This window comes from Paractinoplanes brasiliensis (assembly GCF_004362215.1).
Classification (GTDB): Bacteria; Actinomycetota; Actinomycetes; order Mycobacteriales; family Micromonosporaceae; genus Actinoplanes; species Actinoplanes brasiliensis.
In genome coordinates, this window is the sequence record NZ_SNWR01000001.1 from 402,099 (window position 1) to 632,784 (window position 230,686).

Below are 230,686 nucleotides of genomic sequence, written 5' to 3' on the forward strand. Positions count from 1 at the left end.
GGACGGCGCCGACCGGCTCCGGGCCGTTCACGAACGAGTCGCGGCGCTGCGGGCCCGGCACGAGGTGGAGGCCGGCGTGGCCTTGGTCGCCGTGGCGGAGAAGGAGCCTTTCGCGGCGGTATCGCTGGTCGTCCGCACCGCGCTGAGGCTCTCGCAGCGGGGGCTGGCCACGGTGACCACGAACGTGCCCGGGCCGCCCGCGCCGCTCTACATTCTGGGCCGGCCGATCCGCGAGATCCTGCCGTACGTTCCGATCGCCGAGCGGCTGCGCATCGGCGTCGCGGTCATGTCCTTCGCGGGTCAGGCCGCTCTGGGAGTGACCACCGACTTCGCCACGGTGCCCGAGACCGGCGACATCGCGGACGCGATCGTCGACGAAGTACGGCTGCTGGCGCCGGCGCCGGTGGCACGGCCCCGCAAACGCGCCACGGCCGGCGCCCGCAACGCCGAACTCACTTGACTCACTCATCTGGAGAAGAGGTGGACGGCCATGCTCAACCTGGCCGTGATCCTGCGCGAATCAGCGACGTCGCGTCCCAAGGCCCCGGCTCTGCTGCATGACGGAGGAACGATCACCTACGGCGAACTGGACGCCCGCTCCGACGCCGTCGCCGCGGCGCTCCAGGCGCGCGGGATCGGTCCCGGAGATCCGGTGGCCCTGCAGGCGCCCAACATCCCCGAGTTCCCCGTCGCCTACTTCGGCATCCTCAAGACCGGTGCGGTGGTGGTGCCGCTCAACGTGCTCCTGCGCGCTCCGGAGGTGGCGCATCAGCTTCGCGACTCCGGCGCCCGCATCCTCATCACCTGGGCCGCGGTGGCTGACGAGGCCGCGAGAGCCGCCGCCGAGGCCGCAGTGCCGGACGTGTACGTGATCAACGCCGCGGCGGACAGTCCCGGACGGCCCTTCACCGACCTCACCGTGCCCGTCGCCGGTCCCTTCCCGCTGGCCGAGCGCTCCCCCGGCGACGTCGCCGCGATCGTCTACACCTCGGGGACGACCGGGCTGCCGAAGGGGGCCGAACTCACGCACTTCCAGATGTACATGAACGCCGACATTCCGGGCCGCCTGTTCGAGATCAAGGCCGAGGACGTGGTTCTCACCGTCCTCCCGCTGTTCCACGTGTACGGGATGTCGAGCGCGATGAACCTCGGTATCCGCTTCGGCTGCGCACTGTCCCTGGTACCCCGCTTCACGCCCGAGAAGGTGCTCGCGGCGATCGAACGGGACCGGGCGACCATCTTCGACGGCGTGCCCACCATGTTCGGCGCCCTGGTGGCCTACGCCGAGGACCATGAGTGTGACACCTCGTCGCTGCGGGTCTGCGTCTCCGGCGGCGACGCCATCCCGGCGCATGTCTTCGACGCCTTCGAGCAGCGGTTCCACGTGCCGATCCTGGAGGGCTACGGGATGACGGAGACCGCCTCCACCATCACCTTCAACCCCAGCCCCGACGACCGCCGGCCGTACAGCGTGGGCAAGCCCGTCTGGGGTGTGGAGGTGCAGGTGTGGGACAGCGAGGGCAGGCGCATGCCACCCGGCCGCAACCACGTCGGCGAGTTCGTCACCCGGGGATATCAGACGATGCGGGCCTATCACGGGCACCCGAGCGCCACCGCCGAGGCGTTCGAGGGCGGCTGGTTCCACACCGGGGACCTCGGGTACGCCGACGCCGACGGTTTCCTGTTCATCGTCGACCGCAAGAAGGAACTGATCATCCGGGGCGGCTACAACGTCTATCCGAGGGAGGTGGAGGAAATCCTCTACCACCATCCGGGCGTGCGCGAGGCAGCCGTGGTCGGGGTGCCCGACGAGCGGCTGGGCCAGGAGGTCAAGGCCATCATCGTCACCAGGCCGGGCCACACGCTCACCGCCGGCGAGATCGTCGAGTACTGCCGGGAACGGGTGGCCGCCTACAAGTATCCGCGGCTGGTCGAATTCCGCGACGCGCTTCCGCTCACGGGCACCGGCAAGGTGCTGAAAAAGGATCTGGTGTAAGCGGGACGCGGACCCGCGCATCACATGGCACAACCATTCGGGACTTTTGATACGTGCGCCTTCACCCGGCCGCCGAATAGCGTCGAATTATGAAGCGACGACCGCACCCTGACAGCGATTCCGTCCCCCGCGCGGTCGGCCGGGTGGCGGGACGCGTGCATCTCGGGCCGGCGGTCGGGCGTGTGCCGCCGATCGAGCGGGCCCACACCGAGATAACGCATCTCGACGAGCCACCGAAACCGGTTTTCGCCGACACCTCCGGCATCCGCCACAGACGTTTGAGGCGGGTCTCGTACGCGGTCGCCGCCCTCCTCCTGACCGTGCTCCTCGCCTTCTGGATCAGCCAGCTGAGCGGCGCATGGCGATGAGCATCTATCAGGGCCGTCGCTCGTTCCCGCCTGGCGCCGCGCCGGACGCGGTTCCCGCGCCACGCCGCCGGGGCCCGCGCCTGCTCGCGCTGATCTTGCTGGTCGTGCTGGGGTTGCTCGCGAACATGCTGCTCGTCGAGGCCTACCTGCGCAACGACTTCGCCCCGGACAGCGAGCCCGGGCAGCAACAGACGGCGGAGAATGTGCCGGACGCGATCTCGTACGGCGGGCCGGTCATCGACGCTTCCGGCGCACAGCCGCACTCGTACCGGATGCCGGCGCGGACCATCGCGCTCACGTTCGACGACGGGCCGGATCCGCGCTGGACGCCAAGCATCCTGGATGTGCTGCACCGGCATCGCGCGCAGGGCACCTTCTTCGTCCTCGGCTCGCTCGTCGTCAACAACCCGGAGATCACCAGGCGGATGGTCCGCGAAGGGCACGAGATCGGTGTGCACACCTTCACCCATCCCCGGGTCTCGGCCCTGCCCGCCTGGCTGAGGGGTCTTGAGCACTCGGCGACGCAGGGTGCGATCGCCTACACGACCGGGCGATCCACGTCGCTCTACCGTCCGCCGTACTCCTCGACGGCCGGGGCGCTGGACGACAGCGACATGCCCACTCTGCGGGAAACCGCACGTCAGGGATACCTGACCGTGCTGAATGACCTCGACAGCGAGGACTGGCAGCGGCCCGGTGTCCCGGCCGTCCTCCGCAACGCGACGCCCGGTGACGGCGCGGGAGCCATCATCCTCTTCCACGACGCCGGTGGCGACCGGTCACAGACCGTCGCGGCCCTGGACCAGCTCATCCCTCGGCTGCAAGCGCAGGGTTACCGCTTCACCACGGTCTCCGCCGCTCTCGCGGGGCGGGTCCCGGACGCCAACTCACCGGCCGGGTTCACCCAGAAGTCCCGCGGCTGGGCGCTGGTGTGGATGGTTCGCATCGCGGGCTGGACGCTGGCGTTCCTGTGGCTCCTGCTGTTCGCCGCGGGTCTGCTGTTTCTGGGCCGGACACTGCTGGTTGTGGTCACGGCCCTGCGTCACGCGCGGCAGCGGCGATCACCCGCCTGGAGCTGGGGTCCGCCGGTGAACGACCCGGTGACCATCGTCGTGCCCGCGTTCAACGAGGCCACGACGATCGCACCCGCCGTACGGTCCTTGGCCCGCTCGGTGCATCCCGGTGTCGAGGTCGTCGTGGTCGACGACGCGTCCACCGACGGGACCGGGGACGTCGTGAACGGACTGCGTCTCGGCAACGTCCGGGTGGTGCGCACCCCCTCGGGCGGCAAGGCAGCGGCGCTCAACACCGGGGTGGCTTTCGCGCGCAACGACCTGATCGTCATGGTGGACGCCGACACGGTGGTGGAGCCGGAAGCCATCCACCGGCTCGTGCAACCTTTCGCCGACCCCACGGTCGGCGCCGTCTCGGGCAACGTGAAGGTGGGCAACCGGCAGGGGTTGCTGGGCATCTGGCAGCACATCGAGTACGTCGTCGGGTTCAATCTGGACCGGCGCCTGTACGACGTGCTCGGCTGCATACCGACCGTTCCGGGAGCCCTGGGCGCGTTCCGGCGCCGGGCCGTGTACGACGCCGGCGGTCTGCAGGTCGACACGCTGGCCGAGGACACCGATCTGACCATCGCCGTGCACCGGGCGGGCTGGCGTGTGGTGTTCGAGGAGTCGGCGCGCGCCTGGACGGAGGCTCCGACCGGGCTACGGCAGCTCTGGCGCCAGCGGTACCGATGGAGCTTCGGCACGATGCAGGCGTTGTGGAAACACCGTCACGCGGTGGTGGAGAGGGGTCCCTCGGGCCGCTTCGGGCGACGCGGGCTTCTGCTGGTCACCGTGTTCAGCGTGCTGCTTCCGATGCTGGCGCCCCTGCTCGACATCATGGCGGTCTACGGGCTCGTCTTCCTCGACCGCTGGGCGGCGATGATCGGGTGGCTGTCGATGATGGCGATCCAGTTCGCGACCTCCGCGGTCGCCTTCCGCCTGGACCGTGAGCCGCTGCGGCCCCTGTGGACGCTGCCGCTGCAGCAGGTGTTCTACCGCCAGCTGATGTATCTGGTTCTGCTGCACTCGGGTCTGACGGCGCTGTCAGGTCGTCGGCTGCAATGGCAGAAGCTCCGTCGCACCGGCGAGGTGACCCGCCCTGCCCCGGCCGGGTGACGCGCCCTTCACACCAGGTTTGATCGGCGCAGCCGTGCCACGACCAGACCGAGGCCCGCCCAGGCGGCCACCACCGCGAGGTGGGACCAGGCGAAACCGGCGCCGGTCACGTCGGGACGGGTGGCGGTCAGCAACGCCTGCAGCAGATGGCGCAGCGGGAACACGTCGGCGACAGCGGTGAGGGCGCCCGGCAGCGGGCGGTCGCCGACGACGAAGATCTCCGAGACGAAGCAGAGCGGCAAGAGGATGCCGAGCGTGACGGCGACGAGGGAACGCGCGGCCGGCAGCAGGGCGGCCACGGCGAGACCCAGCGCCGAGAAGCACAGCGAGCCCAGGACCACCGCGACCACCACGGCCGGCAACCGCACGGGATCGACCCGCACGTCGAGGAAGCCGATGCCGACGACGGCGAGCACGGCGACACCCAGCACGCCGACGATCAGCGCGGCACACACCCGCCCGGCGACGTACCAGCGGAAGGGCAAAGGTGTGCCGAGCAGCCGCTTGAGCACCCCGGCGGAACGCGCGCCCACGACACCCTCCGGCATGTCCACGAAAGCGGTGACCGCGACCGTGTACGCGGCCAGACCGGCGAACAGGTACTGCGCCATCGTCAGGCCGTGCACCCGAACGTCACCGAACACCGTTGGGAACAGGGCGAGCAGCAGCGCCGGGAAGACGATCGCGAAGAACACCGACAGCACGTCACGGCGCAACCCGAGCAGGGCGTACGAGATCTGCCCGCGCAGCGACGACCGGCGCGCGCCTTCCTTCGGCGGGGACAGGTTCCGGCGTACGGGATCGGTTGTCGCCGCCGTGGCAGAGCCGGCCGCTGCTCGCTCTCGCGGCTCCCACCCGAAACGCATCCGCGCGAGCAGCACCCCGGCCACCGTCCACCCGAGCAGCACCGCAAGATGCCCCGGCGACAACCCGAGGCCGCCACCGGGTTCGAAGGTCTCGGCCAGCGCCCCGGCGAAGTGCTTGAGCGGCAACACCGAACCGGCCCACGCCAGGGGTCGCGGAAGGTCCGCGCCCACGATGAACACGTCGGAGATGAACGCCAACGAGATCAGCAGGCCCTGAGCCAGCGCCTGCGTGGCTGTCACCGTCCTGCTCCAGGCGGCCAGGGCCAAACCCAGAGCGGTGCAGCACGCGATACCCACCAGCAGGGTGACCAGCGCCGCCGGCACCTTGTTCCAGACCACCTGCACCCCGTACGCGAGAACGCCCACGACGGTCAGCACCAGCACCGTGAGCCCGGCGACGACGGCGGAAGCACCCACCCGGGCGGCCAGCACGATGTGCCGCGGAACGGGCGTGGCCCGCAACCGCAGCAACACCCCGCGTTCGCGAAGCACGGCGGTGTCCGTGGCCACGAGGACGAACGACGCCTGAGCCACACCGAACACGGCGAACGGCGCCACCAGGAACTGGACGATCGGCACACCGTCCTCCGTGGTCTGGCCGCCGATGATGGTCGAGACGATGACCAGGAAGGCGAGCGGGAACGCCAGCGTGAAGAACGCCGCCAGCGGATTGCGCAGGAACCCGCGTACGGCGTGCCCGGTCAACGCGGCCAGCCGGCTGCGCTCCTCACCGCGTACGGGATCAAGGGTCTCAACCGACATCGGCGGGCTCCTCGGTCAGCGCCAGGTAGGCGTCCTCGAGGGTCGGCGGCGCGACCGTGAAATCGGCCGGCGCCGTCCCGATGGCCGCCGCCCACTCGGTGAGCCGGCGAGCGTCCGGGAGCGGATCGTGGGTGACGACCCGTACGCGGTCCTCGCGGAACTGCGGTGGCACGCTCAGCGCCGGCAGACCGTCCGCGGAACACCCGGCCGGCAGCCCGAAGCTGATGACCGTGGGCAACCGGCTGCCGGCCCGCAGCTCGTCAGGGGTGCCCACGGTGAGCAGACGGCCGGCCTTGAGCACACCGACGCGGTCGGCGAGGCGCTGCGCCTCCTCCAAATAGTGGGTGGTCAGCAGGATCGTCGTGCCCAGTTCCCGCAGGCGGGCCACCAGATCCCAGGCATGGTGACGGGCGGCCGGGTCGAAACCGGTGGTCGGCTCGTCGAGGAACAGCAACTCCGGCGCGCCGGCCAGACCCAGCGCGAGGTCGAGGCGGCGACGCTGCCCGCCGGACAAGCCCTTCACCCTCGTGGCGCGCTTGTCGGCGAGACCGACCAGGTCGATCAACTCGTCCGGGTCGTGCCGGCGCGGGAACAGACCGCACTGCAAACGGACCAGCTCGCGGACAGTGAACTCCTCCTCGAAACCGGCGGACTGCAGAACCACCCCGATCCGCGCGCGATAGGCCGAGCCACCCGACGCCGGATCACAACCCAGCACCTGCACCTCGCCCGAGTCCCGCGACCGATAACCCTCGAGGATCTCCACAATGGTGGTCTTGCCGGCGCCGTTCGGCCCGAGAAGCGCAAAGATCTCGCCCTCACCGACCGTGAAACTCACCCGATCGACCGCCAGGACAGACCCGTACGCGCGGGTCAGCTCGGAAACCGCGATGGTGGCCATGACCTCAGCCTCGGGCCCGGGACCAGCATGGGCCAGAGCCGATGGTCCCGACCGGCCGGGCACCGAAGAACCCGCACGGACGCTGACCGTCGGGGCGCACGCCCCGCCCCGTACGGGCCCTTCGGCCCTGATCATGTGACGACGCCTGCGGTCATCCTGAGGAGGACATCAACGGGAGGGGACATCGTGGGCACGACCGCGGCCACCACGCCCATCGGCCTCACCGCCGTCGAAGCGGCGACCCGGCTCGAGCAGGACGGCCCGAACACGGTCGCCGCGCCCAAGCCGCGCCGGCTTCCGAGCCGGATCGGACGGCAGCTCGCCGATCCCCTGGTCGCCCTGTTGCTGGCTGCCGCGGTGGTGACGACGCTGCTCGGTGACCTGCCCGACACCGCGGTGATCATTCTGGTCGTCACCGTGAACACGGTGATCGGAGTCTTCCAGGAGGTTCGTGCGGACGCCGCCATCGCGGCACTGGACCGCATGGCCGCCCCGACCGCCCGAGTCGTGCGCGACGGCCAGGACCGCATCGTGCCGGCGGCCGAGCTGGTCCGCGGCGATCTCGTACGCCTCGAGGCCGGCGATGTCGTCCCTGCCGACCTGCTGCTCGACGAGGCGCAACGCGCTAGCTTCGACGAGTCGGCGCTGACCGGCGAGTCGGTGCCGGTGCATCACGAGGTCGGCGAGGAGGCGGCGTCCGGGACCGTGCTGACCACCGGGCGTGCGGCCGGATCAGTGCTACGGACCGGCCCGGACAGCTCGCTCGGCCGCATCACCGCCCTGGTCGCGCGCACCAAGCCGGCGCCAACCCCGCTGCAGCGACGCATCGCTGCTCTGGGCCGGACCCTCGGCCTCGCAGCCGTCGCCATCTCGGCAGTCGTGTTCGCGCTGGGCGTCCTGGCCGGCCAGCCGCTCGCCCGCATGGCCATCACCGCGGTCAGCCTGGTGGTGGCGGCCGTGCCGGAGAGCTTGCCCGCCGTGGTGACCCTGGCGCTGGCGCTCGGCGCCCGCCGCATGGCGAGAACCCAGGCGATTCCGCGGCGACTGCACGCTGTCGAGACCCTCGGGTCGGTCACCGTCGTCGCCTCCGACAAGACCGGCACCCTCACCGAAAACCGGATGTCGGTGCAACGAGCCGTCACTCCGGACGGCGCCGGCTACACGATCACCGGGACCGGATACGCACCCAGCGGCGCCGTCCGGCCCGAGGTGTCCGATGCGCTGCGGCTGCTCGCCCTCGCCGGCCTGCTCTGCAACGACGCCAACCTCGTCCCACCCAGCGAGGAACACACCGGCTGGAAGGCCGCCGGCGACCCCATGGAAGCCGCCCTGCTCGCCTTCGCCGCCCGCTGCGGCCTCGACGTCGCCGCCGAACGCGCCGCCGCTCCGCGCGTCGACGAGCACCCCTTCGACCAGGCCAGTCGTCGCATGACCACCGTGCACGAGCGCGCCGACGGGCAGTTCCTCGTCGTCGCCAAGGGCGCCCCGGAGAGCATCCTGGACCGGGACGCCGACGCGGCTCTGCTCGATGCGGCTGCCGGGCTGGCCGCCGACGGCCTCCGTGTGCTGGCCGTTTCCGCCGCCGTCACCGCGACGCGGCCCGATCCGGCGCAGTCGCCGACGCTGCCGGTGATCGGCCTGGTCGGCATCGGGGATCCGCTGCGACCCACGGCCCGTGACACCACCGCGGCGTTCGGGTCCTCCGGCGTACGGCTCCTGCTGATCACCGGCGACCACCCGGCCACCGCCGCCGCCATCGGCGGCAAGCTGGGCCTGCCGGAAGAGCACATCTACGCCCGCACACGGCCCGAGCAGAAGCTCGACATCATCGCGGACCTGCAGCAACGCGGAGAGGTGGTCGCGATGACCGGGGACGGGGTCAACGACGCCCCCGCTCTGCGCCGCGCCGACATCGGCGTGGCGATGGGCAGCGGCACCGAGGTGGCCCGGCAGGCGTCCGAGCTGGTGCTGGTCGACGACAACCTCGGCACCATGGCGGAAGCGATCGGCGAGGGCCGCCGCATCTACGACAACATCCGGCGGTTCCTGCGCTATGCCCTGTCCGGCGGCATCGCCGAGCTGCTGGTGATGCTGGCCGGTCCGTTGCTGGGCATGCCCGTGGCCCTGCTGCCCGGTCAGCTGCTCTGGATCAACCTGCTGACCCACGGGATCCCGGGCGTCGCTCTGGGCGCCGAGCCGGCCGAAGCCGGTGTGCTGCAGCGCAAACCGCGGTCGCCGCAGGAATCCGTGCTCGGCGACGGCTTGCTGGCCAGCGTGTTCGCCGGAGGGCTCTGCCTGGCCGCGGTGACGCTGGCCGCCGGAGTGCTCGCGGACCGGTGGGACCGCCCCTGGCAGTCGATCATGTTCGTCACGCTCGGCCTGGCACAGCTCGGCGTCGCCCTCGCCGTACGGGCGAAGGCCGCACCCGGCGTCCCCCGCAACCGCTCGCTGCTCGCCGCCGTCGCCACATCGGGGATCCTGCAGGTCGCAGGGGTGCTGCTACCACCGCTGCAGACGCTGCTCGGAACCGAGCCGCTCACCGCGGCGGAGTTGGCGGCCTGCGCGATCGTCGCCGTGATTCCCGGGGCGGCGCTGCGGATCATCCAGCGTTGACACCCGAGCCCCCTGTTCGTCAGGACCTATGGCCCTGACGACGCCATGGGCGCAGGACGATGCTTGGCAGTGAGCCCACCGGAAGCACCGGACGGGACGGCCGAGCGAACCAGGGCGGCCGACGAGCCGCGAGACCCACCGTCGCCAAGACGGAAGCCCCGGCCGCACCCGCCGAGCGCCTCCGATGGGCCTCCCGACCGAACTGGAGGAACGTCATGCGTGCTCAGATCGGCGACCGGCTCGTGCTCGAGGGAACTCACCTGGGCGACGCCCGCCGCGTCGGCATTGTCATCGCGGTGGCCCACGACGACGGCTCGCCACCGTACGAGGTCCGCTGGCTCGACACCGGCCGCGCCACCCTCATTTTCCCGGGTCCCGAGGCCCGCATCGAATCTCAGCCACCGGTAGCGGACGTGTCCGGGCCGGCGTGACGCACGTTCCCGATATCGGCAGGTGAGAGCGCATGAACGGATCGATCGCCGTCGGCATCGGTGGCGCCGGCAGCTGGCAGGCCTTCGCGTGGGCTGTCGACGAGGCTGAACGCTCCGGTGACCGGCTCGTGCTCCTGCACGTCTGCGTCCCGGGCTCGCCGCTGGCCGCCAGGTCCGGTGAGCCGGCTCCGGCCGAGGTGGAGATCTTCGATCCCGGGCTGGCTCGCGCCCTCACCAGCGCCCGGGCCCGGCTCGGCGCCCGCAGGGCGATCCTGCACATTCGCGTCGGTACGGCGTCGGCCGCGCTGATCAGCGCTTCGGCCGGTGTCCGGCTGCTCGTGATCGGCGAGGGCGAGGGCGGCCACACCGTACGGCGGGTGCTGCGTCACTCCTGTTGCCCGGTGGTTGTCGCCCGCGCCGGCGACCCTTCCGCTGACGAAGTGCTGGCCGGCATCGACGGCAGCGACGCCGGCGAGATGGCTCTCGAGTTCGCCTACGCGTACGCCGACCAGCATCATCTGCCGCTGGGTACCGTCCATGTCGGCCGGCCGGGTGGCGCATCCGGCCACAGCCGCTACGTGGAATCGGTCTCCGACGGTCTCATCGGCGCCGGACGCAAGGCCCGGTTGCTGGTCCTCGGCGACAAGCGCCGCGGCGTGGTGGGACGTCTCCGGACCGGCGACGTGCCTCTGACCGTCGCCCTGGACGCCTCCTGCCCGGTAGCACTGGTGCCGGTCGACCAGACGGAGACAACTCAACTGTGACCTGATGCTGAGGAGAGGCCGGGTGGTCACTGATGCCGACCGAACTGGTTCCGCTCGCCGGCAACACCCGCGCCCGCTCGCTGAGTCGCATGCTCGCACCCCGATCAGTGGCGGTGACGGGCACCCTGCAGCAGCACGGTCACACGGGTCATGAGGTGCTTCGAGCTCTGCGTGACTACCGGTTTCGTGGACGTCTCTATCCGGTGCACGAATCGGGCCGGCCGGTCTGCGGCATCCCCGGCTACCGCACGATTGCGGACCTGCCCGCGGCTCCCGATCTGATCGTCGTGGCCGCGGACGGTTACCAGGCAGTCGAGGCAGTGCGTGCGGCCGGTCGCCGTGGCATCGCCGGCGCCGTGGTGCTGGGCGTGGCGAGCGCACGTGAAGGTTACGAGCTGCAGCAGGTCGCCCGGCATCACTCTGTCAGGTTGTTCGGACCGGGCAGCTTCGGGGTGCTCAACACCGATCCGCGTGTGCGGCTCAACGCAACCCTGTCCCGCACACGCCCGCCCCGCGGGGGCTTGGCGCTCGCTTCCCAATCAGGTGCCGTCGGAGCAGCCCTGCTCGATCATGTCACCCGCAACGGTTGCGGTGTCTCCGGGTTCGTGTCCACCGGCGACCGCCAGGAACTCGACATCGACGGTTTGATCACCTTCTGGCGGGACGACGCACGCACCCGCGCTCTCGCCCTCGTTCCCGACACCCTCGACGACCCGCGCCGGCTGGCGGATCAGGCGCGGTCGTTCTCCAGGCGCAAGCCGATACTGCAGGTCGTCGGTGGCGGCCCGGAGGCGATCGTCGCGGGCTCGCTGCTCGCCGACGCGGGCGTCATCTGCACGAGCAGTCCGGACGAAATGACCGACGCGGCCCGGGTGCTGGTGAGCCAGCCATTGCCGACCGGCAACCGCCTGGCCATCGTCGGCAACGCAGGCGGCCTCACCGCGATGGCCGCGCGCACGGCGAACGCGTACGGCTTCAGCACGCCGGGCGGTGCGGGCGAGCGCCCGACGGACACCACCGCCGGGAGCATCGCGGCCGATCTGGCGGCAGCCGTCGAAAGTGTCGCAGAAACCCGGCAGGCCGACCTCATCCTCGCGCTGGTGGTCGGCACTCGAGCGAACTGCCCCACCGCGATCATGACCGCGCTCGCCGGGGCTCTGGACCGTGTTCCCGGCCTGACCGCCGCCGTGGTGCTGGCCGGAACCTCCGATGACATCCACCGTGTCGGCATCAGCGACACGCCGGTCTACCGGCAACCGGACCGGGCGATCCGAGCCTTGGCTCACGCCCGCCGTTACGCCATGTGGCGCCGAAGACAGGCACATGACGAGGGAAGACGAGTCCGGGCCGAACGGCCCTGACGCGGTTCACCGGCCGGGTGGACGCTGAGCCGGAGAACTGATTCGACGAGGTGATCGACCTGCGTCGCTCACGAGACAGGCGACGGACACCAAGGAACGGAGGAGGCCGCCGTGAGAACAGATCCTCTGGCCCAAGCCGCGGTCTTCTCGGGCCAGGCGCCGTCTCTGCACAACAGCCAGCCCTGGCACTGGATTCACGCTGGGGAGACCCTCGACCTGCGCCTGGAGCCACGACGGGTCCTGCCGATCACCGACCCGGACGCCCGGCTCGCCATCCTCAGTTGTGGCGCCGCGCTGCATCACGCGGGGCTGTCGCTGGGAGCGTCCGGCTACCGCTTCGAGGTCACCCGGATGCCGGACGACAAGGACCCGGACCTGCTGGCGCGCATCGTCCTGGGTGCGAAGGCGCCGGCCGACCACGACGCCACCCGGCTGGAGCGGCAGGTGTCGCACCGGCGCACGGACCGGCGCAACCCGCCGAGCTCGCCCCTCGACCTTCATCGGGTGCGCACCATCCAGCAGGCAGTGGTCGGGGAGGGCGCGGACCTGGCCTTACTGCTCCCGCCGCAGGTCTTTGCCCTGGCTGAGGCAGCGGAAGCGGCCCATGCCGTGCAGGCGGACGATCCCGGCTGGCAGGTGGAGGTCGCCGACTGGGTGGGCACCCCGCGCCGCGACGGAACCGGCATCCCCGCCTCCGCCCTGCCCGACGACCGGTGCCTGCTGACCGCACCGGCACGAGCGCTACGACGGGCCGGCGCCGACCTCATCGCAGCGACACATCACCATGCCGCTGTCTTCACCGTGCTCGCCAGCGCCACCGACGACCCGGCCGGATGGCTGCTCGCCGGCGAGGGGCTGTCGGCCGGCTGGCTCACCGCCACCGCCTTGAACGTGGCCGTGCTCCCGCTCAGCATCGTCACCGAGGTGGCCCGCAGCCGGGACGCGATCCGGCAACTGCTCGGCTGGGACGGCTTTCCGCAGCTGGTGCTCCGGCTGGCCACCGCGTCCAGCCAACCTCCACCGCCGACACCTCGCCTGCGGACCAGCGACTTCATCACGTACGCCGCCCCGAACGTCCCGCCGCCCGGCGACTTCCGCCCCTGTCCCTGACGGCGCGGCAGGGCTCTGCTGGGGAGAAACGGCCCTTTCTGGGAGGGGACAATGAACCGCTATCCGCTGCGGGTCGAGGCCCGCCGTGACCCGGCGCTGAGCCGCTGGTTGTGGCTCGTCAAATGGCTGCTTCTCATCCCGCACTACATCGTCCTGGCGGTGCTGTGGACCGGCGCGGTGGTGCTCACTCTGGTGGCCTACCTGGCCGTACTGTTCACCGGCCGCTACCCGGCGCCGATACGCGCCTACAACCTCGGCGTGCTGCGCTGGAGCTGGCGCGTCGGCTACTACGGCTACCAAGCCCTCGGCACCGACACGTACCCGCCCTTCACGTTCGCCGACGACCCGGACCACCCGGCGCGGCTGCACCTCGAACCGGAGGAATCACCGCCGCGTTGGCTCCCCCTGGTCGCCTGGCTGTTCGCGATCCCGCACCTGCTCATCCTGGGAGCCCTGACGGTCGCCGGCACTCGCGACAACGACACCCGGATCAGCGTCCTCGGCGCAGTGGTGCTCGTCGGTGGCCTGGCCCTGCTGTTCACCGGTCGTTTCCCCCTCGGGCTGCACGACCTGCTCGTCGGCATCGCCCGGTGGAACCTGCGGGTCGTCGCCTACCTGATGCTGCTCACCCACCGCTACCCACCGTTCCGCCTGGACCAGGGCTCGGTGGAGGAGCCCGACCCCACGACGCCACCCAGCGCCCCGCACCAGCGGGCCAGTTCGACCGCCGGGTCCGTCGTCGCGCTGGTCGCCGGCGTGCTCCTGCTCGCCCCTGCCGCCGGGCTCGGCATCGGGGGTGGGGCGCTGCTGGGCCTCGACTCGGCACGCGACCGCAACGGCTACGTGACCTCGCCGACCCTGCAACTGAGCACGGCCACTGCCGCCGTCACCGCGGAGAATCTCCGGATCACCGACACCGCGTTCTGGACGCGCACCGCTGCCGATGTCGGCGGGCTGCGCGTGACCGCGGCCTCCCCGACTGGTGACGCGTTGTTCATCGGTATCGCACGCGAGGAGTCGGTCGACGCGTGGCTCGCCGGCACCGCACACGACCAGCTGATCGGGTTCGATTCCGGAGCGGGACGCTACGACCGCGCCCCGGGCGCCATCAGCGTGGTCGCCGATCCGGCCGCGCAGCCGTTCTGGCTGGCCACCGGCACGGGTTCGGGCGCCACCTTGAACTGGAACGTGGTTGACGGCGACTACGCCGTCGTCGTGGCCAACCTCGACGGCACGCCCGGCGTGGCCGCCGACGTGGAAGGCGCCGTCCAGATCCCCGACCTGACCGGCCTGGGCGCGGGGCTGCTGACCACGGGCATCGTGCTCGGCCTGGTCGCGATCGGCCTGATCGTGCTCGGCGGCGTCGGCATCGGACGCCGGCACAGCCCACCACCACCGGCCGCCGGCCCGACCGGCCCGGCGCCGCAGCAAACTCCTCCGGTTCCCGTGAGGACGTGAAGGAACGGTACGAAGCGGGGTGCCGTCGCCGGACCGGCGATGGCACCCCGCGCACCGGTCTGCCGGCGGAAGATCCCGTGACGTCCGGCCCTGTTGCCGGCCCGGCGGTCGCATCACCGTGATGGTGAGGCTGACAACAGGAGGCAACAATGACTCGCACCTGGCACAACCTGAACAACCGGACGCGTACGACCCTGACGGTGCTGGCCATGGCCGAGCTGACGTGTACCGCCATAGCCGCCATCGACCTGGCGCGGCGCTCGCCGTCGCAGGTGCGTGGCGCCAAGGCTGCCTGGTGGCCGGTTCTCTTCGTCCAGCCGATCGGGGCGCCCGCCTATCTCCTCTGGGGTCGTCGGCCCTGACGAGTCTGTTCTTCCGGGCGCCGGCTCTCCGATCGCGCATCAGCAGCCTTCGGCCCGGGTTGTGCCCCGCGTGTCCTCGGTGGCGCCTCGGACGGCCCTGGGCATACGGGCCGTACCCCTCGCCTGGTAGGGAACCCTGCCGACCGCAGGCGCCGGTGACGGTTCTCCGGCCCGCGAGCCGGTGGGAATGCTGGTGCTCGGCCAAAGCCGAGGGGGCCTCCGCGCCGCCAGATCCTCGGCCCAGCCGAATGCCGGCACCGCCACCGACGTCAACGCGAGGGTCAGGACCAGCGCGACGACAGCGCCGAGCCGGTCGTCCAGATCGTCGAGAGCCAGCACGGCCAGCAGGGGCCACACCGCGGCAATGGCGATGTTGTGCCACAGATAGATGGTGACCGCCCGGCCGTTGATCAAGGTAACGGCCTTGTCCAGCGGCCCGGTCCTGGCAAGCCAGCCCATCGGCGGCTGCCACCGCAGCACGATCAGCACGAACCCCAGCGACCACAGCGCCTGTGCCTCCGAGATGTCGTTGAGGTCCCAGCTGCCGGCCTGGCCCGCCCACCACAGCGCCGCCGCGGCCAGAAGGAACGCGACCGGATAGGCCAGCCACGGCCGCACCCGGGCAAGCCGCCCCTCGTGATGGGCGAAGCCGGCGATCCAGCACCCCCCGTACGTGGCGAAGTCCCACAGGGCGGCGTCGGCCGTGCTGGGCAGCGTGAAACCGGTGACCTCCAGCACGGCCATGACCATCAAGGGCAAAGCCAGCAACACCAGCCCGACCCTGCGCCACAGCGCGAAGAGCAACGGGGAGAGCAGGACGAACCAGAGGTACGCGCGCAGGTACCAGAGCGGTTCCCAGACGGCGACGCCGCGGTCGCTGCCCGGCGGGTCGCCGATCGGAACGAGCCAGTAGACAAGTGTGAAGGCGTTGAACGGGTGCTCGCCATCGCTTTCCGTGGCCCAGCCGGCGACCAGCATGACCGGCACCGCGAGCAGACCGAGCAGCCACAGCGGCGGCAGCAAACGCCGCAACCTCGAGGTGACCACCTTGCGAGCCGGCCGTTTGGACAGCGAAGCGGCGGTCAGCGAACCGGCCAGGGCGAACATGATGCCCATCGCGGGAAGCAGGATGGACAGCCAGGGCCAGCCGTACAGGTGATAAACGATCACACGCACGATCGCGGCAGCGCGCAGCAGGTCGAGATAGCGGTTGCGCACCGTCCGCACCTCTTTTCGTCAGCCGGCCAACACCCGGGCCCGTACTCCTTCCTTTGCTCCACAGGTACTCCCCAGCCCGGGGGCCTGGCAGGGCCGAAGGGCACTGCAGGAGCGCGGGCGTTCGGCACCACATGCCCGGCGGCCGATGTCCGGCCGAGCGACAGATCCCGGCAAGGCACGAGCTCCGGGACGTTCGACTCTGTGGTGGGGGCCGTCCCGGGTGCACGCTTCGGAGAAGGGGCGTCGAGAGCCGGATGCCCGGCATCCGCCCGGCTCCACAACGTCCGGAGGGCGGCGATGACGCTTACCTGGCACAAGTCCGGACCTCTGCGAAGGCCTGGCCGCCGCGGCTTGGGGCAGCCGCGGGCGAGGAGGCTTCCGTGAGCCGGGCCCGGGTGTACGCGGTCGAACCGTGGCAACTGCGCGAGACCCGTCTCGATCAGCGGCTGCTGGCCCGGTCGGAGTCTCTCTTCGCGCTCTCCAACGGGCACCTCGGGCTGCGTGGCAACCTCGACGAGGCCGACCCGCACGCTCTGCCCGGGACCTATCTGAACTCCTTCTACGAGCTGCGGCCGCTGCCGTACGCCGAAGGCGGCTACGGATATCCGGAGTCCGGCCAGACCATCGTCAACGTCACCGACGGCAAGGTGATACGGCTGCTGGTCGACGACGAGCCGTTCGACGTCCGGGACGGCCGGCTGCTCCACCACGAGCGCGTGCTCGATCTGCGCGACGGGGTGCTGCGCCGCGAGGTCGTCTGGCGTTGTGCTGCCGGTCCCACCGTACGGATCCGCTCGACCCGCCTGGTGTCACTGACCCACCGGTCGACCGCCGCGATCGAGTACGAGGTCGAGCCGGTCGACGTACCCGTGCGGGTGATCGTCCAATCCGAACTGGTCGCCAACGAAAGCCTGCCGGGCCCGATGCGGGACCCGCGGGTCTCGGCCGTGCTGCGGGCGCCGCTCGTGGCCGAGGGCCACCACGCCGACGGGCCCCAGGCGCTGCTGATGCACGGGACCAGGGAGAGCGGTCTGCACCTGGCGGCCGGCATGGACCACGTCGTGGAAGGCCCCTCCGGCCTGCGGTGCGACAGCGTGGCGTACGACGACCTGGCCCGCACCACGGTGGTCTGCCGTCTGTCGCCCGGGCAGCGACTGCGGTTGGTGAAACTGCTGGCGTACAGCCGGTCGGAGCACCGGTCGCGCTCCACGCTGCGCGACCAGGTCGTCGCCGCTCTCGATGGCGCCCGTTTCGAGGAGTGGGAGGGTCTGCTCACCGCTCAGCGAGCCCGGCTCGACACGTTCTGGGACCGCGCCGACGTGCAGGTGGACGGGGACGCCGAAGTGCAGCAGGCGGTCCGTCTCGCCCTGTTCCACGTCCTGCAGGCCGGCGCCCAGGTGCGGGGCCGGCCCATCGCGGCCAAGGGTCTGACCGGGCCGGGCTATGACGGTCAGGTCTTCTGGGACACCGAGCGCTTCGTCCTTCCCGTACTGTCCTACCTCCAGCCGGAGGCCGCGGCCGAAGCGCTGCGCTGGCGCCGTTCGACCCTGGACCTGGCCCGCGAACGAGCGGCTACCCTCGGCTGGGCCGGCGCGGCCTTCCCGTGGCGGACCATTCGTGGTCAGGAGTGTTCCGGTTACTGGCCGGCGGGCACGGCGGCGGTCCACGTCGGGGCCGACATCGCCGACGCTGTCGTCCGTCACGTCAACGCGACCGGTGACGCTGCCTTCGAACGGGACGCCGGCGTGGATCTGCTGGTCGAGACGGCCCGGATGTGGGCTTCCTTCGGCCACCACGACCGCCGGGGCGACTTCCATCTCGACGGCGTGACCGGTCCGGACGAGTACACGGCGGTCGCCGACGACAACATTTACACCAACCTGATGGCCCAGCGGAATCTCACCGCGGCGGCCGACGTGGTGGAGCGCCACCCGGATCGCGCCGCCGCGCTCGACGTACGGTCCGAGGAGATCGCCGCCTGGCGAGCCGCGGCGGCGGCGATGTCCGTCCCGTACGACGAGGAGCTCGGCGTGCATCCCCAGGTTCGCGGCTTCACCCTGCGCAAGGAGTGGGACTTCGCCGCCACCCGGCCCGACGAGTACCCGTTGATGTTGCACTTTCCGTACCTGGACCTCTACCGCAGCCAGGTTGTCAAACAGGCCGACCTCGTGCTCGCCATGCACTGGTGCGGCGACGCGTTCACCCCGGAGGACAAGGCTCGTAATTTCGCCTATTACGAACAGCGCACCGTACGGGATTCCTCCTTGTCGGCATGCGCTCAGGCGGTGCTGGCCGCCGAGACCGGCCATCTCGGCCTCGCCCACGACTACATCGGGGAGGTGGCGCTCATGGACCTCCACGACCTGCATCGCAACACCCGCGACGGTCTGCACATCGCGTCGCTGGCCGGGGTCTGGCTCTCGCTGGTCGCGGGACTGGGTGGCCTGCGGGACCACGACGGCGTGCTGTCGTTCGCCCCGCGTCTGCCCGAGGGCCTTGATCGGCTGGCTTTCGCCCTGTTGTGGCACGGTCTCCGGGTGGGCGTGGAGATCCGCCCGCACGAGGCTGTGTACTCCCTGCGTGCCGGCGACGACGGCGACGCTGAGCTGGAACTCCGGCATCACAACGAACCACTGCTGCTGACCACGAACGCCCCGGTGACCCGGCCCATACCCGCCGCGGGCCCGCTCACGCCCGAGCCGGTCCAACCGGCCGGTCGCGAGCCCATCCGTCGTCGCGCCGAGCCGCACAGCCCGCCCGAACCTCGAAGGAGGTGAGTGTCGATGTCCCATCGGACAGGAGAAACGCTGGACAACCGATACCAGTTGGGCCATCGGATCGCCTCCGGCGGCATGGGCGAGGTGTGGCAGGGAGCCGACCTGCGGCTGAACCGGACCGTCGCGGTCAAGACCCTGCGCGACGATCGGGCCGGCCGCGGACGTGTACGCGCTCGGTGCGGTGGCCTATCACTGTCTGGCCGGGCAGCCCCCGTTCCTGGCGGAGGACCCGTTGACGATCGCCTTCCAGCACCTTCGGGAACAACCGCCACCGCTGCCCGCCGACGTGCCGGCGGCGGCCCGCGCCGTTGTGATGACCGCCTTGGCCAAGGCGCCCGCGGACCGCTTCCCCACCGCCGCCGCGATGGCCGACGCGGCGGAGCGGGTCGCTGCCGTGAAGCCGGCGACCTCCGCGTCCCTCACCAGGCCATGACCGTGGTTCAGAAGGTCCGGCTGGCGTAGTAGCAGTTGTCGTAGCGTGCACCGCTCGCCAGCTTCCACGATCCGGAGTACGGTCGCGGACCACCGCTTGCGGACGTCTGGACGACGACCTGATAGCTGCCGGGCTTGAGCCGCACGGTCCTGGCGGGCACACCGGTACCGCCGCACGTCGTACCGAAGTATCGATTCAGCAGGGATGTCGCAGTGCGGACCTGGCAGGTCTTGCAGGCCGGGACGGTGAGCCGGTCGGCGACCGGTCCGCTGTAGAGGATCTCCAGGGCGTACGGCGAGTCGTTGACCACCTGGACGATGGCGGTGCCGGTGGGGCCGTTGCCGGTGCGTTCCAGCGGGGCGATGTCCCCGGTTGCGCCGGACCGGACCTTGGCCACCTCGGCGGCGATCCGCTTCTGGCGGGCCTGCGCCACCCGGGGATCCCGCGGATAGTCGGAGATGAACGCGTTCAGACTCGTGATGGCCGAGTCGTAGTCGCCGCCGGCGATCTCTTTCAGCGCGCAGTTGTACAGCGCGTCGGGGCGAGCGGCGCGGGCCCGGGCGGCACCTGCCTTCGCCTCCGGCAGTGACACCGTGCTGAGGTAGTACAGCTCCGCGAGTGCGGGGCACGGCTGGTTTTTTGCTTTGGCGATCACCAAGGCGTAGACGCTGTCCAGTTCGGGCGGGACCGCGGCAGCCTGGGCGGTGCCGGGGTGGTCGGTCATGACCTCCTGGAAGTCGGCGACGGCTTTGCGTCGCAGTTCCGCCGCTTGGACTCCGTCCGCCTGATCGGTCGCCCGCTTGTTGTAGGCCTTCCCACGTTGCAGGTACGCCTCCGCGCGACCGGTTCGAGCCCGTGCGACCAGCAACCCGTTCGGATATCTGTCCAGCTGCGCATCGAACCCCTCGGGATCTGATGAGGACTCGGCAGCCAGCAGGTCCTGGCATTCACGCTGGTCCGCACGAGCGTCCGCGGTGACGGAGGTGAGGGTGAGTTCGTAGCGGGACTGGACGCTCGCGTACCGGTCCAGCGCCGCCGGACAATCGCCCGCCGCGTGGGCGGCGCGCGCGTCGGCCAGGGCCGATCGGCCGGCCGCCTGGTAGCCGATGGCCCCGGCGAGGATCAGCAGCACCAGCGTCGCTGCGGCCACCAAGGGCCGGCGTGGCAGCGGGCCGTGGACGGCCACGGCGTGCGGCGGCCGTGCCAGCCGCCACGCGTCGAAGGTCGTGGTCCCGACGCCCAGCACAGCGACCGTGATCCAGAAGCCGGGACTCTGCGAGGCGCTGTGCGTGGCCGCGAACCAGAGCACAAGGGCGGTCGCCACCAGCGCCACCAAGGCCCTCTTCCACCGGCCCAGGTAGAAGTAGCCCGCGGCAACCCCGCTCGCGTTCAGTAGCGCCGCGATGCGGGGATCGCGGCCGCGAACGGAGAGGTCGACCATCGGGCGTCGCGGAGCGGAGACCGCCGCCGCCAGCGGGTGGCCGTTCTCGTGCGCCAGCCGCTGCCACGCGAGCGTCTGTTCGCCGTCTCCCCGGCGCTGCGCGGCGGCCGCCTGCCGGATCGCGGCCTCACCGAGCGCCTCCCGGCGTGCTGCGTCTGCCTCGGCTCCCGGGTCGGGTGCGGCCAGCAGCTCAGCGAGCCGCGGCGGAACGGGATGTCCGGCGAGCAGCACCGGGTAGATCAGGTCGATCCAGTCCAGGGTGGATCGAGTACGGTCGGCCGGACCACGGCCGGGCCGGCTCAGGCGGTCCCGGGTCGCGATCAAGATCTCGTCGAGTACGCCGAGGTCCGCTCTGCGCCGGGCGAACGCGATGACCTGCACGACAAGCGCGCCGTCGGTGCTGGTGCCGGCCTCGCCCCGCTCGATCGCCATGATCGTCTGATGGGCGATCGTGGCAGCCAGCGAGAGCAGCCGTGGTCCTTCACTCGGCGATGACACAGAGGTACTCCTACTCCCCCGCAGATGGTCCCTGCCGACAGCCTGATTGATCCACGCGCATGCGTCCATGCCACACCGGTGCGGCGTGGACGGCATTCGGGCTACCTGGCATCCTGCGGGCGGGTCAAGCTACCGGATGACCGCGATTGTGGCGTGGACGTGATGCAGCACGTACCGCGTGACCGAGCCGAGTCCCGGCAGGGAGAAGCCGCCCTTGCCGCGCGTGCCGAGAACCACCATGCGTGACCGTGCGGCGGCTTCGGCGATCACCCGGTACGGATGGCCGACGATCGCTTCGACCGTGAGCTCGACGGTGGGGTACTTCCGGTGCCAGGCGGACACCTGCTCGCGCACGGCGGCCAGCTCGGCCGTCGAGATCTCCTCCCGGTCGATGTCCGGCGCGCCGATCCACGGATCCGGCGGTGGCATCCACGCCCGCACCACCCGCAACGGCGCCCCCGACGCGGCGGCCTGCTCGAAGGCGAACTCCGCGACGCGATCGGCCTGCACGGAGCTGTCCAGGGCCACCACGATCGGCGCGTCGGCCGATTCGCCGACCGCTTCACGGACCACCACCACACTGCACAGCGCGTGCGCAGCCAGGGCCCCGGGCACCGACCCGAGCCAGAAGTCACCAAGCAGGCCGTGGCTGCGCCCACCGACGACCAGCAGGCTCGCGGAGTCCGAAAGGTCACGCAGGACGGACGTGGGCGATCCGTGCCCGATGACCGTGTGCGCCGTGACTGCCGGAAACTCGGCGCGTACCCGCGCGAGCGCCTCGGCGAGCATGGCCTCCAGCTCCTTCTCCGCGGTCAGGTCGGGCCACACCGGAGTGCCGGGGATCATCGTGGCCGCCGGCAGGTAGTCCGGCCACCGCCACACGAAGACCATGTCCACTTCCGCCCCGGTCCGCGCGGCCTCACGAAATCCCCACCGCAATGCACGCTGCGCGTCCTGTGACCCGTCGTACCCGATGACAATCCTCGCCCCGCTCATGGCTCACACCTCCAGATCTGCTCCCTCGGATCTGAGCCTGCGTCTGCGGGGACGGCCGGACCAGCGCCGGGCGGCCCGCACGCAGGGGCCGTTGTTCCCTGGCGCGGCCGGGCCGGGGGGAAGTATCCAGAGGACGTACGATCCGTCGGCCATAAGGGGTCTGCCATGGACACGACCGAGCCGCTGCTGAGCCTGCGCGGCGTCTGCAAGAGCTTCGGGCCGGTCCAGGCGCTGACCGGCGTCGACCTCGATGTTCCGGCCGGGCACGTGACAGCGTTGTGCGGTGACAACGGCGCCGGCAAGTCGGTTCTCATCAAGTGCATTGCGGGCATCCACGAGCCGGACAGCGGCCGAATCCTCTGGGAGGGCCACGAGACACACATCCGCAGCCCTCGTGACGCCTCCGCTCTCGGCATCGAGACCGTTTACCAGGATCTGGCTCTGGCCGACAACCTCGACGTCGTGCAGAACATGTTCCTCGGCCGGGAACGGCTGCGTCACTGGCTGCTCGACGAGGACGCGATGGAACAGGCCGCTGTGAACACGCTGCGGGAACTGGGCGTGACGACCATCAACTCGGTCCGGCAACATGTCGCGTCGTTGTCCGGTGGCCAGCGGCAGTCGGTGGCCGTGGCCAAGGCCGTCATGTGGCACAACCGGCTGGTCGTCATGGACGAGCCGACCGCCGCCCTCGGTGTGACCCAGACCGGCATGGTCCTCGACCTCATCCGGTCCCTGCGAGCGCACGGGATCGCCGTACTGATGATCTCGCACAACCTGAACGAGGTCTTCGCGGTCGCCGACCGCATCGCGATCCTGCACCTCGGGCGGATGGTGGCCGAGGCGCCGCTCACCGGCCTCGACCGGCGCGGCGTCGTCGAATACATGACCAGCGGACGTGCCGGCGCGGGGGCGCCCCTCTGACGGCACCGTGCCCGATCGGGACCGGCCTCCCCTGTCGCCGGCTCCAGAACCGTCTTCCGGCGGGGACCTTCGTCCATCGCCTCGGAGGCCGCCTGGCCGTATCGCCCGGCCGTCCTCCCGGCCAAGGCTGGACGGTGAGCGAACCCTGTGGGAGGAGTCGGCCATGACGAGCCAAGCGGCGGCACCGGCGTCCGGAGGTCCGGCGGTGCGTGCGGTACGCGTGAGCAAGGTCTTCGGAACCGGCGATGCTCGGGTCGTCGCCCTGCGGGACGTGAGTCTCGCGGTCGAGACGGGAGAACTCACCGCCATCATGGGTCCCTCCGGGTCCGGCAAGTCGACGCTGCTGCACTGCCTGGCCGGGCTGGACGAGGTGACCAGCGGCGAGGTCTGGATCGGCGGCACATTGGTGACCGGCCTGTCCGACGCACGGCTGACCCGGTTACGCCGGCGGCAGGTCGGCTTCGTCTTCCAGCAGTTCAATCTCCTGCCGACGCTGACCGCGCAGGAGAACATCCTGCTGCCGCTGGCCATCGCCGGGCGCAAACCCGATCCCGGCTGGTTCGACGAGGTCATCACCACGATGGAACTCGGTGACCGGCTGCGGCACCGCCCCGCTCAGCTGTCCGGGGGCCAGCAGCAACGGGTCGCCTGCGCCCGCGCGATCCTGAGCCGGCCGGACGTCATCTTCGCCGACGAACCGACCGGGAACCTCGACTCACGAGCCGGCGCCGAGATCCTGCGGCTGCTGCGCGACGCGGTACATCGCCAGGGCCAGACAGTCGTGCTGGTCACCCACGATCCCAACGCCGCGGCGTACGCCGATCGGGTCGAGTTCCTGCACGACGGCAGGATCGTCAGCGAGCTGCTGGATCCCACCGCCGAACGCGTCCTCGATCGCCTCGGCCACCTGGACAGCGCCGCCCCGGCCAGGAGCCCATCATGATCCGCGCGACGCTGAAGGGCCTGCTGGCGCACAAGCTGCGGCTGCTGATGTCAGGAATCGCCGTCGTGCTCGGGGTTCTCGCGGTGAGCGGATCACTGATCCTCACCGACACGCTCAGCCGCTCCTACAACGCCATGTTCGAGGACGTGTACGACTACGTGGACGTCTCGGTGACCGTACCGCCCAAGGTGGACACCGGCTATCTGGCGGCTCCGGCGACCATGCCCGCTGCCGTGGCGGACCGGCTGCGGAAGCTTCCGCAGGTGGCCCGGGCGACCGGCTCCGCCTCGACTCAGGACGGCGCCCGGGTGGTCGATCGCGACGGCAAGGTGATCACCACCTTCGGCGCCCCGCGCATCGGCCTGAACTGGACCGGTGAGGACGGCTTCGTGACGCTGCGCGCCGGGCGAGGTCCCGTCGCCGACGACGAGGTCGCCATCAACGCCGGACTGGCCAAGGCCACGGGCTACACCGTCGGTGACCGCATCGGCGTGCTGACTCGCGCGCCGCGACGAACGTTCACCGTGGTGGGCGTCTTCGGCTACAGCGGCGACCGTGACTCGCTGGCCGGGGAGACGCTCGTGGCCTTCACCCTGCCGGCCGCCCAGCAACTGCTGCTGGGCGAGAAGGACGTGCTGACCTCGGTCGAGCTGGTCGCGGCGCCCGGAGTGAGCGAGGAACAACTGCGGTCGGCGGTCACCGATGCGCTCGGCCCCGCCTATCGGGTCCAGACCGCCACGGAACTGTCGCGGCAGGCGAGCGACGCGGTCGACGAAGGCCTGCGGTTCTTCAACTACATCCTGCTCGGCTTCGCCTTCGTCGCTCTGTTCGTCGGCGTCTTCCTGATCCTCAACACGTTCTCGATCATCGTCGCGCAGCGACTCCGTGAACTGGCCCTGTTGCGGGCGCTGGGAGCCGGCCGGGCCCAGGTGGTCGGCTCGGTCGAGGCCGAGGCGTTCGTGGTCGGGCTGATCTCGTCCATCGCCGGGGTGCTGCTGGGCATCGCCGCCGGGCGGATGCTCGCCTGGCTGTACGCCACCTCGTTCGGCGGAGGCGTGGAACTCGCCCCGCCGGCCGTTTCTCCGGTCGCCGTCCTGGCGGGCCTCGGCGTGGGCATCGGTGTCACCATGCTGGCCGCACTGGTGCCGGCCTTGCGCGCCGCCCGGATCCCGCCGGTCGCCGCTCTGCGCGAGTCGAGCACAGGTGAGACACGGCTGGTCCGCGTCACCGTGGCCGGCATCGTCACCGCGGCGGTGGGCGCCGTGCTGCTGGCCGCCGGCCTGACCGACCGGACCGGTCCCGTCAACGCGCTGGTCGTGCTGCTGATCGGGGTGCTGCTGACGCTGGCCGGCGCGGCCCTGCTGACGCCGGTCCTGGTCCGTCCGGTCGTCGCCGCGCTCGGCGGCGTGTTCGCCTGGCGCACACCCGGACGCCTGGGTGTCCGCAACGCGGCCCGCCAGCCACGGCGTACAGCGATCACGGCCGCCGCGCTCATGGTCGGGATCAGCCTCGTGGTCGGCATCGGCGTCGTGCTCACCTCGGTGACCAAGAGTTTCGACGAGGCGCTCGGCAACCGGATCAAGGTCGATCTCATCATCGCCGGGGAACATACCGGCCCGCTGGCGCCGACCTTCGACGACGCCGTGCTCGTCCAGGCCCGTCAGCTGGCCGGCGTCGAGACAGTGCTCGGCTTCACCACCGACATCGGCCTGGTCGACGGAGAACAGACGACGCTCGGCGCGGTCAGCGACAGCACGGCCATGCGGTCCATGTTCGGCTTACGGAGCGCGGCCGGCACCCTCGACGGACTCGGCGCCGGGCAACTCCTCGTCGATGAGCGCACCGCCACGGCCGCGGGCCGGCACGTCGGTGACCGGGTTCGGGTGCAGCTGTCCAAGGGCGACGCCCGGATGTTCACCATCGTCGGGATCTATGCCCGCGCTTCGGGTCTGTCCGGCTGGCTGACCGGCGGGCCGGAGACCCGCAACTTCCGGAGCACCGATCCCAGCACAGGTCTGATCAAGCTCGCGCCAGGGGCCTCCGTCCCGGCGGTCCGAGCACAGATCGCCGCGCTGCTGGCCGACAGCCCGGAAACTTCGGTGTCGGACCGCAGTGGTTACGTGCGGCAGCAGACCCGCGCGCTGGACTCGCTGCGCGGCATGGTGCAGATTCTCATGGCGATGGCCATCGTCATCGCGGTGCTCGGCATCGTCAACACGCTCGCGCTGTCGGTGATCGAGCGCACCCGGGAACTGGGACTCCTGCGGGCCATCGGTCTGCGCCGGGTTCAGATGGTCCACATGATCGCGGTGGAAGGTGTCATCATCTCGGTCTTCGGCGCCCTGCTCGGGGTGGTCGTCGGCGTGGTGCTCGGCGCGGCCACCGTACGGGGCCTGCACGACGAGGGCATCACGGCAATCGGACTGCCGTGGGGGCAGATGCTCACCTACCTTGTCCTGGGCGTCGCCATCGGTGTCGTCGCCGGCGTCGCCCCGTCGATCCGGGCAGCGCGCCTGAGCGTCCTCACCGCAATAGCACACGAGTGAGCGAGAGCGCTTCGCTCATCGCCCGCGGCCGGCATGCTCGGCGAACGCCGCGTCGAGGAACGCGGTGACCCGCTGCCGCCATTCGCCGGGGCGCGTGTGCAGGGCTCGGGTGTGGCCGGTGTCCGGCGCCGGCCAGATTTGCACGTGGGCTCCGGCCCGCTGCAGGTGGCGCGCGGCGTGAACCTCGTCGGGACGGTCGCCGGCGGCGATGAGCAGGATTGGTCGCGGGGCGGCCGCCGCGGCCGCGGCCCGCAATGCGATCGGCGGTTCGGCCGCGGTGAGCAGGTCGGTGAGCGCGGTGGTGAGGCCGTTGACGTGTTGCTGGATCCGCCCCCGGAATCCGTAGGCGTCGGAGAGGAAGGCCCAGTCGGCCGAGACCCGGCTCGTGACGCCCTCGGCGACAACCGCTCGGAGGCCCGGCGAAGCGGCCGCCGCCCCCACTGCTTCCTCTCCCCCCATGGACAGACCGACCGCGGCGATGCGGTCGCGGTCGACGTCTCGACGGCCTTGCAGATAGGCCACCGCACCGGCCACGTCCTCGTCGCCGTACCACCCGAAATCCATCGCCCGGCCGCCGCTCGCCCCGTGTCCGCGGGCGTCGAACAACAACACGCCGTACCCGCCGGCGGCCAGCACGGCCGCATGGTCCAGAACGTCGGTCCGGGTGGACCCGGCGCCGTGCAGCAGGATCACGGTACCGCGATCAGCCCCGGGGACGTACCAGCCGCGCAGGTCCACGCCGTCCGGCGTCCGGAAGGTCACCTCCTCGTAAGGAAATCCCCGATCGGCGGGGGTGGCCGCCCCGATCCCCGTCCGGGGCACATTGGTGGACGCAACGGCCTGGATTCCGCAGAAGAGACCCACCGCCGTGACGGCGAGCAGCACCCCGGCGGTGCCGACCCGCCATCGGCGCCGCGTGCTCGTGACGAGCCCCACCGCGCCGTAGCCGAGCAGGGCGACGCCCGCTGCCAGCGCGATGCAACCAGCTGTCGCGGCCGCTGTGAGACCGGACTTGCCGAGATGGGGCAGCGCGATCCCGGCCCCGCCCGCGACGGCAGGCAGTCCGACAGCGACCGCCACCGCGGCGCGGACCCAGGGGCGTCGCCGAAGGACCCCGTACGCTGCTGCGGCGGTCAGGAGCAGCACCAGCGCCACCCGGGTGACCTGCCACCCCGGCGATCCGTCCCGCCCGGTCAGGAAGCCCGCCGCGGCGCCGGCCGCCAGCACCAGACCGGCCGGAGCCGCGCGAAACGCCTCGACGCGCTTGACGGTGATCATGGCGTGCTCCCCTCCGGAACCGCGCGAGCGCTGCCAGGAAGTGCGCTACCGCGAACGAACTCGTTGAGCGGACCGCCTCCGACGGCGGGATCGTCGTCGGAGGCGCCGGCCGGCGGAAGGAGCGGGTACCGGGACCGAACTCCGGCAGTGATCACTCATATCCGGAGCGGGCGGCTGGTTCCCCGGAGCCCGCTCACCCGCGCCGCCGGCCGTGGCGGTCAGCACCGGGCATCTCGCCCGGCGTGTCACCGCTCTCACCACAGCGGCCTCTTGAGCGTCCGCGGCAGCGGGCAGGACGGCGAGGCCCGCCCGTCCGGTCGCGGCGGTCAGGGCGATCGCCGGGTCCACTCCGTGCGGCACCGACACCGAGGTCACGACCCGCGGATGTTGCCCGGCCCAGTAGGCCACGGATCCGGGCGGCTCGCCACCGCCGGCGAGCAGCACGATCAGCGGCACGTCACCCAGTTCGGCCCGGTCGAAGGCCGTCCGCAGGACGTCGTCGGCGGAGGCCGCCGAGAGAATCCCGGCCAGCACGGGTCCCCGACCGGTCGTTGCGCTCGCGTCGTGCGGATGACTGTTCATCGTGCTCCTCCGGATGCCCGGCTCCTCTCTCCAGGGTCCCGCCGGCAGGCCCGGCACGACAGAGGCGGAGGTCCCCGACGTGGGACGCCGGCCGAGCCCATCGAGGCCGGCGAACAGCCGGGGTCCCGATGACCAGGCCGTCCAGCTCCTCGACGGCGATCACCACGCCGGGGATGCCCAGGCACATGTCATCCTCCTCCGGCCGTGCGGGCAGCGGCGACCACCGCCTGGCCATAGCTGATTCCCCCCCGTCGTTGACCGGCACGTCACTGGGCGGAAGCCGACCCCCTGCACGACGCGATCATGGCGCTGTCACCAGCTCGCAGACCCGGTCGGTCACCGGCGTGACCACGGCTGCGACCGCTGCGCTCAGACCCACGCCGAAGCCGAACTCCTCGCCGTGCGCGACCAGTACGACCAACCGACCCGGCAGCCTGTCCAACGCGCGGGCCAGCGCCACCGAGTCGCCCAGCCCCACGTCGTGCCCGGAGGTCACATGCCGCCCGCCGGTCTCCGGCAGGGCCAGTTCGCTCCAGCCGCCCGGCTCGCCGGCACCGGCTGCGACGTCGACCAGCACGGCGAGGTCGGCCCCGGCCCAGGCGTCCAGCAGGCGGGCCGGCTCGCCGTCGCTGACGCGCAGCTCCACCCGGGCGAGCCGGTGGTCGCGATCGCGACGGGTGGCCAGTTCGGCCAGTACGCACGGACCGAAGCCGTCGTCACGGCGGTACTCGTTGCCGACGCCGATCACCACTCGCCGGGCCGTCATGTCAGCCCCGATCCACGTGCAGGTCGAGAAAATGGGTGGCGCAGGAGATGCACGGGTCGTAGTTCCGGATGGCCTGCTCGCACTCGGCGGTCAGGTGCTCGTCGGTCAGGTCGAGGCGGCCGGCGACGAAACGGGCCAGGTCGTCCTCGACTGCGGCCTGGTTCTGGGAGGTCGGCGGCACGATGCGGGCCGAGGTGACCAGACCGTCGGCGTCGAGCTCGTAGCGGTGGAACAGGGTGCCGCGGGGTGCCTCGGTGGCGCCTCGGCCCACCCCGGCCCGCGCCGGAACCGTGACGGCGGGGATCGGCGGTGGCTCGTAGGAGTCGATGAGTCGGATGGCCTCCTCAACCGCGTAGACGGTCTCGACCGCCCGGACCACGATGCTGCGGTACGGGTTTCGGCACTGGTCCTCGAGCCCGGCCGCGGCCGCCGCCTCCCGGGCCAGCGGGGACAGCCACCGGCTGCTCAGTGTGTAGCGGGCGGCCGGCCCGGTCAGGTAATGCCCGCGGCCGGCCAGCCGGGCGTGCAGGGCGGTCGAATGCGGCACCTGCTCCTCGACGACGTGGTCCTCGAACCGGCTGACGTCGAAACTGAGCCCGCCGGTGGTGGCGACCACACCCCGTTCGATGGCGTACCGGCCCGGCTCGACCAGCGCCAGCATCTCGTGGTCGTGGTGGAAGTCCGGGAAGTCGAAGCCGGCCACCCACCGTACGGTGTCCAGCGCCTGGTCGAGGGCGACGCGCAGGCGTTCCCGCAGCGGAGCCAGATCGCCGGGCCGGGGCACCCGATAGAATCCGCCGACCCGCACGTTGACCGGGTGAACGGCCCTGCCGCCGACAACCTCGACGAGGTCGTTGCCGGCCTTCTTGAGCGCCAGCCCGCGCTCGACCAGGTCCCGGCGGTCACGGGCCAGGTGCAGCGCGCTCGGGTAGCCGAGGAAGTCGGGGGCGTGCAGCAGATAGATGTGCAACACATGGCTCTCGATCCACTCACCGCAGTAGAGCAGCCGGCGCAGGTCGGCCAGGCCGGCCGGCAGGGTCACCCCGCAGGCGTCCTCGATCGCCGCACAGGCGCTCATCTGGTACGCCACCGGGCAGATCCCGCAGATGCGAGCGGTGATGTCGGGTGGCTCGGTGTGGCGCCGCCCGCGCAGGAACGCCTCGAAGAATCGTGGCGGCTCATAGATTTCCAGCCGGACGTCGGTGACGGCGCCGTCGCGCACCCGAACATGCATGGCGCCCTCGCCCTCGACCCGGGCCAGGCCGCGCACGTCGATCAGCCGATCGTTGCGGTGAGTCATGACGCCTCCTCGGCCGCTGCTCCGTATGCCGAGACGTTGAACGTGCGGTAGAAGCGCTGAATGTCCTCACCGGACATCCCGGTCGCGCGCAGCAGGGCTGCCTCGGCGGCGCCGTTCGGGCTGTCGGCGGGGCCGAAGCAGCCGAAGCAGCCGCGGCCCAGGGCCGGGCAGATCGCCCCGCAGCCGGCTCGGGTCACCGGCCCGAGGCAGGGTTCTCCCCGGGCCACCACGACGCAGACGTGGTGCCGCTGTTTGCAGTCGAAGCAGACGCTGTGCGCGGGCAGGTCGGGCTTGCGGCCGGCCAGCAGCGCGGCAAGCGTCTCAAGCAACTGCCCCTTGTCGATCGGGCAGCCGTGCAACTCGTAGTCGACGTCGACGTGCGCGGCGATCGGTGTCGAGGTGGCCAGGACGTCGAGGTAGTCGGGCCGGGCGTAGACCACGGAGGCGAATTCGGCCACGTCGGCGTTGTTTCGTAGCGCCTGGATCCCGCCGGCGGTGGCACAGGCGCCCAGCGTGACCAGAATCCCGGAGGCCGCGCGGATCTCTTCGATCCGGGCGGCGTCGGCCGGGGTGGTGATCGAGCCCTCGACCAGAGAGACGTCGTAGGGGCCCGGCAGCACCTCACGGGACGCTTCGAGGAAGTGGGCGATACGGACCCTGTCGGCGAGGATGAGCAGTTCGTCCTCGCAGTCGAGCAGGCTGAGCTGGCATCCGTCGCAGGACGCGAACTTCCAGACGGCGAGGGTGGTCATCACAACTCCCGGACACTCATGAGGGGCTCGGCCACCGGAAAGCCGACGACCGGCCCGTCCCGGCAGATCAGCAGCGGACCGAGCTGGCAGTGGCCGCACCAGCCGAGCCCGCAGCGCATCGTGCGTTCCAGCGACACTCGGATCCGGGCCGCCGGCAAGCCCTGGGCGATCAGAGCCCGGGCGGTGAAGCGCATCATCGGTTCGGGGCCGCAGACGAAGGCGGCGGCCCTCGCCGGGTCGACGTCGACGCCCGGGACGAGCTTGGTGATCAGGCCGACGGGCCCGTCCCAGCCGGAGTCGGCGCGGTCGACGGTCACTTCCACCTGGGCCTGTCCGGCCCAGGCGGCGTACTGGTCGCGGTAGAGCAGTTCGGCGGGTTCCCGGGCACCTGTCAAGATGGTGATCCGGCCGTACTCGGCGCGGTCCGCCAGCAGCTCATCGATCACCGGCCGCAGCGGGGCGAGCCCGAGCCCGCCGGCCGCCACGACGACGTCCAGTCCGGCCGCGGAGGCGACATCCCACGCGGTGCCGAACGGGCCCCGCACCCCGACAACGTCCCCTTCGGTGGTGTCGTGCAGCGCTTGGGTGACCGCTCCGACCGCCCGGACGGTATGCAGAAGCCGGGTGCCACTGTGCCCGCTCAGCGAGATCGGCACGTCGCCGACGCCGTACTTGGTGATCATGGCGAATTGGCCGGGCTGGAACCGTCGCAGCGGCTCCCCGATCGCGGCGAGCTCGAGAGTGACAGTGTCTGCCGTGTCCACCCGCCGATCGGTGACGCGGTGCGGGCGAGGCACGACCGGATCCATGACAGTCATCAGGGCTCACCGCCCACCTCGGCCGCAGCCAGCGCCGCGGCCTCACGAGTGATGTCGATGCCGGCCGGGCACCAGGCGATGCAGCGCCCGCAGCCGACGCACCCCGGCACGCCGAACTGCTCCGGCCAGGTGCCGAGCTTGTGGCTGATCCACTGCCGGTACCGCGACTTCGCGCTGGCTCGCACCGGGCCGCCGTGCACGTACGAGAAGTCGATGTCGAAGCAGGAGTCCCACCGGCGCCACCGCTCGGCGTGCTCACCGGAGAGGTCGGTGACGTCCTCGGTGGTGGTGCAGAAGCAGGTGGGGCAGACCATGGTGCAGTTGCCGCAGGTGAGGCAGCGCGAGGCCACGTCGTCCCAGACCGGGGACTCCCGGCCGGCCGCGAACAGGGCGGGCAACGGCTGGCCGGGCAGGCGCCGGTTGATCGCGGCGGCCGCCCGGTCGACGGCTTCGGCGGCGGACGCGACGAGGTCGGCGCCGGCGGGCCGGGACGGCACCTCGGCGAGCACGTCAGCGCCGGCCGGGGAGCCGCTGCGCACGACGAACCGGTGCCCGCCGGTGAGCAGCTCGGTCAGCGACAGGTCGAACCCGCCGGCGGCGCCGGGTCCGGTCGCCGTCGAGGTGCAGAAGCAGGTCGCGGCCGGCTCGGTGCACTCGGCGACCACGATGAAGGTGCCGTCGCGGCGGGAGGTGTAGACCGGGTCGGGATACCGGCCCCGCGCGAGCACCCGGTCCAGCACGTTGATCGCGGCGACGTCGCAGGGGTGCAGGCCGACAAAGGCGTAACGCTTGTCCGCGGGCGCCGGTCCGGTGGTCGTCACATCGTCGTCCGGGGCGCTGTCGGCCGACCAGAGCCGGGCCCTGGGCGGGTGCAGGAAATCCTTCGCCGACTGCGGTCCGGCGCAGTGCGCGAAGATCGCGTCGTCGGTGCGGCGGCGCAGCCGATATCGACCGGCCTCGGTGTCGGCGGCCCAGCCGCGTGGGAGTTGATCGGGCGAGGTGAGTTCGCTCAGCATGACGGCCCCGTCGCGCACGGCCGGGCCGACAATCGTATAGCCGCGCCCCCGCAAGACGGCGAAGAGCACCTCCAGGCCATCGACATCGACGAGTTGCGCTTCGTCATCGGCTCGCATGGTGGGCCTCCCAACTTGTGCACACCGTTCTCCCACCGTGCGCGCCCTGCCGCGGCGGCGGCAGGGCCGTAAGTCCTGACTGGCCGGTCGCCGCCCGCCGACGGGGCTTTCGACCCTGCCCGGGTGTTCCGGGCCGCCCGACAATGACGGCGACGGGCCCGCTGGGGGCAACGCCGAGCGGACGGGAGGGACGAGGTGCCGACGCTGCGCGAGTTGCTCGACCGGTTCCGCTCCGCCGGGCCGCCCGGTCCGCCCGCGCCGGCCGCGGTGCCGGCGGACCGGCGAAGCCGCCTGGAAGACGAGGTGGCTCCGGTCTTCGCGGCCCTGGCGAGCACCGCCGAGCAGGCCGCCGGAATGGTCGCGGCCGCACGAGCCGAGGCAGAACACATCCGCGAGCAGGGCAGGCGGGAGGCCGACGCCCTGATCGGCCGGGCTGAGCAGGAACGACAGGCCGGCTATGCCGAGGCCTTCGCCGAGACCCGCGGGGCGGCGGCGCGGCGCTCCGAGGCGAGTGCCGCCAAGGCGCTCCGCTCGGCCGACGAGATCGCGCGTCTGGCCGCTCAGCGCCGCCCCGCACTCGTCGACCTGGCCATGCGCAGGATCAGCGACAGCATCGAGGCCGCGCCCGGAAACACGGTGGCGTGATGGCAGCGGCGGACGTGGCCGGCACGATCCGGGCGCGGACCCTCGCGCGGCGGCGGATCGGCACGCCCGCGTGCCGCCGGCTCGCCGGCCACACCGAGCTGCACAGCGCCGTCGCCGAGCTGGCCGCCACGCCGTACGGACGACATGTGCGGCCCGAACAGGATCTCGCCGAGGCCGAGCACGCGGTGAGCCGCACCCTGCTGTGGCACCTGCGGGTGCTCGCCGGCTGGCAGTCCCGGGCCGCCACCGACCAGCTGCGGGTGCTCGCCGCCGGCTTCGAGCTCGCCAACCTCGACGAGTCGAACGCGCGGGCCGCGGGGTGGTCCGCCGATCCGGCGTTCGACCTGGGCGCTCTCGCCGGCACGGCTTCGGCCGGGCCGTCCCTCAGCCGCTACGCGTGGTTGCATCGGGTCGCGATGCGGGTGCCGGCCGCGACAGCCTGGGCAGCCGGAGCGGCCCTGCTTCTGCTGGTACGGGATCGGATGCTCGGCAGGCCGGCTCCGGAGGACGCCGTCGTCCACCTGCGAGCCCTCACCGGTGCGGACTGCCTCGCCGCGGCCTCGCTCCCTGCCCTGCGCTCCGCAGCGACCGCCCAGGCCCGCTGGGTGCTCGCAGGCATCGACCACGAGGACGACGTCTGGCGGGCCGAGATCGCATGGTGGCGGCGGGTCGACCGGGACGGCGTTGCCCTGCTGCACAAACCTCGTTTCGGCGGGGACGCCGCGGTCGGCTGCTCCGCGGTGCTGGCCGTTGACGCCTGGCGGGTGCGCGGGGCGCTGGAGTCGGCCGCCCGCGGCGGCGGCCGGACGGAGGTGTTCGATGCGACGACGTGAGCGATCCCGACGCGGAACGGCCGGAGCTGAGCGGACCCGAAGCAGGACCACCCGTCCGGCGGGCGCCCGGCCCGTGCCGATGGTCCGGGTGGCTGTCGCTGTGCCGGCCGGCCGCACGCGTGACGCCCTTCTGGCGCTGGCCCGCTCCGGTGCCGTCGAACTGGACGAACCGGTCCTCAACGGCTCACCCGAGGGACCGGCCACGAAGGCCCTGCGAAGTGTCCCCGGTCCGGTGGCCGAGCCCTGCGTGGCGTCCACGCCCCCGGACGTCGGCGCCCTGCTCGCCGCCCACCGCGGTGACCTGGTGGCGGGTGAGGCGCGCCTCGAACGGGTCGCGTCGGGATCGGTCGAGCAGCACGGGGTGCGGGTCTGGGCCGGCTGGTGTCCCGCCGACCGGCAGGCGGACGTCGCATCGGCCCTGTCCGCGGCGGACGGCTCCCTCGTGCCGTTACGACGCCCGCCCGGTTCGGACCCCCCGACCCTGCTGCGCGCCGGGACGCCGCTGCGCGAGTCGTTCGCACCTCTGGTTCGTACGTACGGCACTGTGCCGTACGCCGATCTGGACCCCACCCTGTTCTCCGGGCTCGCCTACGTGTTGATGTTCGGCATGATGTTCGCCGACGCCGGGCACGGCCTGATCCTGCTTCTCGCTGCTCCTCTGCTGCGCTTCGGGCCACGGCGCTTCCGCGAACGGCTCGGCCGGATGTGGCCGTTCGTGGCCGGCGCCGGGCTCGCCAGCGCGGCATCGGGCGTGGCGTTCGGCGAGTTCTTCGGTCCCACCGGTGTGCTACCGGTCCGCTGGCTGTCGCCGCTGGACGAGCCGGTCCGGCTGCTCGCCGCCGGAATCGGCTTGGGAGCCGCTCTGCTCGCCGTCGCCTACCTGGTCGGCACGGTCAACCGATGGCGCGAGGGCGGTGTGAGGCTGGCCCTCTACGCGCCGACCGGGATCGCCGGCGCGGCACTTTACCTCGGCCTTCTGGCGTTGGCCGCGGGCCTTTACCTGGGACGATGGAGCGTCGCCGGGACCGGCGCCGGCGTGGCCGCCGTCGCGCTGGGCCTGTGCGCCGTCGGGCTCTACGCCGCGTCCGGTGGGGGTGGCGCCGGGGTCGCTCAAGCGGCTGTTCAGCTTTTCGACCTGGTGCTGCGGATGGGGGCCAACGTCGTCTCCTTCGCCCGGCTGGCCGCTTTCGGCCTGACCCACGCCGCGCTGGGCGCCCTGGTGTGGTCGGCCACGACCGCCCTGTGGCACCGCGCCGGTGCCGCACTGCTCGCCGCGGTTCTGGTGTTCGTGCTGGGCAACGCACTGACGTTCGGGCTCGAGGCGCTGGTCGCCGGGATCCAGGCGCTGCGCCTGGAGTACTACGAATTGTTCTCGCGGGTGTTCGAGGGCGAGGGCCGCCCGTTCCGCCCGTGGACCTTGCCCGTCGAGGAGGCGCCGCAATGACTGTCTGGCTGCTCACCGTCCCCGTCCTGGTGGCGGGAATCATCGCCGGCTCGTGGCAGGCCCGCCGGCACGGTCGCGCGGCGATCCGCGTCGCCCTTTCGATCAACGGCCTGTTGCTGGCCGCGGCCACCGTTGTCCTGGTGCTGGCGATCACCGGTGGCCCGGCACAGGCCGCTCCGGCCGACGCCGCCACGGGCGGTGCCGCCTGGGCCGCGCTGCTGGGTGCGGCGATCGCCGTGGCCGGATCGTCGATCGGCGCCGCGATCGCGGTGGCCTACACCGGCGCCGCCGCGCTGGCGGCCATGAGCGAACGTCCCGAGCTGTTCGGACGGGCGATGGTCATCGTCGGGCTGGCTGAAGGCATCGCCATCTACGGGCTGATCGTGGCCATCATCCTGATCGGGCGAGCATGAACGGGCGGGTGGCAGTGCTGGGAGCTCCGGCGGAGATCCGGGGATGGGGCCTCGCGGGCCTGCTCGTCATCCCGGCGGCCGACGACACCGAGGCGCGCAAGGCCTGGGCCACGCTTCCAGCCGGCGTACGCCTCGTCGTCCTCACCCACGCAGCCGCCGAGGCGATCGGCGCCGCGGGCGAGAACGACGGACCTCTGATCGCGGTGCTGCCATGACTCCGAGCCGGCCGGTCCCGTCCGGCGTCGCCGATCCCCTGGCGCCGGTCCGCGAAGCGCTGCTGCGCGCTGCCCGCGCCGAGGCGGACCGGGTGACCGCCGAAGCTCGGGCCGAGCGTGACCGCCGGCTGACCGCTGCCCGGGATCGGGCGGCGGTGATCCAGGCCGAAGCGCGCAAGCGTGGGCACGACGACGCCGCAGCGGCCGGCGCGGCTGACGAAGCCGCGGCCGGGCGGTCATCGCGGCAGACCGTTCTGCGAGCGCGACGCGACGCGTACCGCGCCCTGGAGCAGCAGATACGTGAGCGGGCGAGCGCCTGGCTGGCCGAGCCGGCCGTCGAGGCAGCGGTCCGCGCACGCGTCGCGGCCGCCCTCCGGCCGGGCGCATCCGTGATCGTGACGTCGGGCGCCGTGACCGGCACCCTCGATGACCGCCAGGTCGAGGTGACCGCTCGAGGCCTGACCGGTGAGGCGCTGCGGGATCTCGGCACGAGGATCGAGGAGATGTGGCGGACATGAGCGCCGCGAGGGTGACCCGCGTGGACGGGCCCATGGTGGAGGTGAGCCACACCGGCCGGCTGGCCATGCACGAGCTGGTCGAGATCGGCCCGGACGCGCTGCCCGGGGAGGTGGTGGCCATCCGCGACGGCCGGGCCACCGTGCAGGCCTACGAGTACACCGGCGGGCTGCGACCGGACGACCGGGTGTGCCCCACGGGCACCCCGCTGACCGCCCGGCTCGGGCCCGGTCTGCTGGGCCGGGTGTTCGACGGATTGCTGCGGCCGCTCACCGACGGTCCGGTGTGGTTGCTCCCGCAGGCCCCGGGCACCGACCTCGACGGCGAACGCTGGGACTTCGAGCCGGGCGTGCGCGTGGGGCAGCAAGTGACCGGGGGTTCCGAGCTCGGCACCGTGCCGGGACCGGGCGCTGTCGTCTATCGCATCATGGTCCCGCCGGACGGTGGCGGCACCGTCGAGAGCATCGTGCCGGCCGGACGCTACCGGGCGGACGATGAGATCGCCGTCGTCGGCGGCGCCCCGGTGCGGCTGACCACGCGATGGCCCGTGCGCCTTCCCCGGCCGGTGCGGGAACGCCGGCCGGCCGACACTCCGCTGCACACCGGCCAACGCGTTATCGACCTGCTCTTTCCCGTGCTCAAGGGCGGCAGCGTGGCCGTGCCGGGCGGCTTCGGAACCGGCAAGACCATGTTGCTGCAGCAGATCTCCAAATGGTGCGACGCCGACGTCATCGTGTACGCCGGCTGCGGCGAGCGCGGCAACGAGATGGCCGACGTCGTGACCGAGCTGTTCGCCCTGACCGATCCGCGTGGCGGCGGACGCCTGGCCGATCGGACGGTGGCGATCGCCAACACCTCGAACATGCCGATGATGGCGCGCGAAACCGGGGTCCACTCAGCGGTGACAGTGGCCGAGTACTTCCGTGACATGGGTTACGACGTCCTCGTCATCGCCGACTCCACGTCGAGGTGGGCCGAGGCTCTGCGCGAGTTCGCCTCCCGTACGGGCGTGCTGCCGGCCGAGGAGGGCTACCCGGCCACCCTCGGCTCGGCGCTGGCCGCGTTCTACGAGCGGGCCGGCGCCGTCACCACACTGGGGGGTGCGCACGGATCGGTGACCATCGTCGGCGCCGTGTCGCCGCCCGGCGGGGATCTCACCGAACCGGTGACCACCCAGAGCGAACGCTTCGTCCGGGGCTTGTGGACGCTCGACCGCGAACTCGCCTACGCACGACACTATCCGGCGGTCTCGTGGTCCGGGTCGTTCGCGCGGGACGCCCTGACGGTCGGAGCCTGGCAGGTGAGTCACGGCGCTCCGAACTGGGCCGCCGACCGGGCGCGCCTGCTCAGCCTCCTGACCGAGGCGGACCGGCTGGCCGCGCTGGCTGAGCTGATCGGGATCACCGGGCTGGCGGCACCCGAACGGGCGGTGTTGCTGACCGCCCGGCTGGTGCGCGACGCGGTGCTCAGGCAGAGCGGGTTGTCGCCCCGTGACGGCTACTGCGGACGAGCGAAGGGCCTGGCCCTGGTGGAGGCGGTGCTCGCGGTCGGCGACCGGCTGCGGTGGCTGGCCGAGCAGGGCCGCCCGGCGGAGAGCTTCGAGTCGGCCGATCTCGGCGCGCTCGTACGGGTTCGCGACACCGCCGGACCGGACGACGCCGCCGCCGTCCTGACCGCTCGCGACACCGTGCTCACGGAGCTGGAGGGCGTGTCATGAACCCGCTCGCCGTCTCGTTCAGCGCCGTTCGCGAGCTGAGCGGCCCCTTGCTCGTCGTGTCGGGCGTCACGGGCGTCGGCTGGGACGAGTTCGCCGAGATCCGGACCGGCGGCCGGGTGCGGCACGGCCTCGTTCTTGCCGTCGCCGACGACCTGGCCGTGGTCCAGGTGCTCGAGGGCACGTTCGGCATGGACCCGGCGGCGACAACTGTGCACTTCGCCGGCCGCCCGCTCCGCATCGACGTCGGCCCCGGCTGGCTGGGCCGCACCTGCAACGGGCGCGGTGTGCCGATCGACGACGGGCCACCGGTGCTCGGCCCGCGCCGGTCCGCCGTCGCCGGCACCCCGATGAACCCGACCCGGCGGCAGCCGCCGGCCGAGCCGGTGCTCACCGGTGTCTCGGCGATCGACGGGCTGACCACCCTCGTCCGCGGTCAGAAGCTGCCCATCTTCTCGCAGGCCGGCCTCCCGCACCTACAGCTGGCGACGCAGATCGCCGCCCAGTCGACAGCGGGCGGCGAGCCGTTCGCTGTCGTCTTCGGTGGGCTCGGGCTGACCCACGCCGACGCCGACGCGGTTCGTGACGCTCTCGCCGCCCGGGCCGCCGCGGGCGAGCTCACCATCCTGCTCAACACCGCGGACGACCCGGTGATCGAACGCATCCTGACCCCGCGGCTGGCCCTGACCATCGCCGAGGACCTGGCATTCGTCGAGGGCCGGCACGTCCTGGTCGTGCTCACCGACATGACCAGCTACGCCGAGGCGGTCCGCGAGGTGTCCGCCGCGAGAGGTGAGATCCCTGGACGCCGCGCCTATCCCGGCTATCTCTACAGCGACCTCGCCTCGCTCTACGAGCGCTGCGGCCGGATCGCCGGGCGGCCCGGTTCGGTGACGGTCCTGCCGGTGCTGACCATGCCGGCCGGGGACATCACCCACCCCGTGCCCGACCTCACCGGATACATCACCGAGGGACAGGTGGTGCTCTCCACGGAGATCGCCGCCGCGGGCGTCTACCCACCGGTGGACGCGCTTTCGTCGCTGTCCCGCCTGATGCGTCACGGCGCCCGGCCGGACCATCTCGACGTCGCCGCCCAGGTCATGGCGGCGCTCGCCCGCGCACGTCAGGCCGCCGAACTGGCCGACCTGGTCGGGCCGGGAGGCCTCAGCGAAGCGGACCGGAACTATCGCCGGTTCGAGGACCGCTACCTCACCGGCCTGCTCTCCCAGTCACCCGACGAGTGCCGGCCCCTGGAGGAGACGATGAGGCTGGCATGGCAGGCGCTGTCGGTGCTGCCACGTCGCGAGCTGGTCCTGCTGCCGGAGCACGAGCTGGCCGCTCACGGGATCGCGCCGTGAGACGGCCCGGCTCGGTGCGGACGCCACCCGGCCGGGCGGGCGTGCAGCTGCTGCGCCGGCGGCTGGCGGTCGCCGAGGCCGGCGCGCGACTGCTGGCGCGGGAGCTGACCGTCCTGGGTGTCGAAGCCGAACGCCTGGATTCTGCCGCTGCCGTGGCCAGGACGCGGTGGCACGAGGCCGCGCGACGCGCGCAACGCCTGCTCGACCGTGCCGGTCAGCTGACCGGCGATCGGGGGATACGACTCGCGCTCCTGCCCGGCGGGGCCGAGGTCACCGTGCACACGACGACGCTCATGGCGCTGCGATACCCCGGCCGGGTGGATTGCGACCTGCCGGAGCGCTCCCCCGGCGCGGCGCCACCCGGCGACGCCACCCTGGTGAACGCCGAGCGGGCGGTGCGGGAGGCGGTCGCCGAGGCCGCCCGGCACGCCGCGGCGACCAGGGCCGCGCGGATCGTCGCCGACGAGGCCGAGCTCACCCGTCGGCGCCTGCGGGCCCTCGAACACCGCCGCATTCCGGCCCTGCGCGAGGCCCTCGACGGCGCGCTCGCCCGTATCGAGGAGGCCGAGTCGGCCGACGCCGTCCTGCGCCGCTGGGCCACAACTGGTGGCCGGAAGCTTTCGTCTCCGGCCTGAGGGCTCTATCTCGAGTTCTCGCCGGCGCCGACGGTTGACGCGGGAGGCGGATTCCCCGGATGTCGAGGGACCAATGGCCCTGCTCGCGACGGGGTCCCTCGGCAAGACTGAGATCAACGAACAGGAGGCGTGTCATGGCTGGTGGTTGGCGTGGATTCCGGGGATCCATCTGGCGGGACACCGTCGATGTGGCCGCTTTCGTACGGGACAACGTGACCCCGTACGAGGGAAGCTCGGAGTTTCTCAGCGGCCCCACACCGCGGACCGAGCGGATTTGGGAGCAGCTGCAGCGTATGTTCCCGGAGGAGCGGCGGCGTGGCATCTACGACGTCGACGCGCACACCCCGTCGAGCATCACCTCTCACGCGCCCGGGTGGATCGACCGTGATCACGAGCTGATCGTGGGGCTGCAGACCAGCTCGCCGCTGCGCCGGGCGATCATGCCCAACGGCGGGCTGCGGATGGTGGAGAACGGCCTCGCCGCGTACGGGTTCGAAATCGACCCGTACCTGAAAAAGATCTTCACCGAATATCGGAAGACCCACAACGACGGGGTGTTCGACGCCTACCCCGCCGACGTGAAAGCCGCCCGGCGTTCCCACATCATCACCGGGCTGCCCGACGCCTACGGCCGCGGCCGGATCATCGGCGACTACCGGCGGGTCGCGCTCTACGGCGTGGACCGGCTGATCGCCGACCGGCGCGCGCTCAAGGCGTCGCTGGACGACCGGCTGTCATCGCAGGATGTGATCCGCGACCGGGAGGAACTGGCCGAACAGATCCGCGCCCTCGAGGAGCTGCGGTTCATGGCCGAGCAGTACGGCTACGACATCTCCGAACCCGCGACCACCGGGCGCGAGGCGATCCAGTGGCTGTACTTCGCCTACCTGGCCGCCACCAAGGAACAGAACGGCGCCGCGATGTCGCTCGGCCGCACCGCCTCGTTCGTTGACATCTACCTGCAACGCGACATCGCCGAGGGCACGCTGACCGAGCAGCAGGCGCAGGAACTGGTCGACGACTTCGTCATCAAACTGCGCATCATCCGGTTTTTGCGCACCCCCGACTACGACCAGCTGTTCTCCGGCGACCCGACCTGGGTGACTGAGGCCTTGGGCGGTATCAGCGCAGACGGCCGGCCGCTGGTCACCCGCACCAGCTTCCGCTACCTGCAAACCCTCTACAACCTCGGCCCCGCCCCCGAACCGAACCTGACCGTCCTGTGGTCCCCGGCCCTGCCCGAGGGATTCAAACAGTTCTGCGCCCAGGTCTCCATCGACACCAGCGCCATCCAATACGAAAACGACGACCTCATCCGCCCCGCCTACAGCGACGACACCGCGATCGCCTGCTGCGTCTCAGCCATGCGCGTCGGCAAGGACATGCAATTCTTCGGCGCCCGCGCCAACCTCGCCAAAGCCCTCCTGTACGCCATCAACGGCGGCCGCGACGAAATGACCGGCGAGCAGGTCTTCGAGGGCGCCCCGATCACCGACGACGTCCTCGACTACGAGACGGTGATGGCCGCGTACGACAAAACCTTGGACTGGCTGGCCGAGACCTACGTCGACGCGCTCAACGTCATCCACTACATGCACGACAAATACGCCTACGAACGCCTCGAAATGGCCCTGCACGACTACCCCGTCCACCGATTCCTGGCCACCGGCATCGCCGGGCTCTCCGTCGCCGCCGACAGCCTCTCCGCCATCAAACACGCCCAGGTCAAAGCCCTGCGCGACGACCGGGGGCTGGCCGTCGACTACACAGTCGACGGGGACTTCCCCGCCTTCGGCAACAACGACGACCGCGCCGACACCATCGCCGCCGACCTGGTCGAACGATTCATGACCAAAATCCGCCGGCAACCCGCCTACCGCGACGCCGAACCCAGCCTGTCCGTGCTCACCATCACCTCGAACGTCGTCTACGGCAAACACACCGGCAACACCCCCGACGGACGCCGCGCCGGCGAACCGTTCGCACCCGGCGCCAACCCCATGAACGGCCGCGACAAACACGGCATGGTCGCCGCCGCCCTGTCGGTCACAAAACTGCCCTACCGGTCCGCCCGCGACGGTATCTCACTGACCATCACCGTCACCCCCGACGGGCTCGGCCACACCCGCGACGAACGGATCACCGACCTGACCGGCGTGCTCGACGCCTACACCGACGCCGGTGGGTTCCACATGAACGTCAACGTCCTCGACCGGGCCACCCTCCAGGACGCCATGGCCCACCCCGAGAACTACCCGCAACTGACCATCCGCGTCTCCGGCTACGCGGTCAACTTCGTCAAACTCACCCCGGAACAACAGCGCGACGTCATCTCCCGAACCTTCCACGGGTCGCTGTGATGGCCACCATCGCCCGGACCGTGACCGGCTCGCTCCACTCCTTCGACATCTCCACCGGAGTGGACGGGCCGGGCACCCGGTTCGTCGCCTTCCTCGCCGGCTGCCCCCTGCGCTGCCAGTACTGCCACAGCCCCGACACCCAGTACCGCCGCTACGGTGGCCTGACGACAGCCGAAAACCTGCTGACCGAGATCCGCCGCTACGAGCGCTTCCTCAAGGTCGCCCACGGCGGCGTCACCATCAGCGGCGGCGAACCGCTGCAGCAGGTCGCCTTCACCCGCGAAATGCTGCGCGGCTGCCACGACATGGGACTGCACACCGCCCTGGACACCAGCGGCTTCCTCGGCAGCCGCGCCGACGACGACCTGCTCGACGCCACCGACCTCGTCCTGCTCGACATCAAGAGCGGAAACCCCCGTACGTACGCCGAAGTGACCCGCACCGGCCGGCTCGAGCCCACGATCCGGTTCGCGCATCACCTCGCCGAGCGCGGCAAGCCGATCTGGGTGCGCTTCGTGCTCGTCCCCGGCCTCACGGACGAGGTGGCCAACGTCGACGCCGTCGCGGCGATCGCCGCCTCGGTGCCCACCGTCGAACGGGTCGAGGTGCTGCCGTTCCACCGGCTCGGCGCCCAGAAGTACGCCGCCCTCGGGCTGCCCTTCCCGCTCGCGGACACGCCGGCGCCCGACGAGGCACTCTTGCGCCGGGTCCACGACCAGTTCCGCGACCACGGGCTGGCGGTGTACTGACCGGCCAGCCCGTCGGCGCAATCGGGTCAGGCGAGGCGGGCTCTGATGATGCGGGCGCGCAGCCGGTGCAAGCGCGGCATGAGCCCGTAGATCACGACGGGGACGGCGGGCCCGCCGAGGTTCTCAGCATCTTCGGCCGGCCCGGTGAACGCATGCTCGTGCGCGCCCGGGCCGACGCCGACCGGGACGAGCACCACGGCTGACCTGGTCGGATCCCGATCCGCGATCTCGGCGTCCCGCTCATCTCAGTGGCGCCTGACGGCTGCCCGGCTCACACGTCAGAATCGTGAAGGTCCGCTGCACGGCGGTGGCGAGAGCGTCGTGCTCGGGCACGATGACGGGATCGGCGATGACGGTGACGGTCAGGGCGCCCGCGTACGACAGCGCCGCGAACGTGACGCCTGTGTTGCCGGGCGTCACCACCATCGGCACGAGCTCGCTGACCCGGCGGCCCGCCAGATGCATGACGGTGCCGGGGCCGCGCAGGTTGGTCTCGAAGGTGTGCACCAGGCGCTGGTGGTCGATGAAAACCCGCAACAACCCCGTACGGCCGAGCGCGCGGAACGCGACACCGAGCGGCCCGGCCGACGCCGCACGCTGCGCCGACCTCCGTTGTTCGCGTGTGGTGGCAACGATGGCGGCGAGCCGGATCTCTTCGTCGAGGACCGTGGGAACGGCGATCGGCCGTACGCCGGTGTTGTTGCCCAGGCGGTCCGGCCCGGCCGACGAACGACCCGAGACCGGCACCGAGACGACCAACTGCCCGGGATGTTCGCCTCGGGCCCGCAGCACGGCCGTCATCGCCCCGGTGACCGCGCACAGCACGACGTCGTTCACCGTTCCGCCGGCGCGGTGAGCCGCGGCCACGACCCGGTCGAGCGGAACCGTCACGCTCGCCAGCGCCCGGCGATCCGAGGTCGGCCGCACCAAGGAGATCCGCTCGGCCCGCCTCGGGCGGCCCCCGAGCTCACGGAGCCCAGCCACTGCACGCCGCAGATCACCGGGCACGGAGCCCAGGGCCCGCAACCGGGCCCGCGTCGCATCGGAAGCCAGCGCCCGTGCCGACGGAACCGGCAACGGGAAGGGACGGTGCGGGCCGGCGCTGGGCCACTCGTCGGCGAGCGCGGCGAGAACCGCGAGGCCGCCGATGCCGTCCACGACAACATGGTGCGCGACGACGATCAGCGCGTTTCGGCCGGCGCCGGTGGTCACAACCGCGCGCCACAACGGGCGCCGCGGGTCGAAAGGCCGGCACAGCAGCGACGCCGCCACACCCAGCACCTCACCGTCGGGGACTTCGATCACCGCGACGTGGCGGTCCACCGTGAACGACGGGTCGTCGGCCCAAACCGGACGGCCGCAACCCACCGGTGTCCGGCGCAGGACCTGACGAAGCCGGGGTATGCGCGCGATCCGCGTACGCATCAGCTCGAGCAGCTCGGCCGGGGCGGGCGCCGATTCGTCGAACAGGAGAACCACGCCGAGGTTCGTCGGCACGGCGCCACGGTCAGCGACGAGCACCGTCAGGTCCATCGGCCCGATCCGTTCGATCAGCATCGCAGCGCCTCCCAACGCCGTACGGCCCGATCGTCGCAGTCCCACGGGGGCCAGAAGCAGGGCCGATGGACCTGTGTCCGGCAGGTCGGGTCCTCCGGCTCTGCCCGCCGGTCCGAGCCGCTCGTAGCGTCAGCGGAAGGAGGCACCCATGGACACCTCAGAGCTCGTCAGCTGCGTCGAGACGGCCACCCTGGCCCCGTCGCTGCACAACAGCCAGCCGTGGCGGTTCCGGCTGACCGGCGACGTGGTCGAGGTGTACGCCGACCGCGACCGTCAGCTCGACGTGCTCGACCCCGACGGCCGGGAGCTCCTGGTCAGCGTCGGCGCGGCCGTCTTCACGCTCCGCCTGGCACTTCGCCGGGCGGGCCGGATCCCCGAGGTCACCGTCCTGCCCGACGCGGGCCGTCCCGACCTGGTGGCCGCAATCAGGCCCGGCCCCGTGGCCCAGCCCTCACCCGCGGTGGTGGAGCTCGCCGACGCCATCGAACACCGCCACACCAACCGGCAACCGTTCCTGCCCAAGGTCGTGCCCGCCGACGTCATCGACGAGCTGCGCGTGGCCGCCGACCGTGAGGGCACGGCACTGACAATCGCCGGGGCCGCAAGCCGCACCGTCATCACCGGACTGGGCCGGGAAGCCGAACGCCGTCTACGGGCCCGCAACGGCTACCGCGCCGAGATGGGCCGCTGGACCCGGCCGGCGCCCCGCCGCGACGGTGTGCCGGCCGCCGCGTACGGCCCCTGGGACGCTTTGGAGAGGCTGCCGATGCGCGACTTCGGCCTGGTCCACGCACCCCGGCAGCGCAAGTCCGAGGTGTTCGAGAAATGGCCGACGATCGCCGTGCTGAGCACCGGCGGCGACAGCCCGGCCGACTGGGTCGGCGCCGGCCAGTCCCTGCAACGAGTGCTGCTCGTGGCCACCCGGCGGCACCTGGCCACCACACCGATCAGCCAGCCGGTCGAGATCCCCGGCATCCGCGAAGTCCTGACCGACCAGCGAGCCGGCCGCTTCGCGCAAATGGTGATCCGGCTCGGATACGGACCACCGGCGCCGGCCAGCCCGCGACGCCCGATCACCGAGGTCCTGTCCGCGCCGCACACAGGAAACGGAGGCACGCCATGAAAGCACTGGTCGTGTACGAATCAATGTTCGGCAACACCGAAGCCGTCGCCCGCGCCGTCGCCGACGGACTCGGTGAGGCCTTCGAGGTACGTCTCGCCGAAGCTCGCGACATCCCGTCCACCGATGATGTCGACCTGCTGGTCGTCGGAGCACCGACACACGCCTTCGGGCTGAGCCGGCCCAGCACCCGGCAGGACGCGGCCAAGAAGGGTGAAGTCCGCCCCGCCACAGCCGACGTCGGTATCCGTGAATACCTGGACCTGTTGCCGGCACGCGCGGACCTGGCGGCCGCCGCCTTCGACACCAAGGTCGCCAAGCCTGCGCTGCCCGGGTCCGCGGCACACAAGGCCCATCGGCGGCTGCGCCGGCTCGGCTGCCGGATGGCCCGGCCACCGGAAACCTTCAAGGTCACCGGAACCACGGGACCCTTGCTCGCCGGCGAGCTCGAGCGGGCGCAGAGGTGGGCCGCGGAGCTGGCCACCGCCGAAGGTTCCCTTCGGCACACCGCGTGAAGGCCGGGCGGGCCGGGCCCCGATGATGAGCGCCCGCATCAGGCGGAGGGTACGCGTGATCGAGCGCCGTCGGGCGTCATGTCGGCGCGAGGAGGTCGGCGGTGACGTCCGCGATACGGGTGCAGCCGCTCAGGGCCATGGCCAGGTCGAGGTCGGCGAGCAGGCAGCGCAGCACGTGCGCGACGCCGGCCCGGCCGTCGAGGGCGAGGCCGTACAGATAGGGGCGGCCCAGCAGGACGGCGTCCGCGCCCAGCGCCAGCGCCTTCAGCACGTCGCTGCCGGTGCGGATGCCGGAGTCGGTGAGGATCGGCACGGCGTCGCCCACCGCGGCCCGTACGGCGGGCAGCGCGTCCAGGGCGGCCACCGACCCGTCGAGCTGGCGGCCGCCGTGGTTGGAGACGATCAGGCCGTCCACCGCGCCCTGGTCGAGGGCCAAGCGGGCGTCCGCCGGGTGCAGGATGCCCTTGAGCAGGATCGGCAGCGACGTGACGGATCGCAGCCACGGCAGATCTTCCCAGTTCAGGCCGGGGTTGGCGAACACCCTGGCCCAATGCTGGAGGACGGCGCGGTCGTCGGGGTCGTCCGGCAGACCGGCCCGGAACACCGGGTCGGCAGTGAAGTTCGCGATGCCGGCGCCGTGCAGGAACGGCAGGTAGCCGCGGTCCAGGTCGGTGGGGCGGTAGCCGAAGGTCGGCGCGTCCACGGTCAGCACGATGGCCGAGTACCCGGCCCGCTCGGCCCGGCGGACCAGGGACTCGGCCAGGGCACGTTCGTTGGGCAGGTAGAGCTGGAACCAGCGCGGTTGGGGGCCGGCCGCGGCGGCGGCTTCCTCGAGGGTGTACGACGCGTTGGTGGACAGGACGAACGGGACGCCCGCATCGGCCGCGCCCCGGATCGACGCCAGTTCGCCCTCGGGGTGCACCAGGGTCTGGGCGGCCACCGGGGCCAGCAGCACCGGGGCCGGCAGCCGGCGGCCGAGGACGGTGACGCTCAGGTCGCGCCGGTCGGCGCCGCGCAGCATCCGCGGCAGCAGGGGCCGGCGGTTGTAGGCGGCCCGGTTGGCCCGGCCGGTCTCCCCGGCGCCGGCGTCGCCCACCAGATAGCCGAGGGTGTCCGGGGTCAGGACCGGGCGGGCCAGGTCCTCCAGGGCCGTCAGGTCGGTGGTCAGCCGGGGCGTGCCGCCGCCGAGGCCGGCCAGGTAGATGGCCCGCACCAGGCCGGCGGGCGCGGGACGCAGCCGGTCGGCCAGGACCACACCCGCCTCGGAACCGGGGGCCAGCACCGCGAAGTGGCCGCCGGACAGCAGCACCGTGTCGCAGCCGCCAGTGGTGTGCCGGGCCCAGCCGCGGACCTGCTCGGCCGAGTTCTTGGAGTCGGCGCCGGCCAGCAGGACGGTCACCGGCGCGCGGAGGGTGGCGCCGGGCGGGCAGGTGTAGCCGCGCAGCGCCCGGTGGTCGGCACGCAGCAGGCGCAGGATCTCCTCGACCACGTCGGCCTCGGCCAGCAGCGCCTCGGGGACGCCGCCGAGCCGGCGCAGTTCGGCGACCACCGCCGCGTCGTCCATGGCGTCGAGATCGGGTTCCGCCCAGTCGTCGCCGGGTGGCCGGGCGGCAGAAACGAAGACCCCGGCGACCGCACCCGCGCGTTCCAGCAGCCGCGCGGTTTCGAACGCGACCAGGGCGCCCATGCTGTGGCCGAGCAGATACAGCGGGCGGTCGAGGCGGGACGCCAGGTGGCCGGCCGCCTCGGCGGCGAGCGCGGCGATGTCAGTGGCACACGGGTGCGCCGCACGTTCGCGGCGGCCCGGGTACTGGACGGTGAGCGTCTCCACGTCGGCGGACAGGGCCCCGGCCAGGGCGGTGAAGGCGTCGGCGCTGCCGCCCGCGTGCGGGAAGCAGGCCAGTTGCACGGCGGCGGACGGCCGGGGGTGGACGGTCCGGATCGGCGTGGTCCCCACGTTCAGCACGTCGCCTCCTGTGCCAGCCGGCCGAGGTGGTCGGCCAGGTGCTCCGGGGTCGGCCAGTCGTAGATGAAGGTGGCCGGCAGCCGGGTCCCGGTCGCGGCGGCGATGCGGTTGCGCAGTTCCACCACGGCGAGCGAGTCGAGGCCGATGCGGTCGAAGGGCACGTTGGGCTCGACCGCCAGGGCGGACGGGTGGCCCAGCACGACGGCGGTTTCCCGGCGTACGACCTCGATGAGCGTGTCGGCCGGGCCGTCGGGAGGCGGCTCGGGTTCGGCGGTCCGGGGGCGTACCAGGTCGCGCAGCATCGGCGAGGGTGCCTCGGCGCCGAGCTCCCAGGCGGCCGCGACGACTGTCGGGGTGTCCCGGCGGATCGCGGCATCGAGCAGGTCGAGCCCCTGCTCGTCGGAGAGCGCCGCCACGCCGGTCCGGGCCATCCGGGCGAAGTCGGCCCCGGTCAGGCCGCCGCCCATGCCGCCGTCATCACCGTCGCCGCGCCACAGGCCCCAGACGATCGAGGTGCCCGGCTGCCCCTGGGCGTGGCGCAGCTCCATCAGGGCGTCGAGGAAGGCGTTCCCGGCGGCGTAACCGGCCTGCCCGGCGGTGCCCAGCGTGCCGGCCAGGGAGGAGAAAGCGACGAACCGGCGCAGGTCCATGTCCCGGGCGGCGGCGAGCAGGTTGAGGGTCGCGTCCACCTTGGGGCGCAGCACGCGTTCGAGCCGCTCGGGGGTCAGGGTGGCCAGCAGGCCGTCGTCGAGGACACCCGCCGCCTGCACGATGCCACCGATCCGTACGCCGAGGCCGGCCAGTGCCGCCGCCAGGGCATCCGGGTCGGCGGCGTCGCAGGCCACACTGCGGACCTCAGTGCCGCCGGCGGTCAGGTCGGCGATGTCGCGCCCGGCCGTACTTCCGGGTGCCGGGAGGTGCCGGCCCATCAGCACGAGCTGCCGTACGCCGTGCGCGGTCGCCAGGTGGCGGGCGACCACCCGGCCGAGCCGGCCGTGGCCGCCGACGATCAGGACCGCACGGGTGGTGTCCCACAGCTCGTCGCCGGGAAGGGTGAGCACGACCTTGCCGACGTGCTTCGCCTCGCCGAGGTGGCGGAAGGCGCGCGGGGCCCGCCGGATGTCCCAGGTGGCGATCGGCGGCGGCGCCAGGGTCCCCCGCTCGAAGAGGCCGAGCAGGACGGCGAGCATCTCCCGGATGCGGTCCGGCCCGGGGTCCCGTACGTCATAGGCCCGGTAGGCGACACCCGGATGCGCCGCGGCCACCGCCGCCGGGTCACGCCGCGCGGTCTTGCCCAACTCCAGGAACCGCCCTCCGTCGCGCAGCAGGCCCAGCGAGGCGTCGATGAACTCTCCGGCCAGCGAGTTGAGCACCACGTCGACGCGCTCGAAACGGGCGAAGTCCAGAGTGCGGGACGAAGCGATGCGGTCGTCCGGCAGCCCGGCCGCGCGCAGGAACTCCCACTTGGCCGGGCTCGCCGTCGCGTACACCTCGGCGCCCAGATGCCGGGCGAGCGCGAGCGCGGCGGTGCCGACGCCACCGGTCGCGGCGTGCACCAGGACGGATTCACCGGCGCCGAGGCCGGCGATGTCCACCAGGCCGTGGTACGCGGTCAGGTAGGCCACCGGCACGGCCGCGGCCTGCTCGAAGGACCAGCCGTCGGGGATCCGGCACACCAGCCGGTGGTCGGTGACCGACACCGGCCCGACCCCGGCGAACAGGCCCATCACCCGGTCACCGGCGCGCACCCCGGTCACGCCGGGCCCGGCCTCGATGACCACACCGGCCCCCTCGCCGCCCTGGCCCGGCCCGGACGCGTCGGCGTCCACCGACGGCGGGATCACGCCGAGGGTCAGCAGGACGTCCCGGAAGTTCACGCCGGCGGCCCGCATCCGCACCCGGATCTGGCCCGGCCCGAGCGGAGCGCCCGCCTCGGGCCACGGCGCCAGGGCGAGGCCGTCGAAGGTCTTGCGGCCCACGAAGTCGAGCCGCCAGTGCGGCTCTCCGGCCGGCGGGGTGAGCCCGACAGCCGGGTCGTCGTGGACGAGAACCGGGCGGTACGCCACGCCGGCGCGCAGGGCGATCTGCGGCTCGCCGGTCGCGAGGGCCGCCGCCAGCATCCGCTGGGAGGTGGGCTCGCCGTCGGTGTCGGCGAGGACGAACCGGCCGGGGTGTTCCGCCTGCAGGGCCCGAACGAAGCCCCAGACGGCCCGCTGGGCGAGACCGGCCGGGCGCTGCTCGCCGTCCACCGCCACGGCCTCGCGGGTGAGGACGGCCAGGCGGGTGCCGGCGTACCGCTCGTCCGAGGTCAGGGTCCGGACCACCGACAGCAGGGGATGAAGAGCCTCCCGTACGCCGGTGGTGTCGTCGCAGCGGAACAGCATCCGGTCCCCGGCGCCGGCCATCTCCGTCCACCGAGCGGCCGGCCCGGGCGGGATCGCGATCCGTGTCCACGATGGAACGAGCAGGCCGTCGCGGGCGCCGGGCATCGGGCGCAGCGCGAGCGAGCGGATCGACGCCACCGGGTTGCCGTCCGCGTCGGCCACGTCCACGGAGACCGCCTGCGCGCCGGATGGGGCCAGGCGTACCCGAAGCGCGGAGACCACGGTGTCCGGAAGGCGGGCACCGGACCACACATGCGGTACCGGCGTGCCTTCACCGCCGTCCAGCACGAGGGGGTGCAGCGCCGCGTCGAGCAGCGCCGGGTGCAGAAGATAGCCGTCGCCCGGCAGCGCCACCTCGGCGAAGGTCTCCGATCCGCGGCGCCACACCGCCCGGACTCCGCGGAAGGAAGGTCCGTAGTCCAGGCCCCTGGCGGCAAGCTGGTCGTAGAGGTGCTGCCGCACCCGGGGTACGGGCTCCGCACCCGGCGGCGGCCACGCGGTCAGGCCGGCGGCCGGGCCGGCCGGGCCGTCGCCGAGGATGCCGTGGGCGTGCCGGACCCACTCCAGCGTCTCCCGGCGCGCATGCACGGTGACCGCCCGGCGTCCGGCGTCGTCGGCCGCCTCGACGTACACCCGCAGCTGGACCTCGTCGTCCTCGGGCACCGTCAGGGGGTGCTCCAGGATCAGCTCCTCGACCGTGGCGCAGCCGGCCGCACGGGCCGCATGATCGGCGATCGACAGCCACGCGGTGCCCGGAAGCAGCACTTCGCCGGCAACCCGGTGCCCGGCCAGCCAAGGGTGGTCGGCCAGTGTCAGACGGCCGGTCAGCAGCAGGGCGCCCGTCCCGGGGATCTCGGCCACCGCACCCAGCAGAGGGTGGCCGGCCGGGGTGCAACCGGCCGCGCGGACCGCGTCGGGGCCGCCGGCCGGTGCGGGCGGGTCCAGCCAGAAGCGGCTGCGCCGGAAGGCGTACGTCGGCAGCGGGATCCGCCGGCTGCCGCGCCCGCCGAGAACCGCCGCCCAGTCGACCGGCTGACCCGTGACGTGCAGCCGGGCCAGTGCGCCGAGCAGCGTGGCGGGCTCCGGCCGGTCGGCTCGCAGGGCCGCCACGACGGTGCTGCCGGTCGCGCAGGCGGCGGTCGGCGCCGCCGGGTCACTGCCGCGGCCCACCCCGTCGCCGGGGCCCAGCTCGACGCCGCGGCCCACCCCGCAGCCGCAGCCCGCCCCCTCGCCGGGGCCCAGCTCGTCGCCGCCGGGGCCCAGTTCCACGAACCGGGTGCAGCCCAGCTCGGCGAGGTGTTGCATGCCGTCCAGGAAACGGGTGGTGCCGCGGGCGTGCCGGGCCCAGTAGTCCGGGTCGGCCAGGCCGCCGGGCTCCACCGCCTTCCCGGTCAGGTCGGAGACCAGCGTGATGCGGGGCTCCGCCGGATCGAGCCGGGTGGCCGCCGGCCGCAGCCCGGCCAGCGCCGGTTCGATCAGCGGGGAGTGGAAGGCCTGGCCGACCCGCAGCCAGGACGCCTTGCCGCCGGTCGCCTGGAAGGCCGCCACCACGATGGCCAGGGCTGTCCGCTCCCCGGACAGGACGGTCGAGTGCGGCCCGTTCACCGCCGCCACCGACAGGTGGTCCTCGTAGCCGGCGATCAGGGCCGCGGCCTCTCGTTCGGCGACATTCAGCACGACCATCGCTCCGCCGGCCGGCAACCGGCCCATGGCCCGGCCCCGGGCAGCCACCAGCTCGGCGGCGCCGGCCAGCGGCAGGGCGCCGGACACGTGGGCGGCCGCCAGGGCGCCGGCGGAGTGGCCGAGCACCGCGTCCGGGCGTACGCCCCATGTCTCCAGCAGCCGGAACAGGGCGACCTCGCTCGCGAAGACGGCCGGCTGAGCCCACTCGGTGCGCCTGAGCAGCGCCGCCTCGGCCGATCCCTCGGCGGCGAACACCACCTCGCGCAACGGCCGGGTCAGATGCGGGTCGAGGGCGGCGCACACCGCGTCGAAGGCGGCAGCGTAGGCCGGGTATGCCCGGTACAGCCCCTCCCCCATGCCGGGACGCTGGGATCCCTGGCCGGCGAAGAGGAACGCGGTGCGGCCCTCGTCGGCCACCCCGCGGATCAGTTGGGGCGCGGACCCGTCGGTGGAGAGCGCGCGCAGGGCCGCCCCCGCCTCCCCCGGATCGGCGGCCAGGACCACTGCCCGGTGCCGCAAAGAGCCGCGGGCGGTCGCCAGGGAGAACGCGAGCGAGGCGAGGCCGGGAGCGGACGCCAGCGGGGTGAGGAGCCGTTGCGCCTGGTCGGCGAGCGCGTCGGCACCGGCGGCCGACAGCAGCAGCGGAACGATCGTGGTGTCTGGTGAGGGGCCCCCTTCCTTCTTTCCGCCCCCCGCCCCCCGCCCTGTGCCTGGGCGGGGCCCGGTTGCGGCCTCCAGGATCAGGTGCGCGTTCGTGCCGCTGATGCCGAACGACGAGACCCCGGCCCGCCGCGGGCGCTCCCCGGCGGCCCACGGCACCGGCTCGGTCAGCAGTTTCACCGTGCCGGCCGACCAGTCCACATGCGACGTCGGCCGGTCCGCGTGCAGCGTCGCCGGCAGCACACCCCGCCGCATCGCCTCGACCATCTTGATCACGCCGCCGACGCCGGCCGCCGCCTGGGTGTGCCCGATGTTGGACTTCAGCGTGCCCAGCCACAGCGGGTGGCCGGCCGTGTGGGCCCGCCCGTACGTGGCGATCAGCGCCCGCGCCTCGACCGGGTCGCCGAGGCGCGTGCCGGTGCCGTGCGCCTCGACCACGTCGACCTCCGAGGCCGGTACCCCGGCGTCGGCGAGGGCCTGGTCGATCAGCTGTGCCTGGGCGGTGCCGCTGGGGGCGGTCAGGCCGTTGCTGGCGCCGTCGTGGTTGACCGCCGAGCCGCGGATCACGGCGAGCACCTCGTGGCCCTCGCGCTCGGCGTCCGACAGCCGCTCGACGAGCAGCACCCCGGCGCCCTCGGCCCAGCCGGTGCCGTCGGCAGACTCGGCGAAGGCACGGCAGCGGCCGTCGGCGGACAGTCCGCGCTGCCGGCTGAACTCGATGAACGACGTCGGGGTGGCCATCACGGTCACGCCGCCGGCCAGCGCCTGGCGGCACTCCCCGCGCCGCAGGGACTGCACGGCCAGGTGCAGCGCCACCAGGGACGAGGAGCACGCCGTGTCGACGGTGACGGCAGGGCCCTTGAGGTCGAAGGTGTACGCCAGCCGGCCGGAGGCCACGCTGCCCGCGCTGCCGGAGCTGAGGTAGCCCTCGTACGCGGCGGGGGCGGGGGTCAGACGGGAGGCGTAATCGTCGTACATCACACCGACGAACACGCCGGTACGGCTGCCGCGCATGCTCTGCGGGGGGATGCCGGCCCGTTCGAAAGTCTCCCAGGCGACCTCCAGCAGCAGGCGTTGCTGGGGGTCGATGGCGTGGGCCTCGCGGGGCGAGATGCCGAACGGCTCGGGGTCGAAGTCGGCGGCGTCGTGCAGGAAACCGCCGGCACGGGTGTACGAGGTGCCGGCGGCGTCCGGATCCGGGTCGTAGAGGGCGGCCAGGTCCCAGCCGCGGTCGCCGGGGAACGGGCCGATCGCGTCCACCCCGTCCGCGACCAGGCGCCACAGGTCCTCCGGCGAGGTGACTCCGCCGGGATAGCGGCATGCCATGCCGACGATCGCGATCGGCTCCCGGTCTCGTTCCTCGGCCTCGCGCAGCCGCCGACGGTATTCCTGCGCGTCGCCGACGGCTCTCTTCAGATACGTCCGAAGTTCCTCTTCAGTAGCCATCCCCGCGCACATTAGGAATCGCCCGCGACCAGGGTCAAGGGTCCGGGAATGCGGTGAAGGACAAACGATGGGGAAACGACAGACGGCAATCGGAATAGTACGGCGATAGCGTTTTCCGACCCCCGTCCGAGGTATAGGTGGCACCCATTCTTCCGGCGGTGTCGGCCTCGGGTCGCGGGTCCTACGGTCGCACCATGGTGGATCTCATGACGATCACCCGGTCGGGCCGGTGATCCCGTGCTGGTACGCGAAGACCGCCGCCTGGAGCCGGTCCCGCACGTCGAGTTTCTGGAGCAGATGCGACACGTGATACTTGACCGTGGGCCGGCTCACCAGCAGTTGCGCGCTGATCTCCTCGTTCGACAGACCGCCGGCCAGCAACGCCAGCACCTCCAGCTCCCGGGGCGTGAGCCGGGCCAGGGCGAGCGGTACGCCGGGCGCGGCCCGGCCGCCCGGCCGGGTGGAGACGAACCGCCGCCCGGCGATCACTGCCAGCACCGCGGCGCCCAGCTCGGACGGCTCGCAGTCCTTGTTCAGCATCCCGAGGACGCCGGCCCGCAGGCCCTCGGCCACCCGCTGATCGCCGTGGTCGAGCAGCAGCAGCACCGCGGGTGCGACCGGATCGTCGCGGGTACGCCAGGACAGCTCCACCCCGTCCACCTCCGGTGGCGCCTCGTCGACGATCAGCACGTCCGGGCGCAACGACCGGACCAGCCCGAGCGCTCGCTGCCCGTCGGCCGCCTCGCCGGCGAGCGCGGCGCCGGGACAGCCGTCGACGACGACGCGCAGGCCCAGCCGGGTCAGCGTGTGAACGGCGCAGATCAGCACCCGGGTCATCGGTGTCGTCCCCTCCGGACAGACGGAACCCTACGAGCGGGAGAAGGGCAATGTCCCAGTCGAACCTGAGAGCACGCGAAGCCGGCGACCTCTTCCTGGACAGTCAGGCCGGGCTCCGGATCGACGGCGCGCGACTGATCGACACGCTGGAGCGGCTCGGCGAGATCGGCGCCGATCCGGCCGGCGGTGTGACCCGGCTGGGGCTCAGCCCGGAGGAGGACGCCGCCCGGACCTTCCTCGGCGACCGGTACGCCGCGGCCGGGCTGGAGGCCGAGACCGACCCGGCCGGCAACCTGTTCGTCCGGCGGCCGGGAACATCCCGCGGCAAGCCGGTCCTGCTGGTCGGCTCCCATGTGGACACCGTCGTGCAGGGCGGCCGGCTGGACGGCGCGTACGGGGTGGTCGCCGCCCTGGAGACGCTGCGGGTCCTGCACGAGCACCGGGTCGAGCTGCCGGTCGAGATGGTCGTCGTCGCGTTCGCCAACGAGGAGGGCGCGCTGGTACAGACGCCGTTCTGGGGCTCGCGGATGCTGTGCGGCTCGCTGGACGACCCGCTCGGCGCCACCGACCGCAGCGGACGGCCGGTCGGCGCCCACCTGGCCGCGACCGGTTGTGCGCCGGACCGGCTGGCCGACGTGGCCTGGCCGCCCGGCAGTGTGGCCGCCTTCATCGAGCTGCACATCGAGCAGGGCCCGTCGCTGGAGCGCCAGGGAGTGCCGATCGGCGTGGTGGAGGGCATCGTCGGGCGTACGATCCTGGACGTCGACGTGACCGGAGAGGCCCAGCACGCCGGGACGACGCCGATGGCCGACCGCCGCGACGCGCTGACCGCCGCGGCCGAGATCGTCCTCGCTGTTCGCCGCATCGCCGCCGAGGACCGGGTGTGCGCGACGGCCACCACCGGTTTCGTCGCGGCCGCACCCAACGTCACCAACACCATCCCGGGTGCCGTGCGGCTGTCCGTCGAGGTACGCGACACCGACCGCGCCCGGCAGGCCCGGGGTGAGGGCGTCGTCCGCGAGCAGTGCGCGCGCGTGGCGGCGTCCTCCGGCTGCCGGATCGAGGTCACCGCCACCATGCGGTCTCGTCCGGTGTCGACCGCACCCTTCCTGCGCGGCGTGATCCGGCAGGCGGCCGACCGGCTGGGGCTGCCGCATCTCACCATGCCCAGCGGCGCCGGGCACGACGCGCAGATCGTGGCCCGGATCGCCCCGGTCGGGATGATCTTCGTGCCGAGCCGCCGCGGGATCAGCCACGCGCCCGGCGAGGACACCGCGCCCGGCGACCTCGTCAACGGCGCGAATGTCCTGTTGCACACGGTGCTGGCGGCGCAAGCCGAGCTGGACCGTCACGACTCGTCGCCCGGATAGCGGCCGGCGGGGCCCGGCAGCCCGGCGAAGGTCACCGTGCACATGGCCAAACCCCAGGCGTGCTCGGCGAAACCGGCCGCCGTCGCCTGTCGTACCGCCCGCAGCACCCAGGGACGTTCCCGGCCGTACCAGGCGGCCGGGTCGGCGGTGATCAGGTCGGCCGGGGAGCCCGGTAGCTCCCAGCGGCTCGCACCGTTCCCGGCCAGCCGCAGGTCGTGACCGCCGCGGCGGCGGTGCGCCAGCTCGGACAGATAGAGCAGCGCACCCAGCAGCCGTTCCAGCGACTTGCGCCGGGCCGGGTCGTGCTCGGGCTCCTGCAGCCGCCGGGCGTAGCCGAGAATCCAGCCGGGAACCCAGTACCGCGTACCGCCGGGAGCGGGCCTCGCGACCAGCAGGTCCGCATCGGCGAGCTCGTCGAAGAGCGCCTCCGCCCGGCAGACGTCCACGTCCAGCAGCGGCGCGCCGACCCAGGCCGGGAAGTCGGCCGCCTCGACCAGCGGCAGCAGCCGGAACAGGCGGCCCGCGTCGTCGGACAGACTGGCGTACGCGTGGCCGACCCCGGTTTGCTCCTCCATCTCCGCAAGCCAGCCCGATCCGGCGCCGAGCCGGGCCACCAGGTCGGCGACCGTCCAGTGCGGATGCGCGGCCAGCCGGGCAGCCGCCAGCCGCAGCGCGAGCGGGAGGTAGCCGCAGGTCTCGTTCAGTGCCACGGCGGCCGCACGGTCGGCGTCGATCCGGGCGTGCCCGGCGATCCGGCCGCCCAGTTCCAGCGCGCTGCGCTCGGTGAAGGGCGCCAGCCGCAGGCGTACGCCGGCGGCAAGGCCGGGCAGCGGCCGCCGCGAGGTGACGATCACCCGGCACCGCGACGTGCCGGGCAGCAGCGGGAACACCTGGCTCTCGGTGAGCGCGTCGTCCAGGATCACCAGCGCCCGGCGGTCGGCCATCAGATCGCGGTAGGTCTCCGCCCGCTCCTCGACGCCGTCCGGGATGTCCGGTTCCTGCTGCCCGTACGCGCGCAGGAACCGCCCCAGCACATCGTGCGGGTTCTCCGCCCCCTCCGGCCCGGAGAGCCGGGCGAACAGCTGCCCGTCCGGAAACCTGGGCGCGAGAAGGTGGGCGGCATGCACGGCCAGCGTGGTCTTGCCGACGCCGCCGCGTCCGCTGACCACCGCCGTGGGCGCCGCGGTCCCGCCGGCCCGTTCGAGAGCAGTCAGCAGGACGGTGAGGCTGTCCCGGCGGCCGGTGAAGTCCGCGACGCCGGCCGGGAGCCGGCGCGGGACCCGGTCGGGGGTCCGGGCCGCCCGCACCGGCTCCGGCGGCGGCGCGGCGGGGCCCGCCAGCGCCGGATCGTGGGCGAGAATCTGCTGGTAGAGGGTGTCCAGTCCGGAGCCTGGCTCGATGCCCAGCTCCCCGACGAGCCGCAGCCGGGCCTGGTGGTACGCATCCAGCGCCTCGGCCTGCCGCCCGGCCCGGTACAGCGCGGTCATCAGCAGGGCCAGCAGGCGTTCCCGGCGCGGATGGGCAGCGACCAGGGCGAGCAACTCGCCGGCGAGGTCGTGGGCGGTCGACGGGCCGTGCGCCAGTTCCAGCTCCAGGCATTCCTCGTGAACGGCGAGTCGCTGCTCGTCGTACCGGGAGGCCAGGGCGCGTACCGCGCCGCCGCCGATGCCGGCCAGCGCGCGGCCGTGCCACAGCCCGAGCGCCGCCCGCAGCTCGGCCACCGCCCGCCGCGGGTCCGCGTCCCGGACCGCCGTCCGGGCGGCGGCCACGCGGGACTGGAAGACGTGCAGGTCGAGCTCCTGTTCGGCCACCCGCAGCCGGTAGCCGGGGGCGCGGGTGTCGATCACGTCTTCGCCGGCGAACAGCTGCCGGCGCAGCGACGAGACGCAGATGTGGATCTGGCTGCGGCTGGTGGTCGGAGGCTTGCTGCCCCATACCGCCTCGACCAGATGATCGGTGGGTACGACCTGGTTCGCGTCCACGAGCAGCATCGCCAGTACGGTCAGCTGGCGTCTGCCCTTTATGTCTATTGCAGTACCCTCGCGCCGGGCTTCGAGGGGGCCGAGAATCCGGTACTCCATCGCTCGCTCCGCAGCTCGTAGTGATCGTTACGCGCGGTGGCCTCAGAGTTGCCGCGGGTCACGGCAGGCCGCATCCGGCGCCGGCCCGCACATTTCTCCCCGGCCGTCACGGCCCACCGACGGTCCCGGTGCCGGTGAACGGCCCTGCGCGGCGGCTCCGGAAGGCCCGGGCGATGCGCCGGGGAGCCCCCGACCTGACCGGCGGCGAAAATGTGGGTGCGAAACACCCATGACTACGTACGAGCGGACGGGCATCGTTCTCGCCATGACGCTCCTCGGTGCCGGGTGGTGGGCCTCCGCGCTGGCCCTGCACGAGCGGATCCACCCCGGCGCCACCCCCGATCCGTCGAGCGCAGACCGCCGTCCGGGCCCGGACGCGCTGGCGGCGCTGCGGGCCGAGCCTGCCGCCGGCCTCGCCGCCCGGGTCGCCCGGCCGGACTGGGTGGCGACCGCCGAGCGTGCGGTGACGGCCGCCGTCCCGGCCACGACGGCCGAGGTGGACGGCGACTGGCGGGACGCGTTCGGCCGGGTGCTGCGGCCGTTCGCCGACGACGCGGTCGAGCGGATCACCGCCGGCGCCGGCCCGTACGACCGCCTCGATCTGCCGAAGGTCACCCGCCACCTCGGCGCGGCACTGCGCCGGAGCCTGGTCGACCTGGCCGCCCGCGCGCTGGTCGCTGAGCTGCACCGTTGGGGCGCACGCGGCCGGCTCGCCGGGGACGACGAGCGGGCCCGGTTCCTCGACTTCGCCCGCCGGATGGCATCCCCGGACGGCCTGGCCGCGCTGTTCACGCGCTATCCCGTCCTGGCCCGGCTGCTGGCCCAGGCCGCCGACGCGTCCGTGACGGCGACCCGGGAACTGCTGGTCCGGCTGGCCGCGGACCGCGACGAGGTGGCCGGCACGCTGCTCGGCACCGCCGACCCGGGACCGGTCGTGGCCATCGTTGCCGGCCTCGGCGACCGGCACCAGAACGGCCGCACGGTCTCCTTCGTGGACTTCGCCGACGGCAGCCGGGTGGTCTACAAGCCGCGCGACGTCACCACCCAGGTCGTCATGGGCCGGTTCATCGACCGGCTGGCGGCCGGGCATCCCGAGCTGGCTCCGGGCACCGCCCGCACCCTGGCCCGGCCCGGTTACGGCTGGACCGCGTACGTGACGGCCCGCGACCTGCCGGACCGCGCCGAGGCCGACCGGTTCTACCGCCGGCAAGGCGCGCTGCTCGCCCTGCTGCATGTCCTGCGTACCACCGACGTGCACTACGAGAACGTCATCGCCGACGCCGGGACCCCCGTCCTGATCGACACCGAGACGCTGTTCAACGCCGAACTGGCCCCCACCGGTGACACCGACCCGGCGGCCGGCGCGCTCGCCTCCTCGGTCTACCGCACCGCCCTGCTGCCGCGGCCGGTGATCGGCGACCAGGGGGCGGCGGACCTGTCCGGACTCGGCGGCGACCGCGACGGCCACTGCCCGACGAGCGTGGTGGACTGGCTCGACCCCGGCACCGACCGGATGCGGCTGACCCGCCGGCCGTTCGCGATGACCGGCTCGGCCAACCGGCCCCGCCTGGCCGGCGTCGACCTCGACCCCGGCGACCACGAGCAGTCCATCGTGGCCGGCTTCCGGCTGGCGTACGACTTCGTCGCCGGCCGCCGGGCCGAGTTCGCCGAGGCGGTCGCCGCCTGCGCCGACATGGAGATCCGGGTGATCACCCGGCCCAGCTGGATGTACGCGACGATCCTGGACGAGACGACGCACCCTGACGTGCTGCGCGACGCGCTGGACCGGGACGAGGCGTTCTCGGTGCTCCACGCCAACCGTGCCGCCAACCCGTTGCTGGCCCAGCTCGTCGGGCACGAGATCACGGCGATGTGGAACGGCGACGTGCCGATGTTCCTCGCCTCGGCCGGTTCCGGCGAGCTGCGGGCCCCGGACGGCACGCGCTTCGGTGTGCCGCTGCCCCGCGCCGGGGTCGCCGCCGCGCTGGACACCCTCGCCGGGCTCGGCCATGTGGACCGCCGGCAGCAGGAGTGGATCATCTCGGCGACGCTGGCCACCCGGCGCGGAGCGGCCGCCCACCCGGAGCCCCGGCCCGGCGTCCCGGTCCCGGCCAATCCGACCAACCCCGTGGTGCATCCGGACGCCCTGCTCACCGCCGCTTGCACCATGGCCGACGCCATCATCGCCCGGATGTCCGGCGACGAACGGATCAACTGGCTCGGCCTCGAACACGTCGACGGCCAGTGGCTGGTGCTGCCGATGGGCGCCGGCCTCGGCACCGGGCACCTCGGGGTGGCCCTGTTCCTCGCCCAGCTTGCCGCCGTGACCGGGGTGCGCCGCTACGCCGGTCGGGCCCGCGGCGCGGTGGCCGGCACGCCTGCGCTGGTCGACCTGTTCACGGCCCGCCCCGACCTGGTCGAGACGGTGGGCTGGGGTGGCCTGAACGGCCTCGGCGGGATCGCGTACGGACTGGCCCGGCTCGGCCTGCTGCTCGACGAACCGGCATTGCGGGACGCCGCCGCGCGGCTGGCCGCACTCGCCGGCCGATCGGCGCCGGCGCCGTCCGGACCCGGCTGGGCGGACGGGCTCGCCGGCCGCCTGGCCGCCCTGTCCGCGGTACGCCGCGACCTGGGTCTCGGGCCGGCCTCCGGCGCCGAGGTCGACTGTGCCGACCGGCTCGCCCGGATCGCCGACCACGGCGACGGCACCCTGCCGCTGTCGTTCGCCGACGGGCTGAGCGGCATCGCCTGGGCGCTCGTGCGGTGCGGCCCCCGGCCGGACCATCGCGCGGCCGGGCGCCGGCTGGCCTCCCAGGTGGTGGCCCGCGCGACCACCGGCAGCGCGCCCGCAGGTGGCGGCTGGTGCAACGGTGATCCCGGCGTGGCTCTGGCCGGCGTCTGCGTGCCGCACGAGATGTCGGCCGCCGACGTGACCGCCCTGGCCGACGGCCCGGCCCAACGGGACCTGTCGCTCTGCCACGGCGAGCTGGGCGTGCTGGAGGTGCTCGGGACGATCGCGGCCGCCGACCAGGCCTCCCCGGCCGCCGCCGCGCTGCGCCGGCAGACCGGCTGGGTGCTGGAGGTCCTGCGCCGCGGCGGCCCGGTGTGCGGGGTGCCCGGCAACGTCCTCACGCCCGGCCTGCTGACCGGGCTCGCCGGCATCGGGTACGGCCTGCTGCGGCTCGCCGGCCCGCGCGAGGTGCCCTCGGTCCTGCTCCTGCAGCCCGTCCACGACCTGGCATCGACAGTCAACCATCCGACAGAGGGGATCTGATCCATGTCTGAGATCAAAAACGACCAGAACGACGAGTGCGGCGAGAGCGAACAAATCACCGAGCACGCCGTCGGCCGCCTGCGCCTGCTGCCGTCGGTCTCCTTCGGCACGCGGGCGGCTGCCCTGGCCCAGATCGCCCTGCCAGTCGCCGTGGTGACGGCCGGGATCACCGCCGCGGTGCACGGCATGGGGGCGGAGAACCTGGTCGCCATCGAGACCAGTTGCTGCCCGCCGTCCCCTCGGTAGCGGCGGCCGGCGAAGCGCTGTCGGCAATCCTTGTCAAGCTGTTACCCGGCGGACACCCCGAGTAGGTTCACCCGCATGCGTCCACACTCGACGATGTTGATCGGCCGGGACCGCGAGGTGAGCGTAGTAGAAAGGGCCTTGGCGGAGGCCCGGGGAGGCCGCGGCGGCGCGGTCTTCGTCACCGGCGAGGCCGGCATCGGGAAATCCCGGCTGCTGTCCACGATGACCGAGATCGCGTACGCCGCCGGCATGCGCCTGATGCGAGGGCGGGCCAGCTCGGTCGGCCCGGCGACCCCGCTGCGGCCGCTCACCGAGGCGGCCCTCTATCTGCTCAGAATGGAACGGGTCGAGCCGGCTGAGCTCGGGCCGTACGGGCCGATCCTCGGCCGGATGATTCCCGGCTGGGGTGAGCCGCCCACCGGAGGCGGCGAGTCCCTGGTGGTGCTGGCCGAGGCCACCCTGCGGCTCACCGGGCTCGCCGGCCACAACCGCGGGTGCCTGCTGAGCCTGGACGACCTGCACGACGCCGACTCCGAGACGCTGGCGGTGCTGGAGTATCTGGTGGACAACGTCGACATGCAGCCGACCCTGCTGATGGGCGGCATCCGCGAGGGCGACAGTGTGGCGTACGCGCTGGCCAGGACAGCCGCCCAGCGGGGCCGCTGCGCCTTGATCGAGCTGGGCCCGCTGCGCCGCCCGGCGCTGCGCCGGATGGCCGGCGCCTGCCTCGGCGTCGACGGGAGGCAGTTGCCCGAGACGGCGATGGAGCTGCTGTGGGCCGGCAGCGCCGGGAACCCGTTCATGGCCGAGGAGATGCTCAAGGTCATGGTTGACGACGAGCTGATCGTCCCGGACGGCGGCTCGTGGCGGCTCGGCGAGCACGCCGCGGCGGTCACCCCGGAGCTCACCCGGCCGCTGGCCCGGCGGATGGCGATCCTCGGACCGCAGACTCTCGATGTGCTGTCGGCGGCGGCCACGTTCGGCCCGCGCTTCCCGCTCGCGGTCGTGCAGCTGGCCACCGGCCTGTCCGACCGGGTCATGCTGAGCCTGCTGCAGGACGACCTGGCCGGCCACCTGGTGGCTCCCGACGAATTCACCGCGGACTGGTACACGTTCCGCCACGCGCTCAACCGGGATGCGGTCCTGGCCCGGCTGGACCGCGCGGACCAGGTACGGCTGGCCGCCGCCGTGGCCGACGCTGTCGACACCCTCTTTCCCGACCACCCCGGCGAGTGGTGCGAGGTGGCCGCCCGGCTGCGGCTGGACGCGGGCGACCGTCCCGCCGCGGGCCGGCTGTTCACCGAGGCCGGGCGGCGGGCGCTGGCGAGCGGCGCCGCCGCCTCGGCGGTGTCGCTGCTGGACCGCGCCGCGGAGCTGCTGACCGACGCGTCGGACCGTGCCGACGCCCTGGAACAGCTGCTGCTGTCCCTCGCCGAGGCCGGCGAGGTGGAGCGGGCGCTGGCCTCGATCAACACCCTCGATCAGGTACGCGGGCTCACCCCCCGGCGACGCGCCCGTCTGCACACCCAGGTCGCCTGGGCGGCCGCCGTGGCGGGCCGGCTGGACGAGGCGGTGCACCAGGCGGCGGTGGCGCGCGGCCTGCTCGGCCCGGTCCCGGCCCCGGAGGACATCGCGCCGATCGACGTGGTGGAGGCACATCTCGCGCTCGACATCACCGGCGCCGACCAGTTCGCCCGCGCCGAACGGCTGGCCCGCCACGCCGCCACGGTCGCCGAGGCCGTACCGCTGCCGGTCGTCGCCTGCCAGGCGTGGCAGCTGCTCGGCGCCATCGTGCGGCACCGCGACCCGGACGAGGCGACTCGCTGCCTGGAACGTGCCAAGGTCCTCGCCGCCCGGCACGGCCTGCCGATCTGGGAGATCCACGCGCTGGTGCGGCTCGGCAACGACGATGCGCTGCGGCACGCCGACACGACCCGGCTGGAGCAGGCCCGCGACAAGGCCGGCCGGGTCGGCGCGGTGACCGCCCACTACCAGTCCGAATCCAGCATCGCGTTGCACACCATCCTGCGCGGCGACTACCCGGCGGCGCGTGCCCTCATCGATCAGGTGCTGGATGCGACGGTACGGCTGAAGCTGCTGGAGACGACGCGCTACCTCCTGCTGCTGCGGGCGGTCTGCGCCGGCCATGAGGGCGACCGCGCCGCGATGGACACCGCGCTCGCCGAGTTCGAACGGCAGGGCGGCAACCTTGCCCTGCACGCGCCCCGGGCGCACGGGCTCGCCGGGGCGTTCTGCGCGCTGCTCGACGAGGACCGGCGGCTCGCCCACGACGAGCTGGCCCGCGCGATGTCCGGCGTGCAGGGCGGCCCGAGCGTCTACTACCTCTCCGGCCGGCACGGCCTGCACCTGCTGATGCGGGTCCTGGCCGGCGAGGCCGGCTGGGCCGAATACGACGCGATGGCCGTCGACCCGGCGAGCGCGCTGCGCTGGGATCGGCAGTTCACCCACTTCGCGTACGCGGTACTGCTCGGCCGGTCCGGGCGCGGCGCCGAGGCGGCCGACGCGGTGAGCGCGGCGCTGGCGGCAGCCGAGCCCTTCGCGATGAGCCGCCACCTCGGCCTGCGCCTGGTGGCCGAGGCGGCGATCGACGACGACTGGGGCGATCCGCCGAGCTGGCTGCGCACCGCCGAGCGGTACTTCCACGACCGCGACGTACGTCCGGTGGCCGGCGCCTGCCGGTCCCTGCTGCGCCGGTCGGGCGCCCGGGTCCCGCAGCGCCGGGCCGGCGTCGACCGTATCCCGGCGCAGCTGCGGTCGGCGGGCGTCACCGGACGCGAGTTCGAGGTGTTGGAACTGTTGGTCGGGCGGATGGGCAACCAGGAGATCGCCGACCGCCTGCACCTGTCACCGCGTACCGTCGAGCGGCACGTCGGCAACCTGCTGGCCAAGACCGGGCTGCCCAACCGGGTCGCGCTGCGCGAGTTCGCGGCCGGCGTACGGGAATGACCCGGACGCCCGCAGGAAGGCAGCGTTCGCGGCCTCGCCACCGACGGTGACCCGGACCCCGTCGCCGGCGAAGCCGCGCACGTCCACCCCGTGGGTCACCGCATGCGCGACGAAGTCGCCGGTGTGCTCGCCGAGCGGGAGCCAGACGAAGTTGGCCTGGGTCGGCGGCACCGGGTAGCCCTGCGCCAGCAGCACGGCGCGGACCCGGTCCCGCTCGGCGGCGATCCGCCGGCACCGGTCGGCGACCTCGTCCTCGACGCTCAGGGCAGCGAGCGCGGCGGCCTGGGCGATGCCGTTGACGCCGAACGGGACGGCGACCTTGCGGACGGCCGAGGCGACCGCCGCCGGACCGGCCAGGTAGCCGACCCGCAGCGCCGCGAGGCCGTATGCCTTCGAGAAGGTACGCAGCACCGCGACATTCTCGGCACCGCGTACCAGATCCAACCCGTCGAGCACCCCGGGATCGGTCACGAACTCCCGGTACGCCTCGTCGATCAGCACCAGGACGTCGGACGGCACGCGGGCGGCGAAGCTCCGCAGCGCCGCGCCGGAGACGACAGTGCCGGTCGGGTTGTTCGGGTTGCAGACGAAGACGACCCGGGTGCGGGGCGTGATCGCGGCCAGCATGGCATCGAGGTCGTGCGCATGGCCGTCGTCGAGGGCGACCGGCACGCCGGTGGCGTTCATCATCCGGGCGAAGACCGGGTAGGCCTCGAACGACCGCCAGGCGAACACCACCTCGTCGCCGGGCCGGCACAGCGCCTGGAGCACCTGCAGGCACAGCGCCACCGAGCCGCAGCCGACCGCGAGCCGCTCGGCCGGCAGTTCGTACTTGAGGGCGAGCCTGTCGAGCAGGTCCGTCGCGCCCATGTCGGGGTACCGGTGCGATTCGGCGACGGCGGCGGCGATCGCGGCGGAGACCGGCGGCGGCAGCGTCGCCTCCGGCAGCTCGTTGTTGGCCAGCTTGGCCGGCAGCGACTCGGATCGGCGTGCCGCATATCCCGGCAGTGCGACAATTTCGGCCCGCGGTGTGATCGGCATTCCGGCACCCTCCATTGTGGTTTATAAAATGGTAAGGTCGCCTTTCGCGCGCTCGGGTCAAGGAGGACGAATTCATGTCTGATCCCGTGTCCACCAAGCCGGACGACCGCCCCGCTCTCGACCTTTTTCACGGGTATGCTCTCGCCAGTGCGATCGCCGCGCTCGAAATGGCCGGCGAATTGTCCGCGCTGGAAAATGGCGGAATAACTCGCGCCTGGCTTCAGGGCCGCGACGAGCTCCTCGCCGCCACCCTGCGCTACCTGTGCCACCGTGGCGTCCTGCGGGAGTCCGACGAGCGTTTCACCCTCACCGAGTACGGCTCCCGGGTGTACGCCGACCGTGGATTCCTCGTCTGGCTGGTCGGCGGATACGGCGAGCCGATGCGCCGGATCGACGCGTTCCTCGCGCAGACCATGCGGTACGGGACCGACGTCACCCGGGACGGCCGGTGGGTGGCCGGCGGCACCGCGATGATGGCCCGCACCGATGTCGTCCCGCAGGTGATGGAGACCCTGGCGACGGTCTCCTTCAGCACCGTGCTGGACCTCGGCAGTGGCAACGCCCGCTTCCTGATGGCCGTCTGCGATCGGTTCGGCGCCTGCGGCATCGGCGTCGACGTCGACGCCGCGGCCCACGCGGCCGCCGGAGAGGCCGTCGCGGCCAACGGTATGCAGGACCGGATCGAGCTGGTCCGGGCCGACGTCCGCGCGCTCGACGAAATTCCCGGGATCGACAAGGTCGACCTCGTCGTCACCTTCTACCTCCTGCACGAGATCCTGGCCGGCGGCCGCGACGCCCTGCTGACCTACCTCACCGACCTGGCCGGCCGCCTTCCGGCCGGCGCCAAGCTGCTCGTCGGCGAGATCGAGCCGCCGATCGACGGGGAGCCCGGCCAGCCCTTCACCCCCGAGTTCACCTACGTGCACGCGCTGGTCCGGCAGACCCTGCTGCCCGCCGACGGCTGGCGCAGCGTGCTGACCGAGGGCGGCTTCGACGTCCGCGAGGTCGTCCGATGCCGCGTCCCCGGCGGCATTCTGCTGCTGTGCGAGAAGCACCAGTAGCTCAGTCGAAGTCGTTGATCAGGGCGAACAGCTCCTCGTCGCTCGCGGACTCGACAGCGGCGCCGGCGGTGGCCGGCCTCCCGGCCGCCTCGGCTGCCACGTCGAGCAGCGCGTGCAGCTCGGCGGCGATCTGACCGAAAGCCTCCGGATCCGCCGCTGCCCGGCGGATCTCGGCGGCGAGGGCGGTGAGCCGCGCGGCGATCGGTTCACCCGCGGGCGTACGCCCGGCGTCCACCAGGTCGGCCAGATGCCGGACGACGGCGGCCGGTGTCGGGTGGTCGAAGACGAGGCCGGCGGGAAGGTCGAGCCCGGTCGCGCGGGCAAGCGCATTGCGCAGCTCCAGCGCGGTGAGCGAGTCGAAGCCCAGATCCCGGAAGCTGCGATCGGTGTGTACCGCCACCCGGTCGCCGTGGCCCAGCACAGTGGCAACCGTTCCGCGTACGAGATCGGCCAGGACCCGGCCGCGGTCCGCCTCGGGCAGTCCGGCGATTCCCGTCAGTCCACCGATTGCCGGGGCGGCGGGCCGCGCCACCGGGCCGCGCAGCAGCGGGTGGTCGCCGCGGCCATCCAGGTGGGTGAGGGCCACGACCGCCTCGCCGGTGCTCGGCGCGGCGTCGAACAGGCCGAGAGCGTCCGCAGTGGACAGCGGCCGCAGGCCGGCCCGGGCCAGCCGCCGCCGGTCGGTCTCGGTCAGGGTGCGGGTCAGGTCGCTGCTCTGCTCCCACAGGCCCCAGGCCAGCGACTGGGCGGGCAGCCCCCGGGCCACGCGATACTGGGCGAGGGCGTCCAGGAAGGAGTTTGCAGCCGCGTATCCGGCCTGTCCCGCGGTGCCGAGCAGCCCGGCGACCGAGGAGTAGAGGATGAACGCCGACAGGTCGAGGTTCTTGGTCAGCTCGTGCAGGTGCCAGGCGGCGCCGGCCTTGGCGGCCAGCACCGCGTCGAGGCGGGCCTCGCTCAGGTCCGTGACGGGTGCGTCGTCGAGCACGCCGGCCGCGTGGACGACAGCGGTGAGCGGGTGTTCGGCGGGTATGGCCGCGAGCACCGCCGACAGCGCGTTCCGATCGGTCACGTCGGCGGCGGCGTAGACCACCTCGGCGCCGGCGATCCCGGTGGCTCCCGGTGCGGCTGCTCCGCTGCGGGAGACCAGGACCAGCCGGCGTACGCCGTGTTCGCCGACCAGGTGGCGGGCGAGCAGCAGGCCGAGGGTCCCGGTCCCGCCGGTGATCAGTACCGTGCCGCGGTCCCATCGCACCGGCTCCCGGCCACGGTCCGGGCGGGCCGGGGTCAGCCGGGGTGCCAGCAGACGGCCGCCGCGCACAGCGAGTTGCGGTTCGCCGGCGGCGGCCAGCCCGGGCGGCACTTCGCCGGTGTCGAGGTCGGCGAGCACGATGCGGCCCGGGTGTTCGGTCTGCGCGGCACGCACCAGCCCCCAGACCCCGGCGGCGGCCAGGTCGGTGACCTCCTCGTCGCCGGTCAGCACCGCCCCGCGGGTGGCCACCACCAACGTCGCGCCGGTGGTCCGCGCGTCGGAGACCCACCGCTGCACCACGCCCAGCGTCCGGCCGGCCACCGCACGGGCGGCAGCCGCAACGTCCCGCTCACCGGGTTCGGAAACGGCGTCCAGGACCACCGTCGCGGGAACCGGCGCGCCGGCGTCAAGGGCGGCGAAGAACGCCGCCGGGTCACCCACGGCACTCGGCGCCGAGCCATCAGTGGCGGGTAGTGGTGTCCAGGTCAGGCGGTGGAGGCCCTCGGTGGCCGTGGTCAGTGTCCGGCGGTCGGCCGGGCGCAGGAGTACGGAATCCACGGTGCCGACCGGTGCGCCGGTGGCGTCGGCCAGGGTCAGGGAGGCCTCTGCGGTTCCGGCTGGGCGGAGCCGGACCCGGAGGGCGGTGAGCCCGGTGGCGTACCGGATCAGGCCGGTCCAGGCGAAGGGCAGCCGCAGCGGCTCGGTCCCGGCCAGCAGCAGTGGGTGCAGTGCCGCGTCGAGCAGGGCGGGGTGCAGGCCGTAGCGGCCGGCGCCCGGCCGGTGGGCATCGGGCAGCTCGACCTCGGCGAACAGTTCGCCGTCGCCGCGCCACACCCGGCGTACGCACCGGAAGGCCGGCCCGTACGCGTACCCGGCGGCGGCGAGCGTGTCGTAGAAGCCGTCCAGGGGCACCTCGGTGGCGGCCGGTGGCCACACCGTCAGTCCCTCACCGGTGGCCGCCGACGCGGGACCAACCACGCCCTGGGCGTGCTGCGTCCAGGGGTGGTCCCCGCCGTCGGGCCGGGCGTGCAGGGTGGCCGGGCGGTACCCCGACTCGTCCACCTCGGCCACCGTGAGCTGGACCTGGACGGCCCTCTCGGCGGGCAGGACGAGCGGCCTGGTCAGGGTCAGCTCGGCAACCCGCGGCGCCCCGGCCTGCTCGCCGGCGCTCGTGATCATCTCCACCACCGCGGTCGCCGGGACGAGGACCGCGCCCGCGACGGTGTGGTCGGCCAGCCACGGGTGGGTACGCACCGACAGCCGCCCGCTGAACACGAGGGCGTCCCGGCCGGCGAGGCTCACCGGTGGCCCGAGCAGAGGGTGGTCCGCGCCGGGGGCGTCGATCCAGTGCCGCTCACGCTGGAACGCGTACGTGGGCAGGGAGACCTGGCGTGCGCCGGGGAAGACGGCCGGCCAGTCCGGGGTGGCACCGCGCAGCCGCAGCAGCCCGACCGCCCGCGCGACCCCCTCGGCCTCCGACCGGTTGCGCCGCAGCGTCGGGATGAACTCCCCGTCCGGCTCCGTCAGGCAGGCCCGGGCCAGCGAGGTCAGGACCGGGTCGGGGCCGATCTCGATCAGGTCGGTGACACCCTCGCGCTCCAGGCGGCGCACCCCGTCGGCGAAGCGCACCGCTTGCCGGATGTGGCGTACCCAGTAGTCGGGCGACGCCAGCTCCTCGGGGCGGGCGAGATCGCCGGTCACGTTCGAGACGATCGGGATGCGCGGCGGATGGAACGTCAGGCTCTCGGCCACGGTGCGGAACTCGTCGAGCACCTCGTCCATGTGCGGCGAGTGGAAGGCGTGCGACACGGGCAGGCGCGCCGTCCGCACGCCGCGGGTCCGCCAGGCGGCTGCGATCTCGTCGGCCGCGTCGGCGTCGCCGGAGATGACCACCGCCCGGGGGCCGTTCACCGCGGCGATGCTGAGCCGATTGCCGTACGGGACGAGGGTCTCGCGTACCTCGGCTTCGGCCGCCTCGACCGCCACCATCGCACCGCCGCCGCGGGCCGCCTGCATCAGCCGCCCGCGCTCGGCGATCAGCCGGCACGCGTCCGGCAGGTCGAGAACGCCGGCGACGCAGGCGGCCACGATCTCGCCGACCGAGTGGCCGAGGAGGTAGTCGGGGCGCAGTCCATAGTGGTCGAACAGGCGGCAGAGGGCCACCTCGACGGCGAAGAGGGCGGGCTGGGTGAACTCGGTACGGCCGAGCAGGTCCTCCCCGGCCGGCGCGAACAGGACGTCCTTGAGCGGCCGGGGCAGGTGCGGGTCGAGGTGGCGGCAGATCTCGTCGAGCGCCGCGGCGAAAGTGGGGTCGGTCGCGTACAGCTCCCGGCCCATGCCGGGGCGCTGGCTGCCCTGTCCGGTGAGGAGAAAGGCGGTCCGGCCCGGCCGGCCACGGTGGCGGGCGGGCTCCACCCCCTCGGCGATGGCGATGAGGCCGCGCAGCAGCGAGTCGCGGTCGGCGCCGGTCGCCACGGCGCCCTGGCCGAGAAGGGCCCGCCCGGTGGCGAGCGTGAACCCGATGTCGGTGACGGACTGCTCGGGGTGCTCTTCGACGTTCCGGGCGAGGCGGGCGGCCTGGGCGCGTACCGCCTCGGTGGTCGCGCCGGTCACGATCCAGGGGATGGCGGCCGGGGTGGTGGTCTCCGTACGTGCCGGAGGCTCTTCCGCCTGTTCCAGGATCACATGCGCGTTCGTCCCGGAAATACCGAACGACGACACCCCCGCCCGCCGAACCCGACCCCTCACCGGCCAAACCCGCTCCCCCGACAACAACTCCAACCCACCAGCAACCCAATCCACCCGCGACGACGGCACCTCACCATGCAACGACCTCGGCAACACCCCCGACCTCAACGCCCCCACCATCTTGATGACACCACCCACACCCGCCGCCGCCTGCGCATGCCCAATATTCGACTTCAACGAACCCACAAAAAACCCACCCGGCCGGCCATAAACCGCCGCCAACGCCCCCGCCTCAATCGGATCCCCCAACACCGTCCCCGTCCCATGCGCCTCCACCGCATCAACATCCCCCGGACCCAAACCCCCATCCACCAACGCCGCCCGCAACACCGCCTCCTGCGACGGACCATGCGGCGCCGTCAAACCATTCGACGCACCATCCTGATTGACCGCCGAACCCCGAACCACCGCCCACACCCGATGACCACGCGCCCGCGCCACCGACAACCGCTCCACCAACAACAAACCCACACCCTCCGACCACCCCGTCCCATCCGCACCCTCCGCAAACGACTTACACCGCCCATCCACCGACAACCCCCGCTGCCGCGAGAACTCCACGAACGTGCGCGGGCTGCTCATGACCGTGACGCCGCCGGCCAGCGCCAGATCGCACTCACCGGAACGCAGCGAACGAACCGCCAGGTGCAAAGCGACCAGCGACGACGAACACGCCGTGTCGACGGTGATCGAGGGGCCGTGGAGGCCGTAGCGGTAGGACAGCCGGCCGGACAGGACGCTGGACAGGTTGCCGGTCAACAGGAACCCTTCGAGCTCGTCCGGAGTCCGGGCGAGGCGGGAGGCGTAGTCGTCGTACATCGCGCCGGTGAAGACACCGGTGTTGCTGCCGCGCAGGGAATCGGGGTCGATACCGGCGTTCTCGAAGGTCTCCCACGCGGTTTCGAGCAGGAGGCGCTGCTGGGGGTCGGTGGCGGTCGCCTCGCGCGGCGACAGCCCGAAGAAGTCGTGGTCGAACATGTCCGCGTCGTGGAGGAAGCCGCCGTGCCGGGTGTAGGACGTGCCGAACCGGTCCGGGTCCGGGTCGTACAGGGCGTCCAGGTCCCAGCCCCGGTTGGCCGGGAACTCGCCCACCGCGTCCACCCCGTCGGCGACCAGCCGCCACAGGTCCTCCGGCGACGACACCCCGCCCGGGAAACGGCACGCCATCCCCACGATCGCGATCGGCTCGTCGTGGCCGGCCGGGCTGACGGCGGCGGCCCGTGGCGCCGGTTTCTCCTCGGCGACCCGGGCCAGCAGGTGCGCGCCGAGCCGTTCCGGGGTGGGGTGGTCGAAGACGGCCGTGGCGGTCAGCCGGATGCCGGTGGCCGCCGCGAGCCGGTTGCGCAGGTCCACGGCGGCCATCGAGTCGAACCCGAGGTCGTTGAAGCTTCGCCGCGGGTCGACCGCGTCGGTGCGGGTGTGGCCGAGAACCGCGGCTGCCTCGGCCCGGACCAGGCCGGCGACGGCGTCCGCCCGTTGGGGGCCGGGCAGTGCGGCGATCCGGGCGGCCCACCCGGCGGCCTTCGGCGCGGCGACGACCCGTGCGGTGGGACGCACCAGCGCCCGGAAGAGATGCGGGACGGGAACGTCGTCGCGCACCAGCCGGGACGGCTCCAGCACGGCCGGCACCACCAGGGGATCACCGGTGGCGAGGGCCGCGTCGAACAGGGCGAGGCCCTGCGCGGGGTTCAACGGCCGTACTCCCGCTCGTTCCCATCGGGCAAGGTCGGCCTCGCTGAGGCGGGCGCCCATACCGTGAGTGGCGTCCCACAACCCCCAGGCCAGGGAGGTGGCGGTCAGCCCACGGGCGGCGCGGTGGTGGGCCAGGGCGTCGAGGACGGCGTTGGCGGCCGCGTAGTTGGCCTGCCCCGGGGTGCCGACGATGCCGGTCACCGAGGAGAACAGGACGAACGCCGCGAGGTCCCGGCCCTGGGTCAGTTCGTGCAGGACACGGGCGGCGTCGGCCTTGGGGCGCATCACCTCGGCCAGGCGTGCCTCGGTGAGCGACGGGAGGGTCGCGTCGGCCAGCACACCGGCGGCGTGCACCACAGCGGTCAGGGGATGCCGATCGGGTACGGCGGCCAGCAGCCGGGCCAGCGCGTCCCGGTCGGCGACGTCGGCGGCCGCCACGGTGACCCGCGCGCCCGCCTCGGCCAGCGCGGCGGTCAGCTCGGCCGCGCCCGGTGCCGCCGAGCCGCTGCGGCTCACGAGCAGGAGATGCCGCACGCCGTACGCGGCAACCAGATGCCGAGCGATCAGGGCGCCGAGGCCGCCGGTACCGCCCGTGACGAGCACGGTCCCGTCCGGGTCGAGGCGCCGGACGTTCCCGGGGGTGGGACGGCGGCGGACAAGTCGCGGCACGTGGAACTCGCCCGCCCGTACGGCGATCTGCGGCTCCTCCGTGGCGACAGCATCCGTCCCGTCGGTGTCGAGGTCGGCGACCAGCACCCGGCCGGGGTACTCCGACTGGACCGAGCGGATGAGGCCCCAGACACCGGCGGCGTCGAGGTCGACATCGTCGGACGGGCGCACCGCCACGGCGTTCCGGGTGAGCAGGAGCAGGCGGCCGGGACGGTCCTCGGCCAGCCAGTCCCGCACGAGGCGCAGCACCTGCGCGGGGGTGGCCCCCGCGACGTCGGCGGTGACGACGTCGCTCATGTCCGCGGGCTCGGCGGGCACGACCTTCCAGTCCACTGTGTACAGGTTGTCGGCCGGCAGCGGGCGCAGGGCCAGGGACCCCACCGATGCCACGGGGGCGCCGTCGGTTCCGGTCAGCACGAGTGTCGCGGTGCCGTCGGCGTCCGGCGTGATGCGGACCCGGAGCCGGGTCGCTGTGCTCGCGTGCAGGGTCACATCGCGCCAGCTGAACGGCAGGAGGACGGCCCCCGCGTCGAGGACGAGGGCGTGCAGAGCCGCGTCCAGCAGGGCCGGGTGGACGAGATACGGCTCGGTGCTCGCGCTCAGCTGGATCTCGGCATACGTCGACGCGCCGCGCCGCCACAGCGATGCGAGGCCCTGGAGGGCCGGTCCGTAGCCGTAGCCGAGTTCGGCCAGCCGTGCGTACACCTCCCCGACGGGTTCCGGCGTCGAGCCCTCGGGTGGCCAGGTGGCCGAGGCTTCCTCGGTGGGCGCTTCGGCGGGAGCCAGGACTCCGGCGGCATGCCGGATCCATTCCCGGTCCGTGCGGGCGTGGATCGTGAAGGTACGGCGTGCGGCGGCGTCCGGGGCGGCAACTTCCACCTGCAGCAGTACGGTCTTCCCGGCGAGCTCGATCGGCTGTTCCAGCGTCAGCTCGCCCACCCGCGGGGTGCCGATCCGGTCGCCCGCCGCGGCGGCCAGTTCGAGCAGGACGGTGGCCGGCACGAGGGTGGTCCCGGCGATCGTGTGGTCGGACATCCAGGCATGCGCGGTGGGCGTGATGCGCCCGGTGAAGACGACGGCGGCGTCCCCGGCGTGTTCCAGCACCGCGGTCAGCACCGGGTGGCCGGTGGGTTCGAGGCCCGGGGTACGGGCGGCGGGCGCCGACCAGAAATGTGTCCTCTCGAAGGCGTACGTGGGAAGTGGGGCCGGGGTGGCGCCGGGGAAGAACGAGCCGGCGCGCAGCGGTGCGCCGTTCACGTGGGCGCGGGCGATACCAGCGGTGAAAGTGTCGGCCTCGTCGCGCCCCGCGCGCATCAGGGAGACCGTCGTGACCGTACTCCCCAGGCCGTTCGCGGCCAGCGGGGCCAGGACGGCGTCCGGGCCGACCTCGATGAGGACTGTCGCACCCAGGCCGGCCAGGCGGGCGGCGGCGTCGGCGAATCGGACGGTCTCGCGGATCTGCCGGGTCCAGTAGCCGGGCGAGGTCAGCTGCTCGGCGGTTGCCGTCTCGCCGGTGACGGTGGAGACGATCGGGATACGCGGCGGGCGGAACTCGATGCCGGCGGCGACGGCCTGGAAGTCGTCGAGGACGGCGTCCATGTGCGGGGAGTGGAAGGCGTGTTTCACGGCCAGGCGGCGTACGCGGCGGCCGGCCTCACGCCAGCGGGCGGCGACGCGCTCGACCTCGTCCTCGTCGCCCGACACCACGACCGAGCGAGGTGCGTTGATGGCGGCGAGACAGACCCGGTCCTCGTCCAGCGTCCGCCGGACCTCGTCGGGGTCGGCCTCGATCGCGGCCATGGCGCCGCCGCGGGTGGAGCCCATCAGCCGGCCGCGAGCCGCGACCAGCCGGGCGGCGGCGGCCAGCGGGAGCACACCGGCCACGTGGGCGGCGCTGATCTCGCCGATCGAGTGCCCGGCGAGCAGCCCGGGGACCGTGCCGTGGTGTTCCAGGAGCCGGAACAACGCCGTCTCCAGGGCGAACAGGGCGGGCTGGGTGTACGCGGTGAGGTGCAGCAGCCGTGCCCGAGGACTGCCCTCGGCGGCCCACATGACATCGCGCAGCGGCTCGTCGAGGAGTCCGTCGAAGGCGGCGCAGGCCTCGTCGAGGAAGGCGGCGAACACCGGGTACGCGGCAGCCAGGCGGCGTCCCATGCCGGCGTGCTGGGCGCCCTGGCCGGTGAGGAGGAAGGCAGTACGCCCGGAGCCGGCTGCCGAGCCGACGTGCAGGTTGGGTGCCGGGGCACCGGCCGCGAGGGCGCTGAGGCCGGCCCGAAGGTCGGGACCGAGAATCACGGCGCGGTGCTCGAAGGACGTACGGGTGGTGGCGAGGGCGAGGCCGATGTCCGCCGGGGACGCGTCGAGGTGGTCGCCCAGCCGGGTCGCCTGGGCGCGAAGGGCGGCTTCGGTCCGGGCGCTGAGAACCCAGGGGATGATGGCCGGGGTGGTGGTCCCCGCACCTGCCGGAGGCTCTTCCGCCTGCTCCAAAATCACATGCGCGTTCGTCCCGGAGATACCGAACGACGACACCCCCGCCCGCCGAACCCGACCCCTCACCGGCCAAACCCGCTCCCCCGACAACAACTCCAACCCACCAGCCACCCAATCCACCCGCGACGACGGCACCTCACCATGCAACGACCTCGGCAACACCCCCGACCTCAACGCCCCCACCATCTTGATGACACCACCCACACCCGCCGCCGCCTGCGCATGCCCAATATTCGACTTCAACGAACCCACAAAAAACCCACCCGGCCGGCCATAAACCGCCGCCAACGCCCCCGCCTCAATCGGATCCCCCAACACCGTCCCCGTCCCATGCGCCTCCACCGCATCAACATCCCCCGGACCCAAACCCCCATCCACCAACGCCGCCCGCAACACCGCCTCCTGCGACGGACCATGCGGCGCCGTCAAACCATTCGACGCACCATCCTGATTGACCGCCGAACCCCGAACCACCGCCCACACCCGATGACCACGCGCCCGCGCCACCGACAACCGCTCCACCAACAACAAACCCACACCCTCCGACCACCCCGTCCCATCCGCACCCTCCGCAAACGACTTACACCGCCCATCCACCGACAACCCCCGCTGCCGCGAGAACTCCAGGAACATGCCGGGCGTGGCCATGACTGTGGCTCCCCCGGCCAGCGCCAGATCGCACTCACCGGAACGCAGCGAACGAACCGCCAGGTGCAAAGCGACCAGCGACGACGAACACGCCGTGTCGACGGTGATGGCCGGGCCGGTCAGGCCCAGCTGGTAGGCGATCCGGCCGGAGGCGACGCTCGGAGTGGTGCCGGTCAGCACGTGCCCGCGGGCAGTTTCGGGAGCATCGGCCATCCTCGGGCCGTAGTCCAGGGCGGTGGCGCCGACGAAGACACCGGTTCCGCTGCCCCGCAACGACGTGGGGTCGAGGCCGGCCCGCTCGACGGCTTCCCACGCGGTCTCCAGGAGCAGCCGCTGCTGCGGATCCATCGCCTCGGCCTCGCGGGGCGAGATGCCGAAGAACGCCGCGTCGAACTCGCCGGCGTCGTACAGGAACCCGCCGTGCCGGGTTTGCGAGGCGGCGTAGACGTCGCCGAGGTCCCAGCCCCGGTTGGTGGGGAACGCGCCGACCGCATCCACCCCGTCGGCCACCAGCCGCCACAGATCCTCCGGCGACGACACCCCACCCGGGAAACGGCACGCCATCCCGACGATCGCGATCGGCTCGCCCGGATCGGCCGCGGCGGCCGGCTTCGGCTGGGCGGCAGTGGCGCCGCTCAGCCGGGCAGCGATGAACTCGGTTAGCGCGGCCGGCGTGGGGTGGTCGAAAAGGAGGCCGCTCGGCAGCGACAGGCCGGTGGCGTCGGCGAGGGCGGTACGCAGTTCGGTGGCCATCAGCGAGTTGACGCCGAGGTCGAGGAAGGGGGTGTGCGCCGGCACGCGTTCGCCGGGCCCGCTACCGAGCACGGCGGCAAGATGAGCGGCCACCAGCTCCTCCACGCCCAGCGCCGAATCGACGGACGCGACAGCGGCGGCAGGTGCGCCGGTGGGATTGTCGAACCAGTGAGGGCGGCGTTGGAAGGCGTAGGTGGGCAGTTCCACGCGGGGGGAATCGGGTTTGTCGAGGACGGTGGTCCAGTCGAGTGTGTGGCCTCGGACGTGGGCTCGGGCCACCGCTTCGAGGGCCGTGTTCGCGTCGGGGCGGCCGGACCGGAGCAGCGCGGCGGTGGCGGCTTCGCGGGCGCCGGCCGCCGCGTGGGCCGCCAGGACGCCGTCGGGGCCCAGCTCCAGGAAGGTGGTCACGCCCTCGGCCCGCAGGGTGCGGACCGCGTCGAGGAAGCGCACCGGTTGTCGTACCTGCCGGACCCAGTAGTCCGGCGAGGTCAGCTCGCCGGCCTGCACCAGCTCTCCGGTGACCGTGGAGACGATGGGGATGGTGGGCGACGCCAGGTCGAGCGCCGCCACGACCACCCGGAAGTCGTCGAGCATCGGGTCCATGTGCGGCGAGTGGAAGGCGTGGCTCACGTCGAGGCGCTTCGTCCGGTGGCCTCGGGCGGTCAGCTCGGCGGCGACGCGCTGGGCGGCCGCCTCGTCGCCGGAGATGACCACGGCATCGGGACCGTTGACGGCGGCGACCGCGAGCCGGCCCCGCTCGGCGGCGACCAGGTCACGTACCTCGTCCTCGGTCGCCCGTACCGAAATCATCACCCCACCCGCGGGAAGGGCCGACATCAGCCGCGCGCGGTCCGCGACCAGACGCGCCGCGGCGGGCAGTGACAGCACCCCGGCCACGTGCGCGGCGCTGATCTCCCCGATCGAGTGGCCGGCCAGATAGTCCGGGCGCAGACCCCACGATGCGAGCAACCGGAACAGCGCCACCTCGACCGCGAAGAGGGCGGGCTGGGTGTACGCGGTACGGTCGAGATCCGGTCCGCCCTCGGCGATGACCGCGGCGATCGGCCGGTCCAGCAACGGATCCAGCGCGGCGGCGACCTCGTCGAAGGCCCTCGCGAAGCGGGGGAAGGCAGCGTGCAGGCCCATCCCCATGCCCACCCGCTGCGAGCCCTGCCCGGTGAAGAGGAAACCCAGCCGGCCCGGCGCCACCACCCCGGACACGACGCCGGCCGCGGGCTTGCCGGCCGCCACCGCTTCGAGTCCGGTCAGCAGCCCGTCGCGGTCGCCGGCGGTGACGACAGCGCGGTGATCGAACACGGCCCGGTGGGTGACCAACGCGTGGGCCACGGCATCGGCCGGATGGTCGGTGGCGACCTCCCGCAGCCGCGCCGCCTGGGCTCGCAACGCCGCCGCGCTGTGCCCGGAGATCACCCACGACACCGGCCATTTCGGGGCGGTGGCGTCGCGGGATGCCGGGGCCGCGGGCGGCTCGGCCACCACCACGTGGCAGTTGGCGCCGCCCATGCCGAACGAGCTGACGCCGGACACCAGCCGGCGATCCGGCCGCGGCCAGCCGGTCAGCCCGGTCTGGACCTGCAGTCCCAGCTCGTCGAGGGGGACGCCCGGCCCGGGGGCGGTGAAGTTCAGGCTGGCCGGGAGTTGCCGGTTGCGGATGCTCAGCAGCACCTTGATCAGTCCGGCGATGCCGGCGGCGCTCTCCAGGTGCCCGACGTTGGTCTTGACCGAGCCGACCCGCAGGCGTGGCCCGTCGCCGCGCCCGGATCCGAGCACGGCTCCCAGCGCCGCGGCCTCGACCGGGTCGCCGGCGGGGGTGCCGGTGCCGTGCAGTTCGACGTACTGGACGTCGTCGGGGACGATGCCGGATCGTCCGTACGCCTCCCGGATCGCCTCCTCCTGCCCGGCCCGGCTGGGCGTGGTGAGCCCGTCGGTGGCGCCGTCGTTGTTGACCGCGCTGCCGAGGATCACGCCGTGGATCCGGTCGCCGGCGGCCAGCGCGTCACTCAGCGGCTTGAGGATGACGACGGCGCCGCCCTCGCCGGGCACGAAGCCGTTGGCCCGGGCGTCGAGCGCGTACGTCGTGCCGTCCGGCGACAGGGCGCCGAAACGCTGCTCGGCCAGCACGTTGCCGGACAGCAGGTTGAGGTTCACACCGGCGGCGATGCCGAGGGTGGACTCGCCGCTGTGCAGGCCGGTGCAGGCCAGGTGGACCGCGGTCAGCGAGGACGACTGGGCGGTGTCGACGACCAGGCTCGGCCCGCGCAACCCCAGGTGGTACGAGACCCGGTTGGCGATGATCCCGCGGTTGACGCCGGTCATGGTGTGCTGGGTGACGGCCGCCTCGCCCTGCTGATGCACCAGGGCGGCGTAGTCGTCCCGCAACGCGCCGACCACGACGGACGTACGGCTGCCGTGCAGTGCCGCCGGCACGATCCCGGCATCCTCCAGGGCCTCCCAGACCAGCTCCAGCACGAGCCGCTGCTGCGGATCCATGGCCGCGGCCTCACGGGGCGAGATGTGGAAGAACGCCGCGTCGAAATCCCCGACGGCGTCGAGGAAGCCGCCGCGCCGCGGCCCGGCCACCCCGTTCCAGCGCCCGGCGGGAGCCTCGCCGATCGCGCTGCGCCCATCGGCGAGCAGCCGCCAGTACGCCGCCGGGTCCGGCGCCTGCGGAAACCGGCAGGCGATGCCGACGACGGCGATGGGCCCTGGGACGCGGTGGATGTTCTCAGCGGACACGGTGATCCTCCTCGACGCGGCTCGGCTACCAGTCGACGCGCAGCCGGACGAGGCCGCGGATGGACAGCCCCGACTTCCAGACCACGGCGTCGGGCGCGGTGGCCAGGCGTAGCCGGGGGAAACGGCGCAGCAGGTGGTCCAGGACGATCCGCAACTGGAGGCGGGCCAGTGGCGCACCGAGGCAGCGGTGCACCCCGTGCCCGAAAGTCAGGTGGACGGCGTCGCGGCCGTGCGGGTTGAGGTGTTCCGGCCGCGCCCAGATCTCGTCGTCCCGGTTGCCGTGCATCAGCGACACCACCACCGCCTCGCCGGCCTCGACGGTGACCGTGCCGAGCCGGACCGGCGCCACGGCCACCCGGGGAAAGCTCAGCGGCGTGGCCGGCGTCAGACGCAGCAGTTCCTCCGCGGCCGGTTCCACGAGCGCGGGGTCGGCGCGCAGCTCGGCGAGGGCGGCCGGGTCCGACAGCAGCGCGAGCACCGAGAGCCCGATCTGGCCGACAGTGGTCTCGTACCCGGCCATCAGCAGGGTGAGGCCGAGCGTCAGCAGCTCGCCCATCGACAGCCGGCCCCGGTCGTGCGCCGCGATCAGCGCGGTCAGCAGGTCATCGTCGGTACGGCGGCGCTTCTGCTCGATCAGGTCGCCCATGTAGTCGACCAGTTCGAGGCGGCGGCGCGACTTCTCCTGCGGCGTGCTGGCCGAGATGTCGAAGAGCACCTCCACCCGGTCGCGGAACACGTCGCCGTCCTCCGGCGGGATGCCGACCACCGAGCACAGGACGGCCAGCGGCAGGGGCGTGGCGAGGCTCGCGATGAGGTCGGCGCCCGGCCCGGCGGCGGCGAGTGCGTCGAGGTGTTCGTCGGTGAGGCGTTCGACGTGAGGCGCCATCGCGGCGACCCGGTGGGTGCTGAAGGCGCCGCTCACCACCCGCCGCAGCCGGGCGTGTTCGGCGCCGTCCATGCTCATCATCGCGTCGGCGGCCGGCTGGGCGTCGTTGAATCGGGGCGCCCGCGGCCGGGTCGCCTCGGCCCGGCTGAACCGTTTGTCGGTGAGCACCAGGCGGCCGAGGGCGTAGTCGCGCACGAGCCACATCTTGTCGCCCATCGGCGTGACGATCGGGAGGACGCCGGCGCCGGCGGTCGTCAGGAACGCGGGGAGCGGTCCCAGGCCGTTGTCAGGCATCGGCGAATCGCCTCCACGAGCGGGTGTACGGGGCGAGCGCGCCCCGCATCAGCGTCAGCAGCTCCCCTTCCGAACCGCGCAGGAAGAAGTGGCCGCCGGGCAGCACGAACTGGTCGAAGCGGCCGGTGGTCTCCTCGCCCCACGGCGTCAGACCGGCCGGCGGCAGGTCCTCGTCCTCGCTGCCGGTGAAGGCCACCACCGGGCAGACGAGCGGCGGCCGGGACGGGTACTCGTACGTCTCGATCACCTCGAAGTCGGCCCTGATGGCCGGCAGGAAGTACCGCAGGAGCTCCGGTTCGTCGAGGATCTCCTGGGGCAGGCCGCCCAGCTCGGCGAGCCGGGCGACCACCCGCTCCTCGGGTGCGGCGTGCAGCGGCGGCCGCAGGCGCGGAAGCCGCGGTGCCGGGCCCGCCGAGACGAACAGGACGCACGGCTCTCCGGCACCGCGCCGGCGTAACTCGTGGGCCAGCTCGAAGGCGACCAGCGAGCCCATGCTGTGGCCGAAGAGCGCGTACGGCACGTCGAGCTCGTCCACGACGGCGGCCGCGAGCGCACCGACGAGGGCGTCCAGGCGGGTGTACGGGCGGTCGCGCATCCGGGTCTGCCGGCCGGGCAGCTCGACGGGGCACACCTCGACGTCCTCGCCGAAGGCCCCCCGCCACGGCTCGTAGACCTGCGCGCCGCCACCCACGTACGGCAGGCAGAACAGGCGGAGGGCCGGCGTCCGCCGGGGTTGCGGGCCGGCGATCCAGCCGCCGGCCCGCCCGGCCCTCGGTCGCGGTGCGATGGGGTCCACGTACGGTCCTCCCGGTCTATCGGCTGGTCTCCGGATCCAGGGCGTCGTCATCCATCGCCACGTCATCCGCGGCGCCGCCCCTGGCGACGTCATCCGCGGCGCTGTCGTCCTGGGCGTCGTCGACCACCGATCTCGCGATCTCGGGCTGCGGCACCCGTCCCACCAGCAGCGACGCCGAGCAGAGGACGGCCGTGGCGGCCATCGCGAGGTACATCGCCTGGTAGCCGAGCACACCGATCAGGGCGGCACCGGCCGCGATGGACAACGCCTGGGCGCCGCCACTGACCGAGCTGACCGCCGCGTTCACCCGGCCCTGCATGCGTCCGGGGGTGTAGAGGTGCAGGGCGGTGCCCAGGGAGACCATCACGAACGGGATGCCGAGCCCGAGCAGGACGACGCCGACCAGGAACAGCGGGATGTTCCCGGCCAGGCAGAGCAGCAGACCCACGGTGATCAGCGCGTAGCCCGCGCAGGTTGCCCGGACCTCGCCCCACCGCTTCACGAACGAGCCGGAGATGAGCCCGCCGACAACGGAACCGCCGCCCTGGAACGAGGCGATCACGCCGAGGAACGCGGCCGGCCGGCCCAGCCCCTGGATCGCCGCGAACACGGCGGTCTCCAGCAGCCCGACCACGAGCATGAACGCCACCGTCGTGAGCGAGAGGCGCAGCAGCAGCGGCACGCCCCGGACGAACCGGAACCCGGCGACCACCGACGAGCGGAGCGGCTCCCCGGCCGGCTCGGGCTCGGACTCCACGACGTGGACGGAGATCAGCAGGAGCGCGGCGATCAGGAAGGTGGCGCTGCCGAACACCGCCAGCGCGCTGCCGCCGAACGCCACGTACACCCCGGCGCCGACCACCGGGGAGACGATCCGGACGCCCTCGCCGACGGCCATGATCAGGGAGCGGGCCGACGCCGCGTCCTCCGAGGGCAGGACGTCCTTCAGCAGCGCGGGCGGGGCCGGGCTGGCGGAGAGCACGCCGTACGCGAAGGTGACCAGATAGATGATCCACACCTGGCCGTCACTGCGCACCGCCAGCAGCGTGAGGAACAGCGCCGCCATCGCGAGATCCATGCCGATCATCAGCCGCCGCCGGCTGACCCGGTCGACGATGTGGCCGAGCACCGGCGCGAACAGCCCGGGCAGCGTGATGGCCAGGAACACGATGCCGGCCGCGGCGTTCGAGCCGGTCAGATCCTTGACCCAGATCGCGAGCGAGAGGTAGACGGCGGTCTCGCCGAAGCTCGTCACCGCGCTGGAGGCGAACAGCGTCCGGAAGCTCCGGTTGGTGCGCAGCAGCGTCCACATGGCGACCTCCTCAGTGCTCGCCCATGGCGAGGCGCAGGCTCTTGGGCCGCATGTCGGTCCAGACCTCCTCGATGTGCTCCAAGCACTTCTCACGGCTGCCGCGTACGCCGACGGCCTGCCAGCCGGCCGGGATCGCGCGGCCCGCGGCCCAGATGGAGTACTGCTCCTCGTCGTTGACGACGACGTCGTATTCGTCCTCGGTCATGGCTGCTTCCTTTCGGTGGTCGGTTGGAGCTGGTGCACGGCGGCGACCAGCGCGCGCATGGTGGGGTCGGCCAGGAAGTCAGCCAGGTCGACGGTGACGCCGAGCTCTTCGTCGAGGCGGGCGAGCAGCCTCAGTGCCTTGATGGAGTGGCCGCCCAGCGCGACGAAGCTGTCGTCCGGGCGGGCCCGGGCCAGGCCGAGGGATTCCCGCCACAGCGCGGCGACCGCCTCGGTCAGCGCGTCGGCGGCGGGCTCCTCGGGAGGCTCCTCGACGGTGGTGTCCGGCGCGTCCAGGGAGGCCAGCAGCGCGGCGCGGTCCACCTTGCCGTTGGCGTTGAGGGGGAGCCGGTCGGCGACGGCCAGGGCGGGGATCATGTACGCCGGGAGCCGCGTGCGCAGTTCCTCGGCGAGCCCGGCGGCGTCGCGGGGGCCGGTGACCCAGCCCAGCAGCTCGGCACTGTCGGCGGTGGCGCGGGCGGCGACCACCGCGTCGTCGACGCCCGGCAGCGAGCGCAGCGCGTGCTCGATCTCGCCGAGCTCCACCCGGAAGCCGCGGACCTTGACCTGGTCGTCGTTGCGGCCCCGGAAGGTGAAGGTTCCGTCCGGCAGCATGCGCACCCGGTCCCCGGTGCGGTAGAGGCGGCCGGGGCCGAACGGGTTGGGGACGAAGGACGCGGCGGTGAGAGCGGGGTTGCCGTGGTAGCCGCGGGCCAGGCCGTCGCCGCCGACGTACAGCTCACCCTCGACGCCGGGCGGGACCGGTTGGCCGTCGGGTCCCAGCGCGTACGCCGTCGAACCGGAGACCGGCCGGCCGATCGGTAGCGGGCCCGGGTCGAGCCCGGCCGCCGTCACCTGCTGCAGGGTGCTGACCGTGGTGTTCTCGGTCGGGCCGTAGACGTTGACGACCGAGCCGGGCGGCCGGTGCGCCAGCAGCCGGGCCAGCCGCTGTTCGTCGGCCCTCTCCCCGCCGAAGATCAGCAGGCGCAGTTCGCCGAGGGCGTCCGGCGCGAAGTCGATCACGGTGTTGAGCAGCGCGGTTGGCAGCCCCAGCACGCTGATCCGGTGCTCGTCGAGGAACGCGCGCAGCCGGGCCGGCGACGAGACGTCCTCCCGGTCGCCGATCGCCAGCACGGCACCGGCGCCGAGCGCACCCCAGATCTCCAGGATGGCGGCGTCGAAGGCCGGGTTGCACAGGTGCGCGACGCGATCGTCACGCCGGTATTCCAGGCCGGCCGCTTCGGGCACGAGGCGGCTGATCGCGCGATGCGGAACGACGACGGTCTTGGGGCGTCCGGTGGTGCCCGAGGTGGACATCAGATACGCGGCGTCCTCCCCTGTGACGCGGACCGGGACGGCCGGGTCGGCTGCCGGGTGCGGGCCGCCGAGCAGCCGGTCCAGCCGCAGCACCCGCAGACCCGGGGGCAGCACGGGGGACGCCGCGGTAACCAGCGCCGCGTCGGCCACCCCGTCCAGGGCGACCCGCAGCCGTTCGGCGGGCTGGCCCTGGTCGACCGGCAGGTAGGCGCAGCCGGCGTAGAAGATGCCGAGGTACGAGCAGATCGCGTCGGCTCCCCGCGCCATCGGTACGGCGACGACATCCCCGCGGCGCAGCCCCGCCGCCCGCAGCCCGGTGGCGATGGCGACGGCCCGCTCGTCGAGCTGCGCGTAGGTGAGCTCGACGCCGTGGTCGCGCACGGCCGGTGCGTCCGGCTGCTGCCCGGCCCGCCGGCGGATCAGCTCCGGGAGCGGAACCCGGTCGGCGTGGATCGGGCGTTCGGGCAGACGCAGCGGGGCGTCCGGATTCGCGAACGCCGCACCGGCCGCCGCCAGCATTGCGGCGTGCACCTGTTCGGCGTGTTCCGGGGTGAACAGCCCGCTGAGGTACTCGAGCTCGGCGATCGTCCGGTTGGCCTGCCGAGTGACCGCCCAGAGCAGCTCGTACTTCGCCGTCCCGGTGGGCAGCAGATCGCGTACGGCCTGATGCCCGTCGAACCGGAGGGCGCTTGCTCCCACGTCGAGGTAGCTGAGGCCGGCCTGGACGAGCGGCGCCCGAGTGGGATCGCCGCCGGGTCCCAGGTCGTCGACGATCGTCTGGAAGCTCACCCCGCGGTGGGCCAGTGCCGAGGCGGTCGCCGAGCGCACCTGGCGGGCCAGATCCCGGGCGGTGGTCCCCTCCGCAACGGCCAGACGCAGCGGCACCGGGTCGACGAACATCCCGATCTCGCCGCGCTGCTCGGCCGTCCGCGAGGAGGCGGCGATCCCGATCACCACGTCGCGTTCGCCGGTCTGCGCGACGAGGCCCGCCACGTAGGCGACGATCCACGTCATGAACGGGCTCACCCGTTCCCGGGCGGCGAACCCCGCCATGTCGGCCACCAGGTCGTCCGGGCAGACGAGCCGGTGGACGTCGCCGGTGTTCTCCAGCGCGGCGGGCCGGGACAGGTCGTGCGGCAGGGCGATGGTACGGGGACAGTCCGCCAGGACGCGCCGCCAGTACGCGCGCGACTCCTCGTTCACCGCCCGCGCACCCTCCGGGATCGCCTCGGCCCGCGGCGCGGGCCCGGATCTGCCGGTGGTGTAGAGCTCGCTGAGGGCGTCCTCCAGGATCGCCAGCGACCCGCCGTCGCACACCAGGTGGTGCACGGTGAGCAGCAGCAGGTCGCCCTCGTCGCCACGCTCGACGGCCACCGCCCGCAGCAGCGGCGGGCGGGCCAGGTCGAAGGGCAGCCGGGCGTGCTCGTCGATCAGCTCCCGCAGCTTCTCGGCCGGCAGGCCGCGGCCGTCCAGCCACCGGCACGAGACGGACGCGCGGGCCGCGGTGACCGCCCGGCCGGGTGCCTCGAAGCCGCGCCGCAGGGCGGCGTGGCCGGCGACGAGGGCGTCGAGGGCGGTCCGCAGACGCGGGATGTCGATGCGGCCGGGGAACCGGTAGAGCGCGGCGATGTGGTAGACCGGCGTGCCGGGGCGCAGCCGTTCCACGGACCACAGCAGTTCCTCGGCCGGCGTGAGCGGGCGTTCCTCGCGCTCGGGGCGGGGGTCGGCCAGGAAGGCCAGCAGGCGCCCGAATTCCGGGTACTGGTAGAGCACGTCGATCTCGAGGTCGGTCCCGGTGACGGCGCGCAGGCTGAGGGCGGCCTCGACGGCCAGTGCGGAGTCGCCGCCCTCGGCGAAGAAGTCGTCCTCGGGGCCGGCGTGGTCGGCGCCCAGCACAGCACACCAGATCCCGGTGACCGCCTCGCGCAGATGGTCGGCCGCGACGTCGTGCTGCTCACTCATCGGAGCCTCCGGCGGGCTCACGCCCGACCAGCCAGTCGCCGATGGCGAGGGCGTCCAGGGCCGAGCGGGCGTAGGTGGCGACCGCTTCCTGCGGTGTCCGCACGATCGGCTGGCCGCGCAGGTTGAACGAGGTGTTCAGGACCACCGGGGTACGGTGGTCGTCGCCGAACCGGCGGATCAGCGCGTGGAACCGGGGCGCCAGCTCCCGGTCGACGACCTGGACCCGGGCGGAGCCGTCGACGTGGGTGATCGACGGCAGCTCGTCGCGGTACTTGTCGCGTACCCGGGCGACCACGAGCATGTGCCGGTAGAGGCCCTCCTCGCCGGGCTCGATCTCGAAATACTCGCCTGCCTCCTCGGCGACCACCGCCGGCGCGAACGGCCGGAACTCCTCGCGCTGCTTCACCACCGCGTTCAGGTGCGCGCGCATGTCCGGCGCGGTGGGGTCGGCCAGGATGCTGCGGTTGCCCAGGGCGCGCGGCCCGAACTCCATCCGTCCCTGGAACCAGGCGACCACCTTGCCCGCGGCGATGAGATCGGACGTCTCCGCCAGCAGCGCCTCGCCCGGAAGATGACGCACCCGGTGCCCGGGGCCGAGCGTGGCCAGGGCCGCCTCGATCTCGGTCGCACCGAACTCCTCGCCCCAGTACGGCATTCCCATCGCTGCCGGTACCGCGGGAACGTGGCTGCGCAGGACGTGCAGGGCCGCGCCGAGCGCGGTTCCGTCGTCACCGGAGGCGGGCTGGACGAACATCCGGTCGAACCGTCCGCTGCGGGCGATCAGGCCGTTGGCGGTGCAGTTGAGGGCGACGCCGCCGGCCATGCACAGATCCCGGTACGCCTTCCCCGGCGCCCCGTCCAGGACGTACAGCAGGCTCTGCTCCAGCGACCGCTGGAGGACGGCGGCGATGTCCATGTGCCGCTGCGTGATCGGGGCGTCGGGATGGCGGGCCGGGCCGAACAGCTCCTCGAGGCGGCGGATCGCCCCGCGGTGGGTCTCCCGCTCCTCCGGGGTCTTGTCGCAGGCCAGCAGCGGCACGCTGAGGCCGCCGTCCGGGCGCAGCGTGACCAGCCCGGCGTCCGGGAAGGAGCCGATGTCGCCGTACGGCGCGAGCCCCATCACCTTGTACTCGTCCATGCCGGGCAGGAAGCCCAGATACTGGGTGACGACGCTGTAGAGGATGCCGAGCGAGCTCCCGATCGGGTAGGTGCGCAGCGTCTCCAACCGGCCGTCGTGCCCGCTGAACAGCGACGTCGACTCCGTCTCGCCCATTCCGTCGGCGACCAGCACCAGCGCGTCCGCGAAACCGCTCAGGTGGTACGTGCTCGCGGCGTGCGCCAGGTGGTGCGGGACCCGGACGAGCTTGCGTTCCCAGTCCTGGTCCGGGTAGTGCGACCGCAGCACGTCGAGCTGGACCCCTTCGCTGTACGCCTCCCGGTACCACCGCCGCAGGTAGTCGTCGAGCTCGAAGGCCGCCGAGGGTTGATAGCGGAAGCCGTGGGCGACGAGGTCGACGTCGCTCAGGGTGGCGCCGGCCATCCGCAGGCAGGCGGCGACGGCGTCGGCCGGGAAGGCGCCGGTTCCCTTGACGCCGTCATGCCGTTCCTGCGCCGAGGCGGCGATCACGCCGTTCTCGTCGACCAGGGCGGCGGCCGAGTCGAGGCCCTGCACCAGGCGCTGTTCGCGGGGGTCGAGCCCGGGCATCATCCGCTTCTTGAGCGCGGCGGCCCGGTCGAGCCCGCTGATTCCGAGGACCAGCACGTCACTCTCCTGTCTGTGCGGTGGAGCCGCGGACGGCGTCGGCGATCGCCGTCACCCATGGACGGCGCAGCAGTTGGAAGTGGTCGCCATCGGCGTGGCTGACCGTGAGCGTCCCGGTCAGCCCGCGCCACGCGGCGGCCATCCGGTCACGGCCCTCGCCGCGGCCGAGGACGAGCTCGGCGGGGCCGGCGAACACGCCCGGCCGGTGGGCCGCCAGCCCGGTGAGCATGTCCCGCCAGAAGGCGATCAGCGCGGCCGTGGTGGGGCCGTCCAGTTCGGCGACGGCGGCCGGATCGATGCCGAGCGCGGCGAACAGGCGGTCCGTGTCGGCCGACCGCAGCAGGGGCGCGGGCCCGTGCTCGGCGACCTCGCGGCGGAGCTGGTCGAGGGTGGCGATGTCGGCCCGCTGCGCCGCGGCGTCGGCGTCGGCGTCCGGCCGTGGATCGGTGTCGATCAGAACCAGGCGGTACGTACGGACCCCGCGCCCGGCGAGCGCACGGGCCACCTCGTGGGCGAGGATGCCGCCGGCCGACCAGCCCGCCACCACCGGCTCCCGGTCGCCGAGAACGGGTGCCAGCTCGTCGGCGTAGCGACGGGCAAGTTGCGCGATGTCGGTCGCGCCGGAGTCCGCCCCGAGGTGCCCCTGCAGGCCGTACGCCTCGACATCCCCCCGAACCTCGGCCAGCAGATCCCGGTAGCTGAAGAGCGTGCCGCCGATGGGGTGGACGAGGACCAGGGGACGCGCACCCCGGACGCCGCCGAGTGGCACCACGGCCGAGCGGCCGGACGGCAGCGTCGCGATCCGCTCGGCCTGATCGGCGACCGTGGGGGCGGTGTAGAGGTGAGCGAGCGGGATCTCGGTCCCGAACTCCGAGCTCAGCTGCATGGTGAGTCGGATGGCGAGCAGGGAATGCCCACCGAGAGCGAAAAAGTCGTCGTGCACACCAACCCGCTCGACGCCCAGCAAGCTCTGCCAGACGGCCGCGATCCGCTGCTCGGTCTCAGTCCGGGGAGCCACCACCTCCCGACGAGACAACTCCTGCGGCTCCACCAACGCCCGCCGATCCAGCTTCCCACCGGCCGTCATCGGCAACGCCGCCACCGCCACCACCACCACCGGCACCGCAACCGCCGGCAACCGAGCAGCCAGATACTCCCGATCCGGCACCACCCCACCGGCCACCACCACATGCCCCACCAACTGCCGCCGATGCACACTCACCGCCGCCGCCACCACCGCCGGATGGCCACGCAGAACCGCCTCCACCTCCTCCAACTCCACCCGCTGACCCAAAACCTTCACCTGCAGATCCCGACGACCCAAAAACTCGATCTGACCATCCACCGTGTACCGGCCCAGATCACCGGTCCGATACAAACGACAACCCGCCCCACCAAACGGATCCGGCACAAACACCCCCGCCGTCAAACCCGGACGCCGCACATAACCCCGACCCACACCCGGACCACCCACCACGATCTCCCCCACCGAACCCGGCGGAACCAGATCGAGCCCCTCATCCACCAGATACACCCGGGCATTGCCATACGGACGCCCCAGCACCGGAGACGCGTGCGCGGCGATGTCCGCCACGGCCACCTCGACCGTCGTCTCGGCAGGCCCATAGGTGTTGTAGGCCGTCAACCCCGGACGGGATCGCAGTGCCTGCCACAGATCCGGCGGGCACGCCTCCCCGCCGATCGCGATCAGCCGCGGCGGGTACGGAGCGTCCAGCAGCCCCGCCTCCACCATCACCTGCACCTGTGACGTGGTGGCATCGATGACCTGAACCGCGAGCTCCGGATCCTGCGCCCACGCCACCAACTGCCGCGGATCACGGCCCTCCGCACCCGATACCACGACCAGTCGGTGGCCGCCGAGCAGGGGCAGGATCTGAGCCAGGAAGAAGTCCGAGATGAACGCCGACGACCCGGTCAGCACCCGGGCAGGGCTGCCGATGCGGGGCAGCAGCATGCGTTCGGCGAAGTTGGCGAGGCCGCCGTGCTCGACCATCACACCCTTGGGCCGCCCGGTCGAACCGGACGTGAACATGACGTACGCCAGATCCCGCGCACCCACCCGGGGCAGGACCGCGTCCGCGTCACCATCGGGCGGCAGCGACGGCCACGCACAGGGCTCCCGCGACACCACCACGACCGGCTCGGCATCCTCCACCATCGCAGCCAGCCGCGCCGCCGGCAGGTCCGGATCCAACGGCAGGAACGCACCACCCGCCTTCCACACCGCCCACACCGCCACCACCGCATCAACACCCGGCCGCAGGTGCAGACCCACCACGTCACCGCGATGCACACCGGCCACCACGAGGCAGCGCGCCAGCGCCTCGCTGCGCGCATCGAGCCCGGCGAACGTCACCATCTCCCCACCCGACTCCACCGCCACCGCTTGCGCCCATCTGCCCGCCCGCTCCCGCAGCAGCTCGTGCACCGGAACGTCGAACGCCGGCGCCGCAGCATCGCCGGTCCACGCGGCGATCCGCTCGCGCTCCGGGCCGCTCGCGGCCAACAGCTCCGACACCGGCCCGCGACCGCGAGCCCCCCGATCCGGATGGGCGAGGCGACCGGCCTCGCCGTGGGACCCTTCCCCGCCGACCGCCGCCAGCAGATCCGCGAACGACCCCAGCAGCCCCTCGGCCTCCCCGGCCGCGAAGATCCCGGCGCCGAACTCCACCGTCAGGTACAGCCCTTCGGTCGTGCGGGTCGCACTCAGGGACAGGTCGAAGTGGCTGTCGCGGCTCTCGATCGGCAGGTCGCGCACGGCGAGCCCGGTGGCCGGCCGGGATACGGCGGGGGTGAACGCGAACATGGTCCGGAACAGCGGGTTGACACCGTCGGCACGGTCGGGCGCAACCGCGCGGACCACGTGCTCGAACGGCGTCTCCTGGTGGGCGAGCGCCGCCAGGACCACCGATCGGACCCGCCGCAGATGGGCCAGGAAGTCGTCGGCCGGGTGGACCGTCAGCCGTACCGCGAGGGTGTTGACGAAGAAGCCCACCACCGGAGCCAGGTCGGGATGCGAACGCCCGGACACCGGGACCCCGACGGTGATGTCCCGTTCGCCGGAGCTACGGGCGATCAGGAGGCTGTACGCCGCCAGGTACGCCATGAACTCGGTCGCGCCCGCCTCCCGGCGAGCCTGGTCCAGCGCGGTCAGCCGGTCGGCCGGGACGAGCCGGGAACGCTCGCCGGGGGCGGCCCCGCGGTCGCTGGTCCGGTGCGGCCACGCCGAGGTGGGTACGTCTTCGAGCGTACGGCGCCAGAACGCGAGGTCCCGGTCGGCGCGGCCCGCCACCTGGTCGCGGTGCCAGGCGGCGTAGTCGGCGTAGGTGACCTCCAGCGGCGGCAGCTCGGCGGCGCCGCCCATGCCGTACAGCTCCCACATCTCACGTTCGAAGATGCCCATCGACCACTCATCGACGGCGACGTGGTGCGCGACGAACAGCACGACGTGCCGGTCCGCCGCCGTACGCCAGACATTGACCCGCAGCATCGGCCCGGTGGTGAGGTCGAACGGCTGCCGGGCCGCCCGCTCGACCAGCCCCGGCAGCTCGGTCTCAGCGGCGTCGCGCACCGTCAGGTCGGTCCGGCCCGCGAGACCGATCCGCTGCACGACCCGGCCGTCCGCGTCGAGGTGCAGCGTGGTGCGCAGGGCCTCGTGGCGGGCGATGAGCGCGTCCACCGCCGTGCCCAGTGCCGCCACGTCGAGCTCCCCGTGGATCTCGTAGCCCCAGGGAACGTTGTAGGCCGGGTTGTCCGGGGCGAGCTGCCACAAAAACCACTGCCGCTCCTGCGCGTGCGACGCGATCCCGGCCCGCCCCACCCGCGGAATCCGCTCGACCCCGCCACCATGCCGATCGACCAGCTCCGCCTGCGCCGCCACCGTCGGCCGCGCGAACACCTCGTGCAACGCAACCTCGGCACCCAGCTCCGCACTCACCCGCATAGTGAGCCGGATAGCAAGCAGAGAATGCCCACCCAGAGCGAAAAAGTCATCGTGCACACCAACCCGCTCGACACCCAGCAAGCTCTGCCAGACCTCAGCGACCCGCCGCTCCGTCTCAGTCCGAGGAGCCACCACCTCCCGACGAGACAACTCCTGCGGCTCCACCAACGCCCGCCGATCCAGCTTCCCACCGGCCGTCATCGGCAACGCCGCCACCGCCACCACCACCACCGGCACCGCAACCGCCGGCAACCGAGCAGCCAGATACTCCCGATCCGGCACCACCCCACCGGCCACCACCACATGCCCCACCAACTGCCGCCGATGCACACTCACCGCCGCCGCCACCACCGCCGGATGGCCACGCAGAACCGCCTCCACCTCCTCCAACTCCACCCGCTGACCCAAAACCTTCACCTGCAGATCCCGACGACCCAAAAACTCGATCTGACCATCCACCGTGTACCGGCCCAAATCACCGGTCCGATACAAACGACAACCCGCCCCACCAAACGGATCCGGCACAAACACCCCCGCCGTCAAACCCGGCCGCCGCACATAACCCCGACCCACACCCGGACCACCCACCACGATCTCCCCCACCGAACCCGGCGGAACCAGATCGAGCCCCTCATCCACCAGATACACCCGGGCATTGCCATACGGACGCCCCAGCACCGGAGACGCGTGCGCGGCGATGTCCGCGCACGTTGTGTCGACAGTCGTCTCGGCCGGGCCGTAGATGTTGTGGGCGGCCACCCCGGGCCGCGATTGCAGGGCCCGCCACAGGTCCGGCGGGACGGCCTCCCCGGCCGGCTCGAGCAGCCGCGGCGGGTACGGAGCGTCCAGCAGCCCCGCCTCCACCATCACCTGCACCTGCGACGTGGTGGCGCAGATGACGTCCACCGCCCGCTCCCGATCATGCGCCCGCTCCACCAGGTGGCGAGGGTCGCGGCCCTCCAGGCCGGAGAGGACGAGCAGCCGGTGGCCGCCGAGCAGCGGCAGAGTCTGTTCCAGGAAGAAATCGGAGATGAACGCCGACGTGCCGGTGACGACACGGGCGTGCTCGCCGACCCCGGCCCGGCGCAGCCGGGGCAGCAGCAGGCGCTCGGCGAAGTTGGCGAGGCCGCCGTGGTCCAGCATCACGCCCTTGGGCCGGCCGGTCGAGCCGGAGGTGAACATGACCGACGCCAGGTCCCTCGCACCCACCGCTGGGAGGACGGCGTCACCATCCCCATCGGGCGGCAGGGCCGGCCACGGGCACGGCTCCCGCGACACCACCACGACCGGCGCCGCGTCCTCCACCATCGCAGCCAGCCGCATCGGCGGCAGGTCCGGGTCCAACGGCAGGAACGCACCGCCCGCCTTCCACACCGCCCACACCGCCACCAGCGCATCCACCCCCGGCCGCAGGTGCAGACCGACGACGTCGCCACGACGTACGCCACCAGCCGCCAGGCGACGCGCGAACGCCTCACTACGCGCATCGAGCCCGGCGAACGTCAAGCTCTCCGCGTCCGACTCCACGGCGACCAGGTCCGGCCACCACCGCGCACGCTCCCGCAGCAGCTCGTGCACCGGAACGTCGAACGCGGGAACCGCCGCATCGCCGGTCCACCCGGCGATCCGTTCACGCTCGGGGCCGTTCGCGGCCAGCAGCTCCGACACCGGCCCACCGGCTGCGGCCAGAAGGTCCGCGAACGTGCCCAGCAGATCCTCGGCCTCCTCCGGCCCGAGGATCGCGGTGCTGAACTCCAGGTTCAGGTGCAACCCCTCGGTCGTACGGGCGGTGCCCAGCAACAGGTCGAAGTGGTTGCCGCCACTCGCGATCGGCAGGTCCCCGAGGGTCAGCCCGTCGGCGCCCGGTTCGGCCGGGCCGTCGCCGGATCCGGCGTCCGGGGTGAACGAGAACAGGGTGCGGAACAGCGGGTTGACGCCGTCGGCACGGTCGGGCGCGACCGCGCGGACCACGTGCTCGAACGGCGTCTCCTGGTGGGCGAACGCCGCCAGGACCACCGATCGGACCCGCCTCAGGTACGTCAGGAAATCCTCGGCCGGGTCGACGGTCACCCGTACCGCGAGGGTGTTGACGAAGAAGCCCACCACCGGCGCCAGGTCGGGGTGCGAACGCCCGGACACCGGCACGCCGACGGTGACGTCCCGATCGCCCGAGCGGCGTGCGATCAGGAGGCAGTACACCGCCAGGTACAGCATGAACTCGGTGGCGCCCGCCTGGCCACGGATCCGGTCGAGCCCGCTCAGACGGTCGGCCGGGATGAGCCGGGCGCACTCGTCGGCGGAGCCGGATCCCGCAGAGGGCTGGGGCCAGGACGACGTGGCGCCGTCGAGTGCCTCCCGCCAGTACGCGAGATCATCGTCCGCCCGGCCCGCCACCAGATCCCGGTGCCAGGCCGCGTAGTCGCCGTAGCGGACAGCCGGCGACGGCAGCACCGCACCGCGGTACAGCGCCCACAATTCCCGTTCGAGTATGCCGATCGACCACTCGTCGACGGCGACGTGGTGCGCGACGAACAGCACGACGTGCCGGTCCGCCGCCGTACGCCAGACATTGACCCGCAGCATCGGCCCCGTGGTGAGGTCGAACGGCTGCCGGGCCGCCCGCTCGACCAGCCCCGGCAGCTCGACGTCACCTGCTCGCGAGAAGGACATCGCGCCCGGTTCGGCGGCGCCGACCATCGGCACGACCCGGCCGTCCGCGTCGAGGTGCAGGGTCGTCCGCAGCGACTCGTGCCGTTCGAACAGGGTGTCCACCGCGCTGCCGAGCACGCCGAGGTCCAGCTCGCCCCGCACCTCGTAGCCCCAGGGAACGTTGTAGGCCGGGTTGTCCGGGGCGAGCTGCCACAAAAACCACTGCCGCTCCTGCGCGTGCGACGCGATCCCGGCCCGCTCCACCCGCGGAATCCGCTCGACCCCGCCACCATGCCGATCGACCAGCTCCGCCTGCGCCGCCACCGTCGGCCGCGCGAACACCTCGTGCAACGCAACCTCGGCACCCAGCTCCGCACTCACCCGCATAGTGAGCCGGATAGCCAGCAAAGAATGCCCGCCGAGAGCGAAAAAGTCGTCGTGCACACCAACCCGCTCGACACCGAGCAAGCTCTGCCAGACAGCCGCGATCCGCTGCTCGGTCTCCGTTCTCGGAGCCACCACCTCCCGGCGGGACAACTCCTGCGGCTCCACCAACGCCCGCCGATCCAGCTTCCCACCGGCCGTCATCGGCAACGCCGCCACCGCCACCACCACCACCGGCACCGCAACCGCCGGCAACCGAGCAGCCAGATACTCCCGATCCGGCACCACCCCACCGGCCACCACCACATGCCCCACCAACTGCCGCCGATGCACACTCACCGCCGCCGCCACCACCGCCGGATGGCCACGCAGAACCGCCTCCACCTCCTCCAACTCCACCCGCTGACCCAAAACCTTCACCTGCAGATCCCGACGACCCAAAAACTCGATCTGACCATCCACCGTGTACCGGCCCAAATCACCGGTCCGATACAAACGACAACCCGCCCCACCAAACGGATCCGGCACAAACACCCCCGCCGTCAAACCCGGCCGCCGCACATAACCCCGACCCACACCCGGACCACCCACCACGATCTCCCCCACCGAACCCGGCGGAACCAGATCGAGCCCCTCATCCACCAGATACACGCGGACGTTCCCGTAGGGCCGGCCGATCAGGGGGGACTCGTGTGCCCCGATGTCCGCCATGGTCGCGTCGACCGCCGTCTCGGCCGGGCCGTACGTGTTGTGGGCCCGCACGCCCGTACGGGATCGGAGTGCCTGCCACAGATCCGGCGGGCACACTTCCCCGCCGATCGCGATCACCCGCGGCGGGTACGGAGCATCCAGCAGCCCCGCCTCCACCATCACCTGCACCTGCGACGTGGTGGCACCGATGACCTCAACCGCGAGCTCCGGATCCTGCGCCCACGCCACCAACTGCCGCGGATCACGGCCCTCCGCACCGGAAACCACCACCAACCGGTGCCCGTCCAGCAGCGGCAGGATCTGCTCCAGGAAGAAGTCCGAGATGAACGCCGACGACCCGGTCAGGACGCGCACGTTCGCACCGGTCCCGACGCCGCCGCTGCGCAGGCGTGGCAGCAGCAGGCACTCCGCGAAGTTGGCGAGGCCGCCGTGCTCGACCATCACACCCTTGGGCCGCCCCGTCGAACCGGACGTGAACATGACGTACGCCAGATCCCGCGCACCCACCCGGGGCAGGACCGCGTCCCCGTCACCATCGGGCGGCAACGACGGCCACACACAGGGCTCCCGCGACACCACCACGACCGGCGCCGCGTCCTCCACCATCGCAGCCAGCCGCGCCGCCGGCAGGTCCGGGTCCAACGGCAGGAACGCACCACCCGCCTTCCACACCGCCCACACCGCCACCACCGCATCAACACCCGGCCGCAGGTGCAGACCGACGACGTCGCCACGACGTACGCCACCAGCCGCCAGGCGACGCGCCAGCGCCTCACTACGCGCATCGAGCCCGCCGAACGTCAGACGCTCCCCACCCGACTCCACCGCCACCGCGTCCGGCCACCATTGCGCGCGCTCCCGCAGCAGCTCGTGCACGGGGGCGGCGGCCGCGGGCGCGTCCGTGCCCCGCCAGGCGGTGAGCAGCCGGGTCTGCTCCGGGTCGAGCAGGACGGACGCACGGTGATGGGTCTCCCCGGCCCGTACCATTGCGTCCAGCACCCGCAGGTGGAGGTCGCGCACCTGGCCGACCTGGCCGTCGGTGAGGTCCCGGAGGGAGTAGCCGATCTCCAGGAGCAGCCCGCCGGCGTCGAGGTCGTGGCTGACGGTCACGTCCAGCGGGAAGTTGGTGCGCGCCACGCCGGGCTGCACCTCGGCCGGGTCCCGGTCGAGCGTGCCGTCCACGGTGAGCCGCGCGATCCGGTGGAAGTTGTTGTAGGTGAAGTTGGTCTCGACCAGCGGTGTGTCGCGGCCGAACTCCCGCTGGAGCAGGGCCATCGGGTAGCGGCGGCGCGGCAGCAGGTCCCGCTCGGCGCGCAGGACGCCGCGGACCAGGTCCAGCCAGCTGCCCTCGGACAGCCGCACCCGCAACGGCACCGTGTTGAGGAAGAGCCCGCGCGCCTCGGCACCGTCCGGCTCCTCCAGGCGCCCGTTCACCGTCGTGCCGATGAGAACGTCGGTGGACCCGGTGACCAGGCCGATCACCTTGAGATGGGCGGCGAGCACGACCGTCTTGAGGGGCACTGCGGCGCGCCGGGCGAACTCCTCCAGCGCCGCCAGCAGCTCGGCGGAGATCGGGGTGGTCAGGGCGCCATGGCCGGCGGCCTCGTCGCGGTCGTGTCGCTCCTGCGGCCGTACGACGAGGGCGGGACCGCCGGACCAGCGGGGCATCCGCCCAGCGGGAGCATCGGCGAGCCGGTCCCGCCAGAACTCCGCGATCTCCGGCGAGCCGGCCGCCGCCCGTTCCGCGGCGACGAAGTCCCGGTAGAGCGACCGGAGCGGCTCGGCCGGCGGCTGGTCACCGGCGAGCAGCCGCCGGTACAGGTCGGTGATCTCCGAGATGGTGGAGACCATGCTCCAGCCGTCCAGGATCGCGTGATGCTCGGTGATGGTCCACTGGAACGCCTGGTCGGACAGCACGTGCACGGCCATCCGGAACAGGGGCGCCACGGACAGGTCGAACCGGGCGTGCTGCTGCTCGCGGACGTACTCGCCCAGCGGACCGGCCGATCCTCCGCGGAGGTCGACGACGGTGAACGGCACCTCGACGGCGCTGTGCACCAGCTGCATCGGCTCGCCGAACCCGGCCAGGTCGAACGAGGTGCGCAGCACCGGATGCCGGGCCACCACCCGGTCGACCGCCTCCCGGAAGCACGCCTCGTCGAACCGGCCGGCCAGGCGCAGCGTCTCGACGTTGTGGTACGGATTGCGGGCCCGGTCGCGCTCCATCTCGAAGACCATGCCGACCTGCAGCTGGGCCATCGGATAGGCGTCGGCCAGCCCGGCCGGCAGCAGCGCCCGGTCCTCCGGAGCGACCAGGGAGAACGGCTGGGTCGCCGGCACCTCGGGGCGGATGGTCAGGTCCAGGACCGAGGCCTGTTCGGCGAGCGTCGGTGCGTCGAGGACCTGCTGGAGCTCGAGGGTGAGCCCGGCATCCCGGGCCCGGCCGACGATCTGGATGCTGCGGATGGAGTCGCCGCCGAGGGCGAAGAAGTTGTCGTGCCGGCCCACCCGGTCGACGCCCAGCACCTGGCGCCAGATGCCGGCCAGGGTCTCCTCGACGTCGCCGCTCGGCGGTACGTACCGCTGCTCCAGCGACGGCCGGTCGGTCCCCGGTTCCGGCAGCGCCCGCCGGTCGACCTTGCCCTGCGGGGTCAGCGGAAGGGCGGCCAGGGCGACGAAGTGGCGCGGGATCATGTAGTCCGGCAGGCCCCGGCCGAGCCAGGCCCGCAGCTCGTCGGCGGTCGGCGCACCCGTCCCGGCCGGGTCCGGCACCAGGTAGGCGACCAGCTCGGTGCGGCCCTCCGGGTCGGCGTGCGGAACGACGGCGGCTTCGAGGAGCCGCGGGTGGGTGGCAAGCGCGTTCTCGATCTCCCCGGTCTCGATCCGGTACCCGCGGATCTTGACCTGGGTGTCGGCCCGCCCGAGGTACTCCAGGCTCCCCTGCGCGTTCCATCGGGCCAGGTCGCCGCTGCGGTACAGGCGCGCGCCGGGGGTGCCGGACAGGTGGTCGGGCACGAACCGCCCGGCGGTCAGCGCCGGCCGGCCGACGTAGCCGCGGGCCAGCCCGGCGCCCGAGATGTACAGCTCGCCGGTGACGCCGACCGGGCTGGGCACGCCGTCGCGGTCCAGGACGTGCGCGCCGAGGTCCGGCAGCGGCCGGCCGATCCGGCTGACCGTTCCCTCCACGTGGCCGGCATCCAGCTCCAGGTACGTGACGTGGACGGTGGTCTCCGTGATGCCGTACATGTTCACCAGCAGCGGGGACGTGTAGCCGTGCCGGGACGCCCAGCGGCGTACCGACGGGCGGTGCAGGGCCTCGCCGCCGAAGACCACCACCCGCAGCGCGAGGTCGCCGCCGGCCCGCTCGTCCACCGTCTCGAACTGGCGGAACGCGGACGGTGTCTGGCTGAGGACGGTCACCCGTTCGTCGCGGACGAGCTGGTGGAACGCGTCGGCGTCGCGGCTCACCGCGTACGGCACCACCACGACCCGGCCGCCGCTGGTGAGCGCGCCCCACAGCTCCCACACCGAGAAGTCGAACGCGAAGCTGTGGAACAGCGACCACACGTCGCCGGGGCCGAACGGCAGGTGCTCGCGGACGCCGCGGATCAGCCGCACCACGTTGCGATGGCTCACGGTCGTCCCCTTCGGGCGGCCGGTCGACCCGGATGTGAAGATCACGTAGCAGCCACTGTCCGGATCGACCGCGGGAAGGACCGCGTCACCGGGATCCGTGTCGCCGGCGAGGTCGACCAGGGCCCAGGGGCCGCCCGGCACCCGGGACGCGGTGGCCGCGTGCACCACCACCAGCGGCGCCGCGACGTCGCGCAGCATGAACTCCATCCGCTCGGCGGGGAACGCCGTGTCCAGGGGCACGTACACCCCACCGGCCCGCACCACGGCCAGGCAGGCCACCACGGTCTCCCACGACCGGTCCAAGCAGACGCCGACGCACACCTCGGGGCCGACGCCGAGGCGGCGCAGCCGGCGGGCCAGCCGGTCGCTGCGCTCATCCAGCTCCCGGTAGGTCAGGGAGGTTTCGCCGCCGGTCAGCGCCACCGCGTCCGGCCGCGCGCGGGTCGCGGCTGCCACCAGCTCGTGCACTGTCGTCGCACTCGGGACGGGCGAGGCCGGCAGCGACCACGCCGCAACCTGTCCGGCCTCCCGGCCGGAGGCGAGTGCGAAGGTGGTGTGCCGCGACGACGGGCCGGCGGTCATCGCCCGCAGGCAGCGCACGTGATAGTCGCGCAGGAGTGTCACCTGGTCGGCGGTGAGCTTGCGGGTGTCGTACTCGAGCTCCAGGCGCAGCCCGGAAGCTCCGGCTTCCCTGCTCACCGAGACGAGCAGCGGAAGGCTCGTGCGTGACGAGCCCGACGGGCCCTGTCCGGCCGCGTCGATGCGCCACCCGCCCGTACCGTCGGCCAGGTCGCCGAAGCGGTGGAAGTCGTTGTACACGAAACCCGCCTCGAACAGCGACGCGCGGCCGAGCTCGCGTTGCAGGGCCGCCATCGGGTAGCGGCGGTGCGGCATGACCTCGTGCTCGGCGTCGAGGACGGCCCCGGCGAGGTCGCGCCAGCTTCCGTCCGGGAGCGTGACCCGGAACGGCAGGGTGTTGAGGAAGAGGCCGCACACCTCGGCGCCGTCCGCCTCTTCCAGGCGCCCGTGCGAGGAGAGGCCGATTGTGACGTCCCGGCCGCCGGTGACCGCGGCGACCACGCGCAGGTGAGCGGCGAGCACCGCGGTCTTGAACGGGACGCCGGCCCGGCGGGCGAACTCCTCGATGTCCGCGCGCAGGTCGTCGCCGAGCGGGGTGACCAGCGAGCCGTGGCCCAGTGCCTCGTCCCGGTCGTGGCGCTCGCCCGGCAGCGTTTCGCCGAGCGTGCCGTGGCCGGTGACCGACCAGCGGGGCAGCGGGCTCCCGTCGCTGCCGGCCAGGTGGTCGCGCCAGTAGTCGCGCGTCGCCGGGCTGCGCAGCGCCTCACGTTCCGCCGCGATGAAGTCCCGGTAGAGCGAGCGCAGCGGGGCGGCGCCGGGGTCGCGCCCGGCGAGAAGCTCCTCGTGCAAGGAGGTGATCTCGGAAAGCATGGAGGTCAGGCTCCAGCCGTCGAGGACGGCGTGGTGTTCGGTGACCGTCCACTGGAACGTCGTGTCGGACAGCAGGTGGACGGCCATCCGGCAGAGCGGCGCCTCGGTCAGGTCCAGCGGCGTGCCGCGCTGTTCGCGGAGGTGCTCGTCGATGACGGCCCGTTGCCTTTCCGCCGGTTCGCCGCGCAGGTCGCGGACGGTGAACGGGATCTCGGCGGCGGGGTGGACCAGTTGCAGGGGCTCGCTGAAGCGGCTCATCGCAAAAGAGGTGCGCAGGACCGGGTGCCGGGCGGTCACCCGGGCGAGTGCCTCGCGGAAGCACGCCTCGTCGAACGATCCGGTCAGCCGCATGGTGTGGACGTTGTGGTAGGGGCTGCGGCCGGGGTCGCGCTCCATCTCGTACACCATGCCTGCCTGCAGCTCCGACATCGGGTACGCGTCCGCCAGGCCGTCCGGCAGCAGCTTCCGGTCGTCCTCGGTGACGAGCGAGAACGCCTCGGACCGGGGTCCCGCCGTGCTCTGAGCGAGGGCGGCAGCGAAACCGGCCGGGGTCGGATCGGCCAGCAGGGCCGCCATCCCGGCGGTCAGTCCCGCCTCCCGGACCAGCCCGAGGACCTGGATGCTGCGGATGGAGTCGCCACCGAGGTCGAAGAAGTTGTCGTGCCGGCCGACCCGATCCACGCCCAGCACCCGGCACCAGATCTCGGCCAGCAACTCCTCGACCGGCCCCTCCGGCGCCACGTACTCCTGCGCCGCTTCCGGCCGGACCGACTCCGGATCCGGCAACGCGCGGCGGTCCACCTTCGCCCGCGGCGTCAACGGCAGAGCGTCCAGAAAGACGAACAAGCGCGGAACCATGTACGCCGGAAGCCGGGCGCCCAGCCACGACCGCGCCTCACCGGACGACAGACCCCCGCCGTCCGCCACCAGGTAGGCCACCAGGTCCCCGCGCGCGGCGACCACCACGCATTCCCGGACGTCCGGGTGCCCGCGCAGGGCGGCCTCGACCTCGCCCAGCTCCACCCGGTAGCCGCGGACCTTGACCATGTGGTCGGTACGGCCCAGGAATTCCACCAGGCCGTCCACCGACCACCGGCCGCGGTCCCCGGTGCGATAGAGGCGTTCCCCGGCCCGGTACGGATGCGGCACGAACCGCTCGGCGGTCATCGCCGGGCCGAGGTACCCGCGCGCCAGGCAGGGACCCGACACGTACAACTCGCCCGCAGAGCCCACCGGCACCGGCAACCCGGCCTCGTCGAGAACCCACACCTGGGTGTTGACCAGGGGCAGCCCCAACGGCAACGCACCCGCCGGCACCGAGCCCCGCCGGTACACACCGCACACCGAGAACGTGGTCGTCTCCGTCGGCCCCCAGCAGTTGACCACCTCCAGATCCGGGCAGCGGTCCAGGATCCGCGTCACGTGCCCCGGCGAGACGGTCTCGCTGCCGGTCAGCAGGCGGCGCAGGCCGTCGAACATGCCCGGCTCGTGGTCGACCAGCAACGCGAACAGGGACGCCGTCGCGTGCAGCACGGTCACGTCGAACCGGGCGACCCATGCCGCGATCTCCTGCGGCCCGAACCGAACCGCCGGCGGCAGTGCCAACCGGCCACCACCGGCCAGCGGCGCCCACACCTCGAACGTGGACACGTCGAACGAGGCGGGCGCGATCTGCAGCAGGGTGTCGCCGGCCGGCACCGTCATGGCGTCGCCGGCGTGCATCAGCTCGCTGACGTTGCGGTGCCGGGTCACCACTCCCTTGGGCTGCCCGGTCGACCCGGACGTGAAGATCACGTAACAGCCGTGGTCCGGCCCGGCACCGCCCGGGAGGTCGTCGGCGTCGCCGTCGGCCCACAGCTGTTCGCCGGCCACGAGCTGCTGCCAAGGGCCCTCGGGAACGGCGTCGCCGGCGGTGAGCACGAGCGGCACCCGGGCCCGGGTGAGCATGAACCGTAGCCGGTCGGCCGGGAGGTCGGGGTCGAGCGGCACGTACATGCCGCCCGCCTTGAGCACGGCCAGCCAGCTGGTCACCATCGCGACCGAACGGCGGACGGCGACGCCGACCGCGGTGTCGGGGCCGACGCCGAGGTCCCGCAGCCGCCGCGCCATCCGGTTGGCCCGCGCGTTCAGTTCGCCGTACGTCAGCGACCCGGTCTCGGTCACGAGCGCCACCGCGTCCGGCGCCTCGGCGGCACGCCGTTCCACGAGCCGGTGCACGGGGTCCGCAGGCACGTCGGCGGTCCGCGAGTTCCAGGACTCCAGCAGCGCGCGCTCGCCGCCGCCCAGCAGGGGTACCCATCGATGTCCGGCGGTCGGATCCGCCGCCATCGCGGTCATCACACGGACGTAGTGGTCGCGCAGGACGGCGATCTGCACGGCCGGGAACGCCCGTGCGTCGTACTCCATCTCCAGGCTCAGACCGCCGGTTGCGGGATCGCGGCCCACCGCGACGACCAGCGCGAAGTGCGTACGGGAGACGTCGGTGAGATCGTCCCCGCCGTCGGCCGCCGCGACCGGGATCTGCTGGAAATCGGTGTAGACGAAGTTGGTCTCGAACAGCTGCGAGCCGCCAAGCTCCCGCTGGAGCGCGGCCATCGGGTAGCGCTGGTGCGGCAGCAGCGCGCTCTCCGCGTCGAAGACCGCCCCGATCAGGTCGCGCCAGCTGCCGACCGGCAGCTCCAGCCGGAACGGCACGGTGTTGACGAAGAGGCCGCACACATCGGCGCCGCCCTCCTCCTCCAGCCGCCCGTTCGCGGTGAGGCCGGCGACGACATCGGCGGAGCCGGTGACCAGGCTCATCACCTTCATGTGGGCGGCCAGCAGCACCGATTTGAGCGGCACCCGGCAGGTGCGGGCCAGGTCCCGCAGCCGGGGAACCAGATCGGCCGGCAGCGGGCTGATCAGCGAGCCCGGGCGGTGACGCTCGCCCGCGACCGGGTCGGCGGCCGGCATGACCGGGCGGTCGGCCGGCCAGCGCGGCAGGCGGCTGTCCGGCCGCTCGTCCAGCAGGTCCTGCCAGAACTCGCGGCTCTCCGGCGCGTCGCGGGCCTCCCGTTCGGCGGCTATGAAGTCCCGGTACGTCGACCGCAGCGGTGCAACCAGCGGCTGCCGTCCGGCGAGGAGCCGACGGTAGCCGTCGGTGATCTCGGCGACCAACGAGGCCAGGCTCCAGCCGTCGAGAATGGCGTGGTGCTCGGTGACCGTCCACTGGAAGGCGTCGCCGGCCAGCACGTGCACGCCCATCCGGCACAGGGGCGCCGCCGTCACGTCCAGCGGCGTCCGCCGCTCGGTGTCCAGATAGGACGTCAGGGTCGCCCGGACGGTGTTCTCGTCGGCCGCCCGCAGGTCCACCACGGTGACCGGGACCTCGGCCACGTCGTACACGAGTTGCATCGGCTCGCTGAACCCCACGAGCGCGAACGAGGTGCGCAGGATCGGGTGGCGGGCCACGACCCCGGCCACCGCCCGCCGGAACCGGCGCTCGTCGAACCGTTCCGGGATCCGGAGGGTGTGCACGTTGTGGTAGGGCAGCCGTTCGGGGTCGCGCTCCATCTCGTACACCATGCCGACCTGCAGCGCCGACATCGGGTAGGCGTCCTCGATCGCGCCGGCCGCCTCCCGGCGTGGCATCACCTCCGTCACCGCGCGTCCCCGCCCGGCCCGCGCGCGGACAACCGCTCCCGGTCGCAGTCGGAGAGCAGGTCGAACGCCGACGTCCTCGCCCGCTTCGGGACCGATCCGCGCGGCTGGACGGCCTCCGCCAGGCTCGCCACGGTGGGATGCCGGTGCAGGTCCTGCAGGCCGACGGTGAGCCCGTTCGCGCGGGCGTGCCCGACCAGCTGGATGTTGCGGATGGAGTCGCCGCCGAGGTCGAAGAAGTTGTCGTGCCGGCCGACCCGGTCCACACGCAGCACCCGGCACCAGATCTCGGCCAGCAGCTCCTCGACCGGGCCCTGCGGCGCCTCGTACTCCTGGCCCACATCCGGGCGTACCGGCTCCGGTTCCGGCAACGCGCGGCGGTCCACCTTCGCCCGCGGCGTCAACGGCAGGGCGTCCAGAAAGACGAACAAGCGCGGAACCATGTACGCCGGAAGCCGGGCGCCCAGCCACGACCGCACCTCGCCGGACGAAAGACCCCCGCCGTCGGCCACCAGGTAGCCGACCAGGTCCACCCCGGCCGCCCCGTCCGGCCGGGTCACCACCACGCACTCGCGAATCCCCGGGTGCTCACGCAGGGCGGCCTCGACCTCGCCCAGCTCCACCCGGTAGCCACGGACCTTGACCATGTGGTCGGTCCGGCCCAGGAACTCCACCAGGCCGTCCACCGACCACCGCCCGCGGTCCCCGGTCCGGTAGAGCCGCTCCCCCGCCCGGAACGGGTGCGGCACGAACCGTTCCGCCGTCAGCCCCGGCCGGCCCAGGTACCCCCGCGCCAGGCAGGGACCCGACACGTACAGCTCGCCCGCAGAGCCCACCGGCACCGGCAACCCGGCCTCGTCGAGAACCCACACCTGGGTGTTGACCAGCGGCGACCCCAACGGCAACGCACCCGCCGGCACCGAGCCCCGCCGGTACACACCGCACACCGAGAACGTGGTCGTCTCCGTCGGCCCCCAGCAGTTCACCAGCTCCAGATCCGGACAGCGCTGCAGGATCCGCGTCACGTGCCCCGGCGAGACAGTCTCGCTGCCGGTCAGGAAGCGGCGCAGCCCGTCGAACGTCGCCGGCTCGTGGTCGACCAGCAACGCGAACAGGGACGCCGTCGCGTGCAGCACGGTGACGCCGGCCGCGGCCACCCACTCCGCGATCTCCGCCGGGCCGTACCGTTCGGCCGGGGCCAGGACCAGACGTGCCCCGCCGACCAGCGGCGCCCACACCTCGAAGGTCGAGTTGTCGAAGGACAGCGGTGCCAGCTGGAGCAGCGTGTCGGTGGGGCCGAGGGTGAGGAAATCACCGCCGTGCAGCAGCTCGGTGACGTTGCGGTGCCGGGTCACCACTCCCTTGGGCTGCCCGGTCGACCCCGACGTGAAGATCACGTAGCAGCCGTGGTCCGGCCCGGCGCCGCCCGGGAGGTTGCCGCCGTCGCCGTCGGTCCAGAGTCCATCGTCGGCCACGAGCTGCTGCCAGGGTCCCTCGGGAACGGCGCCGCCCGTGGTGAGGACCAGCGGCGCCCCGGTCTGGGTGAGCATGTACTCCACGCGCTCGGCCGGGTAGTCGGGTTCGATCGGCACGTAGACGCCGCCCGCCTTGAGCACGGCCAGCAGGCAGGTGACCGTGGCGATCGACCGGTCCATGCAGAGCGCCACCGGCACGTCCGGGCCGACGCCGAGGTCACGCAGCCGGCGGGCGGCCCGGTTCGCGCGCGCGTTGAGCTCGCGGTAGGTCAGCGCGGTGCCGCCGGACTCCACCGCGACCGCGTGCGGCGCCGCCGCGGCCCGCGCCTCCACCATCCGGTGCACCGGTGTCGGCGGCACGTCGGCGGTCAGCGAGTTCCACGAGTCCAGCAGCGCCCGCTCGTCCTCGCCCAGCAGCGGCACCGACCGGTGGGCCGCCTCGGGATCGGCGACCATCTCGGTCATCGCCCGCACGTAGTAGTCCCGGTACAGCAACACCTGGTCGGGGGTGAGGACGTCGGTGTGGTAGTCCATGCCGAACAGCAGCCGGTTCGAGTACGGGTTGCGGACCATGCCGACGTTGAGCGGGAAGTTGGTGGGCTCCACCCGGTCCGTCGCGAAGCTGTCGATCTTGCCGTCCTCGATCCGCATGAGGCCGGGACCGAACGCGCGATCCAGCACGTGGAAGTGGTTGTGGACGAAGTTCACCTCGAACAGCGGGTCGCCGCCGACCTCCCGTTGCAGTGCGCCGAGCGGATACCGGCGGTGCGGCAGCAGCTCCCGCTCGGTCTCGAAGACCGCCCGGATCAGGTCGCGCCAGCTGCCGTCCGGCAGGGCGATGCGGAACGGCACGGTGTTGAGGAACATGCCCCGGACCTCGGCCCCGCCCTCCTCCTCCAGCCGGCCGTTGGCGGTGAGCCCCACCAGCAGGTCGGAGGTGCCGGTGACCAGGCTCATCACCTTGAGGTGGGCGGCCAGCAGCACCGCCTTGAGGGGGACCGCGCACCGGCGGGCGAGGTCGCGCAGCCCGTCGCAGAGGTCCTCCGGCAGGAGCGTCTCGACGGCGCCGTAACCCTGGTCGGGGTAGTGCGCGCGCCATTCATGCGGCTGCGCGCGCCCGGACACCAGCTCGGGCCGGTCGGCCGGGCGGCGGGGCAGCCGGCAGTCCGGGCGGTCGCCGACCCGGTCCAGCCAGAACCGGCGGCTCTCCTCGGACGCCAGGACCTCCCGCTCGGCGGCGATGAAGTCGCGGTACGCGGAGTCCGGCGGGGTGAGCACCGGGTCCTCGCCGGCCAGCAGCCGCTGGTAGACCTCGGCGATCTCGGAGATGGTGGAGTGCAGGCTCCACCCGTCGAAGATCGCGTGGTGCTCGGTGAGCGTCCACTGGAACGACTCGTCGGTCAGCCGGTGCAGGGCGAAGCGCAGTAGCAGCGGGCGGGAGTGGTCGAACGGGCGCCGCCGCTCGGCCAGCACGTACGCGTCGAGCGCCTCGTCGCGGGCCGCCTCGTCGAGGTGGCGAAGGTCGACCACGGTGAACGGCATCTCGGCGGCGCTGTACACCAGCTGCATCGGCTCGCTGAAGCCGCTGAGGTCGAACGCCGTCCGCAGGATGGGATGGCGGGCGACCACCCGGGCCGTCGCCTCCCGGAAGCGCTCCTCGTCGAACGGGCCGACGATGCGCAGGCCGTCCAGGTTGTGGTACGCCCGGCGCTCGGGGTTGAGCTCCATCTCGTAGACCATGCCGACCTGGAGCTCCGCCATCGGGTAAGCGTCCTCGACCCCGTCCGGCAGCAGGGCCCGGTCGCGGTCGGCGAGCATCGCGAACGGCTCGCGGTCGGCCGCCGCCACCGGCGCGGCGGTGCGCACCAACTCGGCCAGCCCGGCCGGCGTCGGGCTGCGGAACAGGTCCTGCAGGTCGAACGCGAGCCCGTTGCTGCGGGCCCGGCCCAGCACCCCGATGCTGCGGATGGAGTCGCCGCCGAGGTCGAAGAAGTTGTCGTGGCGGCCGACCCGGTCCACCGCCAGCACCTCGCCCCAGATCTCGGCCAGCAGCTCCTCCACCGGGCCCTGGGGCGGCACGTACTCCTGGGCGAGCTCCGGGCGTACCGCCTCCGGCGCGGGCAGCGCCCGGCGGTCGACCTTGCCCTGCGGGGTGAGCGGCAGCACGTCGAGGACCACGAAGTGGCGGGGCACCATGTAGTCCGGCAGCCGCCGGCGCAGCCACTCGCGCAGCTCGTCGGGAGTCGGTGCGGCGCCGTCGGCGACCAGGTAGCCGGCCAGGTCGACCTGGCCGTCGGCGCCGGCGCGGGCGATGACGGCCGTCTCCAGCAGGCGCGGGTGCTGTCCGAGGACGGCTTCGATCTCGCCGGTCTCGATCCGGTAGCCGCGGACCTTCACCTGCGAGTCGGCCCGCCCGGCGTACTCCAGGCCGCCGCGCGTGTTCCAGCGGCCGAGGTCGCCGGTGCGGTAGAGGCGGCGACCGGGGCGTCCGGTGCGGTCATCGGGCCCGAACCGTTCGGCGGTCAGGCCGGGCCGCCCGGTGTAGCCGCGGGCGAGTCCGGCCCCGCCGACGTGGATCTCCCCGGTCACCCCGATCGGGCAGGGCCGCCCGTACCGGTCGAGCACCTGGGCGACCACACCGGGAAGGGGCTGCCCGATCTGAGTGAGATCGCGGTCGAGGTCGTCCTCGACCAGAGCCAGGTACGTGACGTGCACAGTGGTCTCGGTGATGCCGTACATGTTCACCAGCAGCGGTACGTCGTAGCCGTGCCTGGCAGCCCAGCGCCGGACCGACGGCCGGTGCAGCGCCTCGCCGCCGAACACCACCGCCCGCAGCGACAGCTCGCCGCCGGCCTGGTCGTCCGCGGTCTCGAACTGGCGGAACGCCGACGGCGTCTGGCTGAGGATCGTCACCCGTTCGTCGCGGACGAGCCGGTGGAACGCATCGGCGTCGCGGCTGACGTCGTAGGGCACCACGACCAGGCGCCCGCCGGTGGTCAGCGCGCCCCAGACCTCCCAAACCGAGAAGTCGAACGCGAAGCTGTGGAAGAACGTCCACACGTCGTCCGGGCCGAACGGCAGCCGTTCCCGGACGCCGTCCAGGAGCCCCAGGACGTTGCCGTGGGTCACCGTGGTGCCCTTCGGCCGGCCGGTCGACCCCGAGGTGAAGATGACGTAGCAGCCGTTGCCGGGACCCACCTCGGGCAGGGCATCCGCGTCCGTACCCTCGTCGTCGAGCTCGCCGACGCCGGCGACGCGCCACGGGCCGTCCGGGACCACCCCGGCCGTAGGCGGATGGACCAGCACGATCCCGGCGCCGACCTCGCGCAGCATGAACGCCATCCGGTCGGCCGGAAACGCGGTGTCCAGCGGTACGTACACGCCGCCCGCCCGCAGAATCGCGAGGCAGGCCACCACCATCTCCGGTGACCGCGTCATGCAGACGCCGACACAGTCCTCCGGGCGTACGCCCATCGCCCGCAGCCGCCGGGCCAGCGCCGTGCTGCGGCGGTCCAGTTCCGCGTACGTGAGCGTCTCCCCGGCGCAGGTGATCGCCACCGCGTCCGGCCGGGCGGCGGCGGCGCGCGCGACGAGGTCGTGGACCGTGCCGGTGGGCGACGGCCGCTCCTGACCCGCCCAGCGCCGCAGCCGTTCGGCCTCGTCCCCGGACGCCAGCTCGATCCGGCTCAGCGGGACGTCCGGATCGGCGACCACCCCCTGCAGCAGGGTCTCCCAGTGGCTGACGAAGGTCCGCACGGTCGCGGCGTCGAAGAGGTCGGTCGCGTACTCCACGTCCAGCCGCAGCCCGTTCGCCCCGCGGTAGACCGACCAGGTGAGGTCGTACTTCGCCGTGCCGGTGTCGACGGCGGTGCGCTCGATGCCGACGCCGTCCGCCAGCGTCTCGGCGGCGTCCTCCTCGTGCAGGCCGAACACCACCTGGACGACCGGGTTGAAACTGAGGTCGCGCGCCGGGCGCAGGTGGTTCACCGCGAGGTCGAACGGCACCCGGCTGCGCGACAGCGCGTCCAGCACCCCGGCCCGGGTGCGGGTGACCAGCTGGCGGAACGTCGGGTCGCCGTCCAGGGTGGTGCGGATGACCAGCGAGTCCGCGAAGAAACCGACCATCTCGTCGAGCGCCGCCGGTCCCCGGCCCGCCGTCGGCGAGCCGAGCACGATGTCGTCACGGCCCGCGTGCCGGGCCACGAGGGCCTGAAAGGAGGCGAGGAGCGCGACGTACGGCGTCACCCCCTCGCCGGCGGCGAATTTCTCCAGCGCCGTGACCGGGATGCCGGGCAGGGCGAACCGGTCGGTGCGGCCGCGGTAGCTCAGCTCGGCCGGGCGCGGGCGGTCGGCGCCGAGGTCGAGGACGTCCGGGGCGCCGGCCAGGGCCCGGGTCCACGCCTGCAGGGCCCGGTCGGTGGCCTCGCCGGTCAGCGTCTCGCGCTGCCAGAGGGCATAGTCGGCGTACTGGACTTCCAGCGGCTCGCCGGGGTCCGCGCCGGCCCGGTAGGCCTCGGCGAGCTGACGCTGGAAGACGCCGAACGACCAGCCGTCGAAGGCGATGTGGTGGAACGTCAGCTGAAGCCAGTGGGTCTCCGCGCCCAGCCGGAACAGGTGCGCCCGGACCATCGGACCGGCGGCGAGGTCGAAGGGGCGTCGCGCGTCCTGGTCGATCAGCGCCCGGGCAGCGCCCTCCCCGGCCGTGGAGAGGTCGGTCACCGGGCACGGCAGGTCCCGGCTCGCCAGCACCCGCTGGCGGGGGCCGTCGGGGCCCTCCTCGAAGACGGTGAACAGCACGTCGTGCCGGTCGGCCACCGCGCGCAGGGCACCGATCAGGCGGCCGGCGTCCAGCGGGCCGGTGAGGCGCAGGACGACCGGCATGGTGAACACCGGCCGGCCCGCCAGCCAGCGGTCGAGGAACCACAGCCGTTGCTGGCCGTGCGACAGCGGACCCCGTTGTGCCGTACGGGGGCGTAATGCCGCGGCGGCGGATGCGTGGAGGCTTCCCATGATTCCCTTCCCGCTGATTTCAAAAAGGAGCTCGGCAGACTTTTGCCAAAGGGATCGGGAGCCAGGCTATGAAGCGCCGATCAAAGGGGTCAAGAGAGCGATGCAGCGACGATAGGAAAGTGATAGTCGCCGGAAGCCAATAGCAATTCCTTGGCCTGGACGTCCGGCCGCCCGGCATGGTTAAAATCGTCACCGCTCGGGAAAGGAGCCGGCATGCTCGACACCTCGGCATTGGTGACCCGGCGGGGCCTCGTCCTGCCGGACCGGATGCCGTTCGACAAGTGGCTCGGACTCGGCGGCCATCTCTCCGATTTGTACACGTCATCGGCGTGGTGCCTCGGGGACTGGCTCATCTACGGGGAGACCGCGTTCAGCGGCCGGTATCAGGACGCGGTGAAACTCACCTCGCTGGACTACCAGACCCTGCGCAACCACGCGTGGGTGGCGCGGCGCTTTCCGATGGCTCGCCGCCGCGAGGGGCTGAGCTTCACCCACCACGCCGAGGTGGCCGCCCTCGTCCCGCCCGAGCAGGAGTTCTGGCTGCGCAAGGCGGAGGAGCACGGGTGGTCGGCGAAACGTCTGCGCCGCGAGGTGAAGGACAGCATCCTGCAGCGGGCCGCCGACGCCGGCCGCGCGGCTCGGGGCGCCACCGTCGTGCTCAACATGTCGATCCCGGTCGAGCGGCTGGAGTCCTTTCAGGAGGCGGCCGGCAGGCTCGGCCTTTCCTTGGCGACCTGGGCGGAACGGGCGCTGGCCAGCGCCGCGGCCCAGGCGTTCGACGAGCACCAGCGGGCGGTCGCGCTCACCCCCACGAGGTCACCGCACGCAACAGGCCGGCGGAGGCGTCCGTGAAGTCGTGGTGCCCGCCGTCGACGACCTGGAACTCGACCGACTCCGCATAGTCGCGCCACCCCCGCAGGTCGTCGAGGCTCACCTCGTCGTCGTCCCGCCAGTGCAGGACGACGATGGGGAACCCGACGGCGATCGGCTCCTTCCGGCGGTACTCGCGCGCCGCGTCGAGATCGCGCAGCAGCACCGACATCCCCATCCGGACCATGTCCGGCCATGGCTCGAGTCCACGGCGCCGCATGACCGATTCCAGCTCGGCGCGCAACTCGGGCTCGGTCATGGTGAGCATTCGATCGCGTGCGGCGTCGTGCGGGGCGACCTGCCCCGACACGTACAGGCACATCGGTTGGGGCAGGCCACGGTCGCGGAGAAGGACGGCCGCCTCGAAGGCCGGCAGCACTCCGGCGCAGTGCCCGAAGAAGGCGTACGGGCGATCGAGTGCCGACGCCAGCCCGTCGACCAGGCCGGCGGCCAGCCGCCGGTAGGTGCCGTAGTGGGGTTCGGCCAGCCGGTTCTCGCGGCCGGGGAACTGCACCGGGCAGATCTCGACGTCGCCCACCGTGTGCGGCCAGGCCCGGAAGGCCGAGGCCCCGGCCCCGGAGTACGGAAAGCAGAAGAGCCGGGCCCGGGAGCCGCCGGCCGGGGGCCGGACGAGCCAGGAACCGGCCGTCACGGCAGCGACTCCATATAGGCGGATATCGACGCCACCGTCGGATTGAGGTACATCTCGTCCATCGGTATTTCGAAGCCCATTTCGTCGATGTAGGCCCGCTGAATCCGGGCCATGATCACGGAATGGCCGCCGAGGGCGAAGAAGTCCTGTTCCGGCGTTATATCGGAACGCTCCAGCTCGCGGCACCAGATGGCGCGCACCTCATCCACGAACACCTTGTTCCTTTCGCCTGTCCCGGAGGACATCCAGCAATGCGAACCGGTCCGACTTCCCGTGCGGGCTCAGCGGGATCCGCTGGACGCTGACGAACTCGGCCGGCACCATGGTGCGCGGCAGCGTCTCCAGCAGCCGCGCGCCGAGCTCGTCGGACGCCAGATCGCCGCCCTCCGGCACCACGAAGGCGATCAGCTCGGTGTCGCCGGAGTCGGTGGGGCTGCTCACCACGGCGGCCTGCCGGACCCCGGCCAGCCGGCTCAGCGCGCGCTCGACGTCGGCCGGGTCGATGCGCATCCCCCGCACCTTCACCTGCGCGTCGATCCGCCCGGCGACGACCAGATCGCCGTCCGCATTGACGTAGCCACGGTCGCCGGTGCGGTACAGCCGCCGCGGCACCCCGTCGACCTCGACCGTCGTGAAGCGCGCCGACTCCGGCCCGGCGCCGTTGAGGTAGCCCGCGCCGACTCCCGCACCGGAGATGCCGATCTCGCCGTGCTCCCCCGCCTCGACCCCGCGCATCCCCTCGTCGAGAACGTGGATGTCGATGTTGTGCACGGGCCGGCCGACCGGTGCGATCTCGTGGTCGCCGGGCCGGTAGCCGGCCATGTCGAAGGAGGTGGCGACGTCCGTGCACTCGGCCACGCCGTACTGGTGAAGCAGGACGCAACCGGTCACGTTCCGAAGCCTCTCGGCGTGCAGCGGCTCCCCGCCGAACAGGATGTGATCCAGTCCGCTGAGGGCAGTCCCGCCGGACGCCTGCTCCCAGTCCGCGAGCACGTAGAGGGTGCTCGACGCGCAGTGCACCGTGCGGATGTCGTGGCGCTCCAGCATGCGGTAGGTCAAGGCGGGGTCGAAATTGCGGCTGGCGATCAGGTACTGCGTGGCGCCGCAGAACAGCGGCGTCATCAGGCTGCGCTGGGACAGATCGAACCCGAACGCGCTGACCACCAGGTTGTTCGACCCACGGCGCAGCCCGAAGTCGTCCTGGAGCCAGTTGAGCAGGTTGAACCAGCCCTCGTGGCGTACGGCGGTCAGCTTCGGGATGCCGGTCGACCCGGACGTGAAGATCGCGTAGCACAGGTCATCACCGGTGACCGTGACATCCGGCGCTGTCGCGGGGCGGCCTTCGAGGTCCTTCCGCAACGCTTCCAGGTCGACGATCTCCACCCCCGCGGACGCCACCAGCTCCGCCGTCACCGGGGAGGCCACGATCAGGGCGAGATCGGGAACCTGCCCCAGCAGCAGCCGCAGCCGCTCCGACGGGTAGTTGGGGTCGAGCGGCACGTAGGCCGCACCGGCCTTGAGCGCACCGAGGATGGCGACGAGAAGATCGACCGAGTACCTGAGGCAGACCCCGACCAGGGCGCCCCGGCCGTACCCCCGCGAGACGAGGAGGTTGGCGAATCGGTTGGCCCTGGCATCCAGTTCCCCGTACGTCACCTGTTCCCCGCCGCAGACGACAGCGACCGCCTCCGGCCTGGCCCCGGCGTACGCCTCGAACCGCCTGTGCACCACGGGTGCCGCCGGCAGGGACACCCGCTTCCCGTGCAGAATCACGATCCCACCCGCCTGTCTTGTTGGCGAGACATCCGAGATGAACGCTAGGCCCGGCCAGGCGCCGCGACCAGAACCACGGCGCCGCCGCGTCCGCCCACCGTCACAGATCTGTTCACCGGCGCCCGCCTGTGCGACCATGCCTGGCCGCCCGCCCCGGACATGGTCGGCCGGTTCCCGTCACCTCCCTGCCGGTCAAGGGCACGGCCGGCCGCGACCGAGGACATTGTGCGAGCCGTTCCGGCGCGAGTCGGCCCGGCGGCGGCATCGCCGGTGCTCGGTTCGATAGATTCACCTTCATGAGCGAGGGCATCGGCGGTACGGGCTCGGGGCGGCTCGTCGCAGGGCGTTACCGGTTGGGCCGGATGCTCGGCCGCGGTGGCATGGGCGCGGTATGGCAGGCCGAGGACACCCTGCTCGCCCGGCAGGTGGCGCTCAAGGAGGTGTGGCTGCCGTCGGCGGGTGACGATCCGATGGATCCGTCCGATCCGGTGGTGCGCCGGGTCATCCGGGAGGCGCAGGCGGCGGCCCGGCTGCGGCACCCGGGAATCATCACGGTCCACGATGTGATCGAGGAGTCCGGCCGTCCGTGGATCGTCATGGAGCTGATCGATGGACGGTCCCTCGCCGACGTCATCGCCGCGCAGGGGCTGCTCAGTGAACGGCAGGCCGCGGAGGTGGGTCTCCAGGTCCTCGATGCGCTGCGTGCGGCGCACCGTGAGGGAGTGGCACACCGCGACGTCAAACCGGCGAACATCCTGCTTGCCGAGGGCCGGGTGGTGCTGACCGATTTCGGTATCGCCACCATTTACGACGAGACCGCGCTGACCGCCACCGGCCAACTGGTCGGATCGCCCGCCTATCTGGCGCCGGAGCGGATCAACGGGATGCCCGCCACCGCCGCGTCCGATCTGTGGTCCCTCGGGGTGACGTTGTACACCGCCGTCACCGGAGCACCGCCGTTCCAGCGCGACAGCACCCCGGCCACGATGATGGCGGTCCTCGAACATCGCCCTGCCACACCGGCCCACGCCGGACGGTTGTGGCCGCTGATCAAGGGCCTGCTGGACAAGGACCCCGCCCGCCGGCTGAACCTCGAGCAGGCCCGCACGCTGCTGCACACCGCCATCCACATGCTCGACGAATCCGACCGCGCCGGCACCAGCCCACGTCCACGCGTACGCCTGCCTTTCCTGCGGCGCAACGTCGACGATCCGAACACCTCCGGCCTACCGCCCACAGCAGTCGCGCCGGCGCCGACACTCGCCGCCGCGACCCGACCGAACCTCGGCGAAGCGACCGCGACCACCGGTGCCGGCGGTGACGGCATCGAGCCGGGCGCATCCTCGCCCACGGTCACCGGCCCAGGGGCGGCCGAGACCCCGCCGACCACCGCCACGCCTCTGCCGGCCCACCCCGGACCGGCCACCGGCACACGCCGCCGGTGGAAGCCCGCCGCGGGTGTCGCCGCCGCCGTCATTGTCGTCCTCGCACTCACCGGCACCCTCCTGAAGATCTACTACCCCGACCTGATCAACGCGAGCGCCGACACGACCACCGGCCCTCCCGGCGACTCCGAGGCGGCGAACAAGACGACATCATCGGCTGCCTCCCCGTCCGCCACCGGCACCGGGCAGCCGACGCCGTCGGCAGACACCGGCAATGCCGCAGGGCCTGCGGCACCCGACGACGCCGCCATCGACGTCTGCCTGATCGGCACCTGGCAGTCAGTGGCCTTCAGCAAGAAACTCAAGATCCGGACCGAGGTCTTCTCGGTCACCGGAGCCAAGGATGTCATCAGACGGATCCGGCCGGACGGCACATCCACCGACGACTACGCCCGTGCCACGCCGCTGACCGCCACTGTGAACGGCAACAAGTACGCCGAAACCATCCGCGGCACCCGCGACCAGCGGGCGAGCACCGACAACGGGGTCCTCACCCTCGACGGGATCGTCAGCCGGCAGACCCTGGAGATCACCGAGAACAGCGAACAACTCCCGGTCACCGTCTACCCGAAGCAATCCGAGGCATACCCGTACACCTGCTCCGCCGACGATCTCGCCCTCAACGACGGCACCACCTACGAAACCTACCGACGCCTCGGCACCGATCCCGACCTGAAAGTCCCGACCACCTGAGTCACCGACGGCAACGTGCCCTTGTGGGTGGTGAGATCCCGTGCCGGGTCGCCACCACGGCGAATTCCCTTGCGGTTGTTGCACATGCCGTAGCGGCATGTGGTGAGGTCGGGGTACCACAGCACGAAAGGCTCTGTCTGCGATGTACCCCTCCCTCACGCCTCCCCGGCAGGTCAAGATCGGTGATGCCGCTGCGTTCGCCGGGGTCACCCCACGCGCCATCCGCCACTACCACGCGATCGGTCTGCTGCCGGAGCCCGAACGCGGCGGGGACGGCCGCCGCCGCTACGGCTATGACGACATGACCCGCCTGCTGTGGATCCGCAAGATGGCTGATGCCGGTATCAGCCTGGACGACATGCGGGCCGCCTTCGGCGAAGCCCGGGACGAAGCTGGAGACGAAGCCCTGGACCGAGCCCCGGATATCGAGTCGGTCCTGAGCAGGCTGGAAGAAACCTTGGCGACGCAGGAGGCCGCCATCAAACGTCGGCGCGCGGCTGTCCAGCGCCTGCGGGCGGTGGGCAGCCCGCTGGGGCTGCTCTCCGAACTGGTCACGGACCGGCTCAGCCACCTGCCCCCGGGCGCGTTGCGCCCCTCAGATCTGGACGCCCTGCTGGTCACGGAACGGATCTTCGGGCCGCTGGGCGCCGCCATCCAGGCCGGCAGGTTCATAGTGCTGGCCACCCACCCCGGCCTGCAGGCCGAGGAGGACCGTCTTGAGGCGGCCGAGGCCGCCCTCGACGACGGCGTCGAACCCGACGACCCGCGCGTCGAAGAGCTCGCCGTACAGCGCTGCGCTCACGAGATGGCCGTGGATCAGGCAATTGAGGCAGCCGGTCTCGACGCGGCCGAGGAGAAGATCTTCGAGATCTACGACGCCGGCCTGAAAGGGGAGGAGGGCACAGAGATGAGTGCCGCCACAGCGATCACCAAGATGCCTTACGACTTCTCTCCTGCCCGGATGCGATGCGTGGAACTCGCCGGACGGCTCTTCGGCGAGGCCCTTGCCGACGCCCGCTCCGCGGACAGCTGATCGCCCGAGCCTGGCACTGACGTGACCCGACAACCGGTCGCGTTCATCCGCACGTGACCGACCACCGGACCGTAGTGGACGCGCGCACAGTCGGGATGCTCAGTCTCCCCGCTTGGGGAACCACCATCGTCGCTTGATCCCGCCCTCGTGCGGCACCGACAGGTCGACGTCGTCCTCGCCGGACACCAGCGGCGTCCCGGCGCGCCGCCGGCGATCCAGTTCGTCCATGGCGCGCAGATTCTGTTCGGCGAGTTGTACCTGCTGCAGGTCGCCGGAGGCGACCGCCGTGCGGAAAGCCTGCCGGGCTCCGGCTGGATCGTCGAGGTGGTTGGCGAGCACGAATCCGAGATTGTTGGCTGCTTTCGGGGCGAAGACCAGATCGCCGCTCGCCATCGCCTGCCGGTAGGCCTGCACCGCCTCGGCAAACAACTGTTCCTGCTGGTGGATGGTGCCCAGGTTGTACCAGGCGGACCCGGTGAACCGGTCCTGCCCGGCCTCGATCACCTGCCGGAACAACGTGGCCGCGTCGTGCGGGCGATGCTCGCGTGCGGCCAGGTGCGCCTGGCCGATCAGCCCGCCCACCGACCACTCGGGGTGGCCCGACCGCTGCGCGACGGTGAAGGACGAGCGGGCGCCGGCCAGGTCGTCCCGGCCGAACAGCGCCATGCCCAGCATGTAGGCGGCTCGCGGCGACCACTCGGCGTCACCTGCGGCAATCGCCGACCGCAGGGCGCCGCATCCGGCCTCGAAGGGATCGTCAGGGCCGGCCGTCACGCGGCCTTCGAGCAGAGCGAGACCCAGATGGTACGCGGCGCGAGCCGATTCGTTCCCGTCAATTTCGTTGCTCATCGACCCATGGTCGCATCGGAGGCCACCAGTTCAACGCGGGTGACGACTCGGCCGGTCGGATGGTGCAGATTGGCCAGGACACGAACATCGGCCGCCGGACGGGTGGGCACAGCATGGTGACGGTGCATCGCACAGGGATGTCGTCGCGGTTGTTGCAGTCGTGGTACCTGACGCGGCGCCGCTCAGGCCGAGCCTCATCGAGGCCCGGCCATCCCCGCCGCGAGCGGCTATCCGTGAGTCGCCTCGGTCACGGAAGAACCCATCGCTGGTTGGCGCCGCCGTGGCAGCTCCAGATGATCAGTTGGGTGCCGTCCGCCGTGCTGGCGCCGTTGGCGTCCAGGCATCGGCCGGAAGCGGTGTTGACCAGGGATCCGTTGGCGCCCGCGGTCCAGTTCTGGGTGGCCGCGCCGGTACAGGCCTGCAGCTGGACCAACCCGCCGTTCGCGGTGCTGCTGCCGGCCACACCCATGCACTTGCCGAGCGACCGCAGGGTTGTCCCGCTGACCGTCCACTGCTGGTTGCTGCCGCCGGTGCAGCTCCACAGCTGGATCTTGGTGCCGTCGGCCGAGCTGGCCCCGCTGACGTCGACGCATTTGCCCGAGGCGCTGGTGATCCGGCCGACCCGTGGCGTCGTACCACCCAGCTCCTTGATCCGGACGTTGCGGAACGAGACGTCGTCCCCGGCGCCGTGGTTCTGCAGACCGATGTACCCCGAGGTCAGGGAGCGTGCCGGGTCGGTGTTGGTGAAATCGTTGACCCGTACGCCGTTGAGGAAAACCTGCAACCGCTCGCCCTCGACCAGCAGCTCGTACGTGTTCCACTCACCCGGTGGGTTCAGCGCGGCGTCGCGGGCGGCGAGGTCGGCCGGCTGAACCCCGTACACCGAGCCGGTGGTCCGGTCCGAGGTGTCGCTGGCGTCGATCTGCACCTCGTAGCCGGTGGCCAGCGCCGCGTCCGGGTCGCTGCCGGCCGGGAACCCGATGACCACGCCGGAGTTGTCGTCGCCCGGCATCATCCAGTCGAGCTTCAGCGAGTACGACCGGAACTCCCTCGCGCTGTACCAGAGCATGCCGAGCCCACCGGACGAGGTCAGCGTGGCGTTGCTGTTGCCGAACGAGCCCGGCCCGGCCTGCGACCAGCCGGTGGTGGAGCCGTTGTAGAGGGTGGTGTAGCCGGTCTCGGGCCGGCAGTCGGCCTTGGTGCGGTTGGCCGCGTACCGGATGCCGCCGAGGATCAGCGCGCGGAAGCCCGCCTCGGCGTAGCCGGCCTGGGTGTGACCGGCGCCGGTGTAGAACGAGCGGCCGCCCTGGTAGGTCTTGCACCAGGTGTGCGGGTGGTCACCGCCCATGCTGCCGCCGGAGTAGCTCGATTCGTCCAGCGTGGACAGCACCCGGGCCGACGAGCGGGGGTTGCTGCGGAAGTTGTACCACTCGTCGGTGCGGGTCGCCGTCGGGGCGAGCCCGGCGGTGGCGGCGTGCGCCCGGTTCTCCGTCCGTACGGTCGCCGCCTGGATCGCCGGGTGCGAGGCGAAGTACGCCCCGACCAGTTCGCCGTAGAACGGCCAGTCGTACTCGGTGTCCGAGGCCGCGTGCACGCCCACGAAGCCGCCCCCGGCCCGGATGTAGTTCTCGAACGCGGTCTGCTGGGTCGGGTTGAGCACGTCGCCGGTGGTGTTGAGGAAGACGACGGCCTCGAACTGTGCCAGGTTGGTCGCCGTGAACTGGCCGGAGTCCTCGGTGGCGGTCACCGTGAAGCTGTTGGCCGCACCGAGGTCACGGATCAGCTGGATACCGGCCGGGATGGCGTCGTGCCGGAAGCCGGCCGTCTTGGAGAAGACCAGTACGTCGTACGGGGCGTCGGCCGCACTGGCCGGCGTGCCGCCGATGCCGGCCAGGGCGAGCAGCGCTGCTGCGGCCGTGGCGAGGACGCGGGTGAGTGGGCGCATGGCCGGGGTTCCTCTCATGGCAGGGTCCAGCGCTGGTTGGCGCCGCCGTGGCAGGTCCAGATGATCAGTTGGGTGCCGTTGGCCGTGCTGCCGCCGTTGGCGTCCAGGCATTTGCTCGACTGGCCGTTGACCAGGGATCCGTTCGTCCCCACGGTCCAGTTCTGAGCGGCCGACCCGGTGCAGGCCGACAGCTGTACCGGGCTGCCGTCGGCGCCACCGGCCACGCCCATGCACTTGCCGAGCGACCGCCAGGTGCTGCCGGTACGGGTCCACTGCTGGTTGGCCCCGCTGTTGCAGGTCCACAGCTGGATCTTGGCGCCATCGGCGGAGCTGGATCCGTTGACATCGACGCACGCCCCGCTCGCGCCGACGATCCGGCCCGTGCCGCCGCCGCTCGGGGCGGCACCGATGGTGAAGGCGTCGACGTCGAACAGCGTCCCCGAGCCGCCGTGGAACGTCAGGTACAGGGTGGTGGCGCCGGCTGGGACGTTGGACAGGGTCGTCGAAACCTCGGTGAAGGTCTCATAGCTGCCGGTGACCGGCACGGTGACCGAGCCGAGCACGGTGCCGGTGGACGAGCCGGCGCGCACCGAGAGCGTGCCGCCGGCGCCGCCGGACGAGACCCGGGCCGTGAACCGGTTCTCCCCGGCCAGGGAGTACCGCTGGAAGGCGACCCAGTCGCCGTTCTGGATGTCGCCGACTGTCTGCCCGCCCTCGGCCGTTGTCTTGCTGTACAACGAGGTGCCGGACTGGGTGCTGCGGTGCTCGGCCTGGCGGTGCCGGGGCTGGAGGATCTTCTGCGCGCGGGTGGTCAGTGCGGGCTGGCCGTTGGCGCCCCGGTCGGTGTATTCCGCGTCGAGCACCGCGAACAGGTTGGCCGCCGTGTCGTGCTCGCCGTCCACCGGGATCTGCAGCGTTCCCGAGCATCCGGTGCTGGAGCTGATCGGGTGCGCGTGGTCGTCGTGGCCGAGCAGATAGCTCAGTTCGACCCGGCTGCAGTCGATCGTGCCGTCCTCGGGGTCCGAGACCGTGATCGTGTACGGCACGCTGTCACCGAAGCTGAACAGCGCCCCGTCGGCCGGCGTGTTCAGCACGACCGTGGGTGCGGTGTTGCCGACCGTGACCGTCATCGAGGCGCTGGCGGTGAGGCCGGCGGGATCGGTCACGGTGAGGGTCACTGCGCGCTCGCCGGCAGTGGTGTAGGTGTGGCTGGGATTGGCCGCCGACGAGGTGCTGCCGTCCCCGAAGTTCCAGGCGTAGGTCAGCGCACCGCCCTCGGGGTCCGACGAGCCGCTCGAGGAGAAGTTGACGGTCAGCGGCGCCGCCCCGGACGAGGGATTGGCCGCGACGCGAGCGATCGGCGCCTGGTTGTTGCCGGCCCCGTTGTACTCGATGCGGTAGAGGGCGGAACTGGCGTCGCCGTTGCCCCAGCCGGTGCCGTAGTCCAGCACGTACAGGGCGCCGTCGGGCCCGAACGCGCTGTCCATGACCTGGGTGCCGCGCCACGGGAAGTCATTGATCTGCCCGGCCGACCCGTCGGCGTTGACGTCGATGGTCTTGATCCAGCGGCGGCCGAACTCCATCGCGAAGAAGTGCCCGTCCAGCGCCGCCGGGAACTTGACCGTGGACGGGTTGGCCGCGTCGTACCGATAGACCGCGCCGCCCATCGGTGACTCGGACCCGCAGCCGAACGCGGCCAGCGAGCAGTTGTCGTACTTGATCCACGCGGGCCGCGCGGCCGGCAGGTTGGTCAGGCCCGTGTTGCGCGGCGAGTTGTTCACCGGTGCGGCGCAGTTGAACCGGCTTCCCGAGGGCCCCGACGGGAACGTGTAGTCCACGTAGGTCTCGTTCGTCGTGTTCGAGCCGGTGCAGTAGGGCCAGCCGTAGTTGCCGGCCGAGGTGATGCGGTTGAACTCCACCTGGCCCGCCGGCCCGCGCGTCGAACTGGTCGTGCCGGCGTCGGGTCCGTAGTCGCCGACGTACAACACGCCGGTCGCCTTGTCGACGCCGATCCGGAACGGGTTGCGCAGACCCATGGCGTAGATCTCCGGCCGGGTGCCGGCGGTGCCGGGCGCGAACAGGTTGCCCGACGGGATCGAGTACGACCCGTCCTGGTTCACCTTGATGCGGAGCACCTTGCCCCGGAGGTCGTTGGTGTTGCCCGCGCTGCGCTGCGCGTCGTAGACCGGGTTGCGGTTGCTGCGCTCGTCGATGGGCGTGTAACCGCTCGAGTCGAACGGATTCGAGTCGTCCCCCGTTGACAGGTAGAGGTTGCCGGCCGCGTCGAAGTCGATGTCGCCGCCGACGTGGCAGCACATGCCCCGGTTGGTCGCGACCTCCAGGACGGTCACCTGGCTGCCCGTGTTGAGCGTGTAGTCGGCGTTGAGGGTGAACCGGGACAGCCGGTTGACCCCGTTCCAGGCCGAGAAGTCCGTGCCGGTGGCCGGCGCGTCGCCGCTGGGCGTGTTCAGCGGGGGTGCGTAGAACAGGTAGATGAACCGGTTGGTCGAGAAGCCGGGATCCACCCCCACGCCCTGCAGGCCCTCCTCATCGTGCGTGTAGACCGGCACGGTGCCGATGACAGAGGTGACCCCGGCCGCGGTGGTCCGGCGCAGCACGCCGCTGCGGGCCGTGTGCAACACCGAGCGGTCGGGCAGCACAGCCATCGACATCGGCTCGCCCATCTCGCCCACGCCGCGCGCCAGCTCGACCTGCTGGAAGTCGGACGCGTTGACCGGATGGGCGGATGCGGGGGATGCCGGCCCGGTCAGAGCCGCCATTACTCCCGTGGCCGCGAGAACGGCGGTTGCGAACGCCGCCAGAACACGTCTTCTCATGAATTGATCACCTCGTCGGCTTCGCATTCGAAAAATGGCGTCTGCGCTCGGGGCCGGCGGCACAACAATGGGCCGTATGGTTACTGACTCTGCCGCTCTCTCATCGCACGCCGGCATCGGGGCAGCAGGGAGCCACACCCCGGAGTGAACGTTAACAACGCGCGGACACGGGCTCAGAAGCTTGCCGATCGAGCGGATGTGGGGATTCGTATGAGGTCACACGCTAAGCGGAAGATAGAAAGCAGTCAATAGTTGATCCGCTGTTCACAAAGCCGAAAAAAGATCAAGCCCATTCACCGGAGACCGCCATTCGCCCGAATGCCCGGCGTAACACTTTCCGGCCGGCCGGAAATCGCGCCCAGTGAAACAGATCGTGCGCCTTGCGGCAGGCTCCACCAGGGGCAGGGCCAGGACGGCGGGATGCCGCAACAGGCTCACAGTGCCGACGTTGTCCACCCGGCCACCGAACCGGGCGCCACACAGCAGGATCTGGCGCTCGCCTCGAGGGCCGGCGCCGCCGAGTGCGGTGGCGATCAACTTCTTCGGCCCTGGCCGAGAAAGCACGACAGAAGGCGCCGGAACTCGTCCGGGTGCTCGATCGCCGGCACGTGCCCGCACCGGCCGAGCACGTGCAGACGGACGTCGGCCAGGTGGTCGAGCAGGGGCAGGGCGGCAGCCCCGAGGGGGGTCACGCTGTCCTGCGCGCCGTGCACGAGCAGCACCGGCGCCCGGATCGCCGCCAGCGTCCGCCCCGGGAGGGTGAGGTCTTCGGCCCACCGCGCCCTCGGCGGCGGGAACAACGACGCGTAGGCGGCTGCCCCCGCTTGCATCGCGGCGGCCCGGGCGTCAACGGCGGCATCGGTCACGAGCGCCTGATCGAGGACGAGGCGGCTCAGCATGTCGCGGGCCCCTGCCGGGCCCGCGGGGGCGGCCCAGAGCGCGTCGAGATCGGCCGACAGCGGCGCCCCGGGGGCACCCATCGTCGAGACCGCCACGACGCGGGTGACCTGCTCCGGCCGCGCGGCCGCCAGCGCCAGCGCCACGGCCCCGCCCATGGAGTGACCGACCACGGCGTAGTGCCCGGCGCCGAGCGCATCCATCAGGCCCGCGGCCTGCTCCGTCCACAGCCGGAGCCCACCCCGCGCGCCCGGCGGTACGGGCGTACGGCCGAACCCCGCCTGGTCGGGAGCCACCAGATGCCAGGAAGGGCCCAGCGCCAGTGCCGTAGCCGCCCAGGCTCCGGCCCCCGTCGTGCCGGGCCCGGAGCCGTGCAGCATCAGCACCGCGGGTCCGGCGCCGTCCTCCAGGACGTGCACAGTGGAGCCGCCGACGACGACGGTCCGAGCCGTCACGCCGAAGGGACGGACTTCGAGAAGACCTCCATCATCGCCCGGCCGAACTGCGGCATGTCGGGCCAGCCCCGGCACGAGACGAGGTTGCCGTCCACCACGTCGGGAGCGTCGATGACCGTCGCGCCCGCGTTCTCCATGTCACCGGTGATGGGCGGGAAGCATGCCGTCTTCCGGCCCTTCAGCAGTCCGTACACCGCCGGCACCTGCGCGCCGTGGCACACCAGCGCGATGGGGAGGTTGCGCGCGAAGAAGTGTTCGGTGATGCGCCGGACGTCGGCGTCGACCCGGATCCACTCGGGGGCCCGCCCGCCGGGGATGATGAGGGCGTCGTAGCGCTCGACGTCGACCTCGGCCCAGGGCACGTCGACCGGCAGCTTGCGACCGTTCTTCTCCACGTAGGCGTCCGAGCCGGGGTCGAACTCGTGGATGACCAGCTGCACGTCGCGCATCGTCCGCGAGGAGACGTCGACGTCCCAGCCACCCTCCTGCACGCGGTAGTAGGGGTACATGGTGTCGAGCTCCTCGGCGGCGTCGCCGGTCAGGAGCAGCGCTCTGGGCACCTGCTTCTCCTCGCATCTCGGGGGCGGGTGAGGCGGATCCAATCCGATCCGATCCGGTGGGGCCAGCATTCCCCGGCCCGGCCGGACCGTCAAGCCTTCACCGCGGCGGCGTGCGCGGCCTCGATCTCGTCGAACACCCGCCGGAAGCGGTCGCCGGACCGCAGGATGTGCCGGCGCATCGCGTAGGCGGCGGCGTCGGGGTCACGCGCGGCGATCGCGGCCACGACCTGCTCGTGCTCGGCCATGGCCAGATGGGTGACCTGGGCGTCGCGGTGCAGCCGGAAAAGGTGCACGTGGCTGTGCAGGCGGGCAAGCGTCTCGCGGATGACCTGGTTGTCCGCGCTCAGCGCCACGAGATCATGGAAGGCGGCGTCGCGGAGCCCGAAAGCGCCGTAGGCCATGACCCCCTTGCTTCCCTCCAGTTCGGCCATTTCCCTCAGCATCCGCCTCAGGCCGGCCACCTGCTCCGGCGACGCGCGTTCGGCGGATCGGCGCGCCGCCGCCGGCTCCAGCAGCAGGCGCACCTCGAGCATGTCCTCGAACCGGCGCCGGGTGATCTGGGGCGGAATGCGATAGCCGGCGTGGGGCACCCGCACGACCAGGCCCTCGGCCTCCATCCGGTTCAGAGCGTCCCGGATCGGCGTCTGCGATACCCCCAGCTCGCGGGCGAGCACGTCGATCGTGACGCGGGACTCCGGCTCGATCCGCAGCGACATCAGCTGTCCGAGCAGCGTGTCGTACACCTCGTCGGCCAGCCGGCCGGCGGATCGTCCGGGCGACATCGCTGCCGCCGCCCGGCTGCCCCGCGCGCTCATCGCTTCGTCGTCCATCGTGACGTGAGGTCCCTTCGTGCGTCCCCGCGAACCTGTTGACATCAATCACAACGCTGCGACATGCTGACGCCCACCAGATCGTATAGGAAATCTGCTCCTAGATCACTTGCCGCACCTGTGAGCATGCTCGTCGTCCCGCTCGGTTCGCCACCGGGCCCGCACAGGGATCGCGGCAGTTCCTCGACGGCCGAACGACTCCGTACGCCGCGGCGGCAACGCGGCAACGCACCCGAGACACCGAGCAACCGCTCGGCCACGAACCTGGCGAGGCTGAAGAACTCCTCCAGAAAGCAGGCGAGATATGCGGCATTCGAAAGGAAGAGGAAGACTGTCCGTTCCTGGCCGGAAGGTGCAGCTGGCGACGGCGGCCATGCTGCTCCTGGCCACCACCGTGGCGGCGTGCGGCGGCGACGGCCAGGACGGCGACCCGACGGCGAACGCCCCCAAAGCGCCGGCGGCCGTTCCGGAACTCACCACGGACCCGCTGACCCTCAGCTTCGTCTGGTTCGAGTGGCCGCCCGCCAAGGCGCTGGAGACCTTCGCGAACGAGGAATACAAGAAGGTGCGGCCGAACGCGACCATCAAGGTCAACACCGTGCCGAACGCGAACTGGCACGACGCGATGTTCACCCAGTTCGCCGCCCGCAAGACCGACTTCGACATCGCGATCCTGGACTCGCAGCACATCGGTGAGGCCGTGACGAACGGCAACATTCTCGACCTCACCGACTTCGTCAAGAACAACATCGACGTCGCCGCGTACGACCCGTACCTTCTGGCGGCCTACGGCCAGTTCCCCCAGGCCGAGACCGGCCAGCGCGACGAGAACGCCAGCCTGTACGGGCTGCCGCTGCTCGGCGACACCTGGACGATGATCTACCGCAAGGATCTGATCGGCGACAAGGCGCCGCAGACCTGGGACGAGATGATCTCAGCCGCCGAGAAGTGCCAGACGGAGAACCCCGGCGTCAGCGGGCTGGCCTTCCACCAGGCCAACGGGTCCGACGCCGCGGCCGTCACGTACAACACGGTCAACGGCGTCTACGGCGGCAACCTGTGGGACGCCAAGACCCGCAAGATCGACGGTGTTCTCAACGACGCGGCCGGCCAGGAGGCGATGAACGTCCTGGTCAACAAGATGAAACCACTGACCGCCAAGGGCTCCGGCAACTGGTTCATCGACGAGGTCAACGCGGCGGTCGCCCAGGGCAAGGCCTGCATCGCGTTCAACTGGATCGCCGCCAGCGGCGGTCTGCTCGACCCGAAGCAGTCGACGCTCGGCAAGACGCGCGAGCAGATCCTCGGCAAGCTGGGCTTCGCCACCCTGCCCAAGCAGAAGACGGACCTGGTTCCGCTCGGCGGCATGGGAATGCACGTGTCGGCCTACTCCTCCGCGGCGAACCAGGCCGAGGCACTGAACTTCATGAAGTGGTTCGAGCAGGCCGACATCCAGAAGAAGTGGGCCGCGGCCGGTGGCGTTCCCTCCCGTACGGACGCCATTCAGTCGCCCGAGTTCCTCGAGGCCGGGCCGTTCAACAAGGTGTACGCCGAATCGGTGCCGCGGATGCGGGACATGTGGAACGTGCCCGAGTACGCACGCCTCGTCGACATCGAGAACACCAACGTGAACGCGGCCCTCAACGGCGCCAAGGAGCCGAAGCAGGCGCTCGACGACATCGCCAAGGAACAGCAGGGTGTGCTCGACTCGAGCGGCCGCAAGGGCGGCGGCGGACTGTGAGTGACCCCGCCTCCCTGACGACCGGCCCTCCCGGGCAAGTGGCGACGCCGGAGCCGCCTGCCCGGGGCCGGTCCCCCCGATTGACGGACCGCCGGCTCGCCGTGGTCTTCATCGCCCCGGCCTTGCTGCTCCTGCTTGCCATGTCGGTGTTCCCGTTGCTGTGGGCGTTGTACCTGTCCTTCACCGACTACTCGGCCACGCGCGGCGGGTCGGCCAACTGGGTCTGGTTCGGCAACTACACCGCCATCCTGACGTCGGCCCAGGTCCACACGAGGGCCCTGACGACGCTGATCTACGTGGTCGGCGCGGTCGGCCTGCAGACCACGCTCGGTTTCACCATCGCCTACCTGATCTCGCGGCGTACCCACGGGCGAGGCCTGCTGACCACGCTCTTCCTGGTGCCGATGATGCTGTCGCCGGTCGTGGTCGGGCTGTTCTGGCGGTTCATGCTCGACGCGCAGTTCGGCGTGGTGAACAGCATGCTCGGCTCGTTGGGTTTGGAGCCGGTGGAGTGGCTGACCCGGCAGCGGACGGCGCTGATCTCGCTGATCGTGGTCGACACCTGGCAGTGGACGCCGTTCATCATGCTCATCGCCCTGGCCGGGCTGACCGCGGTGCCCAAGTACCTGTACGAGGCCGCCTCGATCGACCGGGCGTCCGAGTGGTTCCGGTTCCGCACCATCACGCTTCCGCTCGTGTGGCCGCTGCTGCTGATCGCTGTGTTGTTCCGGGCCATCGAGGCGTTCCGGCTGTTCGACCTCGTCTACATCCTCACCAACGGCGGTCCGGGGGTCTCGACCGAGACGTTGTCGTTCCACGTCTACAAGGTCGCGTTCCTCGGCTTCAACACCGGGACAGCCTCGGCGTACGGAATCCTCATGGTCCTCGTCGTCATCGTCCTCACGCAGCTCTACCTGCGCTACCTGAACAAGCTCAAGGAGGACTGATGGCCGTCTCCGTCAACGAGGCCGTGTCCCCCGGTCCGGTTCAGCAGACCGCACCGCCGGCGCGCCGCCGCGGTGGCGGCCGGGGCCGCTCCGTGCTCGAGATAGTGCTGCTGACCCTGCTGGCTGTCGTGATGCTCTTCCCGGTGCTGTGGATGATCGAGACGTCGCTCAAGGAGAACCGGGACGTCTACGCCGTGCCCGCCAAGTTCTTCGACTTCAAGGTCACGCTGGACCACTACAAGGACGTGTTCGTCGCCTCCGGCGGCGGTCGCTCCACGCTGTCCACGTCGTTCCTCAACTCCGTGATCGTCGCCGGAGTCTCCACGGTGCTGGCCACCGTGCTCGGGGTCCCGGCGGCCTGGGCCTACTCCCGCTTCACCCTCAAGGCCAAGAAGGACCAGCTGTTCTTCATCCTCTCCACCCGGTTCATGCCGCCCGTGGTGGTCGTGATCCCGATCTTCCTCATGTACCGCCAGGTCGGGCTCATCGACAACGCGCTCGGCCTGATCCTCATTTACACCGCCTTCAACGTCCCGTTCACGATCTGGATGATGAAGGGGTTCGTCGACGAAGTGCCCGCGGAGTACGAGGACGCCGCCATGCTCGACGGCTACACCCGGTTGCAGGCGTTCCGGAAGTTCACCCTGCCCCTGCTGGTGCCCGGCATCGCGGCGACCGCGGTCTTCGCCCTCATCTTCTCGTGGAACGAGTTCGTGTTCGCCATCTTCCTCACCTCCAGCGACGACGTGCGGACGGCCCCACCGGCCATCGCCGGCCTGATCGGCGGCACCACCGTGGACTGGGGACTCGTGGCCGCCTCCTCCGTGGTGTTCGCCCTGCCGGTGCTCGTCTTCGCGTACCTGGTGCGCAAGCACCTCGTCGCCGGCGTGACGCTCGGGGCGGTGCGACGCTGATGGCCGGCATCGAGGTGACCGCCCTGCACAAGCGCTACCCCGACGGGACGGTCGCGGTGGAGCACGTGGACCTGTCCATCGCCGACGGCGAGCTGTTCGTGATGCTCGGGCCCTCGGGGTGCGGCAAGACGACCACGTTGCGGGCCGTCGCCGGCCTGGAGCGGCAGACGACCGGCGACATCCGCATCGGCGCCACACTGGTCAACGACCTGCCGCCCGCCGAGCGCGACATCGCCATGGTGTTCCAGTTCTACGCCCTCTACCCGCATCTGCGGACCCGCGACAATTTGGCGTTCCCCCTGCGGGCCGAGGGACTTCCCAAGGCGGAGGTACGCGAGCGTGTCGACGAGGCCGCTCGGCTCATGCGTCTCGCTCCCCTGCTCAACCGGCGACCGCGCCAGCTGTCCGGCGGGGAGCAGCAGCGCGTGGCGCTCGCCCGCGCCCTGGTGCGACGACCGCGCGCGTTCCTCATGGACGAACCCCTCACCAACCTGGACGCCGAGCTGAGGGCGGACATGCGTACGGAGATCAAGCACCTGCAGGGCGAGCTCGGGACGACGATGGTCTACGTCACCCACGACCAGGTCGAGGCGATGTCGCTCGGTCACCGGATCGCCGTGCTGAACAAGGGCCGCGTCGAGCAGATCGGCACCCCGCTGGAGGTCTACGACCGTCCGGCCAGCCTGTTCTGCGCCGCCTTCATCGGCTCCCCGCCGATGAACCTGATCGAGGTGGAGGTGGCCGACGGCGAGCTGCGCGGCCGGGGTGGACTGGCCCTCACGCCACCGCCGGGCCTGCGGCGCGACCGTGCCCTGATCGCCGGCGTCCGGCCGGAGGCGCTGGAGGTCACCGAACCGGGGGCGGACCGTTCGATCCCGGCCCGCGTGGTCTCGGTGGAGTGGCTGGGCGACGAGATCATCTACGTGGTCGACCACGGTGGCGAGCGCGACGTCCGGGTGCGGATGCCCCCGATCGTCCGTTTCACCGCCGACGCGAAGGTCGGGCTGCGGCACACCGGCGGAACCCCGGTGGTCTACGACGTGCGTACGGAAGAGCTGGTGGCCTGATGGGAACCGTGGCAGCGCACGGGCTGAGCAAGTCCTTCGGCAAGGTCCAGGCCCTGGACGGCGTGACGCTGGACGTGCCGGACGGATCGTTCTTCGTCGTGCTCGGGCCGTCGGGGGCGGGCAAGACGACGACCCTGCGGGCGATCGCCGGCCTCGAGCAGCTCGACGCCGGGTCGGTGCACCTGGACGGGCGGGACGCGACCGGTGACACCCCGGCCGCCCGCGACCTTGCCATGGTCTTCCAGAGCTACGCCCTCTATCCACGGAAGACGGCGTACGAGAACATCGCTTCGCCGCTGCGGGCCCGCCGCCGCGCGGCGAGCGAGATCGCCGCGGCCGTCGAGCGGGTCTCGGCCCTGCTGCACATCGAACGTCTGCTGCAGCGGCGCCCCGCGCAGCTGTCCGGTGGCGAGATGCAGCGTGTCGCCCTGGCCCGGGCGCTGGTTCGCAGTCCGCGCGCGTTTCTCATGGACGAGCCGCTGACGAACCTCGACCTCAAACTCCGCGTCGAGATGCGCACCGAGCTCACCCGCATCCACCGCGGTCTCGGCGCCACCTTCGTCTACGTGACCAACGACCAGGTCGAGGCCCTGTCCATGGCGGACCAGGTGGCGATCCTCAAGGAGGGCAAGGTGCAACAGGTCGGAACCCCGATCGAGGTGTACGAGCGTCCGGCCAACCAGTGGGTCGCGGGATTCGTCGGGAGCCCGCCGATCAGCCTGCTCCCCTGCCACGCCGAGGGCGATCGTCTCGTCGGTGCGGAAGGCTGGAGTCTGCCGCGGCCCCGCTGGACCACCGCCGAGGACGGTCGCCCGCTGCTGCTGGGCCTGCGCGCGGAAGACCTTTCCGTCGAGCAGCGCGGGGCCGCGTCGCTGCCGGGAGAGGTTTACGGGCTCGAGCCGCTCGGGGACCGTACGGTGGTCGATGTCCGGGTGGGAACGGAGATCCTCAAGGTCAAAGCGAGACCCACCGTCACCGGTACGCCGGGCGAGCGCCTGAACGTCACGGTCGACCTGGACCGGGCACACCTTTTCGATGCGGGCACCGGGCTCTCGCTCTCGCCGGCCGGGCGGTGATCGGGTGAACGTCCTGGCCCCCGGGCACCGACGGCTCCGGATCGGCGACGCCTGGCGCGATGCCACCAGCGGCGCCACCTTCGAAGTCGAGGATCCGGCCACCGGCAAGACCATCGCCGAGGTGGCGGACGCCGGGGCCGCCGACGGACTCGCCGCTCTGGACGCGGCGAGCGAAGCCCTGCCGGGGTGGTCGGCGACCCCGCCGCGGAGACGGTCGGAGTTGCTGACCGCGACCTATCGGTCCCTGACCGAACGATCCGAAGAGGTCGCCCGGCTGATCACGCTCGAGATGGGCAAGCCGCTCGCCGAGGCTCGGGCCGAGGTGGCGTACGGCGCCGAGTTCTTCCGCTGGTTCGCCGAGGAGGCGGTGCGCGTCGAGGGGCGCTACAACACCGCGCCCAACGGCGGATACCGCATCCTCACCGTGCCCAAGCCGGTCGGACCCTGCGTCTTCGTGACGCCCTGGAACTTCCCGCTGGCCATGGGCGCGCGCAAGATCGCCCCGGCGCTGGCCGCGGGCTGCACGACGATCACCAAGCCGGCCGCCCAGACACCACTGACCATGCTGTTGCTGGCCCGCATCATGGAGGAGGCCGGCGTTCCCCCGGGCGTCGTCAACGTGGTGACCACCAAGCGGGCCGGCGAGGTGGTTTCCGCTCTGCTGGCCGACACCCGGACCCGCAAGCTCTCGTTCACCGGGTCGACCGAGGTCGGGCGGGTGCTGCTGCGGCAGGCCGCGGGCAACGTGCTGCGCACCTCCATGGAACTGGGCGGCAACGCGGCCTTGATCGTGTGTGCCGACGCCGACCTGGACGTGGCGGTCGACGGGGCCATGGTGGCCAAGATGCGCAACATCGGGGAGTCCTGCATCGCGGCCAACCGGATCTACGTCGAGGAGCCGGTGCGCGAGGAGTTCACGGCCCGCTTCGCCGAGCGGATGGGCGCGCTCTCGATGGGCCACGGTCTCGACGACGGCGTGAACGTCGGGCCACTGATCGACGGGGACTCGGTCACCAAGATCGACGATCTCGTCGCGGACGCGGTCGGGCGCGGCGCCCGGGTCCTGGTGGGCAGCGGGCGTCCGGACGGGCCGGGCCACTTCTACCCGCCGACGGTCCTCGTCGACGTGCCCGAGGACGCGCGGATGCTGCGAACGGAGATCTTCGGCCCGGTGGCGCCCATCCTCTCGTTCACCACCGACGACGAGGTGATGGCGAAGGCCAACGACACCGAGTACGGCCTGGTCGCGTACGTCTTCACCCGCGGCCTCCAGCGGGCGCTGCGGTTCGCCGAGGGGCTGGACACGGGAATGCTCGGCATCAACCGCGGCCTGATCTCGGACCCCTCAGCTCCGTTCGGCGGGGTGAAGCAGTCGGGGATCGGCAAGGAGGGGTCGCACGAGGGCATCGGTGAATACCTCGACCTCACGTATGCGGCGATCGACCTACCGTGAGAGGCACCCACATGCTTGAGACAGTCCGCGGACCACGCCAGCTGATGATCGGCGAAGGGGTCGCCCAGAACATCCCCCGGGTGGTGGCCGAGCTCGGCACGCGCGTCCTCGTCGTAACCGACAAGATCCTCCTGCGGCAGCCGGGCGTGGCCGGGATCGTGGCCGCCGTACGGGAAAAGGTCGAGAGCGTCGAGGTGTTCTCCGACGCCACCCCGGATGTGCCGCTGACCGATGTCGCCCTGGCCGTCTCGGCCGCCGCCCACGTGAACGCCGACGTCATCCTGGCCGTCGGTGGTGGCACGGTGATCGACCTCGGCAAGATCGTCGGCGTCATCCGGCGCCACGGTGGGACGCCGCGCGACTTCTACGGGGAGTCGAAGGTGCCGGGACCGACGATCCCCCTCGTCGCCGTCCCGACGACGTCAGGCACCGGCTCCGAGCTCACCCCCGTCTCGGTGCTGACCGATCCGGACCGCGTGTTGAAGGTGGGCGTCTCCAGCGTCCACATCGTGCCCGACTTCGCCATCGTCGACCCCGAGCTCACCTACAGCTGCCCCCCGACCGTCACCGCCCACTCCGGCATCGACGCGTTCTGCCACGCGGTGGAGAGCTACACCGCGCGCCCTCGCCCGCACGGACCGCGCGACCCGGTCGAGCAGGTCTTCCTCGGTCGCAACCCGGTCACCGACCACTACGCCCTGCGGGCCGCGGAGCGGATCGCCCGGAGCTTGCGCCGAGCGGTCAAGGACGGTGGCGACACGGACGCGCGCGCGGACATGTCGTACGGGTCCATGCTCGCCGGGCTGGCCTTCTCCCACGCGGGCAACGCGGCCCCGCACGCGCTGCAGTACCCCATCGGCGCCGCCACGCACACGCCGCACGGCCTGGGCGTCGGCCTGCTGCTGCCGTACGCGCTGGACGCGGCCCGCGATGCCATCGCCGACCGGCTGGCCACCCTGGCCGAGGCGTGCGGCCTCGACGTGACCGGCGCCTCGGACGACGAGGCCGCGGACACGTTCCTCACCTGGCTCGACGGGCTCCTGGCCGACATCGGCATCCCGCCCACCCTGGCCGACATCGGCGTGGCCCGCGCCGACCTCCCGCGCTTCGCGCAGATGGCCGGCAGCGTCACCCGCCTGATCCAGAACCACCCGGGCCCGGCCGACACCGCCGGCCTGACCAGGATCCTCGAAGCGGCCTGGACCGGCGAGCGGACCTCGGAGAGACCGGCCTGGCGCTGACTTCCGCGCCATCCGCTGGGGTTCGGCAGACAGGCCGGCCGCCGGTGTTGATGATGGTCTGCGTCAGCTCGCGTTGGTTCGCGACGAGCCGTTCGGGTCAGTCGTGCGGGTCGGCCATGACCAGGGCCAGCCGGCCGGTGCGGCCCTTCTTCGCCGCGTACATCGCGGCGTCCGCCCGGGCGACCAAGGCTTCGGCGTCCGGAAGGACGCGCGACCAGGCCACGCCGATGCTCGCTGCGGGGCGCAGCCGCTCGCCGGCCACCTCCACGGCTCCGGAGTCCAAGGCGTCGATCAGCGACTCGCCGATCCTGCGGGCGTGCGCGGCGTCCGCGACGTCCCGGCAGATCACGACGAATTCGTCACCGCCGAGCCGGCCCACCACGTCGCCATGACGCACCGCCATGCGCAGCCGGTCGGCTACGTAGACCAGCAGCCGGTCACCCGCCAGATGCCCGAAGCGGTCGTTGACCTGTTTGAACTCGTTGAGGTCGAGATAGATGACGGCCACCCCGCGGCCCGGCGGCCGGCTCTCCGTCAGCGCCTCGAGGGTGGCGGCGCGGTTGTGGCAGCCGGTCAGCGGGTCGTACGTGGCCTGCTGCCGCAACTGCTCGCGCAGCCGCACCTCATCGGTCACGTCGGTGAAGCAGAGGATGGCGCCGGTCACGCCGCCCGCCTCGTCGGTCAGCGCCCGCAGGTTGGCGCTGATCCTGCGCAACCCGCGCGCCTCATCGCGGTAGCCGTATTCGACGTCGGCGTCCTCGCCGGTGCTCAGGACCGTCGCCAGCGACGTCTCGATCAGCGGGCGGTCGCCGGGCACCACGCTGCTGAGCATGCCGGTGAGATGCTCACCGCCGGCCGACCCGGCTGACAAGGCGTAGCCCGTGTTCCGATAGACGATCCGTCCCTCGGGATCGATCTGTGCCACGCCCATCGGCAGCGTCTCGGCGAGCCTTCGCAGCAGTTGCTCGCTCGCATGCAGCGCTTCCTGAGCGGCCATTTCGTCGGAGATGTCGAGCATCTCGGCCAGCACGTGCGGCCGCTCACCCTCGAGCCGGTTGTGATTGGTGATCTCGAACCAGATGACCTCGCCGTCGCGGTGCAGGTGGCGGAGCCGTACCCGCCGGGCCGAGCCCACCGGGGAGCCGATCACATCCATGTAGCTGGTCACCGCCCGCCCGCGGTCATCCGGATGCACCAGCTCCAGTGTGCTGCGCCCGATCAGTTCCTCGGCGTCCCACCCCAGCAGCAGCCCGACCGCCGGGTCGACCTCCAGCACCTTCGCGACGTCGTCCTTGACCATCGTGATGTGCCGCGGCCGCGGCTGCTCCTGCTCCGGGCCGGAACCGCTCATTTCAGCGATTCCGCTGAACAGCACCGTGGTCACGTCCCAGCGGTGGGTGGTGTCGATGAACTGCATTCCGACGTAGTGCTCCGGCGCGGCGACCGGGCGCACCCGGCAGCTCGACCAGCCGACGGTCCGGCACGCGACCCAGGCGTCCGCCACCACCGCGTGGTCCTCGGGAACGACCAGGACGAGCGCCGAACTCGCGCGGTGAACCGGGCGCAGCCCGGTTGCGATCAGCTCTTCGGGCAGCGGCACGAACAGGCCGTTCGACGACGCAGCTGCCACGAAACCGCTGCTGTGCGCGGCCAACGCGGCGGCCAACGCCGCATCCCGCTCCGCAGGCGGCGCCTTTTCATGCTCAGCCATACCCGACCTATCGGCAGGGCCCCGCTGAACCGGAGGATTCCCGGGCGAGCGGCGCGGCGAAGGCGGAGCGCCCGCTCGGCCGGAAGCCGGCCCCATCGACTTTCTCGGATCCAAGGAATAGACAGCGGATCAATTCCTCCGGATGCCGAGCGGGCCAATAACGAGCGAACCGTCAATCCGTTACGGCGGTTTATCGGAACAGTCGAGAACGCCGGCCGATCGGACCATCCTCACCCGACCGACCTCGTCACCGGAACGCGGCCCGCGAGGGCCCGAGGGCGACCGCCGAGCTATCGGGGCAGATGGCCGCCGCCGGGATCCTAACCTTCCGGGGCCCTGGTATCACGGTCAATTCACTCATCCAGATGATGTGAATCTGCATCGAGGTCAGCCGATTCACCAGATCGATGACGTGCGGCATTCCCGCCTTGGTAACGCATCCTTTCCGCTTTACAGTGATGCCTTCTCCACCGACCGGACACTGCCGCATCATCAAAAACAAGGATGCTCATGGTCGCCCTCCCTGATCTGATCGCCGCGGTCGCAGTGCTCGGCGCTGTCCTCGTCGCCGTCTGGGCAGCCCGGCGCTCCCGCTCCCATTCCCGCGAGCTGCGGGCCTCGGCCGCCGAGTCCCGAGCCGCGCTGACCGCGGCCCGCGCCGAGGTCGACCAGCTCACCGAGCAGCTCCGGCAGGCGCAGACGGCGGGGGCCACCCGGGCGCCGGTGGCGCACGCCGACGGCCGGCACGTCGAGGTCTTCGTCAACCTGTCCCGGCGACTGCAGTCGCTGGTGCACCGGGAGATCAAACTGCTGGACGCGCTGGAGAACGAGGTCGAGGATCCCGACCTGCTCAAGGGCCTCTTCCAGGTCGACCACCTGGCCACCCGGATCAGGCGGCACGCCGAGAACCTGGCGGTGCTGGGCGGATCGGTGTCGCGCCGGCAGTGGAGCCGGCCGGTCGCGCTGACCGAGGTGCTGCGATCGTCGATCGCCGAGGTCGAGCACTATTCGCGGGTCAAGCTGGTGCCACCGATCGACGGCACGCTGCCCGGGCACGCCGTCGCCAGCGTCATCCACCTGATCGCCGAACTGATCGAGAACGCGACGATGTTCGCGCCGCCACACACCCAGGTGCTGCTCCGCGCGCAGCAGGTTGCCTCCGGCCTGGCGATCGAGGTCGAGGACCGCGGCCTCGGCATGCAGCGCGCCGATCTGGACCGGGTCAACCAACTGCTGGTCAACCCGGACGACACCGACCTCGACGACCTGCTGCGGGACGGGCGGATCGGGCTCTACGTCGTCTCGATGATCGCCCGGCAGCACGGGATCGTCGTCCAGCTGCAGCCCAACATCTACGGCGGCATCCAAGCAGTGATCATCTTGCCGCCGCTGCTGATGAGCTCGGCGCTGGAACCCGCGGCCTCGGCCCCGCACCCGCCCGGCGTGGCTCAGCCACAGGAACGGCTCGAGGTGGCGGGCCGGCCCCCGCTCGAGCGACGGGTTCCACTTCAGCAGCGGATCCCGGTGCGGGAAACGCCTCCGGCCCACGAGCGGCCGCTGCCCAGTGTGGACGGGCCCGCCGCCACGACGGCTCAGATTATTCCTGGCGCCGTGTCGCTGCCGCATGCGGGACCCGGCCGGGCCGAGCCCTGGCAGATCGCCGTGGCGACCGTTGTCCCGCAGCCGGCTCGGGCCACGCCGTCGCGGCCCCCGCTCCCGCGCCGTCGCCGGCAGACCCACATGGCCCCGCAGCTGCAGCTCGGCCCGTCCGCCCCGGGCGCGGAGCCGGACGGCGAACACCACCCGGGTCTGATGGCGTCGTTCATGAGCGGTGTCTCGCAGGGCGAAGCAGATCCACTCCGCCCGGACAGTCATGGCTGACCAGCGGCCCCGATCGCAGAAAGGCCCGGCTCTCATGTCGCGCACCGATCCCGCACGTACGTCTCCGGACCTGGTCTGGTTGTTGTCCGGCCTGATCGACCGCGTTCCGGACACCAGGAGCGCGCTGCTGCTGTCGTCCGACGGGCTGCGGAAGGCCGCCCACGGGCTCGACGACGACGGCGCGGATCACTTGGCCGCGGTCGCCTCGGGGCTCTTTTCGCTGGCCCGCAGCGCCGGCGCCCGGTTCGGGGGCAGCGACGGCGTCCGGCAGGTGGTGGCCGAACTGGAGGAGACACTGCTGTTCGTCTCAGCGGCCGGCTCCGGAGCGGTGCTCGCGGTGGTCGCGGGAAAGGCGGCCGACCCGGGTGTGCTCGGCTACGAGATGGCCCAGATGGTCAAGAGCGTACGGCCGTACCTGGCGACACCTGCTCGGCACGAGCCCGAGTTCCCGGGCGTGCGCGGACGGTGAGCGTGCTGGACACCGATGAGCACTGGTTCGACGACGCCGCGGGACGTCTCATCCGGCCCTACACGGTGAGCAACGGCAGGACCGAGCCGACCACCCGGATGGAGTTGCTGTCGATGGTGATCGCCACCGGGCGGCCGCCACAGGGTCAGCTCGGACCGGAACACGCCCAGGCGCTCGGACTCTGCGGCAGCGTCATCACGGTCGCCGAGATCGCGGCACGGCTCAGGTTGCCCGCGGTCGTCACCAAGATCCTGCTCTCCGATCTGGTGGACCTGGGAGCGGTGGACACCCGCTCCCCCGCCCCGATGGCTGATTCCACCAACTTGACGGTATTGGAGGCCATCCTCGATGCCCTTGAACGACGAATATGACGGGTTCCCGGCCGCGCTCAAACTGCTGATCGCGGGCGGCTTCGGCGTGGGCAAGACGACCTTCGTCGGCACGATCAGCGAGATCGAGCCGCTGCACACCGAGGAACTGCTCACCACCGCGAGCGTCGGCACGGACAGGCTGACCGGTGTCGAAGGCAAGTCGACGACCACGGTGGCGATGGACTTCGGCCGGATCACGATCAGCAAGGACCACGTGCTGTATCTGTTCGGCACGCCGGGGCAGGAGCGCTTCTGGTTCATGTGGGACGAGTTGTCCAGCGGCGCCATGGGCGCGGTGGTGCTGGCCGACACCCGCCGATTGGAGGACTGTTTCCCGGCCGTCGACTTCTTCGAGTCGCGGGGCATCGGTTTTCTGGTCGCGGTCAACGAGTTCGACAAGACATGCCGGTACGAGTCGGACGACCTGCGCAGTGCTCTCGACCTGAAGCCGGACACGCCCATCGTGTTGTGCGACGCGCGCGACCAGCGGTCGGTCACCGGCGTGCTGATCAGCTTGATGCAGCACCTCCTCGCCCTGCAAGCCTGTCGATGACCGAACGGAGCCCCGGCATGATCTACGACCTGTCCGGACGCCACCTGCTCACCCCGGCCGATCCGGAAGTGCCCGTCCGCATGCGCCGGTTGGCCCAGCTCGGCCTGGGCGACGACGCGGACCCGCACCTCGACGAGTTCGCGCGTCGCGCCGGCGACATCACCCGGGCGCCCCTCGCGATGGTCAACTTCATTCAGGAGGACCGCCAATACCTGGGCGGCCTGTACACCGGCACATCCATTCCGGCTGCTCTGCGCGCCGGTCTGGCCGGTCGCACGTTCTCGCGCGAGCACGGCTACTGCCCGCACGTCGTGGTCCGGCGCAAGGCCCTGGTGCTCGACGACGTCTGCGACTATCCGCGATTCGCCGGCAACCCGGTGGTGGACGAGATCGGCATCCGGTCCTACCTCGGCGCGCCGCTGATCGACCGGACCGGTGTCGCGCTCGGCACGGTCTGCGTGGTCGACGTCGAGCCGCGGCCCTGGGGACGGCCGGGGCTCGAGACGATCAAGGCGCTCGCGTCGGAACTGGTCGCCCAGATCCAGGCCCGTGAGGGCAGCTGAGCCCGCGTCATCAACCATGCGCAGTGGGCGGTCACGGTGGGCAGGCAGCGCCCGGACCCGCTCGGCGCAGTGCCCCCGCCCACGCCGGAGTTGACGCGGTCGTGCGAGCGACCATCGACGGCACGAACGAGAGCCGGAGCGTCGTCGACGGGGCAACCCGGGGCCGGCGGCACGTCTCGGCACGAAGTTGTTCTTCTCGGGCCCGCCGGTCAGCATGCACCGCGAAAAGGGGCGAACCCGCCTCATCCGCCCGTGGGCCCTGCAGGAGCGGCATGCGCCCAGGCTCCGCCGCGGTGTTCCGCCCCGGTCGTGGATATCAACTAGCGACAATTACCATGTGTGACGAGGCGACCCCGTTGAGGAACCAGGGACCCCACTGTAGAGTTCGGTCCGGATAGGGACGAACGTAAGTCCAAGACCCCGAACAGGCCCGTTGCCCGCACCGGATTACCGCGTGCCGCCGCCCCCTCGGCGAACCCTCATTCCCGAGGCGGAATCGGCGCCGCCACACGATATTCAGCCATGCCCCGAACCGCGGTGGTGGATATCGAAATCCCCGGAGGAGCGAATGATGGACACCGAGTCCCGGAATCAGGATGCCCTCAAAGCACCGACGGACGACCGGCCGGAACCATCATCGACAACGGAAATGCTGCGATTCCTGCGCACGTACGCCCAGAATTTTCTCAACTCCCGGTTGATGGACGAGCGTCGTTCCTTACCACCGGCACTCATCGCAGAATTCGCCGAGGTGGGCCTGCTCGGCCTGCAAATACCTCCCGATCTCGGCGGCCAGAATTTATCCCACGCCGACATCAACCGGGTATTCACCCAACTGGGCGCCATCGATGCCAACCTGGCCGTTTTCTGCGCGGTGCACAACACCCTGGGAGTAGCGCCGATCCTGCTGTCCGCGACCGACGAGGTCAAGGGCTGCGTGTTGCCGCGCCTGGCCGCGGGCCAAGCCCTGACCACCAGTGCGATCAGCGAACCCGGCATCGGCTCCCACGTTCGGGGCATGACCACCAGCGCGACCCGGAACCCGGACGGCTCGTACACGATCAAAGGCGCCAAGAAGTGGATTTCACTGGGCGGCGACGCGCGCTACGTGAACATCTTCGCCGGGCTCCGCGACGAACGCGGTCGCCCCGTGGGCATCACCGGATTCCTGGCCGACAGCCGTACCCCCGGGTTCGACATCGGCCCGGAAATGCTCACCCTGGGCCTGCGGGCAGTGCCCCAGTACGACCTCACCTTCAACAACCTCAAAGTGCCGCCGTCGGCGCTGCTGGGCGCCGAAGGAGACGGCCTGGCCACCGCCAAGTCGGCATTCATGGGCGGTCGCGCGGTGCTCGCGGCAATGGCGATGGGAGCGTCCATGCGCTCTCTCGAGCTGGCTCAAAGATTCACCAAAGGCCGAGAGGTCGCCACCGGTTCGCTGGCCGAGAACGGCCGCATACGCGAGGTGCTGGCCGAGGCCGCCTACGCGATTCAAGCGGTGGAAACGTTGACCGCCCGCATTGCGACATGGCGGGACGCGGGCCAGAACGTGCCCGACGCGTGGTACTTCTGCGCGAAGATCCTGGGCTGCGAGCTCGCGTGGAAGGCCATCGACACGGCGCTGCAGATATTGGGGGCCCGGGGCTTCCTGGACACCAACACCGTCGGTCAGCATTTTCGCGACTACCGGTTGTTCAGGATTTTCGAGGGCTCCACCGAGGCGATCACGGTGTACCTGGGCACCACGATGGTCAGGCATCCCGACGAGTTCACGAGACTCGTGCACCGGACGCGTCCGGCCACGGCGGTGCTCAGGCTGATCGACCAGGTCGCCGAAATCGGCACCGACCGTCCCGACGACGCCCCCGGCCGGCACATCCACGCGGCTGTCGTCGGTGAGCTGGTGTGCTGGAGCCTGTTGGCGTCGGTGACAAGCGAAGCCGCGGCCCGATCCGCGATGGACGGATACACCGCATCGTGGACCGAGCATCAGCTGCGGTCCCGGCTGCGCAGCGCGCGGCTCGGATCCCAGCGCGACCTGCCCACCCAGGCGGAGTTCGACCAGCATGTGGCGGGTTACGCCCACGCCATCGGCGACGTCGACCAACGGCGCTGGCCCGCCGAGGAGTGGCGCGCCGATCCGCTGCTCAGGTGACGCATCCGGGACCCGGGCGGAGCGGCCGAGCGGGCACGACCGTGGGCCAAATCATATTACGTCTGATGTCAGAGGATCTAGACTTTCCTGACGGCAACCGGGAGGCCGGAGGGAACGTGACCGCATCGGACGAGGCACCCGCTTCCGGTCTGCCCCGGCCGGCCCGCAAACGCCGGCCGGCAAGCCTCGCCCGGGCCGTCACCGCGGAACTCGTCGATCGGGTGGTTCACGGAACGTACCCGCCCGGCACCCCCCTGCCTCCGGAACCCGTGCTCGGCCAGGTCTTCGGAGTGAGCCGGACCGTTGTCCGCGAAGCCGTGAAAGTCCTTCAGGAAAAAGGCCTGGTGCAGGTTCGCCAGGGCGCCGGCACCATCGTCTCGGCGCCGGTGCGGTGGGACATGCTCGACGAGCTCGTGCTGCGCGCGAGCATCGAGACGGAGGAGGGCATGACGATCCTCGACGATCTGGTGGTGACCCGCCGGGTGCTCGAGTCGGACATGGCGAACGTCGCCGCCCGCGCGGCCGACCACGGGACCGTCGAGCGGTTACGGGTCCTGGTGGACGAGATGGACGATCTCGTGGACGACCATCTCGCCTACGCCCGCCACGACCGGGCCTTCCACGACACGGTCATGCAGGCGTCCGGGAACCGTCTCGCCCGGGGCGTGGTCCGGGCGCTGGAAAGCCAGGTGGTCAGCACCGCGCGCTACATGGGCCGGCCGGAGCGGGCGCTGTGCGTCGCCTCCAACCGGGGCCACCGGCGCGTCTACGAGTGCATTGCCGCCCGCGACGCCGAGGGCGCCGCCGAGGCGATGTTCACCCACATCACCGAGGCCTGGCTCGTGCGCCGCGGCGGCCCGGACAACCCGCTGCGCCTGCGACGGTGACCGGCCGGGCCCCTGGCCGTGGGTAAGGTACAGCCATGATGGCTGCGCCGGACAAGTTCTCTTTTCCCCCACGCCGGCGGGCCGAGCGGTTGAGCGTGGCGGTCGTCAGCGAACTGGTCGAGCTGATCGTCACCGGCCAGCTGGCCGAGAACGAGCTGCTGCCCCCGGAGGGCCCGCTCAGCGAGCACTTCGGCGTCAGCCGCACGGTGATCCGCGAGTCGGTCAAGCGGCTCGAGGAGAAGGGTCTGCTGATCGTCACCCAGGGCCGCGGCACGCAGGTCGCCCGGTCCGGCTCGTGGAACATGCTCGACCCGCTCGTCCTCTCCGCGCTCATCGACAACGACGAGTCCCTGGGCATCCTCGACGAGCTGACCATCGTACGGGGAAACCTCGAGTCGGCGATGGCGGGCGCCATGGCCGCCCGGCGCACCGAGGAGGAGCTGACCCGCATCGAGCACGCCCTGCAGGTCATGCGGGAGACCCGTCATGAAAGTGATTCCTTCCGGCAGGCCGACGTGGTCTTCCACCTGACCGTGATGGAGCTTTCCCGCAACCACCTCGCCGAGAACATCGCCAAGCGGCTGTACCTGCATGCGCTGGAGAGCACCAGGTTCCACGGGATGGGCTACGAGAACGCCTTCCAGTCGACTCTCGACGAGCACTCCGCCGTGGTCGACGCGATCGCCCGCCAGGACGTCGCCGCGGCGGAGCAGTCGATGCGTCACCACATCGTCACGTCGTGGCAGCGGCGCCGTTTCGAACCCGCTCGCCGGCAGCAGCCGGAGAGCTGAGGCCGGGCCGGGCGGCCCTATCGTTCCGGAACCGTTCCGGACTCGATCAGTCCCTCCGTGACCAGGTCGCGCCAGACGCCGTCCGGGATGCCGGTCTCGAACCGGCGCAGGTTGTCGTCCACCTCCCCCGGTGAGCGCATGCCGACGGCGACCGCGACGACCGCGGGATGCAGCAGTGGGAACGCGAGCGCGACCGCGGGCAGCTCCACACCGTGCCGTTCGCAGACGGACGCGATCCGGTTGGCCCGCTCGACCACGCCGGCGCCGGCCGGACCGTACTCGTAGGTCGCGCCGGGGGTGGGCCGTGCGGTGGCAAGCAGGCCGGTGGCGAAGACGCCCGCCGCGACGACGGCGACGCCGGCCTCCCGGGCAGGGGTGAGCACCGGTTCGAGGCCGGTGTGGTCGAGCAGCGAGTAGCGGTTGGCCAGCATGACCACGTCGACGAGACCGTCCCGGATGACGCCGGCGAGTCCGTCGGTGGCGTTGGTGCCGATGCCCACGGCCCTGACGACGCCTGCCTGTTTCAGCCGGGCCAGCGAGGCCAGGCCCTCGCGGGCCGCGCCCGGCCACGCCTGGTCGGGGTCGTGCACGTAGGCGATGTCGACCGCGTCGAGGCCCAGGCGCGACAGGCTCTCCTCCAGTGAGCGCTCGACTCCCGACGGCGTGAAGTCCCACCGCCGCCTCAAGTCGCCGGGCACGGCGAACCCGTCGGTGTCCCATCGGGCGGGGGCCGGGTTCGGCACGAGGAGGCGGCCGACCTTGGTCGAGACGACGAACTCGCCGGGCGGATGGCGGCGCAGCTCGGCTCCGAGGCGGCGCTCGGACAACCCGAGACCGTAGTGCGGGGCGGTGTCGAACCAGCGGAGACCGCGTTCCCAGGCCCGTGCGGTGGTCCGCGCGGCCTCGTCGTCATCGACCGCCCGGGCGAAGTTGCCCAGTGCTGATCCGCCGAGCACGAGGACGCCCCGGCTGGACCGGCCCCGGGCCAGCAGGCGCCGGATGGCCTCCGTCACGCCGCGATCCGGTAGAAGGCCGATCCGGTGCCGGCCAGGATCGCTTCCCGCTCCGGCTCGCTCAGGTCGCCGAGGAACTCGGCCACGGCGGCCCGCCAAGTCATCGCCCCGGCGCCGAGCTCGGCCACGGGCCAATCGGACCCGTACATGAGCCGGTCGGGGCCGAAAGCCTCGAGCGCCACCCGGACGGCGTGCCGCATGCCGTCCATCCTGGTCCGTCGCGGGCCGGCCAGGCCGGCAAGTCCGGACATCTTCGCCCACACGTTGGGCAGCCGGGCCAGGTCGCGCAGGTTCGTCTCCCACGCGGCGAGGTCGCCGGCCTCGGTCACGCCGCCGAGATGGTCCAGGACGAACCGGACGTCCGGGTGCGCCCGAACGACGGTCGCGGTCAGCGGCAGCTGCCGCGCTCGCACCACCAGGTCGAAACCGAGGCCGTGCGCGGCCAGCCGGTCCAGGCCGGCGCCCACGGCGGGCCGGGCCAGCCACTGCGGGTCGGGGTCGAGGTGGACGAGGTGACGTACACCCACCAGCCCTCGCCGGGCCGCCGGGCCGAGCTCGTCGAGCTGGGGGCCCGGATCGGCCGAGAGGTCGAGCCAGCCCACCACCCCGGCGATGCGGGGGCTCCGGTGCGCCAGCAGGCGCCGTGTCTCGGCGGCGCTGTTGCTGGACTGGACGACCACGGCCGTCGCCATGCCCGTCGCGTCCAGCATCGGCGCGAGGTCGGCGGGCTCGAAGTCGCGGTCGATCGCCGCCATCGTCGACGGGTCGATCCACGGCTGCGGGTCGGTGGACCGGTTCCAGAGGTGCACGTGGGTGTCGAGGTGCCGGTTCATGACCGGGGCCGGGTGGCGTCGGGGACCAGGCGCAGGCCCGCTCGTACGGGCCGCACGTGCGGCCCGGTGACCGCCGCACCGGTATCGGTCGCCCGTAGGTGGTTGATGTGGTCCTCGTCGACCCGGATGCCGAGGCCCGGCTCGTCACCCAGCACGATCCCGCCGTCCTCGTACTGCTGATCGACGTGGAGCCCGATCGGCGCGGTGAGTCCCTGGACCTCGAAGGCCAGGTGGTTGGGCACCGCCGCGGCCGCGTGCGCCACCGGGTTCGTGTGGTAGGCCACCGGGCTCACCGGCAGGTCGCGGGCGTGCGCCACCGCCGCCACCCGGAGGAAATGGGTGATTCCCCAGACGTTGCCCACCTGCACGATGTCGACCGCGTCGGCGTCGAGCAGCGGCCGGTACTGCTCCAGGCCGGTGAGGTTCTCACCGGTCGCGACGGCGGCGCGGATGCCCCGGCGCACCGAGGCGAGCCCGGCCGCGTCCCAGCGGCGTACCGGCTCCTCGACCCAGGCCAGGTCGACCCGGCGTTCCAGGGCCGTGACGAACCGGACGGCCTGCGAGCGGTTCCACGCCTCGTTCGCGTCGAGCATGAGGGCGGGACGGACCGAGTTGCGGCCGAGGACATCGCGTACCGCTTCCAGCCGGCGCAGGTCGTGCTCGACGTCGTGGCCGCCCTTGAGCTTGGCCGAGCTGAAGCCGTGGTCCGCGAACTCCTCGTACAGCCGCACCAGGGCGTCGTCGTCGAGGGCGATGTCGAGCCCGGAGGCGTAGCCGGGAACGAACCGGTCGAGCGCCCCCAGCAGACGCCAGAGCGGCTCGCCGGCTGCCTTCGCCTTGAGGTCCCACAGGGCCATGTCGATCGCGCCGACGGCGCCGAACGTCGCACCCGAGTGGCCGGTCTTGAAAACGTGGTCGAGCATGCGGTCGTAGAGTGCGGTCACGCCGCGCGGGTCCTCCCCTTCGACGGCGCCGAACACCCGGTCGATCTCGCTGTGCGCGCCGACGCCGACTCCTTCGAGGCCGTTGTCGGTCTCCAGGATCAGCACGTGGACGTCGGTGCGCGGGGACGGCATCACCCCGTTGGCGTCTCCGATCAGCCGCCCCCAGTCGTGCTTGGTGGTCAGGCTGCGGTATCCGATGACCTGCACCCGTTCTCCTTCCCTGCGTGTTCTCGGCTCACTCCTTGGTCCCGCCCGCCGTCATGCCGGCGACCAGGAACCGTTGGGAGAAGAGAAAGACAATCAGTACCGGCAGCACCGAGATGACGGTCGCCAGCGCGAGCGTCGGGAGCTGAATGGATTGGGTGCCGGCGGAACTCGGGTTGAACGCCGGGGTCGAGGCCAGCAGCGAGGTCAGTCCGACCTGGATCGGATAGCCGTCGCTGGACGGCAGCATGACGAAGGGCAGGAAGAAGTTGTTCCAGCTCTGCACGAAGCTGAAGAAGGCGACCAGGGCGACGATCGGCGCGGCCAGCGGCAGCGCGATCCTGGTGAACACCTGCAGCTCCCGGCACCCGTCCACGCGGGCCGCCGCGAGCAGGTCGCGGGGAATGCTCGTCGAGAAGTAGATGTAGGTGAGGTACACCCCGAACGGGAAGAACGACATCGGCAGGATCACCGACAGCGGGCTGCCGATCAGTCCGACCGTGTTCAGCTCGAGGAAGATCGGCAGCACCAGGGCGGTGTTCGGGATGAGCATGACCACGAGGGTCAGGATCAGCAGGAGGCGCCGGAACCGGAACCGGGTCAGGGCCATGGCGTAACCCGCCGGGATGCTGGCGACCAGGGTGATGAGCAGGGCCCCGACCGCGTACAGGGCCGAGTTGGCGACCCAGGTGGTGACCTCGCCGTCGCCGAAGCCGAACAGGGAGTCCCAGTTGGCGGCGAGCCCGTCGAGGCTGCCCGGCGCGAACGGGTTGTCGACGATGAGACCGCGCGCCGATTTGGTCGAGGCGAGCAGCAGCCAGACGATCGGGATTCCGAAGAAAAGCACGAAGATCAGCAGGACTACCGCCGCGATGGCGCGGCCGCTCCACCCGCTGACGCTTCCCCGCCGGGTGCCGGGGTGATTGATCTGCCGTGTCGTCATGGTTCAGTCCGTCTCGAACAGGCCACCGCGCATCACGAAGAACGCCGACAGCACGAGTGCGATGACGAGCAGCAGCAGGGAGATCGCCGCCGCTCCGTTGAAGTCGTTCTGCTGGAACGCGTACTGGTAGGCCAGTTGGTTGAGCGAGTAGTCGTTGGGCACGACCGCGTTGCTGGCCTGCGACAGCAACTGCGGCTCGACGAACAGCTGGGTCCCGGCGGCCAGCGACATGATTCCCATGTACGAGATCCACTTGCGCAGCAGCGGCAGTTGGATGTGCCAGGCGATCTGGACCGTTCCGGCGCCGTCGATGCGGGCGGCCTCGATCACGTCCGGGCTGATGTTGTTGAGCGCTCCGTACATGATCACGATCCAGCCGCCGGCCCCGGTCCAGAACGCGATGATGGCGAAGATCGGGGGAAGGTTCCCGGGCACGATCACCTGGACGAAGCTGTCCAGCCCGAGAAAGCGCAGCAGCCCGCCGACCGGGCTGGCCGTCGGGTCGAGCACGAACAGCCAGAGCAGGACGCTCGACGCGCCGGCCAGCGCGCCCGGCAGATAGAAGATCAGCCGCAGGCTGCTGCTGAGCCAGCGCCACCGGATCGTGTGCACGACGATTGCCAGCAGCGTGACCAGCACGACCAGCGAGACCAGCCAGATCACCAGGTAGAACGCGACATGCCCGACGGCGGGCAGGAACCGGAAGTCGCCGATGACCTTGGTGAAGTTGTCCAGTCCGGCGAAGCCACCCTCGCCGGTGGTGAACGCGAGGTAGACGGCGTACAGCGTGGGCAGAATCCCGAAGGCGACGGTCAAGGCGGCGTAGAGGGCGACGAAGCCGTAGCTCATCGCGCTCCGGCCGCCGCCGGGACGCGCGCCGCCCGGCCGGCGGCGCGCGACAACCGCCGGCCGGGTGCTCTGGTCTACCGCAGTCACTTGACCGTGTAGCCGTCGACCTGAGCCTGGTTCTTGATCGCGGTCTGCCATTGCGGCAGCAGATCGACCAGGTTCTTCCCGCCGGCGATGCCCGGGGTCATCGTCTTGGCCCAGATGGCCTCCTGGCTGAAGATGCCGGAGCCCCAGCCGTCCCAGATCTCCGTGCCGGCCTTGACGATCGCCTGCAGGTCGGTGGCGTAGTAGCCGCTCGACTCCTGCTTCTTGATCCACTTGTCGGCGGCCGCAGCGTAGGCCGGGTACCCCGGCGCCACGTTGACCTGGTAGTCGTCGGCGGTCGTGACGAACTCGGCGAACTTGGCGGCGGCCTTCAGGTTCTTGGAGTGGCTGCTGATGAACCAGGTGCCGCCGCCGACGTTGCCGGTCACGGCGGGCTCACCCTGCCACGCGGGCGGCGCGGCCACGCCGAGCTCGCCCTTTCCGACGTTCAACGACTGCGGGTTGTTGAAGATGGCGCCCGCATACCAGGCCGGGCCGGGCATGACCAGAACCTTGCCCGAGTACTTCTTCACGAACTCCGGCGTGAAGACGCTGATGTTGGGCGTCGTGCCGTTCTTGATCAGCGTGTCCAGCATGGACGCGGCCCGCTTGCACTCCGTGCTGTCGGTGTTGACGGTGACCGACTTCGGGCCGGTGATGTTGTTGGCCTGGCACTTGCTGGCCCAGAAGAAGACCTCGGGAGTCCAGGCGTCGCCCACCGTGCCCACGATGTATCCGGGGTGCTCGCGAGCCACTTTCTCACCGAGCGCCTGGTATTCCTGCCAGGTGGTGGGCACGCTGTAGCCGAACTTGCCGAGCAGGCTCTTGTTGTACCAGAGCACCACCTGGGCCAGGTCGTTGCGCAGGCAGTAGACCTTGCCGTCGACGGTGCACGGGTTCAGCGAGCCGGGGGTGAACCCGTCGAGCGTGGCCTGAGGGATCAGCCCGTCGCTGAGGACCGCCGCGAACGCCTGCTTGCCGTTGCTCTTCTGGCTCGCCCAGGCCGCGTCGTTGTTCTGGGTGGAGAAGACGACGTCCGGCCAGCCGTTGCCGGCGCGGTCGAACAGCTGCATCTTGGTCCGGAACGAGTTGGACCCGTTGGCCGACCCGTCGTAGGTGACCACTTTGACCGGCACGTCGGGGTGGGCCTTCTTGAACGCGTCGACTGCGCCGGTCCGGTCGGCGTCCACCCACACCGTGATCTCGGCCTTGTCGTCCTGGGCGGCCTGCGCGAAGCCGTAGGACCCAGCGGAAGAGTCGTCGCCCCCGCCCCCGCCGCAGCCGGTCAGGGCGAGGACGACGGCCATGACGCCGGCCACGCCGATCGTTGTCAGGCCTCGGCGGGGACGTCCGGTTCGCGTTATTCCAACCATATCGGTGTCCTTTGTCAGTCCGACCCAATTGACGCGCTCTTCATCGCGACGAAATATAAGGGCATACGTATGATGTTTGCAACAGGTGCGAGGCACCACGGAGAGAGCGAGGTCACCCGATGAAGGGTGCGGCATATGTCGGCCATGGACGCCTGGATGTGATATCGGTGGATGTCGCGCCACCGGGCCCCGGTGAGCTTCAGATCGCCGTCGCCTACTGCGGGTTGTGCGGCACCGACCTGCACATCGCACACGGCGACATGGACACCCGGGTCCGCACACCGCTGGTCTTCGGGCACGAGACGTCCGGCACCGTGGCCGCGGTCGGCGCCGGCGTCGAGGGCTGGGCGGTAGGCGACCCGCTGACTGTCATGCCGCTCGTCTGGGACGGCGCCTGCGCTGCCTGTCTCGCCGGTCACCAGCACATCTGCCAGAACCTGGTCTTCGTCGGCATCGACTCGCCGGGGGGCCTCCAGCAACGGTGGAACGTTCCGGCCTCGCTGGCCGTACGGCTGCCCGCCGGCCTCGACCTGCGCACCGCCGCCCTGGTCGAACCGGTCGCGGTCGCGGTCCACGACGTGCGGCGCTCCGAGCTGCAGGTCGGCGACCACGCCGTAGTCCTCGGCGGCGGCCCGATCGGCGTGCTGATCGCCGGAATCGCCCGCGACGCCGGCGCCCACGTCCTGGTCGCGGAGGTCGACGCGGCCCGCCGCAGCCGTATCACCGAGCTCGGGTTCCCGGTGGCCGACCCGGCCGCGACCGACATGGCCGCCGAGGTCGAGCGCTGGACCGGCGGCGCCGGCGCCGATGTGGTGTTCGAGGTGTCGGGCGCGTCCGCCGCGGTCCGCTCGGCCACTGCTCTGGCCCGGGTCCGCGGCACCATCGTCGTTGTGGCCATCCACTCCGCGCCCCGCGAGATCGACCTGCAACGGGTGTTCTGGCGGGAACTGCGGCTGCTCGGCGCGCGGGTGTATCAACGGTCCGACTTCGACCGCGCCGTCGACCTGCTCCAGCAGGGCCGGATACCGGTGGACGCCCTCATCACCCACGTGGTCCCGCTCGAGCAGACCGCTTCCGCGATGGACGACCTGGCGGCCGGCCGGGCCATGAAGATCCTGGTGGACGTGGCCGGGTCGGAGGCGTCGTGAACGGGATGTTCGATCTCAGCGGCCGGCTCGCGGTGGTCACCGGCGCCCGCCGCGGCATCGGCCGCTCGATGGCCGAGGCGCTCGCCGCGGCCGGCGCGGACATCATCGGCGTCAGCGCGTCGATGCGGGCCGGCGACGACGTGGCCGCGTCGGTCCGCGCGCTCGGCCGCTCCTTCGAGGGACACGCGGTCGACCTGGCCGATCGCGACGCCGTGGTGGCCCTGGGCACCGAGCTCGCCGGGCGGGCCCCCGACATCCTCGTCAACAACGCGGGAACGATCGAGCGCGCGCCCGCCGCGGACCACCCGCTGGCGTGGTGGGACCGGGTGATCGAGGTCGACCTGTCCAGCCAGTTCGCGCTCACCCAGCTGATCGCCCGGCCGATGCTGGCCCGCGGCAGCGGCAAGATCGTATTCACCGCGAGCATGCTCAGCTTCCAGGGCGGCATCAACGTGCCCGGCTACACCGCCGCCAAGTCGGGCATCGCCGGCCTCACCCGCGCACTGGCCAACGAATGGGCCGCGCACGGCGTGAACGTCAACGCCATCGCGCCCGGCTACATCGCGACCGACAACACCGCCGCTCTGCGCGACGACCCGGACCGGTCCCGATCCATCCTGGACCGGATCCCGGCCGGACGCTGGGGCCGGGGCGACGACATCGCCGGAGCGACGGTCTTCCTCTGCTCCGCCGCCGCCGACTACGTCTCGGGCGCAGTTATTCCGGTGGACGGTGGCTGGCTGGGCCGCTGAGACCGGCGAACTCGCAGCGATCCCGGCCTTGGCTCGTTAACCTTCACAACCAGTCCGTTCCAGGCTGCCAATTTTTTCATCAGCGGCAAAGACATTCGAAACTGGACCGGCAAAAACCGTTACGCGGGTGGATCCTGCCTGTACTCGAGATTAGGGCCGGATTCACCCTCGCCGAGGCCAGCTAGATGTATCGATGGACGTCATTGACTGGCCGAGATAGTTAACGCTAACTTCACGACTACGAAATCACCGAGTTGCGTTCGAGAAGGAGCCTCCGGTGCCCGTATCGTCGTCCCCCTCGGCGCCCCGACGGAGCCTGGCCGCCATCGTGGCAGCCGCCCTGACCGGTGTCGCCGCGGCAGCTGTCGTGGCCGGCCCCGCCTCAGCCGCCGCAACCGTCCTCCACGCCGCCCCGTCCGGAACCGGCACAAGCTGCACCGCCGCCGAGCCCTGCTCGCTGAGCGCGGCGCAAACCGCGGTGCGCTCGCTGAACGGCTCGATGTCCGGCGACGTCGTCGTGCAACTGGCCGACGGGATCTACCGGCAGTCGTCGCCGTTGCGGATCACCGCGGCCGACTCCGGCTCCAACGGCTACCGCGTGGTGTGGCAGGCCGCGCCGTCGGCCCGCCCCGTGATCAGCGGCGCCCGGCCGGTCACCGGGTGGTCGCAGGTCGATGCCGGCCGCAACATCTGGCGGGCCAATGTCGGCGCCGGCATCGACAGCCGGCAGCTCTACGTCAACGGCGCCGTCGCGACCAGGGCCCGCACCCAGGTCAACCGGGCCGACTTCACCGCGGACAGCACCGGCCTGAGGTTCACCAACGGCGCGCTGAGCTACCTGAACAACCTGGCCGGCCAGAGCCGGATCCAGGTGGAGAGCGTCGGCTCGTTCACCGACCGGTACGCGTCGGTGCAGCGCATCAGCGGCAACCAGATCACGATGCAGCAGCCCGGATGGAGCAACAACAACTTCGGCTACGACACGTTCACCCAGCCGCACCGGGCCGGGCCGCTCTATCTGAGCAACGCCTACGAGTTCCTGGACAGCCCGGGCGAGTGGTACCTCGATCCCGGAACCGGTGCGCTGTCCTACATCCCGCTCGCCGGGCAGAACATGGCGAGCGTCAGCGTGGAACTGCCGGCGCTGCAGTCCCTGGTCCAGGTCGGCGGCACGTACGACGAGCCCGCGCACCACCTGACGTTCAGCGGCATCACCTTCACCGGCACCAGCTGGCTCGGCCCGAACAGCAACCAGGGCTACGCGGACCAGCAGACCGGCGCCTACATCTACGGCAACTGGAGCTGGCCGAGCTTCGCCTCCTGCCACAACGGGTGCCCCCAGTTCGAAGCGACCCGCCCGAACTGGCTCCAGTCCCCCGCCGCCGTGCAGGTCTCGGCGGCCAACAACGTCACCTTCACCGACTCGCAGTTCGTCAACCTCGGGCAGACCGCGATCGGCATCGGCAACGACGTCAGCGCTCACGGCAGCGGGGTCGGGCTGGGCACGAGCAACATCACCGTCACCCGGTCGGAGGTGGCCCGCAACGTCGCCGGCGGCATCGTGGTCGGCGGTGTCCGGGCCGACGCGCACCACCCGAGCGACGCCCGCATGCGGAACCGGGACATCACGATCAGCAACAATCGCCTGCACGACCTCGGGACGGATCATCGCGGCATCGTGTCGGTGCTCGCCACCTATGTCACCAACGCCGTCATCTCGCACAACGAGGCCTACAACCTGCCCTACACCGGCATGTCCATCGGGTACGGCTGGGGTTCGAACGACGCCGGTGGCAGCAACCACTACGCCGATCGGGGGCTGTACAACTACCAGCCGCGCTACACCACGGCGACCACCGCATCCGGCAACCAGCTCGTCGGCAACTACGTGCACGACGTCATGCAGCAGATGAACGACGGCGGGTGCATCTACACGCTGTCGGCCAACCCGGGCGCGGTGATCAGCGACAACTACTGCCTGCGGACCAACGGCTACTTCGGGATCTACTTCGACGAGGGCTCGCGCTATTACACCGCCCGCAACAACGTCTTCTCGTCCACCGGCACCTGGGCCACCGCCAACTACTGGTACGCCGAGAACATGGGCAACTTCACCGTGACGAACAACTGGTCGACCAACAACAGCACCAACGTCACCAACGGCGACCGGGGCAACGTGGTGTCCGGGAACGTGACCGTGACGAACGGCAACTGGCCCACCGGCGCACAGGCCGTGATGTCGGCTGCCGGGCCGCAGACCGGCGGAACCGAGCAGACGGTGCAGATCGTCGGCGCCCAGTCCGGACGGTGCCTCGATGCCACCGGCACCACCAACGGCACCCAGGCGCAACTCTCCGACTGCGGATCCGGCACCGGTCAGCGCTGGACGTCCACCGCCGGCAAACAGCTGAGGGTGCACGGCAACAAGTGCCTCGACGCGTCGGGCCAGGGCACGGCGAACGGCACCGCGGTCATCATCTGGGACTGCAGCGGACAGGCCAACCAGCAGTGGAACGTCAACGCCAACGGCACCATCACCGGCGTCCAGTCGGGGCTGTGCCTCGACGCCCCCGGCAACGCGACCGCGGCCGGCACCAAGCTCAACCTCTGGGCCTGCCACGGCGGCGCCAACCAGCAGTGGAGCTCCCGAACCGGACTCGGGTCATGACCGGTGGCCCGGACGCTGAGCGCTCTCGGGCGGGGCGCAGCTCGAGGGCCGAACCACCCGTTCCCCCACCGAAACCGCAGGAAGTGGAGAAGAAGGTGCCTGGTTCCCGACATTCGTACCGCCGCGGCGGGCTGCTCGCTGCGGCCGCCCTCCTGATCGCCGGGCTGGGGGTGACCGTGACGCAGCGGGCTTCGGCAGCCACGCAGCCCGCAACCCTCGCGGCGTCCGCCGGGTGCGGCAAGAGCCCGACCCTGACCAGCGGCACACGCACCGTTCAGAGCGGCGGGAAGAACCGCAGCTTCATCCTGCGGGTCCCGGACGGCTACGACAGCAACCGGCAGTATCGGCTGATCTTCGGTTTCCACTGGAACGGCGGCACGGCCAACGATGTCGACTCCGGCGGGACCAGCGGATACCCCTGGTCGTACTACGGCCTGCGGTCCCTGGCCAACAACAGCGCGATCTTCGTCGCGCCGCAGGGTCTCAACAACGGATGGGCCAATTCCGGCGGTGAGGACCTGGCCTTCGTCGACACCATGGTGAACCTCGTCCAGGGCGGCCTCTGCGTCGACACGGCCCAGGTGTTCTCGCTCGGCTTCAGCTACGGCGGGGGTATGAGTTACGCGATCGCCTGCGCGCGGGCGAACGTCTTCCGCGCGGTCGCGGTGTATTCCGGCGGCCAGCTCAGCGGCTGCAGCGGGGGCACCCAGCCGATCGCGTACATGGGACTGCACGGCCTGCGGGACCCGGTGCTGAACATCTCGGCGGGGCGGTCGCTGCGGGACCGGTTCGTCAGGAACAACGGCTGCACCGCCCAGAACCCGCGGGAACCGGCGCAGGGCAGCCTCACCCACATCGTCACCTACTACTCGGGCTGCCGGGCCGGCTATCCGGTGGTGTGGGCCGCGTTCGACGCGGGTCACACCCCCGGGCCCTGGGACGGATCCGCCGGCGACTACAACCCTGGTGAGGGGTCCTGGACCCGGCCGCTCGTGTGGGACTTCTTCAACCAGTTCTCCTCCCCCTCGTCGCCCGGTCCCTCGTCACCCGGTCCCTCGTCACCCGGTCCGCCGACCGGCGCCTGCCGGGTCACGTCCACGGTCAACGCCTGGAACAGCGGCCTGACCGAGGACCTCACCATCACCAACACCGGCGCCACCGCGATCAACGGCTGGTCGCTGGCGTTCACCCTGCCCGGCGGGCAGAGCATCACCTCCGGCTGGAATGCCACCTACTCCCCCGCGTCCGGGCAGGTGACAGCCAGGAACGTCGGCCACAACGCCACGATCGCCCCGAACGCGTCGATCAATATCGGTTTCCAGGCCACCCACACCGGCAACACGGCCGCTCCCACCGCCTTCACGCTCAACGGAACGGTCTGCACCAGAACCTGACCCGGACGAACTCGTCCCGAGCCCACACGCGGCAAACCGCCCTTGGGTCGAGGTCGGCGAGGTCAAGGACGCTGAGCGTGCCGTTGAGGGCGAGCAGGCGCAGCAGCGGGGACAGGCCGTGCCAGGCAGCCCCACGTCGAGGAGGGGCCACCGGCGCCGGGTGGTGCTACGGCTGGTCGGGCCACCAGACGCGGTACGCCGCCGCCCAGCTGGAGGCCCGTGCCGCCTCCATCCGGACCTTGTGCAGGTCGACCGGGCCCTCGACGTATTCCCCGTTGACGATGCGCTCATGGGCGGTGGCCTTGCGCCCGTCCACAGCGACGCATTCCCAGATGGTCGAGATCTCGCCGGGGACCGGCTCCGGGTTGGCGTTGATCGGGGTGCAGCGCGGCCTCAGGTCGTCGACCACCTTCAGCATCAGTGAGCGGAACCTGCCCTCGATGGCGCCGGCGCCCTCGGTGTAACCGGCGTCGGCGCGAGCCGCCTGCACGATCGAGTAGACGGCCTGGGCGGACAGCGCGAGCTGGTCCTTGGCCCGCGTGCTCACCTCCGGGTAGTAGTGCACGGCGTCGTTGAGGATCTCGTTGACCCGCTGGGCGAACAGACCGGCGCCGAGCTCGTCCTGCCGGATGACCTCGTAGTTGCGCCAGTCGTCCTGGACCGAGACGACGCGGCTCAGGATGTTCGCGGCAACCAGGCCGTCGGCTTGCGTGCGGACTTCGCTCTCCATGACCCCCAGGATCCGGCCCACGATCCGGATGAGCTGCAGGGCCTGTTCCGGTGTCACCCGGCCGCTACGACCGATGTCGGTGCCGATGACGGCGGCGTTGAACAGGTCGTCGGTGAGCCCGTCCGCGGCACGGGCGGGCTGTGCCGTCCCGGTGAGCAGCATCGCGAGGGCGACGGCGGAGGCGGCGATGCCACGTCTCATTTTGCTCCACATATCCCGGGAGTGTGGCCGGGCCGGACGGCGGCCGTCTTCGTCGGCGGTGCGCAAGCGGGGACCGGTCTTTGTCAGTCCGCGTAGTGCCGCACGGCCAGGGTGCGGGCGACGGTCGCGCTGAGCAGCCGTACGCCGAGAGTGGAGCCGGGATCGACGCCGGTGACGTCGCGGACGCGGCGCAACCGGTAGTCGAGGGTGCGCGGGTGGATGTGCAGGGCAGCGGCGGCGGTCACCCTGTTCATGTCGTGGGCGTAGTAGGCGCGCAGCGTGGTGACGAGGTCCGGACCGGTGGCGAGGGCGCGCGCATAGGTACGCAACCAGTGGTCGACGGCTGGGGCGCCGGCGACCGCCATCTCGACGAACAGGTCCGCGATCTCCGGCAGCCGCTCGGGGGACGACTCCGGTGGTGCGACCCGGCTCACCTCACGGGCCCGGGCCAGCGCCGGGGCGAGGCCGCCAACCGGGCCTTCGGCGGTGCCGACTCCGCAGGGCCGGCCGATCAGCTCGACTGCACGGCGTACCCAGGCTGAGGCTTCGCCGGGGCAGACGATGACGACCTCGTCCGGGGCCAGCCAGGTGACCGGGATCCGGTCGGCGGCGAGCGCGGCGATGACCTCTGCCTGAGTCCGGCCGGCGGTACGGTCCGGCGTGGTCAGGACCGCGATCCGGTAGCGGGCGGCCACGCGCAGGTCGGCGACGAACGGTGCGACCGGTTCGTCGGCGATCAGGGCGCGGGCCAGGATTTCCAGCCGGGTCGGCAGCACCTGGGCGGCGCCGACCCCTCTGGTGTATCCGCGCAGATAGGCGGCGCGAGCCCGTACGCCCTGGGCGCCGAGCCAGCCGACGATGCGCAGCAGGTCGGTGGCGTGCTCGGGACGGGCCAGGTCGTGCACCTCGCGGACCATCATCGCGGTGTGCAGGCCGAGCACCTGCTCCTGCGACGGTACGGACAGACCGACCTCGGCACGGCGGCGGCCGACGTCGGCGATGCGGGCGAGATCGGTGTCGGTCAGAGGCTGCCCGGTGGCCGACAGATCCAGCGTCCGCCGGCGGATGAGGACGGCGAAGTCGTACATGTCGTCGGCGGGCGGCGACGACTGATATTCGCTGACCTCGTGCGTGTACGTCTCGACCGCGCTCCGCGCGTGGACCTCGACCCGCTCGCGCAGGGCGTCGAACAGGGCACTCATCGATGCGCCTCCTCCCGTTGCCTCCTCTTCGGAACGGAGGTGGTGGGTGGATGGGGTGGCGATCGACGGTAACAGATATGGAGCGCCCGTCGGACGCTCCACATCGGACGAACTTTCAGACGCCCAGGGTACGCAGGACCGGGAGCCCGTCGAAGGCGATCTGGCGGCTGGTTCTGCGGGTGGCTTCGGCGTCCACCGCGGCACGGTTGAGCGGGCCCTTGACCAGGCGGGCGCGGATATACGCCTCGTAGTCGGTGGCGGAGTCGCCGTTGTACGCCGCACACGTGTAGTGGATCTCGGTGAGCACAAGCCAGCCGCGCTCGTCGTACTCGTTGTAGCGGTCCTCGTGGCAGCTCGGTGCGAGTTTCGCGATCAGGGTCTCGTAGCTGCGGATCTGGTCGCGTACCAGCGTCTCGATGCCACTGGTCAGCCCCGCCCGGGCGCGAGCGGCGATCGCGATGGCGTAGATTTCACCGATCGCGACGCCGATGGTGTCGGCGGACGATTTGCTCTGCACGGTAGCCAGGTACGAGGTGGCGAGCGTGGCGCAGGCGGTGGCGTTCTGCGCCCAGATCATCCGGACCGAGTTGTTCATGTGCTCGATGTCGCTCAGCTCGATCGCGTGCGTACGAGCGCACGCCCGAACCTCGGCGCTGGCCAGGGCGTCCATGTGGTCGAGGATGTTCTGCTCGGACTGCTCGACGGCGGTGATGATCTGCCTGACCGCGGCGTCCAGCTGCGACGAGCCAGTCCCGCCGCCGGCCAGTGCCGCCCCGACGACCGAAACGATGGCACTGACCCAGTCGATGGCCACCATGTTGGCCTTCGCCCTGGCCGGCGCCCCGGTCCCGACGACGGCGAGCATGACCGCCAGGGCGCCGGTGGCGACGGCACGCAACGTTCTGGTGCGCATGACGACAACCTCCCTCCTTGTAGACGGCGGAACGGGTGTCGTCCGCTGAGAAGAGGCTGCCAGGGGGCGGGTGGGGCTGTCTTCGTCATCGGTGACAAGTCCGGCGCCACGGGGCCCGGCGGCGCCTGTCACTTGTGACAACCGGCCCCGCGCCTTACACGTGCTTGGGCCGCGCGGCGCCGGTAGGCGGCCGCGCGGCGCCGGTAGGCGGCCGCGCGGCCCGGTGGTGAAGGTCAGACTCCCAGGGCGCGGAGCGGAGGCAGGGCGGACTTGGCGGTGGGACGGCTGGTATTCCTGGTGGCGCTGTCCTCGGCCTGGGCGCGGACGGGTTCGCGCAGGTCGCCGGTGACCCACTCGGAACTGCCCCTGTCACCGTTGTACGCGGTGCACTCCCACCACTTTTCGACCGGGTAACCGGGTTCGCGGGCGCGCTTCTTCACGCAGTCGGTCGGGGTGAGCTTGGTGACGACCGCTTCGTAGGCGCGGATCTGGCTCTGCAGGACGAGGTCGGTGCCGTTGAGGAAGCCTGCCTGGGCACGGGCCGCGAGAACGATGGCGAAGATCGGGCCGATGACGAAGCCGATCTTGTCGACCGCCTGTGGGCTCTGCACCGCGCTCGCGAACGCGCTGGCCTGGGTGGCGCAGCTCGTGGCGTTCTGAGCCCACGCCCGCAGCGTGTACTCGTCCATGAAGTCGATGTTGAGGAACTCGATGGTGTGGGCTTCGAGGCAGCCTTCCACCTCGGCGGCGGCGATGGCGTCGATCTGCGCGATGATCTCCGTTCTGTTCTGCGCGACGGCCGCCTTGATCTCGCGGATCGCGGCGTCGAGGTTGCCGCCGCCTCCGCCCCCGCCCCCGAGCAGGTAGCCGGCGACGCTGATACCCAAGCTGACCCAGTCGAAGGCGAACGCCTGAGCGGCAGCGGTTTGCGTCGGGCTCTTGGTCTCGCTGGTGGTCGCGGCGGCCTGGGCCGGCACACCGGCGCCCGCCACCGCGATCGACACCGCCAGGCCGGTGGCGGCCAGGCTGTTCAACAGTCGTGCTCGCACTGGGACTCCTATGGCTGCTTCAACGTGGGCAGGGTTTCCTTGGCTACTTTCCAGCTGGAGTTGACCGCGGCGGCGACCTTGAGGTCATCCACATTGACCTGCGGCCTTGTCCATTCGCCGGTCACCTTGTTGAGAGTCTCCGTGGCCGTCGCCGTCTCACCATTGGCCGCCGTGCACAGCCAGGTCTTCGAATACCAGTAGGCGTCGTTCTCGGTCCAGGTCGGCTCGCACTTCGGCTCCAGTTTCTCCATGATCTTCTCGTTGGCCTGGATGTACCGCTGACGGAGCAGATTCTTGGACTCCGCGGTGTACCCGGCATCTCCGGCGGCCACTTCCGCCATCGCGTACTTGACGTTGAGGGCGTGGCCGATGGCATCGGCGGCCTTCGGGTCCTGCGTGGCGTCCAGCTCTCTCTTGTCGACCGAGGCGGAGGTGATGATCCTGCTGGCGAGGTTCCGCACCCACCGTTGGTCCCGGCGGAACTGCTCGTAGTTGGCGTACTCGATGGCGAACCCATCCATCTCACCCAGCGCCCGGGCCGCAACGTGCCCGTCAATATGGCTGATGACCTCGTTCCGGGCCTGCCCGACCAGTCCGACCACCTGTTGGACCAGCGCCTCGACCTCGGCCTGGGTCAGGCCCCCACGGGCGATCCGCACGGCGGTGAACACCAGGCTGATGACCGAGCCGCTGACGTCCTGCGCCCGCGCCGGCTGAACGCCGCTGGGCACCGCGACCCCGACGGCCAACAGCGTGGCGATCAGGCCGCGTACGAGTCTTCGTCGCACATCTGCTCCCTTCGTCCTGCCGGGATTCTGTTGGCGCCGACGGGTGCGCGTCTTCGTGAGCCTTGCGCAATCTCACAGTGACGTTTGTCAATCCACGTAGTGGCCACGGCGAGTGTCGGCGCTTCGGTCGCAGCGCGTACGGCGTGGGCAGGGGTCCGTTCGTGGCTCTGCTCGCCCTGCTCGTCGCCCGGGGCCCAGGGCTCGGTCGTACGAGATCTCGAACCGGCTCGACGCCGTCGGGGCCGGCTGGGTCGCAGCGGCGTTCGCACTGACCGCCGCTGGTGCTCCGCTGCTCCGGGCCAGGCACGGCAGGAGCACCGGCGAGCCGCCCGAGCAACAGGCGAGGAGGTCAGGGGGTGAGGTTCAGGGAAGCGGGCCTCGGCCGGTGGGCTCGCCGTGTGATGCCGGCTCTGCGGCGGGCGTCGTACCGGCGAGAGCCTTCAAGGCGTCGAGCACGCTGTCCAGGTGAACGCGCATGGAACGTTCGGCCGCGTCCGGGTCGCGTGAGCAGACGGCTTCGATGATTTCCAGGTGTTCGGGCAGCGAGACGCTGGGGCGGCCGGGGACCAGCGAGAGCCGGAACTGGTGACGCACCATCTGGCCGTTCAGCTGCTCGATGATCCGGGTGGCCGAGTTGTGCCGGGCGATCGACCGGACCGTGCCGTGCAGCTGGGCGTTGAGTTCGGAGTAGCGCAGCACGTCGGCCGCCCGTACGGCCGCCTGCATCGACCGGCCGAGCTCGCGCAGGCAAATGATCTCCTCGTCCGTGATCTGTTCGGCGGCGCGGGCGGCGACCAGGCCCTCGATCGCCCGGCGGATCTCGGTGATTTCGATGGCCTCGGGAACGGTGATCTCCCTGACCCGGGCGCCCCGGTTCGGCTGGATCTCGATCAGGCCTTCGGTCTGCAGTCTGGTGAGGACATTGCGGAGCACGAACCGGCTTGTCGCGTACCGCTCGGTCAACTCGTTCTCGATCAGCCGCTGGCGGGGGGCGTACTCTCCACGCAGGATGGCCGTCCGAAGCTCTCCGTAGACGTCCCTCGTGACCGGGTCTGGTGCAGGTGTCGACATTCCGGGCGCGCTCCTAGCTGTTTGTTGCCAAAGCCCTGGCATCGTATGTGGCGCGAGCGGCCGGGTCGTCGCCGGTCGGCGGCCTACCGGCCGAGAATGCATTGTTGACAAAGTTGCTGACACCAGCTTACGTTCGGCGGACCGGGACAGATGATCAACGGAATCACCAAGGACTCATGGCTGCTCACTACGTGGTGCGGTCCGTCGACCGGGCCGACACCGACACCATCACCGCCCTGCGCAGGGCGGGTGTGGCATCCGCACACGAGGCGGCCGGTCGGATCGGCCTGCTCGGCCCCGCCGTGCGGGCCCGCCAGACCGGTGCGGTGATCGCCGGCTCGGCGATCACCGTCTCCTGCCACCCCGGCGACAACCTGATGATCCACGCGGCGGTCGAGGTCTGCCGTCCCGGTGACGTTCTGGTGGTCACCACCACCTCGCCGTCGACCGACGGGATGTTCGGCGACCTGCTCGCCACCTCATTGCGTGCCCATGGTGTGATCGGCCTGGTCAGCGACGCGGGCGTACGTGACATCGCGGCCCTGCGAGAGATGGGCTTTCCTGTCTGGTCCCGGGCAGTGCACGCGCAGGGCACCGTCAAAGCCAGTCCGGGTTCGGTGAACGTGCCGGTCGTTGCGGCCGGGCAGCTCGTACGTCCCGGGGACATCGTGATCGCCGACGACGACGGCGTTCTGGTCCTGCCGGTGGCGGCCGGCCGTCAGGTCGCGCGGGCCGCGGCCGAGCGACTGGCCAACGAGGCCGACAAGCGGGCTCGGCTGGAGTCCGGCGCGCTCGGCGTCGACATGTACAACCTGCGCCCGCTGCTCGCCGAACTCGGCGTCGAATACGTGGACCGGCTGCCCGCCGACGGGGCCTGATGAGCTACAAGGTCGGCGGAATACGCTGCCTGCAGATGCGCGGCGGCAGCTGCAAGGGCCGGACGAACACCGGCACCCCGGTCGCCGTGGCCGGCCAATGACCGGGGTGCGCGTCGCCGTGCTCGGTCTGGGGGAAGCCGGCGGCGAGATCGCCCGGGACCTCGTCGCCGCGGGCGCCGACGTCCGCGGCTACGACCCTCGTGTCAGTCCGCCGCCGGGAGTGGCTGTCCGGACGAACGAGGCCGACGCGGTCCGCGACGCCGACCTGGTTCTGAGCGTCAACAGCTCGCACGACGCGGTGCCCGCGATGCTGAACGCGGCACCCCGTCTCGCGCCCGGCAGTGTCTGGGCCGATCTCAACACCGCCGCGCCCGCGGTCAAGGCCGAGTTGGCGCGGCTTTGTGCGCCGTACGCGGTTGAGGTCGTCGACGTCGCTCTGATGGCTCCGGTCCCGGGCAAGGGCTTGCGTACTCCGATGCTGGTCTCCGGCGCGGGGGCCGTCCGATACGCCGAGGTCATGACCGGCGTGGGGGCCGAAGTGACGATTCAGCCGGGCCCGGCCGGTGAAGCGATCTCTCGAAAGTTGCTGCGTAGCGTCTTTTACAAAGGGCTGGCCGCTGCGGTCGTCGAGGCGCTGGCCGCGGGAGAGGCAGCCGGCTGCGGCGCCTGGCTTCGCGCGAACATCGGCGCCGAACTGGCCGGATTCGACGAGCGGACGATCGACCGGCTGGTCGACGGCACCCATCGGCACGCCCGGCGCCGGGCTGACGAGATGACGGCCGCCGGCGAGCAACTGATCGACCTGGGCGTGCGGCCGCGGATCGCCGCCGCCGCCCGGGATCTGCTCATCGAACTACGAGATTCGGGGTCCTCGCCATGATCATCGATTGTCACGGCCACTACACCACCGCGCCGGCCGCGCACACCTCGTGGCGAGAGGCCCAGCAGGCGGCCTACCGGTCAGCAGGGCAGCCCCCGTCCTACCCGAGGATCAGCGACGACGAGATCCGCGAGACGGTCGAGGGCAGCCAGCTGCGGTTGATGGACGAACGCGGGATCGATCTCACCGTCTTTTCCCCCCGCGCGTCGGCGATGGGTCATCACTTCGGCGACGAGGCGGTCAGCGCAGCCTGGGCACGAGTGTCCAACGACCTGGTCGCCCGGGTGGCCGGGCTCTATCCCGGCAGATTCGTCGGAGTGTGCCAGCTGCCGCAGTCGCCCGGCGCGCCGATCGCCAACTCGGTGGCGGAGCTGCGCCGCTGCGTCGAGGAGCTCGGCTTCGTCGGCTGCAACCTCAACCCCGATCCCAGCGGTGGCCACTGGACCTCGCCACCGCTGACCGACGTGAGCTGGTATCCGCTCTACGAGGCCATGGTGGAGCTGGACGTACCTGCCATGGTGCACGTGTCCGCGGTGACCAACCCCAGCTTCCACGCCACCGGCTCGCACTATCTCAACGCCGACACCACCGCGTTCATGCAACTCGTGCAGGCCGACCTGTTCAAGACCTTCCCCGGGCTGCGGTTCGTCATCCCGCACGGCGGCGGCGCGGTGCCCTACCACTGGGGACGGTTCCGTGGACTCGCCGACATGCTCGGCCGGCCTGCCCTGGAGGAGTCGGTGATGGGCAACGTCTTCTTCGACACCTGCGTGTACCACCAGCCGGGCATCAACCTGCTGTTCGACGTGATCGACGTGGGCAACATCCTGTTCGGCTCCGAGATGGTCGGTGCGGTCCGCGGCGTCGACCCGCAAACCGGCCACTATTTCGACGACACCCGCCGGTACGTCGACGCGCTGGGGCTCAGCGCAGCGGACCGGGCACAGGTGTACGAGGGCAATGCGCGCCGGGTCTACCCACGCCTCGACCTCATTCTTCGTCAGCAATCCCGCTGATCTGGACGCTGGTCCTTGTGCCGGTCGATGACCCTGAGGAGCGCTCGGGAGCGGCGCACCGGATGAGATGCGAGGTCACCCTCGCCTCAGATGTACGCGCGCCAGGCCGGCCGTCTGACCGCTCGCCTGCCGGCCGTGGGAGCGCCTGACGTCGTTCCCACGGGCGGCCGAAGGCGACCCGCCTGTCCGCGGGGCGTCAGTGATCGGCTGATCCGGCCGATCGGGAATCTCGGCCGGGGGCGCCCAGCGTCCGGGAGTTCAGCACGGCCATCGTGTGCACTTCGGCCGGGTCGAAGCCGGCCGCCAGCAGTCTGTCGGCGAAGAGCGCAAGGCCGTCCTCGACCGGGGGGTTGAACGGCTGGCCCAGGTCGCTGGAGAGCACCGAGTGCTGAGGCCCGACCGCCCGGATGTTGGCGAACAGGTCATCCCAGGAGACCTTGCCGGTGTACGCGGTGGTGAAGCACCGCTCCAGCAGGGCGCCCTCGGCGGCCAGTTCCCGTTGCTGCTCGGCCGTCAATCTCTGCGACGTGAACTCGGGGTGGGTGACCACGATCCGGGCGACTCCCTCCTCGCGTGCCGCCCGGACCACCGCGAGGATCTCCGGCCCGGACAGATGCCCGGTGGCCAGCACCATGTCGTGCCGGGCCAGCACACGCAGCACCTGGCGGACCTGCTCGAGCACCTTGCCGTCGCCGTCGACCACCTCGACCGCGTCGGGGACGATGCCGTGCGCGTGCAGATCGTTCTGCAGCGCGTTCCACATTGCCGGTTTGCTGCCCTGCAGGTCGGTGGCGGTCGTGCTGCGCTGGTTACGCGAGTCCACGGTGGGCATCCACGCGATCCGGGCGCCCAGCCGGCCGGCGATCTCCACGGCCGCCGGGTTCATCCCACCCATCGAGCCGTTCAGCGTGATCGCACCGAGCGCGTCGACGCCGGGGACGGCTTTGCGGACCACGGCGGCGCGTTCCGCGGTGGTGATGTAGTGCGACTTGAGCACGAAGCCGGCCATTCCGACCTCGGCGAAGCGGGTGGCCAGGTCCAGATCGTCGATCCGCCGTTCCATCACGTCCGGGGCAACGTGGACGTGCGTGTCGTACGCGTCGCGAACGATCGCGCGCGCGTTGGCCGAGGGAAGGGGGTGGTCGGACATGAATCTCCTAAAAGGACTGAAGTGGGCGCATGGCCTTGGACAGGCGCCTCGAGCGCGGCACGGGTCTAGGGATCTCGACGGCCTCGGGGTCGGTCACCGCCTTCACCCGGGCTCCTCGGTGCGGGGTGAGCGTGACCATTCCGTCCTGTCCGAGCCGGACGAGGCTGGTACGCAGCTCGCCCGGCCCACACCCAGGCGCTGGGCCGGATCCGCCGCGACCGGAGGTTCGTTCGGCATCGACCGGCCATTGTAGACCTGTGTGCGCGACCACTCGCAGGCGTCATCCGCCGCCGACGTCACGAGCAGTTTCTCTCCCCACACGGGCTTGAGCCTCCGCGGAGGCACAGGATCGGACGAGACCGCAGAACACGGATTGCTCACAATCTTGTTCACAGCATCGCCTCCGGGCCGCAACCTGTCAACGGCGGCTGACCTGCGTCGATGTCCATTTCGGACGCATCAGGACAGTTTACTTTGGGCGCTATGCCTGAAAATGGGCGTCATGACAGGTGATCAATACTCCTCTACTCTCTCGCTCGGATCGAGGGCTGGAAGGCGGGCGCCAATCGGCGAGCGCCTGGCCGGCCTGGTCGAACGGCCGTCTCCGTCAGCTGGACGGGCGGATTCTCAGGAGGACTTGTATGTACAGAGGCTCTCGGGCGCTGGCGGCGACTCTGCTGGCCGCAGTGCTCGTTACGGCAAGCGCGTGTTCGAGTTCGGACGACGGCAGTAGTGGCGGCGGCGCGAGCGGCGAGCTCAAGAAGATCACGTATGTGACGGCCTTCGGCGCGCTGGGCCGGGACTCCTTCGCCTGGGTCGCGAAGGAGAAGGGCTTCTTCAAGGATGCGGGGTTCGACGTCGACATCCAGAAGGGAGCCGGCACCACCCAGAACCTGAGCATGATCAAGTCGGGTCAGGCCCAGTTCGCCGCCATGGACTTCTCCGGCGCGGAGGTGGTGGCGGGCCAAGGGAAATTCACCGACTGGCGCGCCGTGGCGGCCGTCCACCAGCGGACGCTGGTCGCGATCATGACCACCAAGGACACCGGTATCAGCAAGCCTGCCGATCTGGTCGGCAAGAAGGTGGCCACCGGCAAGGGATCGGTGTCCGAGCTGCTCTTCCCGGCGTACGCCAAGCTCGCCGGCTTCGACAACAAAAAGGTGACCATCCAGCCCGTGCAGGCGACCGCGCTGAACCAGCTGATGGCCAAGCGGCAGACCGACGCCCTCAGCACGTTCCTGCTGAGCAAGAACGCGCTCGAAACGGTCGCCAAGAAGGATGTGGTCGTGCTGCCCTACAGCGACTTCCTGTCCGACCTGTTCGGCAACGTGATTGTCGCTCCCAGCAGCCTGATCGCCAGCGACAAGGACCAGGTCAAGCGATTCGTCGACGCCGCGATGAAGGGTCTCCAGTACACGCTGGACCACCCGGAGGAGGCGGCGCAGATCATGAACAAGTTCGAGCAGGCCTCGGCCGTCCCGGCCGCCGTTGCGGAAATCAACGCCATGAAGCCCTATTCGTCGTCGGTGAACGGCGCCGCGCTCGGCCACATGGACCAGGATCGGGTCGCGCGCAGCATCGCCGCCCTGCAGGGCAACGGGGTGATGCCGACCGGGCTGACCCCCGACAAGGTGGCTGACTTCAGCTTCATCCCGGCCAGCTGACCGAACTGGCGGGACAGGTACTTCCTACCCGTCCCGCCAGTTCCGTGAACAACATCGGAGAGAGATGACGGACCTCGAAGCCGGGCCCCGGCTGACTCGGGTGTGGAAGAATTTCGGCCTGCCGGCCCTCGGTCTGACAACTACGGTCGGGCTGTGGTGGCTGATCACCGCGGCGTTCAATGTCGACCCGTTCTTCGTGCCGTCGCCAGGAGACGTTACGAACGCGTTCCTGCGCGTGCCGTCGTACCTGCTGGAGGAGAGCTGGATCACGCTCAAGCGGGTACTCATCGGCTTTCTCATCGCTGTCGCCGGCGGCTTGACGCTGGCCGTCGTGCTGGCCGCCTCGCACACGGTCGAACGGATGTTTCTGCCGGTGCTCGCTGCCGTCAACGCGGTTCCCAAGGTCGCGCTCGCCCCGCTGCTGCTGGTCTGGATGGGGTTCGGGGACAGTCCCAAGATCGTCATGGTGGTGCTGGTCAGCTTCTTCCCGGTGATCGTCTCCACGATGGCCGGCCTGACCTCGGCCCCGGCCGACCTGCGGGAGCTGGCCCGTTCACTGCGTGCGTCCTGGTGGCAGACCTTCGTCAAGGTGCGGCTGGTCTGGGCTCTGCCGCAGGTTTTCGTCGGTATCAAGGTTGCCACCCCCGCTGGCGATCATCGGCGCCGTCATCGGCGAGGTGGTCAGCCCCGATCACGGCCTCGGCTCGGTCATCGCCGGATCGGGCGCCTCCAACGACACTCCGCTCGCCTTCGCCGCCCTGGTCCTGCTCGCCATCATGGGCGTCGCCCTGTTCTACCTGATGGTCGGCGTCGAGCGACTGCTCGTGCCCTGGGCCCGGGCCATCAACTCCTGAGGAAGCACATGATCACCATTGATGGGGTTTCCCAGACCTTCAAGGGCAGGTCAGGTCCGATCGAGGCCATCCGCGGGATCGACCTCGAGATTGCCGAGGGTGAGTTCCTCACCATCATCGGACGGTCCGGCTGCGGCAAGTCCACCCTGCTGCGCATGGTCAGCGGCCTGCTCAAACCCACCAAGGGAGAAGTGCGGGTGGCCGGCGAACGGGTCCGGTCGCCGCGCCGCGACGTGGCCATGGTCTTCCAGAAGCCGGCCCTGCTGCCATGGCGCACGGTGGAGCAGAACATCATGCTGCCGGTCGAGATCTTCGGCTGGCGCACGGCTGACCATCGCGGCCGAGCCGAGCAACTGCTGGAGATGACCGGCTTGGGCGCCTTCCGCAAGCGCCTGCCCCACGAACTCTCCGGTGGCATGCAGCAGCGGGTCTCGCTGTGCCGGGCCCTGATCCAGAACCCGAAGGTCATGCTCATGGACGAGCCGTTCTCGGCGCTCGACGCGCTGACCCGCGAGGAACTGGCCGTCGAGTTGCAGCGCATTCACATCCAGCTGGGCACGACGATCCTCTTCGTGACCCACTCCATCCAGGAGGCCGTCCTGTTGGCCGACCGGGTGGCGGTCCTCAGTTCCCGGCCGGGGCGGGTGCGCAAGCTGGTGCAGATCCCGATCCCCCGGCCGCGGAGCTTCGGGCACAACGCCCACATGGAGGAGGTCGCCAAGGTCTCGGCCGAGTTGCACACCCTGCTGCTGAGCGACGAACACCTGCGGGCCCCGACCGCCTGAGGCTCGCATGGCCAAGGACTGCCTCAACGGCCGGTGGAGCCGTCGATCTGCTCGCGCAAGATGTCGGCGTGGCCGGCGTGGCGGGCAACTTCTTCGATCATGTGAACAAGAACCCATCGCTGCGATGGCGGCAAGGCACGACGGCCCGGGGGCCGGGGTGCCGGCCGGCTGAGGTCGGTCCATGTCGCGATGACCTGGTTCGCCTGCGCCACGGTGGCTCGATAGCCGGCGAGCAGGCTTTCGACGGTCTCGTCACGGGTGGGCTGGAACGTGCGGCGCATGTTGGTGATCGGTTCTTCGAGGAAGTAGAACCTCTCTACCGCGTTGACGTGTTTGAGAAGGCCGAGAAGGTTGGTGCCGGAGGGCACTCCGGCGGTGCGGACCTCAGGTTCCGGCACACCAGCGATCTTGTCCATGATCGACGTGCGGAGGTAGTCGAGAAAGCCGACCAGAGTCGCCTTCTCCCCCGGGGCAGTCCATTCGGGGCCGGTGTCCTTGTGCTTGCGGGCTCGGGTGGATGGCGGCATCAGCGTTACCGATCGTGTGGTTGGATGGGCAGAACGTTCGGTCTGGTCTGCTGGCCCGGTGGCCCGGCCTTTTCTGAGCATCGGTTGCTACCTCCACCGCCAGCATGACCAGCCAAGTTGCTGATTTGCCAGGAACGTTGCGGATCCGCATCATCGGATCATGACAACCTCCGAAGACGTCCTCGCCGGCGTCGGCCCGCGCTTGCAGGCCCTGCGCCGGGCACGAGGCTTGTCCTTGGCCGCCCTGGCAGCCGAAACGAGCCTGACCGCGAGCACCCTGTCCCGTCTCGAGAACGGCAAACTGCGCCCCACGCTGGAACAGTTGCTTCCGCTGGCCCGCGCCTACGGCGTCCCGCTCGACGACCTGGTCGCCGCGCCGCCCACCGGCGATCCCCGCATTCACCTGCGCCCCGTCCGGCGAGCCGGCTTCACCGTCGTACCGCTGACCAGACGCCCCGGGGGTATCCAGGCCTACAAGGTGATCTACCCACCGGCCGGCGGAGGGAACACCACAACTCTGCAGACCCACGACGGATACGAATGGTTCTACGTCCTCAATGGCAACGTCCGGCTTGTCCTCGGCGATCAGGAGTACCGACTCGGGCCCGGCGAAGCCGCAGAATTCGACACTCGCACGCCGCACCAGATCAGCAGCGCTGACACCCAGCCCGCAGAGTTGCTCACTCTCTTCGGCGCGCAAGGCGAACGCGCCCACCTCACGCCCTCGCCGCCACCGCCCAGCTGATGGTGACGGTGGCAAGGAGTCTGCTCCTTGCCACCGTCCACGTCACCAGGCGTGCGCAGTGCAGACTTCCGCCTGATGCGGGATCTTCAGACAGGCCGCCCAAGGGCCGCCGAAGTCCGCGACCGTGCCGGTGTTGTAGTTGCCGGTCGCTGGGATGTTCACCAGTTTGGTGATCGTGCCGGCCGCGCTCCTGAGGTAGAGCTGGTCGCCCTTCAGACCGCCCACGATCTGCCCGTGATAGCTGGTCGGGCATCGCCACAGATACAGGCCGCTGCGCACCGGCTGCCAGGCGGCGGACACACAGGCGGCCGGTGCGGTTGCTGCCGGTCCCGCCGTCGCCGGGCCGGCGAACAGGGCGAACTGGCCGGCCATCGTCAGGGCGGCCGCCATGATGAAGCTTCTTACTCGCATTGCTGCACTCCGTTCGGGTCGCTGATTTGCTGCGACCAGAGGAGCAAGACGGGACTTCAGATCGGTTTCGGCCCGACTTCGACTCCGGCGGGCGCATTGCGGCGGTACCGGGACGGCGGCATTCCATATCGGTCGAGGAATGCCTGCCGCAGTGACTCGGTGCTGCCGAAACCGCAGCGTCGGGCTACCGCAGTGAGCGGTAACGGCGTCGACAGCAGTTGTGCCGCCGACTCGGTACGGACTCGCCGCACGTATTGGGCGGGAGTCTCGCCGACGGCCGCCAGGAACAGGCGCGACAGGTGCCGTTCGCTCACGCCGGCCAGCCGGGCGAGGGTCGCGGTGGTCAGGGTCTGATCGAGACGGCTCACGATGTGCTCGGTCAGGCGCCGCACCATCAGGTCGTCGGTGATGCCGGGGATGAGGAAGATGCTCAACTGCGCCTGCTCGCCGGGCCGCTGCAGGTAGGCGACCGTGCCCATCGCCACGGCGCGTGCCAGCGCCGGTCCGTGGTCCTCCTCGATGAACGACAGGGTCAGGTCCAAAGCACTGGTGACGCCGCCAGAGGTCGCGACGTTGCCGTCCCGCACGTAGACCGGGCCCGGGTCCACCTGCACCTCGGGATAGCGGCGCGCCAGCCGCTCGGCGTACCGCCAATGGGTGGTGGCCCGGCGGCGCGTCAGCAGGCCGGCCTCAGCGAGGACGGTCGCCCCGGTGCAGACCGAGGCGACCCGGCGCGCCAGCGTGGCCAGCCGCCGCACGTGGCCGACCAGCAGCGGGCTGGCCGCCGCGTCCTCGTGGCCGAGGCCGCCGGAGACCACCAGCGTGTCGATCGTCTCGTTGAACCGCTCCAGACCCGCGTCGGCGGCGAGCCGCAACCCGGAGTCGCAGGTGATGTCGTCCTTGCCGGGAGTGGCGAGCACGGCACGGTAGCGCGGCTCGGCGCCGATGCGGTTGGCGAACTGCAGCGCGGAGGTGACGCAGGCAATGTCGAGCAACTCGGCGGAGTGGTAACCGACGACCAGGAACACCCGTTCGCCCATGCGTCCCACCGTACCGGTGCCGAGCGGACCGGCATCCCAAGCTTTCGGACATCACCGGCCGGCTCGCTCGCCCGCAGGACGGGCGTCTCCGCATGGTGAGTGGCGGGACGAGGAACGGAGAGCGCGGTGACAGTCCAGATCGACCTCTTAGGGCCCTTGGTGGTGTCGGTGGACGGACGTCCCGTGCCGCTGACGGCAGCGCGCCTGCGAGCCGTCCTGGTGGTGCTGGCACTCTGCCCCGGCGAACCTGTGTCGCTTGCGCGGATGGCCGACGCCGTCTGGGGTGACGATCCGCCCGGCAATGCCCGGCGCGCCCTGCAGGTATACGTGACGCGGCTGCGTAACGCGCTGGGCAGAGGCGTGATCCGCACCGGAACAGCCGGCTACGCGCTGGCCGTGGCCCCGGAACAGGTGGACGCTGTGCGGTTCGCCCGGCTGGTGGAGGTAGACGCCCGGGAGACCGATCCGGAAGCGGAGCGAACGAGGCTGGTCGAGGCGCTCGCGATGTGGCGCGGTGATCCGTTCGACGATGTGCGCTCGACCTGGCTGAACGAGGTTGAAGCGACCCGGCTCGCAGACCTGCGGCTGGCCGCGCTGGAACGGCGGGTCGAGCTGGACCTGAACCGGCGCCGGACGACCGGGCTGGTCGCCGAACTCCGCGCGCTGACCCGTCGGTATCCGTTGCGGGAACGGTTCTGGAGCCAACTGATGACCGCGCTGGAGCACACCGGTCAGCGGGCCGACGCGCTCCTGGCCTACCAGCGGCTGTACCGGCTCCTGGCTCGAGAGATAGGCATCGAGCCGAGCTCCGGCGTGCAGGAGGTGCACCGGCGGGTGCTCGGCGAAGCGTCACGAGACTCGTCACGGTCGGCGAGCCCGGCCCCCCACAGTCTGGCGGCACTCATCACAGTGCCCTCCTCCCCTTTCTTCTCCTCGGCCGCGTGCCCGGCGCGAACGCCACCACGAGCACGCGACACCAACGACTGGTGAACGGATCTATGACTTCGCCGGCAGCAGGATCGCGGACGGGTGGGCGCCGTCGTGCAGGATCTCGATGGTGGTGACGTGAGCTGTCGTGGCGGTCGCCACCGGCTCACCGCCACCGAGGTTGCGGGCGAAACGGGGAAATGCCCCGGCCGACACCTGGACGCGCAGGCGGTGTCCGCGTTGGAAGACGTACGCGGTGGGTGACAGCTGCACGGCCACCTCGGTCGCGCCGTCGGGCCGGACAGTGACCAGGTCGTCGCAGACGTTGATCGACTTACCGCGCTCGTCGACGTCGCAGAGCCGGACGAACAGGTCGCAGCTGGGCCGGTCGGCGCGCAGCCAGACCTGCGCCGCGACCTCCCCGACGACCTCCAGGTCGGCCTCCAGCACCGGTGAGGTGAAGGTCAGCACGTCGGCCCGCTTCTCCAGCGGCCGGTTGTCCTTGGGACCGGGACCGTTGCCGTCCAGCTTCGGCCCGCCCAGCGCCGGAGTCGGGTCGTTCGGGTCGTAGGTGAAGGTGCTCGGCGGCGAGGCCGGGTTGACACCCCGCTCCAGCGCGCCGCCGGAGCGCAGGTGCCAGCGCTGCTGCGGGTACCCGGCGGGCGGCCACTGATCGAAATCCTGCCACCGCTTGACGCCCATGACGAACAACCGCACCGGTGCCCGGTCGGCCGGCCGCTCGCCCCGCGCGAGCGCCGCCCCCCAATCGACCACCTGCTCGATCGCGGCGCCCATCCCCACGGGGTCGGCGTGCCACCACGGGCCGACAGTCAACCGGGGGTTGCGTCCGGCGGCGGCCAGCGCTCGGAAGTCCCGCAACTGGTCGGTCAGGAAGATGTCGTACCAGCCGGTGATGGAGCTGACCGGCACGGTGACGTCACCGGCGGCGCCGCTGTGGTCCTCGCCCTTCCAGTACGGGTCGTTCTGGTCGTAGCGCAGCGTCTCCTGGAAGAACGGCGACTCGTGGCCCAGCAGCGCCTTGTCCACATTGGTCAAGGGCAGCGTGTTCATCGCAACGGCGACGTGCTTGCGGTCCAGGCCCAGCACGGACCGCAGCAACGCCCGCGGCCGCTCCTGCGTCTCGGTGTTCCACACCCAGTTGGTCAGCGTGTCGAGCTCGAAACGGCCGGGACGCAGCAGGGTCAGCGCCAGCCGGGACGAGGTGATGTGCGGAACCATCGCCTTGACCTGCACCGGCGCCTCGGCGGCGATCGCCCACTGGGTGTAGCCGAAGTAGCTGGAGCCGGCCAGCACCACGCCGCCCTTGGCCCACCGCTGTCCCGCCAGCCAGCGCAGGGTGGCCAGACCGTCCTCCCGCTCGTGCCGCATGGCCAGGAACGTGCCGCCGGAGCCGAAGGTTCCACGGCTGCGCACCATCAGCACATGCATTCCCCGCTCCGCCAGGGCCCGGCCGTACATCCAGCCCAGCGGACCACCCGGCCCGTACGCGGTGCGCACCAGCACGGTCGGCAGCTGGTCCAGCGGGATGCCGTCGGAAGCGGCGGGCGCCCAGTGGTCGGCGAGCAAGGTGGTCCCGTCCTCGACCGTGATCGGGATGTCCCGTTCGACGGTCACGTCACGGGTGACGGCCGGCGGGAGCTTCAGCATCCGCTGCCCGAGCCGGCCGGCCAGCTTCGTGACGAAGTTGTTCTTGGGGCGTGTGCTCACGATGTTCTCCTGTGAATTCGGACCAGGTGGTGCGGGGGCGAGGGGTGAGTGGGTCTCACGGGACGAGGACGACGCGGCCCTGGGCCGAGTGGTTTTCCAGCCGTTCATGCGCGGTCGCCGCGAGCGCGAGAGGCAGCAACTCGATCTCGGTGTCGGCCATCCCGGAGGCCGCGGCCGTCAGGGCCGCGGCCGCGGCGGCGGCGGGGACAGCTTCCGGGTGCGCCGGCAGGTAGCCACCGGCGTTGAAGCCCGCCACGACGATGCCGGCGACCTCGAGGCCCGGAACGTACGGCGGTTGCGGCAGACCAGGCACGCCCTCGTACAGGCCCTGCCGGAGGTGGACGTCGATCAGCCCGACCGCGGCGTGGGTCACGTCGATCGCCACCTGTCCGGGCCCGAGCTCGGGGTCGGACAGCTCCGTGAGCGCCAGGACCTTCGCGTCGCCGAACTCAGTGACCTGTACGGCCTTCATGGCGGCTCCTCCCATATAACGCACTCTGCGATGCGTTAAGTGGGGCAGCATATGCGGAAGAGTTAGCGCAGCGCAAGGTGCGTTACAGTTGCCCCATGCGTCAGCGAGCACGATCGGTCGATGACAAGCAACGTCGTTCCGAAGATCTCCTGGTGGCCGCGGAAGCGGTCGCCCTCGAGCGGGGTGGGGTCCGGTTCGTGACGCTGGCCCCGGTCACCGAGCGCGCCGGCCTGCACCGCACAGGTGTGCGGCGCTACTACGCCAGCAAGGAGGAGCTGCTTCTCGAGCTGGCCGAACGAGGCTGGCGACAATGGAGCGCCGCGATCGCCGACGAGGCCCAGGAGGGCGACGGCCTCGGACCGCGGGAGGTGGCGATGCTGCTGGCCGACACCATCGCGTCCCTGCCGGTGTTCTGCGACCTGCTGACCCACGTGACGCTGAGCCTGGAGGGCGACGTCGACATCGAGCGAGCCCGGCAGTACAAGACCAACGCGTTCGCCGCCTACGACGAGATCGTGGTCGTTCTCGACCGGGCGAGCCGCATGACCGTCGACCAGATCCAGGCCCTGCTGGCGGCCACGCTGGCCTTCGCCGCCAACTTCTGGCAGGTGTCGCACCCCACTCCGACCTTGGCCGCGCTGTACGAGCAGGTGCCGGACTGGGGCCACGTCGCTCTCGACTTCCGTCCCCGGCTTCGGCTGCTGCTGCAGTCGACCGCTGTCGGACTGACCGAGACGATCCCCGCCACCTGACGGAAAGGCCGCGCGAGCGGTCATCGCGTTCGGGGTGATGGCGCTCGCCCGCGCCGGCGTGGCCAGGTGCTGTCCGTCGGGGCTGTGGGCGAGGGCGTTCACCCAGCCGGGCCGGGCGGCGAGACTGCGGGATTGGCCGGTGCCCGGCCCGTCGCCGGCGCCCCTCCCCCAAGCCGTCGGCACCGCCTGGCAGAAATCGCGAATTTACATATCACCATCTTGCCGATCGTCACGATCGCGATATGCTCCAGGTCACCCCCGATCCCCTGGGAGGGCCTGTGAGCTGGGACCTTGCGGTATGAGACCGCTACTCGACGACCTCGACGCGGCGCCGGGAAGCACGACTTCACTGCTGCGCACGATCGTCGCCACGTCGGTGCGCCGCATCGGTGGCTGGATCGCGGTCGCGGATCTGATCACCCTGATGCGCGCCATCGACGTACCCGACACCCGCAGCCGCAATGCGCTGAGCCGGCTCAAGGCCAAGGGACTGCTGGTGCCCGAGTCCCGCGGCAAAGTCTCCGGGTACAGGGTGTCCGAGGCCGCGATGCCGATGTTCGAGCGTCACGACCGGCGCCTGTACAGCCCTCGGTTCATGACCGAGAACGACCGGTGGTGCCTCATCTCGTACTCGGTGCCCGAGGAGCAGCGCGACCTGCGCCATCAGTTGCGCCGCCGACTGTCCTGGATCGGCTGCGGGTCCGTCTCCCCGGCGCTCTGGATCTGCCCGGGTTTCCTGGTCGACGAGGTGGAGGAGATCCTCTTCGACCTCGGGCTCAACGCGCGAGCGACCGTCTTCCTCGCCAACGAGATCCGCGGCGACAAGCCGGCCCCGGTCGCCGTTGCGCTGTGGTGGGACCTCGACGCTATCCGAGCACTGCACGACGACTTCCTGGCTGCGCACGCCGACGAGGTGCGGGCCGCCGCGAAGGAGCCGTCGCGCGCGTTCCCGGTCGCGATCCGCGGGCTCGACAGCTGGCGGCCGATCCCGTACGTCGATCCCGGACTGCCCGACTGGCTGCTGCCCTCGGACTGGCCGGCGCGCCGCAGCATCCCGGTCTTCGAAGAGCTTCGCGACCTTCTGCTGCCGCACGCGCACGCCTACGTCGAGCAGGTGACCTCCGGAGGTGCAGGATGACCCTGACGGCGCATCGCAGCGACCCCGAGCTGATCCGTTCCGCCTTCGGCCGGTTCCCCTCGGGCGTGGTGGCACTCGCCGCTGACACCGGTGGCGACCCCGCGGTTCTCGTCGCCTCGTCGTTCACCGTCGGAGTCTCGCTCGACCCGCCACTGGTGCTGTTCGCGGTGCGCAACGAGTCGTCGACCTGGCCGCGCATGCGCGGAAGCCGCCGGATCGGGGTCTCGTTGCTCAGCGCCGACCAGGCCGAGCTGTGCCGGCGTCTGGCCGGTCGCGACTGGACCGCGCGTTTCGGCGAGGAACCGATCGAACGTACCCCGGAGGGCGCTCTGCTGTTCGCGGGCTCGCCGCTCTGGCTGGACTGTTCCGTCTTCGGCGAGATCCCGGCCGGGGACCACCGTGTCGTGCTGCTCGAGGTGCATCAGTTCTGGCAGGACAACGCCCTCGATCCGCTGATCTTCCACGGCTCGGCGTTCCGCCGGCTGGAGGCGGCGTGACGACCCTGGACGACGTCCGCGCCGCGCACCGGCCGGCCGGGCGGCGGCTGGGCATCGCGGTCGGCATGCCCGCGAGCGGCGAGCTGATCGACGGGGTCGCGGAGATCCTGCGGGAGGCGGGCGCCCTTCCGGCACGGCGGCTGGCCCGGCTTCGCCCTCGGCCCGGCGAGGTGGCCACCCGCCCCCAGGACGCCGCTTATTTCGTCCGCCGCTACGGACACGAGTACACCACGATCGTCCTCGCCCCGGCGCACTGCGACGAGGCCGTCGCCGAGGCCTGCACCGCCGAGGGCTGCGCCCTCATCCTCACCACCCTCCCGGTCTGACGCCGACGACGGCGGCCAGGCGCACCAGTCATTCCACATAAGACGTATATATCGATCTATCTCGTGATTGGACCTCCATGCGTCTCTCCCGTTCGCCGCTTTTCCTCATCGCCCTGACCGCCATAGTGGCCGGCTGTTCGACGCCCACCGACGACGTGGCGTCCCCGGCCGCCGAGGCCCCCTCGGCGGCCGTCGACAGCTCGCTCGCCGGCGAGCTGCCCGACGCCATCAAATCCTCGAAACAGATCAGCCTCGGCGCCCTCTGGGAGACCCCGCCGGTCATCAGCGTCACCACCACCAACACCTCCACCCCGGTGGGTATCGCGCCCGACCTGGCCGCCGCGATCGCGCCGGTGCTCGGCGTCAAGGTGGTCTGGAAGAACATGCAGTGGCCGGCCCAGCTGCCCGGCGTGCAGTCCGGCAGCGTCGACGCGCTGTGGGGCCAGGTCTCGGCCACCGAGGAACGGGAGAAGAGCGTCGTCGACCTGGTGCCCTTCTACAAGTCGACGATGGCGCTGCTCATGCTCGGCGACAAGGCGTCCGGGGTGACCGGCCTGGCCGGCATGTGCGGCAAGAAGGTGGGCCTGCCGGTCGGCTCGATCCAGTCCCAGACGGTCAAGAAGGTCAGCGCCGAATCGTGTTCGGCGGACCCGATCCAGCTCGCCGAGTACTCGGGCGCCACGGCCGCGATCAGCGCGGTCAGGGCCGGCACCGTCGACGCCTGGATGGACTCGACCACCAGCCAGGAGGCCACGGTCAAGAAGAGCGGTTCCGCGTTCCGCGTCGTCGAGGTGCCGACCAGCGAGTTCGCCGCGCAGTACACCACCATCGCCATCGGCAAGAGTCAGCCCGGTCTGACCAGGGCGGTGCTCGGCGCGATGAAGAAGATCGTCGCCGACGGCACCTACGACAAGATCATGGCGAAGTACGACATGTCCTCGGCCGCGATCACCAGTGACGAACTGGTCGCCAACCCGGTCTCCAAGACCGCGGTCGGCGAGAAGGCCGCGAGCTAGATGCCTTTCAGCGTACGGCTGAGCAGCGGCACCCCGGCGCGCGTGTTCCGCGACTGCGCCGAGGTGGCGGAACAGTTCGGCTTCGACCAGATCTGGACGGGCAACGACCTGCTGCGCCGTTCCGGCGTCGTGCCGGTGACGGTGGCCCTGGCCGCCACGAAAAGGATCAAGGTCGGCTCGAGCGTGCTCAACCCGGTGAGCATGCACCCCGCGGAGATCGCCATGATCGCCGCGGGCCTGCAGGACTTCTCGGGCGGGCGTTATCTGCTCGGCCTGGGCGCCGGCTCCGAGGTGTTCCTGCGCTGGGCCGGCCTGCAACCACCATCGCCGGTACGCCGTACGCGTGAAGGCCTGCGTGCCGTCCGCACCCTCCTGGCCGGCGGCGTGCCGACCGGCTGGCACGACCGGGCGTCGCTCAAGGACGGACCGGCGCCCACCCCGATCTACGTCGGTGCGATGGGTCCCAAGATGCTGGCTCTGGCCGGGCGCGAGGCCGACGGCGTCCTCGCGCTCTGCCTGCCACCCACCCGGATCGGCTGGTTCACCGAGCAGGTCGGAGAAACGCCTCCGGGCTTCGACCTCGCCTGCTGCCTCTGGGTCTCGATCGACGAGGACCGAGACGCGGCCCGTGCCCGGCTGGCCGCCAAGATCGCTGCGTACGCGGGCTCCCTGGCCCCGGACACCCTGGCCGCAGCCGGGCTCGACGTGGAGAAGTTCCAGCACGTCCAATCGCTGATGACCGCGGGCGACGCGGAAGCCGCCACGGCCGCGGTCGACGACGAGATGCTGCGGCTGGGCATCGCCGGCAACGTCCGTGACGTCGTCGACCGCTGCCTGGAGCTGACCGCCCCGGGCGTACGCCATCTGTCGTTCGGCCAGCCGCTGGGCGGGTCGCTCGTCGAAGCCGTGGCGTTGCTCGGCCGCCACGTCCTCCCTCAACTCTGATCGGAGCTCACCCATGGTTTCCACCCCCGTGACAGACGAGATTCCCGCCACCGCGGCGGACATCCTGGCCAACGTCCGCGCCCTCACCCCGGTTGTCCGCGAGGAGGCCGAGGCCACCAACGCCCAAGGGTTCCTCACCGACCGGATGCGCGAGGCGCTGCGCACGGCCGGCGCGTACCGGGTCGGCTTCTCCCGCCGGCACGGCGGCCCGGAGATGAGCCTGACCGACCAGACCCGCATGGTCGAGGCGGTGGCCACCGCCGATGCCGGGATCGCGTGGAACGTGGCCGTGCTCGCCGCGACCGGTTTCTACGCCGGCCGGCTCGGCGACGCCGCGTTCGCCGAGCTCTACCCGTCGCTGGACCTGCCTACCTGTGGCTCGTTCCACCCCAAGGGCCAGGCGGTCGAGGTGCCGGGCGGATACCGGGTCACCGGGCGGTGGAGATTCGGCAGCGGCATCCGCTCGGCCGACCGGATCGTGGCCGGCGTGGAGGTGCAGCGCGACGGCGAGCCCGTGCACAAGCCCGACGGAAGCGTTCTCACCATGGGCGTGTGGCTGCCCACCGAGCAGGTAACCCTGCTCGACGACTGGCACGTTGTCGGGCTGCGTGGTTCCGGCAGCCAGGGTTACACGGTCACCGATGCCTTCGTGCCCGCGGACCACTCGTTCGACCGGTTCTTCGCCCCGACCGCGGCCGCCGACCCGCTCAACAAGCACGTCGAACTGCCGTTCTACAGCATGGCCGGCATCTCGGTCGGGCTCGCGCAGCACGCCGTCGACCTGGCCACCTCGCATCTGCGCGACCGCAAGCCGAGCGATCGGCAGCTCACCCTGCTCGGCGAGGCCGCGTCCTACACCCGGGCCGCGCGTTCACTCGTCCTCGACGGCATGCGCGCGATCGACGAGCAGATCTTCACCGACGGCGTGGTGCCGGACGAGCTCACCATGGCCCGCGGCGACGCGCCGATGGCGCAGGAGTTCACCCGGGTCGTCCTCGACCGCTGCGGCGAGATCCTCGGCGCGCAGGTGGTGTACGACAGCTTCCCGTTCGAGCGGCTGGTGCGTGACAGCGTCGGCGTGACCGCGCACGCGTCGACCTGGCGCAGCCGCTGGACCTCGGTGGGCCGGACGATGGTCTCCGCGGGGGCGGGCCGATGACGCAGACCGCCACCCCGACCCGGGCCGCGCCGAAACGCGACGTGGTGCCCGTACGCCATTGGGGCCGGATGGCCGGCGCCGCCGTGGTGGTCCTGCTGGTGCTCGGGGCCGCCTACAGCTTCGCCACCAACCCGAACTTCGAGTGGAGCGTCGTCGGCGAGTACCTGTTCTCGAAAGCCGTCCTCAAAGGACTGCTGCTGACCCTGGAGATGACGGCCATCGGCATGGTGATCGCGCTGGCGCTCGCCGTGGTGATCGGGGTGATGCGGATGTCGCCCAGCCGGGTCATCGCGGCCGTCGCCGCGGCCTGGGTGTTCTTCTTCCGCGGCGTCCCGCTGATCGTGCTGCTCATTCTCGTCGGCAACCTCGGCCTGTTCTTCAGGACCATCACGATCGGCATCCCGTTCACCGACGTGGTGCTCTGGTCGGCGCCGGTCGGGCAGGTGGTGACCCCGTTCGTGGCCTCGGTGATCGGGCTGTCGCTGGCCGGGTCCGGGTACATGGCCGAGATCGTGCGCAGCGGCCTGCTCGCCGTCGGCCAGGGCCAGCACGAGACGGCCAAGGCGCTGGGACTCAACCGGGCACAGACGCTGCGCCACATCGTGCTCCCGCAGGCCCTGCGAGTGATCATTCCGCCGCTCGGCAACGAGTCGATCGGCATGCTCAAGGCGTCGGCGATCGTCTCGGTCATCGCCGGCGGCGACCTGCTCACGGTCGTCGAGGGCATCTCCGGCATCAACTTCCGCACGATCGAGATGCTGATCGTCGCCACCATCTGGTACCTGCTGGTGATCTCGATCTACTCGGTCGCGCAGTTCTTCATGGAGCGGAGGGCGGCGGAGCGATGAGCGACGTCATGATCGACGTCCGGGGCGTCGACAAGTGGTACGGGTCGCACCACGTTCTGCGCGGCGTCGACCTGCAGGTGCGCCGGGGCGAGACGGTCTGCGTGATCGGGCCGTCCGGTTCCGGCAAGAGCACGCTGCTGCGCACCATCAATCACCTCGAGGACATCAACGCCGGCAGCATCGAGGTCGACGGCGAACTGGTCGGCTACCGCGAGCACCGGGGCCGCCTGCACGAGCTGCGCGAGTCCGAGGCCTGCCGGCAGCGGCTCGGCATCGGCATGGTCTTCCAGCAGTTCAACCTCTTCCCGCACATGACGGTGCTGGACAACGTCGCGTTCGCCCCGATCAAGGTCAAGAAACAGGAGCCGCGAGCGGCCCGGGAGTACGGCCGGGAGCTGCTGTCCCGGGTGGGCCTGGCCGGCAAGGAGTCGGCGTACCCGTCGAAGTTGTCCGGCGGGCAGCAGCAACGCGTGGCGATCGCCCGGGCCATGGCCATGCGGCCGCAGGTCATGCTCTTCGACGAGCCGACCAGCGCGCTCGACCCCGAACTGGTCGGCGAGGTCCTCACGGTGATGAAGGACCTGGCCTCGACCGGCGGGATCACCGTCGTGGTGGTCACCCACGAGATGGGCTTCGCCCGCGAGGTGAGCGATCGCGTGGTCTTCATGGACGACGGTCGCATCGTCGAGGAGGGCACACCCGAGGAGGTGCTCGGGGCGCCGCGGCACGAGCGAACGCGGGCCTTCCTGGCGGCGGTGCTGCGATGAGCGCCGTCGCTCTGGTGGCCGGCGGGACCGGGCCGATCGGGCGGGCCGTCGCGTCCGCGCTGGCCGGCGAGGGGTTCCGGGTCGCGGTCCACTGCCGCAGCCGTCCGGACGTGGCGGAAAAAGTGGTCGCCGGCCTGGACGGTGACCACGTGGCCGTCCGGGCCGACCTGAACAACCTCGACGAGATGTCGGAGCTGTTGCGGCGCATCGGGCGCGTCGCCGTGCTGGTCAACGCCGCGCACCCCGCCCTGCGCAACCCGGCCCCGGTCGCCGGGACGACGCCGGCCGACCTCACCGCTCAGCTGGCCGGGGTGCAGGCGCACGCGGCCCTCTGCGCGCAGGTGGTCCCCGGCATGCGCGACCAGGGCTGGGGTCGCATCGTCTACGTCTCCGGCGCGCTGATGTCCCGCCCCGCCCCCGGGCTGGGCGCCTACGGCGCGGCCAAGGCCGCCGCCACCGTGCTCACCCGCTACCTCGCCCTGGAGGAAGGCCGGCACGGGATCACCGCGAACGTGGTGGCGCCGGGCCGGGTCACCGATCCCGACGAGGACGAGGAGCTCACCCCCGAGCAGGCCGTGCTGTCGGCCCGGTTGCTGGAGCGGATGGCCCTGCCCACCTTCCCGACGCCCGCCCAGGTGGCCGCGGCTGTGCTGACGCTGGTGCGGTCGGAGGCGCTGACCGGGCAGACGCTGTGGGTCACCGGAGGGGAGCCGATCGGTGGGTGACGACATGCTGCCGCCTTGCCCGCGGGTACGGGTCGTGGTCGAGCGGGCCGACGCGCCCCGCTGCGGCATCCGGGTCGGAGACGCCGTCACCGTGGACGGGCCGGGCCTGTCGACCGGCGGCAAGCCGTTCTGCCCGATGGCGCTGATGGCGGTGCTGCCGGTGCTGGGCATGCGGCAGAACCCGATCCCCGCCGACGACTGGCTGGTCCGCAAGCCGTACCTGTGCTGCCCGGACGCCACCGAGGGCGTGGTGCTGAGATTGGAGGCCCCAAGGTGAAGGTGCGCTGCACGGTCGAGGCCATGAACTACTCGGCGTGCGGGCTGGCGGTCGGCGATTCCTTCGAGCTGTCCCCGACCGCCCTGACCGTGCCCGCGGGCAAGCGGTTCTGTTACTTCGCCATCGCCTCGGTCATCCCCGCGGTGCTGGGTCGCCTCGACGCGGACCAGCCCGACGCCTTCCTGCGTGGCCGCCCCCTGCTGGCCTGTCCCGACCCGCCCGAGAACCTGCACATCAGAGTCGAGGTGGTGGAGCAGTGAGACCCGTCGTGTTCAGTGCCCGCATCGGGGGCCACGGCGTGCTGTCCGTGGTGGACAGGGCTCTGCTGGTCGAGGAGGCCGGCTTCGACCAGGTCTGGACCGGCAACGACATCTTCGGCGAACCCGGCCTGGTGACACTGGCCGCGATCGCGCTGAGGACCAGCCGCATCCGGTTCGGCTCCGGGGTGATCGACCCGGTGTCGCTGCACCCCGCGCAGGTCGCGATGTTCGCCTCCGGGCTGCAGGAGCTCTCCGGCGACCGGTTCCTGCTCGGCATCGGCGCCGGTTCCGACGTCTTCTTCCGCTGGGGCGGGATCAACCCCGCAAAACCCGTCACCCGTACGCGAGAAGCAGTGCTCGCCATCCGCGAGCTGGTCAACGGCCGCAGCCCCGCCGGTGTGCCCGGCGTGGCCGACGGCTGGACAGCGCAGGCCGTCCTGCGGTCATGGCGCCCGACGCCGATCTACATCGGGGCGATGGGCCCGCGCATGCTGGACCTCACCGGCCGCATCGCCGACGGCGCGCTCCCGCTCTGCCTTCCCCCGCGCCACGTGTACGGCGTGGTGGACCAGTTGTCGGCCGGCGCCGCGAAGGCCGGCCGCACCATCGACGACCTGGACGTGGCCGCCTGCGTGTGGGCCTCGATCTCCGACGACCGCCGCGCCGCCCGGCACCTTCTCGCCAAGCACATCGCGCTCTACAGCGGCTCCCTGTCGGCCGACGCCCTGATCGCGAACGGCCTGGACCCGGCGGAGTTCGCGCACACCCAGGAGCTGATGCTCGCCGGCCGCGAGCAGGAAGCCATCGCGTCGGTCACCGATTCGATGCTCCAGCTGGGCATCGTCGGCGGCGTCGACGACGTCATCGAGCAGTGTGCCGCACTGATCGACGCCGGTGTCCGGCACATCTCCTTCGGCCCGCCGGTCGGCCCCGACCCGGCCGCCGCCCTCCAGCTGATCGGCCGGAAAGTTCTTCCCGTTCTGCGATCCCACCTCTCCTGAAGGAATCATGATCATTATCTACGGCGGCATCACCGTCGACCCGTCCCGCATCGCCGAGGTCGAAGAGGCGGGAGCCACCTTCCAGAAGGCCTCGAAGGCCGAGGACGGCTGTGTCGAGTACCAGCTCTCCTGGAAGGTCGGCGAGCCCGGCAACCTGCGGCTGCTCGAGATCTGGGAGAACACCGACAAGCACCAGGCGCACAAAGATCAGCCTCACACCAAGCAGTGGACGAGCTTCATCAGGGCCGCTGCCACGGCACCACCGCAGTTCCACGACGTCATCGTCTGACTCGGCCGCAGGGTGGTGCTCTCGGTGCGCTGACGTCTTCGACGGGACCGCGGTGTCGAGGCCGGGGACGCTGCTGTGTGCCCGGCCGGACGTGACGGCGTACCCGAACCGGCCGTGCCGCGCCGGTACCAGGTCCGCATGCACACCTGTGGGCGACGCGGACCGCCCAGATCGGCACCCGTTCGCGCGCCGGTCTGGACCGCCGGCATCACGGCGGAGGTTTCGACGGTGCCGGGGTCACCGAAGGTGCACCGCCAGCGCCAGGAACGCGGCTCCCATGACGGTGAAAGCGCCGCCCATGGCTGTCACGAGCAGCGTGATCTGCCATGCCTGATAGGCGCCGAGCAGCGCACCGCGCAGGCTCTGGCCCATGAAGGCGGTTTCTCGCAGCCCGTTCAGCCGTTCGTCATCACGGTCGCCCGCCATCCATTGATCCGCGATTTCCGAATATGTGCGGCCTCCGGTCGCTTTCGCCACGTGGACGGCGATGAGTTCCGAGAAGGCCCGCGCCTGGACGCCCGTGTGCACCGGCGTACCGGCATAGTGCAGCAGACCCGTCGGGAGATTGGCCTCGACAGGAAAGCTGATGCGTTGCGCCGCCAGCTCTCGCGAGACGGTCCGGCGCCCCACCAGCCCTTGGATGATCATGGTGGGACCGGCGAGGAGCAGTGCGGATGCGGTCAGACCGAGGAGAAGTGTCAGCATGTCTACGAGCGTCGTATCTCCGCCATGTCAGCGGCAGGGCAGCAGGTCCCGCTCATATCAAGGTCGTTGGTCCCATCATGGTGACTTCTGCACGTGCTCGCCGGCGTCCGAACGGTCATTGAACAGCCAACAGCAGTGTCGCCACTTCGCCGGGGTAAGCGCCGGGTGGCCGTCCTGACGAGCCGATCGCGTCACCGTCCGGAGGACACGGTGCGCCGGGCGGCGTCACGCACCGCAGCCGGCGCCGGCTGCGCTGTGGGGACGGGGCCGCGGCGGGCGCGGTAGACGACGTACGGCCGCCACAGGTAGGCCAGCGGGGCGGACCAGACGTGGACCAGGCGGGTGAACGGCCACAGCGCCAGGAACAGGAAGCCGCCGATGGCGTGCAGCTGATACACCAGCGGGGCGCCGGTCATCAGCTCGGTGTGCGGCTGGAACCAGAAGATGCCGCGGAACCAGACCGCGATGGTTTCCCGGTAGTCGTAGCCGCCGCCGAGCAGATTCTCGCCGACGGTGGCGGTCATGCCCAGCAGCACCATGGCCGCGAGGAAGGCATACAGGACCTTGTCCATGGTGGTGGTGACGCGCCGGACCCGGCCGCTGACGAAGCGGCGGGCGATCAGCAGGGCCAGCCCGGCCACCAGCATCACTCCGGTGACCGTGCCGGCCGACACCGACACCAGGTGGTAGGCGTGCTCGGGGATGCCGAGCCGCTCGGTCAGCGACGCGGGGATCAGCAGGCCCATGGCGTGGCCGCCGATGACCCCGAACGCGCCGAGGTGGAACAGCGGTGAGCCGAGGCGCAGCAGCCGGTTCTCGAGGAGCTGACTGGTGTGGGTGGTCCAGCCGAACTGGTCGTGCCGCCACCGCCAGGCGTGCCCGGCGACGAACACGGCGAGGCAGGCGTAGGGCACCACGACCCAGAGCAAGGTGGTCATCGGGAAGCCTCCGCGGCGGAGCAGACGGGATAGGGGTTGAGGTGATCGCCGTGCAGGTCAGGGCCGGCGCCGATGCTGCCCAGCCCGACGGTCTCAACGGGCGGGCCGTCGACGGCCAGTGCCGTGATGGCGGCCCGGTCGTCGTCGGTCAGGTCGGGCAGCGCCGCGCACACCGCGTCGAGCACGTGCCGGTACGGCGTACTCGTCTCGGCCAGTGCGGCCCGCAGCAGCTCCAGACCCTGCCGATGCTGGCGAAGTGGTGCCTCGCCGTCGCCAGGACCGACGATCGCGGCGAACTCGAGAACTACCGGCAGCAGATCGGGCAGCTCCCCGTCGGCCACGCGCAGTCCGTGGGCGCGATAGCGCTGCTTGAGCACCAGCAGCGCCATCCCGCGCTTGCGGGTGTCACCGTGCAGGTAGTAGGTCAGGTACAGCCCGGAACGGCGGCGCAGGTCGAAGGCTTGGACGAACTCGCGCTGCAGGTCGATCAGCGGGGTCGCGAGCAGCCAGTCGAGGAAGTCGGTCAGCCGGGCGCGGGGATCTTCGTCCACGACGGCTGTCGCCGCAGCCCGCAGGTCCTGGCCGGCTCCGCGCAGCTCGTCGTCCGGGTAGCCGAGCAGGAGCGCGGCCAGTTCGAAGATCCGGGCGCGGTCGGCCGGGGATGGGTCGGTCATGAGCGACCTCGCAGCGGGTTGAGGGTGAGGCCGCGCCGGCCGTCGGTGCGGCGGAACGGTCCAGTGCGTGCGCCGTCGGAGAGGTGGAAGTCGTCGCTCATGCCTGGGCCACCTTCGCCGTCCAGGGCGCAGGCTTCGTGGTTGGCGGCCTGGGAGTCGAGCCGGGCGGCGTCCCGGGCGTGGGCTCGGGGGATGACGTACCGCTCGTCGTACTTGGCGATGGCGAGCAGCCGGTACATCGCCTCGACCTGCGCGGCGGTCATGCCGATGCGGTCGAGCAGATCCTGTGCGACGGTGCCGTCGAGGGTGCGGTTACGCATGTAGGAGCGCATCGCAGCCAGCTTCATCAGCACACCGGCGACCGCGTCGGCGTCGCCCGCGGTGAACAGCTCGGCCAGGTACTCGACCGGGATGCGCAGGTCGCGGACGGTGTGGAAGATGTCGTCGGCGTCGGTGTCGTCGCGCCCGGCGGCGCCGGCCGCGTCCAGCACCGGCGAGAGCGGGGGCACGTACCAGACCATCGGCATCGTGCGGTATTCCGGGTGCAGTGGTAACGCGATCCGGTATTCGCTGATGAGTTTCCACACCGGGGACGCCTGGGCCGCAGCGATCCACTCGTCCGGCAGGCCGGCCTCCCGCACGGCCGGGTCGTACGGGTCGACGAACGCCGCCCGCTGAGCGTCGAGCAGGTCGTGCTCATCGGTGACCGAGGCCGCGGCGAGCACGGCGTCCTCGTCGTACAGCACGATTCCCAGGTAGCGCAGCCGGCCGACGCAGGTCTCCGAGCAGATCGTCGGCAGGCCCGCTTCGATGCGCGGAAAGCAGAACGTGCACTTCTCGGCCTTGCCGGTGGCGTGGTTGACGTAGACCTTCTTGTACGGGCACGCGGACACGCACATCCGCCAGCCCCGGCAGCGGTCCTGGTCGACCAGGACGATGCCGTCCTCCTCGCGCTTGTACATGGCGCCGGACGGGCAGGCCGAGACGCACGCGGGGTTGAGGCAGTGCTCGCAGATGCGCGGCAGGTGGAACATGAAGGTCTTCTCGAACTCGAATCTGACCTTCGCCGCAGCCTCGGCCGGCATCCGGGCCAGGTTCGGGTCGCCGTCGGCCCGCTCGTGGGCCCCGCCGAGCGAGTCCTCCCAGTTGGCACCCCAGGTGACCGCCATCGGCTCGCCGGTCAGCGCCGAATGCGGTTGTTTGACCGGGGTGTCCTTCAGCCCGCCGGGCGCGTTGACCAGGATGTCCTTGTCGAAGGTGGCTGGTTCGTAATAGTCGTCGATGCTCGGCAGGTCCGGGTTGGCGAAGATGCGGCTGAGCCGCCTGGCCCGCCCGCCGGAGCGCAGCACGAGCCGGCCTCTGGCGTCGAGCTTCCAGCCGCCTTTCCAGCGCTCCTGGTCCTCGTAGTGCTTCGGGTAGCCGATGCCCGGCTTGGTCTCGACGTTGTTGAACCAGACGTACTCGGTCCCTTCCCGGTTGGTCCACGTCTGCTTGCACGTGACCGAGCAGGTGTGGCAGCCGATGCACTTGTCGAGGTTCATCACCATGGCGACCTGCGCGCGGATCCGCATCAGAACTCCTTCTGCGAGTATCGGCGGCATCCGCCGGGACCCGCTCCTACGGGCTTGATCCAGCCTGCGGTAAGGACACCGCCGGAGCACGTGTGCGTGGTCCTGGACTGGTGGGACCAAAGTCCCGAACAACAAGGCATGCTGCCGGGCTCGTCAGTACTCGACCTTTTGCGTGCGGCGGCGGATCACGGTGATCTCGTCGCGCTGGCTGCCGATCGGGCCGTAGTAGTTGAAGGCGTACGTGAGCTGCGCGTGCCCGCCGGCCAGATGCGTCGGCTTGATGAGCAGCCGGGTCAGCGAGTTGTGGTAGCCGCCGCGCCGCTTGCTCTTCTCGGCCTTAGGAACGTTCACCGTGCGCTCGGGCGAGTGGTACTGGAAGACGGTGCCCTCGGGCATCCGGTGGCTGACCACGGCGCGGGCGACGACGACGCCGTTGCGGTTGTGGGCCTCGATCCAGTCGTTGTCGCGTACGCCGATCTTGGCCGCATCTTGAACGCTCATCCAGATGACCGGGCCGCCCCGCGACAGCGCCAGCATGAGCTCGTTGTCGTGGTACATCGAGTGGATCGACCACTTGGCGTGCGGGGTCAGGAACCGTACGGTCACTCCCCCGTCGACGGCGCCGCCCGGCTTGCCGAAGTGACGGGCCATGTTCAACGGCGGCCGGAAGGCGGGCAGTTGCTCACCGAGCTCGGCCACCCAGTCGTGCTCGACGAAGAAGTGCTGCCGTCCGGTGATGGTGTGCCACGGCTTGAGCCGCTCCACGTTGAGCGTGAACGGCGAGTACCGGCGGCCGCCCTTCTCCGAACCGGACCACTCCGGGCTGGTGAACACCGGCTGCGGCGCGTCCTGCGTCTCGGCGTACGTGATCCGGTCGTTCTCGTGCCCCTCGACCAGGTCCCGGAAGGGCTGTCCGGTGCGTTTCTCCAGCTCGGCGAACCCGGCGGCGGCCACGCGGCCGTTGGTGGTGCCGGACAGCGCCAGGATCGCCTCGCACATCCGGCCGGCGGTGGCCAGCGACGGCCGGCCGTCGATCACGCCGTTCTGGTGCTTGAGGTACTCGATCTCCGGGGTGACGTCGACAGTGATCGCCTTGGTGGTGGTGCCGATCGTGTCGAGCAGCGGGCCGACCGTGCGCATCTTCTTGCCGATCAGCGTGTAGTCCCGCTCGATCTGGATCAGTTTCGGCATGGTGCCGCCCGGCACCGGCTCGCACTCGCCGAACCTCCAGTCCCGCACCCGGCCGCTGGGCGTCGCCAGCTCGTCCGGGGTGTCGTGCTGCAAAGGCGCGGCCAGTACGTCCTGACGGACGCCGAGATGGTCGACGGCCAGCTCGCTGACCTTGTCGGCCAGGGCCAGGAACGCGTCGTAGTCGGTGTGCGCGTCGCCGGGCGGTTCGACCGCCGGGCTGAACGCGTGCACGAACGGGTGCATGTCCGTGGTGGAGATGTCGTTCTTCTCGTACCAGGTGGCGGCGGGCAGCACCACGTCGGAGTGCAGGCCGGTGTTGGTCATCCGGAAGTCGATCGTGGTGAGCAGGTCGAGCTTCCCGGCCGGGGCGTCATCGCGCCAGGTGAGGTCGCGAGGACGCCGGCCGGGATCGCACTCGGCGGCGCTCGCCGTGCCCTCGACGCCGAGCAGGTGCCGCATGAAGTACTCGTTGCCCTTGCCCGACGAGCCGAGCAGGTTGCACCGCCACAAGGTCAGGCAGCGCGGGAAGTTGGCCGGGTCGTCGGGGTCCTCCGCGACGGGCCTGAGTGAGCCGTCCTTCAGCCCCCGGACGACGTGCTCGCCGACCGGCAGGCCGGCCGCCGCGGCGTCGTCACAGATGTCCAGAGGGTTGCGGTTGAAGAACGGGTGACCCGGGCTCCAGCCCATCCGCTGGGCCGCGGCGACGGTGTCGGCGAACGCCATGCCGGCGAACCGGCCGGCGCCCAGCGGCGAGGAGAGTTCGTCGGCCGGGATCCGCTCGTAGCGCCACTGGTCGGTGTGCAGATACCAGAACGGAGTGCTGGCCTGGTGCCGCATCGGGCGCTGCCAGTCGAACGCGAACGACATGTGCTGCTGACCGGTGATCGGCCGGGCCTTCTCCTGACCGACGTAGTGCGCCCAGCCGCCGCCGTTGACACCCTGACAGCCGGTCAGCGTCACGAGCGAGATGAACGCCCGATACGTCATGTCGGAGTGGAACCATTGGTTCGCGCCGGCACCCAGCACGATCATCGACCGCCCCCGGCTGCGCTCGGCGTTACGGGCGAACTCCCGGCCGATGCGGGCGGCGAGCGCGGCCGGCACACCGGTGATCCGCTCCTGCCACGCCGGAGTGTTCGGCGAGTCCGCGTCGTCGTAGCCGGCTGGCCAGTCCCCCGGGAGGTCACCGCGGCGTACCCCGTACTGCGCCATGAGCAGGTCGAAGACCGTCGTCACGGCGTGCCCGCCGATCCACCGGATCGGCACTCCCCGGCGGATGGTCGTACCGCCCTCGGTCTCGCCGGTGTCGAAGCGGGCCAGATCGACCTCGACCGTCTCGCCTTTGGTGTCCAGGCCGAGTACCGGGACGACGTCACCCAGATCGAGGTTCCACCGGCCCTCGCCGTCGTCGGCGTGCCGGAAACCGAGCGAGCCGTTGGGCGCCACCGGCTCGCCAGTCGTCTCGTCAAGAAGGACAGTCTTGTGGTCCCCGTTCGCCTCGCCCAGGTCCGCCGCGGTCAGGAAGCGGTCGGCCGCCCACGCGTCGCCGGTGTTGCGCAGCGTGACCAGGAACGGCAGGTCGGTGTACTTGCGGACGTAGTCGGTGAAGTACGGCACCTGCCGGTCGCGGAAGAACTCGGTGAGCACGACATGACCCATGGCCATCGCCAGCGCGCCATCGGTGCCCGGGTGCGGCGCCAGCCAGTCGTCGGCGAACTTCACGTTGTCGGCGTAGTCCGGGCTCACTGCGACCACCTTCGTACCCTTGTAACGCGCCTCGGCCAGGAGGTGCGCGTCCGGGGTGCGGGTCACCGGGATGTTGGAGCCCCACATCATCAGGTAAGTGGCGTTCCACCAATCGCCGGCCTCCGGCACGTCGGTCTGGTCGCCCCAGACCTGCGGCGACGCGATCGGCAAATCCGCGTACCAGTCGTAGAAGCTCAGCAGCGTGCCGCCGAGGAGCGCGTGGTAGCGGGTTCCCGCCGCGAACGACGCCATCGACATCGCCGGGATCGGCGAGAAGCCGACGACCCGGTCCGGGCCGTAGGTCTTGGTGGTGTAGACGTGGGCGGCCGCCATCATCTCGATCGCCTCGTCCCAGCTCGCCCGCACGAAGCCGCCGCGGCCGCGCTGCGCCTTGTAGGCCTGGGCCTTCAGCGGCGTCTCGACGATCTCGGCCCACGCGAGCACCGGGTCGTTCAGCCGCTGCCGCGCCTCGCGGAACATCTCGGCCAGGACACCGCGGACGTACGGGTGGCGCACGCGCGACGGCGAGTACTCGTACCAGGAGAACGAGGCGCCGCGCGGGCAGCCGCGGGGCTCGTAGTCCGGCGCGTCGGGCCCGGTCGTCGGGTAGTCGGTGGCCTGGTGCTCCCAGGTGATCAACCCGTCCTTGACGAACACGTTCCAGGAACAGGAACCGGTGCAGTTCACGCCGTGGGTCGAGCGGACCACCTTGTCGTACTTCCACCGGTCCCGATAGAAGGACTCCCAGCCGTTGTCGTCAACCTGGTGCAGCGTGCGACCGTGGTCTGCGACCGTCTCACGGGTCAGCAGGCGCCTGCCGGCGAGAAGCGGGGCGGTACCAGGCACCCGGTCGTTCGAGGGCCGGCCGGAGGCGTCCTGGATGCGATCTGATGACACGGCGCTCTCCTGCATCGCTGGTGCACGACGACCGGCGGCCGTCGGTGCCAGGCGGCGGCCGGCACTCCCCGAGGCTTCCTTGAACCATCACAGGTGTTCAGGTGCCGTGGTCCCCATTTGCCCGGGACCAAGGTCCCGAACCGGATCTATCGACCGCAGGGCGACCCCGCTCGACACGCCGGCCAAGATGCCCTCGGTCCGGGCCAGTCTGCGGGCAGCGGCTCGGGCTTGCTCGACGTCGACGGTGAGCACCTCGTCGTACACCGTGGGCTCGGCGCCGTACGCGGCGAGTATCGCGCGCCGCTCGACGCTCATGCTCTCGGGCATGGTGAGGGTGAGGCGGTAGCCGCGGGCGGCAGCGACCAAGGCCAGGCCGATGCCGGTGTTGCCGCTGGTGGCCTCCACGATCGAAGAACCGGCAGTGAGCTCCCCGCTGTCCTCGGCTGCCCGGATCATGGCCAGGGCGATGCGGTCCTTGACGCTGCCTCCGGGGTTGTGCGACTCCAGCTTGGCCACCGGCCAGACGGGTAGGTCCGCAGTGAAGCGGGACAGCCACGGCGCCCGGAACGGGACCTATGCCTCTGTCCCGCTGACCCGTGGCCTCTGCACGCTCCAACCCCACGATGACGGCGCCACGGCGCCACGGCAGGAACGGGAGACACACCATGCCAGACGGCGCACACCCCGAATCTCCGCCCGCGATCATCCAGGGTGGGATGGGCGTCGGTGTCTCCGGCTGGCCCCTGGCCCGGGCGGTCGCGCGCACCGGGCAGCTCGGCGTCGTCTCCGGCGTCGCCCTCGACACCCTGCTCGCCCGGCGCCTGCAGACGGGCGACGACGGCGGCCATGTGCGCCGCGCTCTCGCCCATTTCCCGGTTCCCGCCCTCGCCCAGGCCGTCCTGGACCGGTACTTCGTCGCCGGCGGATTGCCCGGCGACCGGCCGATGCGGCCGGTGCCGAGGCTGGGTCTGCGACCCCGGCGACAAGCGCAGCAGCTGGCCGTGGTCGGCAACTTCGTTGAGGTGTGGCTCGCCAAGGACGGCCACGACGGCCCGGTCGGGGTGAACTACCTCGAGAAGATTCAGTTGGCCACCCCGGCGGCGGTGTACGGGGCCATGCTCGCCGGCGCCGACTACGTCCTGATTGGCGCGGGCCTGCCCACCGAGATCCCCCGCCTGCTCGACAGTCTGGCCGCACACCGGCCGGCCCGCCTGCCGGTGACCGTCCACGGCGCACTGCCGGGCGAGGAGCACCACATCACGTTCGACCCCCGCGAGATACTGGGTGAGACGCCGGGTCCGCTGGTCAGGCCACGGTTGCTCGCCATCGTCTCCTCCGCCACCCTGGCGGTCTACCTCGCCCGGGACACGGCCACCCGCCCGGACGGCTTCGTCCTGGAGGCGCCGGTCGCCGGTGGGCACAGCGCCCGTCCACGCGGCCGCCTCGTTCTCGGCGACGACGGTGACCCGGTGTACGGGCCTCGCGACGCCGTCGACGTGCCGAAGGTCGCCGCGCTGGGTCTGCCGTTCTGGCTGGCCGGCGGGCAGAGCAGCCCGCACCGGCTGGTGGCGGCGAGGGCCGCCGGCGCAGCCGGCATCCAGGTCGGTACGGCCTTCGCGCTGTGCCGCGAGTCGGGCATCAACGACGAACTGAAGCGGCGGCTGCGGCGGGACGCGGCCGACGGGACGCTGACCGTGCGCAACGACGTGCGGGCGTCGCCGACCGGATTTCCCTTCAAGCTCGCCGTCCTGCCCGGAACCACCGCCGACGACCAGGTGCACGCCGAGCGGCCCCGGCTGTGCGACCTCGGCTACCTGCGCACCCCCTACCGCCGGGCCACCGGCGCGGTCGGCTACCGCTGCCCGGCCGAACCGGTCGACGAGTACGTGCGCAAGGGCGGTGACGTTGACGACTCCGCCGGCAGCCGGTGCCTGTGCAACGGCCTGATCGCCACGGTCGGCCTCGGTCAGCGGCGCGCCGAGGGCTACCTCGAACCACCGCTGGTGACCCTCGGCCAGGACCTGTCCTTCCTGCCTCACCTCATCCGCGGCGACGAGGACTACACCGCGGCGGACGTCGTGCGGTACCTGCTCGCGGCGGCGCGCTGAGCGGCCGCCCGGCGGAAACCCCCACCACGGCGGGACGTCGGGCCCTGGCGGCCGCGGATCACCGCACCGTAACGTTCGGGCCGGTCACGAGCGCCGGCGTCAAGGTCCGGCTTGCCGGCCGGCAACCCTGCACCGCGGCGGCGTGCGCCCGGGACGCGACGACGTCGAGGAGGTTCAGGCCGGGAGGGGTTGCCGGTGCAGGCGGATCTGCCAGACGTCCGGGCCGTCCTGCAACCATTGGCCGGCGACCTGGCCCGCGTACCGGCTCTCGATCTCGGCCAGCAGCGGCAGCGGGGCATGGGGCGCGACCAGCACCACCGCGGCGTCCGGGGGCAGGGCGTCGAGCGCGGCGAGGACGCGGGCGTGCCGCTCGCCGTGCGGCAGGTCGCGCACGTCGAGGCGAGGGTCGATGGCCAGGGCCGGCGCCTCGGCGCCCGCCCTGGCGGGGTCCCCGCCGCATCCGCAGCCACCGCATCCGCACCCGTCGGCGTCCACGTCGGCGTCCGCGCCGATGATGTCGTGCATGCCGTCGAGCAGCCCGGCCAGCGACACCCCGTCGGCGGCGGCGAGCAGCGGCACGACCAGGTCGTTCTCTTTGGCCAGATGGCTGGCGAAAACAGCCCGCAGGGCGTGCGCGGTGGCCGCCGCCACGACCGGGGAGACCTCGGCCTCCAGGTCGGCGACCAGGGCGGCGATGACCCGGTGCTCCCCCAGCATCCCGTCGATCAGCAGCTTGCCGGCCGGTAGCTCGGCGGCGGCCGGGTACAGGGCCGCCTCCTCGGCGTACGCGTGCGGCAGCAGTTCGTCGTGCAGCCACGACGTCAGACGGTCGCGAAGCTCCCCCACCTGCGTCGGGGCATCGGTCTCGGCGGCTTCGACGAGCCGCGTGACGTGGCCGCTGAGCGCGGCGGCCAGTTCGCTGTGGTGACGCACGACCGCCTCGGCAGCTCGCTGGTCGGCGAGCGCGGACTGTGACATGGAACCCCTCCATAGTTTTGATGGCATCTGACGTTATAACGTTAGACACCATGGAAACACCGCGGACAGGGCCTACCGGCGAGACAATCGACACGCCCCGCCACCGGGCGCTGGGATCGGACAGCCGGGCGAGGATCCTGCGCCTGGTGCGCGCCGCCGGCGGTGGCGTCACCGCCGCCGAGGTCGCGGCCCAGACCGGGCAACACTTGTCCACGACGCGGGCGCACCTGGACCGGCTGACCGAGGCCGGGCTGCTCGTAAAGGCCCGCGCCAGCGGCGGACAGCCGGGCCGTCCGGCATGGCGCTACCGCGCCACGGCGGCGGACCCGGCGCCCGCGCCGTACCGGGCGCTGGCCGCCGCGCTGCTCGATCACGTGTCCGGCGACGCCGGCGACGTGCGCGAGGCCGCCGCGCGTGCGGGCCAGGATTGGGGCCGGCATCTGGCCGCTGCCGTTCCGGATCGTCAGGACCCGGTCGAGTCGGTCGTCTCCGTGCTCGACGGGCTCGGTTTCAGCCCACGCCGCCAGCCGCCGGAGCAGACCGGCGGCACCGAGGTGCACCTGCGCACCTGCCCGTTCCTCGAGCTGGTGGGCCGCAGCCCGGACGCCATGTGCGGGCTGCATCTCGGCGTGGTCAGGGGGATCCTCGAGCGCGACGGCGTGCCGGCCGAGACAGTAGTGCTGGAGCCCTTCGGCGCGCCGTCGGCCTGTGTCGTACGACTTCCGGCGCCGATCGCCCGGCGGCGGCCGTGAGCCGCCCGGCAGGAATCGCGGTCCGATGGCGGCTGCCCCTGCTGGCCGCCGGCGCGGCATCGCTGCTGACCGGTCTGTACGCGGGCCTGTTGCTGCTCGGCGCTCGGGTGCCCGCTCCCGCGGTGGCGCTCGAGCAGGTCCACGGTCCGGTGATGGTGTTCGGCTTCGTCGGCACGCTCATCGCACTGGAACGCGCCGTTGCCCTCGGCGTCCGCTGGGCGCTGCTGGCCCCGGCCTGCTCCGGACTGGGCGGGCTCGTCCTGGTGGCGACCGGACCCACCCTGGCCGGCAAGACGTTGGCCATGGCGGCATCGGTGGTCCTGCTGGGCATCTACCGGGCGCTGTGGCGCCGGCAGCCGAGCGCCGGGCTGCTCGCCCAGGGGTGCGGCGCGTTCGGCTGGTACGCCGCGACGCTGCTGTGGCTGGCCGGGTACGCAGTGGCCGAGATCGTGCCGTGGATGGCGGTGTTCGTAGTGGCGACCATTGCCGGCGAGCGCCTCGAGCCGGCCCACATCGCGCTACGCGACCGTAACGCCGAGCGCTGGTTCCTCGTCGCGCTCGCCGCCGTCCTGGGCGGCGCCACGGCCGGCACGCTGTGGCCTGCGGCCGGTGCACATCTGTTCGGCGCGGGCGTGCTGGCTGTCACGGCGTGGCTCGCCGTCTTCGACGTCGCCCGGCGCACCGTGCGGGCCGAAGGCCTGCCTCGCTACATCGCCGCCGGTCTGCTCGCCGGTTACGGATGGCTGGCCCTGGCCGGGTTGCTCTGGGCCGGCGCAGGGCCCGTTCTGGGGGGGCCGCGCTACGACGCGACGCTGCACGCACTCTTCCTCGGCTTCGTCATGTCGATGATCTTCGTGCACGCGCCAGTGATCTTTCCTGCCGTGCTGCGCCGGCCCCTGCCCTACCACCGGGCGCTCTACGTTCCGCTGGCTCTGCTGCACGCGTCGCTGCTGGTCCGTGTCGTCCTCGGCGACGCGGCCGGGCTGGAACCGGTGTGGCGCGTCGCCGGCGTCGTCAACGTGGCGGCAGTGCTCGCGTTCGCCGCCTGCGCCGTCGCCCTCTGCCTGCGACGGCGGACACCGGCACGAACGGCGCCGCAGGCCGTGGTGGCCCTGTCATGAGCACGACGACGAACCGGCCGGCGCCCGGTGCTCCGGCAGGGCGGGCGGGCTGGCACCGCCGCACGGGGCTGCTGCCACTGGCGTATCTGGCCGCGCTGGTGGTCGTCGGGTTCGTCCACCCGTTACTGCCGGCCTGGCGGTGGCTGGCCATCCATCTGCTCCTGCTCGGCGCGGTCACCAACGCGATCATGGTGTGGAGCGCCCACTTCACCACCGCGGTGCTGCGCTGCCCCGTACCGGCGCGCCGCCGCGGGGAAGCGATGCGTCTCGCCGTACTCAACACCGGCATCGCCGGTGTCCTCGCCGCCGGTGTCACCGACCGGCCCTGGCCCGGCCTTGCCGGCGCGGCGCTGGTGTTCGGCGGGGCTGTCGCGCACCTGCTCTGGCTGACCGCCAGGCTGCGCGCGGCGCTGCCCGCCCGTTTCGCCGTCACCGTGCACTACTACGTCGCCGCCGCGGCGGCCCTGCTCACCGGCGTCCCGGTCGGCGCGTGGATGCTGGTTGTCGACGACGACGGCCGGCCACGGTTGCTGCTGTTCCATGCCCACGTCAATCTGCTCGGCTGGGTGACCCTGACCGTGCTCGGGACGCTGCTCACCTTTTGGCCGACCGTCCTGCGTACCCGCATGGCCGACAGCGCCACTACGGCCGCCCGCCGTGCCCTGCCGGTCGCGGTGACCGGACTGGCGGTGCTCAGCATCGGCGTGCTGGCGTGGTGGCCACAGCCGGCGGCGGGCGGACTGGCGTTGATCGCCCTCGCCGCCGCCCTCACGGCTCGACCGGTCCTGCAGACCGCCCGACGCAAGACACCGGCGTCGTTCGCCGGTTGGTCCATCGCCGCCGCGGGCGGCTGGCTTTTCGTCGCTCTCGCCGTCGACGCCTGGACTCTGCTGTCCGCCGACGGTCCGGCCGCGGCCGCCGATCGCTTCGGCGTCGTCCTGATCCCGCTGCTGGTCGGCTTCGTCGCCCAGACGCTGCTCGGTGCGCTTGCATATTTGCTGCCCATGGCCCTCGGCGGCGGTCCCCTCGCGGTACGGCAGCGCACCGAGCGACTGGATCGGCACTGGGCGCAGCGGGTGGCGATGGCCAACGCCGCGCTGGTCGTGTTTGTCCTGTCGGCACCGCCGTACGTGCGGATCACCACCTCGATGCTGCTTCTCGTCGCGCTGCTGCAGTTCCTCATCCCCGCCGTCCACACCCTGCTCGCCGCCCGGAGACATCCGTGAAACCACCCGCCGCCTCACCGTCCACCGCACCACAACGCCCGCTCGGCGGCGCCGCCGTCGGCATCGCCTTGGTCCTCGTCGCCATCCTGATCGGGGCCGCCGCCCAACGCGTCACCGCCCCGCCGCCCGCCCTCGCCGCCGCAGCCGGCGTGGTGGCGACCGGGCGCACCACCACCGTGGCGGTGACCGCGGACGGGATGCGCTTCCATCCCGACCGCATCACCGTCCCCGCCGGCGACCGGCTGATCATCGAGTTCACCAACCGGGACCGCCGCCGCCACGACCTCGTGCTGGCCACCGGCGCCAAGACCCCGATCGTGGCCGGCGGCGCCACGGCACAGTTGGACGTGGGCGTCATCGGCGGCGCCGTCGAGGGCTGGTGCTCGCTGCCCGGGCACCGCCAGGCCGGCATGGTCCTGACCGTCACTACCACGGCCGCCACCGGAGCAGCCGCGGCCGCCGACCACGAGCACGCCGTCCCGGCGTCCACCGGCTCGCCGTCCCCGCGCCTCGACGCGATGGCCGCACCCGGCGCCGGCTTCACCGCGCACGACGCCGCCGCACCGGCCCGGCCGAGCGGCCGCCTGCACCGCCTCGACCTGCGGGTGCGGGAGGTGCAGCGCGAGGTCGCACCCGGCGTCCGGCAGCAACTGTGGACCTTCAACGGCACCACTCCTGGACCCGTGCTCCGCGGACGCGTCGGCGACACCTTCGAGATCACCCTGATCAACGACGGCAGCATCGACCACGGCGTCGACTTCCACGCTGGCGCGCTCGCTCCCGACGAGCCCATGCGACCGATCGATCCCGGGCGGCGGCTCACCTACCGGTTCACTGCCACCGAAGCCGGCATCTGGATGTACCACTGCTCGACCATGCCGATGCTGCACCACATCGGCAACGGCATGTACGGCGCCGTCATCATCGACCCGCCTGACCTGGCCGCCGTCGACCGCGAATACGTGCTCGTCCAGTCCGAGCTGTATCCCGGGCCCGGCGGCGAGCCCGGCGACCTGGCAAAGATGCAGGCCGAACAGCCCGACGCCGTGGTGTTCAACGGCTACGTCGCCCAGTACGCACACCGGCCGCTGACGGCGCGACCCGGCGACCGGATCCGATTCTGGGTCCTCAACGCCGGCCCGAACCGGACCAGCGCCTTCCATCTCGTCGGCGCCCGCTTCGACACCCTCTACCGGGAAGGTCAATGGCACCTCCGCCCGAGCGACCCCGGCGCGGCGCAGGTCCTCGACCTCGTCCCGGCCGCCGGCGGCTTCGTCGAGACCGTCCTCACCGAACCCGGCCACTACCCGTTCGTCAGCCACGTCATGGTCGACGCCGAACGGGGCGCCCGTGGCGCCGTCACGGTGGAGCGGACCTTACGATGACGATTCCCCGGCCGACGACCGCCACCGCCCTGTCAAGACGCCGCCGGACAGCACGGCAGTACATCCCGCCGCAGCATGGCGCCTGGGCGATGTTGCTTGTGCCCTGGCTCGCCGGGGTGCTGGCCGCCGGTTTTCGCTGGGCGCACCTGCCACTGCTCGGCGCCTGGCTGACCGGCTACCTGTTCACCTACTACGCCCTGCAGGCCATCAAGACCCGGCGCCTGTCCCGGTTCCGGCCGCAACTGCTGCTGTACGGGCCGATCGCCGGCGGACTCGGCGTCCTCACTGTCATCGGGCACCCTCGGGTGCTGGCATACGCACCTGCCTACGCGTGCCTGCTCATGATCAATGCCTACTACGCCCGGATGCGCCGAGAACGGGCCATCGTCAACGACCTCGTCTCAGTGGTGCAGAGCTGCCTCATGGTCCTCGTCGCAGCAACGGTGACCGGCGCCGCCCTCACCCAGTCCCTACCGGCCTTGATCATCGTCCTTCTCTATTTCACCGGCACGGTGCTGTACGTCAAGACCATGATTCGCGAACGGAACAATCCCGCCTACTATCGCATTTCGGTGATCTACCATGTGCTCGGGTTCGTCGCGGCGGCCTGCCTCGGCGCCATGCCTGCGACGGTGTTCGCCATCCTCCTTGCCCGCGCGGCTGCCTTCCCCCGCTACCGGCTGACACCCAAGCACGTCGGCATGATGGAAATCGGGACCGCTGTGCTCGTGCTGATCGCTGCCGTGACCGTCTGACAGGGATATCAACATGCCGGAACGTGCGGCCGTCATCGGTGGAGGGATCGCCGGGCCGGCGGCTGCGGTGCGCATCCGCGACCGCGCATCATGGACACCCAGATCGTCCCGTACGAGCAGAGTGAGGCCCTCGGCGGCAAGTTGCGCACCGGTGAGCCGACCGGCACCCCCGTGGAACGCGGCGGCGAGTCCTTCCTGATGGGCTTTCGGCGGGCTGCGATCTCATTTTCGGAAGGTGCGCCGGTAGGTGTCAGGCGGTATTCCCACGGTCCGCCGGAAGTGGCGGCGCAGGGTTGTTGCCGTGCCCATGCCGGAGGCGGAGGCGATGGTGTCGATGCCGTCGTCGGTGGTTTCCAGCAGTTCCTGCGCGCGGCGGATCCGCTGGGTGAGCAGCCACTGCAGCGGGGTGGTACCGGTGACCGAGTGGAAGTGGCGCGCCAGCTGGCGTGAGCTCATGGTGGCCTGACGGGCCAGGTCCTCCACGGTCAGCGGCTGGTCCAGCCGCTGCATTGTCCAGCCCAGCAGCTCGGTCAGGCGGTGGTCGTGGTGGGCCGGCACGGGTGTCATGACGAATTGGGCCTGACCGCCGGCCCGGTGCGGCGGCACGACGAGACGGCGGGCGACGAGGTTGGCGATGGCCGAGCCGTGGTCGCGGCGTACCAGGTGCAGGCACAGGTCCATCGCGGCGGCTTTGCCGGCGGAGGTGAGCACTCTGCCGTTGTCGACGTAGAGCACATCCGGGTCGACCTGCACCCGCGGGTGACAGGCAGCGAGCTGGTCGGTATGAGCCCAGTGGGTAGTGGCGCGCAGTCCGTCGAGCAGGCCGGCGGCGGCGAGCACGAACGCGCCGGTGCACAGCGAGACCGTCCGAGCCCCTGACTCGTGGGCTGTGCGTACCGCCTCGACCAGGTCTGCCGGGATGTCGTGGATATCGGCCAGGGCAGGGACGATCACGGTGTCGGCTCGTGTCAGCCGGTCAAGTCCGCTGTCCGGGTCCACCCGGAAAAGGCCGGCGTGTACGGCTTGTGTGCCGCAGATGGAGACGTCGTACCAGGGGACCTGCACGGCGTCCGGGGCGTGACCGAAGACCTCGTGAGCCAGGGCCAGCTCGAAATGCAGCATCCCGTCGGTCATGGCGATGGCGACAGAATGCGGAGCGGAGCTCATGTCCGAAATTGTACGGGGGATGTCGTTCCAGACACTGGGCCACGGTTGCCGGGTCGGCCAGGGTTACCGGGGAGTTCACCTCGAGCGTCAGGAGCGGTTGTGGGAGCAGGTCGAAACGTGGCGGTGTACGGGGCCTACGGGCACACCGGGCAGTTCGTGGTCGCGGAGTTGCTCGAACGGGAACTCGTTCCGCTGCTCCTCGGCCGTGACCGGGACAAGCTGCAAGCCTTGGCACGGCAGTGGCCGGCTCTCGAGACACGGCAGGCCTCGGTCGACAACGCGGCCCAGCTCGATCGCGCTCTGCGCGGCGCGGTGGCCGTCATCAACTGCGCCGGGCCGTTCGCCACGACCGCCGCACCACTCGTCGAGGCGGCTGTGCGCGCCAGTCTTCCGTACGTCGACGTGGCGGCCGAAATCGAGGCGAACCGCGACACTTTCGCCATGTTCGCGGAACGCGCCGCCGCCGCGGGCACCATCGTGGTTCCGGCGATGGCCTTCTTCGGCGGCCTCGGCGATCTGCTGGTCACGACCGCGATGGGCGACTGGACGGCGGCGGACTCGGCGCACATCGCGTACGGCCTGAGCAGCTGGCATCCGACAACCGGCACACTCGTCGCGGGAACGGTTTCGGGCCGGCGACGAGGAGGCCGACGAGTCCGCTACACCGGCGGGCGGCTGCAGTATCACGACGAAGCACTGCCGACCGTGCGGTGGCCGTTCCCAGCTCCGCTCGGCCCCCAGGATGTCATCGCCGAGTTCACCATGGCCGACGTCGTCACCATTCCCAGCCACCTGGACATCCCGGAGGTGCGCACCTACATGACCGTCAAGGCGGCAGCAGATCTCTCCGCTCCGGACGCCTCGGCACCACTCGCCGTCGACGAGCGGGGTCGCTCCGCCCAGACCTTCGTCATTGACGCCCTCGTCCACTTCGGCGGCGAACAGCGCCGCGTGGTCGCTTCCGGTCAGGACATCTACGCCATCAGCGCGCCACTCGCAGTCGAAGCCGTCGACCGCATCCTGACCGGCCGCACCAAGACCACCGGCGTCACGTCCGCAGGCGCCGCCTTCGATGCCCCGGACTTTCTCCGCGCCCTGTCCTCACACCTGAAACTGGTTCTCCCGTTCGAAGCGCGCGGCTGACCAAGCGCATTCATCTCGCACTGGCACAGTGCGGGACGTCCACAACCACGGGACAGTCCGTAGCCAACCTCCTGGTGCTGGTGAATGCGTGCGATCAACCGCCGTCGACCGTACGGGACTGGTCCAATTGAGCGCCCAGGTCGTGGAGCCGCAGTGCCACCTGCAGTTGCAGGGCCCGGTCGGGAGCGCGCCAGCCCGTTCCGAGAACGCCCTCGACCCGGTCGAGTCTTTTCAGCAGGGTGTTCACGTGCACGTGGAGCGCGGCGGCGGTTCGGGTGATGTTGCCGGCGTTGCCGAAGTAGGCCGACAAGGTGGCCACCAGTTGCGTCGACCGTCGCGCGTCGTGGGCGAGGAGCGGTGTCAACGCATTGTCGAGGAACCGGTGCAGGTCGGTCGCGCGGTCGGTGTCGAACAGCAGGGCGAACATCGCGTACGGCTCGGTGGTGGACCCCTGATCGGTCACGCCCAGGATTCGCATGAGATCGCAGCATTTGCCGGCCATGTCGAACGCCGGTCCCCAGCGGTGGCCGGTGACCGCCTCGGCGACGACTCGCACCGGCGATCCGAGCTCCTGGCGAAGGCGACCGTGCACTGTCGCCGCGAGCCGCGCGGGGTCCGATGTCGTGGCGAGCAGCGCGGCGCGGCCGAGATGTTCGCCGGCGAGCCCTTTCCATTCCGAGGAGAGTGCGTAGAGGCGCCGGCTGACCTCCGGCACGCTCTTCGTCTCGGACTGCGCCACGACGATGACGTTCAGCGCGGCGAGGTCGATGCCGCGGGCGTGCGCCCGGGCGCGCTGGGCGGGGGTCAGCGGTGGCGCCGAGACGAGCAGTTCGGTCAGCAGTTCGCCGCTGACGCGTTCCTCGGCTTCCGCGACGGCGGTCTCCTTGAGAATGAGCAGGCCCATGATCTGAGCCGCACGCTCGAGGGTGCGTATCTCGACCGGGTTGGGCTCCTGGCGCCGGCTGAGCAGGAGCGCGCCGAGGTGGGTGTCACCGGCTTGGATCGCGGCCGCGCTGTGCCACAGGCCAGTGCTGTCGGTGGTCGTCGCCCATCGGCCGGACTGCCGGGCCTGCTCCACCGCGTCCGGTGACCGCCGCCGCGCGGCTTGCTCATGGTCCGGATCGGGCGAGCAGCGGGCGGTGATGGCACCGGCCCGGTCGAAGACCGTGACAGCCCCCTGCAGGTGGTCGACCAGCAGCCGGGCGATGTCGTCGGCGCCGCCTCCGGTCAGCACCACACGGGTGAGCGATTCGTGTACGGCCTGGGCCTTTTCCATCATCGCCACCTGCCGCTCGATGGTGCGATAGGCGGCCCGGCTTTCGTCGTACAACCGGGCGTTGTTCAACGCGATGGCCGCGTGGTCGGCGAAGGCGCTGAGAAGCGCGACCTCGTCCGGTTCGAAAGGCCGTTCGGTGCGGTCGGCGGCGAACAGGACGCCGATGACCTCTTCGCCGACCAGCAGGGGTACGCCGAGCAGCGCGACCATGCCCTCCGGAACGACGAGGCCGTCGAACGTCCGGTCGTGCGGGACGTCGCCGGCCTTGAGGTAGTTGCTGACCCAGGCCGGCGCGCCGGTCGCGATGACCAGGCCGCCGACGCCGGTGCCGGACGGAACCCGGGCGTGGTTGAACGCCGGGGAAATGGTGCCCTCGGACGCCTTCAGCGTCAGCTCGCCGTCCGCGCCGAGCAGCGAGAGGTACGTGAAGTCGGTGCCGATCAGTTCGTGGGCCTGGTGCACGATCGATTCCAGGACCGCGTCCAGTTCCCCGAGGGCGGTCAGCGACCGGGCGGTCGCGTACAGGGAGCTGAGCTCGCGTTCCCGGCGGATCCGGTAGGACGCGAGATCGAGGCTTGACGGGCGGGCTCCGGGTTCGTCGTTCATCTCCGGCCGCTCCTCTCCGGGTGTACGTCTTGCCCACCGTAACGCCCCGAACAGTGTGGTGATCTTCTCTCACCGGCGGCTCCCGGCGCACCTAGAGTTCGCCCAAGCGGGGGTGTGACGGGCCTCACAGACGAGGCGTGAATCAGGAGCTGCTCATGATCCAGTCAGTGTTGTCACATCAGCTCGGACAGCCGGGAAGCCGCCTGCCGGTCACGATTAAGCTCGCCGGGGCGCTTGCCGGCGTCCTGCTCGCCACAGCCGCCTGCGGCGGCGGCTCTTCCGACGGTGGCGACACCTCCGGCACGGCGGGGCTCAAGGGCAAGACCGTCAACTTCGTCGGGTACGGCAAGGACAACCCCTGGGGCGCCTACTTCAACGGCGTCTTCGTCCCCAAACTCGAGTCCCAGGGCGTGAAGGTCGTCGACCTCACGACGATGGACCCGGGCACCGCGGTGACCAACTTCAACCAGGCCATCTCCAACAAGCCCGACCTGATCGTCGCCGCTCTCCTCGACACGTCGTCGACCGTGGTGCCGATCAAGAAGGCCAAGCAGGCCGGCATTCCGGTGCTCGTCTTCGACGGGCGTCCTGACCCCTCGGTCGACGGGGACGTCATGCAGGTGCTCTCCGACAATGAGGCGCTCGGCACGGCGGCCGCGCAGAACCTGGTCGAGGGCCTGAAGGCGCAGGGCCGCACCTCCGGCAACATCATCGCGATCACCGGCACCAAGTCCGGCTTCGCCGCCCAGGACCGGGTGAAGGCCTTCGACGCCGAGCTGGCGAAGACGCCGGAATACAAGGTGGTGGACATCCAGGACGGCAACTGGGATCCCACGCTTTCCGGCAAGATCGCCACGCAGCTCTTCGCCAAGTACGGCTGCTCGGGCATCCAGGGCGCCTACGGCATGGCGGACTACCAAGCGCTTCCGATCGTCGCGGCGGCCAAGCAGGCCGGCTGCCCGGTGGGCGGCAAGGACGGCCTCATCGTCACCGGCAGCAACTGCTTCAAGGCCGGTATCGACGCCATCAAGGCCGGCACGCTCTACGGCACCGCGACCGAGGACCCCGGCACGATCGCCGAGCAGACCGCCGACTACGTGATCCGGTACTTCAACCAGCAGAACCCTCCGGCCAAGGAGCTCGTCAAGGAGGAGCGGGTGACCGCCAAGAACGTGGCGCAGTTCGAGGAACAGTGCAGCAAGGCATGAGTCCGGGCGGCGAGGAACTGGTCCGCGCGGACGATCTCACCAAGAGCTTCGGCAGCACCCGGGCCGTGCGCGGGGCGTCCTTCGGCATCGCCGCCGGCGAGATCCACGCGTTGTGCGGGCACAACGGCGCCGGCAAGAGCACTGTTGTCAAGATGCTGTCCGGACAGGAGACGCCGGACTCGGGCGCGATCCGTATCGGCGGCGGCGTGCTCGACCTGCGCAGCCGGCAGGTGGCGCAGCGCAGCGGAATCGCCCTCGTCGACCAGGAACTGAGCGTCGTGCCCTCCCTCACTGTCGCCGAAAACCTCGTGCTGGGCGACCAACGGGCGCGCTGGCTCAACCGGCGGCGTGCCTCCGGGCCCTGGTTGCGCAGCCTGCTCGACAACGTCGGGCTGGGTCATGTCGATCTCGATCAGCCGCTGTCCGAGCTCGGCATCGGCGAGCGGCAGCTCATCGAGATCGCACGGGCCCTCGGCCAGGACGCTCGGTTGCTCATCCTCGACGAACCGACAGCCACGCTCAGCGACGTCGAGAGCGAGTACGTCTATGCGGCGGTCCGCGCCGTGGCGGCGGCCGGCCGCGCCGTTCTCTTCGTCTCGCACCGGCTCGGCGAGGTGCTCGGGCTCTGCGACCGGGTCACCGTCATGCGCGACGGCGCGGTGGTGGCGACCACCGCGGTGGCGGACCTGACCATCGACTCTCTCATCGTCCAGATGCTCGGCGAAGCGCCGCACCGGTCCCGCAAGCGAACCGGACGTGAGGCGGGCAAGCCGGACGAGATGCTGTCCGTCGGCGGGCTGTCGGTTCCCGGCCGGGTCGAGAACTTCAGCCTCGGGCTCCGGCCGGGCCGGGTGTACGCCCTGGCCGGCCAACTCGGGTCCGGAGCCTCCGAGGTGCTGCGCGCGACCGCCGGCCTTGTCCCGGCGGCGACCGGCGACATCAAGGTCGACGGGGTCGTGGTTCGTCCCGGGCATCCGATCGCCGCGACCCGGGCCGGCATCGTGTTCGTCTCCAACGACCGCAAGTCCGAAGGGCTGTTCCTCGACAAACCGATCAGCTGGAACCTGCTCGCCACCCGCCTGCCCGGGGTGACCCGCTGGGGCGTACTCGACCGGCAACGATGGTCGGCCGCCCTGACCGATCTCGTCAGCCTGTGCGGCCTCGACGGCAAGCGCACCGGCGACAGCGTGCGCTCGCTGAGCGGTGGCAACCAGCAGAAGGTCTTCGTCGGACGTGGTCTCGGCCGCGCCGACACCCGCGTGCTGCTGCTCGACGATCCCACCCGCGGGGTCGACGTGGGCGGCCGCGCCGCGATCCACCGGCTGCTCCGCGACGCCGCCGACCGGGGCATGGCCGTGCTGTTCAGCTCGACCGACCTCGAGGAGCTGCTGGACCTCGCCGACGTCGTGGTCACCATGCACAAGGGCGTGGTCGTGCGGCGTCACGACGGCGACGTGGCCGGCTCCGTGCTGCTCCGGGAGATGACGCACGGCGCCGCGACCACGGCGGAGGAACGCCGATGAACGTCATGTCGGCCCGGCCACGTTCCGCCGCGCCGATCCGCCGGCCCGGCCTCGTCGTCGACGGGGTCCTGCTGCTTGCCGTGCTGGCGGCGATCGTGCTGGCCCTGACGACCGACCGTTTCCTGACGGTGGCCAACGCCAAGGCCATCTTGACCTCGGCCAGCCTCGTCGGCATCGCGGCGCTCGGGCTGACCCTGATCACCATCGGCGGATCCGCGGTCTCGCTCGCCATCTCGCCCAGCGTGGCCGCCGTCGGGATGATCTTCTTGTCGGCGCAGTCGCTCGGCCTGATTCCGGCCCTGGTGCTCGCCGTTGCGTGCGGAACCCTGATCACCGGACTGCAGGGGGCGGTCGTCGGCTACGCCGGGGCGAACCCGGTGATCCTGACCATCGCGGCCAGTTTCGCCATCACCGGCATCGCGACCGGCGTCAGCGGCGGCTCGACGGTCTCGCCCACCGCAAGCGGGTACGACCATCTGAACGCGACGCCGGGCGGCGTGGCGCTCAGCGTGTACGTCCTGATCGCGCTGGCTCTGATCGTGGAATGGACGCTGCGGCGGACCGGCTTCGGGCGCTCGCTCTACCTCATCGGCGAGAACCGCCGCGCGGCCCGGGCCGCCGGCCTGCCGGTCGGCCGGACGACCGCCGTGGCCTGGGTCGGTGCGGGTGCCTTGTTCGCGGTCACCGCGGCGTTCACCGCCGCCTTCAACACCTCGGCCAACGTGAACCTCGGTGGCACGCTCACCTTCGACGCCATCGCGGCGGTGCTGGCCGGCGGTACCGCGATCGCCGGCGGGCGTGGCTCCGCCTTACGCACGCTCGCGGGCGCGGTGCTCATCGCCGCCGCGTCCGACATCCTGCTGCTGCGCGGCTATTCGACCGGGGTCCAGATCATGGTCAAGGGAGTCATCGTGCTGGTCGTGGTCGTCACCGTGCACCTGCGTACCCGAGGGAGCCGCGCATGAGAGCCGGACGGCCCGAGGCCTCGCTGCCGATGGCGGCCCTCGTCATCACGGTCATCGCGTTCGTGTTCGTCCCCACGTACACCGACTCGGCCCTCACCTCGTTCGACGTCTACAACACGTTCCAGATCCTGGCCCGGCTGGGCCTGCTCACCCTTGCGCTGGGACTGACGATGATCGCCGGCGAGTTCGATCTGTCGGTCGTGGGAACGTACGCGGTCGGCGGGATGCTGACCGTTCAGGCCGGCCAGCAGCACTGGGCGTGGGGACTGCTCGCCGCGTTGGGTGCCGGCGCGGCGATCGGTCTCCTCCAAGGCGGGCTGATCGCACGCCTGAAGATCCCGTCGATGCCGGTGACCCTGGCGACCTACATCGCGCTGCTGGGGCTCACCAGCGCGATGTCCGGCGGACTCACCAAGACTTACTCCAACGCAACCGTGACGCTCTGGGTTGACCAGAGCATCCTCACGTACTTCTCGCCGCGCAGCCTGATCACGCTGGGCCTGTTCGTCGTGGCGGCGGCCGTCCTGTCACTGAGCCGCTGGGGCCGCGAACTTCGCGCGATCGGCGGCGACCGGCGCGCCGCCCGCGTCGCCGGGGTCCGGGTCGACCGGCTGATCGTGGGCACCTTCGTGGCCTCCGGCGTGCTGTCCGCGCTCGGCGGGTCGCTGCTGAGCTTCAGCCTCGGTTCGGCCAATCCCGATCCCGGCGTCCAGCCGCTGATCGTGGCGACCGCCGCGGCTCTGCTGGGCGGCGTCTCCCTCGCCGGTGGCCGTGGCCATCCGCTGGGGTTGCTCGCCGGGATCCTGGCCGTCGCGCTGCTCGCCGAGATCGTGGCGGTGGCCGCCGTGCCGCAGTACGTGTCGCAGCTCTTCTTCGCGGGCCTCCTCGGGATCATCGTCGTCATCGACGCACCCGATCTGCACAGCGCGCTCGTGCGGCTACGGACCCGCCTGCGGTCGTCCCCCCACCCTCGTACCTCGATCCAGGAGAGCGCCGATGTCTGAACTCACCCTGCTCTACTCCGACCTCCGGTTCCCCGAGGGCGCCCGCTGGCACGACGGCCGCCTCTGGTTCTCCGACATGCACACCGGACAGGTGTTCCGGGCCGACCCGGCGGCGCGGACGCTCGAGGAGGTGACGGTTGTCGAGGACCAGCCGTCCGGGCTCGGCTGGCTACCGGACGGCTCCCTGCTGGTGAGCTGCATGATCGACCGCAAGGTCCGGCGGCTGGACCCGGACGGCAAGCTGAGCGTCTTCGCGGACCTTTCGGATCTCACCGACGCGCCCGTCAACGACCTGGTCACCGACGATCGCGGCCGGACCTTCCTCGGCGGCTTCGGGTACGACCTCTACGCCGATGCTCCGCAGCGACCCGGTCCGATCTTCCGGATCGACGCCGGCGGCCACGTCGCCCTGGCCGAGAACGACATGGTCTTCCCGAACGGCATGGTCGTTCTGCCCGGCACGTCGACCCTGGTGGTGGCCGAGACCTGGGCGGCCCGGCTGACCGCGTTCGACGTCGGCGAGCACGGCGATCTGACCGGCAAACGCACGTGGGCCGAGCTGCCGCCCGGGTCGACACCCGACGGGATCTGCGTGGACGGTTCCGGGGCGATCTGGGTCTCCTCCATCGCGACCTCCCAGTTCCTGCGGGTCGAGGCGGGCGGCCGGGTCACCCGGACGATCGACGTCGAGGGACGGTGCGCCACCGACTGCGTGCTCGGCGGGCCGGACGGAACGACGCTCTTCCTCCTGACCTCGAACAGCTGGCAACCGTCCGAGACCACCGGACGGGCGGGGCGGGTCGAGGTGGTCGAGACCGGCGAGGAGCCTTCCTGATGCGTGGGTTGATGCAGGATCGCCCGCTGACCGTCCCGGCGCTGCTGTCGCGGGTCGAGACCCAGTTCGGCCACAAGCGGATCGTCACCGGTGGCGTCACCGAGACCGTGGCCACGTGGCGTGCGGTGGCCCCGCGCGTGCGCCGGCTGGTGCGGGCCCTGGAGAGCCTGCGGGTGCCGGCCGGGGCGTGTGTCGGCACGTTCGCCTGGAACAGCCAGCGGCACGTCGAGCTGTACCTCGCGATTCCCAGCTCCGGACGGATCCTGCACACGGTCAACCACCGGCTCTACGGCGAGCAGATCACGTTCATCGTCAACGACGCCGCCGACGACGTCCTGTTCGTCGACCGCACGATCCTGCCGGTGATCTGGCCACTGGTGGCGTCGTTCACCTCCGTACGGCACGTGATCGTGATGGACGACGGCGGCGACATGCCGCTGCCGGACGACCCGCGCGTGCTCGACTACGAGGAACTCCTCGCCGGGCAGGACGACGGGCCCCTCGAGCTCGTGATCGACGACGAGAACCTCGCCGCCTCGCTGTGCTACACGTCGGGGACGACGGGCAATCCCAAAGGAGTCCTCTACAGCCACCGGTCGATCGTGTTGCACAGCCTGCTGCTGCTCGGCGCGGACGTCTTCGCGCTGAGCGAACGCGACGTCGTGGCGCCGATCGTGCCCATGTTCCACGTGAACGCCTGGGGACTTCCGTACGCCGCCATGCAGAGCGGCTCCGACCTGGTCCTGCCCGGACCGCTGCGGGCGCCCGAAGATCTGGCTTCGCTGCTGTCCCGGCACCGGGTCACCTTCAGCGCGGGCGTCGCGACCGTGTGGCGCGATCTGGTCCCGGTGCTCGGCCGCCACGACCTCAGCAGCCTCCGGCACGTCGCGTGCGGGGGCGGCGCCGTCGACGACGCGCTGTCCACCGCCTACGAGAAAGCGATCGGGAGACCGCTGACCAACGCGTGGGGGATGACCGAGACCAGTCCCGTCGTCACCACCTCCCGTCTGGCAACCCACCACGACGGGCTCGACGGCGACGCTCGCCGGCGCCTGCTCGGCACTCCAGGCCCGGCCGTGCCGCTGACCGAGCTCCGCGTCGTCGGCGACGACGGTGTGGAACAGCCATGGGACGGGCGAAGCCAGGGCGAGCTGCAGGTCGCCGGCGCGACCATCGCCGGCGCCTACTTCGGCTCGGACACCGGGGCCGACGCGTTCACCACCGACGGCTGGCTGCGTACCGGCGACGTGGCGACGATCGACGCCTGGGGGTATCTGCGGATCGTGGACCGCTCCAAGGACCTGGTGAAGTCCGGCGGGGAGTGGATCTCCTCGGTCGCGCTCGAGAACGCGGTCATGGCCGACCCGCGGGTCAAGGAGGCGGCCGTGATCGGCGTGACCGACCCCCGCTGGGGCGAACGGCCGGTGGCGTGCGTCGTGCCGGCCGACGGAGTGGATCTGACCCCCGACGACGTACGGGATTTCCTGCGCGGCCGGGTCGCGTCGTGGTGGATCCCCGAACGCGTCGAGATCCTGACCGAGATACCCAAGACCGCCACCGGCAAGTGGTCGAAACAGACGCTACGTCAACGGTTCGCCGACTCGGCGACCGACACCCACTGAACAGCGAAAGGATCCGCGATGCCCATCGAACCGCGCCTGATCGTGACGGGCCACAACCGCGACGGCGATGCCGTCTTCGTCGAGGACCGCCGCCCGGAACCGGTAAGCGTCCAGGCTCTGCCCGGAGCCGACTTCTATCTCCTGTGGGGCACCCCGGACGGGGAGGCGAAGGTCGGCGAACAGGACGCGAAGCCGGTCCTGCGGCCCTACTTCCCCGGGCTCGGCGGCAGCCGGGCGCTCTTCCTGCGGTGGGCGGCGCACTCGTCGGAGCCGCAGCCGGTGCCCGACCCGGCCGCCGTCGCCGAGGAGGTCGCGCAGAAGCTGCCCGGCCTGACCGACCCGTTCGAGGAGAAGGGCGACGGCATGCACACGACGGACACGGTCGACTACGCCATCTGCCTGGAGGGTGAGCTGTGCCTCGAGCTCGACAACGGAGCCGAGGTGACCCTGACGCCGGGCACGTGCGTGGTTCAGCTCGGCACCCGGCACGCGTGGAAGAACCGGTCCGATCGGCCGGCGCTGATGTGCTACGTACAGATCGGAGCCGTACGCGTCCCCGGCTAGACCATCTCCGGGCGGCCACGGTTCGATCAACGCCAATGTTTCCTTTCGCCAACCGGAGAGCCGAGCAATGCGCTGCGAACTCCTACGTCCTGCGGCCGCACATGACCACCGCGAACGCCGTCCACGACATGGGCCAGATCCGTCGAGCGCTCGTTGCGTGCCAGCCGCCCCGCTTGCGTCACGGCCCCTGAGGCACGGAAGAATGCCCTCATGACCGAGGACCGGAGGCCGGCCGCAAACTCCAAACTGGACACCACGGTTCCGCACTCGGCGCGGATCTGGAACTACTGGCTCGGCGGCAAGGACAACTTCGAGGTCGACCGGGCCGCCGGCGACGAGGTGATCGCCCACATCCCGGACATCCCCATCGGCGCCAAGTCCGAGCGCGCGTTCCTCAAACGCGTGGTCAGGTTCCTCGTCGAGGACGCCGGCATCCACCAGTTCCTCGACATCGGCACCGGGCTCCCCTCGGCGGACAACACCCACGAGGTCGCGCAGTCCCTCGACCCGCGCTGCCAGGTGGTCTACGTCGACAACGACCCGCTCGTCATGGTGCACGCCCGTGCACTCCTGACCAGCACGCCGCAAGGTCGTTGCGACTACGTCGAAGCCGACCTACGGGAACCGCAGACAATACTCACGGCCGCCCGGCAAACACTCGACTTCTCGCAGCCGATCGGGCTCATGCTCCTCGGCGTCGTCAACCACCTCATGGACGACGACGTGGCATACGGCTCCGTCGCACAGCTGGTACAGGCAATGCCCACCGGTAGCTACCTGGTGCTCACCCACTCCACCGCGGAGATCCACGGCGAACCGATGCTGCGCGTGATGCGCGAAACCACCGAACGCGGCGGCACGCCCATCCGCGCCCGGACAAAGACGGAGCTCGAACGCTTCTTCGACGGGCTGGATCTGCTCGAGCCCGGCGTCGTCACATGCTCGCGCTGGCGCCCCGACCCGGAATCCGACGAACCGGAGGTCTACCTGTTCGGCGGCGTCGGCCGCATCGGCTGACCCGAGCCCGTCGAGGCCGATCAGCCACGAGGGCAACCCATTCGCCGGTGACCGCTGGATCAGCGGCCACCGGCCCGTCTCGCAGCGACGAGCCCGCAGCACAGCTTCGGGGTGGGTGACCATGAGGTCCCCGCCGAGCGACCGCGTCCCGGCGCGATCAGTCCGGCTGCGGACGTGCGCCGCCGATCTCCGGCTGCCGCCATGCTTCCCACGCCACGAATGCGACGCTGACCGCGGCGACGGCGACCAGTATGGTCAGCGCGGGCACAGCCGGGGCCACCGGGATGAGCGCGGCCAAGACGACTGAGGTGGCCAGGCGGTCACTCGCGATCTCGTGGTGATCACGCCATCGGTACAGCCCTGTTGCACTCCGACCCGTTCGAAGGGTCGGGGGCCTGGCCGGGCGGAGCTACGCGCAGGGTGAGAGTCCCGCCGTCGGTGCACAGAACGGTCATGATCGCAGGCGATTGGCCGGCCAGATAGGCGACGGCGACGGTGCGACCCGCCGCGACGATGTCGTGCGGCCGGGCGATCCAGCCCGCGGCGCTCACCAGCACCTTCGCGACCGACCCGCGAACCTGGTCGAGAACCGGCACCAGAACGCACAGCTCCGCTTCCAGATCGTTTGTGCTCGGCCACCAGCACCCGTCGAGCAAGGCATGCTGGAATCGGACCGGCTCAAGCCGCACCCATGATGCGACCGGTTCCAGGCGAACCCAGGGCGGCTCGGGCGTAGCGGGCGAGTCAACATGATCAATTACCGACGCCATACAGGCTTCCCGTCGTCCGGGACCAACGCAGGCGCGGGCCCAACCCGATGACGGGGCGAGGACGAGGTCCACCAAGGTCGATGAACTGCACGGCCATTCGGCCGAGCGGCCGGCCGATGGCGAATCCATCGGCTGTGGTCAACGGTACTCCGTCCACCTGAGCGGCGGGTTCAGGCGGCTGGTGCCGGCGTCCCACGAGGCAGATTCGCCGCGAGCTGACACTCGGCAGTGACTGACGCTCACCTGATCATCGAGCCACGGCCGAAACGCCGGCCCGGGTAGTTTTCATGGCATGGCGACCACAGTGCTACGCGTAAGGCTCGTCGGCGGCGACCGCATGGACATCACCGTCGACGAACCCGGCATCTCCGACGGGGACGAGTTGCTGGAACACGTTATCTCGACCCTGGCTGAGGATTCCGGAGCGTTGCGCACGAAACATGGTGAGCGGCTCGTCGTGCTCTACGGACGCGGCGTCGCGGCGATCGAGGTCGCGCCGCGTGGCGCCGTGGTTTGACGACATCGACGCTCGATCCCCCGCATCAGCCGTCGCCACCACGCCGCGACGTGACCAGCCCGCAGGCGTAGGGTGACATCTGCCCATTGGAGATCGGACTTGCTGCCCTGGCCGCGGCCGGCATGGACGCGCGTACGGTGGAACGACACCGGCTTCTCGACGTCTCCTCCGACGAGCGCACCGCGCCCGCCCTTCGATGGCGCGGACGTCGCCAACAGGAAGGCGCCCGATGAAGATCACCAAGACCCGCACCCCACGAGCACCGGACGACACCGTACGCCTGCGGATGGATCCGGTGCCGTCGCGAACCACCGTCCTCGACGGGGCCTGGTGGCCGCGCTCGACCGACGCTGTCGCCGAGCTTCCCGCGCTGGTCGAGGCCTTGGCCGGTCTGCGCGGCCGGATCACGCACGTCCTGATGAACGCCGCCGAGTGGGATCTGCCGCATCCACGTCGGGCCGCTGCCGGTGGCCGTACGGTGCGGCTGGGCTGGTTCACCTCCCAGCCGGCCGGGCTGATCACCGTCATGGGCGACTTCGGGCAGGACCGTTTCGATCTGCTGGTGGTCCCGCCGGGAGCGAGCCGGGCCTCGGCCGAGACGGCACTGGCCGCCGCGGCCGACGGGACCGACAACCGCCACACGCCCGAGCTGCTTGCCGGGGTCAAGCTCGCCGGGGTCAAGCAGGTCGGCTGATCACCGGCGTGAGCGTCCGGGGCGAAGGCGAGGGCGGTGAGCGTCGACTGCTATCCGATCGACCGGCCCGCATCATCAACCCTGGCAGTCGGCCGCCACTACACCCGAGGGCTTCTGACGAAGCCCTCGGGCAGCATCATCACAGCAACAACGCAGAGGCGATACACCGGCTCCGCCACCCGTTCACGGTGGACAGCCCGCTACAAGCGCTCCCTGGACCGCCTGGCGACCACTTCGAGACACGGGGAGGGGGCCTCACGACCGTGTTCACCTGTCGCTCGGCCGGCAGGGAGACGGTGACCCCGGCGACACGTCAGTGAGACCGGGTGTCGAGCAGGTCATTGCCCTCGGGCTGGTGCTGGAGCAAAGGAGGAGCCCCGGCCCCGTGCGCCGCCATGTCCTGGTTCCCTTCGACGCTGAACTGCGGCAGGGTGCGGTCCAGCCACGTGGGCAGCCACCAGTTCGCCCGGCCGAACAGGTGCATCAGTGCTGGGACCAGAACGGTCCGGATCAGGAACGCGTCGATGGCGACGGCGGCGGCCAGGCCGATACCGAACTCAGCGATCACCCGTTCGCCGCCCAGGACGAACGCGCCGAAGACGAAGACCATGATGAGCGAGGCGGCGATGATGACCCGTCCGGTCTCGCTCTGGCCGATCCTGACCGCCCGTGCGTTGTCACGGGTGCAGGCCCACTCCTCGTGCATGCGGCTGACGAGGAATACCTGGTAGTCCATCGAGAGGCCGAACAGGATCGCCAACATGATCGCCGGGACGAACGACTCGACCGGTCCGGCGCCGCCGAGGTTCAGCAGGTTCGATCCCCAGCCCCATTGGAAGATCACGACGATCACCCCGAAGGAGGCGGCCGCGGCGAGGACGTTCATCACCGCCGCGGTCAGCGGAACGAGAATGCTACGGAAGGCGAGCATCAGCAACAGGAAGCCCAGGACGATGACCACGCCGAGGAAGAGTGGCAGTTTGTCCGTGAGCACCTTGGCGAAGTCCTGGAAGATCGCGGTGGCGCCGCCGACATGGACCTGCAGGGAGGTGTTCTTCTCCGCCGCGGGAACGACGTCGTCACGCAGCCGGTTGATCAGATCGGTGGTCTCCTTGTCCTGGGGTGCGGAGGTCGGCACCACCATGGCGATGGCCACCGTGGCACCCGGTTCGGAGGGGAAGGCGGAGACGGCCGCGACGCCGTCGAGGGTCTTGACGGTTTCCAGCAGCTGGTCCAGTGCGCGGCCGTCGGCGGGAGAGTTGAGTTCAGCGACCAGTTGAAGCGGTCCGTTGAAGCCTGGCCCGAAGCCGTCGGCGAGCAGGTCGTACGCCTCGCGAGTGGTCGTACCGGACTTGTCGTTGCCGGCGTCGGCGGCCCCCAGCCGGATCGAGAAGGTCGGGATGGACAGCAGGGCGATGACGATCAGCGCCGCCGCACCCAGCAGGGTCCTGCGTTTCTGTACCAGGCCTGCCCACCGCACCCAGAACCCGCGCGTGTTCTCCGGCAGCGCGCCGTTGGCGGCAAGGGCGCGACGTTCCTTCTTGCTCATCACCCTGGTGCCGACGAAGCCAAGCATGGCGGGCAGGAGCGTCAGCGCTGAGAGCAGCGTGAAGCTGACCGTCACGGCTGCGCCGATTCCCATGCCGGTGAGGAAGTTCAGCCGCAACACGAGCAGGCCGAGCAGGGCGATGACAACGGTCCCGCCGGCGAAGAGCACCGCCCGTCCGGACGTGGTGATCGCCCGGACGGCAGCTTGCTCGGGTGGCAGTCCCGCGCGGAGCCCACTGCGGTAGCGGGTCACGATGAACAGCGCATAGTCGATTCCCACGCCGAGCCCGATCAGAGTGGCCAGGGTCGGCGCAATGTCACTCAGCGTGATGGGGTGTGAGAGTAGCCCGATCGTCATGAGGCCGCCGCCGAGGCCTGCCACCGCGACCATCAGCGGGAGGAGCATGCCGATCAGGGAGCCGAAGAACAGAGAAAGGATGATCGCGGCGGCGACGATGCCGATCAGTTCGGTACTCCCCTGCGCCGGCGCTGTCGCGTTACTGATCGCCGGACCCGCCAGCTCCACCTGCAGGCCGGACCCACGGGCCGCCTGGGCGGTCTCGATGATCTTCTCGACGTTCGCCGGCGGGAGGTCGTTGGGCAATTTGTCGAGCTGAACCTCCGCGTAGGCCGTCTTGCCGTCCGCGCTGATCTGGGCGGCGCCCTGATCCGAATACATGCTGGCTACCGAGGTCACCGACGGCAGCTTCTCGATGCCGGCGAGCATGCCGGCGACCCTTGCCTGCACGGCAGGATCGCGGACACTGCCGGTCTCGACGTGGATGACGATCTGCTCGGTGTCGCCGGATGAGGCCGGAAGGGAGTCCTCCAGCAATTTCAGTGCCTTGGTCGACTCCATACCGGGAAGGCTGAAGTCTTCGGAGTAGCTGCTTCCGGCGGCCGCATAACCACCACCGAGGGCGGCGAGCAGCACGATCCACAAACCAACGACCTTACGCCGATGCCGGAAACACCAGCGAGCTACAGCAGACATGGGAACTCCAACATTGACTCAGGCCGTAGTGACGATTCCATTGGTGATACGCACGGGGATCCCCGCGGGGGGTGAGGGTGCCGGCCCTCGCGTGACCCGGCCGTTCTGGTCATAGGTGGCGCAACCAGCAGCGGGGTCCAGGCGAAGGCAAAGACGATGTCGGCGCCGCCGGCCCGGTGATCGTCGAGTGCTCAGCGCTCAGCGACACCAGAGGCCCGAGCGGTGAGCTCTCAGCGGAGCATCACTGCGGAGGGGCGCTGACCATGATGCCGAGACACATCTCGTCAGCGGTTCCCTCGGCCCACACGACGAAGCGCGGTTCTGTCTTGTTCAGCTGGGGCAGCAGTTTGCGGCGTTCGGTTTCGTACGTGCACGTCATCCGCAGGATGTCACCAGGTTTGACGGTGACCGGGTCGGGCATGGGCTGGAAGGCCTGGTTGTCGAAGTCGTAGTCCGGAACGTCGAGCAACGTCTGTGCCGTGGCGGTGCCCGGGTTGAGTTCGACCTTCATGCTTTTGCCGAGCAGATGCATGTGCGGACCCATGGCATGGATCGTCAAGGGAGTGGTAACCGGGTTGTCGCACTGCTGGACGAGCCCGGGTCTGGGAGTCTTCCCGCCGTTGCAGAGCATCCCGAGTTGGTCGATGACGTCTGTCGCGTCCGGGCCGAAACGCTTCTTGACGTCGGCCATCGCGGCTGCCCGGTCGCAGAGCGGACCCGATTCGGCCGGTGTGCACGGCAGTTCTACGGGGGCGAAAATCAACTCGGTGGACAGCGGGGTCATCGCGGCCTTGCCGTCGTTGTACCGCAACCGAATGCTCGACTGGTCCGTGCCACCGGCGGCATCGCCGACCGCGAGCAGGTTGTAGTGGATCTGCAATACGAGCAGGCCCTTGGGTGGCATCTTGTAGCCAAGATTCGGCGCGAGAAGGGTCTCGACGGTTCCCGGCGCCCACGAAGCGATCCAGGCCGCGTCGTCATCGCGTTCCGCGCCGCCGTCGAGCCCGGCATTGCCGAAGCAGGTCCAGCCTTGACCGGGTGTGTCCTGGTCGTGCTTGCGGGCGTCCGCGGCATTCTGCGGTTGGACCTGGAAGAGGATCGCATGGTGTACGAGGTCGGCGTTCTGCGGGATGACCTGGCTGCCGGTCAGGTAGGGGGTGCCCTCGAACTGTGGATCGAGGATGAAGCACCGGTAGTCGTCGGTGGCGCCTGCCGGCGGCTGTGGGGTGTACGGAGCCGAGATCGACAACGTCTTGAAGTGCTCACCCGCGCGTGCCGGAGCCGCCGGCGGCGGCGAGGCGGCGTGCCCGCCGTGTGGACCGGTCGCCGACGGCGCAGCAGCCTTTGTTTCGGCAGCGTCGTCCGAACCGGTGGAACAGGAGGCAACCGCCACGGTCATGCCGACGACGGCAACCGCCGCCCAGAAGCGACAGCCACTTGCTCTCCTGGAGTCGTTCTTCGTCATCACGGCGTCAACGATGTCGCTCGCCTCCCGTGATCGGCTAGCTCCTGTGGTTGGCACCTCGCTGTAGTCCTGTGGCAGTAGGAGTCGAGGCCGCACTACTGCCACGGGACGATGTGCCGGAGGGACACCCGCACCTAGCATGGCGACCATGACGCAGGATCGACGGTGGACCCGGGTCCGGGAAGCCATCCGGCTGCATCAGCTGCTCGGCGACGCTGCCTTGGCACTGGGGCTCGTGGTTTTCTCGATCGGCATGCTGCTGATCGATCGCGACACCGGTCGCCCCCACCAGCTGACCACCTCCGACATCGTCGCTCTCGCTTTCGCCGTACTCGCGGTCATCGCCAGGAGTCGGTTCACCATCACCGCGCTGATCGCCTCCGTGGTAGCGACAAATCTGTTCCTCGCCGTGGATCACCAGTATCAGCCGACGGTGACTGCTGCCCTTTCTCTCTTGGTATACACCTACGCGACGCGCACCGACCGGCGTAGCGCCTGGTTCCTCACCGCCGGCATCGCAGTGATCCTGACTGTCTGTGGGCTTCTCTGGACGGCGGCCGTCGGAGACAGTGTCGGGGTCCTCGCCTGGATCGGGATGGGAACCGCGATCGGCGACGCCACGCGCACCCAGCGCGCGTACATCGAGGCTGTCGAGGAACGGGCCCGCCGCGCGGAGCAGTCCCAGGACGACAAGGCCCGGCTACGGGTCGCACAGGAACGGGTACGGATCGCCCGCGATCTGCACGATGCGGTCGCCCATCACATCGCGGTCGTCAAAGTGCAGGCCACTGGGGCGAAGCACGTTCTGTCCCAGCGCCCGGACGCGGCAGCCACGGCGCTGGACAACATCAGCCGCGCCTCCGACGCGGTGCTCAAGGAGATGGCCGCCGTGATCGGGCTGCTGCGCACCGCATCTGATGTGACCACGGGCTCCGCGGACACCGATCCGGGCAGTGGCCTCGCGCGGCTCCCCGTGTTGATCGACTACCTGTCCTCCGTCGGCCTACGGGTCGAACACCGGCAGGTCGGAGATGCCCGTGAGCTGCCACCTCTGACCGACTTGGCCGCTTACCAGATCGCCCGTGAGGCACTGACCAACGCCAACAAGTACGGGGACGGCACCGCCCGTCTGACCGTCACCTACGCCGCGGATCTGCTGGCCGTGGAGATCACCAACCGGATCGGCGATCACCCCGGCCGTCGTGGCGCCGGATACGGCATCGTCGGTATGCGAGAACGGGCCACCGCGAACGGCGGCACAGTCAAGGCGGGTCGATCCGGTCGGCAAGGCTTCGCCGTGCGCTTCGAGCTGCCCCTTACGGCTCAGAGTGCGGCGAAATGACGATCAGACTCGTGCTCGCCGACGACCAGGCGCTGATACGTGCCGGGTTCCGGCTGTTCGTCGACCCCGAGCCCGACATTGAGATCGTGGGCGAGGCCTGCAACGGACGCGAAGCCGTCGATCTGGCACGCTCCCAGCAGGCGGACGTAGTCCTCATGGACCTGCGGATGCCGGAGATGGACGGCATCGAGGCCACCCGGTTGATCGCAGCGACCGACGATCTGTCCGCCGTACGGGTGCTGGTGCTCACCACATTCGAATGCGACGACAACGTCCTGCTCGCGCTGCGCGCCGGCGCCAGCGGCTTTCTCGGCAAACACGTCGAACCGGCCGACCTGGTGCGTGCGATCCGTGTGGTCGCCGCAGGGGAAGCATTGCTCTCACCGGCCGCAACCAAGGACCTCATCAGCCATTTCCTCCACCAGCCGGTAGCACTGGCCCTGCCGGCCGCGCCTACCCTGGAAGTGCTCACGCACCGGGAACGCGAGGTGCTCACGCTGATCGCCTACGGCCTGTCCAACGCCGAGATAGCGGAACGGCTGCATCTCTCCCCACTCACAGTGAAGTCACACATCAACCGGGCCATGCCCAAACTCGGCACTCGCGACCGGGCCCAGCTCGTGGTCATCGCCTACCAAAGCGGCCTGGTACGACCTGTTCCGCCGGAGCCCTCTGATGATCGAGGCGCCGGGCTCGAAACCCCAGGAACCGGTCCTTCTTGATCTGTCTCTGCGAGACATACAGCGATCGACATCGGGATCGCTTTCGCCTGCGAGGCCTCCTGACGGGCCACCCCGGTTGCTGCGATCAGGTGAGCTTCATGCCGTTGACGGCGTCGACGGTGTCGGCGTCGCGGTTGTCGTAGGCCGGTCCGGTCTTGCCGTCGAGGGTGGCGATACGGGCCATGTCGGCGTCGGTGAGCTCGAAGTCGAAGACGGCGAGGTTCTCGCGGACGCGCTGCGGCTTGGTGGACTTCACGACCGCCGGCACTTGGCGTTGCATCAGCCAGCGGAGCGCGATCTGAGCCGTGGATTTGTCGTGCGCGCGGGCCAGTTCGGTGAGCACCGGGTCCTGCAGCAGGTGGTGCTGCCCTTGCGCCAGCGGACCCCAGGCTTGGATCTGCACGGTGCGCTTGCGCATGGCATGCTCGTCGGCGGTGCGCTGGTGGTACGGGTGCGTCTCGACCTGGTCGACGGCCGGGACGATCTCGTTGTGCGCGATGAGGTCGGTGAGCCGGTCGGGGTGAAAGTTGGAGACGCCGATGGCGCGTACCGAGCCCTCGTGACAGGCGGCTTCCAGCGCGCGCCAGGTGCCGTAGTAGTCGCCGTAGGGCGCGTGGATCAGGCACAGGTCGAGCTGGTCGAGGCCGAGCTTGCGCAGCGACGTTTCGAGCGCGCGCTTGGCGGGTTCGTCGCCGGCGTCCTGGATCCAGAGCTTGGTCGTGATGAACAACTCGTCGCGCGGGATGCCACTGGCGGCGATCGCGCGCCCGACGGCTTCTTCGTTCTGGTAGGCCGCCGCGGTGTCGATCGAGCGATAGCCGGCCTCAAAGGCTTCGAGGACGGCGCGCTCGGTGTCCGCCGGCGGAATCTGGAAGACGCCGAAGCCGAGCGGAGGCATCTCGACGCCGTTGTTCAGGGTGATGGTGGGGACATGACTCATGATCGTGTTCCTCGTGATCTGTCGTGGTCGTTCCTGCCCTTCCAGGAAAGCCCCGGATGCGGCTCGGGTGAGAGCCCCTGACCTGGCAGGTACCGGCAGGGCCCCCAGCGCCGGTCAGCTCTCGGCCAGGGACCCGTCCGCCGTGCCGCTGGTGGTCGCGGCCCAGCCGGCCAGCAACGTCAGAGCATCAGCGGCGGCGCTGCCCGGCTCAGCGTTGTAGACCGACAGCTGCAGGCCGCTGTCGTCCGGTAGGGGCAGTGCTTCGAAGTCGAGGGTGAGCTCGCCGACGACCGGGTGCCGGAAGCGTTTGCTGCCGTCGCGGAAGGCGTACACGTCGTGTGAGCCCCACAGCACCCGGAACGTGTCGCTACGGGTCGACAACTCACCGATCACGTTCGACAGCCGGCGGTCGTACGGGTTCTTGGCCGCCTCGGCCCGGAAATGCCCGACGGTGCTCCGGGCGATGCGGTCGTAGTCGACGAAGAAGTTCCGGGCCGCCGGGTTCAGGAATATGAACCGGGCCATATTCCCTTGGCAAGCGGGATCGGCGTACAAGTCGGTCAACAGGACGCGGCCGAGCGAGTTGGTAACCAGCACATCAAAGCGATTGTTGTGCACGTACGCCGGCATGCCGGGCATGCCCTCGATCATCCGGGCCACCGACGGCCGCACCGCCGGCGCCGCAGCACGCTTACTCACCCGAGATGACCGGGTAGCCGCCGTCCGCGCCAGATGATGCAGGTGGGCCTGTTCGACCTCGTCCAGTTGCAGCGCCCGGGCCAGCGCGTCCAACACGCTCTCGGAGACACCGCCCAAGTTGCCACGCTCCAGCCGGGTGTAATACTCGGCGCTCACCCCAGCCAGCTGAGCGACCTCGCTGCGCCGCAGGCCCGGCACCCGCCGCTCGCCGTACGACTGCACGCCCGCCTGCTCCGGCGTGATCCTGTCCCGGCGCGACTTGAGGAAAGCGCTGACGTCCGCCCGGTTGTCCATAATCCCAGCGTAGGCACCGCCCCCACCATCTGAGGGTCCCTGCCGGTACCCCCCACGACACGGGTCGGGAAAGCAAGATGAGAGCAGGTCCACCGACCGGGTCGAGGTGTCGAAAGCACGGCTACCCCTTCGAGGCGGCCGCCTGCACCCGTCCACGGAGCCGGGCCCCGATCTCAGCCTCGACCAGACCTTGGCCGCCCGGCACCCGTGCCGTCCCGCCTGCCTGCCCGGGAGCTGGCTGGTGGGACGGCACGATGCACAGCTGGTGACGGTTTCCTTACGCTCCCGCGCCGCCGTCGACCGGGACGATGGCGCCGTTCACCATGGAGGCGCGGTCGCTGAGCAGCCACGCAGCGACCTCGGCGACTTCCCGAGGTTCAGCCATGCGTCCCATCGGCGAGCTGGCGTTGATCTGGTCCTTGATGCCGGGCGTCGCAGCCTCCCATTCCTCGATCATCTCGGTCGCGGTGCCGCCGGGAGTGATGCCGTTCACCCGGATACCGTGCGGCGCCCAGTTCACTGCCGCGGTCTCGGTCAGGCTGTTCAAGGCCCGCTTCATGGCCCCGTACGCCGGAAGCGCCGGATTGGCCCGCCGGCTACCGATGCTCGAGGTGTTCACCATCGCGCCCCCGCCGTGCTTGCGCATCAGCGCCGCCTCGGCCGTCATCGCGGTCCAGTGCCCCCGGAAGTTGATCGCGTACTGCTCGTCGATGTCCTCGTCACTGGTGGCGTCGACCGGTCCGGGCTGCCGCTGCCCGACCGCGCCGTTGTTGAACGCTCCGTCGAGCCGCCCGTGCAGTTCCTCTACTCGGGCCACCGCTGCCCGCACACTCGCCCGGTCACCCAGATCCATCGGTACGGCGTCCGCGACCCCGCCGTCGGTGCGGATCTCCTTGACGAGCCGGCCGAGTGCGTCGGTGCTGCGCGCGGCCAGCACCACCCTGGCCCCCTCCCGGGCGAAGAGCCGGCCGGCTGCAGCCCCGATGCCGCGGCTGGCGCCGGTGATGAGAACGATCTTGCCGGCAAGCAGGCCGAGGGGTGCGAATTCGCTGTCGTATGTCATGCCGACAACGCTCGGCCCTGCGCCGGTCCGGATTCAGGTACAACAAGTACCACGATCCGCCGACCGGGACCGGGCAGACTGGGGGTCATGGACAAAGACGAGCTCGCGGCGTTCCTGCGCACCCGCCGCGAACGCCTGTGCCCGCAGGACGTGGGCCTGCCCGCCGGACCCCGGCGCCGCACCCCCGGCCTGCGCCGCGAGGAGGTGGCCGTCCTCGCCCATATCTCCACCGAGTACTACGTGCGCCTCGAGCAGGCCCGCGCCCCGCGCCCCTCCGCCGAGGTCCTGGCCGGGATCGCCGGCGCCCTGCGCCTCACCGAGGCCGAGAACGACCACCTGCACGTCCTGGCCGGCACCGCCCCGACCCGCACCGGCCTGCACCGCCGCGACGTCCGTCCCAGCATCCTGGCCCTGCTGGAGCGGCTTCCGCAGACCGCCGGCTTCGTGATGTCCGCGGCGTTCGAGGTCCTGGCCTGGAACGACCTCGCGGCCGCCCTGATGGAGGACTTCGCCGAGGTGGCCCCGGAGGACCGCAACCTGGCCCGCCGTGCCTTCCTCGGCCCGGTCCGGGGCGACACGGCGGTCTACGGCATCTCCGACGCCGGGGACTTCAAACAGCACGCGGTCATGCAGCTCCGCGTCGCCCGCACCCGCTACCCGTCCGACCCAGCGGTGACCGGCCTGATCGACGACCTCCTGGCAGGCAGCCCCGAGTTCACCCGGCTCTGGGAACGCCACGACGTCCAGGCCCCGGCCATGCTGACAAAGACGTTCCAGCACCGCGTGGTGGGGACTGTCACCGTCGACTGCGACTCCCTGGTCCTCACCGACCGCGACCAGCATCTGATCCTCTACAGCGCCGCCCGCGGCTCCTCCTCAGCCGAGGCGCTGGCCCTGCTGAACGTCATCGGCACCGAGACCCTCAACGCGGGCTGACGGTCCGGCGCAGCACGTCCCGCCACAAGGACACCCTGCCGAACCGAACTCGGCGACCGACCCATCGAGCACGTACGGCCGACGGAGTAGCTGACCCCGGCTGGTGACACGTCCGTCCCGGCCCCGCCGGGCCGCCCGCCACGGCTGCCGCTTGCCCGAGGGGCACCGTGATGACGGCGTGCGTCTTGAGCCAGGCATCCATCCGAGGCTCGGGGGCGTTGATCCCGGCGGCGCGGCACATCCGCACGATCCGCTCCAGTCGAGGGCTGTCGCGCCCGCCGGGTTCGCCGATCCGCATCGGGACACGGCGTTTCGAGGCGCCCCGTGGGCGTTGATGCTCATTGGGTCCCGGTCACGGGCAGGCGGGTCAGCCCGGTCATGAAGTCGTGCCGCCAGGTCAGTTCGCCGGCGGGAAGCGCCAGGCGGAGGTGGGGAAACCGTTGCAGCAGAGCGGTGAACGCCACTCGGGCCTCCAGCCGGGCCAGCGGGGCGCCGAGGCAGTAGTGCATGCCGTGCCCGAAGCCGAGATGCGGGTTCGGGTCGCGGTCCAGTCGCAGTTCGTCTGCGTCCGGGAACCGGCTCTCGTCGCGGTTCGCCTCGGCCAGGCTGATGTTGACCTGCGTGTCCGGGCGGAGGGTGTGGCCGGTCAGGTCGAACGTCTCGACGGCTCGCCGGTTGCTCGTCACGGCCACGGGCGCGTCGTACCGGACGAACTCCTCGATCGCGGCCGGGAGCAGGTGCGGCTCGGCGCGAAGGCGGTGCCATCGGCTGCGATCTTCCAGGAGCCGGAACACCCCGTTGCCGATCAGATTTGCCGCGGTCTCGTGACCCGCTATCAGCAGCAGGAACACCATCGAGCTCAGTTCGTCCTCGGAGAGCCGGTCCTCGCCGTCGCGGGCAGCGATCAGCTCACTGAGCAGGTGGTTGCCCGGGTGTGCGCGCAGCTCGGTGAGCAGGTCGCGGATGATCGTGAGCAGCCGGGTCAGATGCGCAGGCCATTCGGGCATGCGGTCCGGGCCGCCGGCCACGATCTCGGTCCAGGTACGGAACTCCCCGGCGTTGTCGGCGGGGAAGCCGATCAGGTCACAGAGGACCCGGGTGGCCAGCGGCCATGCGTACGCGTCGAGCAGATCGACCGTCTCCCGGCCCGCCATCGCGTCGAGCAACTCGCCGGCGATGCGCTCGATGTGCGGGCGCATCGCCTCGATGCGCTGGGCAGTGAAGGCGGCCGACACCAGCCGGCGCAGCCGGGTGTGATCCGGTGGGTCAAGGAACATCATCTGACGGGTCAGCCCGCTCTGCACGTCGGCCGGAATTCCGAGGTTCGTGAGGTTGAGGACCCTTGTCGTACGCCGCTCGGCCAGCGCCCGCTGGGCAGCGCCATGACCGGTGACCAGCACGACGGTCGTGCCGTCTGGCCCGGTGCTCTCCTGAATGCCGTCCACGGCACGCTCCCTTTGTCAGTGCTCCCGTTTCGGTGCTCCGTGCTTCAACCAGGAAAACAGCGCGCGGTGTCCTCTGCTGGTACTGGCGGGCCAGACGGTAGAACGTCCGGGCCACAATGGCCGGATGACCGCACAAGGGGCACACGGCGAGCAAATCGACAACTGCGGCCCGCCATCCGCGTATGCCACGGACACCGGCCCCGACGCCCGCGTGCGCACTCGTGACACCGTGGCCGGAGACGTGATCGTCACCGTCTTCCGCACCACAACCAGGCTGACGGTGCCCCGCCTGCCGGACACCGGCGGCACGCTCCGGCTGCACGTGGTTCGCCGAGGCACCTGGACGTTGCGATACGGCCGGGACGATGTCACTCTCGGCCCAGGCCACGTGATGGTGCGCCGTTCGACCGGCCTGACCGGCTACGAGATGCTCCCGCACACGTCCGGTACGACCATCGGGCTGCCGGCGGCGCTCCGCGGCGCCCCAGCCGAGCCGTTCATCGCCGCCGCTGCCGCCCCTGAGGTGCGTCTCCTGCTGGCCCACGCGAGCATGCTGCAGGACACGATCCACGACCTCACCGAGACCGGCACCGAGGCGGCGCGCAACGCGCTGCTCGAGTTGTTCCAAGCAGTGGTGCACCGCTACTTAGACCCCAGCGAGCCGGCCCTGGTGCCCGCGCTGGTCCGGGCCGCCCGCGACCTCGCCGACCGGCGCCTCGCCCACCCGGAGCTGGCACCGGGGCTGCTCGCGCGGGAACTGCACGTTTCCGTGCGCACCCTGAGCCGCGCCTTCGCCACCACCGCGGAACCACCCGCCGCCTACATCCGACGCCGCCGGCTCGAGGAGGCCCGCCGAGATCTGGCCGCCGGGCGTACCGTCTCCGAGGTCGCGGCCCGCTGGCAGTTCGCCGACACCAGCCACTTCGTCCGCTCCTTCCGTAAACGCTACGACCTGACCCCGGCCGAGTACTCCCGGAACCTCCGGACACGAATGCCGTAACGGCTTCGCCGCGTCGGTCGGCGCGCTCGGTCCGGCTGCGGGCTGTGCCGCGAGACTTGCCGCGCGTTGTCGTAACAGCTAGCCCCCGGCCAGAACTCCTTCCGTTGGGGCCGGACCGGTCGTGGCGGCGGCGCGATCATGGGCGGGTGGTTGTTCGGCGGTGGGCTCGGTCTTGGGCTGCGTGGTCGAGGTCGACCGCGTCGAGGAGTTACTTGGTGATCTTCTCGGCGCCGGTGAGGATCGCGTCGAGTGCGGCGCCGCGAACGAGGTGGGA

Annotated in this window: 171 protein-coding genes, 2 pseudogenes and 1 riboswitch (2 of these 174 only partly in view); of the genes and pseudogenes, 101 read left to right on the forward strand and 72 right to left on the reverse strand. The window is 71.2% G+C overall.

Annotated elements, in window-relative coordinates; translation table 11 throughout:
• The 4 genes from C8E87_RS01615 to C8E87_RS01630 all read left to right on the forward strand — a co-directional run.
• On the forward strand, positions 1-460 hold the 3' portion of the coding sequence (locus C8E87_RS01615; RefSeq protein WP_133871421.1) for a WS/DGAT/MGAT family O-acyltransferase. The gene continues 974 nt to the left of window position 1, outside the view; only the last 460 of its 1,434 coding nucleotides appear in the window; its start codon lies beyond the left edge, outside the window; it ends in the stop codon at positions 458-460.
• 30 nt (positions 461-490) lie between these two features.
• The gene (locus tag C8E87_RS01620; RefSeq protein WP_133871422.1) at positions 491-1,996 is read left to right on the forward strand and encodes a long-chain-fatty-acid--CoA ligase; all 1,506 of its coding nucleotides are present in this window, start codon (positions 491-493) and stop codon (positions 1,994-1,996) included.
• 89 nt (positions 1,997-2,085) lie between these two features.
• Positions 2,086-2,364, forward strand: coding sequence for a hypothetical protein (locus tag C8E87_RS01625; RefSeq protein ID WP_133871423.1), 279 nt, complete (start codon positions 2,086-2,088; stop codon positions 2,362-2,364).
• Complete coding sequence (locus C8E87_RS01630; RefSeq protein WP_133871424.1) at positions 2,355-4,535, forward strand: bifunctional polysaccharide deacetylase/glycosyltransferase family 2 protein; 2,181 nt, start codon at positions 2,355-2,357, stop codon at positions 4,533-4,535. The genes C8E87_RS01625 and C8E87_RS01630 overlap by 10 nt, the downstream gene beginning before the upstream one ends.
• An 8-nt stretch (positions 4,536-4,543) precedes the next feature.
• On the opposite strand, the gene C8E87_RS01635 is transcribed toward C8E87_RS01630, so the two are convergent.
• Together C8E87_RS01635 and C8E87_RS01640 are read right to left on the reverse strand one after the other, a co-directional pair.
• Positions 4,544-6,163 carry an ABC transporter permease gene (locus C8E87_RS01635; RefSeq protein WP_133871425.1) on the reverse strand — a complete coding sequence of 540 codons (1,620 nt, stop codon included), beginning with the start codon at positions 6,161-6,163 and terminating at the stop codon, positions 4,544-4,546.
• Positions 6,153-7,064, reverse strand: a complete 912-nt coding sequence (locus C8E87_RS01640; RefSeq protein ID WP_133871426.1) for an ABC transporter ATP-binding protein — start codon at positions 7,062-7,064, stop codon at positions 6,153-6,155. Before C8E87_RS01640 ends, C8E87_RS01635 begins: the two co-directional genes overlap by 11 nt.
• Before the next feature lie 186 nt (positions 7,065-7,250).
• Between C8E87_RS01640 and C8E87_RS01645 the strand changes: the two genes are divergently transcribed.
• The 7 genes from C8E87_RS01645 (at position 7,251) to C8E87_RS01675 (ending at position 15,163) form a co-directional block, all read left to right on the forward strand.
• On the forward strand, positions 7,251-9,677 hold the full coding sequence (locus tag C8E87_RS01645) for a cation-translocating P-type ATPase (RefSeq protein ID WP_239080624.1): 2,427 nt from the start codon (positions 7,251-7,253) through the stop codon (positions 9,675-9,677).
• A gap of 215 nt (positions 9,678-9,892) precedes the next feature.
• Positions 9,893-10,108, forward strand: coding sequence for a DUF1918 domain-containing protein (locus C8E87_RS01650; RefSeq protein ID WP_133871428.1), 216 nt, complete (start codon positions 9,893-9,895; stop codon positions 10,106-10,108).
• A 32-nt stretch (positions 10,109-10,140) separates the two neighbouring features.
• Positions 10,141-10,872, forward strand: coding sequence for a universal stress protein (locus C8E87_RS01655; RefSeq protein ID WP_133871429.1), 732 nt, complete (start codon positions 10,141-10,143; stop codon positions 10,870-10,872).
• Between the two features lie 32 nt (positions 10,873-10,904).
• Positions 10,905-12,233 (forward strand): CoA-binding protein, encoded by a 1,329-nt coding sequence (locus tag C8E87_RS01660; protein WP_133871430.1) that lies wholly within the window; start codon positions 10,905-10,907, stop codon positions 12,231-12,233.
• A 111-nt stretch (positions 12,234-12,344) separates the two neighbouring features.
• On the forward strand, positions 12,345-13,343 hold the full coding sequence (locus tag C8E87_RS01665; protein WP_133871431.1) for an Acg family FMN-binding oxidoreductase: 999 nt from the start codon (positions 12,345-12,347) through the stop codon (positions 13,341-13,343).
• Positions 13,344-13,394: 51 nt separating this feature from the next.
• Positions 13,395-14,801 (forward strand): DUF4389 domain-containing protein, encoded by a 1,407-nt coding sequence (locus tag C8E87_RS01670; protein WP_133871432.1) that lies wholly within the window; start codon positions 13,395-13,397, stop codon positions 14,799-14,801.
• 149 nt (positions 14,802-14,950) lie between these two features.
• Entirely contained in the window at positions 14,951-15,163 is a 213-nt protein-coding gene (locus tag C8E87_RS01675; protein WP_166661029.1) for a PLD nuclease N-terminal domain-containing protein, read from the forward strand.
• A gap of 39 nt (positions 15,164-15,202) precedes the next feature.
• Here the strand turns inward: C8E87_RS01675 and C8E87_RS01680 are convergent, their stop codons facing one another.
• Positions 15,203-16,381, reverse strand: a complete 1,179-nt coding sequence (locus tag C8E87_RS01680; protein ID WP_133871433.1) for an acyltransferase family protein — start codon at positions 16,379-16,381, stop codon at positions 15,203-15,205.
• 380 nt (positions 16,382-16,761) lie between these two features.
• Here C8E87_RS01680 and C8E87_RS01685 point away from each other — a divergent pair, with 380 nt between their 5' ends.
• Together C8E87_RS01685 and C8E87_RS01690 are read left to right on the forward strand one after the other, a co-directional pair.
• Positions 16,762-19,158 (forward strand): glycoside hydrolase family 65 protein, encoded by a 2,397-nt coding sequence (locus C8E87_RS01685; RefSeq protein WP_133871434.1) that lies wholly within the window; start codon positions 16,762-16,764, stop codon positions 19,156-19,158.
• A 181-nt stretch (positions 19,159-19,339) separates the two neighbouring features.
• Complete coding sequence (locus C8E87_RS01690) at positions 19,340-19,591, forward strand: hypothetical protein (protein ID WP_203720947.1); 252 nt, start codon at positions 19,340-19,342, stop codon at positions 19,589-19,591.
• 7 nt (positions 19,592-19,598) lie between these two features.
• Here the strand turns inward: C8E87_RS01690 and C8E87_RS01695 are convergent, their stop codons facing one another.
• Together C8E87_RS01695 and C8E87_RS01700 are read right to left on the reverse strand one after the other, a co-directional pair.
• Positions 19,599-21,530 (reverse strand): tol-pal system YbgF family protein, encoded by a 1,932-nt coding sequence (locus tag C8E87_RS01695; protein WP_133871435.1) that lies wholly within the window; start codon positions 21,528-21,530, stop codon positions 19,599-19,601.
• Between the two features lie 129 nt (positions 21,531-21,659).
• A complete protein-coding gene (locus tag C8E87_RS01700; RefSeq protein WP_133871436.1) occupies positions 21,660-22,526 on the reverse strand; it encodes a universal stress protein in 867 nt (288 codons plus the stop codon).
• Positions 22,527-22,691: 165 nt separating this feature from the next.
• On the opposite strand from C8E87_RS01700, the gene C8E87_RS01705 reads away from it, so the two are divergent.
• The 3 genes from C8E87_RS01705 (at position 22,692) to C8E87_RS01715 (ending at position 26,939) form a co-directional block, all read left to right on the forward strand.
• Positions 22,692-23,450 carry an ATP-binding cassette domain-containing protein gene (locus tag C8E87_RS01705; RefSeq protein ID WP_133871437.1) on the forward strand — a complete coding sequence of 253 codons (759 nt, stop codon included), beginning with the start codon at positions 22,692-22,694 and terminating at the stop codon, positions 23,448-23,450.
• Positions 23,451-23,613: 163 nt separating this feature from the next.
• A complete protein-coding gene (locus C8E87_RS01710) occupies positions 23,614-24,393 on the forward strand; it encodes an ABC transporter ATP-binding protein (protein WP_133871438.1) in 780 nt (259 codons plus the stop codon).
• The gene (locus C8E87_RS01715) at positions 24,390-26,939 is read left to right on the forward strand and encodes an ABC transporter permease (RefSeq protein ID WP_133871439.1); all 2,550 of its coding nucleotides are present in this window, start codon (positions 24,390-24,392) and stop codon (positions 26,937-26,939) included. Before C8E87_RS01710 ends, C8E87_RS01715 begins: the two co-directional genes overlap by 4 nt.
• Before the next feature lie 15 nt (positions 26,940-26,954).
• On the opposite strand, the gene C8E87_RS01720 is transcribed toward C8E87_RS01715, so the two are convergent.
• The 6 genes from C8E87_RS01720 to C8E87_RS01750 form a co-directional block, all read right to left on the reverse strand.
• Complete coding sequence (locus tag C8E87_RS01720) at positions 26,955-28,217, reverse strand: alpha/beta hydrolase (RefSeq protein WP_133871440.1); 1,263 nt, start codon at positions 28,215-28,217, stop codon at positions 26,955-26,957.
• An 883-nt stretch (positions 28,218-29,100) separates the two neighbouring features.
• Positions 29,101-29,565, reverse strand: coding sequence for a hydrogenase maturation protease (locus C8E87_RS01730; RefSeq protein ID WP_133871442.1), 465 nt, complete (start codon positions 29,563-29,565; stop codon positions 29,101-29,103).
• A gap of 1 nt (position 29,566) precedes the next feature.
• On the reverse strand, positions 29,567-30,865 hold the full coding sequence (locus C8E87_RS01735; RefSeq protein WP_133871443.1) for a Ni/Fe hydrogenase subunit alpha: 1,299 nt from the start codon (positions 30,863-30,865) through the stop codon (positions 29,567-29,569).
• Entirely contained in the window at positions 30,862-31,617 is a 756-nt protein-coding gene (locus tag C8E87_RS01740; RefSeq protein ID WP_133871444.1) for an NADH-quinone oxidoreductase subunit B family protein, read from the reverse strand. Before C8E87_RS01740 ends, C8E87_RS01735 begins: the two co-directional genes overlap by 4 nt.
• Entirely contained in the window at positions 31,617-32,435 is an 819-nt protein-coding gene (locus C8E87_RS01745; protein WP_133871445.1) for an FAD/NAD(P)-binding protein, read from the reverse strand. The genes C8E87_RS01740 and C8E87_RS01745 overlap by 1 nt, the downstream gene beginning before the upstream one ends.
• Positions 32,435-33,568 (reverse strand): 4Fe-4S dicluster domain-containing protein, encoded by a 1,134-nt coding sequence (locus C8E87_RS01750; protein ID WP_133871446.1) that lies wholly within the window; start codon positions 33,566-33,568, stop codon positions 32,435-32,437. The genes C8E87_RS01745 and C8E87_RS01750 overlap by 1 nt, the downstream gene beginning before the upstream one ends.
• 195 nt (positions 33,569-33,763) lie before the next feature.
• On the opposite strand from C8E87_RS01750, the gene C8E87_RS01755 reads away from it, so the two are divergent.
• From C8E87_RS01755 to pflA, 11 genes are all read left to right on the forward strand, one after another.
• Positions 33,764-34,213, forward strand: coding sequence for a hypothetical protein (locus C8E87_RS01755; protein ID WP_133871447.1), 450 nt, complete (start codon positions 33,764-33,766; stop codon positions 34,211-34,213).
• Entirely contained in the window at positions 34,213-35,046 is an 834-nt protein-coding gene (locus tag C8E87_RS01760; RefSeq protein WP_133871448.1) for a hypothetical protein, read from the forward strand. Before C8E87_RS01755 ends, C8E87_RS01760 begins: the two co-directional genes overlap by 1 nt.
• Before the next feature lie 88 nt (positions 35,047-35,134).
• The gene (locus C8E87_RS01765) at positions 35,135-36,490 is read left to right on the forward strand and encodes a V-type ATPase 116kDa subunit family protein (protein ID WP_203720949.1); all 1,356 of its coding nucleotides are present in this window, start codon (positions 35,135-35,137) and stop codon (positions 36,488-36,490) included.
• Positions 36,487-36,903 (forward strand): ATP synthase subunit C, encoded by a 417-nt coding sequence (locus C8E87_RS01770; RefSeq protein WP_133871449.1) that lies wholly within the window; start codon positions 36,487-36,489, stop codon positions 36,901-36,903. Before C8E87_RS01765 ends, C8E87_RS01770 begins: the two co-directional genes overlap by 4 nt.
• Positions 36,904-36,911: 8 nt before the next feature.
• Positions 36,912-37,118, forward strand: a complete 207-nt coding sequence (locus C8E87_RS01775; protein WP_203720950.1) for a hypothetical protein — start codon at positions 36,912-36,914, stop codon at positions 37,116-37,118.
• On the forward strand, positions 37,115-37,636 hold the full coding sequence (locus C8E87_RS01780; protein ID WP_133871451.1) for a hypothetical protein: 522 nt from the start codon (positions 37,115-37,117) through the stop codon (positions 37,634-37,636). Before C8E87_RS01775 ends, C8E87_RS01780 begins: the two co-directional genes overlap by 4 nt.
• Positions 37,633-39,351: a V-type ATP synthase subunit A gene (locus C8E87_RS01785; RefSeq protein WP_133871452.1), complete on the forward strand. Its 1,719-nt coding sequence runs from the start codon at positions 37,633-37,635 to the stop codon at positions 39,349-39,351. Before C8E87_RS01780 ends, C8E87_RS01785 begins: the two co-directional genes overlap by 4 nt.
• Positions 39,348-40,706 carry a V-type ATP synthase subunit B gene (locus C8E87_RS01790; RefSeq protein WP_133871453.1) on the forward strand — a complete coding sequence of 453 codons (1,359 nt, stop codon included), beginning with the start codon at positions 39,348-39,350 and terminating at the stop codon, positions 40,704-40,706. Before C8E87_RS01785 ends, C8E87_RS01790 begins: the two co-directional genes overlap by 4 nt.
• The gene (locus C8E87_RS01795) at positions 40,703-41,341 is read left to right on the forward strand and encodes a V-type ATP synthase subunit D (RefSeq protein WP_166661030.1); all 639 of its coding nucleotides are present in this window, start codon (positions 40,703-40,705) and stop codon (positions 41,339-41,341) included. The genes C8E87_RS01790 and C8E87_RS01795 overlap by 4 nt, the downstream gene beginning before the upstream one ends.
• Positions 41,342-41,475: 134 nt before the next feature.
• On the forward strand, positions 41,476-43,701 hold the full coding sequence (gene pflB / locus C8E87_RS01800; protein WP_133871455.1) for a formate C-acetyltransferase: 2,226 nt from the start codon (positions 41,476-41,478) through the stop codon (positions 43,699-43,701).
• Positions 43,701-44,450, forward strand: coding sequence for a pyruvate formate-lyase-activating protein (pflA, locus tag C8E87_RS01805; protein ID WP_133871456.1), 750 nt, complete (start codon positions 43,701-43,703; stop codon positions 44,448-44,450). Before pflB ends, pflA begins: the two co-directional genes overlap by 1 nt.
• 26 nt (positions 44,451-44,476) lie before the next feature.
• Here the strand turns inward: pflA and C8E87_RS43445 are convergent, their stop codons facing one another.
• Positions 44,477-44,647: a hypothetical protein gene (locus C8E87_RS43445; RefSeq protein WP_166661031.1), complete on the reverse strand. Its 171-nt coding sequence runs from the start codon at positions 44,645-44,647 to the stop codon at positions 44,477-44,479.
• A 43-nt stretch (positions 44,648-44,690) separates the two neighbouring features.
• Positions 44,691-46,007: a wax ester/triacylglycerol synthase domain-containing protein gene (locus C8E87_RS01810; protein WP_133871457.1), complete on the reverse strand. Its 1,317-nt coding sequence runs from the start codon at positions 46,005-46,007 to the stop codon at positions 44,691-44,693.
• Positions 46,008-46,155: 148 nt separating this feature from the next.
• On the opposite strand from C8E87_RS01810, the gene C8E87_RS01815 reads away from it, so the two are divergent.
• Both C8E87_RS01815 and C8E87_RS01820 read left to right on the forward strand, forming a co-directional pair.
• The gene (locus C8E87_RS01815; protein ID WP_133871458.1) at positions 46,156-47,130 is read left to right on the forward strand and encodes an Acg family FMN-binding oxidoreductase; all 975 of its coding nucleotides are present in this window, start codon (positions 46,156-46,158) and stop codon (positions 47,128-47,130) included.
• Complete coding sequence (locus tag C8E87_RS01820; protein ID WP_133871459.1) at positions 47,127-47,642, forward strand: flavodoxin family protein; 516 nt, start codon at positions 47,127-47,129, stop codon at positions 47,640-47,642. Before C8E87_RS01815 ends, C8E87_RS01820 begins: the two co-directional genes overlap by 4 nt.
• A gap of 76 nt (positions 47,643-47,718) precedes the next feature.
• On the opposite strand, the gene C8E87_RS01825 is transcribed toward C8E87_RS01820, so the two are convergent.
• The 3 genes from C8E87_RS01825 to C8E87_RS01835 form a co-directional block, all read right to left on the reverse strand.
• The gene (locus tag C8E87_RS01825; RefSeq protein WP_203720951.1) at positions 47,719-49,608 is read right to left on the reverse strand and encodes an alpha-hydroxy-acid oxidizing protein; all 1,890 of its coding nucleotides are present in this window, start codon (positions 49,606-49,608) and stop codon (positions 47,719-47,721) included.
• Positions 49,602-55,781: a type I polyketide synthase gene (locus tag C8E87_RS01830; RefSeq protein WP_203720952.1), complete on the reverse strand. Its 6,180-nt coding sequence runs from the start codon at positions 55,779-55,781 to the stop codon at positions 49,602-49,604. Before C8E87_RS01830 ends, C8E87_RS01825 begins: the two co-directional genes overlap by 7 nt.
• A gap of 213 nt (positions 55,782-55,994) precedes the next feature.
• Positions 55,995-56,618, reverse strand: coding sequence for a LuxR C-terminal-related transcriptional regulator (locus tag C8E87_RS01835; RefSeq protein WP_133871461.1), 624 nt, complete (start codon positions 56,616-56,618; stop codon positions 55,995-55,997).
• 50 nt (positions 56,619-56,668) lie between these two features.
• Here C8E87_RS01835 and C8E87_RS01840 point away from each other — a divergent pair, with 50 nt between their 5' ends.
• Complete coding sequence (locus tag C8E87_RS01840; RefSeq protein ID WP_133871462.1) at positions 56,669-57,988, forward strand: Zn-dependent hydrolase; 1,320 nt, start codon at positions 56,669-56,671, stop codon at positions 57,986-57,988.
• Here C8E87_RS01840 and C8E87_RS01845 read toward each other — a convergent pair.
• Positions 57,967-60,069, reverse strand: a complete 2,103-nt coding sequence (locus tag C8E87_RS01845; RefSeq protein ID WP_133871463.1) for an AfsR/SARP family transcriptional regulator — start codon at positions 60,067-60,069, stop codon at positions 57,967-57,969. The two genes, C8E87_RS01840 and C8E87_RS01845, sit on opposite strands and share 22 nt — an antisense overlap.
• A gap of 265 nt (positions 60,070-60,334) precedes the next feature.
• Between C8E87_RS01845 and C8E87_RS01850 the strand changes: the two genes are divergently transcribed.
• The 3 genes from C8E87_RS01850 (at position 60,335) to C8E87_RS01860 (ending at position 66,556) form a co-directional block, all read left to right on the forward strand.
• Entirely contained in the window at positions 60,335-63,343 is a 3,009-nt protein-coding gene (locus C8E87_RS01850; RefSeq protein WP_166661033.1) for a type 2 lanthipeptide synthetase LanM family protein, read from the forward strand.
• 3 nt (positions 63,344-63,346) lie between these two features.
• Positions 63,347-63,589, forward strand: a complete 243-nt coding sequence (locus C8E87_RS01855; protein ID WP_133871465.1) for a hypothetical protein — start codon at positions 63,347-63,349, stop codon at positions 63,587-63,589.
• A gap of 75 nt (positions 63,590-63,664) precedes the next feature.
• Positions 63,665-66,556 carry a helix-turn-helix transcriptional regulator gene (locus C8E87_RS01860; RefSeq protein ID WP_133871466.1) on the forward strand — a complete coding sequence of 964 codons (2,892 nt, stop codon included), beginning with the start codon at positions 63,665-63,667 and terminating at the stop codon, positions 66,554-66,556.
• On the opposite strand, the gene C8E87_RS01865 is transcribed toward C8E87_RS01860, so the two are convergent.
• Positions 66,455-67,597: a histidinol-phosphate transaminase gene (locus C8E87_RS01865; RefSeq protein ID WP_133871467.1), complete on the reverse strand. Its 1,143-nt coding sequence runs from the start codon at positions 67,595-67,597 to the stop codon at positions 66,455-66,457. The genes C8E87_RS01860 and C8E87_RS01865 overlap by 102 nt on opposite strands.
• Positions 67,598-67,671: 74 nt before the next feature.
• Between C8E87_RS01865 and C8E87_RS01870 the strand changes: the two genes are divergently transcribed.
• Complete coding sequence (locus C8E87_RS01870) at positions 67,672-68,658, forward strand: class I SAM-dependent methyltransferase (protein WP_133871468.1); 987 nt, start codon at positions 67,672-67,674, stop codon at positions 68,656-68,658.
• A gap of 1 nt (position 68,659) precedes the next feature.
• On the opposite strand, the gene C8E87_RS46230 is transcribed toward C8E87_RS01870, so the two are convergent.
• From C8E87_RS46230 to C8E87_RS46235, 10 genes are all read right to left on the reverse strand, one after another.
• Positions 68,660-81,664: a type I polyketide synthase gene (locus tag C8E87_RS46230; protein ID WP_279536846.1), complete on the reverse strand. Its 13,005-nt coding sequence runs from the start codon at positions 81,662-81,664 to the stop codon at positions 68,660-68,662.
• 25 nt (positions 81,665-81,689) lie between these two features.
• Positions 81,690-82,844: a cytochrome P450 gene (locus C8E87_RS01880; protein WP_133871469.1), complete on the reverse strand. Its 1,155-nt coding sequence runs from the start codon at positions 82,842-82,844 to the stop codon at positions 81,690-81,692.
• The gene (locus C8E87_RS01885) at positions 82,837-83,640 is read right to left on the reverse strand and encodes a thioesterase II family protein (RefSeq protein ID WP_203721044.1); all 804 of its coding nucleotides are present in this window, start codon (positions 83,638-83,640) and stop codon (positions 82,837-82,839) included. The genes C8E87_RS01880 and C8E87_RS01885 overlap by 8 nt, the downstream gene beginning before the upstream one ends.
• A gap of 16 nt (positions 83,641-83,656) precedes the next feature.
• Entirely contained in the window at positions 83,657-84,952 is a 1,296-nt protein-coding gene (locus tag C8E87_RS01890) for an MFS transporter (protein WP_133871471.1), read from the reverse strand.
• Between the two features lie 10 nt (positions 84,953-84,962).
• Positions 84,963-85,157: an MbtH family protein gene (locus C8E87_RS01895; RefSeq protein WP_133871472.1), complete on the reverse strand. Its 195-nt coding sequence runs from the start codon at positions 85,155-85,157 to the stop codon at positions 84,963-84,965.
• Positions 85,154-88,432 (reverse strand): non-ribosomal peptide synthetase, encoded by a 3,279-nt coding sequence (locus C8E87_RS01900; protein WP_133871473.1) that lies wholly within the window; start codon positions 88,430-88,432, stop codon positions 85,154-85,156. Before C8E87_RS01900 ends, C8E87_RS01895 begins: the two co-directional genes overlap by 4 nt.
• Positions 88,425-90,194 (reverse strand): carbamoyltransferase family protein, encoded by a 1,770-nt coding sequence (locus C8E87_RS01905; RefSeq protein WP_133871474.1) that lies wholly within the window; start codon positions 90,192-90,194, stop codon positions 88,425-88,427. The genes C8E87_RS01900 and C8E87_RS01905 overlap by 8 nt, the downstream gene beginning before the upstream one ends.
• 1 nt (position 90,195) lies before the next feature.
• On the reverse strand, positions 90,196-106,629 hold the full coding sequence (locus C8E87_RS01910) for a non-ribosomal peptide synthetase (protein ID WP_133871475.1): 16,434 nt from the start codon (positions 106,627-106,629) through the stop codon (positions 90,196-90,198).
• Positions 106,626-113,111, reverse strand: coding sequence for a non-ribosomal peptide synthetase (locus tag C8E87_RS01915; protein ID WP_133871476.1), 6,486 nt, complete (start codon positions 113,109-113,111; stop codon positions 106,626-106,628). Before C8E87_RS01915 ends, C8E87_RS01910 begins: the two co-directional genes overlap by 4 nt.
• Positions 113,112-113,200: 89 nt before the next feature.
• On the reverse strand, positions 113,201-113,326 hold the full coding sequence (locus C8E87_RS46235; protein ID WP_275409108.1) for a hypothetical protein: 126 nt from the start codon (positions 113,324-113,326) through the stop codon (positions 113,201-113,203).
• On the opposite strand from C8E87_RS46235, the gene C8E87_RS01920 reads away from it, so the two are divergent.
• Positions 113,325-113,963, forward strand: a complete 639-nt coding sequence (locus C8E87_RS01920; protein WP_133871477.1) for an LmbU family transcriptional regulator — start codon at positions 113,325-113,327, stop codon at positions 113,961-113,963. The genes C8E87_RS46235 and C8E87_RS01920 overlap by 2 nt on opposite strands.
• On the opposite strand, the gene C8E87_RS01925 is transcribed toward C8E87_RS01920, so the two are convergent.
• The 3 genes from C8E87_RS01925 to C8E87_RS01935 are packed head-to-tail and all read right to left on the reverse strand — an operon-like array spanning position 113,914 to position 116,406.
• Positions 113,914-114,633, reverse strand: a complete 720-nt coding sequence (locus C8E87_RS01925) for a thioesterase II family protein (RefSeq protein ID WP_133871478.1) — start codon at positions 114,631-114,633, stop codon at positions 113,914-113,916. The two genes, C8E87_RS01920 and C8E87_RS01925, sit on opposite strands and share 50 nt — an antisense overlap.
• Complete coding sequence (locus C8E87_RS01930) at positions 114,630-114,842, reverse strand: acyl carrier protein (RefSeq protein WP_239080386.1); 213 nt, start codon at positions 114,840-114,842, stop codon at positions 114,630-114,632. Before C8E87_RS01930 ends, C8E87_RS01925 begins: the two co-directional genes overlap by 4 nt.
• A complete protein-coding gene (locus C8E87_RS01935; protein WP_133871480.1) occupies positions 114,835-116,406 on the reverse strand; it encodes an amino acid adenylation domain-containing protein in 1,572 nt (523 codons plus the stop codon). Before C8E87_RS01935 ends, C8E87_RS01930 begins: the two co-directional genes overlap by 8 nt.
• Before the next feature lie 128 nt (positions 116,407-116,534).
• Here C8E87_RS01935 and C8E87_RS01940 point away from each other — a divergent pair, with 128 nt between their 5' ends.
• Positions 116,535-118,544, forward strand: coding sequence for a serine/threonine-protein kinase (locus C8E87_RS01940; RefSeq protein ID WP_133871481.1), 2,010 nt, complete (start codon positions 116,535-116,537; stop codon positions 118,542-118,544).
• Between the two features lie 142 nt (positions 118,545-118,686).
• Positions 118,687-119,577 carry a MerR family transcriptional regulator gene (locus C8E87_RS01945; RefSeq protein WP_133871482.1) on the forward strand — a complete coding sequence of 297 codons (891 nt, stop codon included), beginning with the start codon at positions 118,687-118,689 and terminating at the stop codon, positions 119,575-119,577.
• Between the two features lie 99 nt (positions 119,578-119,676).
• Here the strand turns inward: C8E87_RS01945 and C8E87_RS01950 are convergent, their stop codons facing one another.
• The 6 genes from C8E87_RS01950 to C8E87_RS01975 form a co-directional block, all read right to left on the reverse strand.
• Positions 119,677-120,426, reverse strand: coding sequence for a tetratricopeptide repeat protein (locus tag C8E87_RS01950; protein ID WP_133871483.1), 750 nt, complete (start codon positions 120,424-120,426; stop codon positions 119,677-119,679).
• A 247-nt stretch (positions 120,427-120,673) separates the two neighbouring features.
• Positions 120,674-122,371 (reverse strand): ThuA domain-containing protein, encoded by a 1,698-nt coding sequence (locus tag C8E87_RS01955; RefSeq protein ID WP_133871484.1) that lies wholly within the window; start codon positions 122,369-122,371, stop codon positions 120,674-120,676.
• A gap of 14 nt (positions 122,372-122,385) precedes the next feature.
• Positions 122,386-125,208: a PQQ-dependent sugar dehydrogenase gene (locus C8E87_RS01960; RefSeq protein ID WP_133871485.1), complete on the reverse strand. Its 2,823-nt coding sequence runs from the start codon at positions 125,206-125,208 to the stop codon at positions 122,386-122,388.
• 533 nt (positions 125,209-125,741) lie between these two features.
• Positions 125,742-126,560 (reverse strand): alpha/beta fold hydrolase, encoded by an 819-nt coding sequence (locus C8E87_RS01965; protein WP_133871486.1) that lies wholly within the window; start codon positions 126,558-126,560, stop codon positions 125,742-125,744.
• The gene (locus C8E87_RS01970) at positions 126,557-127,120 is read right to left on the reverse strand and encodes a DJ-1/PfpI family protein (RefSeq protein WP_133871487.1); all 564 of its coding nucleotides are present in this window, start codon (positions 127,118-127,120) and stop codon (positions 126,557-126,559) included. The genes C8E87_RS01965 and C8E87_RS01970 overlap by 4 nt, the downstream gene beginning before the upstream one ends.
• An 89-nt stretch (positions 127,121-127,209) precedes the next feature.
• Entirely contained in the window at positions 127,210-127,950 is a 741-nt protein-coding gene (locus C8E87_RS01975; protein WP_133871488.1) for a GntR family transcriptional regulator, read from the reverse strand.
• A 352-nt stretch (positions 127,951-128,302) separates the two neighbouring features.
• Between C8E87_RS01975 and C8E87_RS01980 the strand changes: the two genes are divergently transcribed.
• The 7 genes from C8E87_RS01980 (at position 128,303) to C8E87_RS02010 (ending at position 136,389) form a co-directional block, all read left to right on the forward strand.
• A complete protein-coding gene (locus tag C8E87_RS01980) occupies positions 128,303-129,691 on the forward strand; it encodes an extracellular solute-binding protein (RefSeq protein ID WP_239080387.1) in 1,389 nt (462 codons plus the stop codon).
• Between the two features lie 80 nt (positions 129,692-129,771).
• A complete protein-coding gene (locus C8E87_RS01985; protein ID WP_239080388.1) occupies positions 129,772-130,638 on the forward strand; it encodes a carbohydrate ABC transporter permease in 867 nt (288 codons plus the stop codon).
• Entirely contained in the window at positions 130,638-131,552 is a 915-nt protein-coding gene (locus C8E87_RS01990; RefSeq protein ID WP_133871491.1) for a carbohydrate ABC transporter permease, read from the forward strand. Before C8E87_RS01985 ends, C8E87_RS01990 begins: the two co-directional genes overlap by 1 nt.
• Positions 131,552-132,619, forward strand: coding sequence for an ABC transporter ATP-binding protein (locus C8E87_RS01995; RefSeq protein ID WP_133871492.1), 1,068 nt, complete (start codon positions 131,552-131,554; stop codon positions 132,617-132,619). The genes C8E87_RS01990 and C8E87_RS01995 overlap by 1 nt, the downstream gene beginning before the upstream one ends.
• Positions 132,619-133,695 carry an ABC transporter ATP-binding protein gene (locus C8E87_RS02000; protein WP_133871493.1) on the forward strand — a complete coding sequence of 359 codons (1,077 nt, stop codon included), beginning with the start codon at positions 132,619-132,621 and terminating at the stop codon, positions 133,693-133,695. The genes C8E87_RS01995 and C8E87_RS02000 overlap by 1 nt, the downstream gene beginning before the upstream one ends.
• Complete coding sequence (locus tag C8E87_RS02005) at positions 133,655-135,148, forward strand: NAD-dependent succinate-semialdehyde dehydrogenase (RefSeq protein WP_133871494.1); 1,494 nt, start codon at positions 133,655-133,657, stop codon at positions 135,146-135,148. The genes C8E87_RS02000 and C8E87_RS02005 overlap by 41 nt, the downstream gene beginning before the upstream one ends.
• An 11-nt stretch (positions 135,149-135,159) precedes the next feature.
• Positions 135,160-136,389 carry an iron-containing alcohol dehydrogenase gene (locus C8E87_RS02010; RefSeq protein ID WP_133871495.1) on the forward strand — a complete coding sequence of 410 codons (1,230 nt, stop codon included), beginning with the start codon at positions 135,160-135,162 and terminating at the stop codon, positions 136,387-136,389.
• Positions 136,390-136,486: 97 nt separating this feature from the next.
• Here the strand turns inward: C8E87_RS02010 and C8E87_RS02015 are convergent, their stop codons facing one another.
• Positions 136,487-138,100: a diguanylate cyclase gene (locus tag C8E87_RS02015; RefSeq protein ID WP_166661034.1), complete on the reverse strand. Its 1,614-nt coding sequence runs from the start codon at positions 138,098-138,100 to the stop codon at positions 136,487-136,489.
• A 510-nt stretch (positions 138,101-138,610) separates the two neighbouring features.
• On the opposite strand from C8E87_RS02015, the gene C8E87_RS02020 reads away from it, so the two are divergent.
• From C8E87_RS02020 to C8E87_RS02055, 8 genes are all read left to right on the forward strand, one after another.
• Positions 138,611-139,981: a sensor histidine kinase gene (locus C8E87_RS02020; protein ID WP_133871497.1), complete on the forward strand. Its 1,371-nt coding sequence runs from the start codon at positions 138,611-138,613 to the stop codon at positions 139,979-139,981.
• Between the two features lie 34 nt (positions 139,982-140,015).
• The gene (locus C8E87_RS02025) at positions 140,016-140,450 is read left to right on the forward strand and encodes a roadblock/LC7 domain-containing protein (protein ID WP_133871498.1); all 435 of its coding nucleotides are present in this window, start codon (positions 140,016-140,018) and stop codon (positions 140,448-140,450) included.
• A gap of 2 nt (positions 140,451-140,452) precedes the next feature.
• Positions 140,453-140,821 (forward strand): DUF742 domain-containing protein, encoded by a 369-nt coding sequence (locus C8E87_RS02030; protein WP_239080389.1) that lies wholly within the window; start codon positions 140,453-140,455, stop codon positions 140,819-140,821.
• Positions 140,799-141,374, forward strand: a complete 576-nt coding sequence (locus tag C8E87_RS02035) for a GTP-binding protein (protein ID WP_133871500.1) — start codon at positions 140,799-140,801, stop codon at positions 141,372-141,374. Before C8E87_RS02030 ends, C8E87_RS02035 begins: the two co-directional genes overlap by 23 nt.
• A 17-nt stretch (positions 141,375-141,391) precedes the next feature.
• A complete protein-coding gene (locus tag C8E87_RS02040; RefSeq protein ID WP_133871501.1) occupies positions 141,392-141,937 on the forward strand; it encodes a GAF domain-containing protein in 546 nt (181 codons plus the stop codon).
• 571 nt (positions 141,938-142,508) lie between these two features.
• Complete coding sequence (locus tag C8E87_RS02045) at positions 142,509-144,092, forward strand: acyl-CoA dehydrogenase family protein (RefSeq protein WP_133876559.1); 1,584 nt, start codon at positions 142,509-142,511, stop codon at positions 144,090-144,092.
• A gap of 116 nt (positions 144,093-144,208) precedes the next feature.
• Positions 144,209-144,979 (forward strand): FadR/GntR family transcriptional regulator, encoded by a 771-nt coding sequence (locus C8E87_RS02050; RefSeq protein WP_239080391.1) that lies wholly within the window; start codon positions 144,209-144,211, stop codon positions 144,977-144,979.
• 35 nt (positions 144,980-145,014) lie between these two features.
• A complete protein-coding gene (locus tag C8E87_RS02055; protein ID WP_133871503.1) occupies positions 145,015-145,770 on the forward strand; it encodes a FadR/GntR family transcriptional regulator in 756 nt (251 codons plus the stop codon).
• Between the two features lie 17 nt (positions 145,771-145,787).
• Here the strand turns inward: C8E87_RS02055 and C8E87_RS02060 are convergent, their stop codons facing one another.
• Genes C8E87_RS02060 through C8E87_RS02085 form a run of 6 tightly spaced genes read right to left on the reverse strand, consistent with a single transcriptional unit; the run spans position 145,788 to position 151,959 of the window.
• Positions 145,788-146,783 carry an aldo/keto reductase gene (locus C8E87_RS02060; RefSeq protein WP_133871504.1) on the reverse strand — a complete coding sequence of 332 codons (996 nt, stop codon included), beginning with the start codon at positions 146,781-146,783 and terminating at the stop codon, positions 145,788-145,790.
• Positions 146,780-147,616, reverse strand: a complete 837-nt coding sequence (locus C8E87_RS02065) for an amidohydrolase family protein (RefSeq protein WP_133871505.1) — start codon at positions 147,614-147,616, stop codon at positions 146,780-146,782. The genes C8E87_RS02060 and C8E87_RS02065 overlap by 4 nt, the downstream gene beginning before the upstream one ends.
• Complete coding sequence (locus tag C8E87_RS02070) at positions 147,613-148,767, reverse strand: mandelate racemase/muconate lactonizing enzyme family protein (RefSeq protein WP_133871506.1); 1,155 nt, start codon at positions 148,765-148,767, stop codon at positions 147,613-147,615. The genes C8E87_RS02065 and C8E87_RS02070 overlap by 4 nt, the downstream gene beginning before the upstream one ends.
• A 28-nt stretch (positions 148,768-148,795) precedes the next feature.
• Entirely contained in the window at positions 148,796-149,707 is a 912-nt protein-coding gene (locus C8E87_RS02075) for a carbohydrate ABC transporter permease (protein WP_133871507.1), read from the reverse strand.
• A gap of 3 nt (positions 149,708-149,710) precedes the next feature.
• Entirely contained in the window at positions 149,711-150,643 is a 933-nt protein-coding gene (locus C8E87_RS02080) for a carbohydrate ABC transporter permease (RefSeq protein ID WP_203720771.1), read from the reverse strand.
• Complete coding sequence (locus tag C8E87_RS02085; RefSeq protein WP_239080392.1) at positions 150,640-151,959, reverse strand: ABC transporter substrate-binding protein; 1,320 nt, start codon at positions 151,957-151,959, stop codon at positions 150,640-150,642. Before C8E87_RS02085 ends, C8E87_RS02080 begins: the two co-directional genes overlap by 4 nt.
• Before the next feature lie 221 nt (positions 151,960-152,180).
• Between C8E87_RS02085 and C8E87_RS02090 the strand changes: the two genes are divergently transcribed.
• From C8E87_RS02090 to C8E87_RS02105, 4 genes are all read left to right on the forward strand, one after another.
• Positions 152,181-153,161 (forward strand): zinc-dependent alcohol dehydrogenase, encoded by a 981-nt coding sequence (locus C8E87_RS02090; RefSeq protein ID WP_239080393.1) that lies wholly within the window; start codon positions 152,181-152,183, stop codon positions 153,159-153,161.
• Positions 153,162-153,166: 5 nt separating this feature from the next.
• A complete protein-coding gene (locus C8E87_RS02095; protein ID WP_203720785.1) occupies positions 153,167-153,913 on the forward strand; it encodes an SDR family oxidoreductase in 747 nt (248 codons plus the stop codon).
• Between the two features lie 277 nt (positions 153,914-154,190).
• On the forward strand, positions 154,191-156,581 hold the full coding sequence (locus C8E87_RS02100) for a ricin-type beta-trefoil lectin domain protein (protein ID WP_133871512.1): 2,391 nt from the start codon (positions 154,191-154,193) through the stop codon (positions 156,579-156,581).
• Between the two features lie 95 nt (positions 156,582-156,676).
• A complete protein-coding gene (locus C8E87_RS02105; RefSeq protein ID WP_438865999.1) occupies positions 156,677-157,975 on the forward strand; it encodes a CE1 family esterase in 1,299 nt (432 codons plus the stop codon).
• A 166-nt stretch (positions 157,976-158,141) separates the two neighbouring features.
• On the opposite strand, the gene C8E87_RS02110 is transcribed toward C8E87_RS02105, so the two are convergent.
• The 6 genes from C8E87_RS02110 to C8E87_RS02135 form a co-directional block, all read right to left on the reverse strand.
• A complete protein-coding gene (locus C8E87_RS02110; RefSeq protein WP_133871514.1) occupies positions 158,142-158,906 on the reverse strand; it encodes a hypothetical protein in 765 nt (254 codons plus the stop codon).
• Between the two features lie 83 nt (positions 158,907-158,989).
• On the reverse strand, positions 158,990-160,108 hold the full coding sequence (locus tag C8E87_RS02115; protein WP_133871515.1) for a PucR family transcriptional regulator: 1,119 nt from the start codon (positions 160,106-160,108) through the stop codon (positions 158,990-158,992).
• A gap of 115 nt (positions 160,109-160,223) precedes the next feature.
• Positions 160,224-161,021 (reverse strand): hypothetical protein, encoded by a 798-nt coding sequence (locus C8E87_RS02120; protein WP_133871516.1) that lies wholly within the window; start codon positions 161,019-161,021, stop codon positions 160,224-160,226.
• A 233-nt stretch (positions 161,022-161,254) separates the two neighbouring features.
• Entirely contained in the window at positions 161,255-162,070 is an 816-nt protein-coding gene (locus tag C8E87_RS02125; RefSeq protein WP_133871517.1) for a hypothetical protein, read from the reverse strand.
• An 8-nt stretch (positions 162,071-162,078) separates the two neighbouring features.
• Positions 162,079-162,858, reverse strand: coding sequence for a hypothetical protein (locus C8E87_RS02130; RefSeq protein WP_133871518.1), 780 nt, complete (start codon positions 162,856-162,858; stop codon positions 162,079-162,081).
• Between the two features lie 363 nt (positions 162,859-163,221).
• Positions 163,222-163,929 carry a GntR family transcriptional regulator gene (locus C8E87_RS02135; RefSeq protein WP_133871519.1) on the reverse strand — a complete coding sequence of 236 codons (708 nt, stop codon included), beginning with the start codon at positions 163,927-163,929 and terminating at the stop codon, positions 163,222-163,224.
• Positions 163,930-164,105: 176 nt separating this feature from the next.
• Between C8E87_RS02135 and C8E87_RS02140 the strand changes: the two genes are divergently transcribed.
• The 3 genes from C8E87_RS02140 to C8E87_RS02150 all read left to right on the forward strand — a co-directional run bounded on the left by C8E87_RS02140 (position 164,106) and on the right by C8E87_RS02150 (position 166,703).
• Positions 164,106-164,807: a 4-carboxy-4-hydroxy-2-oxoadipate aldolase/oxaloacetate decarboxylase gene (locus C8E87_RS02140; RefSeq protein ID WP_133871520.1), complete on the forward strand. Its 702-nt coding sequence runs from the start codon at positions 164,106-164,108 to the stop codon at positions 164,805-164,807.
• A gap of 97 nt (positions 164,808-164,904) precedes the next feature.
• A complete protein-coding gene (locus tag C8E87_RS02145) occupies positions 164,905-165,687 on the forward strand; it encodes an NAD(P)-dependent oxidoreductase (RefSeq protein ID WP_133871521.1) in 783 nt (260 codons plus the stop codon).
• Positions 165,684-166,703 carry an amidohydrolase family protein gene (locus tag C8E87_RS02150; protein ID WP_133871522.1) on the forward strand — a complete coding sequence of 340 codons (1,020 nt, stop codon included), beginning with the start codon at positions 165,684-165,686 and terminating at the stop codon, positions 166,701-166,703. Before C8E87_RS02145 ends, C8E87_RS02150 begins: the two co-directional genes overlap by 4 nt.
• A gap of 196 nt (positions 166,704-166,899) precedes the next feature.
• Here the strand turns inward: C8E87_RS02150 and C8E87_RS02155 are convergent, their stop codons facing one another.
• Complete coding sequence (locus tag C8E87_RS02155) at positions 166,900-167,853, reverse strand: DUF6282 family protein (protein WP_133871523.1); 954 nt, start codon at positions 167,851-167,853, stop codon at positions 166,900-166,902.
• A 641-nt stretch (positions 167,854-168,494) separates the two neighbouring features.
• Here C8E87_RS02155 and C8E87_RS02160 point away from each other — a divergent pair.
• The 3 genes and pseudogenes from C8E87_RS02160 (at position 168,495) to C8E87_RS02170 (ending at position 171,156) form a co-directional block, all read left to right on the forward strand.
• A complete protein-coding gene (locus C8E87_RS02160; protein ID WP_133871524.1) occupies positions 168,495-169,517 on the forward strand; it encodes an ABC transporter substrate-binding protein in 1,023 nt (340 codons plus the stop codon).
• A gap of 361 nt (positions 169,518-169,878) precedes the next feature.
• Positions 169,879-170,097: pseudogene (locus C8E87_RS45175) on the forward strand (ABC transporter permease); the annotation flags it as partial.
• A 282-nt stretch (positions 170,098-170,379) separates the two neighbouring features.
• Entirely contained in the window at positions 170,380-171,156 is a 777-nt protein-coding gene (locus tag C8E87_RS02170; protein ID WP_133871525.1) for an ABC transporter ATP-binding protein, read from the forward strand.
• A 23-nt stretch (positions 171,157-171,179) separates the two neighbouring features.
• Here the strand turns inward: C8E87_RS02170 and C8E87_RS02175 are convergent, their stop codons facing one another.
• Positions 171,180-171,764, reverse strand: a complete 585-nt coding sequence (locus C8E87_RS02175; protein WP_239080394.1) for a DinB family protein — start codon at positions 171,762-171,764, stop codon at positions 171,180-171,182.
• A 79-nt stretch (positions 171,765-171,843) separates the two neighbouring features.
• Here C8E87_RS02175 and C8E87_RS02180 point away from each other — a divergent pair, with 79 nt between their 5' ends.
• A complete protein-coding gene (locus tag C8E87_RS02180) occupies positions 171,844-172,428 on the forward strand; it encodes a helix-turn-helix domain-containing protein (protein ID WP_133871526.1) in 585 nt (194 codons plus the stop codon).
• A 42-nt stretch (positions 172,429-172,470) separates the two neighbouring features.
• Here C8E87_RS02180 and C8E87_RS02185 read toward each other — a convergent pair whose 3' ends face one another.
• Positions 172,471-172,818, reverse strand: coding sequence for a hypothetical protein (locus tag C8E87_RS02185; protein WP_133871527.1), 348 nt, complete (start codon positions 172,816-172,818; stop codon positions 172,471-172,473).
• Positions 172,819-172,895: 77 nt separating this feature from the next.
• Complete coding sequence (locus C8E87_RS02190; protein WP_133871528.1) at positions 172,896-173,879, reverse strand: GlxA family transcriptional regulator; 984 nt, start codon at positions 173,877-173,879, stop codon at positions 172,896-172,898.
• 126 nt (positions 173,880-174,005) lie between these two features.
• Between C8E87_RS02190 and C8E87_RS02195 the strand changes: the two genes are divergently transcribed.
• On the forward strand, positions 174,006-174,869 hold the full coding sequence (locus C8E87_RS02195; RefSeq protein WP_166661035.1) for an AfsR/SARP family transcriptional regulator: 864 nt from the start codon (positions 174,006-174,008) through the stop codon (positions 174,867-174,869).
• 6 nt (positions 174,870-174,875) lie between these two features.
• Here C8E87_RS02195 and C8E87_RS02200 read toward each other — a convergent pair whose 3' ends face one another.
• Positions 174,876-176,534, reverse strand: a complete 1,659-nt coding sequence (locus C8E87_RS02200) for a CocE/NonD family hydrolase (protein ID WP_203720773.1) — start codon at positions 176,532-176,534, stop codon at positions 174,876-174,878.
• A gap of 55 nt (positions 176,535-176,589) precedes the next feature.
• Complete coding sequence (locus C8E87_RS02205) at positions 176,590-177,006, reverse strand: alcohol dehydrogenase catalytic domain-containing protein (protein WP_133871530.1); 417 nt, start codon at positions 177,004-177,006, stop codon at positions 176,590-176,592.
• Positions 177,007-177,101: 95 nt separating this feature from the next.
• Here C8E87_RS02205 and C8E87_RS02210 point away from each other — a divergent pair, with 95 nt between their 5' ends.
• The 14 genes from C8E87_RS02210 to C8E87_RS02275 all read left to right on the forward strand — a co-directional run bounded on the left by C8E87_RS02210 (position 177,102) and on the right by C8E87_RS02275 (position 187,006).
• A complete protein-coding gene (locus C8E87_RS02210) occupies positions 177,102-177,758 on the forward strand; it encodes a TetR family transcriptional regulator (protein ID WP_203720774.1) in 657 nt (218 codons plus the stop codon).
• A gap of 298 nt (positions 177,759-178,056) precedes the next feature.
• Positions 178,057-178,896 carry a PaaX family transcriptional regulator gene (locus tag C8E87_RS02215; RefSeq protein ID WP_166661036.1) on the forward strand — a complete coding sequence of 280 codons (840 nt, stop codon included), beginning with the start codon at positions 178,057-178,059 and terminating at the stop codon, positions 178,894-178,896.
• Complete coding sequence (locus C8E87_RS02220; RefSeq protein WP_133871532.1) at positions 178,893-179,393, forward strand: flavin reductase family protein; 501 nt, start codon at positions 178,893-178,895, stop codon at positions 179,391-179,393. Before C8E87_RS02215 ends, C8E87_RS02220 begins: the two co-directional genes overlap by 4 nt.
• A complete protein-coding gene (locus tag C8E87_RS02225; protein ID WP_133871533.1) occupies positions 179,390-179,719 on the forward strand; it encodes a hypothetical protein in 330 nt (109 codons plus the stop codon). The genes C8E87_RS02220 and C8E87_RS02225 overlap by 4 nt, the downstream gene beginning before the upstream one ends.
• 77 nt (positions 179,720-179,796) lie before the next feature.
• Positions 179,797-180,735, forward strand: a complete 939-nt coding sequence (locus C8E87_RS02230; protein ID WP_133871534.1) for a transporter substrate-binding domain-containing protein — start codon at positions 179,797-179,799, stop codon at positions 180,733-180,735.
• Positions 180,736-181,680, forward strand: coding sequence for an LLM class flavin-dependent oxidoreductase (locus tag C8E87_RS02235; protein ID WP_133871535.1), 945 nt, complete (start codon positions 180,736-180,738; stop codon positions 181,678-181,680). It abuts the gene before it with no gap.
• Positions 181,681-181,708: 28 nt separating this feature from the next.
• Positions 181,709-182,839, forward strand: a complete 1,131-nt coding sequence (locus C8E87_RS02240; RefSeq protein ID WP_166661037.1) for an acyl-CoA dehydrogenase family protein — start codon at positions 181,709-181,711, stop codon at positions 182,837-182,839.
• Positions 182,836-183,687, forward strand: a complete 852-nt coding sequence (locus C8E87_RS02245; protein ID WP_133871537.1) for an amino acid ABC transporter permease — start codon at positions 182,836-182,838, stop codon at positions 183,685-183,687. Before C8E87_RS02240 ends, C8E87_RS02245 begins: the two co-directional genes overlap by 4 nt.
• Positions 183,684-184,454, forward strand: coding sequence for an amino acid ABC transporter ATP-binding protein (locus tag C8E87_RS02250; RefSeq protein WP_275409110.1), 771 nt, complete (start codon positions 183,684-183,686; stop codon positions 184,452-184,454). The genes C8E87_RS02245 and C8E87_RS02250 overlap by 4 nt, the downstream gene beginning before the upstream one ends.
• Entirely contained in the window at positions 184,451-185,179 is a 729-nt protein-coding gene (locus C8E87_RS02255) for an SDR family NAD(P)-dependent oxidoreductase (RefSeq protein ID WP_133871538.1), read from the forward strand. The genes C8E87_RS02250 and C8E87_RS02255 overlap by 4 nt, the downstream gene beginning before the upstream one ends.
• The gene (locus tag C8E87_RS02260; RefSeq protein WP_133871539.1) at positions 185,172-185,456 is read left to right on the forward strand and encodes a TIGR04076 family protein; all 285 of its coding nucleotides are present in this window, start codon (positions 185,172-185,174) and stop codon (positions 185,454-185,456) included. The genes C8E87_RS02255 and C8E87_RS02260 overlap by 8 nt, the downstream gene beginning before the upstream one ends.
• A gap of 23 nt (positions 185,457-185,479) precedes the next feature.
• Positions 185,480-185,716: a TIGR04076 family protein gene (locus C8E87_RS02265; RefSeq protein ID WP_133871540.1), complete on the forward strand. Its 237-nt coding sequence runs from the start codon at positions 185,480-185,482 to the stop codon at positions 185,714-185,716.
• Entirely contained in the window at positions 185,713-186,717 is a 1,005-nt protein-coding gene (locus C8E87_RS02270) for an LLM class flavin-dependent oxidoreductase (protein WP_133871541.1), read from the forward strand. The genes C8E87_RS02265 and C8E87_RS02270 overlap by 4 nt, the downstream gene beginning before the upstream one ends.
• Positions 186,718-186,724: 7 nt before the next feature.
• Positions 186,725-187,006, forward strand: a complete 282-nt coding sequence (locus C8E87_RS02275) for a putative quinol monooxygenase (RefSeq protein WP_133871542.1) — start codon at positions 186,725-186,727, stop codon at positions 187,004-187,006.
• Between the two features lie 237 nt (positions 187,007-187,243).
• On the opposite strand, the gene C8E87_RS02280 is transcribed toward C8E87_RS02275, so the two are convergent.
• From C8E87_RS02280 to C8E87_RS46900, 6 genes are all read right to left on the reverse strand, one after another.
• Positions 187,244-187,711: a hypothetical protein gene (locus tag C8E87_RS02280; RefSeq protein ID WP_133871543.1), complete on the reverse strand. Its 468-nt coding sequence runs from the start codon at positions 187,709-187,711 to the stop codon at positions 187,244-187,246.
• 191 nt (positions 187,712-187,902) lie between these two features.
• Positions 187,903-188,649, reverse strand: a complete 747-nt coding sequence (gene narI, locus C8E87_RS02285) for a respiratory nitrate reductase subunit gamma (RefSeq protein WP_133871544.1) — start codon at positions 188,647-188,649, stop codon at positions 187,903-187,905.
• On the reverse strand, positions 188,646-189,323 hold the full coding sequence (narJ, locus tag C8E87_RS02290) for a nitrate reductase molybdenum cofactor assembly chaperone (RefSeq protein WP_133871545.1): 678 nt from the start codon (positions 189,321-189,323) through the stop codon (positions 188,646-188,648). The genes narI and narJ overlap by 4 nt, the downstream gene beginning before the upstream one ends.
• Positions 189,320-190,894 (reverse strand): nitrate reductase subunit beta, encoded by a 1,575-nt coding sequence (gene narH / locus C8E87_RS02295; RefSeq protein ID WP_133871546.1) that lies wholly within the window; start codon positions 190,892-190,894, stop codon positions 189,320-189,322. Before narH ends, narJ begins: the two co-directional genes overlap by 4 nt.
• A 153-nt stretch (positions 190,895-191,047) precedes the next feature.
• Positions 191,048-194,713 (reverse strand): nitrate reductase subunit alpha, encoded by a 3,666-nt coding sequence (locus C8E87_RS02300; RefSeq protein WP_239080404.1) that lies wholly within the window; start codon positions 194,711-194,713, stop codon positions 191,048-191,050.
• Between the two features lie 102 nt (positions 194,714-194,815).
• Entirely contained in the window at positions 194,816-195,280 is a 465-nt protein-coding gene (locus C8E87_RS46900) for a pyridoxal-phosphate dependent enzyme (protein ID WP_133871548.1), read from the reverse strand.
• Positions 195,281-195,393: 113 nt separating this feature from the next.
• Between C8E87_RS46900 and C8E87_RS02310 the strand changes: the two genes are divergently transcribed.
• Positions 195,394-196,836, forward strand: a complete 1,443-nt coding sequence (locus C8E87_RS02310) for a nitronate monooxygenase (protein WP_133871549.1) — start codon at positions 195,394-195,396, stop codon at positions 196,834-196,836.
• An 83-nt stretch (positions 196,837-196,919) separates the two neighbouring features.
• Positions 196,920-196,996: riboswitch (SAM riboswitch) on the forward strand.
• 14 nt (positions 196,997-197,010) lie between these two features.
• On the opposite strand, the gene C8E87_RS02315 is transcribed toward C8E87_RS02310, so the two are convergent.
• Positions 197,011-197,814, reverse strand: a complete 804-nt coding sequence (locus C8E87_RS02315) for a DUF2249 domain-containing protein (protein WP_133871550.1) — start codon at positions 197,812-197,814, stop codon at positions 197,011-197,013.
• A 50-nt stretch (positions 197,815-197,864) separates the two neighbouring features.
• Here C8E87_RS02315 and C8E87_RS02320 point away from each other — a divergent pair, with 50 nt between their 5' ends.
• The 6 genes and pseudogenes from C8E87_RS02320 to C8E87_RS45185 all read left to right on the forward strand — a co-directional run.
• Positions 197,865-198,566 carry a helix-turn-helix transcriptional regulator gene (locus C8E87_RS02320; RefSeq protein ID WP_133871551.1) on the forward strand — a complete coding sequence of 234 codons (702 nt, stop codon included), beginning with the start codon at positions 197,865-197,867 and terminating at the stop codon, positions 198,564-198,566.
• Positions 198,563-199,687: a DUF8744 domain-containing protein gene (locus tag C8E87_RS02325; protein WP_239080395.1), complete on the forward strand. Its 1,125-nt coding sequence runs from the start codon at positions 198,563-198,565 to the stop codon at positions 199,685-199,687. Before C8E87_RS02320 ends, C8E87_RS02325 begins: the two co-directional genes overlap by 4 nt.
• Positions 199,684-200,913, forward strand: coding sequence for a hypothetical protein (locus C8E87_RS02330; RefSeq protein ID WP_133871552.1), 1,230 nt, complete (start codon positions 199,684-199,686; stop codon positions 200,911-200,913). The genes C8E87_RS02325 and C8E87_RS02330 overlap by 4 nt, the downstream gene beginning before the upstream one ends.
• A complete protein-coding gene (locus tag C8E87_RS02335; RefSeq protein WP_133871553.1) occupies positions 200,910-202,298 on the forward strand; it encodes a multicopper oxidase domain-containing protein in 1,389 nt (462 codons plus the stop codon). The genes C8E87_RS02330 and C8E87_RS02335 overlap by 4 nt, the downstream gene beginning before the upstream one ends.
• On the forward strand, positions 202,295-203,053 hold the full coding sequence (locus tag C8E87_RS02340) for a YwiC-like family protein (RefSeq protein WP_133871554.1): 759 nt from the start codon (positions 202,295-202,297) through the stop codon (positions 203,051-203,053). Before C8E87_RS02335 ends, C8E87_RS02340 begins: the two co-directional genes overlap by 4 nt.
• 13 nt (positions 203,054-203,066) lie before the next feature.
• A pseudogene (locus C8E87_RS45185) lies at positions 203,067-203,254 on the forward strand (NAD(P)-binding protein); the annotation flags it as partial.
• A gap of 21 nt (positions 203,255-203,275) precedes the next feature.
• On the opposite strand, the gene C8E87_RS02350 reads toward C8E87_RS45185, so the two are convergent.
• Complete coding sequence (locus C8E87_RS02350; RefSeq protein ID WP_133871555.1) at positions 203,276-204,220, reverse strand: helix-turn-helix domain-containing protein; 945 nt, start codon at positions 204,218-204,220, stop codon at positions 203,276-203,278.
• Between the two features lie 99 nt (positions 204,221-204,319).
• Between C8E87_RS02350 and C8E87_RS02355 the strand changes: the two genes are divergently transcribed.
• Positions 204,320-205,363, forward strand: coding sequence for a saccharopine dehydrogenase NADP-binding domain-containing protein (locus tag C8E87_RS02355; RefSeq protein ID WP_133871556.1), 1,044 nt, complete (start codon positions 204,320-204,322; stop codon positions 205,361-205,363).
• Positions 205,364-205,457: 94 nt separating this feature from the next.
• On the opposite strand, the gene C8E87_RS02360 is transcribed toward C8E87_RS02355, so the two are convergent.
• Positions 205,458-207,245, reverse strand: a complete 1,788-nt coding sequence (locus tag C8E87_RS02360) for a helix-turn-helix domain-containing protein (RefSeq protein ID WP_133871557.1) — start codon at positions 207,243-207,245, stop codon at positions 205,458-205,460.
• A gap of 155 nt (positions 207,246-207,400) precedes the next feature.
• Between C8E87_RS02360 and C8E87_RS02365 the strand changes: the two genes are divergently transcribed.
• The 8 genes from C8E87_RS02365 (at position 207,401) to C8E87_RS02400 (ending at position 215,983) form a co-directional block, all read left to right on the forward strand.
• Positions 207,401-208,453 carry a sugar ABC transporter substrate-binding protein gene (locus C8E87_RS02365; RefSeq protein ID WP_133871558.1) on the forward strand — a complete coding sequence of 351 codons (1,053 nt, stop codon included), beginning with the start codon at positions 207,401-207,403 and terminating at the stop codon, positions 208,451-208,453.
• A complete protein-coding gene (locus C8E87_RS02370; RefSeq protein WP_133871559.1) occupies positions 208,450-209,976 on the forward strand; it encodes a sugar ABC transporter ATP-binding protein in 1,527 nt (508 codons plus the stop codon). Before C8E87_RS02365 ends, C8E87_RS02370 begins: the two co-directional genes overlap by 4 nt.
• The gene (locus C8E87_RS02375) at positions 209,973-210,941 is read left to right on the forward strand and encodes an ABC transporter permease (RefSeq protein WP_133871560.1); all 969 of its coding nucleotides are present in this window, start codon (positions 209,973-209,975) and stop codon (positions 210,939-210,941) included. Before C8E87_RS02370 ends, C8E87_RS02375 begins: the two co-directional genes overlap by 4 nt.
• Positions 210,938-211,945 (forward strand): ABC transporter permease, encoded by a 1,008-nt coding sequence (locus tag C8E87_RS02380; RefSeq protein WP_133871561.1) that lies wholly within the window; start codon positions 210,938-210,940, stop codon positions 211,943-211,945. Before C8E87_RS02375 ends, C8E87_RS02380 begins: the two co-directional genes overlap by 4 nt.
• Positions 211,938-212,780: an SMP-30/gluconolactonase/LRE family protein gene (locus C8E87_RS02385; RefSeq protein WP_133871562.1), complete on the forward strand. Its 843-nt coding sequence runs from the start codon at positions 211,938-211,940 to the stop codon at positions 212,778-212,780. Before C8E87_RS02380 ends, C8E87_RS02385 begins: the two co-directional genes overlap by 8 nt.
• Positions 212,780-214,402, forward strand: coding sequence for a long-chain fatty acid--CoA ligase (locus C8E87_RS02390; protein WP_133871563.1), 1,623 nt, complete (start codon positions 212,780-212,782; stop codon positions 214,400-214,402). The genes C8E87_RS02385 and C8E87_RS02390 overlap by 1 nt, the downstream gene beginning before the upstream one ends.
• Before the next feature lie 18 nt (positions 214,403-214,420).
• Entirely contained in the window at positions 214,421-214,966 is a 546-nt protein-coding gene (locus C8E87_RS02395) for a cupin domain-containing protein (protein ID WP_133871564.1), read from the forward strand.
• A gap of 210 nt (positions 214,967-215,176) precedes the next feature.
• Positions 215,177-215,983, forward strand: coding sequence for an SAM-dependent methyltransferase (locus C8E87_RS02400; RefSeq protein WP_133871565.1), 807 nt, complete (start codon positions 215,177-215,179; stop codon positions 215,981-215,983).
• Positions 215,984-216,324: 341 nt separating this feature from the next.
• Here C8E87_RS02400 and C8E87_RS02405 read toward each other — a convergent pair whose 3' ends face one another.
• Positions 216,325-216,882 (reverse strand): DUF5994 family protein, encoded by a 558-nt coding sequence (locus C8E87_RS02405; protein ID WP_166661038.1) that lies wholly within the window; start codon positions 216,880-216,882, stop codon positions 216,325-216,327.
• Between the two features lie 163 nt (positions 216,883-217,045).
• Here C8E87_RS02405 and C8E87_RS02410 point away from each other — a divergent pair, with 163 nt between their 5' ends.
• Positions 217,046-217,270, forward strand: coding sequence for a hypothetical protein (locus C8E87_RS02410; RefSeq protein WP_133871567.1), 225 nt, complete (start codon positions 217,046-217,048; stop codon positions 217,268-217,270).
• Between the two features lie 229 nt (positions 217,271-217,499).
• A complete protein-coding gene (locus C8E87_RS02415) occupies positions 217,500-217,964 on the forward strand; it encodes a DUF5994 family protein (RefSeq protein WP_133871568.1) in 465 nt (154 codons plus the stop codon).
• Positions 217,965-218,277: 313 nt separating this feature from the next.
• On the opposite strand, the gene C8E87_RS02420 is transcribed toward C8E87_RS02415, so the two are convergent.
• Positions 218,278-220,446 (reverse strand): MMPL family transporter, encoded by a 2,169-nt coding sequence (locus C8E87_RS02420; protein ID WP_239080406.1) that lies wholly within the window; start codon positions 220,444-220,446, stop codon positions 218,278-218,280.
• 301 nt (positions 220,447-220,747) lie between these two features.
• Positions 220,748-222,160: a monooxygenase gene (locus C8E87_RS02425; protein WP_243755138.1), complete on the reverse strand. Its 1,413-nt coding sequence runs from the start codon at positions 222,158-222,160 to the stop codon at positions 220,748-220,750.
• Between C8E87_RS02425 and C8E87_RS02430 the strand changes: the two genes are divergently transcribed.
• Both C8E87_RS02430 and C8E87_RS02435 read left to right on the forward strand, forming a co-directional pair.
• Complete coding sequence (locus C8E87_RS02430; RefSeq protein ID WP_166661039.1) at positions 222,120-223,313, forward strand: sensor histidine kinase; 1,194 nt, start codon at positions 222,120-222,122, stop codon at positions 223,311-223,313. The genes C8E87_RS02425 and C8E87_RS02430 overlap by 41 nt on opposite strands.
• A complete protein-coding gene (locus tag C8E87_RS02435; protein ID WP_133871571.1) occupies positions 223,310-224,035 on the forward strand; it encodes a response regulator in 726 nt (241 codons plus the stop codon). The genes C8E87_RS02430 and C8E87_RS02435 overlap by 4 nt, the downstream gene beginning before the upstream one ends.
• An 85-nt stretch (positions 224,036-224,120) precedes the next feature.
• On the opposite strand, the gene C8E87_RS02440 is transcribed toward C8E87_RS02435, so the two are convergent.
• The 3 genes from C8E87_RS02440 to C8E87_RS02450 form a co-directional block, all read right to left on the reverse strand.
• Positions 224,121-224,975, reverse strand: a complete 855-nt coding sequence (locus C8E87_RS02440) for an aldo/keto reductase (RefSeq protein WP_133871572.1) — start codon at positions 224,973-224,975, stop codon at positions 224,121-224,123.
• A gap of 114 nt (positions 224,976-225,089) precedes the next feature.
• Positions 225,090-225,968, reverse strand: coding sequence for a helix-turn-helix transcriptional regulator (locus C8E87_RS02445; protein WP_133871573.1), 879 nt, complete (start codon positions 225,966-225,968; stop codon positions 225,090-225,092).
• Between the two features lie 277 nt (positions 225,969-226,245).
• Positions 226,246-227,031 (reverse strand): SDR family NAD(P)-dependent oxidoreductase, encoded by a 786-nt coding sequence (locus C8E87_RS02450; protein WP_133871574.1) that lies wholly within the window; start codon positions 227,029-227,031, stop codon positions 226,246-226,248.
• Between the two features lie 87 nt (positions 227,032-227,118).
• On the opposite strand from C8E87_RS02450, the gene C8E87_RS02455 reads away from it, so the two are divergent.
• Entirely contained in the window at positions 227,119-227,967 is an 849-nt protein-coding gene (locus C8E87_RS02455; protein WP_133871575.1) for a helix-turn-helix transcriptional regulator, read from the forward strand.
• Between the two features lie 338 nt (positions 227,968-228,305).
• Here the strand turns inward: C8E87_RS02455 and C8E87_RS02465 are convergent, their stop codons facing one another.
• Entirely contained in the window at positions 228,306-229,412 is a 1,107-nt protein-coding gene (locus C8E87_RS02465; protein WP_133871576.1) for a cytochrome P450 family protein, read from the reverse strand.
• Positions 229,413-229,536: 124 nt separating this feature from the next.
• Here C8E87_RS02465 and C8E87_RS44475 point away from each other — a divergent pair, with 124 nt between their 5' ends.
• Positions 229,537-230,412, forward strand: coding sequence for a helix-turn-helix domain-containing protein (locus C8E87_RS44475; protein WP_203720778.1), 876 nt, complete (start codon positions 229,537-229,539; stop codon positions 230,410-230,412).
• Between the two features lie 181 nt (positions 230,413-230,593).
• On the forward strand, positions 230,594-230,686 hold the 5' portion of the coding sequence (locus tag C8E87_RS43450; protein WP_166661040.1) for a hypothetical protein. The gene runs 87 nt beyond the window's last position; the window shows 93 of its 180 coding nt (coding positions 1-93); it begins with the start codon at positions 230,594-230,596; its stop codon lies beyond the right edge, outside the window.

Bases quoted from the DNA above. Each gene is read 5' to 3' on its own strand.
- C8E87_RS02340 (WP_133871554.1), top strand. From the start codon at position 202,295: ATGACGATTCCCCGGCCGACGACCGCCACCGCCCTGTCAAGACGCCGC.
- C8E87_RS01770 (WP_133871449.1), top strand. From the start codon at position 36,487: ATGACTGTCTGGCTGCTCACCGTCCCCGTCCTGGTGGCGGGAATCATC.
- C8E87_RS02280 (WP_133871543.1), bottom strand. From the start codon at position 187,711: ATGCTGACACTTCTCCTCGGTCTGACCGCATCCGCACTGCTCCTCGCC.
- C8E87_RS01655 (WP_133871429.1), top strand. From the start codon at position 10,141: ATGAACGGATCGATCGCCGTCGGCATCGGTGGCGCCGGCAGCTGGCAG.
- C8E87_RS01865 (WP_133871467.1), bottom strand. From the start codon at position 67,597: ATGCCGATCACACCGCGGGCCGAAATTGTCGCACTGCCGGGATATGCG.
- C8E87_RS01810 (WP_133871457.1), bottom strand. From the start codon at position 46,007: ATGCTGATCGAACGGATCGGGCCGATGGACCTGACGGTGCTCGTCGCT.
- C8E87_RS02450 (WP_133871574.1), bottom strand. From the start codon at position 227,031: ATGACATACGACAGCGAATTCGCACCCCTCGGCCTGCTTGCCGGCAAG.
- C8E87_RS02320 (WP_133871551.1), top strand. From the start codon at position 197,865: ATGGAAACACCGCGGACAGGGCCTACCGGCGAGACAATCGACACGCCC.
- C8E87_RS01635 (WP_133871425.1), bottom strand. From the start codon at position 6,163: ATGTCGGTTGAGACCCTTGATCCCGTACGCGGTGAGGAGCGCAGCCGG.
- C8E87_RS01740 (WP_133871444.1), bottom strand. From the start codon at position 31,617: ATGACCACCCTCGCCGTCTGGAAGTTCGCGTCCTGCGACGGATGCCAG.
- C8E87_RS02020 (WP_133871497.1), top strand. From the start codon at position 138,611: ATGGTCGCCCTCCCTGATCTGATCGCCGCGGTCGCAGTGCTCGGCGCT.
- C8E87_RS01660 (WP_133871430.1), top strand. From the start codon at position 10,905: ATGCCGACCGAACTGGTTCCGCTCGCCGGCAACACCCGCGCCCGCTCG.
- C8E87_RS02250 (WP_275409110.1), top strand. From the start codon at position 183,684: ATGAGCGACGTCATGATCGACGTCCGGGGCGTCGACAAGTGGTACGGG.
- C8E87_RS02220 (WP_133871532.1), top strand. From the start codon at position 178,893: ATGACCCTGACGGCGCATCGCAGCGACCCCGAGCTGATCCGTTCCGCC.
- C8E87_RS02025 (WP_133871498.1), top strand. From the start codon at position 140,016: ATGTCGCGCACCGATCCCGCACGTACGTCTCCGGACCTGGTCTGGTTG.
- C8E87_RS01650 (WP_133871428.1), top strand. From the start codon at position 9,893: ATGCGTGCTCAGATCGGCGACCGGCTCGTGCTCGAGGGAACTCACCTG.
- C8E87_RS01845 (WP_133871463.1), bottom strand. From the start codon at position 60,069: ATGGAGTACCGGATTCTCGGCCCCCTCGAAGCCCGGCGCGAGGGTACT.
- C8E87_RS02410 (WP_133871567.1), top strand. From the start codon at position 217,046: ATGGCGACCACAGTGCTACGCGTAAGGCTCGTCGGCGGCGACCGCATG.
- C8E87_RS01895 (WP_133871472.1), bottom strand. From the start codon at position 85,157: ATGACCGAGGACGAATACGACGTCGTCGTCAACGACGAGGAGCAGTAC.
- C8E87_RS02265 (WP_133871540.1), top strand. From the start codon at position 185,480: ATGAACTACTCGGCGTGCGGGCTGGCGGTCGGCGATTCCTTCGAGCTG.
- C8E87_RS02055 (WP_133871503.1), top strand. From the start codon at position 145,015: ATGATGGCTGCGCCGGACAAGTTCTCTTTTCCCCCACGCCGGCGGGCC.
- C8E87_RS01790 (WP_133871453.1), top strand. From the start codon at position 39,348: ATGAACCCGCTCGCCGTCTCGTTCAGCGCCGTTCGCGAGCTGAGCGGC.
- C8E87_RS01710 (WP_133871438.1), top strand. From the start codon at position 23,614: ATGACGAGCCAAGCGGCGGCACCGGCGTCCGGAGGTCCGGCGGTGCGT.
- C8E87_RS01760 (WP_133871448.1), top strand. From the start codon at position 34,213: ATGGCAGCGGCGGACGTGGCCGGCACGATCCGGGCGCGGACCCTCGCG.
- C8E87_RS02035 (WP_133871500.1), top strand. From the start codon at position 140,799: ATGCCCTTGAACGACGAATATGACGGGTTCCCGGCCGCGCTCAAACTG.
- C8E87_RS01950 (WP_133871483.1), bottom strand. From the start codon at position 120,426: ATGAGCAACGAAATTGACGGGAACGAATCGGCTCGCGCCGCGTACCAT.
- C8E87_RS02120 (WP_133871516.1), bottom strand. From the start codon at position 161,021: ATGCGCACCAGAACGTTGCGTGCCGTCGCCACCGGCGCCCTGGCGGTC.
- C8E87_RS44475 (WP_203720778.1), top strand. From the start codon at position 229,537: ATGACCGCACAAGGGGCACACGGCGAGCAAATCGACAACTGCGGCCCG.
- narI (WP_133871544.1), bottom strand. From the start codon at position 188,649: ATGACCACCTTGCTCTGGGTCGTGGTGCCCTACGCCTGCCTCGCCGTG.
- C8E87_RS46235 (WP_275409108.1), bottom strand. From the start codon at position 113,326: ATGCCGGCTCCTTTCCCGAGCGGTGACGATTTTAACCATGCCGGGCGG.
- C8E87_RS01640 (WP_133871426.1), bottom strand. From the start codon at position 7,064: ATGGCCACCATCGCGGTTTCCGAGCTGACCCGCGCGTACGGGTCTGTC.
- C8E87_RS01955 (WP_133871484.1), bottom strand. From the start codon at position 122,371: ATGCGCCCACTCACCCGCGTCCTCGCCACGGCCGCAGCAGCGCTGCTC.
- C8E87_RS02425 (WP_243755138.1), bottom strand. From the start codon at position 222,160: ATGGCTTCCCGGACCCGGGTCCACCGTCGATCCTGCGTCATGGTCGCC.
- C8E87_RS01820 (WP_133871459.1), top strand. From the start codon at position 47,127: ATGAAAGCACTGGTCGTGTACGAATCAATGTTCGGCAACACCGAAGCC.
- pflA (WP_133871456.1), top strand. From the start codon at position 43,701: ATGGCCACCATCGCCCGGACCGTGACCGGCTCGCTCCACTCCTTCGAC.
- C8E87_RS02145 (WP_133871521.1), top strand. From the start codon at position 164,905: ATGACCGGGGTGCGCGTCGCCGTGCTCGGTCTGGGGGAAGCCGGCGGC.
- C8E87_RS02110 (WP_133871514.1), bottom strand. From the start codon at position 158,906: ATGAGACGTGGCATCGCCGCCTCCGCCGTCGCCCTCGCGATGCTGCTC.
- C8E87_RS02205 (WP_133871530.1), bottom strand. From the start codon at position 177,006: ATGAAGGCCGTACAGGTCACTGAGTTCGGCGACGCGAAGGTCCTGGCG.
- C8E87_RS02155 (WP_133871523.1), bottom strand. From the start codon at position 167,853: ATGTCCGACCACCCCCTTCCCTCGGCCAACGCGCGCGCGATCGTTCGC.
- C8E87_RS02365 (WP_133871558.1), top strand. From the start codon at position 207,401: ATGATCCAGTCAGTGTTGTCACATCAGCTCGGACAGCCGGGAAGCCGC.
- C8E87_RS02455 (WP_133871575.1), top strand. From the start codon at position 227,119: ATGGACAAAGACGAGCTCGCGGCGTTCCTGCGCACCCGCCGCGAACGC.
- C8E87_RS02005 (WP_133871494.1), top strand. From the start codon at position 133,655: ATGCGGGCACCGGGCTCTCGCTCTCGCCGGCCGGGCGGTGATCGGGTG.
- C8E87_RS01675 (WP_166661029.1), top strand. From the start codon at position 14,951: ATGACTCGCACCTGGCACAACCTGAACAACCGGACGCGTACGACCCTG.
- C8E87_RS01990 (WP_133871491.1), top strand. From the start codon at position 130,638: ATGGCCGTCTCCGTCAACGAGGCCGTGTCCCCCGGTCCGGTTCAGCAG.
- C8E87_RS01945 (WP_133871482.1), top strand. From the start codon at position 118,687: ATGTACCCCTCCCTCACGCCTCCCCGGCAGGTCAAGATCGGTGATGCC.
- C8E87_RS02185 (WP_133871527.1), bottom strand. From the start codon at position 172,818: ATGGCGGCCGCCCTGACGATGGCCGGCCAGTTCGCCCTGTTCGCCGGC.
- C8E87_RS01855 (WP_133871465.1), top strand. From the start codon at position 63,347: ATGTCTGAGATCAAAAACGACCAGAACGACGAGTGCGGCGAGAGCGAA.
- C8E87_RS02380 (WP_133871561.1), top strand. From the start codon at position 210,938: ATGAGAGCCGGACGGCCCGAGGCCTCGCTGCCGATGGCGGCCCTCGTC.
- C8E87_RS01730 (WP_133871442.1), bottom strand. From the start codon at position 29,565: ATGACGGCCCGGCGAGTGGTGATCGGCGTCGGCAACGAGTACCGCCGT.
- C8E87_RS01735 (WP_133871443.1), bottom strand. From the start codon at position 30,865: ATGACTCACCGCAACGATCGGCTGATCGACGTGCGCGGCCTGGCCCGG.
- C8E87_RS02160 (WP_133871524.1), top strand. From the start codon at position 168,495: ATGTACAGAGGCTCTCGGGCGCTGGCGGCGACTCTGCTGGCCGCAGTG.
- C8E87_RS02330 (WP_133871552.1), top strand. From the start codon at position 199,684: ATGAGCACGACGACGAACCGGCCGGCGCCCGGTGCTCCGGCAGGGCGG.
- C8E87_RS02170 (WP_133871525.1), top strand. From the start codon at position 170,380: ATGATCACCATTGATGGGGTTTCCCAGACCTTCAAGGGCAGGTCAGGT.
- C8E87_RS02015 (WP_166661034.1), bottom strand. From the start codon at position 138,100: ATGGCTGAGCATGAAAAGGCGCCGCCTGCGGAGCGGGATGCGGCGTTG.
- C8E87_RS02385 (WP_133871562.1), top strand. From the start codon at position 211,938: ATGTCTGAACTCACCCTGCTCTACTCCGACCTCCGGTTCCCCGAGGGC.
- C8E87_RS01750 (WP_133871446.1), bottom strand. From the start codon at position 33,568: ATGCGAGCCGATGACGAAGCGCAACTCGTCGATGTCGATGGCCTGGAG.
- C8E87_RS01780 (WP_133871451.1), top strand. From the start codon at position 37,115: ATGACTCCGAGCCGGCCGGTCCCGTCCGGCGTCGCCGATCCCCTGGCG.
- C8E87_RS02350 (WP_133871555.1), bottom strand. From the start codon at position 204,220: ATGAGCTCCGCTCCGCATTCTGTCGCCATCGCCATGACCGACGGGATG.
- C8E87_RS01850 (WP_166661033.1), top strand. From the start codon at position 60,335: ATGACGCTCCTCGGTGCCGGGTGGTGGGCCTCCGCGCTGGCCCTGCAC.
- C8E87_RS01670 (WP_133871432.1), top strand. From the start codon at position 13,395: ATGAACCGCTATCCGCTGCGGGTCGAGGCCCGCCGTGACCCGGCGCTG.
- C8E87_RS01720 (WP_133871440.1), bottom strand. From the start codon at position 28,217: ATGATCACCGTCAAGCGCGTCGAGGCGTTTCGCGCGGCTCCGGCCGGT.
- C8E87_RS01840 (WP_133871462.1), top strand. From the start codon at position 56,669: ATGTCCCAGTCGAACCTGAGAGCACGCGAAGCCGGCGACCTCTTCCTG.
- C8E87_RS02215 (WP_166661036.1), top strand. From the start codon at position 178,057: ATGAGACCGCTACTCGACGACCTCGACGCGGCGCCGGGAAGCACGACT.
- C8E87_RS01830 (WP_203720952.1), bottom strand. From the start codon at position 55,781: ATGGCTACTGAAGAGGAACTTCGGACGTATCTGAAGAGAGCCGTCGGC.
- C8E87_RS01835 (WP_133871461.1), bottom strand. From the start codon at position 56,618: ATGACCCGGGTGCTGATCTGCGCCGTTCACACGCTGACCCGGCTGGGC.
- C8E87_RS02310 (WP_133871549.1), top strand. From the start codon at position 195,394: ATGCCAGACGGCGCACACCCCGAATCTCCGCCCGCGATCATCCAGGGT.
- C8E87_RS02045 (WP_133876559.1), top strand. From the start codon at position 142,509: ATGGACACCGAGTCCCGGAATCAGGATGCCCTCAAAGCACCGACGGAC.
- C8E87_RS02370 (WP_133871559.1), top strand. From the start codon at position 208,450: ATGAGTCCGGGCGGCGAGGAACTGGTCCGCGCGGACGATCTCACCAAG.
- C8E87_RS02010 (WP_133871495.1), top strand. From the start codon at position 135,160: ATGCTTGAGACAGTCCGCGGACCACGCCAGCTGATGATCGGCGAAGGG.
- C8E87_RS02210 (WP_203720774.1), top strand. From the start codon at position 177,102: ATGCGTCAGCGAGCACGATCGGTCGATGACAAGCAACGTCGTTCCGAA.
- C8E87_RS01960 (WP_133871485.1), bottom strand. From the start codon at position 125,208: ATGAGAAGACGTGTTCTGGCGGCGTTCGCAACCGCCGTTCTCGCGGCC.
- narH (WP_133871546.1), bottom strand. From the start codon at position 190,894: ATGCGGATCCGCGCGCAGGTCGCCATGGTGATGAACCTCGACAAGTGC.
- C8E87_RS02360 (WP_133871557.1), bottom strand. From the start codon at position 207,245: ATGAACGACGAACCCGGAGCCCGCCCGTCAAGCCTCGATCTCGCGTCC.
- C8E87_RS01915 (WP_133871476.1), bottom strand. From the start codon at position 113,111: ATGGGAAGCCTCCACGCATCCGCCGCCGCGGCATTACGCCCCCGTACG.
- C8E87_RS02095 (WP_203720785.1), top strand. From the start codon at position 153,167: ATGTTCGATCTCAGCGGCCGGCTCGCGGTGGTCACCGGCGCCCGCCGC.
- C8E87_RS02390 (WP_133871563.1), top strand. From the start codon at position 212,780: ATGCGTGGGTTGATGCAGGATCGCCCGCTGACCGTCCCGGCGCTGCTG.
- C8E87_RS02435 (WP_133871571.1), top strand. From the start codon at position 223,310: ATGACGATCAGACTCGTGCTCGCCGACGACCAGGCGCTGATACGTGCC.
- C8E87_RS02245 (WP_133871537.1), top strand. From the start codon at position 182,836: ATGACGCAGACCGCCACCCCGACCCGGGCCGCGCCGAAACGCGACGTG.
- pflB (WP_133871455.1), top strand. From the start codon at position 41,476: ATGGCTGGTGGTTGGCGTGGATTCCGGGGATCCATCTGGCGGGACACC.
- C8E87_RS02115 (WP_133871515.1), bottom strand. From the start codon at position 160,108: ATGAGTGCCCTGTTCGACGCCCTGCGCGAGCGGGTCGAGGTCCACGCG.
- C8E87_RS01880 (WP_133871469.1), bottom strand. From the start codon at position 82,844: ATGCCTGACAACGGCCTGGGACCGCTCCCCGCGTTCCTGACGACCGCC.
- C8E87_RS02150 (WP_133871522.1), top strand. From the start codon at position 165,684: ATGATCATCGATTGTCACGGCCACTACACCACCGCGCCGGCCGCGCAC.
- C8E87_RS02040 (WP_133871501.1), top strand. From the start codon at position 141,392: ATGATCTACGACCTGTCCGGACGCCACCTGCTCACCCCGGCCGATCCG.
- C8E87_RS02400 (WP_133871565.1), top strand. From the start codon at position 215,177: ATGACCGAGGACCGGAGGCCGGCCGCAAACTCCAAACTGGACACCACG.
- C8E87_RS02430 (WP_166661039.1), top strand. From the start codon at position 222,120: ATGACGCAGGATCGACGGTGGACCCGGGTCCGGGAAGCCATCCGGCTG.
- C8E87_RS02445 (WP_133871573.1), bottom strand. From the start codon at position 225,968: ATGGACAACCGGGCGGACGTCAGCGCTTTCCTCAAGTCGCGCCGGGAC.
- C8E87_RS01700 (WP_133871436.1), bottom strand. From the start codon at position 22,526: ATGAGCGGGGCGAGGATTGTCATCGGGTACGACGGGTCACAGGACGCG.
- C8E87_RS02315 (WP_133871550.1), bottom strand. From the start codon at position 197,814: ATGTCACAGTCCGCGCTCGCCGACCAGCGAGCTGCCGAGGCGGTCGTG.
- C8E87_RS01705 (WP_133871437.1), top strand. From the start codon at position 22,692: ATGGACACGACCGAGCCGCTGCTGAGCCTGCGCGGCGTCTGCAAGAGC.
- C8E87_RS01625 (WP_133871423.1), top strand. From the start codon at position 2,086: ATGAAGCGACGACCGCACCCTGACAGCGATTCCGTCCCCCGCGCGGTC.
- C8E87_RS01860 (WP_133871466.1), top strand. From the start codon at position 63,665: ATGCGTCCACACTCGACGATGTTGATCGGCCGGGACCGCGAGGTGAGC.
- C8E87_RS02415 (WP_133871568.1), top strand. From the start codon at position 217,500: ATGAAGATCACCAAGACCCGCACCCCACGAGCACCGGACGACACCGTA.
- C8E87_RS02000 (WP_133871493.1), top strand. From the start codon at position 132,619: ATGGGAACCGTGGCAGCGCACGGGCTGAGCAAGTCCTTCGGCAAGGTC.
- C8E87_RS02395 (WP_133871564.1), top strand. From the start codon at position 214,421: ATGCCCATCGAACCGCGCCTGATCGTGACGGGCCACAACCGCGACGGC.
- C8E87_RS02075 (WP_133871507.1), bottom strand. From the start codon at position 149,707: ATGACGACACGGCAGATCAATCACCCCGGCACCCGGCGGGGAAGCGTC.
- C8E87_RS01870 (WP_133871468.1), top strand. From the start codon at position 67,672: ATGTCTGATCCCGTGTCCACCAAGCCGGACGACCGCCCCGCTCTCGAC.
- C8E87_RS01900 (WP_133871473.1), bottom strand. From the start codon at position 88,432: ATGAGTGAGCAGCACGACGTCGCGGCCGACCATCTGCGCGAGGCGGTC.
- C8E87_RS02180 (WP_133871526.1), top strand. From the start codon at position 171,844: ATGACAACCTCCGAAGACGTCCTCGCCGGCGTCGGCCCGCGCTTGCAG.
- C8E87_RS02230 (WP_133871534.1), top strand. From the start codon at position 179,797: ATGCGTCTCTCCCGTTCGCCGCTTTTCCTCATCGCCCTGACCGCCATA.
- C8E87_RS02275 (WP_133871542.1), top strand. From the start codon at position 186,725: ATGATCATTATCTACGGCGGCATCACCGTCGACCCGTCCCGCATCGCC.
- C8E87_RS02255 (WP_133871538.1), top strand. From the start codon at position 184,451: ATGAGCGCCGTCGCTCTGGTGGCCGGCGGGACCGGGCCGATCGGGCGG.
- C8E87_RS02405 (WP_166661038.1), bottom strand. From the start codon at position 216,882: ATGGATTCGCCATCGGCCGGCCGCTCGGCCGAATGGCCGTGCAGTTCA.
- C8E87_RS02235 (WP_133871535.1), top strand. From the start codon at position 180,736: ATGCCTTTCAGCGTACGGCTGAGCAGCGGCACCCCGGCGCGCGTGTTC.
- C8E87_RS01620 (WP_133871422.1), top strand. From the start codon at position 491: ATGCTCAACCTGGCCGTGATCCTGCGCGAATCAGCGACGTCGCGTCCC.
- C8E87_RS01785 (WP_133871452.1), top strand. From the start codon at position 37,633: ATGAGCGCCGCGAGGGTGACCCGCGTGGACGGGCCCATGGTGGAGGTG.
- C8E87_RS02065 (WP_133871505.1), bottom strand. From the start codon at position 147,616: ATGAACCGGCACCTCGACACCCACGTGCACCTCTGGAACCGGTCCACC.
- C8E87_RS01715 (WP_133871439.1), top strand. From the start codon at position 24,390: ATGATCCGCGCGACGCTGAAGGGCCTGCTGGCGCACAAGCTGCGGCTG.
- C8E87_RS01815 (WP_133871458.1), top strand. From the start codon at position 46,156: ATGGACACCTCAGAGCTCGTCAGCTGCGTCGAGACGGCCACCCTGGCC.
- C8E87_RS01890 (WP_133871471.1), bottom strand. From the start codon at position 84,952: ATGTGGACGCTGCTGCGCACCAACCGGAGCTTCCGGACGCTGTTCGCC.
- C8E87_RS02440 (WP_133871572.1), bottom strand. From the start codon at position 224,975: ATGAGTCATGTCCCCACCATCACCCTGAACAACGGCGTCGAGATGCCT.
- C8E87_RS02375 (WP_133871560.1), top strand. From the start codon at position 209,973: ATGAACGTCATGTCGGCCCGGCCACGTTCCGCCGCGCCGATCCGCCGG.
- C8E87_RS02190 (WP_133871528.1), bottom strand. From the start codon at position 173,879: ATGGGCGAACGGGTGTTCCTGGTCGTCGGTTACCACTCCGCCGAGTTG.
- C8E87_RS01630 (WP_133871424.1), top strand. From the start codon at position 2,355: ATGGCGATGAGCATCTATCAGGGCCGTCGCTCGTTCCCGCCTGGCGCC.
- C8E87_RS02175 (WP_239080394.1), bottom strand. From the start codon at position 171,764: ATGCTCAGAAAAGGCCGGGCCACCGGGCCAGCAGACCAGACCGAACGT.
- C8E87_RS01745 (WP_133871445.1), bottom strand. From the start codon at position 32,435: ATGACTGTCATGGATCCGGTCGTGCCTCGCCCGCACCGCGTCACCGAT.
- C8E87_RS02135 (WP_133871519.1), bottom strand. From the start codon at position 163,929: ATGTCGACACCTGCACCAGACCCGGTCACGAGGGACGTCTACGGAGAG.
- C8E87_RS01995 (WP_133871492.1), top strand. From the start codon at position 131,552: ATGGCCGGCATCGAGGTGACCGCCCTGCACAAGCGCTACCCCGACGGG.
- C8E87_RS02140 (WP_133871520.1), top strand. From the start codon at position 164,106: ATGGCTGCTCACTACGTGGTGCGGTCCGTCGACCGGGCCGACACCGAC.
- C8E87_RS01975 (WP_133871488.1), bottom strand. From the start codon at position 127,950: ATGGACGACGAAGCGATGAGCGCGCGGGGCAGCCGGGCGGCGGCAGCG.
- narJ (WP_133871545.1), bottom strand. From the start codon at position 189,323: ATGACCGACCCATCCCCGGCCGACCGCGCCCGGATCTTCGAACTGGCC.
- C8E87_RS01920 (WP_133871477.1), top strand. From the start codon at position 113,325: ATGCTCGACACCTCGGCATTGGTGACCCGGCGGGGCCTCGTCCTGCCG.